This is a genomic window from Ilumatobacter fluminis (genome assembly GCF_004364865.1).
In the GTDB taxonomy this organism is placed as follows: domain Bacteria; phylum Actinomycetota; class Acidimicrobiia; order Acidimicrobiales; family Ilumatobacteraceae; genus Ilumatobacter; species Ilumatobacter fluminis.
In genome coordinates this window covers 4,031,865-4,262,550 of sequence record NZ_SOAU01000001.1, presented here as the reverse complement: position 1 = coordinate 4,262,550, position 230,686 = coordinate 4,031,865, and the positions used below count along the sequence as shown (strand labels likewise).

Annotated in this window: 198 protein-coding genes, 3 tRNA genes and 2 pseudogenes (2 of these 203 only partly in view); 133 read left to right on the top strand and 70 right to left on the bottom strand. The window is 68.7% G+C overall.

Translation table 11 applies throughout. The features are described from left to right. The 6 genes from BDK89_RS19290 to BDK89_RS19265 all read left to right on the top strand — a co-directional run. Positions 1 to 750: the 3' portion of an alpha-ketoacid dehydrogenase subunit beta gene (locus BDK89_RS19290; RefSeq protein ID WP_133870505.1), read on the top strand. Its footprint begins 225 nt before the window's first position; 750 of the gene's 975 nt are visible here — the last part of the coding sequence; its start codon lies off the left edge, out of view; the stop codon is at positions 748 to 750. Between the two features lie 15 nt (positions 751 to 765). Next, entirely contained in the window at positions 766 to 2,049 is a 1,284-nt protein-coding gene (locus tag BDK89_RS19285) for a dihydrolipoamide acetyltransferase family protein (protein ID WP_133870504.1), read from the top strand. A gap of 109 nt (positions 2,050 to 2,158) precedes the next feature. Further along, on the top strand, positions 2,159 to 3,049 hold the full coding sequence (locus tag BDK89_RS19280; protein WP_133870503.1) for an LLM class F420-dependent oxidoreductase: 891 nt from the start codon (positions 2,159 to 2,161) through the stop codon (positions 3,047 to 3,049). Further along, positions 3,049 to 4,572, top strand: coding sequence for an acyl-CoA dehydrogenase family protein (locus tag BDK89_RS19275; RefSeq protein ID WP_133870502.1), 1,524 nt, complete (start codon positions 3,049 to 3,051; stop codon positions 4,570 to 4,572). Before BDK89_RS19280 ends, BDK89_RS19275 begins: the two co-directional genes overlap by 1 nt. Before the next feature lie 37 nt (positions 4,573 to 4,609). Next, positions 4,610 to 6,154 carry a class I adenylate-forming enzyme family protein gene (locus tag BDK89_RS19270; RefSeq protein ID WP_133870501.1) on the top strand — a complete coding sequence of 515 codons (1,545 nt, stop codon included), beginning with the start codon at positions 4,610 to 4,612 and terminating at the stop codon, positions 6,152 to 6,154. Next, entirely contained in the window at positions 6,147 to 7,097 is a 951-nt protein-coding gene (locus tag BDK89_RS19265) for a nuclear transport factor 2 family protein (RefSeq protein WP_133870500.1), read from the top strand. Before BDK89_RS19270 ends, BDK89_RS19265 begins: the two co-directional genes overlap by 8 nt. A gap of 75 nt (positions 7,098 to 7,172) precedes the next feature. Here BDK89_RS19265 and BDK89_RS19260 read toward each other — a convergent pair whose 3' ends face one another. The 5 genes from BDK89_RS19260 to BDK89_RS19240 are packed head-to-tail and all read right to left on the bottom strand — an operon-like array spanning position 7,173 to position 11,122. Continuing rightward, the gene (locus tag BDK89_RS19260) at positions 7,173 to 7,814 is read right to left on the bottom strand and encodes a nitroreductase family protein (RefSeq protein WP_166657697.1); all 642 of its coding nucleotides are present in this window, start codon (positions 7,812 to 7,814) and stop codon (positions 7,173 to 7,175) included. 2 nt (positions 7,815 to 7,816) lie between these two features. Further along, positions 7,817 to 8,281 (bottom strand): nuclear transport factor 2 family protein, encoded by a 465-nt coding sequence (locus BDK89_RS19255; RefSeq protein WP_133870498.1) that lies wholly within the window; start codon positions 8,279 to 8,281, stop codon positions 7,817 to 7,819. Positions 8,282 to 8,316: 35 nt separating this feature from the next. Next, positions 8,317 to 9,336 (bottom strand): TIGR03617 family F420-dependent LLM class oxidoreductase, encoded by a 1,020-nt coding sequence (locus BDK89_RS19250; RefSeq protein ID WP_166657696.1) that lies wholly within the window; start codon positions 9,334 to 9,336, stop codon positions 8,317 to 8,319. Between the two features lie 10 nt (positions 9,337 to 9,346). Beyond that, complete coding sequence (locus BDK89_RS19245; RefSeq protein ID WP_133870496.1) at positions 9,347 to 9,838, bottom strand: MaoC family dehydratase; 492 nt, start codon at positions 9,836 to 9,838, stop codon at positions 9,347 to 9,349. A 24-nt stretch (positions 9,839 to 9,862) separates the two neighbouring features. Further along, positions 9,863 to 11,122, bottom strand: a complete 1,260-nt coding sequence (locus BDK89_RS19240; protein WP_133870495.1) for an acetyl-CoA hydrolase/transferase family protein — start codon at positions 11,120 to 11,122, stop codon at positions 9,863 to 9,865. A gap of 107 nt (positions 11,123 to 11,229) precedes the next feature. Here BDK89_RS19240 and BDK89_RS19235 point away from each other — a divergent pair, with 107 nt between their 5' ends. From BDK89_RS19235 to BDK89_RS19165, 15 genes are all read left to right on the top strand, one after another. Next, positions 11,230 to 12,144, top strand: a complete 915-nt coding sequence (locus BDK89_RS19235) for an SDR family NAD(P)-dependent oxidoreductase (RefSeq protein WP_133870494.1) — start codon at positions 11,230 to 11,232, stop codon at positions 12,142 to 12,144. A gap of 111 nt (positions 12,145 to 12,255) precedes the next feature. Next, positions 12,256 to 13,524, top strand: a complete 1,269-nt coding sequence (locus tag BDK89_RS19230; protein WP_133870493.1) for an LLM class flavin-dependent oxidoreductase — start codon at positions 12,256 to 12,258, stop codon at positions 13,522 to 13,524. Beyond that, the gene (locus BDK89_RS19225) at positions 13,521 to 14,330 is read left to right on the top strand and encodes an alpha/beta fold hydrolase (protein ID WP_133870492.1); all 810 of its coding nucleotides are present in this window, start codon (positions 13,521 to 13,523) and stop codon (positions 14,328 to 14,330) included. Before BDK89_RS19230 ends, BDK89_RS19225 begins: the two co-directional genes overlap by 4 nt. Then, on the top strand, positions 14,330 to 15,493 hold the full coding sequence (locus BDK89_RS19220) for an acyl-CoA dehydrogenase family protein (protein WP_133870491.1): 1,164 nt from the start codon (positions 14,330 to 14,332) through the stop codon (positions 15,491 to 15,493). The genes BDK89_RS19225 and BDK89_RS19220 overlap by 1 nt, the downstream gene beginning before the upstream one ends. Next, positions 15,493 to 16,329 (top strand): SDR family NAD(P)-dependent oxidoreductase, encoded by an 837-nt coding sequence (locus tag BDK89_RS19215; RefSeq protein ID WP_133870490.1) that lies wholly within the window; start codon positions 15,493 to 15,495, stop codon positions 16,327 to 16,329. The genes BDK89_RS19220 and BDK89_RS19215 overlap by 1 nt, the downstream gene beginning before the upstream one ends. Next, positions 16,326 to 17,498, top strand: a complete 1,173-nt coding sequence (locus BDK89_RS19210; RefSeq protein ID WP_133870489.1) for a thiolase family protein — start codon at positions 16,326 to 16,328, stop codon at positions 17,496 to 17,498. Before BDK89_RS19215 ends, BDK89_RS19210 begins: the two co-directional genes overlap by 4 nt. Then, positions 17,498 to 18,490 (top strand): amidohydrolase family protein, encoded by a 993-nt coding sequence (locus BDK89_RS19205; RefSeq protein WP_133870488.1) that lies wholly within the window; start codon positions 17,498 to 17,500, stop codon positions 18,488 to 18,490. Before BDK89_RS19210 ends, BDK89_RS19205 begins: the two co-directional genes overlap by 1 nt. Beyond that, positions 18,487 to 19,380, top strand: coding sequence for an LLM class F420-dependent oxidoreductase (locus BDK89_RS19200; RefSeq protein ID WP_133870487.1), 894 nt, complete (start codon positions 18,487 to 18,489; stop codon positions 19,378 to 19,380). Before BDK89_RS19205 ends, BDK89_RS19200 begins: the two co-directional genes overlap by 4 nt. 28 nt (positions 19,381 to 19,408) lie before the next feature. Then, positions 19,409 to 20,800 (top strand): OB-fold domain-containing protein, encoded by a 1,392-nt coding sequence (locus tag BDK89_RS19195; RefSeq protein ID WP_133870486.1) that lies wholly within the window; start codon positions 19,409 to 19,411, stop codon positions 20,798 to 20,800. Continuing rightward, entirely contained in the window at positions 20,797 to 21,975 is a 1,179-nt protein-coding gene (locus tag BDK89_RS19190) for an acetyl-CoA acetyltransferase (RefSeq protein ID WP_133870485.1), read from the top strand. The genes BDK89_RS19195 and BDK89_RS19190 overlap by 4 nt, the downstream gene beginning before the upstream one ends. Beyond that, complete coding sequence (locus tag BDK89_RS19185) at positions 21,972 to 23,201, top strand: acyl-CoA dehydrogenase family protein (protein WP_133870484.1); 1,230 nt, start codon at positions 21,972 to 21,974, stop codon at positions 23,199 to 23,201. Before BDK89_RS19190 ends, BDK89_RS19185 begins: the two co-directional genes overlap by 4 nt. A 66-nt stretch (positions 23,202 to 23,267) precedes the next feature. Beyond that, complete coding sequence (locus tag BDK89_RS19180) at positions 23,268 to 23,885, top strand: TetR/AcrR family transcriptional regulator (protein WP_133870483.1); 618 nt, start codon at positions 23,268 to 23,270, stop codon at positions 23,883 to 23,885. A gap of 6 nt (positions 23,886 to 23,891) precedes the next feature. Then, positions 23,892 to 24,788 carry a hydroxymethylglutaryl-CoA lyase gene (locus BDK89_RS19175; RefSeq protein WP_133870482.1) on the top strand — a complete coding sequence of 299 codons (897 nt, stop codon included), beginning with the start codon at positions 23,892 to 23,894 and terminating at the stop codon, positions 24,786 to 24,788. Positions 24,789 to 24,873: 85 nt separating this feature from the next. Further along, positions 24,874 to 26,118, top strand: a complete 1,245-nt coding sequence (locus BDK89_RS19170) for an amidohydrolase family protein (protein WP_133870481.1) — start codon at positions 24,874 to 24,876, stop codon at positions 26,116 to 26,118. Next, positions 26,115 to 26,864: a class II aldolase/adducin family protein gene (locus tag BDK89_RS19165; RefSeq protein WP_166657695.1), complete on the top strand. Its 750-nt coding sequence runs from the start codon at positions 26,115 to 26,117 to the stop codon at positions 26,862 to 26,864. Before BDK89_RS19170 ends, BDK89_RS19165 begins: the two co-directional genes overlap by 4 nt. On the opposite strand, the gene BDK89_RS19160 is transcribed toward BDK89_RS19165, so the two are convergent. Beyond that, positions 26,855 to 27,313, bottom strand: a complete 459-nt coding sequence (locus tag BDK89_RS19160; protein ID WP_243839226.1) for a MaoC family dehydratase — start codon at positions 27,311 to 27,313, stop codon at positions 26,855 to 26,857. The genes BDK89_RS19165 and BDK89_RS19160 overlap by 10 nt on opposite strands. A 121-nt stretch (positions 27,314 to 27,434) precedes the next feature. Here BDK89_RS19160 and BDK89_RS19155 point away from each other — a divergent pair, with 121 nt between their 5' ends. After that, the gene (locus BDK89_RS19155; protein ID WP_133870478.1) at positions 27,435 to 30,089 is read left to right on the top strand and encodes a penicillin acylase family protein; all 2,655 of its coding nucleotides are present in this window, start codon (positions 27,435 to 27,437) and stop codon (positions 30,087 to 30,089) included. A gap of 22 nt (positions 30,090 to 30,111) precedes the next feature. On the opposite strand, the gene BDK89_RS19150 is transcribed toward BDK89_RS19155, so the two are convergent. Further along, positions 30,112 to 30,690, bottom strand: coding sequence for a TetR/AcrR family transcriptional regulator (locus tag BDK89_RS19150; protein ID WP_133870477.1), 579 nt, complete (start codon positions 30,688 to 30,690; stop codon positions 30,112 to 30,114). Between the two features lie 102 nt (positions 30,691 to 30,792). Here BDK89_RS19150 and BDK89_RS19145 point away from each other — a divergent pair, with 102 nt between their 5' ends. Together BDK89_RS19145 and BDK89_RS19140 are read left to right on the top strand one after the other, a co-directional pair. Beyond that, entirely contained in the window at positions 30,793 to 31,368 is a 576-nt protein-coding gene (locus BDK89_RS19145; protein WP_133870476.1) for a YceI family protein, read from the top strand. Beyond that, entirely contained in the window at positions 31,365 to 32,231 is an 867-nt protein-coding gene (locus tag BDK89_RS19140; RefSeq protein ID WP_133870475.1) for an NAD(P)-dependent oxidoreductase, read from the top strand. The genes BDK89_RS19145 and BDK89_RS19140 overlap by 4 nt, the downstream gene beginning before the upstream one ends. A 21-nt stretch (positions 32,232 to 32,252) precedes the next feature. Here BDK89_RS19140 and BDK89_RS19135 read toward each other — a convergent pair whose 3' ends face one another. Genes BDK89_RS19135 through BDK89_RS19120 form a run of 4 tightly spaced genes read right to left on the bottom strand, consistent with a single transcriptional unit; the run spans position 32,253 to position 37,114 of the window. Beyond that, entirely contained in the window at positions 32,253 to 34,343 is a 2,091-nt protein-coding gene (locus tag BDK89_RS19135; protein ID WP_208294134.1) for an alpha-galactosidase, read from the bottom strand. A gap of 40 nt (positions 34,344 to 34,383) precedes the next feature. Beyond that, a complete protein-coding gene (locus tag BDK89_RS19130) occupies positions 34,384 to 35,358 on the bottom strand; it encodes a hydroxyacid dehydrogenase (RefSeq protein WP_208294133.1) in 975 nt (324 codons plus the stop codon). Beyond that, a complete protein-coding gene (locus tag BDK89_RS19125) occupies positions 35,358 to 36,158 on the bottom strand; it encodes a hypothetical protein (protein WP_133870473.1) in 801 nt (266 codons plus the stop codon). Before BDK89_RS19125 ends, BDK89_RS19130 begins: the two co-directional genes overlap by 1 nt. Continuing rightward, on the bottom strand, positions 36,155 to 37,114 hold the full coding sequence (locus BDK89_RS19120; protein WP_166657694.1) for a LacI family DNA-binding transcriptional regulator: 960 nt from the start codon (positions 37,112 to 37,114) through the stop codon (positions 36,155 to 36,157). Before BDK89_RS19120 ends, BDK89_RS19125 begins: the two co-directional genes overlap by 4 nt. A gap of 121 nt (positions 37,115 to 37,235) precedes the next feature. On the opposite strand from BDK89_RS19120, the gene BDK89_RS19115 reads away from it, so the two are divergent. The 6 genes from BDK89_RS19115 to BDK89_RS19090 all read left to right on the top strand — a co-directional run bounded on the left by BDK89_RS19115 (position 37,236) and on the right by BDK89_RS19090 (position 44,048). Further along, a complete protein-coding gene (locus BDK89_RS19115) occupies positions 37,236 to 38,138 on the top strand; it encodes a beta/alpha barrel domain-containing protein (protein ID WP_243839225.1) in 903 nt (300 codons plus the stop codon). Continuing rightward, positions 38,135 to 39,544: an oxidoreductase gene (locus tag BDK89_RS19110; protein WP_133870471.1), complete on the top strand. Its 1,410-nt coding sequence runs from the start codon at positions 38,135 to 38,137 to the stop codon at positions 39,542 to 39,544. The genes BDK89_RS19115 and BDK89_RS19110 overlap by 4 nt, the downstream gene beginning before the upstream one ends. After that, a complete protein-coding gene (locus tag BDK89_RS19105) occupies positions 39,541 to 41,418 on the top strand; it encodes a DUF2264 domain-containing protein (protein ID WP_133870470.1) in 1,878 nt (625 codons plus the stop codon). Before BDK89_RS19110 ends, BDK89_RS19105 begins: the two co-directional genes overlap by 4 nt. 46 nt (positions 41,419 to 41,464) lie before the next feature. Then, positions 41,465 to 42,106, top strand: a complete 642-nt coding sequence (locus BDK89_RS19100; RefSeq protein ID WP_166657693.1) for a TetR/AcrR family transcriptional regulator — start codon at positions 41,465 to 41,467, stop codon at positions 42,104 to 42,106. Positions 42,107 to 42,262: 156 nt separating this feature from the next. Next, positions 42,263 to 43,249: a phytanoyl-CoA dioxygenase family protein gene (locus BDK89_RS19095; protein ID WP_133870468.1), complete on the top strand. Its 987-nt coding sequence runs from the start codon at positions 42,263 to 42,265 to the stop codon at positions 43,247 to 43,249. A gap of 13 nt (positions 43,250 to 43,262) precedes the next feature. Then, the gene (locus BDK89_RS19090; protein ID WP_133870467.1) at positions 43,263 to 44,048 is read left to right on the top strand and encodes an alpha/beta fold hydrolase; all 786 of its coding nucleotides are present in this window, start codon (positions 43,263 to 43,265) and stop codon (positions 44,046 to 44,048) included. A 34-nt stretch (positions 44,049 to 44,082) separates the two neighbouring features. Here the strand turns inward: BDK89_RS19090 and BDK89_RS19085 are convergent, their stop codons facing one another. Further along, complete coding sequence (locus BDK89_RS19085) at positions 44,083 to 45,039, bottom strand: aldo/keto reductase (RefSeq protein ID WP_133870466.1); 957 nt, start codon at positions 45,037 to 45,039, stop codon at positions 44,083 to 44,085. 139 nt (positions 45,040 to 45,178) lie between these two features. Here BDK89_RS19085 and BDK89_RS19080 point away from each other — a divergent pair, with 139 nt between their 5' ends. From BDK89_RS19080 to BDK89_RS19050, 7 genes are all read left to right on the top strand, one after another. After that, positions 45,179 to 46,027, top strand: coding sequence for a DeoR/GlpR family DNA-binding transcription regulator (locus BDK89_RS19080; RefSeq protein WP_208294132.1), 849 nt, complete (start codon positions 45,179 to 45,181; stop codon positions 46,025 to 46,027). A gap of 109 nt (positions 46,028 to 46,136) precedes the next feature. Then, the gene (locus BDK89_RS19075; RefSeq protein WP_133870465.1) at positions 46,137 to 47,537 is read left to right on the top strand and encodes an ABC transporter substrate-binding protein; all 1,401 of its coding nucleotides are present in this window, start codon (positions 46,137 to 46,139) and stop codon (positions 47,535 to 47,537) included. 110 nt (positions 47,538 to 47,647) lie between these two features. Then, positions 47,648 to 49,396: a carbohydrate ABC transporter permease gene (locus BDK89_RS19070; protein ID WP_133870464.1), complete on the top strand. Its 1,749-nt coding sequence runs from the start codon at positions 47,648 to 47,650 to the stop codon at positions 49,394 to 49,396. Further along, a complete protein-coding gene (locus BDK89_RS19065; protein WP_133870463.1) occupies positions 49,393 to 50,595 on the top strand; it encodes a carbohydrate ABC transporter permease in 1,203 nt (400 codons plus the stop codon). The genes BDK89_RS19070 and BDK89_RS19065 overlap by 4 nt, the downstream gene beginning before the upstream one ends. A gap of 19 nt (positions 50,596 to 50,614) precedes the next feature. Next, entirely contained in the window at positions 50,615 to 51,793 is a 1,179-nt protein-coding gene (locus BDK89_RS19060; protein WP_133870462.1) for an ABC transporter ATP-binding protein, read from the top strand. After that, positions 51,793 to 52,641, top strand: coding sequence for a galactose-1-phosphate uridylyltransferase (locus tag BDK89_RS19055; protein WP_133870461.1), 849 nt, complete (start codon positions 51,793 to 51,795; stop codon positions 52,639 to 52,641). Before BDK89_RS19060 ends, BDK89_RS19055 begins: the two co-directional genes overlap by 1 nt. 48 nt (positions 52,642 to 52,689) lie before the next feature. After that, positions 52,690 to 55,560, top strand: coding sequence for a glycoside hydrolase family 2 TIM barrel-domain containing protein (locus tag BDK89_RS19050; protein WP_133870460.1), 2,871 nt, complete (start codon positions 52,690 to 52,692; stop codon positions 55,558 to 55,560). Here BDK89_RS19050 and galK read toward each other — a convergent pair. Then, positions 55,544 to 56,680: a galactokinase gene (galK, locus tag BDK89_RS19045; protein ID WP_166657692.1), complete on the bottom strand. Its 1,137-nt coding sequence runs from the start codon at positions 56,678 to 56,680 to the stop codon at positions 55,544 to 55,546. The genes BDK89_RS19050 and galK overlap by 17 nt on opposite strands. A gap of 40 nt (positions 56,681 to 56,720) precedes the next feature. On the opposite strand from galK, the gene BDK89_RS19040 reads away from it, so the two are divergent. From BDK89_RS19040 to BDK89_RS19025, 4 genes are read left to right on the top strand one after another with little or no spacing between them, the layout of a single operon-like run. Continuing rightward, positions 56,721 to 58,181 carry a glycoside hydrolase family 32 protein gene (locus tag BDK89_RS19040; protein WP_133870458.1) on the top strand — a complete coding sequence of 487 codons (1,461 nt, stop codon included), beginning with the start codon at positions 56,721 to 56,723 and terminating at the stop codon, positions 58,179 to 58,181. Between the two features lie 26 nt (positions 58,182 to 58,207). Next, positions 58,208 to 59,038, top strand: coding sequence for a patatin-like phospholipase family protein (locus tag BDK89_RS19035; RefSeq protein WP_243839224.1), 831 nt, complete (start codon positions 58,208 to 58,210; stop codon positions 59,036 to 59,038). After that, positions 59,035 to 60,087, top strand: coding sequence for a lysophospholipid acyltransferase family protein (locus tag BDK89_RS19030; RefSeq protein WP_133870457.1), 1,053 nt, complete (start codon positions 59,035 to 59,037; stop codon positions 60,085 to 60,087). The genes BDK89_RS19035 and BDK89_RS19030 overlap by 4 nt, the downstream gene beginning before the upstream one ends. Positions 60,088 to 60,131: 44 nt before the next feature. Further along, complete coding sequence (locus BDK89_RS19025) at positions 60,132 to 60,851, top strand: hypothetical protein (protein WP_133870456.1); 720 nt, start codon at positions 60,132 to 60,134, stop codon at positions 60,849 to 60,851. A gap of 3 nt (positions 60,852 to 60,854) precedes the next feature. Here BDK89_RS19025 and BDK89_RS19020 read toward each other — a convergent pair whose 3' ends face one another. The 5 genes from BDK89_RS19020 to BDK89_RS19000 all read right to left on the bottom strand — a co-directional run bounded on the left by BDK89_RS19020 (position 60,855) and on the right by BDK89_RS19000 (position 66,786). Next, positions 60,855 to 63,197: a putative bifunctional diguanylate cyclase/phosphodiesterase gene (locus tag BDK89_RS19020; protein WP_133870455.1), complete on the bottom strand. Its 2,343-nt coding sequence runs from the start codon at positions 63,195 to 63,197 to the stop codon at positions 60,855 to 60,857. Between the two features lie 96 nt (positions 63,198 to 63,293). Next, entirely contained in the window at positions 63,294 to 63,494 is a 201-nt protein-coding gene (locus tag BDK89_RS19015) for a hypothetical protein (protein ID WP_133870454.1), read from the bottom strand. Between the two features lie 12 nt (positions 63,495 to 63,506). Next, positions 63,507 to 65,741: a molybdopterin-containing oxidoreductase family protein gene (locus BDK89_RS19010; RefSeq protein ID WP_133870453.1), complete on the bottom strand. Its 2,235-nt coding sequence runs from the start codon at positions 65,739 to 65,741 to the stop codon at positions 63,507 to 63,509. Then, positions 65,738 to 66,340, bottom strand: coding sequence for a TetR/AcrR family transcriptional regulator (locus tag BDK89_RS19005; protein WP_208294131.1), 603 nt, complete (start codon positions 66,338 to 66,340; stop codon positions 65,738 to 65,740). The genes BDK89_RS19010 and BDK89_RS19005 overlap by 4 nt, the downstream gene beginning before the upstream one ends. Before the next feature lie 62 nt (positions 66,341 to 66,402). Then, positions 66,403 to 66,786 carry a hypothetical protein gene (locus tag BDK89_RS19000; protein WP_133870451.1) on the bottom strand — a complete coding sequence of 128 codons (384 nt, stop codon included), beginning with the start codon at positions 66,784 to 66,786 and terminating at the stop codon, positions 66,403 to 66,405. Positions 66,787 to 66,869: 83 nt separating this feature from the next. On the opposite strand from BDK89_RS19000, the gene BDK89_RS18995 reads away from it, so the two are divergent. Beyond that, positions 66,870 to 67,682, top strand: coding sequence for an MFS transporter (locus tag BDK89_RS18995; RefSeq protein WP_133870450.1), 813 nt, complete (start codon positions 66,870 to 66,872; stop codon positions 67,680 to 67,682). Positions 67,683 to 67,773: 91 nt separating this feature from the next. Continuing rightward, the gene (locus BDK89_RS18990) at positions 67,774 to 68,793 is read left to right on the top strand and encodes a GNAT family N-acetyltransferase (protein WP_133870449.1); all 1,020 of its coding nucleotides are present in this window, start codon (positions 67,774 to 67,776) and stop codon (positions 68,791 to 68,793) included. Here the strand turns inward: BDK89_RS18990 and BDK89_RS18985 are convergent, their stop codons facing one another. After that, on the bottom strand, positions 68,794 to 69,201 hold the full coding sequence (locus tag BDK89_RS18985; RefSeq protein WP_133870448.1) for a DUF1330 domain-containing protein: 408 nt from the start codon (positions 69,199 to 69,201) through the stop codon (positions 68,794 to 68,796). It abuts the gene before it with no gap. A 12-nt stretch (positions 69,202 to 69,213) separates the two neighbouring features. Continuing rightward, the gene (locus tag BDK89_RS18980; RefSeq protein WP_133870447.1) at positions 69,214 to 70,095 is read right to left on the bottom strand and encodes a haloalkane dehalogenase; all 882 of its coding nucleotides are present in this window, start codon (positions 70,093 to 70,095) and stop codon (positions 69,214 to 69,216) included. Positions 70,096 to 70,183: 88 nt separating this feature from the next. On the opposite strand from BDK89_RS18980, the gene BDK89_RS18975 reads away from it, so the two are divergent. Beyond that, a complete protein-coding gene (locus tag BDK89_RS18975; RefSeq protein WP_133870446.1) occupies positions 70,184 to 70,816 on the top strand; it encodes a TetR/AcrR family transcriptional regulator in 633 nt (210 codons plus the stop codon). Positions 70,817 to 70,908: 92 nt separating this feature from the next. Further along, positions 70,909 to 71,469: pseudogene (locus BDK89_RS18970) on the top strand (peroxiredoxin family protein); the annotation flags it as partial. 15 nt (positions 71,470 to 71,484) lie between these two features. On the opposite strand, the gene BDK89_RS18965 reads toward BDK89_RS18970, so the two are convergent. Next, the gene (locus BDK89_RS18965; protein WP_133870444.1) at positions 71,485 to 73,023 is read right to left on the bottom strand and encodes an AMP-binding protein; all 1,539 of its coding nucleotides are present in this window, start codon (positions 73,021 to 73,023) and stop codon (positions 71,485 to 71,487) included. Between the two features lie 60 nt (positions 73,024 to 73,083). Next, a complete protein-coding gene (locus tag BDK89_RS18960; RefSeq protein ID WP_133870443.1) occupies positions 73,084 to 73,863 on the bottom strand; it encodes a glucose 1-dehydrogenase in 780 nt (259 codons plus the stop codon). 173 nt (positions 73,864 to 74,036) lie between these two features. Here BDK89_RS18960 and BDK89_RS18955 point away from each other — a divergent pair, with 173 nt between their 5' ends. Continuing rightward, positions 74,037 to 74,453, top strand: a complete 417-nt coding sequence (locus BDK89_RS18955; RefSeq protein WP_133870442.1) for a response regulator — start codon at positions 74,037 to 74,039, stop codon at positions 74,451 to 74,453. Here the strand turns inward: BDK89_RS18955 and BDK89_RS18950 are convergent. Further along, complete coding sequence (locus BDK89_RS18950) at positions 74,376 to 77,348, bottom strand: ATP-binding protein (RefSeq protein ID WP_133870441.1); 2,973 nt, start codon at positions 77,346 to 77,348, stop codon at positions 74,376 to 74,378. The genes BDK89_RS18955 and BDK89_RS18950 overlap by 78 nt on opposite strands. Before the next feature lie 68 nt (positions 77,349 to 77,416). Here BDK89_RS18950 and BDK89_RS18945 point away from each other — a divergent pair, with 68 nt between their 5' ends. From BDK89_RS18945 to BDK89_RS18935, 3 genes are all read left to right on the top strand, one after another. Continuing rightward, complete coding sequence (locus BDK89_RS18945; RefSeq protein ID WP_133870440.1) at positions 77,417 to 78,064, top strand: response regulator transcription factor; 648 nt, start codon at positions 77,417 to 77,419, stop codon at positions 78,062 to 78,064. A 193-nt stretch (positions 78,065 to 78,257) separates the two neighbouring features. Next, positions 78,258 to 79,250: an LLM class flavin-dependent oxidoreductase gene (locus BDK89_RS18940; RefSeq protein WP_133870439.1), complete on the top strand. Its 993-nt coding sequence runs from the start codon at positions 78,258 to 78,260 to the stop codon at positions 79,248 to 79,250. A gap of 74 nt (positions 79,251 to 79,324) precedes the next feature. Continuing rightward, positions 79,325 to 79,747, top strand: a complete 423-nt coding sequence (locus BDK89_RS18935; RefSeq protein ID WP_133870438.1) for a PNPOx family protein — start codon at positions 79,325 to 79,327, stop codon at positions 79,745 to 79,747. 9 nt (positions 79,748 to 79,756) lie between these two features. Here BDK89_RS18935 and BDK89_RS18930 read toward each other — a convergent pair whose 3' ends face one another. Continuing rightward, positions 79,757 to 80,920: an aromatic ring-hydroxylating oxygenase subunit alpha gene (locus BDK89_RS18930; protein ID WP_133870437.1), complete on the bottom strand. Its 1,164-nt coding sequence runs from the start codon at positions 80,918 to 80,920 to the stop codon at positions 79,757 to 79,759. A gap of 20 nt (positions 80,921 to 80,940) precedes the next feature. On the opposite strand from BDK89_RS18930, the gene BDK89_RS18925 reads away from it, so the two are divergent. Genes BDK89_RS18925 through BDK89_RS18895 form a run of 7 tightly spaced genes read left to right on the top strand, consistent with a single transcriptional unit; the run spans position 80,941 to position 85,588 of the window. Further along, on the top strand, positions 80,941 to 81,549 hold the full coding sequence (locus tag BDK89_RS18925; RefSeq protein ID WP_133870436.1) for a TetR/AcrR family transcriptional regulator: 609 nt from the start codon (positions 80,941 to 80,943) through the stop codon (positions 81,547 to 81,549). 21 nt (positions 81,550 to 81,570) lie between these two features. Further along, on the top strand, positions 81,571 to 82,611 hold the full coding sequence (locus BDK89_RS18920; protein WP_133870435.1) for a hypothetical protein: 1,041 nt from the start codon (positions 81,571 to 81,573) through the stop codon (positions 82,609 to 82,611). A gap of 22 nt (positions 82,612 to 82,633) precedes the next feature. Beyond that, positions 82,634 to 83,299 (top strand): SDR family NAD(P)-dependent oxidoreductase, encoded by a 666-nt coding sequence (locus BDK89_RS18915; protein ID WP_133870434.1) that lies wholly within the window; start codon positions 82,634 to 82,636, stop codon positions 83,297 to 83,299. Positions 83,300 to 83,344: 45 nt separating this feature from the next. After that, positions 83,345 to 84,427 carry an alcohol dehydrogenase family protein gene (locus BDK89_RS18910; RefSeq protein WP_208294130.1) on the top strand — a complete coding sequence of 361 codons (1,083 nt, stop codon included), beginning with the start codon at positions 83,345 to 83,347 and terminating at the stop codon, positions 84,425 to 84,427. A 46-nt stretch (positions 84,428 to 84,473) separates the two neighbouring features. Next, entirely contained in the window at positions 84,474 to 84,890 is a 417-nt protein-coding gene (locus tag BDK89_RS18905; RefSeq protein WP_133870433.1) for a helix-turn-helix transcriptional regulator, read from the top strand. A gap of 52 nt (positions 84,891 to 84,942) precedes the next feature. After that, a complete protein-coding gene (locus BDK89_RS18900) occupies positions 84,943 to 85,341 on the top strand; it encodes a VOC family protein (protein WP_133870432.1) in 399 nt (132 codons plus the stop codon). A 10-nt stretch (positions 85,342 to 85,351) separates the two neighbouring features. Further along, positions 85,352 to 85,588, top strand: a complete 237-nt coding sequence (locus tag BDK89_RS18895) for a hypothetical protein (RefSeq protein WP_133870431.1) — start codon at positions 85,352 to 85,354, stop codon at positions 85,586 to 85,588. A gap of 14 nt (positions 85,589 to 85,602) precedes the next feature. On the opposite strand, the gene BDK89_RS18890 is transcribed toward BDK89_RS18895, so the two are convergent. After that, entirely contained in the window at positions 85,603 to 86,283 is a 681-nt protein-coding gene (locus BDK89_RS18890; RefSeq protein WP_133870430.1) for a hypothetical protein, read from the bottom strand. Positions 86,284 to 86,301: 18 nt separating this feature from the next. Then, positions 86,302 to 86,757, bottom strand: coding sequence for a glycine/sarcosine/betaine reductase selenoprotein B family protein (locus BDK89_RS18885; protein ID WP_133870429.1), 456 nt, complete (start codon positions 86,755 to 86,757; stop codon positions 86,302 to 86,304). Positions 86,758 to 87,214: 457 nt separating this feature from the next. On the opposite strand from BDK89_RS18885, the gene BDK89_RS18880 reads away from it, so the two are divergent. Then, positions 87,215 to 88,675 carry a hypothetical protein gene (locus BDK89_RS18880; protein WP_133870428.1) on the top strand — a complete coding sequence of 487 codons (1,461 nt, stop codon included), beginning with the start codon at positions 87,215 to 87,217 and terminating at the stop codon, positions 88,673 to 88,675. 99 nt (positions 88,676 to 88,774) lie between these two features. Then, a complete protein-coding gene (locus BDK89_RS18875) occupies positions 88,775 to 89,818 on the top strand; it encodes an isopenicillin N synthase family dioxygenase (protein ID WP_243839223.1) in 1,044 nt (347 codons plus the stop codon). A gap of 177 nt (positions 89,819 to 89,995) precedes the next feature. Here BDK89_RS18875 and BDK89_RS18870 read toward each other — a convergent pair whose 3' ends face one another. Beyond that, positions 89,996 to 91,633: a flavin-containing monooxygenase gene (locus tag BDK89_RS18870; protein WP_133870426.1), complete on the bottom strand. Its 1,638-nt coding sequence runs from the start codon at positions 91,631 to 91,633 to the stop codon at positions 89,996 to 89,998. Positions 91,634 to 91,719: 86 nt separating this feature from the next. On the opposite strand from BDK89_RS18870, the gene BDK89_RS18865 reads away from it, so the two are divergent. From BDK89_RS18865 to BDK89_RS18845, 5 genes and pseudogenes are all read left to right on the top strand, one after another. Further along, positions 91,720 to 92,298, top strand: a complete 579-nt coding sequence (locus tag BDK89_RS18865) for a TetR/AcrR family transcriptional regulator (RefSeq protein WP_133870425.1) — start codon at positions 91,720 to 91,722, stop codon at positions 92,296 to 92,298. Then, entirely contained in the window at positions 92,295 to 93,194 is a 900-nt protein-coding gene (locus BDK89_RS18860; protein WP_133870424.1) for a phytanoyl-CoA dioxygenase family protein, read from the top strand. The genes BDK89_RS18865 and BDK89_RS18860 overlap by 4 nt, the downstream gene beginning before the upstream one ends. Continuing rightward, positions 93,191 to 93,724 (top strand): annotated as a pseudogene (locus BDK89_RS22730) (amidase family protein); the annotation flags it as partial. The gene BDK89_RS18860 and the pseudogene BDK89_RS22730, both read left to right, overlap by 4 nt. Before the next feature lie 37 nt (positions 93,725 to 93,761). After that, the gene (locus BDK89_RS18850) at positions 93,762 to 94,367 is read left to right on the top strand and encodes a DJ-1/PfpI family protein (protein ID WP_133870422.1); all 606 of its coding nucleotides are present in this window, start codon (positions 93,762 to 93,764) and stop codon (positions 94,365 to 94,367) included. A gap of 118 nt (positions 94,368 to 94,485) precedes the next feature. Further along, complete coding sequence (locus tag BDK89_RS18845) at positions 94,486 to 96,255, top strand: serine hydrolase (protein ID WP_133870421.1); 1,770 nt, start codon at positions 94,486 to 94,488, stop codon at positions 96,253 to 96,255. 21 nt (positions 96,256 to 96,276) lie between these two features. Here the strand turns inward: BDK89_RS18845 and BDK89_RS18840 are convergent, their stop codons facing one another. The 8 genes from BDK89_RS18840 to nirB form a co-directional block, all read right to left on the bottom strand. Then, a complete protein-coding gene (locus tag BDK89_RS18840) occupies positions 96,277 to 97,407 on the bottom strand; it encodes an epoxide hydrolase family protein (RefSeq protein WP_166657786.1) in 1,131 nt (376 codons plus the stop codon). Positions 97,408 to 97,498: 91 nt separating this feature from the next. After that, a complete protein-coding gene (locus BDK89_RS18835) occupies positions 97,499 to 99,028 on the bottom strand; it encodes a hypothetical protein (RefSeq protein WP_133870419.1) in 1,530 nt (509 codons plus the stop codon). Positions 99,029 to 99,226: 198 nt separating this feature from the next. Further along, positions 99,227 to 100,627, bottom strand: coding sequence for a siroheme synthase CysG (gene cysG / locus BDK89_RS18830; RefSeq protein ID WP_133870418.1), 1,401 nt, complete (start codon positions 100,625 to 100,627; stop codon positions 99,227 to 99,229). Beyond that, a complete protein-coding gene (locus BDK89_RS18825; RefSeq protein ID WP_133870417.1) occupies positions 100,624 to 102,771 on the bottom strand; it encodes a molybdopterin oxidoreductase family protein in 2,148 nt (715 codons plus the stop codon). The genes cysG and BDK89_RS18825 overlap by 4 nt, the downstream gene beginning before the upstream one ends. Continuing rightward, complete coding sequence (locus BDK89_RS18820; protein ID WP_133870416.1) at positions 102,768 to 104,348, bottom strand: NarK family nitrate/nitrite MFS transporter; 1,581 nt, start codon at positions 104,346 to 104,348, stop codon at positions 102,768 to 102,770. Before BDK89_RS18820 ends, BDK89_RS18825 begins: the two co-directional genes overlap by 4 nt. A 151-nt stretch (positions 104,349 to 104,499) precedes the next feature. Continuing rightward, positions 104,500 to 105,609, bottom strand: a complete 1,110-nt coding sequence (locus tag BDK89_RS18815; protein ID WP_166657691.1) for a uroporphyrinogen-III synthase — start codon at positions 105,607 to 105,609, stop codon at positions 104,500 to 104,502. A 76-nt stretch (positions 105,610 to 105,685) separates the two neighbouring features. Next, positions 105,686 to 106,033 (bottom strand): nitrite reductase small subunit NirD, encoded by a 348-nt coding sequence (gene nirD, locus BDK89_RS18810; protein WP_133870414.1) that lies wholly within the window; start codon positions 106,031 to 106,033, stop codon positions 105,686 to 105,688. After that, positions 106,030 to 108,537, bottom strand: a complete 2,508-nt coding sequence (nirB, locus tag BDK89_RS18805) for a nitrite reductase large subunit NirB (protein WP_133870413.1) — start codon at positions 108,535 to 108,537, stop codon at positions 106,030 to 106,032. The genes nirD and nirB overlap by 4 nt, the downstream gene beginning before the upstream one ends. Before the next feature lie 181 nt (positions 108,538 to 108,718). On the opposite strand from nirB, the gene BDK89_RS18800 reads away from it, so the two are divergent. From BDK89_RS18800 to BDK89_RS22240, 6 genes are all read left to right on the top strand, one after another. Beyond that, positions 108,719 to 110,233 carry an MFS transporter gene (locus BDK89_RS18800; RefSeq protein ID WP_133870412.1) on the top strand — a complete coding sequence of 505 codons (1,515 nt, stop codon included), beginning with the start codon at positions 108,719 to 108,721 and terminating at the stop codon, positions 110,231 to 110,233. A 72-nt stretch (positions 110,234 to 110,305) separates the two neighbouring features. Beyond that, complete coding sequence (locus BDK89_RS18795; RefSeq protein ID WP_133870411.1) at positions 110,306 to 110,800, top strand: (2Fe-2S)-binding protein; 495 nt, start codon at positions 110,306 to 110,308, stop codon at positions 110,798 to 110,800. Continuing rightward, positions 110,797 to 113,055, top strand: a complete 2,259-nt coding sequence (locus tag BDK89_RS18790; RefSeq protein WP_166657690.1) for a xanthine dehydrogenase family protein molybdopterin-binding subunit — start codon at positions 110,797 to 110,799, stop codon at positions 113,053 to 113,055. The genes BDK89_RS18795 and BDK89_RS18790 overlap by 4 nt, the downstream gene beginning before the upstream one ends. Beyond that, a complete protein-coding gene (locus tag BDK89_RS18785) occupies positions 113,052 to 113,981 on the top strand; it encodes an FAD binding domain-containing protein (RefSeq protein ID WP_133870409.1) in 930 nt (309 codons plus the stop codon). Before BDK89_RS18790 ends, BDK89_RS18785 begins: the two co-directional genes overlap by 4 nt. A 135-nt stretch (positions 113,982 to 114,116) precedes the next feature. Then, positions 114,117 to 115,676 carry a DUF389 domain-containing protein gene (locus BDK89_RS18780; RefSeq protein ID WP_133870408.1) on the top strand — a complete coding sequence of 520 codons (1,560 nt, stop codon included), beginning with the start codon at positions 114,117 to 114,119 and terminating at the stop codon, positions 115,674 to 115,676. 35 nt (positions 115,677 to 115,711) lie between these two features. Continuing rightward, positions 115,712 to 116,524, top strand: a complete 813-nt coding sequence (locus BDK89_RS22240; protein ID WP_208294129.1) for a hypothetical protein — start codon at positions 115,712 to 115,714, stop codon at positions 116,522 to 116,524. A 21-nt stretch (positions 116,525 to 116,545) separates the two neighbouring features. On the opposite strand, the gene BDK89_RS18770 is transcribed toward BDK89_RS22240, so the two are convergent. Then, positions 116,546 to 119,182: an ATP-binding protein gene (locus tag BDK89_RS18770; protein ID WP_133870407.1), complete on the bottom strand. Its 2,637-nt coding sequence runs from the start codon at positions 119,180 to 119,182 to the stop codon at positions 116,546 to 116,548. A gap of 74 nt (positions 119,183 to 119,256) precedes the next feature. Between BDK89_RS18770 and BDK89_RS18765 the strand changes: the two genes are divergently transcribed. Beyond that, positions 119,257 to 120,192 carry a homocysteine S-methyltransferase family protein gene (locus BDK89_RS18765; protein ID WP_133870406.1) on the top strand — a complete coding sequence of 312 codons (936 nt, stop codon included), beginning with the start codon at positions 119,257 to 119,259 and terminating at the stop codon, positions 120,190 to 120,192. A gap of 48 nt (positions 120,193 to 120,240) precedes the next feature. Here the strand turns inward: BDK89_RS18765 and BDK89_RS18760 are convergent, their stop codons facing one another. Continuing rightward, positions 120,241 to 121,419, bottom strand: a complete 1,179-nt coding sequence (locus BDK89_RS18760) for a M48 family metallopeptidase (RefSeq protein WP_133870405.1) — start codon at positions 121,417 to 121,419, stop codon at positions 120,241 to 120,243. A 206-nt stretch (positions 121,420 to 121,625) separates the two neighbouring features. Between BDK89_RS18760 and BDK89_RS18755 the strand changes: the two genes are divergently transcribed. From BDK89_RS18755 to BDK89_RS18730, 6 genes are all read left to right on the top strand, one after another. Further along, positions 121,626 to 123,806, top strand: a complete 2,181-nt coding sequence (locus BDK89_RS18755; RefSeq protein WP_133870404.1) for a peroxidase family protein — start codon at positions 121,626 to 121,628, stop codon at positions 123,804 to 123,806. Positions 123,807 to 123,917: 111 nt separating this feature from the next. Beyond that, positions 123,918 to 124,808 (top strand): SDR family oxidoreductase, encoded by an 891-nt coding sequence (locus BDK89_RS18750; RefSeq protein WP_133870403.1) that lies wholly within the window; start codon positions 123,918 to 123,920, stop codon positions 124,806 to 124,808. A gap of 10 nt (positions 124,809 to 124,818) precedes the next feature. Continuing rightward, positions 124,819 to 125,847 carry a 50S ribosomal protein L11 methyltransferase gene (locus tag BDK89_RS18745; RefSeq protein WP_133870402.1) on the top strand — a complete coding sequence of 343 codons (1,029 nt, stop codon included), beginning with the start codon at positions 124,819 to 124,821 and terminating at the stop codon, positions 125,845 to 125,847. A gap of 153 nt (positions 125,848 to 126,000) precedes the next feature. Then, on the top strand, positions 126,001 to 127,236 hold the full coding sequence (locus tag BDK89_RS18740) for an SHOCT domain-containing protein (protein WP_133870401.1): 1,236 nt from the start codon (positions 126,001 to 126,003) through the stop codon (positions 127,234 to 127,236). 37 nt (positions 127,237 to 127,273) lie between these two features. Next, positions 127,274 to 128,602 carry a TFIIB-type zinc ribbon-containing protein gene (locus tag BDK89_RS18735; protein ID WP_133870400.1) on the top strand — a complete coding sequence of 443 codons (1,329 nt, stop codon included), beginning with the start codon at positions 127,274 to 127,276 and terminating at the stop codon, positions 128,600 to 128,602. Continuing rightward, positions 128,599 to 128,913, top strand: a complete 315-nt coding sequence (locus tag BDK89_RS18730; protein WP_208294128.1) for a hypothetical protein — start codon at positions 128,599 to 128,601, stop codon at positions 128,911 to 128,913. The genes BDK89_RS18735 and BDK89_RS18730 overlap by 4 nt, the downstream gene beginning before the upstream one ends. Before the next feature lie 98 nt (positions 128,914 to 129,011). Here BDK89_RS18730 and BDK89_RS18725 read toward each other — a convergent pair whose 3' ends face one another. Next, positions 129,012 to 129,278 (bottom strand): hypothetical protein, encoded by a 267-nt coding sequence (locus BDK89_RS18725; RefSeq protein ID WP_133870399.1) that lies wholly within the window; start codon positions 129,276 to 129,278, stop codon positions 129,012 to 129,014. Positions 129,279 to 129,457: 179 nt separating this feature from the next. Next, a complete protein-coding gene (locus BDK89_RS18720; protein ID WP_133870398.1) occupies positions 129,458 to 130,252 on the bottom strand; it encodes an IclR family transcriptional regulator in 795 nt (264 codons plus the stop codon). A 71-nt stretch (positions 130,253 to 130,323) separates the two neighbouring features. On the opposite strand from BDK89_RS18720, the gene BDK89_RS22235 reads away from it, so the two are divergent. Together BDK89_RS22235 and BDK89_RS22610 are read left to right on the top strand one after the other, a co-directional pair. After that, positions 130,324 to 131,148: an alpha/beta fold hydrolase gene (locus BDK89_RS22235; protein WP_133870397.1), complete on the top strand. Its 825-nt coding sequence runs from the start codon at positions 130,324 to 130,326 to the stop codon at positions 131,146 to 131,148. 14 nt (positions 131,149 to 131,162) lie between these two features. Continuing rightward, positions 131,163 to 131,579, top strand: coding sequence for a RidA family protein (locus tag BDK89_RS22610; RefSeq protein ID WP_424955291.1), 417 nt, complete (start codon positions 131,163 to 131,165; stop codon positions 131,577 to 131,579). 10 nt (positions 131,580 to 131,589) lie between these two features. Here the strand turns inward: BDK89_RS22610 and BDK89_RS18705 are convergent, their stop codons facing one another. Further along, a complete protein-coding gene (locus BDK89_RS18705) occupies positions 131,590 to 133,158 on the bottom strand; it encodes a class I adenylate-forming enzyme family protein (RefSeq protein WP_133870395.1) in 1,569 nt (522 codons plus the stop codon). Between the two features lie 49 nt (positions 133,159 to 133,207). Next, positions 133,208 to 134,608: an NAD(P)-binding protein gene (locus BDK89_RS18700; RefSeq protein WP_133870394.1), complete on the bottom strand. Its 1,401-nt coding sequence runs from the start codon at positions 134,606 to 134,608 to the stop codon at positions 133,208 to 133,210. A gap of 238 nt (positions 134,609 to 134,846) precedes the next feature. Here BDK89_RS18700 and BDK89_RS18695 point away from each other — a divergent pair, with 238 nt between their 5' ends. Continuing rightward, entirely contained in the window at positions 134,847 to 136,022 is a 1,176-nt protein-coding gene (locus BDK89_RS18695) for a carbohydrate-binding domain-containing protein (protein ID WP_208294125.1), read from the top strand. A 50-nt stretch (positions 136,023 to 136,072) separates the two neighbouring features. On the opposite strand, the gene BDK89_RS18690 is transcribed toward BDK89_RS18695, so the two are convergent. Further along, positions 136,073 to 137,017 carry a sodium:calcium antiporter gene (locus BDK89_RS18690; protein ID WP_279586799.1) on the bottom strand — a complete coding sequence of 315 codons (945 nt, stop codon included), beginning with the start codon at positions 137,015 to 137,017 and terminating at the stop codon, positions 136,073 to 136,075. A 149-nt stretch (positions 137,018 to 137,166) separates the two neighbouring features. Here BDK89_RS18690 and BDK89_RS18685 point away from each other — a divergent pair, with 149 nt between their 5' ends. Next, positions 137,167 to 138,528: an oxygenase MpaB family protein gene (locus tag BDK89_RS18685; RefSeq protein ID WP_133870392.1), complete on the top strand. Its 1,362-nt coding sequence runs from the start codon at positions 137,167 to 137,169 to the stop codon at positions 138,526 to 138,528. 51 nt (positions 138,529 to 138,579) lie between these two features. Further along, positions 138,580 to 139,323 carry a CerR family C-terminal domain-containing protein gene (locus tag BDK89_RS18680; RefSeq protein WP_133870391.1) on the top strand — a complete coding sequence of 248 codons (744 nt, stop codon included), beginning with the start codon at positions 138,580 to 138,582 and terminating at the stop codon, positions 139,321 to 139,323. Here BDK89_RS18680 and BDK89_RS18675 read toward each other — a convergent pair. The 3 genes from BDK89_RS18675 to BDK89_RS18665 form a co-directional block, all read right to left on the bottom strand. After that, the gene (locus BDK89_RS18675) at positions 139,242 to 140,063 is read right to left on the bottom strand and encodes a phosphatase PAP2 family protein (protein ID WP_208294124.1); all 822 of its coding nucleotides are present in this window, start codon (positions 140,061 to 140,063) and stop codon (positions 139,242 to 139,244) included. The genes BDK89_RS18680 and BDK89_RS18675 overlap by 82 nt on opposite strands. A gap of 172 nt (positions 140,064 to 140,235) precedes the next feature. After that, positions 140,236 to 141,111, bottom strand: a complete 876-nt coding sequence (locus BDK89_RS18670; RefSeq protein ID WP_133870389.1) for an alpha/beta fold hydrolase — start codon at positions 141,109 to 141,111, stop codon at positions 140,236 to 140,238. Positions 141,112 to 141,118: 7 nt separating this feature from the next. Further along, positions 141,119 to 141,928, bottom strand: coding sequence for an SDR family NAD(P)-dependent oxidoreductase (locus BDK89_RS18665; protein ID WP_133870388.1), 810 nt, complete (start codon positions 141,926 to 141,928; stop codon positions 141,119 to 141,121). 197 nt (positions 141,929 to 142,125) lie between these two features. On the opposite strand from BDK89_RS18665, the gene BDK89_RS18660 reads away from it, so the two are divergent. Together BDK89_RS18660 and BDK89_RS18655 are read left to right on the top strand one after the other, a co-directional pair. Further along, complete coding sequence (locus BDK89_RS18660) at positions 142,126 to 142,440, top strand: ArsR/SmtB family transcription factor (RefSeq protein WP_243839221.1); 315 nt, start codon at positions 142,126 to 142,128, stop codon at positions 142,438 to 142,440. Then, entirely contained in the window at positions 142,440 to 143,366 is a 927-nt protein-coding gene (locus BDK89_RS18655) for a cation diffusion facilitator family transporter (RefSeq protein WP_133870386.1), read from the top strand. Before BDK89_RS18660 ends, BDK89_RS18655 begins: the two co-directional genes overlap by 1 nt. 31 nt (positions 143,367 to 143,397) lie before the next feature. On the opposite strand, the gene BDK89_RS18650 is transcribed toward BDK89_RS18655, so the two are convergent. After that, a complete protein-coding gene (locus BDK89_RS18650) occupies positions 143,398 to 143,910 on the bottom strand; it encodes an RDD family protein (protein WP_133870385.1) in 513 nt (170 codons plus the stop codon). Between the two features lie 243 nt (positions 143,911 to 144,153). On the opposite strand from BDK89_RS18650, the gene BDK89_RS18645 reads away from it, so the two are divergent. Then, a complete protein-coding gene (locus tag BDK89_RS18645) occupies positions 144,154 to 144,759 on the top strand; it encodes a DUF4126 domain-containing protein (RefSeq protein WP_133870384.1) in 606 nt (201 codons plus the stop codon). 79 nt (positions 144,760 to 144,838) lie between these two features. Here the strand turns inward: BDK89_RS18645 and BDK89_RS18640 are convergent. Both BDK89_RS18640 and BDK89_RS18635 read right to left on the bottom strand, forming a co-directional pair. Beyond that, positions 144,839 to 144,909 (bottom strand) — tRNA-Gly (locus tag BDK89_RS18640). 43 nt (positions 144,910 to 144,952) lie between these two features. Beyond that, on the bottom strand, positions 144,953 to 146,005 hold the full coding sequence (locus BDK89_RS18635; RefSeq protein WP_166657688.1) for an ABC transporter ATP-binding protein: 1,053 nt from the start codon (positions 146,003 to 146,005) through the stop codon (positions 144,953 to 144,955). A 79-nt stretch (positions 146,006 to 146,084) separates the two neighbouring features. Between BDK89_RS18635 and BDK89_RS18630 the strand changes: the two genes are divergently transcribed. Continuing rightward, positions 146,085 to 147,140: a YihY/virulence factor BrkB family protein gene (locus BDK89_RS18630; protein WP_133870382.1), complete on the top strand. Its 1,056-nt coding sequence runs from the start codon at positions 146,085 to 146,087 to the stop codon at positions 147,138 to 147,140. An 11-nt stretch (positions 147,141 to 147,151) separates the two neighbouring features. Here the strand turns inward: BDK89_RS18630 and BDK89_RS18625 are convergent, their stop codons facing one another. The 6 genes from BDK89_RS18625 to BDK89_RS18600 all read right to left on the bottom strand — a co-directional run bounded on the left by BDK89_RS18625 (position 147,152) and on the right by BDK89_RS18600 (position 154,126). Beyond that, positions 147,152 to 147,619 (bottom strand): SAM-dependent methyltransferase, encoded by a 468-nt coding sequence (locus tag BDK89_RS18625; protein WP_133870381.1) that lies wholly within the window; start codon positions 147,617 to 147,619, stop codon positions 147,152 to 147,154. After that, positions 147,619 to 148,242, bottom strand: coding sequence for an FMN-binding negative transcriptional regulator (locus BDK89_RS18620; protein WP_166657687.1), 624 nt, complete (start codon positions 148,240 to 148,242; stop codon positions 147,619 to 147,621). The genes BDK89_RS18625 and BDK89_RS18620 overlap by 1 nt, the downstream gene beginning before the upstream one ends. Positions 148,243 to 148,295: 53 nt before the next feature. Next, on the bottom strand, positions 148,296 to 149,627 hold the full coding sequence (locus BDK89_RS18615) for a sugar ABC transporter permease (RefSeq protein ID WP_133870379.1): 1,332 nt from the start codon (positions 149,625 to 149,627) through the stop codon (positions 148,296 to 148,298). Next, on the bottom strand, positions 149,627 to 150,403 hold the full coding sequence (locus tag BDK89_RS18610) for an ATP-binding cassette domain-containing protein (protein ID WP_133870378.1): 777 nt from the start codon (positions 150,401 to 150,403) through the stop codon (positions 149,627 to 149,629). Before BDK89_RS18610 ends, BDK89_RS18615 begins: the two co-directional genes overlap by 1 nt. Before the next feature lie 167 nt (positions 150,404 to 150,570). Continuing rightward, a complete protein-coding gene (locus BDK89_RS18605; RefSeq protein ID WP_133870377.1) occupies positions 150,571 to 152,718 on the bottom strand; it encodes a sugar ABC transporter substrate-binding protein in 2,148 nt (715 codons plus the stop codon). Positions 152,719 to 152,896: 178 nt separating this feature from the next. Continuing rightward, positions 152,897 to 154,126, bottom strand: a complete 1,230-nt coding sequence (locus tag BDK89_RS18600; RefSeq protein WP_133870376.1) for an ROK family protein — start codon at positions 154,124 to 154,126, stop codon at positions 152,897 to 152,899. A gap of 205 nt (positions 154,127 to 154,331) precedes the next feature. Here BDK89_RS18600 and dcd point away from each other — a divergent pair, with 205 nt between their 5' ends. Next, a complete protein-coding gene (gene dcd, locus BDK89_RS18595) occupies positions 154,332 to 154,901 on the top strand; it encodes a dCTP deaminase (protein WP_133870375.1) in 570 nt (189 codons plus the stop codon). Between the two features lie 110 nt (positions 154,902 to 155,011). Here dcd and BDK89_RS18590 read toward each other — a convergent pair whose 3' ends face one another. After that, on the bottom strand, positions 155,012 to 161,032 hold the full coding sequence (locus BDK89_RS18590; RefSeq protein WP_133870374.1) for a ThuA domain-containing protein: 6,021 nt from the start codon (positions 161,030 to 161,032) through the stop codon (positions 155,012 to 155,014). Between the two features lie 572 nt (positions 161,033 to 161,604). Here BDK89_RS18590 and BDK89_RS18585 point away from each other — a divergent pair. The 17 genes from BDK89_RS18585 to xylB all read left to right on the top strand — a co-directional run bounded on the left by BDK89_RS18585 (position 161,605) and on the right by xylB (position 179,391). Then, positions 161,605 to 163,320, top strand: coding sequence for a sensor histidine kinase (locus tag BDK89_RS18585; protein WP_166657686.1), 1,716 nt, complete (start codon positions 161,605 to 161,607; stop codon positions 163,318 to 163,320). Beyond that, positions 163,317 to 163,964: a response regulator gene (locus BDK89_RS18580; RefSeq protein ID WP_133870372.1), complete on the top strand. Its 648-nt coding sequence runs from the start codon at positions 163,317 to 163,319 to the stop codon at positions 163,962 to 163,964. The genes BDK89_RS18585 and BDK89_RS18580 overlap by 4 nt, the downstream gene beginning before the upstream one ends. 304 nt (positions 163,965 to 164,268) lie before the next feature. Then, positions 164,269 to 165,294, top strand: a complete 1,026-nt coding sequence (locus BDK89_RS18575; protein WP_208294123.1) for a branched-chain amino acid ABC transporter permease — start codon at positions 164,269 to 164,271, stop codon at positions 165,292 to 165,294. Beyond that, the gene (locus tag BDK89_RS18570; protein ID WP_133870371.1) at positions 165,291 to 166,385 is read left to right on the top strand and encodes a branched-chain amino acid ABC transporter permease; all 1,095 of its coding nucleotides are present in this window, start codon (positions 165,291 to 165,293) and stop codon (positions 166,383 to 166,385) included. The genes BDK89_RS18575 and BDK89_RS18570 overlap by 4 nt, the downstream gene beginning before the upstream one ends. Further along, entirely contained in the window at positions 166,382 to 167,959 is a 1,578-nt protein-coding gene (locus BDK89_RS18565; protein ID WP_133870370.1) for an ABC transporter substrate-binding protein, read from the top strand. Before BDK89_RS18570 ends, BDK89_RS18565 begins: the two co-directional genes overlap by 4 nt. Positions 167,960 to 168,010: 51 nt before the next feature. Next, positions 168,011 to 168,799: an ABC transporter ATP-binding protein gene (locus tag BDK89_RS18560; RefSeq protein ID WP_133870369.1), complete on the top strand. Its 789-nt coding sequence runs from the start codon at positions 168,011 to 168,013 to the stop codon at positions 168,797 to 168,799. Beyond that, on the top strand, positions 168,796 to 169,545 hold the full coding sequence (locus BDK89_RS18555; RefSeq protein ID WP_133870368.1) for an ABC transporter ATP-binding protein: 750 nt from the start codon (positions 168,796 to 168,798) through the stop codon (positions 169,543 to 169,545). The genes BDK89_RS18560 and BDK89_RS18555 overlap by 4 nt, the downstream gene beginning before the upstream one ends. 40 nt (positions 169,546 to 169,585) lie before the next feature. Then, a complete protein-coding gene (locus tag BDK89_RS18550; RefSeq protein ID WP_133870367.1) occupies positions 169,586 to 170,764 on the top strand; it encodes a Gfo/Idh/MocA family protein in 1,179 nt (392 codons plus the stop codon). Between the two features lie 19 nt (positions 170,765 to 170,783). Beyond that, on the top strand, positions 170,784 to 172,028 hold the full coding sequence (locus tag BDK89_RS18545; RefSeq protein WP_133870366.1) for a sugar phosphate isomerase/epimerase family protein: 1,245 nt from the start codon (positions 170,784 to 170,786) through the stop codon (positions 172,026 to 172,028). 51 nt (positions 172,029 to 172,079) lie between these two features. Beyond that, entirely contained in the window at positions 172,080 to 172,478 is a 399-nt protein-coding gene (locus BDK89_RS18540; protein WP_166657685.1) for a cupin domain-containing protein, read from the top strand. A 52-nt stretch (positions 172,479 to 172,530) separates the two neighbouring features. After that, entirely contained in the window at positions 172,531 to 173,418 is an 888-nt protein-coding gene (locus BDK89_RS18535) for a sugar phosphate isomerase/epimerase family protein (protein ID WP_133870364.1), read from the top strand. Between the two features lie 4 nt (positions 173,419 to 173,422). Beyond that, positions 173,423 to 174,598, top strand: a complete 1,176-nt coding sequence (locus tag BDK89_RS18530) for a mandelate racemase/muconate lactonizing enzyme family protein (protein ID WP_133870363.1) — start codon at positions 173,423 to 173,425, stop codon at positions 174,596 to 174,598. Continuing rightward, positions 174,595 to 175,008 carry a VOC family protein gene (locus BDK89_RS18525; RefSeq protein WP_133870362.1) on the top strand — a complete coding sequence of 138 codons (414 nt, stop codon included), beginning with the start codon at positions 174,595 to 174,597 and terminating at the stop codon, positions 175,006 to 175,008. Before BDK89_RS18530 ends, BDK89_RS18525 begins: the two co-directional genes overlap by 4 nt. A gap of 6 nt (positions 175,009 to 175,014) precedes the next feature. Continuing rightward, a complete protein-coding gene (locus tag BDK89_RS18520) occupies positions 175,015 to 175,938 on the top strand; it encodes a 2-hydroxyacid dehydrogenase (RefSeq protein WP_133870361.1) in 924 nt (307 codons plus the stop codon). Positions 175,939 to 176,019: 81 nt separating this feature from the next. Further along, a complete protein-coding gene (gene xylA / locus BDK89_RS18515; RefSeq protein ID WP_133870360.1) occupies positions 176,020 to 177,357 on the top strand; it encodes a xylose isomerase in 1,338 nt (445 codons plus the stop codon). Between the two features lie 49 nt (positions 177,358 to 177,406). Continuing rightward, on the top strand, positions 177,407 to 177,970 hold the full coding sequence (locus BDK89_RS18510) for a cysteine hydrolase family protein (protein WP_133870359.1): 564 nt from the start codon (positions 177,407 to 177,409) through the stop codon (positions 177,968 to 177,970). Then, complete coding sequence (gene xylB, locus BDK89_RS18505) at positions 177,967 to 179,391, top strand: xylulokinase (protein ID WP_133870358.1); 1,425 nt, start codon at positions 177,967 to 177,969, stop codon at positions 179,389 to 179,391. The genes BDK89_RS18510 and xylB overlap by 4 nt, the downstream gene beginning before the upstream one ends. On the opposite strand, the gene BDK89_RS18500 is transcribed toward xylB, so the two are convergent. Beyond that, positions 179,383 to 179,658, bottom strand: coding sequence for an HAD family hydrolase (locus BDK89_RS18500; protein WP_133870357.1), 276 nt, complete (start codon positions 179,656 to 179,658; stop codon positions 179,383 to 179,385). The genes xylB and BDK89_RS18500 overlap by 9 nt on opposite strands. 133 nt (positions 179,659 to 179,791) lie before the next feature. On the opposite strand from BDK89_RS18500, the gene glgX reads away from it, so the two are divergent. Continuing rightward, positions 179,792 to 181,945, top strand: a complete 2,154-nt coding sequence (gene glgX, locus BDK89_RS18495; RefSeq protein WP_133870356.1) for a glycogen debranching protein GlgX — start codon at positions 179,792 to 179,794, stop codon at positions 181,943 to 181,945. Between the two features lie 105 nt (positions 181,946 to 182,050). Here the strand turns inward: glgX and glgC are convergent, their stop codons facing one another. The 4 genes from glgC to gpmI all read right to left on the bottom strand — a co-directional run bounded on the left by glgC (position 182,051) and on the right by gpmI (position 187,994). Next, positions 182,051 to 183,295, bottom strand: coding sequence for a glucose-1-phosphate adenylyltransferase (glgC, locus tag BDK89_RS18490; RefSeq protein ID WP_166657683.1), 1,245 nt, complete (start codon positions 183,293 to 183,295; stop codon positions 182,051 to 182,053). A 92-nt stretch (positions 183,296 to 183,387) separates the two neighbouring features. Further along, positions 183,388 to 185,739 carry a heterodisulfide reductase-related iron-sulfur binding cluster gene (locus tag BDK89_RS18485; protein WP_133870355.1) on the bottom strand — a complete coding sequence of 784 codons (2,352 nt, stop codon included), beginning with the start codon at positions 185,737 to 185,739 and terminating at the stop codon, positions 183,388 to 183,390. A gap of 105 nt (positions 185,740 to 185,844) precedes the next feature. Next, complete coding sequence (locus BDK89_RS18480) at positions 185,845 to 186,270, bottom strand: cyclic nucleotide-binding domain-containing protein (RefSeq protein WP_133870354.1); 426 nt, start codon at positions 186,268 to 186,270, stop codon at positions 185,845 to 185,847. A gap of 77 nt (positions 186,271 to 186,347) precedes the next feature. Next, positions 186,348 to 187,994: a 2,3-bisphosphoglycerate-independent phosphoglycerate mutase gene (gene gpmI / locus BDK89_RS18475; protein WP_133870353.1), complete on the bottom strand. Its 1,647-nt coding sequence runs from the start codon at positions 187,992 to 187,994 to the stop codon at positions 186,348 to 186,350. Between the two features lie 179 nt (positions 187,995 to 188,173). On the opposite strand from gpmI, the gene BDK89_RS18470 reads away from it, so the two are divergent. The 3 genes from BDK89_RS18470 to BDK89_RS18460 all read left to right on the top strand — a co-directional run bounded on the left by BDK89_RS18470 (position 188,174) and on the right by BDK89_RS18460 (position 192,926). Then, positions 188,174 to 189,838, top strand: coding sequence for a M14 family metallopeptidase (locus BDK89_RS18470; RefSeq protein WP_133870352.1), 1,665 nt, complete (start codon positions 188,174 to 188,176; stop codon positions 189,836 to 189,838). Positions 189,839 to 189,996: 158 nt separating this feature from the next. After that, positions 189,997 to 191,742: an SLC13 family permease gene (locus BDK89_RS18465; RefSeq protein ID WP_166657682.1), complete on the top strand. Its 1,746-nt coding sequence runs from the start codon at positions 189,997 to 189,999 to the stop codon at positions 191,740 to 191,742. A gap of 80 nt (positions 191,743 to 191,822) precedes the next feature. Beyond that, the gene (locus BDK89_RS18460; protein WP_133870350.1) at positions 191,823 to 192,926 is read left to right on the top strand and encodes an AI-2E family transporter; all 1,104 of its coding nucleotides are present in this window, start codon (positions 191,823 to 191,825) and stop codon (positions 192,924 to 192,926) included. Here BDK89_RS18460 and BDK89_RS18455 read toward each other — a convergent pair. Beyond that, positions 192,919 to 193,404 (bottom strand): GNAT family N-acetyltransferase, encoded by a 486-nt coding sequence (locus tag BDK89_RS18455; RefSeq protein WP_133870349.1) that lies wholly within the window; start codon positions 193,402 to 193,404, stop codon positions 192,919 to 192,921. The two genes, BDK89_RS18460 and BDK89_RS18455, sit on opposite strands and share 8 nt — an antisense overlap. A gap of 27 nt (positions 193,405 to 193,431) precedes the next feature. On the opposite strand from BDK89_RS18455, the gene cdd reads away from it, so the two are divergent. The 6 genes from cdd to BDK89_RS18425 all read left to right on the top strand — a co-directional run bounded on the left by cdd (position 193,432) and on the right by BDK89_RS18425 (position 203,010). Continuing rightward, on the top strand, positions 193,432 to 193,848 hold the full coding sequence (cdd, locus tag BDK89_RS18450; RefSeq protein WP_133870348.1) for a cytidine deaminase: 417 nt from the start codon (positions 193,432 to 193,434) through the stop codon (positions 193,846 to 193,848). 181 nt (positions 193,849 to 194,029) lie between these two features. Beyond that, positions 194,030 to 195,886, top strand: coding sequence for a molecular chaperone DnaK (dnaK, locus tag BDK89_RS18445; protein WP_133870347.1), 1,857 nt, complete (start codon positions 194,030 to 194,032; stop codon positions 195,884 to 195,886). Next, a complete protein-coding gene (locus BDK89_RS18440; protein WP_133870346.1) occupies positions 195,883 to 196,497 on the top strand; it encodes a nucleotide exchange factor GrpE in 615 nt (204 codons plus the stop codon). The genes dnaK and BDK89_RS18440 overlap by 4 nt, the downstream gene beginning before the upstream one ends. A gap of 136 nt (positions 196,498 to 196,633) precedes the next feature. Then, a complete protein-coding gene (dnaJ, locus tag BDK89_RS18435; RefSeq protein ID WP_133870345.1) occupies positions 196,634 to 197,770 on the top strand; it encodes a molecular chaperone DnaJ in 1,137 nt (378 codons plus the stop codon). An 18-nt stretch (positions 197,771 to 197,788) separates the two neighbouring features. Beyond that, the gene (locus tag BDK89_RS18430) at positions 197,789 to 198,181 is read left to right on the top strand and encodes a heat shock protein transcriptional repressor HspR (RefSeq protein ID WP_133870344.1); all 393 of its coding nucleotides are present in this window, start codon (positions 197,789 to 197,791) and stop codon (positions 198,179 to 198,181) included. Positions 198,182 to 198,297: 116 nt separating this feature from the next. Beyond that, positions 198,298 to 203,010 carry an Ig-like domain-containing protein gene (locus BDK89_RS18425; RefSeq protein ID WP_133870343.1) on the top strand — a complete coding sequence of 1,571 codons (4,713 nt, stop codon included), beginning with the start codon at positions 198,298 to 198,300 and terminating at the stop codon, positions 203,008 to 203,010. Between the two features lie 18 nt (positions 203,011 to 203,028). Here the strand turns inward: BDK89_RS18425 and BDK89_RS18420 are convergent, their stop codons facing one another. Both BDK89_RS18420 and BDK89_RS22495 read right to left on the bottom strand, forming a co-directional pair. Then, on the bottom strand, positions 203,029 to 204,585 hold the full coding sequence (locus BDK89_RS18420; protein WP_133870342.1) for a Rieske 2Fe-2S domain-containing protein: 1,557 nt from the start codon (positions 204,583 to 204,585) through the stop codon (positions 203,029 to 203,031). A 130-nt stretch (positions 204,586 to 204,715) separates the two neighbouring features. Then, positions 204,716 to 205,354, bottom strand: coding sequence for a DUF2510 domain-containing protein (locus BDK89_RS22495; protein ID WP_133870341.1), 639 nt, complete (start codon positions 205,352 to 205,354; stop codon positions 204,716 to 204,718). Between the two features lie 146 nt (positions 205,355 to 205,500). Between BDK89_RS22495 and BDK89_RS18410 the strand changes: the two genes are divergently transcribed. The 4 genes from BDK89_RS18410 to BDK89_RS18395 all read left to right on the top strand — a co-directional run bounded on the left by BDK89_RS18410 (position 205,501) and on the right by BDK89_RS18395 (position 208,870). Then, positions 205,501 to 206,055 (top strand): disulfide bond formation protein B, encoded by a 555-nt coding sequence (locus BDK89_RS18410; protein ID WP_208294121.1) that lies wholly within the window; start codon positions 205,501 to 205,503, stop codon positions 206,053 to 206,055. Continuing rightward, complete coding sequence (locus tag BDK89_RS18405; protein WP_166657681.1) at positions 206,052 to 206,777, top strand: TlpA family protein disulfide reductase; 726 nt, start codon at positions 206,052 to 206,054, stop codon at positions 206,775 to 206,777. The genes BDK89_RS18410 and BDK89_RS18405 overlap by 4 nt, the downstream gene beginning before the upstream one ends. A 226-nt stretch (positions 206,778 to 207,003) precedes the next feature. Then, the gene (gene pheA / locus BDK89_RS18400; protein ID WP_133870339.1) at positions 207,004 to 207,963 is read left to right on the top strand and encodes a prephenate dehydratase; all 960 of its coding nucleotides are present in this window, start codon (positions 207,004 to 207,006) and stop codon (positions 207,961 to 207,963) included. Positions 207,964 to 207,991: 28 nt separating this feature from the next. Continuing rightward, the gene (locus BDK89_RS18395) at positions 207,992 to 208,870 is read left to right on the top strand and encodes an SDR family oxidoreductase (protein WP_133870338.1); all 879 of its coding nucleotides are present in this window, start codon (positions 207,992 to 207,994) and stop codon (positions 208,868 to 208,870) included. A gap of 34 nt (positions 208,871 to 208,904) precedes the next feature. Here BDK89_RS18395 and BDK89_RS21890 read toward each other — a convergent pair whose 3' ends face one another. Continuing rightward, positions 208,905 to 209,075, bottom strand: coding sequence for a hypothetical protein (locus tag BDK89_RS21890; RefSeq protein WP_166657680.1), 171 nt, complete (start codon positions 209,073 to 209,075; stop codon positions 208,905 to 208,907). Between the two features lie 139 nt (positions 209,076 to 209,214). On the opposite strand from BDK89_RS21890, the gene BDK89_RS18390 reads away from it, so the two are divergent. The 3 genes from BDK89_RS18390 to BDK89_RS18380 all read left to right on the top strand — a co-directional run bounded on the left by BDK89_RS18390 (position 209,215) and on the right by BDK89_RS18380 (position 211,080). After that, positions 209,215 to 209,781, top strand: a complete 567-nt coding sequence (locus tag BDK89_RS18390; protein ID WP_133870337.1) for a type 1 glutamine amidotransferase domain-containing protein — start codon at positions 209,215 to 209,217, stop codon at positions 209,779 to 209,781. Beyond that, positions 209,778 to 210,002 carry a hypothetical protein gene (locus BDK89_RS18385; protein ID WP_133870336.1) on the top strand — a complete coding sequence of 75 codons (225 nt, stop codon included), beginning with the start codon at positions 209,778 to 209,780 and terminating at the stop codon, positions 210,000 to 210,002. Before BDK89_RS18390 ends, BDK89_RS18385 begins: the two co-directional genes overlap by 4 nt. A gap of 124 nt (positions 210,003 to 210,126) precedes the next feature. Continuing rightward, complete coding sequence (locus BDK89_RS18380) at positions 210,127 to 211,080, top strand: L,D-transpeptidase family protein (RefSeq protein ID WP_166657679.1); 954 nt, start codon at positions 210,127 to 210,129, stop codon at positions 211,078 to 211,080. Positions 211,081 to 211,126: 46 nt separating this feature from the next. Here BDK89_RS18380 and BDK89_RS18375 read toward each other — a convergent pair whose 3' ends face one another. Next, positions 211,127 to 212,725: an MFS transporter gene (locus BDK89_RS18375; protein WP_133870334.1), complete on the bottom strand. Its 1,599-nt coding sequence runs from the start codon at positions 212,723 to 212,725 to the stop codon at positions 211,127 to 211,129. 222 nt (positions 212,726 to 212,947) lie between these two features. On the opposite strand from BDK89_RS18375, the gene BDK89_RS18370 reads away from it, so the two are divergent. Next, entirely contained in the window at positions 212,948 to 214,252 is a 1,305-nt protein-coding gene (locus BDK89_RS18370) for an HNH endonuclease signature motif containing protein (RefSeq protein ID WP_166657678.1), read from the top strand. Positions 214,253 to 214,413: 161 nt separating this feature from the next. Here BDK89_RS18370 and BDK89_RS18365 read toward each other — a convergent pair. After that, positions 214,414 to 214,501 (bottom strand) — tRNA-Ser (locus tag BDK89_RS18365). 131 nt (positions 214,502 to 214,632) lie between these two features. Here BDK89_RS18365 and BDK89_RS18360 point away from each other — a divergent pair. The 9 genes from BDK89_RS18360 to BDK89_RS18320 all read left to right on the top strand — a co-directional run bounded on the left by BDK89_RS18360 (position 214,633) and on the right by BDK89_RS18320 (position 222,763). Continuing rightward, the gene (locus BDK89_RS18360; protein WP_133870332.1) at positions 214,633 to 214,911 is read left to right on the top strand and encodes a PspC domain-containing protein; all 279 of its coding nucleotides are present in this window, start codon (positions 214,633 to 214,635) and stop codon (positions 214,909 to 214,911) included. A gap of 68 nt (positions 214,912 to 214,979) precedes the next feature. Continuing rightward, positions 214,980 to 215,067: transfer RNA gene (locus BDK89_RS18355), tRNA-Ser, on the top strand. Between the two features lie 148 nt (positions 215,068 to 215,215). After that, a complete protein-coding gene (locus tag BDK89_RS18350) occupies positions 215,216 to 215,905 on the top strand; it encodes a response regulator transcription factor (protein WP_133870331.1) in 690 nt (229 codons plus the stop codon). Next, a complete protein-coding gene (locus tag BDK89_RS18345; RefSeq protein ID WP_133870330.1) occupies positions 215,905 to 217,266 on the top strand; it encodes a sensor histidine kinase in 1,362 nt (453 codons plus the stop codon). The genes BDK89_RS18350 and BDK89_RS18345 overlap by 1 nt, the downstream gene beginning before the upstream one ends. 112 nt (positions 217,267 to 217,378) lie before the next feature. After that, positions 217,379 to 218,119: a hypothetical protein gene (locus BDK89_RS18340; protein ID WP_133870329.1), complete on the top strand. Its 741-nt coding sequence runs from the start codon at positions 217,379 to 217,381 to the stop codon at positions 218,117 to 218,119. Positions 218,120 to 218,122: 3 nt separating this feature from the next. Then, on the top strand, positions 218,123 to 219,790 hold the full coding sequence (locus BDK89_RS18335) for a peptidoglycan-binding protein (protein WP_133870328.1): 1,668 nt from the start codon (positions 218,123 to 218,125) through the stop codon (positions 219,788 to 219,790). Then, positions 219,787 to 220,494, top strand: a complete 708-nt coding sequence (locus BDK89_RS18330) for an ABC transporter ATP-binding protein (protein ID WP_133870327.1) — start codon at positions 219,787 to 219,789, stop codon at positions 220,492 to 220,494. Before BDK89_RS18335 ends, BDK89_RS18330 begins: the two co-directional genes overlap by 4 nt. Further along, the gene (locus BDK89_RS18325) at positions 220,491 to 221,711 is read left to right on the top strand and encodes an ABC transporter permease (protein ID WP_243839220.1); all 1,221 of its coding nucleotides are present in this window, start codon (positions 220,491 to 220,493) and stop codon (positions 221,709 to 221,711) included. Before BDK89_RS18330 ends, BDK89_RS18325 begins: the two co-directional genes overlap by 4 nt. 2 nt (positions 221,712 to 221,713) lie before the next feature. Beyond that, complete coding sequence (locus BDK89_RS18320) at positions 221,714 to 222,763, top strand: permuted SH3 domain-containing protein (protein ID WP_133870325.1); 1,050 nt, start codon at positions 221,714 to 221,716, stop codon at positions 222,761 to 222,763. A gap of 149 nt (positions 222,764 to 222,912) precedes the next feature. Here the strand turns inward: BDK89_RS18320 and BDK89_RS18315 are convergent, their stop codons facing one another. Together BDK89_RS18315 and BDK89_RS18310 are read right to left on the bottom strand one after the other, a co-directional pair. Beyond that, positions 222,913 to 223,578 (bottom strand): nitroreductase family protein, encoded by a 666-nt coding sequence (locus BDK89_RS18315; protein ID WP_243839219.1) that lies wholly within the window; start codon positions 223,576 to 223,578, stop codon positions 222,913 to 222,915. Positions 223,579 to 223,610: 32 nt separating this feature from the next. Next, positions 223,611 to 224,468 carry a patatin-like phospholipase family protein gene (locus BDK89_RS18310; protein ID WP_208294120.1) on the bottom strand — a complete coding sequence of 286 codons (858 nt, stop codon included), beginning with the start codon at positions 224,466 to 224,468 and terminating at the stop codon, positions 223,611 to 223,613. 36 nt (positions 224,469 to 224,504) lie between these two features. On the opposite strand from BDK89_RS18310, the gene BDK89_RS18305 reads away from it, so the two are divergent. Next, entirely contained in the window at positions 224,505 to 224,936 is a 432-nt protein-coding gene (locus BDK89_RS18305; RefSeq protein WP_208294119.1) for a PPOX class F420-dependent oxidoreductase, read from the top strand. Positions 224,937 to 225,037: 101 nt separating this feature from the next. Here BDK89_RS18305 and BDK89_RS18300 read toward each other — a convergent pair whose 3' ends face one another. Further along, positions 225,038 to 226,597 (bottom strand): long-chain-fatty-acid--CoA ligase, encoded by a 1,560-nt coding sequence (locus BDK89_RS18300; RefSeq protein ID WP_133870324.1) that lies wholly within the window; start codon positions 226,595 to 226,597, stop codon positions 225,038 to 225,040. 129 nt (positions 226,598 to 226,726) lie between these two features. On the opposite strand from BDK89_RS18300, the gene BDK89_RS18295 reads away from it, so the two are divergent. Continuing rightward, entirely contained in the window at positions 226,727 to 228,475 is a 1,749-nt protein-coding gene (locus tag BDK89_RS18295; RefSeq protein WP_133870323.1) for an N-acyl-D-amino-acid deacylase family protein, read from the top strand. Positions 228,476 to 228,490: 15 nt separating this feature from the next. Here BDK89_RS18295 and BDK89_RS18290 read toward each other — a convergent pair whose 3' ends face one another. After that, positions 228,491 to 229,246, bottom strand: a complete 756-nt coding sequence (locus BDK89_RS18290; protein WP_133870322.1) for an SDR family NAD(P)-dependent oxidoreductase — start codon at positions 229,244 to 229,246, stop codon at positions 228,491 to 228,493. Between the two features lie 340 nt (positions 229,247 to 229,586). Here BDK89_RS18290 and BDK89_RS18285 point away from each other — a divergent pair, with 340 nt between their 5' ends. After that, a protein-coding gene (locus BDK89_RS18285; RefSeq protein WP_133870321.1) for a flavin-containing monooxygenase crosses the window boundary here: on the top strand, positions 229,587 to 230,686 show its 5' portion. Its footprint extends 232 nt past the window's final position; only the first 1,100 of its 1,332 coding nucleotides appear in the window; it begins with the start codon at positions 229,587 to 229,589; the stop codon falls past the right edge of the window.

The window sequence follows — 230,686 nt, the reverse complement described above, 5'->3', positions numbered from 1 at the left end:
CGTCCCGTCGCCGAGCTCCAGTACTCCGACTTCGTGGGCATCGCGATGGACGAGGTCTACAACAAGGCGGCGAAGTGGCGGTACATGCACGGCGGCAAGTTGTCCGTGCCGATGGTCATCCGGGCGCCGGAGGGAGCGAAGGGTGGCGGCGGTGCCGAGCACTCGCAGTCGCCCGGTGGTCTGTTCCAGAGCGCGTTCGGCATGTACGTGCTGATGCCGTCGAACCCGGCCGACGCCAAGGGACTCCTGAAGTCGGCGATCCGAGACGAGAACCCGGTGCTGTTCCTCGAACACAAGGCCCTGTACAACCGGCGCGGTCCCGTGCCCGACGGCGAGCATCTCGTGCCGATCGGCCGGGCCGCGACGGTTCGCAGCGGCTCCGACGTCACCGTCGTCGCGTGGGGCAGCCTCGTGGGTCGAGCGGTCGCGGCATCGGAGCAACTCGCCGGCGACGGGATCGACGTCGAGATCATCGACCCGCGAGGGATCCGCCCGCTCGATCTCGACACGATCCTCGCCTCGGTCGAACGCACCGGACGCCTGGTGCTGGTGCACGAAGCACCCGGACCCGGCGGACCCGGCGCCGAGGTCGCGGCCGTCGTCGCCGAGCGGGCGATCGACGTGCTGGAGGGGCCGATCGCCCGCGTCACGACGCCCGACACCTACTTCCCGCAGAGCGTGCACCTCGAGCGGATGATGCTGCCGACCAACGACGACATCGTCGCCGCGGTGCACTCGACCTTCGTCTGACCCAGGAGGACTGCCATGGATCTGCTCTCGATGCCCCGCCTCGGCCAGACGATGGACGTCGGCGTGATCGTCGCCCGCCACGTCGATGCCGGCGCACCGTTCGCCGCCGGCGACTTGCTGTACACGGTCGAAACCGAGAAGGTCGAGACCGACGTCGAGGCCAAGACCGACGGCCGGATGCTCCGGTGGCTGGCCGCGGACGGCGAGGAGGTCGCCGTCGGCGCTCCCGTCGCCGTCCTCGCCCACGCCGGCGACCCGACCGACGATGCCTCGGTCGACCGCTTCCTCTCCGGCGACGCGCCGAGCTCGGTGCCCGAGTCGGCACCGGCGCCCCCGGCGAGTGACCTCCCGCCACCGCCGTCGTCACCGGCACCGACTGCGGCGTCCGGGCGGGTGCGCGCGGTTCCGAAGGCGCGGGCGATCGCCCGTGAGCACGGGATCGACCTGTCGACGATCGTGGTCGGCGGCGACCGTCCGATCACGGTGCCGGACGTCGAGGCCCACATCGCCCGACTCGCAGCGCCACCGGTTCCGCCCACACCGGCGCAGCCCGTCTCGAGGCCTGTCGCCCCGGTCGTTCCGGTTCCGGCTGCTCCGCCCGCTGCCGCACCACTGCCCGACGCGCCCGCCGGCGGCCCCGAGCCGATCCGGCTCGACGGCAACCGCCGAGCGATGGTGGCGTCGATGTCGACGAGCTGGTCGACGATCCCCCACTTCACGGAGATGATCGAGGTCGACGTGTCGTCGCTGCAGCGCGAACGTGCCCACTACGACGGCCCCGGCAAGGCGCCGACGGTGACCGCATATCTGATCCGTGAGTTCGCTGCGGCGTGTCGGGCCGTGCCGATGCTGCACGCCGGCCTCGTGGAGGGCGGCATGATCGAGCGTGATCAGGTCGACATGGCGGTCGCCGTCGACACCGATCAGGGCCTCGTCGCTCCCGTGATGCGCGGCGCCGACCGGCTCCACGTGGTCGAGATCGGCGAGCAGCTCCGCGATCTGGCCGAGCGCGCTCGGGCGCGCCGCCTCCAGATCTCCGACGTCGAGGGCGGGCACGTCGCACTGTCGAACCTCGGCGCCTACGGCGTCCAGGCGGGCACGCCGATCATCCCGCCCCGCCAGACGGCGATGCTGTTCGCCGGCTCGGTGGTCGAACGACCGGTCGTGGTCGACGGTGAGATCGTCGTTCGTCCGATGATGTGGTTGAGCCTCACGTGCGACCATCGTCTGATCGACGGTGCGACCGCCGCGAAGGCGCTCCAGGTGCTGCGTACCTCGTTCGAGGGCACCGGCGCATGAGTGAACGACGAATCGTCGTCGACTGCGGATCATCCAATTGAAGCAAGTGCTTGGTTGGTGTACGGTCATGATGCTCACCGGGAGCGGTGACGGAGAGGGGAATTGAGCGATGCGGTACGGAGTGGTCCAGATCGTCGACGGCGAACCAGGGCGCGGCATCGAGTTCGCACAGTCGACGGCGGTCGCCGTCGAAGAACTCGGGTTCGACAGCTACTGGGCGCCCGATCACGTGGTGTTCTTCGACGAGTTCGAGTCGGAGTATCCACACAGCGACGACGGCACGTTCGGGTTCAAGCAGGACCAGGGTCTGCTCGAACCGCTCATGGTGCTCCAGGCCGCCGCTGCGGTCACGAGCCGAATCCGGCTCGGCACCTCGGTCGAGGTCATCACCGAACGGCACCCGGTCGAGCGTGCCAAGCACGTCACGACGCTCGACCACTTCTCCGGAGGTCGCGTCGACTACGGCGTCGGCATCGGCTGGAACCGTGAGGAGTACGCCGCCGTCGGCGTCCCGTGGGAACGGCGCGGCGCGCGAGCCGACGAGTACATCCAGGTGATGAAGGCGCTGTGGACGCAGCACCGCGCCACCTTCGAAGGCGAGTTCGTCTCGTTCCGCGACGTCGTCGCATTCCCCAAGCCCGTCCAAGATCCGCACCCGCCGGTGCTGGTCGGCGGCATCTCCAAGGGTGCCATCCGACGCGCCGCCCGCTTCGGTGAGGGGTGGTACGGCTGGAAGATGACACCGGACGAGTTGCGCGACGGGCTCGCGCTGCTCGACAGCGAACTCGAGGCGGCCGGTCGCGACCGTGACGACTTCCGCATCGTGCTCGGCATGCCGCACTGGGGCGACACCGACGACCTCGCCCCGTACCTCGAACAGGTGGAGGCGCTCGGCGTCGACGAGTTCGTGCTGGGCCTCTCCATCCCGCGGCGCGACACCCGTCAGTTCCTCGAGAAGTACGCCGCTGCGCTGCCGCTCGGCTCCGACGCCGCCGTCTGATGATCGAACTCGGGCTGACCGCCGACGAGCAGGAACTCGCCGCCGACGTCGACGAGTTCGCGGTCGCCACGCTGGTCCCGATCGCCGAGGAGTTCGGCGAGCAACACGCCATCTGCCGCGACCTCGTCACGGCGATGGCCGACCGCGGCTACTTCGGACTCAACATCGCCAGCGAGTACGGAGGCCGCGGGAACGACCACCGCTACTCCACGCTGCTGTGCATCTTGCGTGAGCACCTCGGCTATCACGAGCCCGGCGTCGACTTCACGTTCGGGCTCCAGGGCCTCGGCACGGTCGCCATCGTCAAGAACGGTGACGATGCACAACGCTCGGCGATCCTGCCCGATCTCGTTGACGGCAAGAAGGTGTTCGCCTTCGCGGTGACCGAACCGCACGCCGGATCCGACGTGCGCGGCATGACCACGACGGCCGAACCGGTCGATGGCGGCTATCGCATCAGCGGCACCAAGACCTACATCTCCGGTGCGCCCGATGCCGACCTGATGGTCGTCGTCGCCCGCACGCCGGGGGCCGGCAGCGCCGGGTACTCGGCGTTCGTCGTCGACCCGTCCGAAGCCGGGGTCGAGGTGCGCCAGGACATCGAACTCGGGGCGCCGCACTCGATCGGCACGATCGTGTTCACCGACCACTTCGTCCCCACGTCGAGCCTCATCGGTGCCGAAGGAGACGGCCTCAAGGTCGCGCTCGGCACGCTCGAGGTCTACCGGCCGTCGGTGGGAGCGCTCGCCGTCGGTATGACTCGCAGTGCCTACGACCATGCACTCGAGATCGCACTCGAACGTGAAGTCGGTGGCCGCCGCCTCGCCGACCTCGAGGTGATCCGGCTCAAGCTCGCCCGCATGTGGGCCGACGCCACCTGGTGCCGAGCCCTGGTCTACCGGGCAGCAGCGACGCGCGACGCCGGCGAGCGTTCGGTCGTGCAGGCGGCGATGTCGAAGCTCGCCGCCACCGAGGCCGCATGCCGGGCCGTCTACGAGAGCCAACAGATCCACGGTGCTCGTGGCGTGACGGTCGGCTACCACGTCGAGGCGCTCGCTCGCCACGCACGCCAGGCGACCATCTACGAGGGCACGTCGGAGATCCAGCGCCTGATCATCGGTCGCAGCGCCGTCGAGCCGCCCACCGACGAGGCGACCGGGCCGACGGCGCACCTGCGACAGGCACTCGACTCGATCCGTGGGAGCGAGGTGGGCCGGGCGCTGCTGTCGAACGACAGCGTTCGAGCCCGGTTGGCGGATGTGTGCATCGCGCTCGACGCCGCCGACCTCGTCGCTGCGCAGGCCGACCGGCTCGCCGAGACGGCCGACGATCGGGCGGCCCGGTTCGCGCTCGTCGCCGAGCTCACCCTCGTCGACGCCACCGACTCGGCAGCGGATCTCATCACTGATCTGGCCCGACGCTCGCCCGACGTCGTCGTCGGTGGGACCGCCGACTCGCTCCGGCGCACCGCCGTCCGCTCGCCCGACGTGATCCTGCTCGACCTCGCCGATCTGCTCTGGTGATCGGCGCCATCCACGACCGACCTTCGGAGGAACGCCCATGAACGACACACTCGGCGACGTCCTGATCAACGCCTGCCGTCGATACGGCGACCGCGTCGCCCTGACGGGCCGCGACGGGATGCGCACCTACCGGCAGCTGCTCGACCGAGGGACCCGCCTCGCCAACGCGCTCCGAGGCTTCGGCCTCGAACCCGGCGACCACGTCGCCGCACTGCTCGAGGACACCGTCACTGCATTCGAGGTGTACGTCGGGTGTGCGATCGGCGGCTACCCGATCGTGCACGTCAACGACCGTCTCGTCGCCCGCGAGATCGACTACATCATCGGGGACTCTGCTGCGAAGGCGTTGGTCCACACCGACGGCCGCACTCCGGTGGTGAGCGAGCTCGAGTCGACCGCCGAGCTGCGCGCCGTGGTGACGATCGGTGACGATCGGGCACCGGGCGCTCAGGGCTACGAAGACCTGCTGTCCGCTGCATCGACCCTGTACGTCGACCCCCGACGCGGGCCCGAGGACCTGGCGATCCTCGGCTACACGTCGGGGACCACCGGCTTTCCGAAAGGAGCGATGGCCAGTCACCGCGCCGTCGTCGGCTGCATCAAGCTCATCCCGTTCGCGTACCGCCTGCCGATGTACGGGCGATGCGCGTTCACCGGGACGCTCTCGTTCGTCAGCGGCATCTGGGGCGTCATCCTCCCGCATCTCTATGTCGGAGGCACGGTCTCGTTCCTCATGCCGTACACCGTCGAGACATGGGTCGACCACATGATCGAGCACCGGTCGACGTTCACGTATGCGCCGTCACCGCTCGTCCCCGGATTCGTCGAACAGGCCACGCTCCGTCCCGAGGTGCTCACCCACCTCGAGTCGGTCCTGCATTCGGCGTCGCCGTTGCCGCCCGAACACGCCCGCCAGCTCGTCGACGTGATCGGTGAGCGGTACGTCGAGGTGTGGGGCATGACCGAGACCGTCGCGCCGCTCACGGTGACCGCCCGCGAGGACTGGCGCGGTGGCACGCCGGCGGACGACATCTACGCGAGTGTCGGCCGGCCGCTGGCGTCGGCCGGGGTGCGCGTCGTCGACTCCGACCGCAACCCGATCACCGACGGTTCCGTCGGCGAACTCGTCGTCGAAGCCGACACGATGTTCTCCGGCTACTGGGGCAACCCCGACAAGACGGCCGAGGTGCTGGTCGACGGTGAGTACTACACCGGCGACCTGGGTCGCCTCGACGATCACGGCTTCGTCTACGTGACCGACCGGGCGAAGGACCTCATCATCAGCGGCGGTATGAACGTGTACCCCGCCGAGGTCGAGGCTGTCCTGGCCGGCATGCCCGGCGTCGCCCAGGTCACCGTGATCGGCACGCCGCACGAGAAGTGGGGCGAGGCCGTCACCGCCGTCGTCGTGCCCGAGGCCGGCGCCGACCTGTCGGAGGAGGCGATCGCCGAGTACGCCCGCCGCGACCTCGCCAGCTACAAGAAGCCCACCAAGGTGCGCTTCGTCGACGACCTGCCGCGCAACGCCAGCATGAAGGTCCAGAAGCACCTCGTGCGCGACATGCTCGCCGACGATGAGTGACGCCACCGTCTCCACGGCGACCGAGTTCATCGACGCGCTCGATCGCAACGACGTCGACGCGATGCGCGCGCTCGTCGATCCGGACGGCGTCTGGTGGGTCGACACCGGCCTCGACCGGGCGTCCGGCGTCGACGACGTCGACCCGGGTGACGACCGACCGTGGCCGCTCCACGGCAACATGCGACTCGGCGACAAGCTCGACCTCTTCTCGGGTCTTCCCGAACGCTTCCCCGGCGGCGTCCGCCAGCAGCGGTGGCATTCGTTCGGGAGCAACGGGTTCGCCGTCGTCGAGGTCGACGGCGATGGGATGTACCAGGGAGAACGGCCGTACCGGAACCGGTACGCGTTCGTGATCGGCGTGACCGACGGTCGCGTCGATCTGGTTCGCGAGTACCTCGACACGGCGCACGCCGCCGACGTCTTCTCGGGCCGCCACCTCGATCGGTCGACGGAGGCGCCGGCCCCGGTCGCGACCGATGCGATCCCCGACGAGGCGCTCGCCGACATCGCACTGTCGTTCGTCGTCGGCGTCGCTGCCGCCGATCCGTCGATCATCGCGCCGCTGGCCGCGCCCGACGCCACGTGGTGGGCCGACTCGGGGGCGGATCGCGAACGCGGCCGCCGTGACGTCGAGCCCTATCGAGGCGACCGGGCGCCGCTCGTCGGCCTCGCCTCGCTCCACGACCGGATCAAGCATCTGCCGGGGATCACCCGGTCGTTCACCGGCGGGTGGACACTCGTGCCACGACGCGTGATCGTCGGCGACGGGTCGGTCGCCGTCGAAGCAGCGAGCGACGGTCTTCGAGCCGACGGCGCCCGCTACCAGAACCGGTACTGCTTCGTGCTCGATGTCGAACGAGGCCGCATCACCCAGGTCCGCGAGTACTGCGACACCCTCCACGCCTTCACCACCTTCGGCCTCCCCACCACCCCGAAGGCGTGAACAAACTGCGGAACTATTCCGCAGTTTGTTCACGCATTGGTCGGGTCAGGTCGGGTCGGGTTGGGTCGGGTGGGGTCAGGGGCGGAGGGTGTTCCAGTGGAGGACGGTGTCGACGGGGTTGCGGCGGAGTGGGCCCCAGCGGGTGGAGACCGGCCAGCCGACCGGGATCGTGACCTCGATGCTCACCTCGTCGGGGAGGGCCAAGAGCTCGCGGATCTCCGGTTCGGCATGGAGGTGCAAGGTGGTGAACGCGGCGCCCAGGCCGCGCGCTCGTGCGGCGAGCAGCAGGTTCTGCGCCGAGGTGTAGGCGGCACTCAACACCATGCTGTGGGCCGGGAACTCGGGGCCGTAGTCGTGCTCGCGGCCGCACACGAACACGATCGCCGGCGCCGTGCCGAGCGAGCGGATCAGGTCGGCCGCTCCCTGGTACATCTTCTGCTTCGACGGGTCGCGGAGCCTGGGGATGGCGGCTTCGACCTCGGCGGCGCGCGGTTCGAGGAGGTCGCCGATCGGCCGACGGACCTCGGGATCGTCGACGACGACGAACTCCCACGGCTGCGTGTTGCGCGGGCTCGGTGCCCACGTCGCCGCCTCGACGATCTCGCGCAGCACCGGCCGGTCGACCGGGCGGTCGTCGAACTTCCGGGTCGCCTTGGCGGTGCTCATCACCTCGTGGACCACCGCCGCGGTCTGCGCCGCCGTGCGTTCCGCGTCCATGATCAGACCCCCCGCTCGATCGGCTCGAACGGACCCGGCAACCCGTCGGGCACCTCGAAGCCCTGCCACCCGGCGGCGCGGATGGTTCGGCGGGCGAGCCGCCATGTCGTCCCGTCGTGGGCGAGTTCGTCGTCGTAGCGGCCCCACACCTCGGCGGTGTCGCCGTTCGGCAGGCGATGCCACGCGTACACCGCGCTCGAGGCGATGGCGGCGGCGTCATCGGTCAGCTCGACCGTGACGTTCGACGCGTGATGGCTGGTGCCCAGGTAGCGGGCGAGTCGGTCGTGGAACAGGTTGCGGATCTGCTCGCGGCCGGTGATCAGGCGGTCGTAGCCGTAGTCGATCACCGCATCGTCGGTGAACAGTTCGGCCAGTTCGTCGACGTGGGCGCGATCGACGAGGTCGCAGTACGCGAACAGCACGCGCTCGATCTCGTGGCGTTCGGTCTCGGTCGGTGGTCGGCTCATCGCTGTTCCCTCTGTCGTGCTGCGTGTCGATCGGGTCAGTCGTCGTCGGTGTGGAACCCGGCGAGGATCTCGCCGAGGCGGTCGGGGTCGTCGACGGGCCACCCGAAGTAGGACGACACCCGGTCGAGTCGACCGTCGAAGCGCTCGCGCACGAGCGACGGCATGTCCTCGGGGCGCCCGACGAACGCCAGGTGGTGCAGCAGGTCGTCGTCGATCAACCCGCTCATCTCCTGCCACTTTCCCTCTCTCGACAGCTGCTGCAGCTCGGGCTGCAACTCGCCGTAGCCGATCGGGTCGAGCACGCGTCGGTAGGCGGGTGTCGACGCGTAGAACGCGATCTGGCCCTTCGTCTCGGCGGTCGAGGCGGCGATCGCCTCCTCGTCGTCGCCCATCACCATGAACAGCGGGCACGACAGGGTGACCGCGCTGCGCTCCCGGCCCGAGGTGTCCAAACCGCGCTGCAGCGCCGGCAGGGTGACGTCGTCGAAGTATGCCGGATGGATCATCCCGTGGAGGATGGCGAAGTCGCACGACTCGCCGGCCAGTTCGGTCATCTTCGGGCCGACGGCAGCGACACCGATCGGGATCTCGTGGTCGTGGTGCGGTGGTGTGAACACCGGTGACATCAGGGTGTGCCGGTAGGTGTCGCCTTCGTACCGCAGCCTCGTCCCGTTGCGCCAGGCGTCGAAGATCGCTCGCATCGCCGCCACGTAGTCGCGCATGCGGTCGACCGGCGGACTCCAGGGCATCGAGAAGCGGCGGGTGATGTGGGCCTCGATCTGTGAGCCGAGGCCGAGTGAGAAGCGACCGTCGGAGGCGGCGGCGAGATCCCAGGCGGCGTAGGCGGTCGACATCGGGTTGCGGGCGAATGCGACGGCGATGGCAGTGCCGACTCCGATGCGTTCGGTGGTGAGTGACACCGCCATCGACTGCAGGAACGCGTCGGTGACGCTCTCGGTGGTCCAGACACCGTCGAAGCCCGCCGATTCGGCCCAAGCCGCGTCGGTCGCGGCTCGGGTCGAGGTGTGGCCGATCAAGCTGTGATCGATGAGCACGGTCGGCTCCTCACGCCTCGGCGGTCGCGGCGGCGTGGGCGTCGGCGAACCACACGAGCGCAGAACGGCGTGCGGTGCACACGATCTCGTCGCGCTGGTTGCGCGCCCGGTGCTCGAAGGTGACGACGCCCTGGCCGGGGCGCGACTTCGACTCGCGCTTGTCGATGATCTCGGTCTCGGCGTAGAGCGTGTCGCCGATGAACACGGGGCGGGGGAAGGAGATCTCCCCGAAGCCGAGGTTCGCGATCGTCGTGCCCTCGGTCGTGTCGCCGACGCTGAGTCCGGCGGCGATCGCCAGGGTCATCAGGCTGTTCACGAGCCGCTGACCGAACTCACTCTTGGCCGCGACCTCGGCGTCGAGGTGCAGGCTCTGTGTGTTCATCGTGAGCGTCGTGAACAAGGTGTTGTCCGCTTCGGTGATCGTGCGGCCCGGCTTGTGCCGGAAGACGTCGCCGATCTCGTACTCGTCGTAGAAGCGGCCGCGGCGTTCGTAGATCGTCATGGTGGGTGTCCTCGTTGGCAGGGGTCAGGTGGATGCGGGGTCCGCGAGCTCGTCGCGGAACGACGGGTCGCTGACGGAGATGAGTGCCGACCGGCGTTCGGTGAGCGATCGGCCGCGCAGGTCGGCGACGCCGTGTTCGGTCACGACGAGATCGATCGAGGTTCGTGGGTGCGTGATCGTGTTGCCGGCGTCGATCGCCGGGACGATGCGGCTGTGCTTGCCGTCCGGTGTGGTGGACGACAGTGCGAGCACGCGCAGCCCGCCGTCGGAGTGGAAGGCGGTCTCGGCGTAGTCGATGCTGCCGCCGACGCCGGAGATCTGGCGCCCGCGCACCGATTCGGCGTTCACCTGGCCGGTGAGGTCGATGTCGATCGCCGAGTTGATGCTGACGAACCGGTCGAGGTCGCCGAGCGCTGCCGGATGGTGGCTGTGGGCCGATTCGCGGACGCCGACGAGCGGGTTGCCGTCGACGAAGTCCATGACGCGTCGGGTGCCCATCACCTCGGCGGCAAGGATCGCCGGGTCGGGGTAGACGGCGTCGATGTCGAGCTTGCCCGCGTCGAACAGGTCGGCCATCGCGTCGGTCACCATGCCCACGAAACGCAACGGGCCGAGGTCGACGTCTGCGAGGCTCGCGGTGAGCGCTTCCGGCACGCCGCCGATGCCGAGTTGCAGGGTCGGTCGCTCGGGCAGCAACCCGAGGACGCGATCGGCGATGGCGACGCTCGTGGGGTCGGGCGTCGCCGCCTCGTAGAGCGGCATCGGCTGCTCTGACTCGACGGTGGCGGTGATCTGTGACCGGTGGATCCACGCGCCGAACGTCCGGGGGACGTCGGGGTCGATCTCCGCGATGACGACCCGGCTGCGTCGTGCGCTGGTCAACGCGTAGCTGGCGGTCGGGCCGAGGCTGTGGAACCCGTAGTCGTCGGCGGGCGAGACCCGGATCAACGTAGCGTCGACGTCCCACCGCTGGAGCAGGTCGGGCACCTGGGTGGCGCGGGCGGGGACGTACTCGACGACCCCGTCACCGAGGCGCCGTCGCAGTGGCCCGGCCACGTGCCACGTCATGAGTCGGAACCGGTCGGCGTCGACGTGGTCGAGCCACGGGTAGTCGTCGACCTGCAGGCCGAGATAGAGCGTCACCGGGACCTCGTGCGATCGACGTGCGAGCGCGCCGAGCAGCGTCGTCGGGCTCCCGCAACCCGGAGCGGCGACGACCTTGGCGTCGGGCTCGATCAGGCGCAGTGCCTCGTCGGGCGACATGATGGTCCCGGCATTCCCCACGATCCGCAAGCTACCCCTCCAGCTACAGGCAAGCAAATGCTAGGTTGGGTTCGTGTGCCAAGCATCTGCTTGGCTACGTTGCGCTCAACCGATCTCGAGGGGATTCCATGACCGACAACAACGAACTCCGTTTCGACGGCGCGGTCGCCGTCATCACCGGCGCCGGTCGCGGCCTCGGCGCCGCCCACGCACGACTGCTCGCGGCGCGTGGCGCCATGGTCGTCGTCAACGACGTCGGTGGGTCGCTCGACGGCTCGGCCGACGAGGGAGCGTCGCCGGCACAGGAACTCGTTGCCGAGATCACGGCTGCGGGCGGCCATGCCGTTGCCGACCACCACGATGTGTCGACGCCCGAGTCGGCAGCGCAGATCGTGCAGACGGCGATCGACGAGTTCGGTCGCATCGACATCGTCGTCAACAACGCCGGCATCCTGCGTGACAAGACGTTCCATCAGCTCGATCCGGCCGACATGCAGAAGGTGCTCGACGTCCATCTGTACGGCAGCGCCTGGGTGACCCGCGCCGCATGGCCGCACCTGCGTGAGCAGAACGGTGGTCGCGTCGTCATGACGACCTCGGTCGCCGGGTATCTCGGCAACTTCGGTCAGGCGAACTACGCCAGCGCCAAGGCCGGGCTGATCGGGCTCACCAAGACCCTGGCGATCGAGGGCGGTCGTCGCAACATCAAGGTGAACGCCATCGCCCCCGGCGCCCGGACCCGCATGACGGAGCAGGTACTCGGCCCGCTCGCAGATCGGCTCGATCCGTCGTTCGTCTCGCCGGTGGTGGCGATGCTCGCCCACGAGTCGTGCCCGCTGAACGGTGAGCTGCTGCTCGCGGCCGGTGGGCGCGTCGCCCGTGTCCACTCGGCGCAGACGCGTGGCTGGTTCGACGAGGCGCCGACCCCGGAGTCGGTGTTGGCCAACGTCGACACGATCCTCGACCCGACCGACGCCCCCGTCGTCGAGGCGGTCGAGCAGGAGTTCGCCGTGCTGACCGACTGGCTCGGCAGCACCGACTGAATCACTGATATTCGCGCTCGGGATTGACCGGCTCGTTCGAGCTGCGTTAGGTTACCGAGCAACTGCTTGGTTGGTGTTCGGCACCGACCGGATCTTGGGAGGGATCAACCGGTGAAGTTCACGTACTTCCATCTCATGCCGTTCGACGGCTTGCCGGACGACTTCGGCGATCGATACCGCAGCGTGTGGGTCGACATCCCGCCGGAAGTGCAGGACGTCCCGCGCATCCATCAGCTGTACAACGACTACCTCGACGAGCTCGAGTACGCCGCGGTCAAGGGCTTCGACGCGATCGGCGTCAACGAGCACCACAGCAACGCCTACGGCCTCATGTCGAGCCCGAACATGATGGGTGCTGCGCTGTCGCGGCGGATGACCGACACCGACGCCAAGTTGCTCGTGATGGGCGACGCCGTGCCGCTCTACGACCCCCCGATCCGTATCGCCGAGGAACTGGCGATGCTCGACGTGATGAGCGGCGGTCGTCTGATCACCGGATTCCCGCTCGGCAGCAGCCAGGACTCGAACTTCGCCTACGGCGTGAAGCCCGCCACCATGCGTGAGCAGCACCGCGAAGGCTTCGAACTGATCCGGAAGGCCTGGACCTCACGTGAGGTCTTCTCCCACAACGGCCGCTTCAGCAAGCTCCGCTACGTCAACCCGTGGCCCAAGCCGCTCCAGAACCCGCACCCCCCGATCTGGATCCCGGGCAGCGGTTCGGTCGAGACGATGGACTTCGCCGTCGAACTCGATGCACCGTTCTTCCTGCTCTCGTACTTCGGTGCCGACTTCGCATCGCAGATGTTCGAGAAGTACTGGTCGCGAGTCGAGCTCGCCGGCCGAGAGCGCAACCCGTACCGCTCGGGCATCGTGCAGCTCGTCATGGTGGCCGACACCGACGAGGAGGCCCGTCGCCTGTACGAGCCGCACGTCCAGTACTTCTACCAGAAGTGCACCCACATCTACCCGGGCTTCACCGAGGCGCCGGGCTACAAGACCGTCCGGTCGCTCGAAGAGGTGCTCCCTGCCAAAGGCGCCGAAAAGGCGAGCCGACCGGACTCCTTCGCCGCGGCCCAGTCGTACGGCTGGGACGACTTCATCGAGAAGGGCATCGTCATCGGCGGTGGCCCCGACACGGTGCGCGAGCGTCTCGAGGCGGCGGCCAAGCAGTCGTCGATCGGCAACTGGGTGCTCCTCATGCACATCGGTTCGATGCCGAAGGACCTCGCCAAGCACAACATCGATCTCTTCTCCGAGAAGGTGATGCCCGGTCTGCAGACGATGTTCGCGGACGAGCACGAACACAACTGGTGGCCGCGACCCATCGACGGCTTCCAACCCACCCACGTCGACCCCGTCGCCCGAGAGGTTGCCCGATGAGCGAACGCATCGAACTCGACATCCCGATCCCCGGCACGTCCATCGCCGTCGACCGCAGCGGCGACCCGTCGGCCCAGACCCTCGTCTGGTTGCACGGTGAGTACGGGGCGCTGTCCGGCGTCCCCGGCCGTGACGCCCTCGCCGAGCACCTCGACGTGATCGAGGTGCACCTGCCCGGCTTCTGCGTCTCGCCCGGCGGTGACCGCTTCGATTCGATCGGCGATCTCGCGACGGCGGTGTGGTGGGCGCTCGATCAGCTCGACGTCGACCAGCCCGTGCTCGCCGGGCACGGCCTCGGCGCCACCCTCGCCGTCGAGATGGCGATCCAGCAGGCGTCATCGGTCGCCGGCCTCGCGCTCGCCACGCCGTTCGGCATGTTCGACACCGACGACCCCGGCGTCGACTTCTTCGCCCTGATGCCGCGCGATTTGAACCCGCACCTCTACGCCGATCCGGCGAGCGATCTGGTGCTCGAGCACTTCCCGCCGCCCGTCGACGCTCACGACCGCGGCCTCGCCGCCATCCGACGTGTCGAGGTGCTCGGCTCGACCAGCCGCTACCTGTTCCCGATCCCCGACACGAACGTGGTCGGCCGTGCCTACCGCCTCGCCGACATCCCGACGACCGTCTGGTTCGGCAGCGCCGACGGCGTCGTGCCGCCGTCGCTCGCGAGCGCGTGGTCCGCCTCGCTGCCCCACGCCGATGTCCGTACTGTCGACGGCATGGCACACATGCTCCCGTACGAAGACGCCGACTTCGGCGCCCAACTGCTCGACGTCGTCCGCACCAAGGTCGCAGCGAGCTGATGGACTTCACCCCGAACGACGATCATGAACTGATCGCCGACGCGGTCGCCAAACGGTGCGCCGACTTCGGCGACGAGTACTGGGCGTCGTGCGACGAAGAGCACCGCTTCCCGTGGGAGTTCTACGGCGCGATGGCCGAGGACGGCTGGCTCGGCATGGCGCTCCCCGAGGAGTACGGCGGCGGCGGTCGAGGCATCACCGAGGCGGCGATCCTCATGCGCGAGGTCGCCAAGTCCGGCGCGGCGATGAACGGTTGCAGCGCCATGCACCTCACGGTGTTCGGCCTGCAGCCCGTCGTGAAGTTCGGCAACGAGCGCCTGAAGGAGACCTATCTGCCGCGTGCGGCGGCGGGCGACCTGCACGTGGCCTTCGGCGTCACCGAGCCGAACGCCGGCACCGACACATCACAGATCTCGACACGTGCGACCCGGCAGGACGACGGATCGTGGCGGATCTCCGGACAGAAGATCTGGACGACGAAGGCCCTCGAGTCGGAGGTCATCCTGATCCTCGTCCGCACCGGCACCGATCCCGACGATCGGTTCGGCGGCCTCACGCTCTTCCTTGCCGACATGGATCCCGACCACGTCGAGATCCGCCCGACGAAGAAGCTCGGCCGCAACGCCGTCACCACCGGCGAGACCTTCTACGACGATCTGCCGGTCGAGGACTGGCGCATGGTCGGTGAGGAAGGGCGCGGCTTCCACCACATCCTCTCCGGCATCAACCCCGAGCGCATCCTGATCGCCGCAGAGGCGATCGGCATCGGCGAAGCGGCACTTCGACGAGCGGTCGACTACGCCGGCGAACGCGAGGTGTTCGGCCGCCCGATCGGCGCCAACCAGGCACTCAGCCATCCGCTCGCCGACGCCTACGCCCGCCTGCAGGCGGCGTGGCAGATGGTGCTGCTCGCCGGCTGGCGCTACGACAACGGCCTCAGCTGTGGTGAGGCGGCCAACACCGCCAAGTACCTCGCCGCCGAGGCCGGGTTCATGGCCGCCGACCGTGCCATGCAGACCCACGGGGGCGTCGGGTACGCCTCGGAGTACCACGTCGAGCGCTACTGGCGCGAGGCCCGCCTCATGCGGATCGCCCCGGTCAGCCAGGAGATGACGCTCAACTACCTGGCCCAGAACGTGCTCGGCCTCCCGCGGAGCTACTGATGGACCACGGCTGCCGCCGCTTCGACGGCCGCGTCGCGCTCGTGCTCGGCGGCGGCAGCGACGGACCCGCCGCCGACGGCGACGACATCGCCATCGGGAACGGTCGGGCGATCGCGCTCCGCCTGGCGTCCGAAGGGGCCCACGTCGTCGTGGCCGACCGCGATCTCGCGTCGGCCCAGGCGACCGTCGATGCCTGCGAGGGGGAGGCATCGGCGGTCGAACTCGACCTCGCCGACCCCGAGTCGTGTCGAACCGCCGCCGAACGAATCCTCGCCGACCGTGGCGCCGTCGACGCGGTGGTCGCGAACGCGGCGATCTCCGGTCACGACGGGCTCCGCACCCAGACGATCGAGGAATGGGATCTGAGTACCTCGGTCAACGTGACCGGTCACTGGCTCGTCGTCCAGGCGCTCCTGCCGTCGATGCTCGAACGATCGAGCGGCTCGTTCGTCTTCGTCGGGTCGACGGCGTCGGTCCGCAGCAGCGGACGATCGTTGTCGTACGAGGCGACCAAGGCCGCGCAGCTCGCCGTGATGCGCCACATCGCCGTCCGCTACGCACGCGGCGGCATCCGGTCGAACGCGGTCGTGCTCGGCGTCATCGACTCGCCGATGGTGCGCCGCGAGTTCACCGCCGACCCGGCCGCAGCGCGGGCGCGTGACTCGGTGTGCCCGATGCGCCGCCAGGGCACCCCCCACGAGGCCGCCGCAGCGGCGGCGTTCCTCGCGAGCGACGACGCCTCGTACGTGAACGGCCACAGCCTGATCGTCGACGGCGGCGTGATGGCGGCCTGGCCGTCGCCCCCACCCGTCATCCCCACCCCGGAGTCACCATGACCGACGCCTTCGTCACCGCCACCGCCATGACGCGGTTCGGCAAGCACCTCGACCGATCGATGAAAGACCTCGGTGCCGAAGCCGTCGAGCAGGCGTTGGCCGACGCCGGACTCGAGCCGGGCGACGTGCAAGCGGTCTACTTCGCGAACTCCCTCGCCGGCTTGATCACGGGACAGGAATGCATCCGCGGCGAGGTCGTGCTGTACCCGCTCGGGTTCGGAACCATCCCGATCCACAACGTCGAGAACGCGTGCGCGTCGGGCGGCAACGCCCTCCACCTCGCCCACATGGCGGTCGCCTCGGGCATGTACGACACCGTGTTGGCGGTCGGCGTCGAGAAGGCCAACCACGAAGACCGGGCCCGCACCTTCGCGGCGTACAAGGCCGGCACCGACGTGGAGGACATGTTCGAGGTCGGTGAAGGAGCCGGCACCGATCGAACACCGCTGGTCGATCGTCAGGCGCGTCTGGCTCAGGCGTTGTTCGACAACGCCGGCATGACCCGGCGCGGGCTCGCCGAGATCGCCGCGAAGGCCTACGAGTACGGGCGTCTCAACCCCCTGGCACACCGCCACATCGACGTCGATGCCGATGGTGTGCTCGGCGCCCGTACCGTGGTCGATCCGATCACCTCGCTGATGAGTTCTCCGGTGAGCGACGGTGCGGCGGCTGCCGTGGTCAGCAGCAAGCCCGGCTCCGGACCGCGGGTGAAGATCGGCGCGTCGGTGCTGGCGAGTCGCCCACCCAAGGGTGTCGACGGGCCGTCGGCCGCCCACGCCGCCACATCGCGTGCGTACGAGATCGCCGGTATCGGTCCCGACGACATCGACGTCGCCGAGGTCCACGACGCGAGCGTCGCCTACGAAGCCATGGCCTGGACCGAGACCGGTCTGTGCGCTCCCGGCGACGAGGAGCGGTGGGCGATCGAGCGACACACCGCACTCGGCGGCCCGCTGCCGATCAACCCGTCGGGCGGGCTGATCGCCCGCGGCCATGCGCTCGCGGCGAGTGGTATCGCACAGGTGCACGAGCTGCGGTCGCAACTGCTCGGTACGGCCGGCGAACGCCAGACCCCCGACGCCCGCATCGCGCTGGCACAGGTCGGTGGCGGAGTGATCGACTGGCACACCGCCGTGTCGACGGCTCATGTGCTGGAGCGCGTCTCCTGATGCGCATCGTCGACGCACACCTGCACGTCCTCGACCGCGAGTGGATCCCGCGCGAGGTCCGCATGGCCTGGGCGCGTCAGGCGTCCGGTCGCCGGACCGAGCTCCGCGATCCCGCCGCCATGGAAGCGCGCGTGATGCAGCGCCAGAGCGACCCGACCGGGGCGCTCACGATCGCGGCGTTCGACCGCCTCGGTGTCGACGCCGGTCTGATCCCCGTCGTCGACTGGACCGTGGTCGGCAACGCCGGACCGGACGAACTGACCATCGAAGGGCTCCACGATCACCACGATCGCCTCGCCGAGACGACCGATGGCCGACTCGCCTTCTGTGCCGGACTCGACCCGCGGCAGCCGAACGCCCGCGAGATCGCCGAGCGTTCGCTCGAACGGCCCGCGTGCGTCGGCTTCAAGCTCTACCCGGCCGCCGGCTGGTTGATCGACGACCCGCAGTACGACTGGGTGTTCCGGTTCGCCGCCGAACACGACCGCCCCATCGTGATCCACACGGCGCCGCTCGGCGGCGACCCGCTCGTGACCCCGAACTCCCGACCTGCAGCCATCGCCCCCGTCATGCAGCGTTACCCGACGATCGCCTGGGTGTTCGGGCACGCCGGGTTCGAGGCCTGGTGGATGGAAGCGGTCGACATGGCGTTCGGGTGGCAGCGCTGCTACCTCGACCTGTCGCTCTGGCAGCGCAGCGCCGACTTCGACTACGGCGAGTTCCGTCGCCGGATCCTGCTCGCGAAGCAGCGCGTCGGGGCGCATCGTCTCCTGTTCGGCTCCGACATCATCCGCGGACCGGGTGACGACGCCGACGGCGCCCAGCTCGAGCGCTGGATCGATCAGTTCACCGCCTTGGCCGAGCCGTACGAGGGATCGCCGGCGGTGCTCGCACAGGAAGAACTCGAACTGGCGATGGCGCACGCCGCCGTCGACCTGTACCGGCTCGACGAGGTTCGAGCCACGATCGGCACACGGGGGGTTGCCACATGAGGATCGGAATCAGCGAACTGTTCACCGGGGAGGACGGGCGCGACGGAGCGTTCGTCCGCGAGACCGCCGTGCTGCTCGAAGAGCTCGGCTTTCACGCGATCTGGTATCCGGAGCACGTGGTGTTCTTCCCGAGCTACGACTCGTCGTACCCGTACGGCACCCTCGGCGGCAACGAGGTCCGTGCGCTCCGTGGTGTGTACGACCCGTTCGTCGGCCTCGCCGCGATCGCCGCGGTGACGTCGACGATCCGCCTCGGCACGTACGTGTGCGTCGTCGCCCAGCGGAACCCGATCATGCTCGCCCGTCATGTCGCCGCCGTCGACGTGCTGTCGGGCGGTCGCTTCGACTTCGGCATCGGCGTCGGCTGGTCGGAGGAGGAGTACACCGCACTCGGCGTTCCGTTCGCTCGCCGTGGTGCCCGCACCGACGAGTACCTCGCCGCCATGAAGGTGTTGTGGAGTGACGAAGAGGTGACCGGGTTCGACGGCGAGTTCGTCGAGTTCGCGCCACTCCTCGCGTTCCCGAAGCCGGTGCAACGACCCCACCCGCCGATCGTCGTCGGTGGCAACTCGGCTGCGACGGTCCGACGGATCGTCGAACACGGCCAGGGGTGGGCCGGGTACAACCTCGAGGTCGACGAGATCGGTCGCTTCATCGATCAGCTCGACACGGCACTCACCGCCGCGGGACGATCGATCGACGAGATCGAACTCCGCGTCGGCCGGCGTGCCAAGGGCACCGAGGAACGCGACTGGGAAGACGACGCCCGCTACATCGAACAGTGCGAACCGCTCGGCCTCCACGAGGTCGTCGTCTCGCCGCGCTTCTCGGTCGACGGGTACGAGGCCAAGGCCCGCCGCTACGCCGAGATCGTCGGCGTCGGCGCCTGAGCGGCACGATGACACAGGAGGATCTGACATGAACGGAATCGTCGCCTGGGGCACCTACGTGCCGCGTGGTCGACTCGATCGACGCGAGCTCGCCGGGATGTTCGGCGTGTCCGCGCCCGGAGGCAAGCGCTCGGTTGCCGGCCCCGACGAGGACGCCCTGACGATGGGCGTCGAGGCTGCCCGGCTCGCCGTCGCCGGGCTCGACTCACTCGACGCCGTCGACTCGTGCTGGTTCGCCACCAGCCACGCACCGATGCTCGACCGCGGCAACGCTCCGTCGATCACGGCGGCGACCGATCTGCCCGACACGGTCGGCTCGTACGACACCGGCGGCTCGATCCGTTCGGGCGTCGCAACGTTGCGAGCGGCGTCGTCGCAGGCCGGCGCCGCCGTCGCGGTGCTGGCCGACGTCCGCTACGGCAAGCCGGGTTCCGACGACGAGGCCAACGGCGGCGACGCCGCTGCTGCGTTCGTGTTCGGCCCCGACCCCGCGGTGGAGGTGCTCTCGCAGGCGTCGCTGTCGTCGCCGGTGATGGACCGCTGGCGCGCCGAGGGCGACGTCGGATCGTCCACCTGGGACGACCGCTGGACCGCCGAGCACCAGGTGCCGTTGATGGTCCAGGCGGCGACCGACGCACTCAAGTCGGCCGGCGTGACCGAGTCCGACCTGGCTGCCCTCGTCGTGTCGTGCCCGTCGGCCCGTGTCGAACAGCAGGTCGTCAAGGCGCTCGGTGGCACCGTCGTCGAGACCGACACGCGCGGCGCGATCGGTTATGCCGGCACCGCCGACGTGGGGTTGCGCACGATCGCCGCGCTCGATCGGCTCGCGCCGGGTGAGCGCGTCCTCGTGGTGACCGGCGCCGACGGTGCCGACGCGATGGTGCTGCGTGCCACCGACCGGATCGCCGACCTCGATCGCAACCCGACTGTCGACGAAGGCACCGCCGTGCCGGCGTCGACCTACCTGCTGTGGCGCGGCCTCGTCGAGCGGGCGGCGGTTCGTCGACCACCGGTCGAGCCGCCGGCTGCGCCGGCCGTCGCCCGGAACGAGGACTGGAAGTTCGCGTTCACCGGGTCGCAGTGCGAGAGCTGTGGCACCCGCCACCTGCCGCCCCAGCGGGTCTGTCTGCGTTGTGGTGCGACCGACCAGATGAGCAAGGTCGCGATGCGAGATGTCGCCGCCACCGTGCGCACGTTCACGATCGACCGGATCGCCCAGTCGCTCAACCCGCCCGTGGTCGTCGGTGTCGTCGACTTCGACGGTGGCGGCCGCTACCGCTGCCAACTGACCGACGTCGTCGCCGACGACGTGCGGGTCGGCGACCGGGTCGAGATGGTCTACCGCCTGGTCTCCATCGCTCCGAACGGCGTCAAGAACTACTTCTGGAAAGCCCGCCCTCGTCTGGAGGAACAGTCATGAGCTCACGTCCACTCGGCGTCGCCATCGTCGGCATGGGATGCACCCGGTTCGGCGACCACTGGGATCGAAGCGCCGACGATCTCCTGATCGACGCGGTCGACGACGCCCTCGAGTCGTCCGGTGCCGACATGTCCGACATCGAGGCGTTCTGGCTCGGCACGGCCGTCACCGGCCAGTCGGGTCTGGTGTTGAGCAAGCCGTTGAAGATCGCCAACAAGCCGGTGACCCGGGTCGAGAACATGTGTGCCACGGGGTCGGAGGCCGTCCGCAACGCCTGCTACGCCGTCGCGTCCGGAGCCTACGACGCGGTCATGGCGGTCGGTGTCGAGAAGCTGAAGGACTCGAACATGACCGGCCTGGTCATCCCATCGTCACCGACCGACGGCTCCGAGGTCGACCTCACCGCCCCGGCGATGTTCTCGTTCCTGGTCCCCGCCTATGCCGAGAAGTACGGCGTGTCGCTCGAGACGATGCGCGAGGCGCTCAGTCACATCGCGGCGAAGAACCATGCCAACGGTGCGATCAACCCACGCGCTCACTTCCAGCGGGCGGTGGCCGCCAGCGCGATCAGCGCCGCCCCGACGATTGCCGGTGAGCTGAACGTGTTCGACTGTTCCGGCATCTCCGACGGTGCCGCAGCGGCGGTGATCTGTCGCATCGAGGACGTGCACAAGTACACCGACAACCCGATGTACGTCCGTGCGCTGGCGTTGTCGGTCGGTTCGGGCACCGGAGCGTTCGACACCGAGTACGACTACACGACGTTCCCCGAGGTCGTCGCCGCCGGCGAGTCGGCGTACCGGCAGGCCGGCATCGACGATCCGGCGACCCAGGTGTCGATGGCAGAGGTGCACGACTGCTTCACCCCGACCGAACTCGTCCTGATGGAAGACCTCGGGTTCTCCGAACGCGGCAAGGCGGTCGAGGACGTGCTGGCCGGCCGGTACGACCTCGACGGGGACCTGCCGATCAACCCCGACGGCGGGCTGAAGAGCTTCGGCCACCCCATCGGCGCATCCGGACTCCGGATGCTGTTCGAGATGTGGCTGCAGTTCCGCGGCGAGGCCGGTGAACGCCAGATCGCCGACCCGAAGGTCGGCCTCACCCACAACCTCGGTGGTCAGCCGGGCGAGTGCGTGAGCTTCGTGTCGATCGTGGGGTCCGAGCCCGAATGACCGTCGACGAACAGCTCGTGCCGACCGATCTCGACCGCTTCCGAGCGGTCGTGACCGAGTTCGTCGCAGCCCGCTACCCGCGACGCTCCGACGTGGTCGACACCGATCCCGACGCCCCGGTGGCGTTGCCGATCGTCGCCGGCGCCGTCGATCCTGCGGTCGAGGCCGCAGCCGTCGAGGCATCGCGGCAGTGGCAGCGCGACCTGTTCGACGCCGGCTACGGCTGGGTCGCCGGGCCGACCGAGTTGGGCGGTGCCGGTCTGACCGCCACCCATGTCGCGACGTTGCGCGAGGTCACCGCCGAGTACGCGTGCCCGGACGACACCCTCGTCCGAACCGGCACCCAGGTGCTCGGCCCGTCGATGCTGGCGTTCGGCAGCGATCGCATCCGCACCGAACACCTGCCGAAGATCCATCGTGGCGACGAGCTGGTCTGCCAGCTGTTCTCCGAGCCGAACGCCGGCTCCGATCTCGCCAACATCCAGACACGCGCCGAACGGGTCGAGGGCGGATGGAAGCTCGACGGACAGAAGGTGTGGTCGTCGGGCGCACTGCACGCCGACTCCGGCGTCTGCATCGCCCGCACCGAGCCGGGCAGCAGCCGACACAAGGGCCTCACCGCGTTCTTCGTCGACATGTCGGCGCCGGGCGTCGAGATCCGGCGTATCGAGCAGATGACGGGCGGCGCCGAGTTCTGCGAGGTGTTCCTGACCGAGACGTTCGTGCCGGACGATGGCGTGGTCGGCGAGCCGGGTGCCGGGTGGCACATCGTCATCGACGCACTCATGAACGAGCGCTCGTCGATCGGCAACGAACTCCTCCCGGAGGCCGCCGTCATGGATCGCCTCCTCGACCACGTCCGTGCGGGCGGCGACCGCGTCGCTCGTCTCGAGGCGGCCGACGTCGCCGGCAGGCTCCAGGTCGCTCGCTGGCTCGAGCGCCGACTCGGCGAAGGGTACGGGCCGGGTGACACCCCCGGACCGGAGCTCGCGTTGACCAAGCTCGCCTTGACCGACGTGGTCGCTCGGATGGGTGCCCTGGCCGCGCTGGTGTTGGGCCCGGAACTCGTCGCCGACGCCGGACGACCGGGTACGTATGTGTGGGCCGAGTTCGTCCTCGGTGCGCCCGGGTTGCGGATCGGCGGCGGCACCGACGAGGTGCTGAAGAACGGCATCGGCGAGCGGGTGCTCGGGCTGCCTCGCGAACCGGTTGCATCCAGGACCTAGCGCTTGCTCGTACACTGACACAACGGTGCGGGCGGGACGAGTGCCGCACCCGAACTGGAGGAATCAATGAGTCAGGCCACGACCTCGAAGCGCAACGGCGGTGGCAAGTCAGGTGGGCGCCGCAACGAGCTGTTGCAGGTCGCCGCGAGCGTGTTCGCCCGGAAGGGATTCGCGAACGCGACGGTCCGCGACATCGGTGAGGAGGCCGGCATCCTGTCGGGCAGCCTGTACCACCACTTCGAGTCGAAGGACGCGATCCTCGAAGACCTCCTGAAGAACCTCTACGACGAGATGGAGGCCGGCTATCGGGAGGTCGTCGATCGCGGGTTGCCCGGCGACGAGACCGTCGTCGAGCTGATGGCCTGTGGCTACGACTACCTCGATCGGCTGACCGACGCCATCAACGTGTTGAACAACGATCTCGCCTACATCGCCCACATCGATCGGTTCGCCTTCGTGCGCGATCGCAACGCGTGTATCGAGTCGACCTGGCTCGAGGCGCTCCAGCGCGGCGTCGACGACGGCAGCTTCCGCTCCGACCTCGACCAGCAGTTCGCGTACCGGATCATGATGGGGTCGCTCGTCGCAGCCGTCCGTTGGGTCGACCCGGCCGGTCCTGTCTCGGCTGCCGAACTCGGTCGGCGTGCCGCACGCTTCTTCATCGACGGCCTCCGAGCGGGCTGACGACCGATGACCGCTGCCAAGCCCGTCACGATCGTCGAGGTCGGTCCGCGCGACGGCCTGCAGAGCGAGTCGACGCCGATCGCCACCGACCGAAAGGTCGAGTTGATCCGACGCCTGCACGCCGCCGGCCTCAAACGGATGGAAGTGACGTCGTTCGTCCGTGCCGACCGGATTCCTCAACTCGCCGACGGCCCGGCCGTCGCCGAGCAGGTGGTCGACCTGCCCGGACTCCGTTCGATCGCGCTCGCTCCGAACCGCAAGGGGCTCGAGGCAGCGGCGGCCGCCGGCGTCGGCGAGGTCGCCGTGTTCGGCGCCGCGAGCGAAGAGTTCAGCAAGCGCAACATCAACCGAACGGTCGACGAGAGCGTCGAGATGTTCGGTGAGGTCGCCCGCGAAGCGGTGCAGCTGGGGTTGCGCGTCCGTGGCTACGTCTCGACGGTGATGGGCTGCCCGTACCAGGGTGACGTCCCGTTCGCAGACGTGAAGCGGCTCGTCGCCGCGTTCTACGAGATGGGCTGCCACGAGGTCAGTGTCGCTGACACGATCGGCGTCGGGCAGCCCCATCGGGTCGCCGCCCTGTTCGACGAACTGTCCGAGATCGCCGACGTCGACACGATGGCGTTCCACGGGCACGACACCTACGGCATGGGTCTCGCGAACTCGCTCGCTGCGCTCGACGCCGGCGTGCCCACGATCGACGCCTCGGTCGGTGGTCTCGGTGGCTGCCCATACGCCGGCCCGAAGGCCAAGGGCAATCTCGCCACCGAAGATCTCGTGTACGCGCTGCAGGGTTCCGGCCGCGATCCCGGGATCGATCTCGACGCCCTGGTCGACACCGCCTGGTGGATCAGCGACCAGCTCGGTCGCCCGCCGCGCTCCTCGGTCGCCACCGCCGTCCGCTGACGCTCCCCGAGCTTGCGCCTCGCGACACGGCTCGCTAGCTTGTCCTCGGGAACCGAGCAATTGCTTGGTTGGGAAGGGGATCTCCATGAGCACCGCATCGGCGGCACTCGAACACGTCCATGCCGACGGCAGCCGCGACCCGAACCGGGTCCGCACGTTCCTGCCCGAGCCGGACGTGACATCGCTCGGTCTGACGATCGTGTCGGCCGACGACCACGTGCTCGAACCGCCCGACCTGTTCACGTCCCGCCTCCCGAGCAAGCTCGCCGACGCGGCGCCGCACGTGGTCGAAGGTGCCGACGGCGGCGAGTACTGGATCATCGACGGCCAACCGAACCCGATTCGCGACTGGAACGTCGCGTCGGGGCGGGCGACGTCGGACTGGGGTGGTGAGCCGGCGCGCTACGACGAACTCCGGCGCGGTGCGTACGACGTCGACGCGAGGGTCGCCGACATGGACCTGGCCGGCATCTCGATGTCGCTCAACTTCCCGTCCGCGCTCTGGGGATTCGCCGGCCGGGTCTTCTCCGCGATGCCCGACCCCGAACTCGGGCTGGCGTGCCTGCGCGCCTACAACGACTGGATGATCGACGACTGGTGCGGTGCCCACCCCGGCCGCTTCATCGCCTGCCAGCTCCCGTGGTTGACCGATGTCGACATCGCCGCCGCCGAGATCCGTCGCAACGCCGAGCGCGGGTCCACCTGTGTGGCGTTCAGCGAGAACCCGGAGAAGCTCGGCCTTCCCTCGATCCACTCCGGCTACTGGGAGCCGTTCTTCGCCGCGTGCGCCGAGACGGGCACGGTCATCAACCTCCACGTCGGCTCGTCGTCGGAGATCGCTCAACCCTCGTCCGACTCGCCCCACAGCGTCGCCAACGCGCTCTTCGGGATGAACTCGATGTTGGCCACGACCGACTGGTTGTTCTCGCAGGCGACGATCCGCCATCCCGATCTCCGGATCGTGTTGTCGGAAAGCGGAATCGGCTGGGTCCCCGGCCTGATCGATCGCCTCGACTGGGTCGACCGCTACCGCGACTCGATCACGCTCCGCGACGACTGGGACTTCGCCAACGGCTCACCGAGCGACGAGCTCCGCCGGACGTTCTGGTACACGAGTATCTGGGACCCGGCGACCTTCGCGGTGATCGACCGCATCGGTGCCGACCGGGTGATGATCGAGGTCGACTACCCACACCCCGACTCGTCGTGGCCGCACGTCCAGCAGACGGTGTCGGATCAGCTCGACGGGTTGCCGGACGAGACGGTCGAGAACGTCACCCACCGCACCGCTGCCCACGTGTACCGCTGCGACCCGCAACCGTGCCGGTGATCGCCGATCCGGCACTCGGCATCCGTCGCCGGACGACGCTCGGGCCGTCCGGCGACGTCGCCGCCCTCGCCCGCGCACTCCACCGGGCCGGCTACGACGACGAAGGGCTCGGTCACATCAGCGTCCGTCAGCCCGACGGCACGCTCCTCGTCAACCCCCTCGAGGTCGGCTGGGACGAGCTCCTCCCCGCCGACGTGATGCGCATCGCCCTCGACGGCACCATCGTCGACGGCCGATGGACGGTCACGCCGGCGATCCGACTCCATCTCGACGTGTACGCCGCACGCGACGACGTCGGCGTCGTGATCCACAACCATCCGCGCTGGGCGACGGTCTGGGCCGACGTCGGACGGATTCCGCCGATCTTCGATCAGACCGGCGCGGTCGCCGGTGACGACGTGGCGCTGCTCGCCGAGTACGACGGGTCCGTCGTCGAGGCCGCCAACTCGAACGCCGCCGTCGATGCGCTGGGAGCGCACTCGACGATCCTGCTGGCGAACCACGGTGTGCTCGTCGCTGCGCCGGCGATCCAGGAGGCGCACCTGCGCGCCGTGACGCTCGAGTGGCGTGCCCGGCAGGCGTGGCGGGTGCTGACGCTCGATCCGGCTGCGACACCGCTGGCCGACCACGTCGTCGAACTGGTGCGATCGGAGGTGGCCGCCGGTCGGCGAGCCCCCTTGTGGGAGATGGCGATCGCCCGCGAGCTGCGGGCCGAGCCGCGTCTCGCCGGTGATGCTCAGACGTAGCTGCGGAAGACGACCTCGGCGACGCACGCCGGCTTGTCGACCCCCTCGACCTCGAACGTGATCTCGTGGGTGACCTGGGCGCCACCCGCGATCTCGTCGACCGACTTGAGCTCGACGCCGAGCCGCAGCTTCGCGCCCGAGGGAACGGGTGACATGAAGCGCACCCGGTTGCAGCCGTAGTTCACGCCCATCGAGAAACCGGTCATCTCGACGACCTGGGGGAGCAGCGACGGGATCAGCGACAGGGTGAGGTAGCCGTGCGCGATCGTGCCCCCGAATGGGCTGTGCTCGGCGGCACGCGCCGGATCGACGTGGATCCACTGGTGGTCGCCGGTCGCCTCGGCGAACTGGTCGATGCGTTCCTGCGTCACCTCCATCCAGTCGCTGTAGCCGAGGTGGGTGCCTTCCGCCGCGCGGAGGCCGTCGATACCGTCGAGAACGCGAGTCACGTTCGAATCGTATCCAGCGAGCAAGCGCTCGGTCGAGTGCGGGCCGGAATGGAGCGGACACGGGCGCGCCATCTAGGTTCGGCCCCGATGCCGGCGAGGGGGTCGGCCCGAAAGGAATCTGATGCATCACGCTTCGAAGCGGGCGCCGTCGCGGCGCCGCTGGATCGCCTCGCTCACCGCCGTAGCCCTGGTGGCCGCCGCCTGCTCGGGTGACGACGACGAGTCGTCCGACACGACCGAGGCGGACACGACCGTCACCGACACGACCGACACCGACGACACGACCGACACCGACGACCAGGCGACGGCCACCACCGAGGCGGCGTCGGACACGACCGAGGCGCCGGCCACCACCGACGCACCGGCGGAGACGACCCCGGCGACGACGGAGGCGCCCGACGAACCGGCCGTGGTCGTGACCGAGGACCGCTCGTACTACATCCTCCCGCCGGGCAACTACGGCGGGCTGCCGACCAACGACGACTCGCTCGACCAGCTCCCGCTCTACGACGCGCTCACCCCGCTGCGCGGCGACGTGACCGACGCCGACATCGAGGCGTTGTTCCTGCCGCAGGACTTCGCGCCGATCGGCGAGACGACGATCGAGGAGACCGGTCGAGACGGGCTCACGATCGAGTACGACGAGTTCGGCATCCCGCACATCACCGGTGAGACCCGTGACGACGTGTCGTTCGGTGCCGGCTGGGTCGCCGCTCGCGACCGTGCCCTCCTGATCGATCTCGGCCGCGGCGCGGCCCGGGTGGCCGTCGCCGACGTGCCCGGTGTCGACGCCTTCTCGCTGGTCACGAGCGGCCAGACGTTCGTGCCGAGCGAGGCCGCCGAACAGCTGGTCACCGACCAGGTGCAGCTCATCATCGACACCTACGGCGAACTCGGCGAAGAAGTCATCGCCGATGCCCAGGCCTACGCCGACGGCATGAACGCCTATTGGGAAGCGAACGGCATCGAGCGTGAGCCGGCGACGGTGAACGACGTGATCGCGGTCACCGCGTTCATCGGCTCGATCTTCGGCGCGGGTGGCGGCGGTGAGGCGGCCAACGCCGAGTTCCTCGCCGCACTCCAGAGCCGGCTCGGCGACGAGCAGGGCGAGGCGGTCTGGAACGACCTCCTCCAGACCGACGACCCCGAGGCGCCCACGACGCTCGAGGAGCGATTCGAATACGGCACGTTCACCGGCGGCGACGTGACGGGTTCGGTCGTGATCGACGAGGGCTCGTTGATCTCGACCGATCCGCGCGAACCGGCCGAGGGCTCGGCACCGGTCGTGCAGGGGGTGTCGCTGGTGTACCCGGCGACCGACGGTCCGCCGACCCGCCGCGCCTCCAACTGGCTCACCGTTGCGCCCGACGCCTCGACCAACGACACCACGCTCGCGGTGATGGGGCCGCAGCTCGGCTACTACTACCCCGAGATCGTGCAGCAGCTCCACCTGATCGGGCCCGACTTCGAGGCGCAGGGCGCCGGCGTGCCCGGCCTCTCGATGTACATGCTCATCGGTCGCACCGCCGACTACGCGTGGAGCCTCACCTCTGCCGGACAGGACGTCCGGGACGTCTACGTCGAGGTGCTGTGCGAGCCCGACGGCTCGGCACCGACGCGCACGTCGGGTCACTACGAGTTCGAAGGTGACTGCATCCCGTTCGAGATCTTCGACGCAGGCATGCTCGGCGACACACCGCTCGTCTACCCGACGTCGGTGCACGGTCCGGTGATCGGCACCGCGACGGTCGACGGGCTGCCCGTGGCCCTCACCAGCAAGCGCTCGACGTTCGGACGCGACGGTCTGAACCTCGCGGCGCTCAAGGGCATGACCGAGGGCGACGCCGCGACGCCCGAGGAGTTCTTCGAGGTCGCCAACCGGTTCGGCTTCACCTTCAACTGGGGTTACGCCAACCGCGAGACCAACGCCTACTTCGCATCCGGCTACCTGCCCGTGCGGGCCGACGGCCTCGACCGTCGTCTGCCGACGCTCGGCACCGGCAACTACGAATGGCAGGACTTCCTCGCGCTCGAGGAGCACCCGCACGCGATCAGCCATCCGTCGTCGCGACTCCTCAACTGGAACAACCAGTCGGCCCCCGGCTTCATGCACGGCGACAACAACCTGTACGGCTCGGTGCACCGCGTCGAGGCGTTCGACCAGTGGCCCGACGAGGTCGATCTCGCGGGTGTCGTCAGCGTGATGAACCGCTCCGCCACCGAGGACGAAGACTCCACCCTGTGGCCGGTCGTCAGCCGCGTGCTCGACGGCGGCGAAGCGCCGACCGAGCTGGCCGGTGAGGTGAAGGAGATCCTCGACGAGTGGGTCGCCGACGATGCGCCGCTGCTCGACGCCGACGACAACGGCGACTACGACCAGCCGGGTGCGACCATCTTCCCCGCGTTGCTCGACCCGCTGTACGACGCAGCCCTCCAGCCGGTGCTCGGCCAGGTGATCGCCGACGACGTCCGCTTCCGTGGTATCGGCGGCGCCAGCATCCTCGACAAGGATCTGCGCACCCTGCTCGGCGACGACGTGGAGGGCCCGTTCGCCGTGCAGTACTGCGGTGCCGGCGACCTCGATGCCTGCCGCGACGCCCTGTGGGGTGCGGTCGCGGCGGTCGCCGACGAGCTGGCTGCCGAGTACGGCGACGACACCAGTGACTGGCTGGTCGAGGGTCGGCGTTCGACCTTCACGCCGGGCCTCATCCCCGACGACTTCCGAGCCACGAACCGTCCCACCTTCCAGCAGGTCATCGAGTTCGCCAACAGCTGACCCGCCGCGACGTGGCCCGGGCTCAGGCCCGGGCTGCGGCGATACCGGGCCAGATGGCGTCGGTGACACGCGCTGCGTCGGCGGCGCGGAGTGGCAGATGCCCGATCATCAGTCGGGTCCACAGCGGGCCGTAGATGGCGTCGAGGACGATCTCGTGGTCGAGGTCGTCGCGGATCTGGCCGAGCTCGATGCCGCGCCGCAGGCGTGCCTGGCTGAGGTCGCGCCTCGGCTGCCAGAAGCGTTGGCGGAACTCGTCGGCGATCGTCGGGTCGGTGTGGGCCTCGGCGAGCATCTCGCGCACGATCCGGCCGGTCGGCGAGTTGAACAGCTTGATCACGGTGCGAAGGTGTGCTTCGAAGTCGGCACGGATGTCGTCCGTTTCACGGAACGGCGTCGCCCTCATCGTGCCGACGACGAGTGCGTCGAGGATGACGGCGGTGCGTGACGGCCACCAGCGGTAGATCGTCTGTTTGGCGACGTTGGCGGCCGCAGCGATGTCGTTGATGCCGACCTCGCCGGGTGGTCGCGAGCCGACCAGCTCGAAGGCCGCCTCGAGTACTCGTCGCTCGGCGTCCTCGTCGCGTGTGCGTCCTCGGGCCATGGTAGGAGCGTACCCATTTCTTAGACCGCCGGTATTGCTTTTCTAAAACGAGACCCGTAGTCTCGCTATTCGTCAGAACGCAGACGAACGATGGAGACACGAATGAGCATCACCACCCAACCCCTCCCGCTGCAGCACGGAACGTGGATCCTCGATCCGCTGCACTGCACGGTCGAGTTCGCCGCCCGACACATGGCGATCTCGAAGGTTCGCGGGCGGTTCCACGAGTTCGACGCGACGGTCGTCGTCGGTGAGACGCTGGAAGCCAGCTCGCTGACGGCGCGGGTCGACATGTCGAGCGTCGACACCGACAACCCCGACCGGGACGCCCACCTCAGGAACTCGGACTTCTTCCACGTCGACCGGCACCCCGAGATGACGTTCCGGTCCACGTCGATCGTCTCGACCGGCGACACGACCTACGGCGTCATCGGCGACATGACGATCAACGGGGTGACCCGCCGCGAGCGGCTCGACGTCGTGTTCCACGGGACCGAGACGTTCCCGGGTGACGGGAGCCACCACGCCGGCTTCGAGGCCACGGCGACGATCAACCGAACCGACTACGGCATCGACTTCAACGTGCCGCTCGCGGCCGGAGGGTTCGTCATCTCCGACCGGATCGGCATCGAACTTGACATCCAGCTGGTCGCGCCCCAGGGCGGCACCGATCGATGAGCCGCATCACCGTCCTCGGCCTCGGAGCCATGGGCTCCCGCATGGCGGCCAACTATTCGAACGCCGGCCACGACGTAACGGTCTGGAATCGAACCGCAGCGATCGTCGACGCACTGGCCGACGCCCGTGCCGTTACGTCGGCCCCGTCGCCTTCGCAGGCCGCCGTCGGCGCGGATGTCGTGGTCTCGATGGTGAGCGACGACGACGCTGCCGTCGCTGTGTGGCTGGGTGACGACGGAGCGCTCGCTGCGATGCGGCACGATGCGATCGCCGTCGAGTCGTCGACGCTCACCCCGGCGACGGTTCGACGGCTCGCCGCTGCTGCGGTAGCGCGTGGCGTGCGGTTCGTCGAGGCGCCCGTGGTCGGATCGAGGCCCCAGGCCGACGCCGGCTCGCTCGGCTACCTGCTCGGCGGCGACCAGGACGCGATCGACGCCGTGATGCCGGTGATCGAGATCAACGCCGGATCGGCGATCCGGGTCGGGGAGTGCGGCGACGCAGCGATCATGAAGCTCGCCGTCAACGGCCTCTTCGCCGCCCAGGTCGCGGCCTACGCCGAAGTCGTCGGCGTGCTCGAGCGGAGCAGCCTCGACGTCGACTCGGTGATCGCCACCCTGTCGTCTCTGCCGATCACCTCGCCGGGTCTCCAACGGATCCTGGGGCTGATCGCGGAGCGCGAGTTCGACCCGAACTTCCCCATCCGTCTCGTCGCCAAGGACCTCGGCTACCTCGTCGATGCGTCGGGTGATCTCGGCGCAGCCGTGCCGATGGTCGAGGCGGCTCGAGCGGCGTTCGAGCGAGCTCGGGACGACGACCTCGGCGACCTGGACATCGCCGGCATCGCGAGCAGCTATCTCGGGTGAGCGAGCTCCGGCCGGTACCCGTCAGGTCGCGGTGAGGTGCAGCAGGACGGCCGTCTCGGTGTGGAGCGCGGGGAGTTGGAGGCCCACCCGTTCGAGGTCGCGGCCGGTGGCCACCAGGCCGGTCTCCCACCAGTTCGGTCGGGTGCGGCCGGGGCCCGGTCGCTCGTGCGGGAGCGCGACGTGTTCGACCCGATAGGTGCGCTCCTGGTCGAGCCCGGGGAGCCGGAGGGGTGGCGGCGTCAGACTGGCCGTGGTCGCCATCCGGGTGAACGACACGACTCCCTCGGTCCGGTTTGGCGCGTACACGCCGTGGGCGACGAAGGCGTCGTCGGTGTCGAACCGCACGACGTCCCCGTGATGGAGGAGCGGTCGGAGCCGCTTGTGGAGTGCGACCACCTCGGCGACGGCGTCGAGGTCGTCGTCGCCGAGTGACCGGAGATCCCACTCGATCCCGAGATGTCCGAACAGCGCCGTCGCACCGCGGAACGCGAGCCCGTGGCGGCGTCCGGTCGTGTGCGCTCGCGGCGGACCGATGTGGGCGCCCATCAACTCCGGCGGCACCAGCATGGACGCGCCGCGCTGGATCGTCTGCCGCTCGAGGGCGTCGTTGCAGTCGCTGGTCCACACCCGATCGGTGCGCCGCAGGATCTCGTGATCGATGCGTGCCCCGCCCGAGCTGCACGACTCGATCTCGACCCCGGGGTGCCGTCGCCGCAGCTCGTCGAGCAGCCGGTACAGCGCGAGTGTCTGGTCGTGCGTGCCGGCGGCACCGTCGGAGCCGCTGCCGGCGATGTGGTCTCGGTTCATGTCCCACTTCACGAACGAGATGTCGTGAGCGCCGAGCAGCTCGTCGAGCTGGCCGAGCACGTGTTCGAACGCTTCGGGGCGGGCCAGATCGAGCACGAGCTGGTTGCGGCCGAGCGGCGGTTCGTAGCCGTCGGTCACGAGCGCCCACTCGGGGTGTGCCCGGTACAGGTCGCTGTCGGGGTTGACCATCTCCGGTTCGACCCAGATCCCGAACTCCATCCCGAGCCCGGTGACGTGCTCGATCAGCGGAGCCAGACCCTGCGGATGGGCCTCGGGGGAGACCACCCAGTCGCCGAGGCCGGACGTGTCGTCGCGGCGAGACCCGAACCAGCCGTCGTCGAGGACGAACCGTTCGGCGCCGACACGGGCGGCGCGGTCGGCCAGGTCGCGCAGGGTGTCGAGGTCGTGGTCGAAGTAGACCGCCTCCCAGGTGTTGACGAGCACGGGACGCGGACGTTCCGGGTGCTCCGGACGGGCGCGCAGCCGGCGATGGAACCGTTGCGTCGCCGACGTGAGACCGTCGCCCGACCACACCGCGACGACGTCGGGCGTCCGGTACGACTCTCCCGGCTCGAGCGAGCACTCGCCCGGGTGGAGCAGCTCGCCGAGTTGGAGGTAGCGGCGGCCGTCGCCCAGACGGTCGGCCAGCCACGTGTGGTTCCCGCTCCAGGCGAGGTGGGCGCCGACGACTTCGCCGCCCCACTCGCCGAAACCGGTCGTTCCGGCGAACAGCAGCGACGGCGTCTCGTGCGACGTCCGACCCCGACGATTCTCCGCCGTCATCGCGCCGTGGGCCCACGACGTCCGCTCCGGCTGGAGTTCTCGCGTCCAACGACCGCTGAATGTCAGCAGTTCGTCGAGGTGTTCGGCGACCGGCAACGTGACCGTCAACCCGTCGAGCAGGTACCGATCGCTCTCGTGGGCGTTCGTGAGCTCGGTCGACACCACGAGGCAGTCGGCGACGTCGATCGTCGTGGTGAGCCGGAGCGCGGCAAGCGGGTCGTGGGCGACGGCGACCAGGCGGTTGCCGTCCAGGTGGTGGTCGAGCGGCTCGAAGCGCGGCGCCCAGTGGGTGCCTCGACGGCGATGGCCGAGCAGTCCCGGTCGTCCGGTGAATCCGGCGGCGTGTTCGGGCACGACCGACACCGGCGCGATCTGGTCGGGCAGTCCGAACACCAACGGTCGGTCGAGCGCCGAGGTCGCGGTCGCCGGACCGTCGATCGGTGCGCCCCAGTAAACGATCGCCGGGACGCCGTGGGAGAGGTCGACCACGACGTCGAACGCCGTGCCGCGCAGGTGGATCACGGCCGACAGTGTGTCAGACGGGGTCGGCGTGGACGGGTGCTCAGGCGAGGCGGGGGAGCGCGTCGCGCGTGATCGTGTTGCGGCCGGGTTCGCCGGCCGACCAGCGGCGGATCTCGTCGACGGCGTAGTCGACGAGTCGGTGGAGTTCGGTGCCCAGGGAGCCGGCGATGTGTGGCGTGAGTCTGACGTTCGGCGACGTTCGCAACGGGTGGTCCTCGGGGAGCGGCTCGGGATCGGTCACGTCGAGGACGGCGTGCAGGCGGTCGAGATGGTCGACGAGGGCGTCATGGTCGACGAGCGCGCCACGTGCCGTGTTGATGAACGTCGTGCCGGTGCGCATCCGTGCGAACTGCGGCTCGGCGATCATGTGCCGGGTCGACGGCAGGTTCGGCGCGTGCAACGAGACCACGTCGCTGCGTTCACACAGCTCGTCGAGACCGACGAGCTCGGCACCCAACGCAGCGGCGTCGTCGGCGGACAGAAACGGGTCGTACACGACCGGGTGCAGGCCGGCGAACGGTCGGAGCAGGTCGAGCACCCGGCGGCCGATGAGCGACGCTCCGATGATCCCGACCGTCTTGTCCCAGTTGCCGATCCGCGAGGCGCCCTGCCCGGTGTTCCACGGCGTGACGTCGGGGCGGAGCACACCCTTGTTCGCGAGCAGGATCATGGCGAGCGTGTACTCGGCAACCGGTTCGGCGTTGGCGTCGGCGCCGGACGTGACGCGGACGCGATCGAGCACCTCGGGTTCGACGACGCCCTTCACGGTGCCGGCGGCGTAGGCGATCAAGCCGAGCTTCGGTGCGTGATCGAGCAGGCCGACATCGATCGGCCGGCAGCCCCAATGCGCAACGATCACCTGTGCCTCGGCGAGGAGTTCGCGTGCACGTGGTTCGTCCCACTCGTGGACGGGATCACGGTCGAGCAGGTGGCCGACCGACGCCAATCGATCGAGATCGGCGTCGTCGAACACGGGCAGATCCGGATAGTGGGCGAGCATGATCGTCGGTCGCATCACGAGCCTTTCAGCAGCGGGCGGAGCACGGCGAGATCGGTGTCGACCTGCTCGAGCAGCGCCCCCGGGTGGTCGTCGGTGGTGAGGAGACCGGCCACGAACTCGAGCGTCCACGACCCGCGGAACCCGAACGACCGGAGTTGGTCGATCTTCGCAGCCAAGACGTCCTCGACCTCGGCCAGCGTCGGGTGGGAGAAGGTGGCGGTGTCGAGGTGGTTGACGTGGACGTGCGCGATGCGTTCACCGAAGGCCTCGAACTTCGCGGCGGTGACGTCGGACGACTCGTGGGTGTGCACCAGTGCCCGGACCCGGTCACCGGCCAGGTCGAAGACGCGTCGGGCGACGGCGGGATTCTCCGCGATCGAGATGCCCTCGTGGCACTCGCACACCGGCACGACGTCGTCGCCGAGCTGGTCGACCCAGCGCCCGAGGCGTTCGCCGTAGGCGTCCGCAGCGGCGAGGTCGTTGCCGACGTTGAACTTCACCGCTCGGGCACCGCACGTTCGGGCTCGTCGGGCGATCCCGATTCGATCGGCGTCGTCATCGTCGTCGAACCCGACGTACGAGTTGAGGACCCGCACGGGTACGCCGCCGATCGGCGACGTGCCGTCGGCGAGCAGGTGACCTTCCCACAGTTCGAGTCCGTCGAGCGGCAACGCTCGGATGCGGTCCGCCCACTCGGTGACCTTGGTCTCGGGTGATCGGTCGGGGCGGATCGTGCCCCAACGGTTCGGCTCGATCGCGACCGTGCCGAGCAGGAGTTGGCCGTCGAGATCGGACGGGAGCGGAATCCGGCTCATCGAGCGGGCCCGGTGGACGAGCGGGTGATCAGCCGCGGGGCGATGACGACGTTCGGCGGATCGTCACCGGCGACGAGTCGTGCGAGCGCTGCGAAGGCGGCGTCGCCGACGGCGTGAGCGTCGCCGTCGACCGTGGTGAGCGGTGGCAGGTGGTGGGCGGCGAACGGCACGTCGTCGGAGCCGACCACGCTCAGGTCGTCGGGTACCCGGACGCCCGCATCGTGCGCGGCGTGGACGAGTGCGAACGCCCCGAGGTCGTTGAAGGTCATGACGGCCGTGCAGCGGTTCGAGCGAACCTCGTCGAGTGCCTGGTCGGGATGGTCGGCGTCGATCGGTGCGATCGTGACGATCCCGGCACGGCGGGCTGCCCGTCGCCGCTGCTCGGTCGACCAGTACGGGCTCGGTCCGAGCGCAACGGCGATCCGTTCGTGGCCGAGTCGGCGGAGGTGGGCCAACCCGAGCTCGATCACGGCAGCCTGGTCGACGACGACGGAGTGCACGCCGGTGGCGCGGCGGTTCACGTACACCAGCGGCAGGCTGCCGACGGCCGTCCGCACCTCGGCGGTGTTCGCGACGGGGGAGCAGACCACGACGCCGTCGACGCTGCCCGCCACCGAGCGGAGGGTCTTGAGCTCGACATCCGACCTCGCTCCGGTGCCGGCGACGAGCACGAGATCGCCGCGGTCGCCCGCCTCGGTCTCGATGCGCGACACGATCTCGGCGAAGAACGGATTCGTCAGGTCGGGGACCAGCACCCCGATCCGGCCGGTGCGCCCGCCGGCGAGTTGACGGGCCGCCCGGTTGGGTTCGTAGCCGAGCCGTTCGATCGACGCGGTGACGCGTTCGACCGTGCTGCTCTTCACGAGATCGGGGCGGCTGATCACCCGCGACACCGTCGAGGGGTGCACGCCGGCCGCGGCGGCGACCTCGGCGAGGGTGACGGCGGACGTGCTCACCGAACCGATGGTACGGAAGTGGTGAGGATCTTGCAAGCGCTTGCAAACCGAGCAGCGACGCGCGAACCTGGCACTCGTGCCGATGACTCCGCTCCAGCAGCACGGCCGGACGATCGACGGAATGTCCGCCGTGCTGCTCACCCATCACGTGGACGGCTCGATCGACTGGTCGTCGTTCGAGGCGCACCTCGCCCGAACCGCCGCCGCCGGCCTCACCCCCGCCGTCAACATGGACACCGGCTTCGTCCAGCTGCTCGAACCCGGCACGCGACGACACGTCCTCGATCTCGCCCGCCGCACGGTCGACCGGTTCGTCGCCGGGGCGTTCGTCGCCGACGACGACGGATCCGCCTACGACCCGGGGGCCATGGCCAGATCGTGCGCCGAGGTCGCCGAGGCCGGAGGGACGCCGGTGGTGTTCCCGTCGTGGGGGCTCAATGCCCTCGACGACGACGCGTGGGTCGCCGCCATGGCCGAGCTCGGTTCGAGCTGCGACCGGTTCATCGGCTTCGAACTCGGATCGATGTTCGTCCCGTACGGTCGCATCCGCGGGCTCGATGCCTACGACGGTCTGCTCGGCGTCGACGCCTGCATCGGTGCCAAGCACTCGTCGCTGTCGCGGCAGGCCGAATGGGATCGGCTGGCGCTCCGCGACCGTCGACGCCCCGATTTCGCCGTCTTCACCGGCAACGACTTGGCCATCGACATGGTCGTCTACGGCTCCGACTACCTGCTCGGTCTGTCGACGTTCGCCCCCGACCTGTTCGGCGTTCGTGACCGACTCTGGCGCGATGACGACGCCCGCTTCTGGGAGGTCAACGATCTGCTGCAGTACCTGGGGATGTTCGCCTTCCGTGCCCCGGTGCCGGCGTATCGGCACGACGCTGCGATGTTCCTCGAGCTGCGCGGGTGGGCGGCGAGCTCGGCTGTGCCGGACGGTGCCCCCCGGCGCCCCGACAGCGATCGTGCGGTGTTGTCCGACATCGCCGAACGCGTCGACGCACTGATGGACGCGCTGGCATGACCCGCTACACACAGATCAAGAAACTCGACGGTCCCGAGGCCCTGCGCGACCACCTCGATCGGATCGGCATCGGACTACCCGTCAGCGACCGCGTCGACCCGAGCGGGGTGCTCGCCGACTCCGTCACGTTCACCGACGGGAGCGCCGGCGAGTTCACCATTCCGAACCGGTTCGCCGTGCTCCCGATGGAGGGATGGGACGGGACGACCGACGGTGCGCCGACCGATCTCGTGCGTCGCCGCTGGTCGCGCTTCGGGTCGAGCGGCTGTGGCCTCGTGTGGGGGGAAGCCACCGCGGTTCACCCGACAGGGCGAGCCAACCCGAACCAGCTCGTGCTCGACGAGCGCAACGCCGAGGCGATCGCCGGCCTCCGCTCACTGCTCGATCCCGCCCAGGTCTCCGGGCTGCAACTCACCCACTCGGGACGCTGGTGCCGCCCGGTCGCCGATCCGGTGCCGCGGCCGGCGCAGCCGCATCCCGTTCTCGACGCGAGGCAGCACCTGCGCGGCGACGAGGTGATGAGCGACGGCGAACTCGACGAACTCATCGAGGCGTACGTCGCAGCCGCAATCCGCGTGGCCGACGCCGGGTTCGACTTCGTCGACGTGAAGTGCTGTCACGGCTACCTGCTCCACGAGTTGCTCGGCGCTCGCGACCGCTCCGGCCGATTTGGCGGCGACTTCGAGGGGCGGACCCGATTCTTCCGGACCGTCGTCGAGCGCATCCGCGCCGAGCGGCCACACCTCGCCGTGGCCGTGCGCCTCTCGGCGTTCGACTTCGTTCCGTTCCGTCGGGGTGCCGACGGCGTCGGCGAACCCGAGCCGTCCGCCGGCGCACCCGTGCCGTTCGGCGGCACGTCCGACGGGACATCGATCGACCTCGACGAACCGAACCGCTTCCTCGACCTCGTCGGCGAGCTCGGCATCGGACTGGTGTCCACCACCGCCGGTAGCCCGTACACCAACCCGCACATCCAACGGCCGGCGTACTTCCCGCCGTCCGACGGATACCAGCCGCCGGAGGATCCGCTGGTCGGCGTCGCCCGCCAGATCGCAGCCACGGCCGAGCTCCGGGCGGCACACCCGAACCTGACCTTCGTGGGTTCCGGCTACTCGTATCTCCAGGACTTCCTCCCCCACGTCGCCGACGCCGTCGCAACCGTCGGCGGCACCGACCTGATCGGGCTCGGCCGGATGATCCTGAGCTATCCCGACCTCGCGGCCGACGTCCTCCAGGGTCGGCCGATGCGTCGCCGAGCGATCTGCCGGACCTTCTCCGACTGCACGACCGCACCCCGGGGTGGCCTCGTGTCGGGGTGCTATCCGCTCGACGACTTCTACAACGAGATGCCCGAACGGATCGAACTCGCGGCGATCAAGCGCCGCCTGAGGGAGCAGCAGCGATGAGCGGCGACACGGCCGACGCCCGGCCGATCACCGGCGAACCCCGCGGTCCGTGGGCCAACCCGATCGCGACGAATCCGTTCGCGAGCCGTGCCGACATGGAGCGGGCGGTCGTCGATCTGTACGAACCACTGCTGCCCTTCGTCGTCGACGACGCACGAATCAGGCTCGGTTCGTTCGGGGCCGCGTTCGAGCGGGCGAGTGGCGAACTCGAGGGCTTCGCCCGTCCGCTCTACGGCATCGTGCCGCTCGTCGCCGGCGGCGGCAGGTTCGAACACTGGGACCGCGTCCGCGCCGGACTCATCGCCGGGACCGATCCCGACCACCCCGGCTACTGGGGCGCTGTGGCCCGCGACATCGACCAGCGGATGGTCGAGCAGGCGGCGATCGGGATCGCGCTCGCGTTCTGCCCTGACGAGGTCTGGGAGCCCCTGACCGACGAGCAACGCGACCGACTCGTCGACTGGCTCGGCGGCATCGCCGAGTTCGAACCGGCACCGAACAACTGGCAGTTCTTCCGAGTGCTGGTGGCGCTCGGGCTCGAACGCGTCGGGCGACCGCTCGATGCCGACGCGGTCGAGCGGTCGCTCGAGCTCCTGGAGGGATACCGGCTCGGTGAGCACTGGTACGTCGACGGTGGCTTGCAGAACGTCGACTACTACGTGCCGATGGCGTTCCACACCTACGGCCTGATCTACGCCGCAGCGAACGACCTGGGTCTCGGCGACGACGACCGCGCCGCGCGCTACCGAGAGCGAGCCCGAGCGTTCGCGGCCGACTTCGCCGCCTGGTTCGGACCCGACGGCGCAGCCGTCGCGATGGGTCGCAGCCTCACCTACCGGTTCGCGCTCGGTTCGTTCTGGGGCGCACTCGCCTGGGCGGACGTCGAGCCGGCGATGGGGTGGGGTGCGGTCAAGGGCATGCTGCTCCGTCACCTCCGGTGGTGGACCGACAAGGCGATCAGTGACCGTGACGGGGTGCTCTCGGTCGGTTACGCGTACGACAACCGCACGCTGCGCGAGTCGTACAACTCGGCCGGATCGCCGTACTGGTGCATGAAGGCGTTCACCGCCCTGGGGGCGTCCGAGTCCCATCCGATCTGGTCGGCCGACGAGGCCGACCATCCGGTGAACGGCGAACGTGTGCTCCACGATGCGGGCTGGTTGGCTCGAACCGATGATCAGCAGACGATCGCCCTCCTCGCTCGACCCGCCGCGGCCTTGGCGCTGCCCGAGCAGGCGTCGGCCAAGTACCGCAAGCTCGCCTACTCGTCTCGTTTCGGACTCGTCGGCGACGTCCCCGACTTCCTCGGCCGCATCGTCACCGACTCGACGCTCGCGATCGTCGATCGCAACGGCGTCCGACACGTCCGCCTCGGCGTCGACCAGGCAGAGATCCGTGTCGTCACGCTCGACGACGGGTCGGAGCAGGCAGTGGCGTGGTCGGTCTGGAGCCCGTGTCCCGACGTCGTCGTCCGGACGGCGTGCTGGTTCGTCGACGGGTCGCCGTGGCACCTGCGTGCGCACCGCATCCGCACCGACCGGCCCGTCTCGACCCTCGACACCGGGTTCGCGCTCGGCTGCGACGCTCCGGCCGTGCCCGACCGTGCGCAACTCCCGGCCGCCGACGGGATCGCGGCGGTCCGCACGTGGGACGGCGACTCCCGGATCGCCGACCTCTCGGGCAGCCGTTCCGCCACCGTGCACGCGCCGGGCGTCGACGCCGGGTTGCTGTACCCGAACACGATCGTGCCCGGCCTGGCCGCCGATCTCGCAGCGGGGACGCACCTCCTCGCCGCGGCGATCGCCGCCGGCGACGACGTACCCGCCGCCGACCCGCCCGAGCCGTCCGCCGCCGTGCTCGCGCTGTTCGACTGAGCGGCGGCGTGTCGGTGGTGGTCGCCGAACGGGGCACACTGGAGCGGTGACCGACTCGACCACTGCTGCACCCCGGACGCGCCTGTCGCCCGAGGAGCGGCGTCGCCATCTGGTCGACGTGGCCCGCTCGATCGTCGAACGCCAGGGGGCTGCCGCGCTGTCGATGGAGGGCGTCGCCGAAGAAGCGGGCGTCTCGCGGGCGCTCGTCTACAACTACTTCGGCAACCGAGCCGGGCTCGTCGAGTCGCTGTGGGCCGAGGTCGAGTCGTTGTGGAACGTCGACCCGATGCCGCCGGTGTCGGAGATGCTGCGCGACGTCACGCCGCGAGAACTGTTCGAACGCCGCTTCATCGACAACACCCGCTGGTACTTCGATCAGATCGAGCAGGGCGGATTGCTGTACTACCGCTTGATGTCGGAGCCGCAGCTCGTCGAGTCGGTCGAACATCATCGCCGGTCGATCCAGCAGGCGAACGTCCAGTGGTGGGCCGACCTGCTCGTGGAGATGGGGCTCGACCCCGAACGCGCCCTCGTCTACTCGAGCCTGTTCAACGGCGCCACCGAGCAGATGTGGGGGCTGATCGCCCGTGGCGACGCCCGACGCGGCGTCATCGAAGAGGTCTTCCTCTCCAGCGGTCTGGCGTCGCTCCATCACCTCCTCGACAGCGCCGGCGTCACGCCGGCCTGACCGTCGCAGGCCGTCGCCGCATCGCGGCACGCATCATCGTTCGCGCGCTCCGACCTTGCCGGTGACCGCCCGGAGGGGTATCTTCCGCACTGTTGTACTTCCTGTCAGTTCTTCGCAGTGCGGCGGCTGGCTACTTTCGAATTCGAAGGACCTCTCATGAGCGACACCACCTCTCCCCGGATCCGCGGCTGGGCCGGCCCGCAACCCGACGACCCGGAGGTCGTCGCGCTGCGCGAGCACCTCGAGGCGAACAACGGCATCAAGGGGCTCGACGTGCTCGAACCGCACGAGATCGAGCGGGCCGTCCAGATCTTCGACCGCGACGGCTTCGTCGTGATCCGCGACGCACTCACGCCCGAGCAGACCGAGTTCCTCGCCAACGGCGTGCTCGAGGTGGTCGAGGAGATCGTCTCGCTCGACGACGTGCGCGACGGCAACCGTGGCTCGCACCGCTACTCGTTCGGCGGCACGAGCGTGACCCGCAGCATGTTGCACCGACCGGAGTGGCGCATGCTGCTCGACCTGCCGACGGTCAACCCGATCCTCGAGGCGATCTTCGGTTCGAACGACTACATGATCCGGGCCGCGAGCGGCGACTTCTGTCTGCCGGGCGCCGTCGGCTATCAGCCGCTGCACTCCGACATGGGCGACTTCATCAGCCCCGATCGCACCCCGATCAGCTCGTTCCACGACCGTCGTGGATACCTGACCACCCGCGACCTGCCGTCGCCGTACGTGTGTGTGAACTTCCTGCCGTTCGACCAGACGGTGCTCAACGGCCCGACCCGTCAGATCCCCGGCACCCAGCACGCACGCGTCAAGCCACCCACGCTCGAGGAGGAGCCGGAGTGGATGCGCCTGAGCACCGTGTGCCCGGCACCGGCGGGCTCGATCCAGATCCGCGACGTCCGGGCCTGGCACGGTGGCACGCCCAACCTGTCCGACGACGTCCGCGCGATTCCGAACCTCGAGATCTACGCGCCGTGGTTCCGTGAGCCGACGATCCCCGGCATCTCGTACGAGGACTGGAGCACGCTGTCCGACCGTGCCAAGCACATCACGCGCTACGTCGTCCAGGATTCGTCCGAGGAGCTCCCGTCGGGGTACTCGTTCAAGCCGCTGATGCCGTTCCGGCCGAAGTGACCCGGTCGGTCGCGTGAACTGGACCGAGTCCGACGTCGTCGTCGACGGCGTGTCGCTCCACGTCCGTCGGGGCGGCAACCCCGACGGACCGACGGTCGTCTGCGCCCACGGGTTCAGCGACGACGGCAACTGCTGGTCGCGCCTCGCCGACCGGATCGGCGACCGCTACGAGGTGATCGCCGTCGACGCCCGCAACCACGGCCGTTCCGACCGTGGCGCGGCCGACTGGGAGGGGCTCGCCGCCGACCTCGCCGGGGTGGTCGACGCGCTCGCGCTCGAGCGTCCGACCCTGCTCGGCCACTCGCTCGGTGCGACGACCGTGGCGCTGGTCGCGGCGCGTCGGCCCGACCTCGTCGGCAGGGTCGTCCTGGAGGATCCACCGTGGCGGCTCGAGCAGGCGCCGCTCGGTGCCGACGAACTGGCCGGTGTCACGGCGTGGGTCGCATCCCTCGACGGTCGGTCGGTCGACGAGCTCCGCGAGATGGGGCGTCGACAGCACCCGAACTGGCCCGACGAGGAGTTCGACTCGTGGGCGCCGGCCAAGCTGGGCCTCGGCCCGCGCTCGGTGGAGCACCTCGTCCCGATCGACTGGCGATCTGTCGTCCCGGCGATCGAGGCGCCGGCCCTGCTGGTGCTCGGCGAGGTCGAACTCGGTGCGATCGCGTCACCCGAGGTCGCCCACGCCGTCTCGAACCTGCACGGCGACGTCGGCGTGGTGACGATCGAGGGTGCCGGGCACAACATCCGGCGCGAACGGCTCGACGCCTATGTCGACGCCGTCGCCGGCTTCCTGCGCTGACGCACGCCGGCTCCCGACGCGGGAGCGTGTGCGCCTACCAGGCGTAGGCCTCGGGAGCCGGGCCCGGCCCCGGGAAGATCTCGTCGAGCCGTGCGTTCGTCTCGTCGTCGAGCGTGACGTCGAGCGAGCGGAGGGCGTCGTCGAGCTGGGCCTCGGTGCGTGCGCCGACGATCGGAGCGACGACGCCGGGACGGTCGCGGAGCCACGCCGTGGCGACGACCGCGGGAGGCTGCCCCAGGTCGGCGCACAGCTGCTCCCACCGATCGAGACGGTCGCGCATCGCCTCGGTGCCCGCGTGGGCGGCACGTCGTCGCTTCGAGTCGTCGCTCGGTGACCCGGCGAGCAGGCCGCCGCCGAGCGGGCTCCACGGCAGGATGCCGATGCCGTAGTGCTGCGCTGCCGGCACGACTTCCATCTCGATCGTGCGGTTCGCGAGGTGGTACAGGCTCTGCTCGGAGACGGGGCCGAGGGCGTTGCGGGCGGCCGCCCGCTCCATGCCCGACGCGATCGACCAGCCCGGGAAGTTGCTGGTGCCGAGATAGGTGATCTTGCCGTCGGCGACGAGGCGTTCGGTCGCCATCAGCACCTCGTCCCACGCCGCGGCGCGGTCGAGATGGTGCAGTTGGTACAGATCGATGTGATCGACCCGGAGCCGTCGCAGGCTGGCCTCGCACGCTCGGCGGATGTGGTACGCCGACAGGCCGCGGTCGTTCGGGCCGTCGCCCATCGGCTCGTGCACCTTCGTCGCCAGCACGAGCGAGTCGCGGTCGGAGCGTCCGGCGAGCCAGTCGCCGAGGATGGTCTCGGTCGTGCCGACGCCGAGGTCGCCGCCGTACTGGTCGGCGGTGTCGATCAGGTTGATGCCGGCGTCGACGGCGCGGTCGAGGATGCGGTGGGCGTCGTCGGCCGGCGTCTGGGGCCCGAAGTTCATCGTGCCGAGGGCGATCGGGCTGACACGAACGGCGCTGCGGCCGAGACGGCGGTACTCCACGAGGGCTCGCTTTCGATCGGTGGGTAGTGGGGGCCCGAGCGGGCCGCAGGCAGTTCTAGCGCCCTTGCTGACACGATGTCCAGAAAAACACCGTCGCGGATATTGACACCAAACGACAGCAAAGTTAAGAATAACGAAAGTGAATGAAACCGAGGGGGAACGTGGTGGCCGCACGATGACGGCCGAATCCGGTGATCCGTTGCCGGCCGAGCTGCGCCAGCGCGCCGAGCACGAACTGCTCGTCCGAACCGGTTTCGTCCGGGTCCGCGACCTGTCCGATCGGTTCGGCGTCAGCGCCGTCACGATCCGACACGACCTCCAGCAGCTCGAGGAGCGCCAGCTCGCCAAGCGCGTCCACGGCGGAGCGATGCCGCTCGCCGGTTCCCGAATCGAGCGCACCTTCGAAGAGGTCATGACCGAGCAGGCCGAACAGAAGTCGGCCATCGCCCGGGTCGCCGCCGGGCTGGTGTCGAGCGGCGAGTCGATCCTCCTCGACGTCGGCACCAGCACGGCGGCACTGGCCGACGAACTGGTCGCCCGCACCGACCTCACCGAGCTCATGGTGTTCACCAACGGGCTCAAGATCGCACTCGGTCTCGAAGCCGCGCACCCGCGCTTCACGATCGTGGTCACCGGCGGCACCCTCCGACCCAAGCAGCACAGCCTGGTCGAACCGCTCGCCGCCCCCATGCTCGACAGCCTGCGCGTCGACACCGTCTTCCTCGGATGCAACGGCGTCGACCCGGTCGCGGGCGTCACCAACATCAACCTGCCCGAGGCCGCGGTCAAGCGCAGCATGATCGGCGCCGCAGCCCGCTGCGTCGTCGTGGCCGACAGCAGCAAGATCGGGAGCCGTGCACTGGCCACGGTCTGCCCGATCGACGACGTCGACGTGTTGATCACCGATTCGGGCGCCAGCTCGACGGTGCTCGACGCCGTCAGGTCACAGGGAGTCGACGTGATCGTCGCCGACCGAACGACGACCTGACCAGATTCGCCCGGGGCCCCGAGCGCCGGCGACACCGTCCCACATCAGTGGGGAGGGGGAGAGAGGGTGCGGTTCCCGCCGCAGCCCCCGAAACACAAGGAGCACGAACGTGCAGAAAACCAAGTGGGCTGCCGCCGCAGTGTCGATCGCTCTGATCGTCTCGGCGTGCGGTGGCGACGACGACGACGCAGCCGAGCCGGCCGACGAGGGTTCGACCGAAGAACCCGCCGAGGAACCGGCCGACGAACCTGCCGAGGAGCCGGCCGCCGACGAGCCGGCCGACGAGCCGGCCGACGGTGACGTCACCATCCGGTGGCGCACCCGTCCCGACAACGACGCCGAGGCCGAGGTCTACGGCGACATCAGCGACAGCATCGACGAAGCGAACGGTGATGCGTACAGCCTGAACTACGAGCCCGGTACCACCGACACCGGCAGCTATCAGGACCAGCTCGTGACCGAGATCGCGAACGGCACCGCGCCCGACGTGTTCTGGATCCCCGGCACCGACATCGCCCGCTTCCAGACCGAGGGCCTGATCTACGACCTCGCCCCGTTGGCAGCCGAGGACGGCTTCGACACCAGCGAGTTCTACCCCGAACCGATGTACCACCTGACCTACGACACCGAGACCGGTGGCCCCGGCGACAAGTTGTGGGGTCTGCCCCGCGACGTGTCGACGATGGCGCTGTACGTCAACAACGACCTCATCGCCGAGGCGGGAGCCGACGATCCTCGTGCGCTCGCAGCAGCCGGTGAGTGGAACTGGGAGACGTTCACCGAGGTCAGCCAGCAGGTCGCCGAACTCGGCGGCGAGAACAAGGGCTTCGCGATGGACGCCTGGTGGGGCCCGTACGGCACCTTCATCAACGCCGCCGGAGGCAGCTTCTTCAACGAGGACCGCACGGCCTGTGCGCTCGACACGCCCGAGGCGATCGAGGGTCTGACCGCGATGGAAGCGTTGTTCGCCAGTGGCGCCACCGTGCCGTACGGCGAAGGTGGCGAGGCGCCGTGGAAGGCCGGCACCGTCGGCATGTACATGAACGGCCGCTGGGCGACGCCCGGTGCCCGTGCCGACGCCGGGTTCAACTGGGACGTCGTGCAGCTGCCGGTCGGACCCGGCGGCACGCAGGGCAACTGGCTGTTCTGGGGCGCCTACGTGGTGAACGCCAACACGGAGCATCCGGAAGAGGCGTGGGACCTGGTCCAGCAGCTGACGACCGCCGAGACCATGGCGACGGTCAGCGAGCTGGGTGCGAACATCCCGAGCCGTCAGTCCGACGCCGCCATCGAGGCCTTCCTCGGATTCACGCCGCCGGAGAACAACCAGGCGTTCATCGACGGACTCGCCGACTCGCCGACGGCCGAAGGTCCGCTGTGGACCGGCAGCTGGCCCGAGTACGGCGCCGTGATGGACAGCGCGATCACCGCTGTCCTCAACGGTGAGCGGACCATCGACGACTTCCAGGCGAACATCTGCGCCGAGACTGCGGTCGCCTTCGAAGGCTGATCCGACCGGACCGGTTCGTGTCGGGTCGGGGCACCCCCCCCGCCCTGACCCGACACGGCCGGACGACCTGCTCCACCGCGCCTGCGACGGAGCATTCGAGGGGAACTGACGTGAGCGAAACCTCCGCGCCGACGCCCGACGCGTCGAGCGCCGACCACCATCCCACCGGCCTCGGTGGGGCACTGGCCGAGAGCCCGACCGGGCAGCGCCACATCGACGACCGCGGGCTGACCGGCTTCGCCGTTCGCATGGTCGTCGTCTGGCACCTCGTCGGCGTGCTCGCGAGCGCTGCGGTGTTCATGCTCGCCCGGCGTGGCGGAGCCGACGAACTGCCGTGGATGCCGCGCTACGCGCTGCAGGGCTTCTTCGGCGCGGCGTTCGTCGCCAACATGGCTGCCGCCTACGGCGTCAGCGCCCGGACCCGATGGGCGCGCCCGGTGTCGTTGGCCGTCAGCTACCTCACCGCGGTGATCGCCGGCGCGATCACCTTGCACCTCTTCAACGTGTATCGGTCGATCGGCTACCTGGGAGAGGGGCTGTACAAGGCGTTCCTCCCGTTCCTCGTGGTGTGCGTCGGTCTGATCTGGGTGCTCGTCGCAAAGCAGTTGCTCGCCAAGGAACCCACCAACCGACTCGCCGAACTGCTTCGCCGGGCCGGCTGGGTCGTCGCCGGCGTGGCCGGCGTCTGGTTCGTGATCGCCGCCGACCCGATGGGCGCGATCGAGTACGCGATCGACGCCATCAGCCGCCCGATCACGATCGGAGCACTGGCGCTGACCATCGCCGCCGCACTCGCGACCCGCATGATGTGGTCGCGTCGTGCAGCGAACCACTTCCACACCTCACGCACCGTCGAGGAAGCCCTCAGCGGGCTCGCGTTCTTGTCGCCGAACCTGCTCGGGTTCCTGATCTTCTTCGCCTTCCCCCTGCTGTTCTCGCTGTACGTCTCGTTCTTCGATTGGGAGACCACCAACACCGGGCGCGAGTTCATCGGGTTGGGCAACTACACACGAGCGCTGTCGCTCGACTTCGCGAGCGCGTCGGCCCCGAACGCCGGCACCGAGGTGTTGTCCGACGGCTACCAGGTGTTGATGAACGCCGACTGGTTCGGACAGCACTGGGTCGTCGGCGCGCGCGACGTCGAGTTCTGGCTGTCGATGCGGAACATCTTCGTGTTCCTCGTCCTCGCCGTACCACTGTCGGTGCTCCCGGCGCTGGTGCTCTCGAGCGTGCTCGCCTCCAAGTTGCCGGGCATGAAGATCTTCCGAGCGATCTACTTCATCCCGTCGGTCGCCGGCGTGATCGGCGTGTCCATCGTCTGGGGGCAGATGTTCGACGCGACCATCGGCTGGATCAACTACCTGCTCGACCTCGTCGGCCTCTCCGAGCCCGGCGCGGGTCACGGCTGGCTGACGCAACGAAGTACGGCGTTGCTGTCGATGGTGGTCGTGTTCGCCTGGATGAGCTTCGGCTTCAACACCGTGCTCTACCTCGCCGGCCATCAGGCGATCCCGAAAGAGCTGTACGAGGCGGCCGAGATCGACGGCGCCAGCACGTGGCAGATCTTCCGTCGCATCACGGTGCCGCAACTCAGGAACACGACGTTCTACGTCCTGATCACGACATCGATCCTGGCCCTGCAGCTGTTCGAGATCGTGTGGATCCTCTCCCGGCCCGTCCCCGGCGGACCGAACTACGCGACCCAGACGCCGGTGCTCACCCTGTACCAGGAGGCGTTCGCGAACAACCGTCAGGGCTACGCCTCGGCCCTGGCGTGGGTGCTGTTCCTCGTCATCTTCGGCTTCACCGCCGCACAGTTCCGAATGCAACGTGACGAGACCAGTGGAGGTGTGTCATGAGCGTCAGGCGCAAGGGACCTCGCGCCACCCTGGTGCGCGTCGCGACCTACGTGATGTTGGTCGCCGTCGCCGTGATCGTGGCGTTCCCGTTCATCGTCGCCCTGTCGACGTCGACCAAGAACAGCCAGGACATCTTCTCCTATCCGCCGACGCTCGTCCCGCAGGAGGCCGCCACCGCTGCTGCGGAGGACTTCGGCCTCGAGGGAGATCCGGTACCGATCTACGACTTCGACGGCACCTCGTACGCACTCGCCGAGAACAACATCGGCATCGCCGAGTACACCCCGCTCGACTCGCTCGACGACCCCGACGCGCTGATCCGACAGGAGGCAGGCCTCGCGGTCGAGACCGATCAGGTGGTCGTGATCGACGACGACGAGGAGACCGTCTACCTCGTCACCGTCGACGGTGACGAGATCGAGGCCTATCGGTCGCGCATCACCTCGGGTGGGTTGTTCGTCAGCGCGGACGGCGACGAGCGTGTCGAGCTGATCAACCTCGCCGAACCCGTCAAGCAGTTCGGTCCTCGTCTCGAGAACTTCACGGAGGTCATCGAGGACAAGGCGCTCGGCCGGGCGCTGACCAACACCGTGCTCGTCACGATCCTGGTCGTCGTCGGCCAGTTGCTCACGTCCATCCTCGGTGGTTACGCCTTCGCCCGGATCCGGTTCGTGGGACGAGACAAGCTCTTCTTGCTGTACCTCGGGTCGGTGATGGTGCCGTTCGTCGTGCTCATCATCCCGCTGTTCCAGATCATGCTGCAGGCCGGCTGGCTCGACAGCCTCGCGGCGCTCATCATCCCGTTCACGTTCACCGTCTACGGCACCTTCCTCATGCGGCAGTTCTTCGTCGGGATTCCGCTGGAGATCGAGGAGGCGGCGCTGATCGACGGCGCCTCTCGTTGGCGCATCCTCTGGAAGGTGATGGTGCCGCTCGCCCGTCCGGCGATCGCCACCCTCGCCACCTTCGGGTTCCTCTACGCGTGGAACTCGTTCTTCTGGCCGCTCGTCATCATCAACTCGGGCAACACCGACAGTCGGGTGCTGTCGCTCGCGCTCGCCATGTTGGGAGGTCGCTCGTCGACCGACATCAACCTGGTGTTCGCCGGGGCGATCATCGCCATGGCCCCACCGATCCTCGTGTTCCTGTTCGCCCAGCGCTACTTCGTCGAGAACTCGGCGTCGAGCGGTCTGAAGTAGTTCTCGAAAGGTACGTCTCATGGCATCCGTCACGTTCACGAACGTCACGAAGCAATACAAGGACGACGGTCCCAAAGCCGTCGACGAACTCGATCTCGAGATCACCGACGGCGAGTTCATGGTCCTGGTCGGGCCGTCGGGCTGCGGGAAGTCGACCGCCCTGCGCATGATCGCCGGCCTCGAGGAGATCACCTCCGGCGACCTGAACATCGGTGAGCGGCGGGTCAACGACGACCCCCCGGGCGATCGCGACATCGCGATGGTGTTCCAGAACTACGCGCTGTACCCGCACATGACCGTGCGGGACAACATCGGCTTCGCGCTCACGATGAGCAAGACCCCCAAGGCCGAGATCAAGGAGCGCACCGAACAGGCCGCCGAGCTGCTCGGGCTCACCGAGTACCTCGAACGCTTGCCGAAGGCCCTGTCGGGCGGCCAGCGTCAGCGCGTCGCGATGGGCCGCGCGATCGTGCGCAGCCCGCAGGTGTTCCTCATGGACGAGCCCCTGTCGAACCTGGACGCCAAGCTCCGCGTCCAGATGCGCTCCGAGATCATCCAGCTCCAGCGTCGCCTCGGCACCACGATGGTGTACGTCACCCACGACCAGATCGAGGCGATGACGATGGGGCACCGGGTCGCCGTGATGCGGCTCGGCGTGCTCCAGCAGGTGGCGCCTCCACAGGAGCTCTACCACCGGCCGGCGAATCTGTTCGTCGCCGCGTTCATCGGCAGCCCGGCCATGAACCTGATCCAGGCGACGCTCGGCGGCACGCCCGAGCGGCCGACGGTCACCTTCGCCGGTCACACCCTGGCGATCGCCCCCGGTGCCGTCGAGCGGTACCCGCAGATCGCCGATCGGCTCGGCGACGAGGTCATCGTCGGGCTGCGCCCCGAGCACTTCGCGATGCGCAGCGACTTCGACGCACCCGACGATCAGGTGATCACGCTCCACGTCGACCTCGCCGAGGCCATGGGATCCGACGTCCACATCCACTCCTCGGTCGCCGTCGACCCGATCATGGTCGAGGGCGCCCCCACCTCGGGTGAGGACGGCGAGGTGATCGATCACCACGCGACGCCGATCGTCGCTCGCGTCGACGGCATCCACGTCGTCGAGACCGACACCCAGGTCGAGCTCGCGGTCAAGACGCACCTCGCGCACTTCTTCGACCCCACCACCGGCGAGCCACTGCGCTGATGGCCGAGGAGGTTCGCCTCGACCCACATCTCGGAACCGTCGTCCACGTCGTCGGCGGGCGCCAGCGTCGACCCAACCTCCCGACCGCCGGTTGCCCGTTCTGCGTCGGCGGTCTCGAGGCCCCCGAGCCCTACGACGTCCGCTGGTTCCCCAACCGGTGGCCGGCGATGGAGGGCGAGCGCTGCGAAGTCGTCCTGTACCACTCCGATCACGACGCGACGTTCTGGTCGCTCGGCGTCGGCGGGGCCCGCAAGGTGATCGACCTGTGGGCCGACCGCACCGAGCAGCTCGGCGCACGCGACGACGTCGACTACGTGCTCGTGTTCGAGAACCGTGGCCCCGACGTCGGGGCCACGATCGCTCACCCGCACGGCCAGATCTACGCCTACGACCACGTCCCGTCGCGACAGCAGCGACGACTCGACGCCGGGTGGCGACCCGATGCCGCGGCCGGGGACCGACTCGTGGCGTCGACCGACGGCTGGACCGCCGTCGTGCCGTACGCGCCGACGTTCCCGCTCGCCGTCGACATCGCACCCGACCGTCCGCTCGCCGATCTGCCATCGATGGACGGACCCGAACGCGACGCGCTCGCCACGATCCTCGTCGACGTGCTCGGCCGTCTCGACGCGATGTACGACCAACCGTTGCCGTACATGCTCTGGCTCAACCAGCGTCCGACGACCGCCGGCATCGCCGACGACGCGTGGTTCAACATCGAGATCGTGTCGCCGTGGCGGGCCGCCGGCGTACAACGGTTCATCGCTGCTGCCGAAGTGGCCAGCGAGGAGTACTTCAACCCCGTCGTGCCCGAGGCGGTCGCCGACCGGCTCCGGGCATCGACCTGACACCCCACTACCGTCGGCGCCCTGGAGAGAAAGCGGAGAGATGACGCCATGCTGCCCGTGATCGGAACGTTCGCCCCGTGGACCGACCCGGCGGTCGTCCAGATCGGACGCCTGCCGGCGCACACACCGCTCCGCGGCTTCCGCCGTCGATCGCTCGACGGCCGGTGGCAGCTCGAGATGTTCGAGTCACCCGACGCGGTGCCCGCCACAGCGATCGACGGTGATCGTCGCCGGGCCGTCGAGGTCGACGTGCCGGGCAACTGGACGATGCAGGACCTCGACGGCTTCGACGACCTGCCGCAGTACACCAACATCCAGATGCCGTTCGCCGGCCCGCCGCCGGAACTGCCCGATCGCAACCCGACCGGGGTGTTCCGTCGTTCGTTCGACGTCCCGAAGGCCTGGTCGTCGGGACGCGTCGTCCTCGGCGTCGACGGTGCCGAGAGCGTGCACGCCGTCTACGTCAACGGTGACTTCGTCGGCTACGGCACCGACAGCCGGCTCCCCAGCGAGTACGACGTCACGGCCCACGTGCGCCCGGGGCAGAACGAGTTGGCGATCGTCGTCGTCAAGTGGAGTGCCCACAGCTACATCGAGGACCAGGACCAGTGGTGGATGGGTGGCCTGCACCGCCCGGTCTGGATCGAGTCGAGGCCGTCGACCCATCTCGCCGACCTCCCGATCACGACCGGGTACGACGCGGCCACCGGCTCGGGCACGGTCTCGCTCGACGCGTTCGTGTCGTTCGGCGGTGTACCCGAAGCAGGTTGGACAGTCCGCGCGACCCTGTTCGACCCGAACGGTCGGCAGGTCGGCTCACCGCGCACCGGCGACGTGCCGCACGAGCACGCCCGCCCGTACCAGTTCACCGGATTCTCGGTCGCCGCCGAGTTCGCGGTGAAGAAGGCGAAGCCGTGGAGCGCCGAGCGGCCCGACCGGTACGAGGTCCGCGTCGAGCTGATCGATCGCCGCGGCCGCAGCCGACACGTCGAGTCGATGCTCGTGGGTCTGCGCACGATCGAGACGCGTGATCGGCAGCTGTTGGTGAACGGGCAGCCGGTCTGGATCTTCGGCGTGAACCGCCACGACCACCACCCCGATCGCGGCAAGGCGGTCACGGTCGACGACATCCGCGACGACCTCGTCGCCATGCGCCGCCTCAACATCTCTGCGATCCGGACGTCGCACTACCCGAACCGTGACGAGTTCTACGACCTCTGCGACGAGCTCGGGTTCTACGTGATCGACGAGTCGAACATCGAGTCGCACGGCTACAACTGGAGCGTCTGTGACGACGCCCGATATCGCCAGGCGTGGGTCGAACGCGGCGCCCGAATGGTGCAGCGAGACCGCAACCACCCCTCGGTGATCATCTGGAGCCTCGGCAACGAGAGCGGCTACGGCGTCAACCACGACGCGCTCGCCGGCTGGATCCGCCGGGCCGACCCGACCCGCCCACTCCACTACGAAGACGCGATCCGCATCGAGGGCTGGGACGACGGTGGTCGACCGGCGACCGATCTGGTGTGCCCGATGTACCCGACCATCGACGAGATCCGCAGCTACGGCGAGCGCGGCGTCGGCGACCGACCGCTGATCTTGTGCGAGTACAGCCACGCGATGGGCAACAGCAACGGATCGTTGGCCGACTACTGGGACGTCATCGTGGCGACCGACGGGCTCCAGGGCGGTTTCCTGTGGGAGTGGAAAGACCACGGCCTCCGCCAGCGACTGCCGGACGGTTCGGTACGTCTGGCGTACGGCGGCCAGTTCGGCGATGTCCCGCACGACTGCAACTTCGTCGCCGACGGCCTGATGTCGGCCGACCTCGACCCGCACCCGGCCGCGGCCGAGCTCGCGTGGGTCTACCGACCGGTTGTCGTCACCGGCGACGCCGCGACGGTCGCCTCGTCCGGTTCCGTCCGGGTCGAGAACCGGCGGTCCTTCTCGACCCTGCGCGACCTGCGGGCGTCCGTCGTGGCCGTCGGCATCGACGGCGAGCTCGCACGACGCCGATGGAAGGTGCCGGCGATCGCACCGCACGCCGCCGCCGACGTCGCACTGCCGGCGCTGCCGACCGACACCGTCGCCGTTCGCATCGAATGGGCGACGGCGGCCGACACCTGGTTCGCCCCGGCCGGGCACCTGGTCGCCTGGGACGAGGTCGTCGTCGACGCCGACCCGACGGTGCCGTCTCCACCCGGAGCGCAACCGCCGGGCGAACTCGTGACACCGGAACTGTCGCTGTTCCGAGCACCGATCGACAACGACGGCTTCAAGCTGATGCCCGACCTGGCCCGCCGTCTCCGCGTCGGCGGTCAGGCACTCGCGACGTGGCAGGACGCCGGCGTCGACCGCACCGATCCCGAACGACTCGTCGGTCACACCGTCAGCGTCGAGCACGACGCGACCGGCACGACGTACCACCACATCGTCGACGTCCCGCCCGAACTCGCCGACCTGCCGCGCGTCGGCGTCGCGTTCGAGCTCCCGGATGGGTTCGACCGGACCCGCTGGTTCGGACGCGGGCCCGGTGAGAACTACCCCGACCGCAACCGCGGCGCGATGCTGGGTGTGTGGGACGGCGGCATCGACCCGCTGCCGTACCTGGTGCCACAGGAGTACGGGCTGCGCACCGATTGCCGCTGGTTCGAGATCATCGACTCGTCGACCGGTCACACCGTCCGCATCGAGGCGCTCGACGCGCCGCTCCACGTGTCGGCCGTCGGGTACTCCGCCGCCGAACTGTACGACAGCGCGAGCTCGTTCGACCTGGCACCGCCCGCGCGGGTGATCGTGCACATCGATGCCGCTCACCGTGGCCTGGGTACGGCCAGCTGCGGACCGGACGTGCTCGACCGGTACCGGCTCGGGGCCGGCACCTACGAGTTCACGTACCGCGTCACGTTGCCGGACTGATCGACGCCCCGGCGGACGGTTCGCAGATCCAGACCTCGGCCGTGAGACCGTCGTAGTCGTAGCGGTCGACGACGTCGGCGGCGAAGGCCTCGGCGTCGTCGGCACGCACGAGCGCAACCGCGCAGCCGGCGAAGCCGCCGCCGGTCATCCGCGCGCCGAGGCATCCCGGTGCCGACCGAGCGACCTCGACGATCGCGTCGAGACCGGGTCCGGACACCTCGAAGTCGTCGCGCAGCGAGACATGGCTCTCGTTCATCCGGGCGCCGACGGCCGTGACATCGCCGTCGCGGAGGTGCTCCATGAAGGCGACGACACGTGCGTTCTCGGTGATGATGTGATGCGCGCGACGACGATCGGTCTCGTCGGTCACGCGCTCGAGGTCGTCGAGCGTCGCGTCACGAAGCGCCGCGACGCCCATCGCAGCAGCGGCCCGTTCGCACGCGCTGCGACGGTCGTCGTACGCCGCCTCGGCGAGCACACGGCGAGTCTTGGTGTCCATGACGGCGACCACGACGTGGTCCGGGATCCGGGTCGGGGTCAGGGTCAGGGCACGACAGTCCATCAGGCTGGCGTGGCCCTCGACCGCGCCGGCCGAGATGAACTGGTCCATGATCCCGCTCTGCAGGCCGACGACCTCGTTCTCGACGCGCTGGCCCATGCGGGCGACGTCGATCGGTGCCCAGTCGACGCCGGCTCGTTCGAGCAGGGCGCGGATCGTCGCCACCTCGAGTGCAGCGGACGACGAGAGGCTCGCCCCCGTCGGGATGTCGGTGTCGATACAGGCGCGCCAGCCACGAGCAGCGATGCCGGCATCCTCCATCAGGTCGATGACGCCGGCCAGATGCTTGGCCCAGCCCGGCACGTCGCCGCCGGGCACGATCTCGATCGAACCGAACCCTGCCGAGTCGATCGTGACGGCACCCGTCGACGGGTCGCCGACCGATTCGAAGCTGACCACCGTGTCGAACGGCAACCCCATCGGGAAGGTGAAGCCGTCGTTGTAGTCGGTGTGCTCGCCGATCAGATTGACGCGCCCCGGCGCTCGGGCTGCGAAGTCGGGGTCGCCCCAGAGGGCTCGGTGTCGCTGGAGCGCACGTGCTGCTGCGGTCGGGAAAGCCACGATCAGCAGGCTAGGGAGGCCGCAGTAGGTTTGTCCGCCGATGGTGGATTCCGTCCCGAACGACGCCGGCGATGCCCACCGCCCGCTCGTGCACTTCACGGCGCGGCGTCACTGGATCAACGACCCGAACGGTCCGATCGTCCACGGCAATCGTCGGCATCTCTTCTTCCAGCACAACCCGAACGGGCTCGAGTGGGGCGACATCTCGTGGGGGCACGCCGTGTCCGACGACCTGGTGACCTGGCAGGAGTTGCCCGTGGCGATCCCGGTCGCCGACGATCACATGATCTTCTCGGGCAGCGCCGCGGCGCTGCCCGACGGGTCCATCGCCGCGTTCTACACCGGGCACCGACACGCCGACGACCCGCTCCGGGTCCGTCAGGATCAGCGGATCGCCGTCAGCCGGGACGGGGGCGCCACGTTCGAACCGTTCGGTGCCGATCCGGTGATCGACCTCGACCTCGTCGACTTCCGCGACCCGAACGTGTTCTGGCACGCACCGACCGAACGCTGGGTCATGGTCGTCTCGTTGCCCGATCGTCGCCAGGTGATCGTGTTCGGTTCGACCGACCTGGTGACGTGGGGCGAGTGCTCGCGCTTCGGGCCGGCCGGAGCGACGATCGGGATTTGGGAGTGTCCGGCCCTGTTCGAGTTGCCGGCGCTCGATCGTGAGCGACGCTTCACCGCGACGCGCTGGGTGCTGAAGATCGACCACAACCCCGGGCACGTGTCGGGCGGCTCCGGCGGCCAGTACTTCGTCGGCGACTTCGACGGGTTCACGTTCGTGCCGGACCACCCGACGACCGAGCCGCGCTGGGTCGACTGGGGTGCCGACTTCTACGGCGCGCTGCCGTTCGCCGGTGAGCCCCCGACGAACGAGCGGACCTGGATCGCGTGGATGAGCAACTGGGACTACGCACACGACACGCCGACCTCACCGTGGCGCGGCGCGATGTCGTTGCCCCGGCGCATCGCACTGGTCGAACGCGCGGGCGAACACGTGCTCGTCCAGCGGCCGGTCGACGCGCTCGATCACCCGAGCGGCACAGCGACGGAAAGTGTCGGATCCGTTGCGTCGTCCGGTCGAGGTACAGCGAGGTGGTGGGGCGACGCAGCCGATCCGACGCCTTCCGTCGTCGAGGTGGCGGACGCGTATCGGTTGCGTCTGTTGGTCGGCGGGGCGGGTGTGACGATCCGGCTCGGGTTCGGTGGTGACACTGCGGTGACGGTGTCGTTCGACCGCGGAGCACAGACACTGACGGTCGACCGGTCGGCGTCGGGGGAGTACCCGAACGAACGGTTCTCCGGCATCCACTCGGCGCCGGTGCCGACCGACGGACCGCTCGATCTCGATGTCGTCGTCGACCGGTCGTCCGTCGAGGTGTTCGCCGATCAGGGCGCCGTGGTGTTCACCGAGTTGATCTTCCCACCGGCCGGTCGGCGAACCGTCACGATCACCGGCGCCGATCCCGGTTCGATCCGGCTCGACTCCTTGGTGTGACGACCGGGTCGCGCGACACTGAGACCGTGTCGGGCAAGGTGGCGTTCGTGCTGGGTGGCGGTGGGCTCCTCGGTGCCCACGAGGTCGGGATGCTGCAGGCGTTGCTGGAGGCGGGGGTGCGGCCCGACATGGTGGTCGGTACGTCGATCGGTGCCGTCAACGGTGCGCTCGTCGCTGCCGATCCGACCCTCGATCAGGTCGAGCGGATGCGCGACCTGTGGTCGTCGCTCAGCCGCGCCGATGTGTTCGGCGGCTCGATCTTCAGCGGCCTCAAGACACTGGCGAAGTCACGCACCCACGTCTACGGCAACGAACGCCTCCGGTCGCTGCTCGACGAGGCCTTACCGGTCACCCTGATCGAAGACCTGGCGGTGTCGTTCGAGTGCGTCGCCGCGTCGATCGAATACGCGCGGGCGCGCTACTTCGATCGCGGTCCGATCATCGACGCCGTGCTCGCCTCGTCGGCCGTGCCCGGGCTGCTCCCGCCGGTCGAGATCGACGGCGACCACTATCTCGACGGCGGACTCGTCGCGTCGATCCCGCTCGACCGGGCGATCGCACGCGGCGCCGAGCAGATCTTCGTGCTGCAGGTCGGCCGTGTCGAGCAGCCGCTGCGCGCTCCGAGCCAACCGTGGGAGGTCGCGCTGGTGGCGTTCGAGATCTCGCGCCGTCATCGCTTTCTGGAGGCGCTCGCCGCGGCACCCGAACACGTCCGGATCGACGTGTTGCCCACCGGCGACCCGAAGGACTTCGACGACCTGCGCCAGTACCGCGACCTGGGCGACACCGGCCGCCTGATCGCCGACTCGCACGCGGCGACCGAGACGTACCTCCGCGAGCACGGACTCGTCCCGTGACGCTGCCACCGCGTTGGGTCCGCCGGTTCGTGCTGTGGCCACTCCCGCTGATCCTCGTCTGGTTCTACGTGGCGTCGGTGCCGGTGCTGCTGATCGTCGCGTTCGTCGTCTCGTACCGGTTGCCCGGGTCGCTCCGGGCCGTGAGGTCGCTCGGACTCGCCACCGTGTACGTCTTCGTCGAGGTCGCGATCATCCTCGCGTCGTTCGGGCTCTGGGTCGCCACCGGGTTCGGTCTGCGGCTCCGATCGAGGTGGTCGGTGCAGGCGCACTACCGGGTCTTGAACTGGGCGCTGCGAACGCTCGTCGGTGGAGGGCGTCGCCTGTTCAGTCTCGACATCGCCGTGCGCGGCTTCATCCGCGATGCCGACGGTCGGCATCCCGTCGATCCGCCCGGGCCGATCGAGCACCCGCTGGTCGTCATGAGCCGTCATGCGGGTCCGGCCGACTCGATCCTGCTGATGTACGAACTGATGGTCCAGTTCGAGCGTCGGCCCCGGATCGTGCTCAAGGAGTCGCTGCAGTGGGATCCGGCGTTCGACATCCTGCTCAACCGTCTGCCGACCCACTTCGTCCGCCACGGCGCCGATCGCGACGAGGTCCTCGGTCTGCTCCGCGACCTGTCGTCCGACATGCAGCCCGGCGACGCGTTCGTGATCTTTCCCGAGGGTGGCAACTTCACGCCGCGTCGCCGGGAGCGGGCGATCGAGTACTTCGAACGGCAGGGCCGAACGGCCGAGGCGGAACGTGCACGCGGTCTGCAGCACGTGCTGCCGCCGCGAACGAACGGTGCGCTCGCCGCGCTCGACGGCTGCCCCTCGGCGTCGCCGGTGTTCGTGGCCCACACCGGCCTCGACGAGATCGCCGGGCCACGCGATCTGTGGCGGGCGATCCCCGACCACAAGGTGCTCGACATGGTCTTCGTCGCGGTGACGCGCGACCAGTTCCCCATCGACGACGCCGATCAGGTCGAGTTGATGTGGGCGGCCTGGGAGCTGATCGATCGGTGGATCGACGACGGGCGCACCGCTCCACCCGACCCCGACGCGTGAGGTATCGACCACCTGGCGTGGCCCCGAAACTACGCTCGTGCGCCATGAGGGACGAGCAGTTGCCGACGACGACCCGGGCCGGGCAACGCTCCGGCCCCTCGACCACGATGCGCCCCGGGGTGTTCGCCCCGCCGGCGCCGACCGAGACGCCGCAGCCACCTCCCGAACGACGGATGCCGGGTGCCGGTGAGCGCGAGCCCGTCGTCATCACCCACGAGGAGGTGATCGAGGGGCACGACGCCGAACTGCTGTGGGAGGCGTACCACGCCAACTTCCATCCACTGGCCGAGCTCGCGATCCTGCAGCACCTCTATACACGCGACGAGGTGCTCGCCGAACTCGCCAACCCGCGCATCCTCAAGATCGTGGGCCGTCAGGGCGGGCGCCCGGTCGGGATGGGCATGGTGACGAACTCGCTCGAGGACGTCCCCCAGATCTCGCCGGCGTTCCTGCGCGCCAAGTACCCCGATCATGCCGACCGCAACGCGATCTACTTCGGCATCCTCGTGATGGTGTCGCCCGATCACCGCGGTCGCACCCTGTTCTCGCGGCTCTACACCGAGATGTGGCAGGTACCGGCACGTGCCGGCGGCGTGCTCGCGTTCGACATCTGCGACTTCAACCGGATGGCGTTCGACACCGACTCGCTGACCCAGCGCATCGCCGACCAGTTCCCCGAGGCGTCGGTCGACGTCGTCGACCGCCAGACCTGGTACGTCGCCGAACTCCCGAAGCCGATCGCCGACGGCAGCCCGCGGCGCTGACACTCAGCGCACGGGTGCGCAACGGCGGCGTCGATCGAACGACGTCGTCCGCCCGCCGATCGCCTGCACGGTCTCCACGAGTTCGCCCATCGGCACGGGGGCGCTGAACAGGTAGCCCTGCATCTTCGTGCAACCCAGCTCGATCAGGCGGCGAGCCTGCTCGTGCGTCTCGACGCCTTCCGCGATCGTGGCCAGGCCGAGCGCGTTCGCCATCTTGATGATCGCTGCGACGAGCGACGCGTCCGATTCGTCGTGGGCCAGGCCCGACACGAACGACCGGTCGATCTTGACGACGTCGACCGGGAACCGCTTGAGGTACGACAGCGAGGAGAAGCCGGTCCCGAAGTCGTCGACCGACAGACGGACGTCGAGCGAGGTGAGCGCGGTCATCGCCGACGCTGCCGCCAGGGTGTCGCCCATCATCACGCTCTCGGTGATCTCCAGGAACAGCGCACCGCCGGGCAGATGATGACGATGGAGCGTCTCGGCGACGATGTCGGCGAAGTCGTCCGACTGGAGCTGGCGCGGAGAGACGTTGACCGACGCGTACATGTCCTTGGCCGACGGGATGTTGGCCCGCATCCACGCCACTTGGCGGAGCGCCTCGTCGAGCACGAACGCGCCGAGCGGGATGATGAGTCCGGACTCCTCGGCGACGTCGATGAACTCCGTCGGCGCGACCCGTTCGGTGCCCTTCGTCCATCGCGCGAGGGCCTCGACGCCCAGGACGCGACCGTCGGGCCACGACACGACGGGTTGATAGGCGACGCCGATCTCGCCGCGTTCGATCGCCGTCCGCAGGGTGCGTTCGATCTCGACGCGGCGCTCGATGCGCTCTCGCATCGAGGTGTCGAACACGGTGATCGCGTCGCGACCGGTCTCCTTCGACCGGTACATCGCGGCATCGGCCTCGCGGATCATCGTGTTCGCGTCGCAGGTACCGTCGAAACCGGAGACGGCGATGCCGATCGACGCCGACGTGAACACGGCGATGCCGTCGGGGAGGACATACCGCTCGGCGAGTGTCGATCGGATCCGTTCGGCGACCGAGAGGGCGCCCGCGGTGTTGCAGTCGGGGATGAGGACGAGGAACTCGTCACCCGACACACGCCCGACCATGATCGGCGGTGGTGCGACACGACGGAGTCGCTCCGCGGCCTGGACGAGCAGCTCGTCGCCGGCCGCATGGCCCATCGAGTCGTTGACGAGCTTGAAGCGGTCGAGGTCGATGAACATCATCGCGGCCCGACGGCCGGGTGTGTTGATCAGCTCGTCGGCACGATGCGACAGCAGCTGCCTCGAGGGGAGGCCGGTCAGTTCGTCGTGGGTGGCGCGTCGGGTGAGCTCGTCCTGGTGTTCGGCCTGGCTCCGCATCAGCCCGACGATGCGAGCGACCGCGGTGATGGCGAGTGCGACGCAGATCGCTGCCGAGATCAGGCGACTGATCGTGATGCCCTCACTCAGCAACACGACGACCGGAGCGACGAGCGAGACACCGACGACCCATCGACGCGCCATCGAGAGATCGCTCGGCGACTCCTCTCGCACCGTCGTGAACCGGGCCGACGACGGATGCAGGAGCGCACACCCGATGCACGCGGGTACGAGGAGGTACGGCACCTCGAGCAGGTTCTGCGATGCACCGGACATGTGCCCGACCTCGCCGAGCGCGAACACGATGTCGCCGACGACGAGGGCCGCGGTGCCGGCGAGGAGCAGCAAGAACGCCGGTGTCCGCTCCCCACCGCTGAATGCGAGGCGGGCGGCGATGATCAGCAAGCAGATCGAGGCAACGGGGTAGATGACGACGGCGAGCTGCGCCATCACCCAGCCGTCGGAGATGCCGAGCGTCGGGATCACCAGGAGTTCGTGGACCCCGAGCGCCGCGCCGGCGGCGAGCACCAGCCCGTCGAGGATCACGTCGCGATCGGCCGTGGCCGTCCGGGTGCGGAGCAGGCCGACGAGTGCGACGCCGAACGCCAGATAGCCCGGGAGCGCGAACAGGTCGGGGAGGAGCGAACGGCTCGAGGTGAGATCGCCGGTGGCGCCGGTCGCCTCGCGCAGCACGCCGGCGATCGTCCACAGGAAGCCGATCCCGATCAGGATCCACCACGGCCAGGCCGGTTCCGGGCGGTGGCGACGCAGACCGACGATGCCGCATGCGACGCCGCCGAGGATCACGAACGGATACGCGAGTGGGCCGACGATGCCGGTGGCGTGGAGTGCGATGACCAGCCCGAACGCCCCGAGCACCCACCACGACAGGTCGGGTGCGATGCGCGCGACGAGACGATGCGTCAAGCCACCGGCATCGCCGGTGTTCGCACGTTCGGTTCGGGCGGGCACGTTTGTGTATCGGCACCCACCGTGGTCGGCTTGACCACGTGTTGAACCGTGCGTGATCGCCGCGTGATCGACCCGGTCATCGAAGCGCACGAACCGTCAGTCGACGGGGCGGTCCCACTCCTCGGGGTGGTCGAGTTCGGGGTCGTGCGCCACCTCGCCGGCCTGCCGTGCGATCATCGACTTGGCGAGGCCGTCCACGCCCTTCGTCTTGCGCGACAGTCCCTTGTTCGCGAGGAACCCGAACACGCTGGCGCCGAGTTCCTTCCTCATGTGGTCGAGGTTGCTCCGTGTGGTCATCGAGTCCGCCCGTCAGCCCTCGAGGGTCGTGCGGCCCATGCCGTCGGGCGGGAGGCACGGCACGAGCCGTCCCGGGTACCCCTTGAAGTGCGGCACTCCCTGCTCGTAGTCGACCAGCTCGTCGGAGTCGATCGTGAGGACTGCGTCGGACGAGACGAACGCTCCGGCCAACTCGACGTCGCCGCGTGTTTCCGGATACCACCAGCCGTGCGGCACGCGCAGGTGACCCGGCCGCATGCCGGACTGCACGCTCACCGTTGCTCGAACCTGACCGTGTGGGGTCTCGAGCCGTGCCCACTCGCCCTCGACGAGGCCGTCGCGGGCAGCGTCGTCGGGGTGGACGAAGAAGCTGGGTGCCGGCACCCGTCGGCGCAGCACCCCGATGTTCCGTTGACCGGTCTGGAAGAACGGATCCTCACGGACGCCCGAGAACACCAGGTAGGGGTACTCCTCGGTCGGTTTGGGCTTGGCGCGGTAGTAGGGGAGTGGGTCGAAGCCGAGTGCTTCCAGGATCGACGACGACAACTCGACCTTGCCCGACGGCGTCGCGAAGCCCGTCTTGCGGTACTTGCGGTATGCAGGTGGCGGCATCTCCATCACGACCGAGTCGCGGAACTCGGTCCACGTCCGGCCGGACGGTTCGAGACGATGGTCGAGTACCTGCTCGAGGGTGTCCCAGGGGAATTGCTGCTCGAAGCCGAATCGGCGGCCCAGATCGGTCCAGAATCGGAACGTCGAGCTCGCCTCCCCGGGCGGGTCGACGATTCGTTCCGACACGGTCAGCCGGTTCCCCCATGCCCATGCGTCGGCGATGTGGTTGCGTTCGGTGAACACGTCGCCGGGCAGGACGTAGTCGGCGAGCATCGCCGTCGGCGTCATGAAGATCTCGTGGGCGACGATCAGATCCTGGTTGAGGAGCGCCCGGTGGATCTGGTGCTGGTTCGGATACGACAGCAACGTGTTGTTGCCGAGGGTGATGAACGCCTTGACCGGATACGGATCGCCGTCGGCCATCGCCCGGAAGACTTCGGTCGGATTGGCCATGTGGCAGCCCATCACCTGGTCGACCCACTCGCGACCCCATACCCGCTTCAGATGCGGCCGCAGCATCTCGGCGGTTCGATAGGTGAACACCGGGTGGGTGTCGTAGCCGAGCTGTTTGGCCCGCTGCGCGGCGCCGAGTTCGTCGTGGAGCTGGAGGTCGGCCTCGGTGAGCCACCCCGGGTTGAGTGCGTTGAGCGTTTCGCCGCCGACCACGTCGAGGTTGCCGGTGATCGCCCGAAGGATCGATTGGAGGCGGATGCCCGAGGTCGAGTCGAGTTGCTGGTCGGTGATCGGCGTCCACGGGATGCAGGCGCCATCGGCGCGGGCGTAGATGCGCGCCGCCTCGGCGATCCGGTCGGCAGGCACGCCGCAGATACCGGCGACGCGGTCGAGCGGGTACTCGTCGGCGCGGGCCTTCAGTTCGTCGAAGCCGACACACCAGTCGTCGACGAACGATGCGTCGTAGAGGTGTTCGTCGATGATGACCTTGAGCCAGCCGAGCAGGAGCGCGCTGTCGGTTCCGGCCTCGATCTGAAGGTGGATGGTCGCCTTCTCCGCCTGGTCGGAGATACGAGGGTCGACGACGATCGTCGCTGCGCCCCGCTTGCGGGCACCTTCGATCATGTTGTAGATCGGCGTCCACGAGTGCTTGCGCGGGTTGTGGCCGAGCAGGACGACACAGCTCGAGTTCGAGATGTCGGGGAACGGCATCCATCCGTAGGTGAGTCGGTTGACGGCGGCCGTATTTCCCGCGCAGAGTGCGACCCCGGAGATCCAGTTCGGTGAACCGAGCAGGTTCATGAACCGCCGGTCGAACCCGTGGGTCGTCTGGGTGTTCCAACCCGACGTCGACACGGCGAGGGCCTCGGGTCCGTACGTGTCGACGACCGTGCGGAGCTTGCCGGCGATCTCGTCCATTGCCTGCTCGTAGGAGATCTCCTCCCACCGGTCGTCACCCCGTTCGCCGACCCGTTTGAGCGGTACCCGGATTCGCTCCGCATGATTGTGGATGTGCGGCGCAGCGGTGCCCTTGTAGCAGATGTTGCGGGCGACGGCCGGCGAGTCGTGCGGCAGGATCTGGACGATCTTGCCGTCCTCGGCGACGGAGCGGAGCTGGCATCCGATGTCGCAGATGGTGCAGACCGAATAGCCGATTCGCCGATCGGTGGTCGTGTCGCCCGGAGCGGGGCCGGTGACGGTCATGGTGTTCCTCCTCGGCGCTCGTCATGGATGCGAGCGAGCTCGATCAGTTGGTCGACGACGATGCGTTCGTGGGGAAGCGGACCCTGGGCGGTGGCGCGCCCGAGCGCAAGCCCCAGCATCGCTTCGCGGGCGGTGAGGTACAGCGCCCGCGTTGCGTCGTCGGGTGCGAGGTCACGGCGTTCGGCCGGATCCACGAGCTTGGCGAACCGGGTCACGACGGGGCCGATGGCGCGTCCGAGCTCCGGATCGTTGGCCGCGGCGAGCCACGCCTCGATGACGATCTTGAAACGACCCCGCTCGATCACGGTCCACGTCGTCTCGACGAGATCGGCGAGCGATGTTGGAGCCGCTTCGTCGGCGATCTCGGCCGACAGCCGTGCGTAATGCGCCTCGAGAGCGTCGGCGAGAAGGGTCGGCAGGTCCCCGAAGTGGTGCACCAGCGCGCCTCGCGTCAACCCGGCACGTTCGCACGCAGCGACCGACGTCGTGGCGGCCCATCCACGTTCGGCGAGCAGATCGAGTGTGGCGTCGACGAGCGCGGCCCGCGTGGCGTTCGTGCGCTCTCGCTGGGTTCGGGTCGGTCCCCTCCGGTCGTCCACGCGATCGACCGTATCAGATACATACATCAATGTATGTATCTGAATGCTTCCGGCGCCTCCTCTCACCTGGACGGCATGATCGACGTCGAGCTCCGGCTCCGTACCATCGGCGTCGTGGACGCGGAGTCGGGTCGCAGCGTTGCCGCCGAGGTCGGTGGCGATCGGGCGTCGTCGTTCCCGTACGCCGACATCGTGCTGCTCGGGGTCGTCACGCTCGCGGCGTACGGCACGTGGGCGTACTCGTTCGGCGTGCTGCTCGATCCGTTGCTCGACGACACGGGCTGGTCCGAATCGGTCGTCACGGGTGCCTTCGCCGTCTCGTCGGCGCTCGGCGGGTTGATCGCGCTCCCGGCCGGGCGCCTGCTCGATGCCGTCGGAGCGCGGTGGGTGTTCTTGCTCGCCGCCGCGGTGTCGACCGTGTTCCTCGTCTCGGCGTCGTACGCCACCAGCCCGCTGGTGTTCGTCGGCACGGCCGTGGCGGGCGGCGCCGCACTCGCCGGGCTCGCCTTCTACCACGTGACCCCAGACGGTGGCGGTTCGTGCGGCACCGCGCGAGGGCACGCGTGCGATCGCCCTGCTGACGATCGTCGGTGCGTTCTCGAGCGCGATCTACCTCCCCCTCGCCGCGGTGCTCGTCGACGCCTTCGGCTGGCGTGTGGCGTTGCGCACGATGGCGATCGGCGCCGGCGTGGTGCTCGTCGTCGCCGCGGTGTTCGTGCGCGAGCGGGTCGAACCGGGCGCTGCGCCTCGCCGGTCTGCTGCGCCGATCTCGCTCCGACGGCCGGAGGTCGTCCGGTTCCTCGTCGCGACGGCGCTCGCCGGGATCGCGATCGGCATCGTCCTGGTGTATCAGGTGCCGCTCATGGTCGGCGCCGGACTCCCGCTCGCCACCGCCGCCACCGTGGCCGGAGTCCGCGGCGCACTCCAGATCGTCGGGCGCCTCCCGATGACGTCGATGCTCGCCCGGTGGGACGTCCGCACGGTCACGCGCCTGGCGTTCGCGTCCGTCGCAGTCGGTGTGATCCTACTCGGCTTCGCTGGCAACCTGTGGGTCGCCGCGCTGTTCGCGCTCGTCGCCGGGTTCGGAATCGGCGCCTGGTCCCCGTTGCGGGGCATCTACGCCGACGAGCTGTTCGACCGCTCGCGCCTCGGGGCGGCGATGGGCACCGTCAGCATGGTGTCGGGTCTGGCGGTCGCCGCCGGACCGGCCGTCGCCGGTGTGCTCGCCGACTTGACCGGGACGCGAGCGTGGGGTGTGGTGATCGGCGCCGCGTCCGCAATGACGTCGGTGGTCATCCTCCGCCGCCCACCCCCACCACCGAACCAACCGCCGAATGCGTGAACAAACTGCGGAATAGTTCCGCAGTTCGTTCACGCCTTCGCCGGGCGGCCGGGTCGGTGGTCGTCGTAGGCTCGGCGTCGGTGACCGGACGATGAGCCTGCTCGAACTCCCCCTCTTCGACGGCGTCGATGCCGTCGACCTCGCCGACCTGGCCGACGCCCTCCGACCGCGACGCCTCGAGGCCGGGGAGGTGCTGATGGCGGAAGGCACGGCCGCGGAGATCTTCGCGATCGTCGAGTCGGGTGAGGCCGTCGTCCACACCAGCCGTGACGGCGACACGGTCGAACTCGCACGGCTCGGACGCGGCGACATCGTCGGCGAACTCGGCCTGCTCATCGATGGAACGCGCACCTCGTCGGTCGCCGCGACCTCCGACCTCGACGTGCTCGTCGGCGACCTCGATGCGTTCGAAGCGTTGCTGGCCGTGCCCACCGTTCGCTCCCGGCTGCAGCTGATCGTCAGCCGCCGCCTGGCCGTGAACGCTCGTCCGGTTCCGATCGAGCTCCGCGACGGCACCACCGTGCTGGTGCGGCCGCTCCTCCCGACCGACCGTGAACGGCACCATGAAGCGGTGTGGAGCGCCTCGGCCGAAACGCTCCGGTTCCGCTTCTTCACGAGCGCCCGCCCGAGTCGACGGATCCTCGACTACCTGATCGACATCGACTACGTCGACCACTTCGCCTGGATCTGCCTGTCGACCGACGACGAAGGCATTGGCATCATCCGGTACGTGCAGCCGCGGGAGCGACCCGACGAGGTCGAGGTCGCCTTCGGCACCGATGAGGGATGGCAACGTCGCGGCATCGCCACGATGCTGCTGGGCGCGATCGGCGTCGCCGCTGAGGAAGCCGGCTACCCCGAGTTGGTCGGCTACTACGTCAACGACAACCACGGGTCGGAGGCGCTGTTCCAGAAGGTCGGCGCACGGTTCGCTCGCTCGGAGCCGGGGGTGCGCGAGGCACGAGTCGCCGTCGACGCTGCCGTTGCGCTGCTCGGCTCGAGCGACGCCGAGGCACTTCGCGCCACCGTCGCCGACATCGTCACCGCAGGCGGCCTCGCCCTCACCGACGCCGGGACGCCGCCGGACGTCCCTGTCGATCCGCTGCCGTGATCAGCCGTCCGTCGGGCGGGTGGTGATCAGTTCCTGACACAGCAGGCCGGCGTCGCGGTGCTGATGCATCGCCTGGTAGTCGGGATGGTTGAGGGTCTCGATGAACGCCGATCGGTTCGGGAAGTGCATCACGAGCACCGCGTCCCAGTCTCCTCGGCCGATGAAGTAGCGCTCGGTCGTGCCGTGGAGGAGGCAGGTCCCGCCGACCTCCGCCGCAGCGACCCCGAATGCGTCGACGTAGCGCGCGTACGCAGCGCTGCCCGGCTCGTCGGCACCGTGCAGCGGATGTTCGGCGGCGTATTCGGCCTTCACCCGGAACTTGAGCAGGTTCACCTGGGCGATCGGTCCGTCGTGCGGGTCGTCGCGGAACGCTCGGAACTGATCGGCGGTCGGCTGGTAGGCGGGCATCGGGATCTCCGTTCAGATGGTCGGGAGCCAGTCGCTGATGGCCTGGCCGATCTCGTGGGGGCTGTCCTCCTGGATGAAGTGGCTGCCGGCGACGGTGACCTCGGTGAGGTTGGGCCAGGTGCGCACCCAGTCGCGCTGGGCTCCGGTGAGGATCGCGCCCGGATCGGCGTCGACGAACAGCTTCGGCACGTCGGCCTGCTCCAGCCACTCGGCGTAGGCGCCGACGATCTCGGCCACGTCGGCCGGCTCGCCCTCGATCGGGATCTGGCGCGGCCACGTGAGCGTGGGGCGACGATGCTGCGGCTCGACGAACGGGCGGCGGTACTCGTTCATCTCCTCGTCGGTCATCGGTCGGAGGACCGAGCCGGGCAGGACGGCCTCGACGAAGATGTTCTTCTCGATCACCATCTCCTCGCCTGCCTCGGATCGGAAGCCCTGGAAGATCCCGCGGGCGGCTTCGGGCCAGTCGCTCCAGCTGGCGATCGGCCGCACGATCGCCTCCATGAACACGATCCCTGCCACGCGGTCGCGGTGCCGGTTCGCCCAGTCGAAGCCGAGCGCCGAACCCCAGTCGTGGATGACGAGCACGACGTCGTCGCCGAGGTCGAGCTGGTCGAGGAGCCCGTCGAGGTACTCGCGATGCTGGACGAACGTGTATGAGTCGGGTGAGGTGTCGTCGAGCTTGTCGGAGTCGCCCTGGCCGATCAGGTCGGGGGCGATGCAGCGGCCCTGTCCGGCGACGTGGGGGATGATGTTGCGCCACAGATACGACGACGTCGGATTGCCGTGGAGGAACACGATCGAGCGGCCCTCGCCGCGTTCGTGGTAGGCCATCTGCTTGCCGTTGACGGTCGCGTACTGCTTGGTGAGCGGGGTCGTGTCGAAGTCGGACATGTCGGGCCTCCGGGGGCGGTCTGGTGTTCGGGCGGGCGCGTCCACACATTAAGTAACAAGTGCTATCTTTTCAAGCCGAAGGACACCCATGGCCAGAACTCCCAAGTACGACGACACCGATCTCCTCGACCGAGCGGTCGACGTGGTGTGGCGTCGCGGTTGGTCGTCGACCTCGATCCGCGACCTCGAACAGGCACTCGACGTGAAGGCGCCGTCGATCTACCGACGGTTCGGATCTCGTGGCGGCGTGGGTGTCGCGGTGATCGAGCACTACGTCGATCGTGTCGTCCGTCGACGCGTCGACAAGTACCTGTCGGGCGAGGGAGACCCGGTCGCGAACATCACCGTGTTCTTCGAGCGCTCCGTGCAGCAGCCCGACACCTCCGAGGCGCTGCGAGGCTGCCTGCTCACGACGACATCGGCCGACGACCTCGACGACGCGATGCGTGATGCCGTCCTCATCGGCGTGGCGGTGATCGAGACCAGCCTCCGTCGGGAAGTCGAACGCGCCGCCGCATCCGGACGCCTGCGGCCGGGCGTCGACATCGACGCCGCGACGGCGACGCTCAGCGTGGCGATGCAGGGATTCATGTCGCTCGCTCGGGCGGGTATGCCATCCGAAGAACTCCATCGCCGCGCCCATGCCGTCGTGTCCTCCGTGATCGACACGGGCGCAGACCGACCAACGACACACTCGACCAGAACCGAGGAGGGTTCATGAACACCGTGCACGAGGAGATCCTGACGTTGCGGCAGCGCGAAGGCGCCGTGCTGCTCATCACGTTCCGCGGCGACTGGTGACCGTACTGCTGTGCCCAGTCCGTGCGACTGGCAACGCAACACGACCGGATCCACGGCGCCGGTGCGGAGGTCATCGCGATCAGCGTCGACGACGACGTCCGGCAAGCCGGCATGACGCAGCGGTGGGGTCTCGAGTCGATCCGATTCGTCGCCGATCCGGGCGGTGAGCGGTTCCTGCGTCCGCTCGACCTGTTCGACCCCGAGGAACGCAACGGCATCGGGCTGCCCGCCCTGCTCGTGATCGACCCGGACGGCCACGAGCGCTACCGCTACACCGGGCGCGACTTCGCCGACCGAACCCACGACGAGGACGTGCTGGCAGCGGTCGAAGCGCTCGGGCTGCCGGCGATCGATGCGCCGAGGTGGGAGCCGACGGTCGACGTCCCCGACTCCCTGACCGGGTACTTCAAGACCGCCGACATCCTGCCGTACTTCCGCGGCAACTACTTCGGCGCGCTCGCGATCGGCTGGCGACTCGACGATGACGGCAGCAAGGCAATCGCCAAGGAACACCGCACGATGTCGAGAACGATGCTCGACGCCCTGGAAGCCTGGGCGCCCAACATCCCGTAGCCCACCGGGTCGCGATCAGGATTCGGCGGCGAGCTGGTCGCGCAGCTCGCGTTTGACGACCTTGCCGTAGTTGTTGGTCGGCAGGCCGTCGACGAAGCGGTATTCCTTCGGCCGCTTGTAGCGGGCGATCCGTTCGAGACAGGTCTGATCGAGGTCGGCGGTCGAGGGAGCGTCGGTGTCGTCGGCGACGACGACGAACGCCACCACGGCCTCGCCCCACTCGGGGTCGGGGCGCCCCACGACCGAGACGCCGGCGACCCCCGGGTGCTGCAGCAGCGCCTCTTCGACCTCGCGCGGATAGATGTTCATGCCGCCACTGATGATGAGATCCTTCGACCGATCGCGGAGCGTCAGGCAACCGTCTTCGTCGAAGCTCCCGACGTCGCCGGTGTGCAGCCAGCCGTTGCGGAGCGTCTCAGCCGTCGCCTCGGGCTGCTCCCAGTAGCCGGCCATCACGACGTCGCCGCGCACCACGACCTCGCCGATCTCGCCCACGGGCAACTCGTCGTCGTTGTCGTCGACGACGCGGACGTCGACGTCGGTGCGAGCGAAGCCGACACTCTGCATGCGGTCGCGCCAGCGAGGGTGATCACGGTCGGCGTGGTCGGCCTTCGACAGGCCGGTGATCGTCATCGGCGCTTCGCCCTGACCGTAGATCTGGGCGAGTCGCGGTCCGACCACGTCGAGTGCCAGTTCGAGATCGGCGAGATACATCGGCGCGCCGCCGTAGATGATCGTCTTGAGGCCCGACAGGTCGGCCTCGGCGAACGTCGGGTCGGTCGTCAGCCGCCGCACCATCGTCGGCGCCGCGAAGAACGACATGCCGGGCCAGCGATCGATCAGACCAGCGATCTCGGCGGCATCGACACCGCCGGACGCCGGGGTCACACTGACGGCCCCCTTGGCGATGTGCGGGAGGCCGTACATGCCGGAGCCGTGCGAGATCGGGGCTGCGTGGAGGACCGAATCGGTCGGCGCGATCGCATCGATGTCCGCCAGGTAGCTGAGCGACATCATCAGCAGGTTGCGGTGGGTGAGCGTCGCCCCTTTCGGGCGACCGGTCGTGCCGCTCGTGAAGAACAGCCAGGCGGCGTCGTCGGGGCGGCGGGAGGTGAGCGGGACCGGCTCGCAGGCGGCGACGAGCCGGTCCCACTCGGGGCCGGGCGCGAAGACGGTCGACTGCAGGGTGTCGACCGAGTCGTTGAGCGCCACGGCGTCGGCGGTGTGGTCGTCGTCGCTGACGAGCACGGCCGCGCGAGTGGTGTCGAGGATGTAGGCGATCTCGTCGCGATGGAGACGAGCGTTGATCGGAAGCGCGACGAGACCGGCGTGCCAGATCGCGAACACGGCCTCGAGATACTCGGGTCGGTTCGTCATCAGGATGGCGACGCGGTCGCCGGTCGTGAGACCGAACCGGTCAGTCAGGCCGCCGGCCGCTCGAGCGACGCGATCGGCGAACTGCGTCCACGTCGCGTGGACGTGCTCGCCCGCCGCCAACGCCGGAGCGTCCGGCATCTTCAGGCCGTTCCGTTCGATCCACGCCGCCAGGTTCATCGTTCTCTCCTCGCACGCGACGGTGGGGTCCCGACGGCTCGTCAGGACCCCACTGTCGACTCATCGGGCCGTGAAACCGCCGTCGATGACGAGTTCCGAACCCGTCACCCAGGTCGACTCGTCCGATGCCAGGTACAGCACGCCGTACGCGATGTCCATCGGCACGCCCGGTCGGCCGATCGGGTGTGCTTCGCCGAGCGCGTCGTAGAACGCGTCGCGGTCGCCGGTGTTGTCACCGAGGTGCTGGACCATCGGCGTCCACGTGTAGCTCGGGTGCACCGAGTTGACCCGGATGTTGTAGCCGGCCTGGGCGACGTGCAGCGCCGCCGACTTGCTGAACAGACGAACGGCACCCTTCGAGGCGTTGTAGGCGGCGAGGTTGTCGATGCCGACGAGGCCGGCGACCGAGGAGATGTTCACGATCGACCCACCCTTCGGGTCGTCGTTCTGCTTCATCGCCTTGATCGCGGCGCGGGTGCCGAGAAACACGGCTTCGCTGTTGATCGCGTTCACGTGCCGCCAGCCGTCGAGCGTCGTGTCCTCGACGTTCGCGTCGAGCACGATGCCGGCGTTGTTCACGACGATGTCGAGGCGGCCGTGGCGGGCGACGATGTCGTCGACGAGGGTGTCCCACTCGTCTTCGATGGTGACGTCCTGGTGGATGTACTCGGCCTTGCCGCCCTCTTCTTCGATCGAGGCGGCGAGCGCCTTGCCGTCGTCGTCGAGGATGTCGGTCAGGATGACCGTGGCACCTTCCTTGGCCATCAGCCGACCGGTTGCCTCACCGAGGCCTCGTGCGCCTCCGGTGATCAGCGCGATCTTGCCGTCTACTCGTCCCATGATGTTCCCCTTCGTGTTCAGTGATCGGTGACGGCGGAGAACGTACGACGCATCACCGATCGGCGGCAGTGCCGCTTGCGTCATCCTGACGGTGCATTCGCGTCAGTTCGGCCCGGTGGGCCGATGGGTACGTTGGACGTGGTGCTGACCCCGATCCGAGACGTGCGTTCCCGATGCGAGTGCTGATCGTCGACGACGACACGGCCACGGTGTCGTTCATGCGGTTGGCGTTCGAGGCGGCCGGCGACGAGGTTCGTACCGCGACGACCGTCGACGACGCACTCCGAGAAGCGGCGACGATGCTGCCCGACGTGGTGCTCTCCGACCTGACGCTCGCGCGGTCGGTTCCCGACGGTGCCGACGGGTTCGCCTTGCTCCGGGCACTCCGCTCCGACACGGCGACCGAGCACGTCGGCGTGCTGGCGGTCAGCGGTGCCGATCACCCGGAGGTGCTGCGGGCCGCGGAGGAGCGAGGCTTCGACGGGTTCGTCGCCAAGCCCGTCGACATCGCGTCACTGATCGAGCGCGTGCATCGGCTCGGCGTGGTCGTCGCCGGGCGTGCCGACTCGGGCGGCGTCGATCGCGCCTAGCACGGCGCGGACGTCGAGCGGTTTCTCGAACAGACGGTCCGGTCGAGCATCGTCGGGACCGTCGTCCCCGCCGGCCGTGACGACGATCACCGGAAGCTCGGGGCGATCGACTCGGATGCGGCGGAGCACGTCCCAGCCGGATCGGTCGGGGAGCCCGATGTCGAGCAGAACCACGTCGACCGTGTGGTCGTCGAGCAGCGCGAGGCCGGCGGCGGCGGTCTCGGCCGATCGCAACGTCAGATCGGGGCGCAGCCGGAGAGCCGCACGCACCACCTCGACACTCGCCGGATCGTTCTCGATGTAGAGCACGGTCCCGTGACCGGACCGCGACCGAGTCGTCGCCGCCGAATCGGGCTCGTCGTGCGGTGCCGACACGGCGTTCCCCGACGCGACCGGGAAGTCCGCGTGGAAGGTACTGCCGACCCCCAGCGTGCTCACCACGGCGACTGAACCGTGCATCTCGCGCATCAGCCGCTCGCACACGGCGAGGCCGAGCCCGGTCCCTTTCTTGCCGGACACGGTGGCGTCGTCGAGCCGGAGGAACGGCTGGAAGATGTCGTCGAGTGACTCGGGCGCGATACCCGGGCCGGTGTCGGCGACGCTCACGCGGACGGTGTCGCCGTCGACTCGGCTCACGTCGACATCGACCCTCCCCCCGGTCGGCGTGTACTTGACGGCGTTGTCGAGGAGGTTGATGACGACCTGTCGCATGCAGCGCTGGTCGGCGAGCGCCGAGGGTGTGGCGTCGTCGACGTGCCGCACGATCTCGATCTCCCGCGCCGCCGCCAGCGGCCGAACGAGCTCGAGCGCCTCGCCGACCACGTCGGCGGCGTCGACCGGGACGGCATCGACCGAGAGTTGGCCGGACTCGATGCGTGAGAGATCGAGCAGCTGGTCGATCAGGTCGCGGAGGTGGCGTCCGGCGCTCACGATCTGTTCGACGCTGTCGGCGCGCTGGCCGGCATCGAGGTCGACCATCTGCATCACCTGTGCGAACCCGAGGATCGAGTTGAGCGGGGTGCGGAGTTCGTGGCTCGCGAGTGCCAGGAAGTCGGTTTTCGCCTGGTTCGCCGCCTCGGCGACCTCGCGAGCGCGGAGGTCGGCGAGCTGGCGTCGCGACGCGGTGATGTCGCGTACTTCGACGTAGAGGTAGGGCTGACGGCCCGACTCGGCCGGAATGAGCGAGGAGTGCAGCGAGAGCCATGCGTCGCCGTTCGAGTCGGCGAGCGGAACGTCGACGGTGCGCAGCGTCGACGTTCGGGCGTCGCGTTGTTCGGCCCACGATTCGAGGACGGCGGCGTGGTGGTCGGCGTCGACCAGGTCGAGCAGGTTGGTGCCTGCCAGCTCGGCGACCGATCGTCCGACGACGCGCGACAGCGCCGGGTTCGACTTGGAGATCGTGCCGTCGAGTGCGGTGAGCGCGAGGCCGGCGGCGGCTCCCTCGAACGCGCTGCGGAAGCGCGCCTCGCTCTTGGCGAGCGCGGCGAAGAGTCGGTGGTGGTCGATCGCCACGGCAGCGAGATACGTGAACCGGTTGACGCGTCGGATGGCCGACTCGTCCGGGTGCCAGGGCGCCGGCTTGTACACGGCGAACGTGCCGAGGATGTCGCCGCCCTCCGCGGCGACGATCGGTGTCGACCAGCACGAGCGCAACCCGTGGGCGAGTGCGATGTGTCGGAAGTCGTCCCAGTTCTCGTCGGTTGTCACGTCGGCGGCGATCACGGGCTTGCCCGTGTACGCAGCAGTGCCGCACGACCCCTGCCCGACGCCGATCGCCACCCCGTCGATCGCTTCGCGGTACGCGAGCGGCAGGCGCGCGCCGGCACCATGACGGAGGAAGCGACCCTCGTGCAACAGCAGGATCGAGCACATGGCGCCGGGAAGTTGCCGTTCGATGGCGGCGACGATCGCTTCGAGCGACTCCGAGAGCGGGGCGTGGCGGACGACCCCTTCGAGGATGTCGGCTTGCGCGCCCACCTGGTCGGAGGGCTCCACCGCGGCGAGCGAGCCGGCGGTCGGGTCGGGTGCGTGCCGGTCGAACCGGGGCAGGGTGAGCTCGACGGTCGTGGGTGCAGCTCCGTGGCCGGGGTCGGTCACGATCAGAGCGCCCCCCAGGTCGTCGGCCTGTTCGGCGATCAGCGCAAGACCGAGGCCGAGGCGATCGGACCCCGACGGTGCGGCGAACGGTCGGCCGACCTCGGTCGGTGGATCGTCCGGGAAGCCCGAGCCGTCATCGGTGACGCGGAGCGTCGCGACCTCATGGTCGGCCCGCACCGACATGCGGACGTCGGTCGCCCCGGCGCGACGGGCATTCGCGATCAGTTCGTCGACGGAGCGCCCGAGCGCGTGCTCGTCGGCGAGGACGACGACGTCGTCGTCCGGGACCGTCGCCGTGATGTCGGGGGCATCGACCCGATCGCGCACGAGCGCACACAGGTCGACCGGCACGAGCACGAGACCGCAGCGGTTCGGGCGGCCCGAGCGCCAGACGTCGTCGCCCGCATCGTCGACGATGTCCCGGATGCGTTGCAACGCCTCCTCCGTGTCGAGCCGACCGTGCTGCGCCGCGTCGGTGGTCAGCCCGATCAGGTTCAGCGACTGGGCGACGTCGTGTGCGGCCCGGCGTGAGGCTCGAGTGACACGCGTGCGACGCGCAGCCATCGCGGTGGCGGCGTGACGCGCCAGCTCCAGCCCGGGTGCGTCGCCGCGCCCGGTGTCGCCGACGAGGACGACGTCGGCACCGGCCGACTGAGCGATCACGTGCTCGTCGGCGACAAGGCCGTCGACGATCGCCACGATGGGTGCATCCCGGTCGAGCGAGCGACGTCGAGCGACCTCGGCGACCTCCGTGAGCACCGCACAATCGTCGATCGACGGCGTCTGGTCTCGTGTCATTACCCGAACCCCCTTCCGCTCGCATACTGTCAGACGTGATCGGCCCGACGACAGGAGAAGGGGGCACCGTGTCGGACGGACAACCGCAACCGAGCATCCGCGCCTTGATCGTCGACGACCATCGCATGCTCGCCGAACTGCTGTCGTCCGCGCTCGACGATCGCCCGGAGATCACCGTCGTCGGCACCGCGTCGTCGTCGGCCGAGGCGTTGACCGCGGTCGCGTCGCTCCGGCCCGATGTGGTCGTGCTCGACTACGACCTCCCGGACGGCGACGGCGTCGCACTGGTCGGACCGCTCCGTGAGGCGGCGCCGAACTGCCGCGTGCTCATGCTGACGTCGTACACCGACCCCGTTCTGCTCAGCGATGCGATCGAGGCCGGGTGCGCCGGCTTCGTCACCAAACGGAACAGCACCGACGAGATCGCATCGGCGGTGCTCGCCGTTGCCTCCGACGAGACGCCGGTCTCGCCCGACATGGTGCGGTCGCTCGTCCGCAAGGACCACACCGCGACCGGCTCCGACCTCACCGCGCGTGAGGTCGAGGTGCTCCGGCTGGCAGCACAGGGACTGAGCAACAAGGAGATCGCCGAGCAGCTCTTCCTCAGCGTGAACACCGTGCGCAACCACATGCAGCGGGTGCTGAACAAGCTGGGCGCGCACTCGAAGCTCGAAGCGACCGCCATCGCCGCCCGGCTCGGCATCGTCCGACGCTGAGTTGGTGCACTCGCACTAACGCGTTTGACGCGGCGGCCTCTGTCGGTGCCGACGCCGGGCGACGACGCTGATGCCACCCGTCGGGGAGACGGGCATCGAGCGAGAGAGGGGATGACGTGCTCGGGACAACGAACGCTGCCGTCCGGCCCCGCGCCTCGGTTCGATCCACCAGCCCAGCCGAGGAGGCCGCTTCATGAAGCTCGCTCTGTACCTGCCCAACTTCCGCGACGAGGTCACCGTCCAGGAACTGTCCGATCTGACCGATCTCGCCGAGGAGCTCGACTTCGACTCGATCTGGACGCTCGATCGCATCGTCGTGCCCGAGGCGTCCGATCGCGAAGAGCTCGAGTACGCGTTCGGCATGATGGACGGCTTCCCGAAGTCGCTCCCCGTGTCGTCGCGCGGCCAGTGGTTCCAGGGCTGGCCGTTGATCCCGTGGCTCGCCGCCAAGACCACGAAGTGTCGCATTGGCATGAGCATCACCGACACGCCGTACCGGGCGCCGGGTGTGCTCGCCGCCGAACTCGCCACGGTCGATCACCTGTGCAACGGCCGCCTCAACGTCGGCGTCGGTGCGGGCTGGATGCCCGAGGAGTTCGCGGCGTCGAGCGCGTCGCACATCTTCCCGAAGCGTCACAAGCACGTCCGAGAGACGATCGAGATCATGCAGGGCATCTGGACCAACGAGGTGTTCGAGTACCACGGCGAGTTCGCCGACTTCCCGCCGTGCGGCTTCGGCGCGAAGCCGGTCCAGGACCCGCACCCGCCCATCTTCTTCAGTGGACTCCGAGACCCGAAGCGGGCTGCCAGTCGGATCGCGAAGTACGACCTGTCGGGTTGGATCGGCATCCAGGACACGCCGAGCGAGTTCCTCGAGTGGCGCGGACCGATCCAGCAGGAGCTCGAGGAGCTGGGCAAGCCCGACGCGCTCGAGCAGCTCGAGCTGTGCAGCATGTACTGGTTCGTGATCACCGACGAGCCCTCCGACCAGACCGACATCGGCAAGGCGAGCAACATCCTCGTCGGCACGAAACAGCAGATCACCGACAAGCTGAAGGAGCTCAAGGAGGCCGGGCTGACGATGCCGCTCATCTGGCCGCCGTTCGCCGACGTGCCGGTCTCGAAGACGCTCGACGACCTCAAGGTCCTCAAGCACGAGATCATGCCCGAGGTCGACGCGAGCTGACCCTCCCCCGGTGGATCGTTGATGGCGCTCACCACTGCCAGGCACCGCGTGCGCCGCGTCCACGGACGAGCTCGATGAAGCTCTCCGAGGGCGCGGCGCTCGCGCGTCTGGCCACCACCGATCACGGTGTGCTGGCCACCGTCGACGTCGAGCGAGGCGTGCACGCAGTGCCCGCCGTGTTCGCGGTCGCCGACGGACACCTGGGTGTACCGATCGACCGGGTCAAGCCGAAGACGTCGGTGCGGTTGCGGCGCGAACGAAACCTCGACGCCGACCCGCGAGCGACCTTCGTCGTCGACCACTGGGACCGCGACGACTGGTCGCAGCTCTGGTGGGTTCGACTCGACCTGGTGCGGGTCACCGACGCGCATCGTGCCGAGCACCTGGCGGCCTGCCTGGTCGACCGCTATCCCCAGTACCGCGCCGCGGGTCCGGACGGGCTCGCCGATGTCATCGTGTTCCGGATCGACGACGTCGTCGGCTGGTCGGCCGGCTGACGGTTCTGGTCAGGAGAGGGCGGGTTCGCGTCGGGCGACGCTCACACGGGTGACCGCCTCGATGTGTCGTGCGATGCCGTGTTCGTTGGCGCCGATGCGGAGCGTGTCGACGGCACCGGCGTCGATGTTGGCCTGCACCTCGACGGCCGCGGCGAAGTCCTCGTCGGGGATCGTCACACAGACGCGTTCCCAGTTCCGCTGCCACAGCTCCGTCTCGTCGATCCGGTCGGCCGGAACCATCATCGTCAAGCGGGCGATCGTGCGGGTCGGATCGGTCGGATGCGGGCGGAGCGAGAACAGCTCCACGTGACCGGCTTGCCACTGCACGACCGTGCCGGGCACCAGGATGAACGCGCCGGTCAGATGACGCAGCACCTCCCACTGTTCGCGCGGGCGCTCGGCCAGTTCTTTCAGGAACCGGTTCTTCGGGAGCCAGCCGCCGAAGTGGTCGCCGAAGTCGCCGATCGTCGTCATGTTGGCCGGGAAGTACGGAGCGATCGAGTCCCGGTGCAGGTACTTGAGGTGGTAGATCTCCATGAAGCCGTCGGTGAGCAGCTTCCAGTTGCACCCGAGGTCGTACTCGGTCGCTGCGAAGTGCACCATCTCGCCGAGTCCGAGTTCGGTGAACATCCGGTCGACCTCGGGCCCGAGCCAGTCGGCGATCGGCCGCGACTCGGCATCGGCGTCGGGGGTGACCCAGATGATCCCGTGGCGTTCCTCGCAGCCGAGCGTCCGGAGTCCTTGTGTGCAGGGCTCGGTGGAGAACAGCGACGGGTCGGACACCGAGCGGAGCGAGCCGTCGAGGTCGTACGACCAGGCATGGAAGCCACACGAGAAGATCCGTGCCGAACCCGACGCGCGGGTTTCGACCGTGGCGCCTCGATGGGCGCAGACGTTGCGCATGGCGTGGACGTCACCGGACCGATCGCGAGTGACGATCACCGGCACACCGGCCAGCGTGGTCGTGACGAAGTCGCCCGGCGCGGCGAGTTCGCTCGAGGCGAGCGCGGCGACGGGGGAGCCGCCGATCGCAGCCATCTCCTGCGCATGCCGCTCGGGGTCGGTGTACACCGCCGGGTCGAGCTCGGTGAACCCGGTGGTGGCCGGTGCCGGGCCGTTGACGACCAGGTCGTTGATGCGGTCGCCGATCTCGAGTTCCATCTCCCGTTGCATGGTGGTCTATTATTCGACCCATGGTCGAAACTGTCAACCCCGACGCTCCGACGAGAGCCGAGAAACGGCGCGAACAGCGTCGCGATCTGATCATCGCCGCCGCCGAGGCCGAACTCAGCGAGTCGGGCATTGCCGGCACCACGCTCGCCGGGGTGGGCGAACGGGTCGGGCTCTCGAAAGGAGCGCTCTACTACTACGTCGACAGCCGCGACGCCCTGCTCGCCCTTGTGCTCGAAGATGGTCTGCGGGCGGTCCGCGAGGAGGCCGCCCGCTCGGTCGGCGACGACGCATCGCCGCTCGAACGGCTGGCCGCCTTCGGCCGGGCCCACGTCCGACTCGCCGTCGAGCGGCCGTCCGGCCAGCTGATCATCAGCAACGTCGACCTGCTCGCCGCGCACGACCGCACCGCCGAACTGTTGCACGAGCACGAGGAGGCCGCCCGTGCGATCGTCCGCGAGGCGGTCGCCGCCGGCGACCTGCGCGACCTGCACCCGGTCGTCGCGTCATCGGCGTTCTTCGGCGCCCTCAACACGCTGTGCCGCACCTACGACCCCGACGGCGAACTCACCCTCGACGAGATGATCGACGCCACGCTCGACCTCCTCGTCAAGGGCTGGGCCGGCCGCTGACGATCCGAGAGGACCCCGATCATGAGGAACGACACGACCTCGACCGAACTCGGTGACGAAGCCGCCGCATGGTCGGCACTCGCCGAGCTGTACCACCGCTACCTCACCGGTCTGCTGCTCGGGATGGTCACCCGCATCGGTACCGCGCCGGCCGCCGAGGTGGTCTTCCGGCTGTTCCGCAACCAGCACCTCGAGGCGTTCCACCCGGGTCTCGAGAAGCTCGGCCTGACCGACGAGCCCGACGCCGTGGCGTGCGCCAAGTACCACGTGCTGTCGAACGCGCTCGGCGGCGTGCGCGTCGAGTGGATCCCGGAGTCCGACACGAAGTCGTGGGTTCGATACCTCCCACCGCGCTGGATCTTCGACGGCACCGCCGTCTGTGGCATCCCCACCGAGCTGAGTCGGGCGATGCTGCGCGGCTGGCACGGCCACAACGGGGTGTCACTCGGGAACGACCGGCTCGGCTTCGTCGCCACCTCGCAGACCACCGACGGGCAACCCGGCTTGGTCGGCTACTACATCGAAGAGACCGAGCCACTGTCGCCCGAGGACCGCGTGCGGTTCCGACCCGGCGAGCAACCACCCGGGCCGGCGGCGACCCTGCCGACGCCGTCGTGGGATCCGGTTCGCCTCGCCAAGGTCGAACGCAACTACGCAATGAACTACATCCACACGATCCTGCCGGCGATGACCGAGGTGCTCGGACCGGCCGAGACGCGCAGCGTGGCGGTCGTGGTCGGTCACCAGATCGGGATGCAGTTCCATCAGAGCGTGATGGCGACGCTCGGCGACGACCGCTCGTTCGAGGAGCGGTTCGGTCGGCTCCTCGACGCGCACGGTCCGACCTGTGACGTGACCGGCGCGCCCTCGCCGACCGTCCGGCTCTCGCAGTGGCGTCTGTTCGACCCGGCCACGGTCCACCCGGTCGTGTTCGACGGTTGGAACGCGCTGTGGGAGGGGCTGGCTGCGATGGAGGACCGCCGGCTCGTCGTGCGTCGTCGCCTCGACCTCGGCGACGACGCCTTCGAATGGGAAGTGCGCGCCTCGTCGGCCCTCGGCTGATGCCACCGGTACGGTGACCGACATGTCCCGCCGAGTGCTCATCACCGACGCCGACGAGTTCGTCGGGCCGGCCGCCGTCGAACGTTTCCGAGCGGGCGGTGACGACGTCGTCGTCCGGACCGAACCGTTCGGGTCGCGCTCCGACGTCGAGGGGTTCGTCGCCGAGCACGGTCCGTTCGACGTCGTCGTCGCGAATCTCGAGGCGTCGATCACGGTGGCGTCGATCGTCGATCACGACGACGCCGTCACGGACGACCTCGACGCCCGGCTCGTCCGACCGCTGTACTGGCTGTTCTCGACGTGCCTGCCGCCGATGGTCGAACGCAGCGAGGGTGCGGTGGTCGTCCCGGCGTCGGCGACGGCGATCCGGTCGTCGTCGCATCCGATCGCTGGCTACGAGGCGGCACGCGCGCACCAGCTCCAACTCGTGCGCAGCGTCGGCAAGGAGATGGCACGGCACGGGGTGCGGGTCAACGGCATCGCCCCCAACTTCATCGAGAACCCGTCGTACTTCCCGCCCGACACCGTGGCCGATCCCGACTTCCAGGCGTCGTTGCGGACGAACGTGCCCGCACAACGCCTCGGCAGAGGAGCCGAGGCGGCGTCGGTGCTGTGGTGGCTCGCCTCACCCGAGGCGTCCTACGTGTTCGGCACGATCGTGCCCACCGACGGCGGCTGGACCCTCTGACGTTCTGGCGCGTCGACCTCGTCGACCTGGCACCCTGGACGGTGCATGAGCGACGCGATCCCGACCACGATGGCCGCCGTCCACCTCCGCGGTTTCGGTGGCACCGATCAGCTCGAGTACGTCACCGACGCGCCGGTGCCGACGCCCGCACCCGATCAGGTGTTGATCCGGGTCGCGGCCGCCGGCGTCAACAACACCGACATCAACACGCGCACCGGTTGGTACGCGCGCGACGTGACCGGCAGTTCGGCCGACGCCGCCGGTGGTTCGCAGTCGGGTGACGAAGGCTGGGCCGGCGCACTCGAGTTCCCGCGTATCCAGGGCGCCGACGCGTGCGGCCGGATCGTCGCTGTCGGGGCCGACGTCGACCCGAGCCGGGTGGGGGAGCGGGTCATCGTGACGACGATGCAGACCGCCTACTCGACCGAGCCGCTCAGCACGACCGTGTTCGGTTCGGAGTACGACGGTGCGTTCGCCCAGTACGCCGTTGCTCACACCGACGAGACCTACGCCGTCGACTGCGACTGGACCGACGTCGAGCTCGCCTCGATCCCATGCGCCTACTCGACGGCCGAGAACATGCTGCACCGGATCGAACTCGGTGCCGAGCGAGTCCTGATCACGGGCGCATCGGGCGGCGTCGGACACGCTGCGGTGCAACTGGCGAAGCGGCGCGGCGCCACCGTGATCGCCGTGGCGGGTGCCGACAAGGCCGACGCGGTTCTCGGGCTCGGCGCCGACGAGGTGATCGGCCGCGACGTCGACCCGGCCGAGCGCTTCGGTGAGTCGTCGTTCGACGCCATCGTCGACGTGGTCGCCGGCTCGTTCTTCGGTTCGGTGACACGGCTGCTGCGCAACGGCGGTCGGTACGTGACGGCGGGTGCGATCGCCGGACCGATCGTCGAGCTCGACGTGCGTGATCTGTACTTGAAAGACCTCAGCCTGCACGGTTCCACGTACCAGCCGCCCGAGGTGTTCGCGAACCTCGTCGGCTACATCGAGCGCGGTGAGATCCGCCCGCTGATCGCCGCCACCTATCCGCTCGAACGCATCGTCGACGCCCAGGACGCCTTCGTCGCGAAACACCACGTCGGCAAGATCGTCCTCACCATCCCCACCGGAACGTGATCGAGGCCGGCCCCCCGTACTCGTCGTCGCGGCGTACGGTGGACACGTGACTCCAGAGGCGGTTGCCGAACTCGCCCATCTGCGGCGGGCCCGTGATCTGATCGACCGTGAGTACGCATCGCCGCTCGACGTACCCGCGATGGCCGAGGTGGCAGCGATGTCACCCGCCCACTTCTCGCGACGTTTCCGCGACGTGTACGGCGAGACGCCGTACAGCTACCTGATGACCCGGCGCATCGAACGAGCACAGGAGTTGCTGCGGCACGGAGCGACCGTCACCGAGGCGTGCATGGCGGTCGGGGCGACCTCGCTCGGCTCCTTCAGCTCGAAGTTCTCCGAGATCACCGGCCTGTCGCCATCGAGCTATCGAGGACTCGACCACAGTGATCTCGAAGTCGTGCCGCCGTGCGTGGCGAAAGAACAGCTCCGGCCCCGCCGTTCACGTTCATCGATGTCAGCCTGATCGAGCAGGAATGGAGAAGCGGGCCGACTGGGCCCGTCCGTACGGTGGCGACATGACCGTTTCTGTCTCGACCATGTTCATCACCGTCCACGACGGCGACGAAGCGCTGACCTTCTACCGAGATGCCCTCGGCCTCGACGTGCGCAACGACGTCAGCAAGGGTGACTTCCGGTGGATCACCGTCGGTGCTCCGGGCCAGGCCGTCGACGTGGTCCTGTCGTATCCGCACGGCGGCCGCTCCGAGGCCGACGGCGATGCGTTGCTCTCCCTGGTCACCAAGGGAGCGATGCAGGCGGCCATCTTCCGCAGTGACGACCTCGACGCTACGTTCGAACGGGTTCGGGCGAGCGGTGCCGAGGTGCTCCAGGAACCGAAGCCGCAGCCCTGGGGTGTGACCGATTGTGCCTTCCGCGACCCGTCGGGCAACCTCGTCCGGATCGCTCAGGCTTGAGGGGTTTGCGATGAAGACGATGACCTGCAAACAGCTCGGTGGCCCGTGCGGTTACGCACACCACGGCGAGTCGGCCGACGACGTGATCAACGCCCAGGACCGACACCTCAAGGAGATGGAGGCGGCAGGTGACGTCGCCCACCAGCCGGCCCGTGATGAGATGAAAGCTCGCTGGCGCAAGCCGGTGTCCGGTCTGCGGTGGTACCGCGACGCCAAACGCCGATTCGCCGACCTCCCCGACGACTGACGACCGGGACCCGGTCAGCGGTGGCCGGGGGCCATGTAGAACCAGAAGGGGAACGGGGCCTCTTGGGCTTCCAGTGCCTTGCGGGCGGCGAGCAGCGTCTTGCCGGCCTCGGTCGTCTCGAAGAACCACGCCTCGGCGGCACGCCCGCCCGGCGGTGGGCCGTCGACGAGCTGGAGCGCCGCCTCGTCGTAGTACGAGCGGATGTCGTGGGCGACGGCGACGGTGTTCTTGCCCGGGAGCGGCACCTCCTTCCAGCGCTCACCTTCGGCCCAGCGGTGCAGCGTCGCCAAGGCGTCGGGCACCTGGTCGGCGGTGATCGCACGGCCCACCTCGGTCACGCCGCGCTTGGCGACCGACCGGTCGTAGGCAGCGCGCAGCCCATTGGCTTCGTCGACGGCGGGCGGCAGGGTCGGGTCGAAGCGCGGCGGTAGCGAACACGCCATCGGCGTCTCGTCGGCTTCGATCACCTCGGGGAAGGTCTCGATCACCGGTTCTGCCGCATCGAGCAGCGACAGGCCTTGCTCGAGCACTCGTCGTTGGAAGGCTGCGTCACTCGGCAGGCCGAGCGGTCGTCCCAGCGGGAACTCGCAGTAGAGCGCTCGGGGCGGGTGCATCTTCTCGACGACCTCGATCATCGAGGCGAGGACGATCGTCGCCAGACCGGCGGCTTCGAAGACGTGGGCGAGCGTACTCACGGTACGCGTGCACAGTGGTCAAACCGGCGTGAAGATGACGACGTCGACCTCGTCGGCCAGCAGCTCGGCAGCGCACGCCGGACCGGTGTCGAGACGGAGCTCGCTGACGGTGTCGGGCTGGTTCCCGGCGAAGGCGAAGTGGCGAGGTGCCACGTCGCCGATCACGCCGTCGGCGGCCAGCTCCTCGAGCCGATCGATCGGGTAGACGACGTTCAGGTCGATCTGGAACCCGGTGTGATCGAAGTTCGGACTCCAGTGGCCCATGACGAGATCGCGGTCGGTCCGGTCGAGTGCTCGGAAGCCGGTGTCACCCTGCGAGAAGCGTTCCTGGTCGGGGCGGTACAGCGCCGCGGACGTCACGATCGCGACCCGACGCTCCGACAGCGGCGTGTCGGATCTCGTGAACGCGGTCGTGTCGAACTCGGGGACCGGCAGCGTGGCGGCGTACGCCCGCATCGCAGCGTCGCCCGACATCAGTCCGCTGCTCCGTCGATGGTCGTGGTCGGCACGGGTGGGTCCTCTCGGTCGGCCGGTCGTTCGCTGCGACCGTACCGCCGGCGCCTCCACCGCTCCCGATCGGACCGGTCCGCCCGCCTCACCGGCCCAGCGGCCCCGGCCCGGTCGCCCGGTTCTCGGCGGCTGCCGTCCGGTTTCCCGGACGTGAGCCGCCGAGAAGGTGGGGGTCGACCCGGCGGTTGGGTTCTCGGTGGCTGTGGTGCGGCTTCCCGGATGTGAGCCGCCGAGAAGTGGTTGTGGTTCTCGGTGGCTGTGGTGCGGTTTTCCGGACGTGAGCCGCCGAGAAGGTGGGGGTCGACCTGGCGGTTGGGTTCTCGGTGGCTGTGGTGCGGTTTCCCGGACGTGAGCCGCCGAGAACGCAAAGGCGTCTCGTGTGTGTTGCTAATGAGAATCGTTCTCAGTACGGTGGCTGGTCATGACACGATCCACCCGACCTCCCCGACTGCTGGCGGCTGCGGCCGTTTGCGCTGTCGTCCTCGCCGCCTGCGGTGACAGCGACGACTCGAGCGACGAACCGGCGGCCGCGACCGCCGCTCCCGCCGAGACGACACCGGAGACGACGACGCCGCCCACGACCGGCCCGCCCGAGACGACGGCGCCGCCGACCACCATCGCCGAGGACGATGACGACGACGACCACGGCCATGACGACCACGATCACGATCATGACGACCACGATCATGACGACCACGATCACGAGGAGGACGACCACGATCACGGCGACGAGGACCACGATCATGACGAGGACGACCACGATCATGACGACGACGCCGTCGAGGTGGCCGAGCCCGAGCTGCGGCTGGTCGTGGCCGATGCCGTCGAGCCGGTGGTCCGCGTCGTGCGCTACAGCGACGGCGAGGTGATCGCCACCCTCGACATGCCCGGCACCGTCGCGGTGTCCGACGCCGGCCGGTACACGCTCGCGGCGGCTCGTGCCGACGACCGGCTCGAGGTGGTCGACCCCGGCACGTGGACCGAGCCGCACGGCGACCACTTCCACTCCTTCGTCGCCACGCCGACCCTGACCGACATGGGTTTCGACGTCGATGATCCCACCCACGTGGTCGGACACGGCGACCTCCTCGCCGTGTTCAACGACGGCGACGGCAGCGTGATGGTGCTCGACCAGACGGCCCTGTCGTACGACGACGCCGTCGTCGCGACGCTCGACAGCGGCGCCGCCCATCACGGTGTCGCGGTCGCGCTGGCCGAGTACGGCGTCGTCGTGCTCACGACACCGGTCGAGGGCGAGTCACTGCCGGACGGCGTCGCCGTCGTCGACCTCGAGACCGGCGAGGAGCTCCAACGCTTCCCCGATTGCCCCGGTCTCCACGGCGAGGCGGCAACCGAAGCGTTCGTCGCGTTCGGGTGCGCCGACGGCGTCCTGATCCTCGAGCCGCACGACGACCACTGGGACGCGCGCGCGATCGCCCGACCGGAGGGCTCGGCAGACGACGCCCGCACCGGCACCCTCGCCGCGTCCGGTGAGATCCTCGTCGGCAACCTCGGCAGCGGCGCCCTCGCCGTGATCGATCTCGAGGGCGGCGTGGCGACGGCGATCGAGCTGCCGGTGGACATGCGCGGCTTCGCGCTCGCACCGGACGGTGCCTCGGTCGTCGTCCTGACCATCGACGGGCAGGTGCACCTGATCGATCCGGCCACCGGAACCATCACGGCGTCGACCCCGGTCGTCGACGCGTTCGAGTTGCCCGAGGGCCACGGTGCTGCACCGATCCCGCAGCTCGCCGTGGTCGAGGGCCACATCTTCGTCACCGATCCCGTGAACGGCGGCATCGTCGAGCTCGATTCGAGCCTCGCCGAGCTCGGTCGTTTCGACGTCGGCGGCGCGCCGGCCGGCGTCGTGCTGGCCGGCTGACCCGCCACGACGAACGTCCGGATGCCGCCCGATCCGACCGGGCGGCATCCGGTCGATAGCGTCACCTCCGGGTGCCCCTCGACACCCGGAGGTGATGACGTGACCGCAGAGTTCTCCGATGTACCGGTGATCGACCTGGCCGCCGAAGCGGCCCGCCTCGGCGCGGGCGGATTGGGGGAGTACCTGGCGACCGTGTACCACGAGGTCGGCTTCGCCGTCGTGACCGGGCACGGCGTGCCGACCGAGATCACCGACGAGGCGTTCGCCGCCGCCCGCCGCTTCTTCGAACTCCCGCTCGAACAGAAGGAGGCCGTCGACAAGCGACGATCGCGGCACTTCCGGGGTTGGGAGGCGACCGGCGTCGAGCGCACGAACAACCGCCCCGACATCCGCGAGCAGCTCGACTTCTGGACCGAGCACCCGGCTCGCGACGTCGATGTCGAGCCGCCGTACCTCCGCCTCCTCGGACCCAACCAGTGGCCGTCCGACGACCTCGCGCCGGGCTTCGCGGCTGCGGTGCAGCGCTGGATCTACGCGGCAGCGGAGCTCGCCGACCGGGTGATGGGGCTCTTGTCGCTGGGACTCGGCCTCGACGAGGATCACCTGCGGCGAGCGTTCGGGGACGAGTGCATGTCGCTGTGCAAGGTCATCAACTATCCGCCGACGCCGGCAGGCCAGTTCGGCGTGAACGCCCACCACGACGCCGGCTTCCTGACGGTCCTCGCCACCGGCGGCACGCCCGGTCTCGAGGTGCAGAACGCCGCCGGTGAGTGGATCGCTGTCCCGAACGTCGACGACGGGTTGGTCATCAACCTCGGCGAGGTGTTCCAGAAGATGACCGGCAACTACTTCGTCGCGACGCCGCACCGCGTCGCGACGCCGACGGCGCGACGGTCGATCGCCTACTTCCACGGCCCGTCGCTCGACATGCCACTCGTCGCGCTCCCGCTCGAGCAGCGCTTCGCCGATGCGGTGGCTGCCAGCCCGCGCCACGCCGCCGCCGGGTTCATGGTGCAACCGGACGAGGTCGATGCGGGGGCCGCCGACATGTCGAGCCCGCATCATCCCGATCGCTACGGCGAGCAGCTCTGGAACTATTTCGCCCGCAGCTACCCCGACAACGTCCGCCTCCACTACGGCTGACGGGCCACCGCTGGGTCGGGTGTCGTACGGAACGGCGAGGCGCAGCCGAGGCGTTTCGGGAGATCGCCCGACCCAGTGATCAGGTGGCGCGTCGTCGTCGCCGGAGTCGGGTGATCTCCGGAAACGTCGACTCCGTCGCCGTTCCCTGCGACACCCGACCCGGGTTCGTTCCGTCGGCTAGAGCTGCGGAACGCGACTCGGCGACAGGTCGAGGCCGGGGTAGCCGGCTTCGGCGAGGTCGTCGATCTTCTTGGCGTAGCGGTGGGCGCCGCCGAAGTAGGCGTGGTAGCGCACGGTGCCTTCGCCACGGCCGGGGAGGTTCGGGTTGTAGCCGGTGAACCAACCCTTGCTGCGGCGGAACAGCAGCCGTTCGTGTGCCGTCACGACCTCGTCGAGCCACTCCTGTTCGGGCTCGGATCTCGCCTCGATGCGGTCGATGCCGGTTTCCCTGGCGTGCTCGAGCAGCCCCGTGATCCAGTCGGCGCCCTTCTCGATGGCTCGCGGGAAGTTCGTCGAGCCGGACACGCTCTGCGGCCCCGCCACCATGAGGAGGTTCGGGAACCCGGCCGAGAGCAGGCCGTAGTACGTGGTGGTCACGTCTGCCCACTTGTCCTTCAGTGCGAGGCCGTCGACCCCGCGGATGTCGATCCGGTCGAACGACCCCGTCATCACGTCGAAGCCGGTCGCGTACACGATGATGTCGAGTTCGTGGTGGCCGGCCGTCGTCTGGATGCCGGTCGCCGTGATGCGTTCGATCGGGTGCTCCGACACGTCGACCAGTTGGACGTTGTCGCGGTTGTAGGTCTCGAAGTAGTTCGTCTCGAGCGGGAGCCGCTGCAGCCCGAAGCCGTGATCGGTCGGGATCAGCTTCTCGGCGACCGCCGGGTCGTCGACCCGCTGGCGGATGCGGTCGGCGATGTACTCGGACACCTCCCTGTTGGCGTCCTCGTCGAGGAAGATCTCACCGAAGTTGGCGGCCAGGATCGCGAAGCCCGGTTGCGTGTAGAGGTCGTCCCAGATCGCCCGGCGTTCTTCCGGGGTCTTGTCCCAGAAGCCCCAGATCGGTGTGTGGACGAAGCCGCCGTTCGACGCGGCGCACGCCGCGAAGATCTTGTCGTAGCGCGAGCGGATGTCGGCCATCTCCTCGTCGGAGATCTCGGAGTTGTTGAGCGGCGAACTCCAGTTGGGGCGCCGCTGGAACACGGTCAGTTCGGCGACCTCCGGTGCGATCGCGGCGATGACCTGGATGCCGGTCGCTCCGGTGCCGATCACCCCGACCCGCTTGCCGGCCAGCTCGACCGGCTCCTTCGGCCAGTCGTAGGTGTGGAACGCCGCACCCTCGAAGTCGTCCTTGCCCTCGAAGTCGGGGATGATCGGCCGCGAGATCGGGCCGACGCTCGCCACGACGAATCGGGCGACGTACTCGTCGCCGTTGGTGAGCGAAACGTGCCAACGGCGCTCGTCGTCGTGCCACTGCATCCGTTCGACGCGGCACCCGAACCGCATGTGGCGGCGCAGGTCGAACTTGTCGACCACGTACTCGAGGTAGCGCAGGTTCTCGGGCTGGGGCGAGAACCGTTCCTTCCAGTGCCACTCGTCGAGCAGCTCCTTCGAGAACGAGTAGCCGTAGGTGTAGCTCTCGGAGTCGAATCGGCAGCCGGGGTAGCGATTGCGGTACCACGTGCCGCCGACGTCATCGTCGGCCTCGAGCACCACGGCGTCGAACCCGGCGTCGACGAGTCGGTTGATCTGGTAGATCCCCGACACCCCGGCGCCGATCACGATCACGTCGAACTCACGTCGCTCATCCCCCATGTGGCTCACCGTATTGAGAGGTCGCCGTCGGCAGCGAGGCAGGCCGCCCCTTGCACCCTTTTACATCATCACTATGATGTAACGACATGCCCCGACGTGTGGATCACGATCAGCGACGAGCCGAACTGCTCGAGGCAGCCGTCGACGCGATCGCCGAGTACGGCCTCGACCACGTCAAGCTGACCGACATCGCGGCATCGGCCGGCGTGACGACCGGCGCGCTCGGCTACTACTTCCGCGACAAGTCCGACCTGCTCGTCGCAACGCTCGACTACGTCGCCGCCAAGATGTCCGCCGGCGATTCGCGTCTCGCCATGACCTTCTTCGGTGGCGGGGTCGGCCTGTACCTGCCCACGACCGACGAGGTGCGTCGCGTCTGGCGCGTCTGGTTGGCCTACTGCGGGGCCGCGCCGTCGTCGCCGAAGCTGATGGACGCCTACCGCCGCTTCTACCGCACGATCGAGGACCGGATCGCCCGGTACCTCGCCGACCTCGGTCACCCCGAGCCGCAGGACGCCGCCGGAGCGATCGTCGCCGCGGTCGACGGCATCGGACTCTGCGCCACCGTCGCCCCCGATCTCTGGCCCGACGACCGTCAGGTCCGCACCATGCGCGCCTTCCTCGAGCCCATCCTCGCCCCGATCGACCAAGGAGTGTCCGCGTGAGCGACATCGTCCACCTCCCCGCCTCGACCGACCCGGACTCGATCTGTGAGGCGATCGACGAGCACGGCGGCGTGATCGTCGACCGACTGTTGTCGTCGGACACCCTCGAGCGCCTCGAGACCGAACTGCGTCCCTACCTCGACGCGTGCGAGGTCGGACGCAACCAGTTCGCCGGCTACCGCACGAAGCGGATCGGCGCACTGATGGCGCGCTCGGTGACGTGCCGCGAACTCGCGATGCACCCGCTGATCACCGCATCGTCGTCGCAGTACCTGGCGCCCTATTGCGACAGCCACCAACTCCATTTCACCCAGGCCGTCGCGATCGGCCGAGGCGAGGGAGCGCAGCAGATCCACCGCGACCGTGGGGTGTGGGGTCCGGCGCTCAACCGGTCGGTCGAGACCCAGTTCTCGACCATCTGGGCGCTCACCGAGTTCACCGAGGAGAACGGCGCCACCCGATTCGTCCCCGGCTCCCACACCTGGGACAAGGACCGCCATCCGACCGACGACGAGATCCGCTACGCCGAGATGGAACCTGGCTCGGTCCTGCTCTACAACGGCACCGTGCTGCACGGCGGTGGCCGGAACGACACCGCCGACGAGCGGGTCGGCGTCCTGCTGCACTACACGCTCAACTGGTTGCGTCAGGAGGAGAACCAGTACTTGTCGTGCCCGCCCCACATCGCAGCCGAACTCCCGGCCGAGTTGCGTTCGCTGATGGGGTACTCGCTCGGCGGTCCGGTGCTCGGGTTCTACTCGACCCCGGGCGACCCCGGGGAAGGGGTCGAGCTGGCCCCACCCGAGCTGCTCTTCGGCAGCCGCGCGTCCGACACGCCCTCGATCGACGACGCGACCTTCTACGACCCTGTCGACGCAACCACCGGTGCCCGATGACCGACACGTCTCCCTCGCGAGTCGGGGATCGCATCAGTGGCTTCACCGACGACGCCCTCGGCACCGACGACGCGGTCCGGCTGGTCGAGCGCCTCGACGCCGGTGAAGTGTCGAGCGCCGAACTCGTCGACGCGGCGATCGCCCGTGCCGAGGCCGTCAACGGCGCTTTGAACGCCGTGGCCGTCTGGGACACCGACCGGGCGAGGCAGCAGACGGCGCTGCGCAACGCCGGCGTGGTGTTCGGTGGTGTGCCCAGCTTCGTCAAGGGGCTCTCGAACGTCGCCGGTCTACCGAACCGGTGGGGGTCGCGTGCGGTGCCCGACACGCCCGCCGAACGGAACGGACCGGAGGTCGATCACTTCCTGTCCACCGGACTGGTGAGCCTCGGCACCACGACGGCACCGGAGATGGGGCTCGTCGCCACGACCGAAGGCTCGCTGTTCGGGCCGACGCGCAACCCGTGGAGCACGGCGCACTCGCCCGGCGGCTCGTCGGGTGGGTCGGCCGCGCTCGTCGCCGCCGGCGCGGTCCCGATCGCTCATCCGACCCCGTTGTTACGCTCGTCCCATGAGGGGGAAGCGTGCGGAGCGGCTCGCTCCGGGGTCGCTGCCGCCGATCGCCAGTCGGGCGACCGGGCGTGGTCGGTGGATCGTCGGCGTGTTCGTCTATCGGGGCGTGTCGAGCAGCGAGATCGACGAGCCGGTGCAGCGCCTCACAGCTCGGCTCGACGCCGACATCGTGACGATCGCTCCCGGCTCCGGTTCGGTGCACGGCGTCGAGCCGTCACGAGAGATCGAGGTCGATCACGTGGTCGACGATGCGCCGCCCGTCGACGTGTTGGTGGTGCCCGGCGGGCTCGGCTGGAAGCAGGTCATCGACCACGCCGCCTCCCGCGACTGGCTCGCCCGGGCAGCGCTCGACGCAAAGGGCATCCTCGCGATCTCGACCGGCTCATTACTCCTCGCGTCGGTCGGTCGGCTCGACGGACGTGACGCGACGGGGCACTGGCTCGCCGATGCCGACCTCGCCGCGTTGGGCGCCATCGTCACCGGTGGGAGAACCGCTGCGGCCGACGAGGGTCGGGTCGCGACCGCGTCGGGTGCGCTCGCCGCACTCCAGGTCGTCGACGAACTCGCCACCCGGTCGCGCTGGGTCGAGTGGATGCGGCCGTGAGTGGGCCGGTCGTGAGCTTCACGACCTCTTGATTCTCATCTGAACGAAGGTGTTCATATGATGTCGCCTGTCGGGGCGCGCCCTGACCCCCAACGGTGGAGACGAAGGCGAGGACGACATGACGATCGAGCGGGCGAGTAGCGGCACGGCGACGCAGCAGGGAAGGCGACTGCGCCGACCGGTCGTGGCGAGTGCCGTCGGCGTGGCGATGGTGCTCGCGCTGACCGCGTGCGCCGACGACGCAGCGGCGCCTTCCGACGAGACGGCGCCGTCCACGACCGAGACGACGACCGAGACGACGACCGACACGACGACCGACACGACAACCGAGACGACGGCCGGAACGGTCGAGACCACCCAGCCGGAGCCGGCCGACGAGGACGAGTCCGAGGCTGCGCCGGCCGGACCGCCCGGAGATCCCGCCCAGACGGTCACCGCCGCCGACGTCGAGGCGGCACTTGCGCTGGTTCCGGACGAGATGGAGTCGATGCTCGCTGCGAGCGGCGTGCCGGGCATGGCGGTCGCGATCGTGTTCGAGGACGAGGTGGTCTTCGCCGACGGGTTCGGTGTGCGTGAAGTCGGCACCGACGACCCGGTGGGACCCGACACCGTCTTCCAGGTCGCGTCGGTCTCGAAGGCGATCAGTGGCTCGGCGGTCTCGGCCGTCGTGGGCGACGGGACCATCGCCTGGGACGACCCGATCGTCGACCACCTCCCCGGCTTCGAACTCTCCGACCCCTACATCGGCGAGCACGTCACGTTCGCCGACATGTTCACCCACGACAGTGGCCTGCCGTCGCACGCCGGTGATCTCCTCGAAGATCTCGGCTACGACCGTGACGAGGTGCTCGCACGCCTCGTGCACGAACCGCTCTCGCCGTTCCGAGCACAGCACCAGTACACCAACTTCGGGCTGACGGCGGCGGCCGAGGCGGCGGCGAACGCATCCGACCAGACGTGGGACGACCTGATCGAGCAGCGTCTCTTCGCGCCCGCAGGCATGGACGCCACGTCGGCGAGGTTCGCCGACTACATCGGCGCCGACGACCGGGCGATTCCGCACCAGCGCGACGACGAGGGCACCTGGATCGTGACGACCGATCAGCGTGACCCCGACCCGCAGGCGCCGGCCGGCGGGGTGTCGTCGACCGCGAACGACCTCGGTCGCTGGATGCGACTGCAGCTCGCGTCGGGCGAACTCGACGGAGAGCAGATCATCGATCCGGACGCGCTGCTCACCATGTACACCCCCCATAGTGTGTCGAATCCGCCGGGCACGCCGAGCGCGCACACCGGTCACTACGGCCTCGGCTCCGGGGTGGGCGTTCGCGACGACGGGTTCACCGAGTGGTCGCACTCCGGTGCGTTCCTCCTCGGCACCGCCACGCGGTACGTGATGGTGCCCGGCCAGCAGTTGGGCGTCGCGGTCATCACCAACGGGCAGCCCGTCGGCCTCCCCGAGGCAGCCGCGGCGACGATCGTCGATCTGATCGTCGACGGCGCTCCCCGACTCGACTGGTTCGCCGGCTACAGCGGGCTCATGGCCTCGCTCTACGAGCCCGAGACGCCCACCGACTGGCGTGAGCCCGTCGCCGATCCGGCCGCGCCGCTCGACGCGTCGGCGTACGTCGGCGTCTACGACAACGACTACTACGGCCCGATGACCGTCGACGACCGCTCGGGCGTCCTCGTGATGACGCTCGGACCCGACCCGATGGAGTTCGAACTGTCACCGTACGACGGTGACACGTTCTTGTTCACGCCGCCGGGTGAGAACGCCCTCGGCCCGACCGGCATCGAGTTCGACGTGGTCGACGGTCAGGCCGTCTCCGTCACAGCGGAGTTCTACGACCTGAACGGGCTCGGCACCTGGGTGGCCGCCGGCTGATCGGCCTCCCGGCGACTCGGGCTATCGGAACTGACGGAAACAGTCGCGGAGGTCGTCGACGAACACGTCGGGGACTTCGAACGCAGCGAAGTGGCCGCCCTGTTCGTGCTCGGCCCAGTGGCGGATGTCGGGGAACGTCTGCTCGACCCACGACCGGACCGGTGGCACGATCTCCTTCGGATAGACCGAGAACCCGACCGGGATCGTCACCTCGGCCGAGCGACGCCCGCCGAAGCTCTCCCAGTACAGACGGGCCGATGACGTCGCCGAGTTCGTGACCCAGTACAGCATCACGTTGTCGAGCATCTCGTCCCGCGTGAGCACGTTCTCGGGGTGGCCGGCGCAGTCGGTCCACTTCCAGAACTTCTCGACGATCCACGCCAGCTGGCCCGACGGCGAGTCGGCCAATCCGTAGCCGAGTGTCTGCGGCCGGGTCGCCTGCTGCTTCGAGTAGCCGGCGTCGACCTGCTGGTACTCGGCCGCTCGCTCGAGCGCGCGAAGCTCGTCCGGCTCGGTCGGTTCGCCCGCGGGCCGGGCCGCCATCGCCAAGGTCATGTGCGCCGCGATGCACCGGTCGGGATGGCGAGCGGCGACCTGGTGAGTGACGGCGGAGCCCCAGTCGCCGCCCTGGGCGACGAAGCGGTCGTAGCCGAGCATGGTCATCAACTCGGCCCAGACGTCGGCGATCTTCTCGATGCCCCAGCCGGTCTCGGTCGGTTTGCCGGAGAACCCGTAGCCCGGTAGCGACGGGGCGATCACGTGGAACGCATCGGCAGGGTCGCCCCCGTGTGCGGCCGGGTCGGTGAGCGGCTCGATCACCTTGTGGAACTCGACGATCGAACCGGGCCAACCGTGGGTGATCAGCAGCGGGATGGCGTCGGGGTTCGGCGACCGCTGGTGGACCAGGTGGATGTCGACGCCGTCGATCTCGGTGACGAACTGGTCGAACCGATTGAGCGCCGCTTCGCGGGCCCGCCAGTCGTACTCGTCGGCCCAGTACCGGCACAACTCACGCACGTAGGCGAGCCGGATGCCCTGCGACCAGTCGTCCACCAACTCGGCGTCCGGCCATCGGGTGGCGTGCAGCCGACGGCGGAGGTCGTCGAGCACCTCGTCGGGCACGTCGATGCTGAACGGTCGGATCCCCTCGATCATGGTCAGGACCGTAGGCCGCGGGCGTGGTGACGCCGGTGTCGGATGCCCGATCGCCACGCTGCGACCGACCACCCGACACCGTCGATCGTCAGCCGATCGGCACCGGCTCGGCCAACAGTCGCCGTGTCCGGTCGAGCTCGGCTGCCGACTTCTCGAGCGTTGAGCGCTCGTCGGCGATCACAGCCTCGACGATCTCGTCGCCGAGTGCCTTGGCCGTTCGCTCGAGACCGTCGTGGTCGTGGAGCTCGCCGCCCTTCTCGAGGGTGTGGGCGACGTGTGCGAAGTGGGCACCGATCAGGGCCAGCCCGACCTTCGAGGCGAGTCGATCGTTCACGGCGAACTTGCGGTCGTCCGTCTTCCGGTCGGTCGTGCCGGCGAGCATGGCGACCGCATCGGTCACCGCATCGGTGCCCACCGATCCGGGTCGTTCGTCGACGGCCGACACGACGGCCGACCCGAGCGCGACGAGTTCACGCACACGCTTCGGCGACGGCTCCGGGATCTCGATCTCTTCGAGCAGTGGATGATCGACCAGGGTCGACACGACGAGCCACGGCCACAAGCACCGTCGAACGGTGGCCGGCATCAACCAGTTCACCATGTTCGACCAGAACGCCTCGATCGCCTGCATGTCCGTGTTCGACACGCCACCGGGCCGCATCCCGGTCAGATTGATGTTGACGTAGTGGTGCCAGGTCGCATCGGTCACGACCCGTCCGACGCTGCCGAGATGCCCGTTGTAGGCGGCGATCGCGATGAACGACCTCGGCACCACCGCCGACTTGTCGGGCCCTTCGAAGCCGTTCCCCGCCGACATCGCGTACGCGACGGCCCGAGGTCGTGGCCGCATGAAGAAGAACGGTCCGCCCGGCCACTCGGCCGTCGGGGAACCGTCGAGGTCGAACGTGGTCGACAGATCGGTCGGGATGCGGCACTCGCCTTCGTGCGGATGATCGGGGTAGACGTCGAGCGCGCCCCCACCCGTGAGCCGGATCAGTGGATGTGCCGGCCTCGACGGCGATGCTCCGCCGATCGGCACCAGGACGAACCCATCGGTGCCGACGGCGAAGTTCGGGTAGAGCCGCTGCGGATGCTCGTCGGACTGATCGGCGAAGGTGTAGGCGACGTCGTTGCCGGGAAGGTTGGTCGTCAGGCGGGTCGAGTCGCTGGCATCCGGAGTGTCGGCCGCGGCCCAATAGCGCATCTGGCGGACGCGCGGGATGTCGCCGCTCATCCCGGTCCCGAGGTCTTCGTGGTCGCCGGTCGAGAACAGCCCACCCCCGTCCTCCATGAAGTGCTGCACCTTCGACAAAGCGCTCGCGCTCAGCGCCGATCCGGTCGTCTCGATCCCGAAGAGGAACACGACGTCGAACTTGGAGATCGACAGGTCGTCGAACGCCTGGTCGGGCCCGCCGGCGTGGCGGTCGCGATGTTCGACGATCGGGGTCATGCCGTGGATCTGGGTCGACGACAGGATGTCGATGAAGTGGCTGAGGCCGAAGCCGCCGGTGCCGCCGTTGAGGCTCCCGTCGGTGACGACGAGGATGCGTGGGGTGCACTCCCGGAAGTGCAGCCGAAGCGGCTCGAGCCGTCCGGGGTTGATGTCGAATCTGATCATGATGATGCTCCTGTGCCGCCTGGTCGAGCGCCCGCCCCCCGCTGGGTCGAGTGCCCAGACGGACGTCGGCACAGAGCGGCTCCGTCCGGTCGGAATACGCCGCCATGGAGAATCGGGGTGCAATTTGCACAGTCGTGTCCTGCTCTTGTCGAACACGGTGCAACATCGGCGCGATGACGACGTCGCGGTTCCCGAGCCTCAGACCGCGTCGGCGGCGATCATCGCTTCCGCCGCTCCAGTTGCGTGTACGTCGCGCGTCCGAGCAACGGGACCGATGACGATGACGCACGGGGCGGGGAACGGGCAACCGTCGGCACGGAGCGCGTCGAGGGTGAGGTGCATCGAGCGTTGTGACTCGGTGCCGGCGGCGTGGACGATGGCGACCGGCTCGTCGTCGGGCCGGCCACCGTCGATCAGTGCCGACGCGATCTCCGGCGCCGTCGTCGCGCCCATCAGGACGACGAGCGTCGATCCGGAGCGGGCGAGTGCTTCCCAGTCGTGTGCTTCGTCGGCGGCACGATGGCCCGACACGACCGTGAACGAGGCGGCGACGCTGCGCTCGGTCACGGGGATCCCGGCCAGTGCCGGCGCTGCGAGCGACGACGACACGCCGGGCACGACCTCGCACGGGAGCCCGGCAGCGGTGACGGCCTCGCACTCCTCCGACCCGCGACCGAACACGAAGGGGTCGCCGCCCTTGAGGCGCACGACGTGCGAACCGTCGGCCGCCTTGCGGATGAGTAGCTCGTTGATGTCGTCTTGCGGCGTGCCGCTGCCTTTCGCCTTGCCGACCGGGATCCGCTCGGCGACGACGGGAGCCAGGTCGAGCAGTGCCGGGTCGGCCAGGCGGTCGTAGACGACGACGTCGGCGGTCGCGAGCGCTCGGGCGCCGCGCACCGTGATGAGATCGGCGCCGCCAGGGCCGGCACCGACGAGGGTGACACGTCCGCTCCGGATCGGGGTCGGCGCGGCGAACCCGATCTCGAAGCGGTGTCGCAACTCGCGGATCGCGTCGAGTCGTCCGGCGTGGACCGCCTCGAGGCCAGGTTCGAGCAGTCGCTGGCGCCAGGCGGCGTAGTCGTAGCGGTACTCGCCGGCGTGGCGGATCCGGCGGCGGGCGATCGACGCCTGGTCGACGAGTTCGCCGACCCCGGGCGGAACGGCACGCTCGATCTCCTCTCGGAGGAGGCGGGCCGTGGCGGGGCTCGAGCCGTCGGTGGAGATGGCGATCGTCGCGGGACCTCGCTGCACCGTGGCCGGCACCGTGACGTCGCACAATGCCGGATCGTCGACGACGTTCACCACGGCGCGCACGGCGTGGGCCCAGCGGCGAACACGCCGGTTGACACGACGGTCGTCGGTGGCGGCGACGACCAGGCGGGCGCCGAGCACGTCGCGGCGACGCACCCCTCGCTCGGCGAGTTCGATCGTCCCGTCTGCTGCGAGTTCGCGGAGGCGAGGCGTGGCCTCGCGGCCGACGACCACGAGGCGGGCGCCGGCCGTACGGAGTGTCTCGACCTTGCCCTCCGCGATCGTGCCGGCGCCGGCAACGAGCACACGACGGTCGGTCAGGTCCCAGGCGAGCAGGTAGCGGTTCATGACGGGACCTCCAGTGGGCCGGGGCGATCGTTGACGTCGCTCGGGACCTCGTTCGCGACATCGTCGTCGCCGACGGCGGCGAGACGCCGAACGGCGACGGGAGTGAACTTGAAGCCGGGGATCTTGCTCGTCGGGTCGAGGTCGGCCGAGGTCAGGGTGTTGCACTCACGCCAGTGGTAGAGCATGAACACGGTGTCGGGTCGCAGGCTCGGGTTCGGGCGCCACGGCACCACCGATCGCCCCTGTCGGCTCGTGAGCACGATCCGGTCTTCCGGCGTGAGCCCGAGTTCGGTGGCGATCTCCGGGTGGAGTTCGGCGTACGGCCCGGGCGCCTTGCGTTGCTGGGCGTCGATCCGCTTGGTCTGGTTCCCCGACAGGTATTGGGCGAGGTGGCGGCCGGTCGTGAGCACGAAGGGGTACTGCCGGTCGACGTCGACCGGGGGCGACAGGCGGTGCACCGCGACGAAGCGAGCGCGCCCGTCCGCGTGGGCGAATCGGTCGGTGTACAGCTGGGGCGTCCCGGGATGGTCCTCTGACGGACACGGCCAGAACACGCCGTCGCGAGCCCGGTCCCAGGTGATGCCCGAGTAGTCGTTGGGGCCGCCGGCGGACACCCGGCGCATCTCGTCGAACACTTCGCGGCCGCGCACGAAGTCGAAGTGCTCACCGACACCCAGGCGTCGAGCGAGGTTGCGGACGATGTCGATGTCGGATCGTCGCGGCACCGGTGCGACCGCCTGGTCGCACCTGACGACGCGACCCTCGATCGTCGTGATCGTGCCCTCCTCCTCCGCAAAGGTGGTGCCGGGCAGCACGATCGTCGCGTGCCGCTCCGCCGACTCCGACAAGAACGGATCGATCACCACGACGTGGTCGAGTTCGTCGGCCTGGCGGTCGACGGCGTGCAGGTCGGGTGCGGAGATCCGCCAGTTGTTCGAGATCGACAACAGACCCCGGATCTCGCGACGGCCGGCCATCTGGAGGATCTCGACATAGGTGGCACCCACACCCGGGAGCGACTCGACCGGCACGCCCCAGCGCTCGGCGACGACCCTGCGGTGCTCTGGGTCGGCGATCGACCGCCCGGCGGGGAGCTGGTTGCAGCGCTGGCCCCATTCGCGACCGCCCTGGCCGTTGCGCTGGCCGGTGAGCATGTCGATCCCCGACCCGGGCCGACCCGGCAGGCCGCAGGCGAGCGCCAGGTTGATCATCGACAGGACATTGTTCGTCCCCATCGTCTGCTGCTCGGCGCCGCGTGCGTGGAGGATCATGCAACGGGGCGCGGTCGCGATCGCCCGGGCGACGTCGCGGACGGTGGCGGCGTCGATGTCGGTCTCGGCCTCGACCCGCTCGGGCGTCCAGGGCCGGGCTGCGGCGATCGCCTCGGCGAACCCGACGGTTCGTTCCGCGATGTAGTCGACGTCGAGCAGGCCCTGTCGTTCGACCTCGGCGAGGAGCCCGAGGAAGAGCACGCCGTCCGTCCCGGGCCGGATAGCGAGCGCGGTGTCGCCGTCCTTCACCCACCGCCCGAAGCGAGGATCGACGGCGATGATGCGCGCGCCTCGTTGCCGGGCGCGGTTGATCGCGTTCGGCAACATGACCGGGTAGGCGTCGGACACGTTGGCGCCGACCACGACGACGACATCGGCCCGCTCGACCTCCGACAGCGGCGTCATCGAGCGGTCGAGGCCGAACGCCTGCAGGTTGGCCGAGCCGGCCGACACCATGCAGAAGCGTCCGTTGTAGTCGACGTGCCGGGTCCCGAACGCGAGCCGGGCGAACTTCCCGACGAGGTACGCCTTCTCGTTCGTGAGTGATCCGCCCGACAGGACGGCGTTGACGTCGGCGCCGTGCTCGGCCTTGATCCGTGCGAAGCCCTCCGCCGCGAGATCGAGTGCCTCGTCCCACGAGGTCTCGACCAGCCGGCCGTCGCGGCGGACGAGGGGAGCGGTCAAACGGTCGCGGTGCTGCACCTGCTCCCAGGCCGTCGATCCCTTCGAACAGACGGCGCCACCAGTGAGTGGCGACCCCTTCCAGCGGACCTGCCCGACCAGCCGACCCGCGGGGTCGGTCTCGAGACCGACCCCGCAGTTCAGCGCGCAGTACGGGCAGTGCGACAGCGTGACGCGGCCGTCGGTGCTCACGACCGGTGGGCTCCTGCGGGGGCGAGGCCGTCGGCATCCCCGATGCTGCCTGGGTGGGCGTGTGCGTGCTCGGGGTGGGTGAGATCGGTCTCGTCGGCCTCGTGGTCGACCAACAACTCGGTGGCGAAACTGTCGGCCGGCTCGACCATGAAGTGGCTCGCGAGGAACGCCACGGCGGCGGCGACGGCGATCGTGAGGAAGAAGACCCGGTCGCTGACGAACAGGCCGACGGTGAGGAACGTGATGGCACCGACGTTGCCGTAGGCGCCGGCCATGCCGGCCACCTGGCCGCTGACCCGCTTCTTGACGAGCGGCACGATCGCGTAGACGGCACCCTCGCCGGCCTGGACGAAGAACGAGCAGAACATGGAGGCGGCGATCGCCAGCGCCCACGGCCACGCCGATCCCATCGTCGACAGCAGGACGTAGCCGACGAGCAGCCCGACCAGCAGTGCCGACAGGGTCCGCTTCCGTGACCCGAGCACGTCGGACATGATGCCGCCGGCCGGACGGGACGCCAGGTTCATGAACGCGAACCCCGAGGCGGCGATGCCGGCGAGTGTGGTGTTGAGTCCCCACGTGTCCTCGAAGAAGGTCGGCAGCATCGACACGACGGCGAGTTCGGAACCGAACGTGGCGAAGTAGGCGAGGCACAGCACGGCGACGGAGCGCAGCGGGTACTGGTCCGACTCGCGGTACTCGCCGGCGAGTGCGGGCTTGTTGACCCGGAAGACGGCGATCTCCTGGATGATGAGGAGGGCGGCCACGGCGGCCAGCACACCGATGAACACCGGTGTGGTGATCACATCGACCCGCCAGATGCGCCAGGCGATCACAGCGAGGATCGCGTTGAGCGGCACGGTGAGGGCGGCGAGGCCCCACACACCACCTCGGCTCGTGACCTCGAGCGCACCCTGTCGCCGGGGGCGTGCGTACGACACACCGTCGGGGGTGTCGGTGACGGCCCGCAGGTAGAACAAGCCGTACGCAGCGGCGATCACGCCGGTCAGCAGGATCGCGTAGCGCCAGCCGTCGTCGCCGCCGAACAACGCGGCGATCGTCGGCAGGCTGAACGCAGCGGCGGCCGATCCGAAGTTGCCCCAGCCGCCGTAGACGCCCTCGGCGGTGCCGACCTCGCTCGGCGGGAACCACTCCGACACCATGCGGATGCCGACGACGAAGCCGGCTCCGACCACCGACAGTGCGAGACGGCTGAACACCAGCGTCTCGAACGAACTCGACAGGGCGAAGATCGTGTTCGGGATCACGGCGAACATCAGGATCGTCGCATAGACGCGACGAGGGCCCCATCGGTCGAGGGCCATGCCGATGAAGATCCGGGCGGGCACGGTCAACGCCACGTTGCACAGTCCGATCGTCTTCTTCTGGTCGGCGGTGAGTCCGACCTGCTCGGCGATCGTGTTCGCGAACGGCGCGAAGTTGAACCACACGACGAAGCTGAGGAAGAACGCGAACCAGGTCAGGTGGAGGATTCGGTACTTGCCGCGGAACGACCAGAGGCCCTTCACACGGCTGGCCGCTTGCGAGGCCGAGTTGGGGTGGGTGTCCGTTGTCATGCAGCGATCCAAGAACACTCGCGTTGCCCGGTGACGACGTCCGGGTGAACGACGTGTCGCATCCGTCGCACCCGCCCTCCGCAGCGACTGACAGCATCTTCACAACGGCGCGCAGCGCCCTGTGAGAACTCCGACATCAGGCCGGCGCCGGCTAGGTCTCGCTCGCCCGATAGCCGCGGCGGACGACGGTTTCGATGCCGTCCGACGCCGAACCGAGCCGCTGACGCAGGCGGGCGATGGTCACCTCGACGAGGTGCTCGTCCGACTCGGTGCCGTGCCAGACCCGCCGCAGCAGATCGCGCTTCGACAGGACCACGCCCGGGCGCTCGAGGAGGGCCGTGAGGAGCGATTGTTCCCGTTCGGTCAGCGACACGGGCGGCGACCCGTTGACGTACACCATGCGACCCTGGATCCGGACCGGCTTGCCGCCGAGGCGGAGTTCGCGTCCGCGCTCTGCGAAGTGGTTCGCGACGAGCTGCACCATCGCACCGAGCCGGTGCCGTTCGGGCACGAGCGGCGGGTCGTAGCCGTGGTCGGTGAAGCCGGTGGCGCACACCGGGCCGACGCACACCATCACCACATCGGTGTGGATGGCGTCGTCGAGGTCGTCGAGCGCGCCGATGTGGGTGGCGATCTCGAAGAAGTTGTCGACGGCCGGCTTGGCGGTGAACGTGACCGCGTCGACCCGCCGGTCGATCGTCGCCCGGATGAGGCGCTCGGCGTGGGTCGTGTCGGCGGGGAGCGACCAGCGATACACCGGGATGCGCACGACCGTCGCTCCGAGCGCCTCGATCCGCTCGCACAGCCCGGCGGCGCCGGCCCCGTCGAGTTGGACGGCGATGCGCATGCCGTCGGCACCTCGCTCGGTCAACTCGTCGATGATGTCGTCGTAGCGGGCGTTCGGCGCAGTCCATTCGACGTCGAAGCCGGCCGTGACGAGGGCACCGTTGGCCTTCGGGCCACGGGCGTACAGGGCGGTCGAAGCGAGGAGATCGTGCAGCCGGTCGCCGAGTTGGACGGCGTCGGCGGCCTCGAGCCAGCTCCGCACGCCGAGACCCGTCGTGAGAACGATCGCGTCGGGTGGCTCGTCGAGGATCGCCTCCGTCGCGTCGCGCATCGCATCGTCGGTCCCGACGGGATGGGTCTTGATGACGGGTCCGTGCAGGCACTCGGCACCGCGTCCGGACAGCAGTTTCATCTGCTCGTCGGAGCGCCGGTCGGCGGTGACGCCGATCGTGTAACCGGCGAGAGGGTTCGTCACCGACTCAGTGTCGAACGCCGAGGTTTCGTCGATGTTTCGGCAGTGCGTCGCTTCGACGTGAATCGCCGATCGCTGCTCACGCCGCTGATTCGTGGCGGCGGTGATCGGCGACGCGGACCATGCCGTCGACGATGGTCACGTCCCACGTGCGCACGGACACGTCCGGGTCGTCGAGACAATCGCCGGTCCGGAGGTCGAACCGCTGCTTGTGCAGCGGCGACGCGACGACCGCGCGGTCACCGACCGAGCCGACGATACCGCGAGCCAGAACGCCGACGCCGGTGAACGGGTCGACGTGGTCGACGGCGACGACCTCGTCGTCGGACAGCCGGAACACGGCGACGGCGTGACCGTCTCCGATCATGGCGGCAACGCCGCGGTCGACGGCGAGCTGGTCGAGTTCGACGACGTCGACCCAGCTCATGCCGGAACCCGCTGACCGCGGACCTCGACCCGAGTCGGGGTCGAGGCGGCGTCCGGAGCGTTGACGAACTCGACGAAGTGGGCGAGCCGCTCCGGGTCGTCGAGTGTCGCCTTCCACTCGCACTCGTAGGTGTCGATGTGGCGCTGCATGTCGTCCTCCAGTTCGTCGGCGATGCCGAGCACGTCGTCGAAGACGACGGCCCGCAGATGGTCGAGTCCGCCGTCGAGCTCCTCGAACCAGCTCGAGGTCCGCTGCAGGCGGTCGGCGGTCCGGATGTAGAACATCAGGAAGCGGTCGATCGCCCTGATCAGCTGCTCGTCGGTCAGGTCGCCGGCGAGCAGATCGGCATGACGTGGGCTACGGCCACCGTTGCCGCACACGTACAGGTTCCAGCCGTGTTCGGTGGCGATCACCCCGACGTCCTTGCTCTGTGCCTCGGCGCACTCGCGCGTGCAGCCCGACACCGCCATCTTGATCTTGTGCGGCGAACGCAGGCCTCGGTACCGCTGCTCGACGAGGATCGCCATCCCGACCGAGTCCTGGACGCCGTACCGGCACCAGGTCGAGCCGACGCACGACTTCACCGTGCGCAGCGACTTGCCGTACGCATGGCCCGATTCCATCCCGGCGTCGATGACTCGCTGCCAGATCGTCGGAAGATCACCGAGCCGTGCACCGAACAGGTCGATCCGTTGCCCGCCGGTGATCTTCGTGTAGAGGTCGAAGTCCTTGGCGATCTGTCCGAGCGCGATCAGCTGGTCGGGTGTGATCTCGCCGCCCGGTACTCGCGGGACGACCGAGTACGTGCCGTCCCGCTGCATGTTCGCGAGGTGGAGGTCGTTCGTGTCCTGGAGCGTGACCTGGTCGCCGTCGAGGATGTAGCCGTTCGACAGCGACGCCAGGATCGAGCCGACCGTCGGCCGACAGATCTCGCAGCCGTTCCCGCGACCGTGGTTGGCGAGGACGTCGGCCCACGTCGTGTACCGGTGGAAACGGACCAGGTCGAACAACTCCTGGCGAGAGTGATCGAAGTGCTCGCAGAGCGCCTTCGACACCTCGATGCCGGACGCTGCGAGCTCGGTCTTCAGCAGCGACGTCAGGGCCGGGACGCAACCGCCGCAGCTGGTTCCGGCACAGGTCGAGTCCTTCAGCTCACCCAGTGTCGAACACCCGTCGCCGATCGCTTCGCGAATCGTGCCGACCGACACCGCGTTGCACGAGCAGAGTTGTGCGCCGTCGGGCAGGGCGCCTTCGTCGGGAGGGCGCACCGACGCCGGCAGCACGTAGGCGGGCAGGTCGTCGGGCTGGACGGCCTGCCCGAGCGTGATCGCGGTGAGCAGCTCGTAGCCCGAGATGTCGCCGACCAGTGCACCGCCGAGCAGTGCGCCGGTGTCGACGTCGAGAACGAGTCGTCGGAAGATCTTGTTGACCGGGTCGTGGTAGACGATCTCGTCGACGGCCTCGCCGGCTGCGTTGGCCGCGCCGAAGCATGCGACGTCGACGCCGAGCAGCTTGAGCTTGGTCGACAAGTCGCTGCCCTCGTACGAGGACTCGTCGGAGCCGGTGAGCCGCCGGGCAACCGCGCGGGCCATCTCGTAGCCGGGGGCGACCAGGCCGTAGACCCGCCCTCGGTGGAGGGCGACCTCACCGATCGCCGAGACGTTCGGCTGGGGTGTGCGGAGCGCGTCGTCGACGACGATCCCGCCACGCTCGCCGACCTCGATGCCGCTCGCTCGTGCGAGCTGGTCGCGCGGCCGGACGCCGGCCGAGAACACGACGAGGTCGGTCGTCAGTTCGCGCCCGTCGGCGAGTCGGAGCGCAGCGACGTTGCCGTCGTCGCCGGCGACGAACTCGTCGGAAGTCACACCACAGTGGAGCCGCACACCCAACGACTCGACCCAGCGGGCGAGCATCCGCCCGCCACCCTCGCCGAGTTGCTGCGGCATCGGGAACGGAGCCATCTCGACGACGTCGACCTCCAACCCGAGGTTGAGCAACGCGTTGGCGGCTTCGAGCCCGAGTAGCCCGCCCCCGACGACGATGCCGGAGCGGCGTCCGTCCGCCTCCGCCCACGCCTTGATCGCCTCGAGGTCGTCGAGGGTCCGATAGACGAAGGTGCCGGGCAGCTCGTGGCCGGGGATCGGTGGGACGAACGGGGACGAGCCGGTGGCGATGACGACCTCGTCGTAGCGGAGCTCGGTGCCGTCGTCGAGGTGAGCGACTCCGTTCTCGGTATCGAGGCGGTCGACGGTGTGGCCGAGCCGATATGCGACCCGATCGCCGTCGAGCAAGGTCTCGCTGACCAGACGAAGGTCGAGCTCGGTCCGTCCGTCGAACCAGCTTGACAGGGCGACGCGGTCGTAGGCCGGCCGACTCTCCTCGCCGACGACCGTGATCGTCCAGTCCTGGTCGACGTCGGCGGCGACGAGTTCGTCGACCAACCGTTGGCCGACCATGCCGTTGCCGACGACGAGGAGGTGACGAGGAGGGCGGCCCGAGCTCATGAGGCCATCGCACCACGGCCCTGTTTCGTCACGATGAGTCCGGCGTGACGGCAGGTTTGCGAGCGGATCGCTCAGGACTGCTCGGTCGGGTGAGTCTTCTCACATCGCACCCGAACGGCGTGTGAGGTCGGCCCCGTGCGGACGAACGCCGCCGGTGGACGCATCGCCGAGACGTGCGAACATGGTCACCGTGTCATCCGCCGACGGGTCACCCGACGTCGAGCTCGACTCCCGCCGCGGGCGCCTCCTGCTGACCACGGTCGTGCTCGGGACGACCGTGGCGTCGCTCACGGCGACGGTGGTCAACGTCGCCCTCCCCACACTGGCGTCCGACCTCGACGCATCCTCGTCCGGTCAGAAGTGGATCGTCAACGCCTACACCCTCACATTGGCGTCGTTCATCCTGGTCGGGGGCTCGCTCGGCGATCGCTTCGGCCGCGTTCGGCTCTATCGGATCGGCGTCGTGTGGTTCGCCGTGGCGTCGCTGCTGTGCGCCATCGCCCCGACCGTCGAGTTGCTCATCGTGTGCCGCCTGTTGCAGGGCATCGGCGGGGCGCTGCTGACGCCGGGCAGCCTGGCCATCATCGAATCCAGCCTGCGGTCGGACGATCGGGGCCGCGGTGTCGGCGCCTGGTCGGGGATCACCGGCATCGCCGGAGCGATCGGCCCGCTCGTCGGTGGGCTCCTGGTGGAGATCTCGTGGCGGTGGGTGTTCGTCATCAACATCCCCGTCGCGATCGCGGTGATCGTCCTGTCGAGGTGGTTGCCCGAGACCCGTGACCGGTCGGCGCGTGACGCCTCGATCGACGTCACCGGCGCCGTAGCGACGGCGGTCCTGCTCGCCGGCTTGTCGTACGCGTTGATCGAGGGGCCGGAGGGCGGCTTGTCGGGCGTCGAGATCGCCGCAGTCGTTGCGGCGGGCATGGCCGCGGCGGTGCTCTGGGTCGTCGAGCGTCGCATCGCTCATCCGATGGTGCCGATCGAACTGTTCGCCAATCGGGTCTTCGGTGTCGCCAACGGGCTCACCTTCGCGATCTACGGCGGGATGGGCGTGCTGTTCTTCCTCTTGCCGATCCAACTCCAGGTCACGGCTGGTTGGTCGGCGCTCGAAGCGGGGGCGGCGCTCATCCCCGTCACGCTCCTGATGCTCGTGCTGTCACCACGAATGGGTGATCTGTCGGGCCGGATCGGACCACGGCTCCCGCTGACGTTCGGCCCCATCGCGACCGCACTCGGCATCGTCTTGATGATCCGGGTCGGGCCGGACGCGTCGTTCGCGACCGATGTGCTGCCGGCGGTCATCGTGTTCGGGCTCGGCCTGTCGGGCATCGTCGCCCCGGTCACGTCGACGGCGCTCGGATCGGTGCCCGACGAACGAGCGGGTGCGGCGTCCGGAGTGAACAACGCGGTCGCCCGCACCGGCGGCCTCCTCGCGGTCGCGGCGATCCCCGGTCTTGCCGGTCTCACCGGCGACGCCCTCTCCGACCCGACGCGACTGGGCGACGGGTTCGACACGGCGATGTGGATCTCGGCTGCCATCGTCGCCGCAGCGGGTGTCGCTGCCTTCGCACTCCTGCGACCGGACGATGTCGCCGCCGAGGTCGCTGGTGAGGACGTCGACGACGGACGTCCGTGCTGCCATGCCTGCCCGGTCGACGGCCAGCTGAGTTCGGTCTCGCGCTCGTCCGACCACTGAGCGACCTCAGGCGCCTCTGCTGCCCGAGTGAGGTGGGTTTGGTGCGGCACCCCGCGAGGTATCCGGACGACCATGCCGTCGCCGACCCGGGTCACTTCTGTCCGTCTACGGATCGATGGCGAGCACCACGATGTGCATGTCACCGGCACCGAGACACTCAACGACGCACTTCGGCAACACCTCGACCTGACGGCGACGAAGGTCGGTTGCGAGATGGGCAACTGCGGGGCATGCACCGTCTTGCTCGACGGTGATCCCGTCTATTCATGCTTGGTGCTTGCCGCCGAGTGTGGCGAGCGATCGGTCGAGACCGCCGCCGGTCTGGTCGACGGCGGAGAGCCTGGCACCGTCCAGCAGGCGTTCGTCGACTGCGACGCCCTGCAGTGCGGCTTCTGTACGCCGGGGCAGGTGATGTCGGTCGAGTCGCTCCGGCGGCGAGCCGCCGCCGGTGTTTCGTTCGACGACGACGACCTCCGCCACGCCCTCGCCGGCAATCTCTGTCGATGCGGCGCCTACCGCAACATCCTCGAAGCGGCCCGTTCCGTCGTCGAGGTGAGCGTCTCGTGAAAGCCGCCGAGCTCGACCCGTGGCACGACCGCGACCTGTCGCTCGTCGGAGACCGCACGATTCGAACGGAGGCAGTCGACAAGGTCCGGGGTCGTGCAATGTTCACCGCCGACGTGCGGCGCCCACGCCAGGCGTACGGCGAGTTCGTCCGCAGCCCCCACCCCCACGCCCGGGTCGTCGACGTCGACGCCGACGCTGCGCTCGGGATCGACGGCGTACTCGCCGTGTTCGTTGGAGATCGGTGCCACCGGCCCGGCGAGCCATCGACCCAGGCGTCTTTTCCGAACTGGTACGGCGAATCGGCACCGTTCTTCGCCGACACGGCGCGCTTCTGCGGCGACGAGGTCGCACTCGTCGTCGCCGTCGACCGGGCGACGGCTCGCCGGGCAATGTCGGCGGTGACGATCGAATGGGAGCCACTGCCGCACGTGATCGACCCGGTCGCAGCGATCGACGACGGCGCCCCCATCGTGCACGCCGACCGGCCGGACAACCTCGCCGAGGAACCGGACCAGTACGAACGAGGTGATGTCGACGGCGCGATCGCCGGCGCCGCCCACGTCGTCCGACGTACTTACGTGACGCCCACGCAGGTGCACAACGCCCTCGAGTCACACGGCGCTGTGGCCGAGTGGAACGGTGATGGTGTCGTCGTGTGGACCTCGACGCAGGGTGTCAACGACGTGCGAGAGATCCTGGCCGACGCCGTCGAGATCCCCTACAACCGTGTCCGTGTCGTCGCCGAACACGTCGGCGGCGGATTCGGCGCCAAGCAGGTGCCATGGAAGCCGACGGTGGCTGCCGTCGTCGCAGCGCGACATCTCGACCGCCCGGTCATGGTCATGAACGACCGACGTGCGGAGAACCTCGCAGCCGGCAAGCGCAACGCAACCGTCCAGACGGTGACCGTCGCTGCCGACACGGACGGGCGGATCGTCGCAATCGACGCCGACATCGTCACCGATCACGGCGCGTACAGCACATCCGGCGAAGCGAGCGCCGTCGACGGTTCGTACCAGTACTTGTACGACTGTGCGTCGGTGCGCACGCGAACGCGGCGGGCCCACACCAACACGGGTCCTGCGGTGGCGTTCCGCGCACCCGGCTTCGTCGAGGCCGCCTTCGCCCTCGAATCGGCGGTCGACGAACTCGCTGCAGCGGCCGGTCACGACCCGGTCGAGTTCCGTCGTCGGAACGTGGCTCGAGTCGACCAGGTCGACGATCTGCCGTGGTCGTCGCCCGACGCACTGATCGCCGCGATCGATCGGCTGTCGTCGATCGAATCGCTCCCACCCACCGACGACGGACGGGTGTGTGCGAGCGCGATCGCGGTGTGCGACTGGATGGCCGCCACGGCGATGCCACCCGGAACGGCGTGGGCGGAGTTCAACGCCGACGGCAGCGTCCACATCGCGACGAGTGCGCAGGACATCGGGACCGGGACCCGCACGATGCTCGCCATGGTGGCGGCCGAGGAGTTGGGAATCCCGGTCGACAAGATTCGTGTCACCGTCGGTGACACCGCCGAGGGCCCACCGGCGCCCACCAGCGCCGGTTCGACGACGACCCCGACGATGGCGCCTGCCGTCCGCGCTGCCGCTGCCGAGCTCAAAGCCCGACTGTTCGCCCATGTGGCGCAGCATCTCCGAACCGCCGCTGATCAGCTCGAGATCGACGACGACCGGATCGTCGCCGCATCGGGGGAGGACCTCGGCGTCGCCGACCTGCTCGAAGCGATCTCACCCGAGACGCTTCGGTCGAGCGGCGAGCGGGTCGAGCAGGCCACCGATGTGAGCCCTCGAGCGCAGGCCGCCGCGCTCGCCGACGTGGCCGTCGATCCGTCCACCGGCCAGGTGTCGGTCCGTCGTCTCGTGGTCGCACCGGACTGTGGGCGCATCATCGATCGACGCCTGGTCGACAGCCAGGTGATCGGGGGTGCCACTCAGGGCATCGGGTTCGCCCTGACCGAGCAGCAACCGTTCGACCCCGAACTCGGGGTGCGGCCTCACGCCGGGCTCGAGTCGTATCTCGTCCCGACGATCGGTGACGTTCCCGAGATCGTCCACGAGGCGCTCGACATCGCCGACCTCGCCGCCAACCCGCTCGGGGTGAAGGGCATCGGCGAGCTGCCGCTGATCCCGGTGCCGGCAGCCATCGCCAATGCGGTGGCGCGTGCGACCGGACACCGGTTCACCGAACTACCGCTCGACCGGGCGAGCATCCTGGCCGCCACCGTCACCGAGGAGTGCTTGTGACCACGACGACCCGATACGAGCCCTACGTCGGCGACGCGCTCGCCGACGACGCCGAGTTCATCGCCGGCGGCACTGACCTCGTCACCCTGATGCGGGGCGGCCTTCGTCGCCCGACGGCGGTCGTCGACCTGAAGGCCGGTGACCTCTCGGTCGGCGTCACGACCACCGAAGACGGCTGGCGCATCGGCGCCGGTACCACCCTGGCGATGATCGAAGAGCACGCGGAACTGATCGCCGGCGCCCCCGTGCTGAGCCAGGCGGCGGCGCAGGCGGCGACCCGACAGATCCGCAATCGGGCCACGATCGCCGGCAACCTGCTGCAGCGCTCCCGATGCAGCTACTTTCGAGACGAGGACATTCCGTGCTGGTTGAAGGGCGGCACCTCCTGCCCGGCCCGTTCCGGTCTGCACGAGCACCTCGCCGTGGTCGACCAGGGACCCTGCATCACGACGCAGCCGTCCGACGCAGCCAGCGCGCTCGTCGCCCTCGGCGCGACCGTCACCTACGACGACTCGGGTTCGTCGACGACCGTCCTGGTCGACGAGCTCCTGGCAGCACCGAGTGACGACGACCGCAGGCTCCACCGGCTTCCTCACGGCGCAGTGATCCAGCATCTCGACGTGCCCCGACCAAACGGCCCGTCGGTGTACCTGAAGGCCATGGATCGGGCGGCCTGGCAGTTCGCCCTCGTCGGCATCGCTGCGGTACGCCACGACGACGGTGTGAGGCTCGTCGCGTCTGGCGTGGCGGCGACTCCGTACTGCCTCGTCGTGGCCACCGAAGCGCTCGATGGTGTGTGGACGCCGGACCGGATCGAGGCGGCGGCACGTGCCGCGACGACCGGGTTCGAGCCCGGCGACCGGAGCCGCTACAAGCTCCCGTTGGTGCAAGCCCTCGTACGCCGAGCGCTCGACGACCTCGCCTGACCGCCCGGGTCGGTGCGGACCCGGAAAGGCGAACCCGGGGCGGAGTCGGACCGATGCGCAGCCCGCCTCCGCTCGCCGGGGATTCTCGGGAACGACACCGGAAACTCACAGACTCGATCCGTACGTTCGGCGTCGATGAGTGAGCACGCGACGGATCCGCCGGCGGCACCATCGGGTACCCGGTGGTGGTTCGCGCCGGTGACCTGGGCGGCAACGGTCGTGGTGATCGCGGGACTCGTGTCGCTCACCGCGCCGTCGAGCAGCCGCCCGCCCGAGAGGATCGCGATCGGGCTGCTGCTCGGCGGTTCGGTGCTCCTGTGGGCCGCCTTTCGTGACCGGACCTGGCCACTGCTCCCGATCGGGCTGGCCACCGTCGTCGGCGGTGGAGCGTTGCTGCGGAACGGTCAGGCGTACATCGAGGTGGTGACGCAGGGCGCCGGCGTGCTCGTGCTCGCCATCGGCGTGTGGACCGCGTCTGCCGCCTGGCGCCGTCTCGGTCGGGTTGCCGCGCTGATGACGCTGTCGATCTTCGCGGGAGCGGCCGCCCTCGTCGTCTCGTTCGACCGCGAGCTGTTGTCACTGTCGATCGGCATCGTCGAACTGGTCGCCGCAACGGTCGTGATCGCCGGCATCAACCGTGCTCGCCTCACGGACGACCTCCGACGATCGTCGGGGCTTGTGGCGATCGCCCTGCTCGGACTGCACACGATCGACGAACGCACCGCGGACCCATCATCCGACCACTCCGTGCGAGACAAGGTCCTCTACGAGGGGGCCGACCGCGAGCGACGCATCTTCCGGTTCGTCATTCTCATGGGGTTGGCATCGACGATCGCGTCGCTGGGGATCATCGCCGACTCGACTGCGGTCGTCATCGGCGCGATGTTGGTCGCCCCGTTGCTCGTCCCGCTCATGGGAGTCTCGCTGTCGCTCGTCGTCGGATGGCGAGCAGAACTGCGACGATCAGCGGTCGTCGCCGGTCTCGGCGTCCTCGTCGCGATCGGCATGGGGTACTTGGTCTCCGCTGTGTTCGGCCGAGGTACCGATGTCGCGACGAACGCCGAGATCGCGTCCCGGGTCTCGCCGACCTTGCTCGACCTGGCGATCGCCTTGGCCGCAGGTGCAGCCGGAGCGTTCGCGCTGTCGCGACGCGACGCTTCCGACGCGCTGCCGGGTGTCGCCGTCGCGATCGCCCTCGTCCCGCCGCTCGCCGTCGTCGGCGTCGCCGCCCAGCTCGGTGCCGCCGCCGAAGCCGTTGGCGCTCTCCTGCTGTTCGGCACCAACGCGCTCGCGATCGTCGCCATGGGATCGGCGACATTCGTCGTCGCCGGCACGGCCGAGACCGAAGCCTCCCGCCCTCCGGATCTCGGCGGGTGGACGTTGTGGGTCGGCGTCTTCGCCGTAGTGATCGTCGGACTCCTCGTCTCCAACACCGAGGCGCTCAACGAGGCCGGCGCGCAGGACGATCTGGCCGCCCGCGTCGTCGAGACGTGGATCGACGACGCCGAGTACGAACTGGTCTCGGTCGACGTCGACGGTGAGGCGGTGACCGTCATGTTGTCCGGACCCGCCGAACCCGACGATCTCGACGACCTCGGTGACGCGCTCGACCGAGCGCTCGGCGGCGTCGACACCGTCGACGTGCAGATCTCGATCACCGAATCCGCCACCATCACGATCGGCGACGACTCGTGAGACCCCACCGCCACCCGAACCCGAAGGAACCACCCATGCCCACGAACCGCCCAATCACACGCTTCCGCCGGCGCGCCACCGTCTGCGTCCTCGTCGGAGCACTCGTGGTGAGCGCTTGCAGCGAATCGGACGAGACCACGACGACCGACACGACTGCTGATACGACGGCCGAGACAACGACCGACACGGCGGCGGGTGACACGACGACGGCCGACGCAACGACGGCCGACGCGACCATCGACGAGGCCGACGACGGTCTCGCGACGACGGCCACGTTCCGGATCGAGGTGTGGGCCGACAACTGGGCTGCGGTGTACGTCGACGGCGAACTGGTCGGCGAGGATTCCGTGCCGATCACGACCGAGCGGTCGTTCAACTCCGAGACGTTCACCTTCGAGGCCTCGTACCCGTTCACCATCGCGATCGAGGCGAAGGACTTCAAGGAGACCGACTCCGGCATCGAGTACATCGGCGAACAGAACCAACAGATGGGTGACGGCGGCCTGATCGCCCAGGTGACCGACGCTGCGACCGGTGAGGTGGTCGCCGTCACCGACGACGCGTGGACGGCACTCGTCGTCCACCGTGCGCCGCTGAACACCGACTGCGAGGACGATCCTGTTCCGGACGACACCTGCGAGTTCGAGATCACCGAGACCCCGGAGGGCTGGGCCGACGCCGACTTCGACGACAGTGAGTGGAGTGACGCCACCGAGTGGAGCGCCGACGCCGTCAATCCCAAGGACGGCTACGGCGACATCGCCTGGGACTCCGACGCCCAGTTCATCTGGGGTGCCGACCTCGAGGTCGACAACACGATCCTGCTCCGGTACACGGTCACCGGCTGACGGCGATCGGCCTGGTCGCCATCATCGCTCGACGGTCCAGACGACCGGCTCGGCCGGACGGTACACGCAGAACGTGCCCGTCTCGACCGACACGCTCAGGTGCGCACCGAGCTTCGGATGCAGCTCGTCGATGCGACGAATCGTGCTCCGGATGCGCTGGGTCACGGCCGATCGCGCACGCTCGCCGTCGGACCCCGTTCGGCGAGCGCGCCCGCCGAGCCCGAGCGCTGATGTGAGTTCGTCGACGAGGCGGTCCATCTCGGCCGTCGCTCGCTCGGCTCGTGCGAGGTCGTGGTGGGCGTCCGCTTCGTCGATGTCGGCGCGGAGTTCACGGATTCGATCCTCGGTCTCTCGGCGGGCACGGCTATCGAGCGTCTCGATGCCGGAGTCGGCCATCTTGGTCGATCCGGAGAGATCGAGGGCCGAGACCTCGTGACCGGGCCGCTCGAGGAGCCGAGCCAGATCGGCGGCCCCCTTCGAGGCCTTGGTCGTGACCGACCCTCCGTCGAACGTCCACCGCCACACATCGCCCTCACACCGCAACGTCGGACCGCCGGCGGGTGGCGCAGCAGCGGTTTCGACATTGGGCGCGTCGTGGTCGTTCGCCATGGCTGTCAGCCGATCGCGGCAGAGCTCGAGTGCGTCCCGGACGCCGAGGTCGCGGCCGACGACGCTGCCACGATCGACGATGTCGGCGGCGTCGCGTGCGGTCAGCGTCGACGTCGTGTCGAGCCGGTTGGCCGTCGCAGCGAGGTCGGCCCAATCGTCGTCGGCGTGGAGTTCGAGCAGCCGGGCCGCGTGATCGAGGACTGCACGGGCGTCGAGCGCGGCGCGCCGTTCGAGTAACCCGTTCTGGAGCTCGAGCACGGCGGATGCCGCCGCGGCGAGCTTTCCGTCGTCGATCAGCACCGCGCCGAGGAGGCGCAACGAGTACAGCTCGCCGGCGGCGTACCCGATGCTCCTCGACTCGTCGATCGCCGCTCGAGCGCGCTCGGCCGCCGTCGGGTCGGCTGCGAGCCAGGCGACGGTCGCACGCGCACAGTGCGCCCACGCTCGGTTGATGGTTGCTCCGGTTCGTGACGCTTCGTCCGCGATCGCGTCGAGTACCCGGGTCGCCTGGTCGGTGTCGCCGAGCTCGGCGAGCATGATCGCCTCGTCGACGCGGAGCACCCTCGCCAGGCCGGGCACGTTCGCTGCGGCCACCGAAGCACCCTCGGCGAACCAGCGTCGGGCCTCTTCGGGTCGGCCCATCCGACGGGTTGCCTGGGCGAGGGCGCGACGCAGTGTGACCGGAGCGAACACCGATCCGTCCGCGTGCTCGAGCGCCGTCGTCGCCAACGCCACGGCATCGTCGAGTCGTCCGAGCAGTTGATAGCAGGTGGCGACCGTGGCGGCAGCGTCGACCCAGAACGGCGTCGTCGGGTCGGGCCAGCGCTCGAGCACCTGTTCGCCCACCTCGGCGACCTCGGCGCGATGCAGCTGCTGGACGACTGCCCAGAACACTGCGAGGAGCACCAGCGACCGGTCGGGTTCGTCGTCGTGCTCCAGCATCCATCGTTGTGCGGCGATCATCGCGTCGTAGCCGTCGAGCAGGCGGGGCAGCTGGTCGGCCCAGTCCGATTCGGAACTCAGCAGCACCGCAGCGGCGCGTCCGACGACGTGATCGGCGATCCGGCTCTCGACGTCGCGGACGGCGTCGTCGTCCCGGCCGAGGCGGTCGAGCGCAACAGCTCGGAGCGGTCGCAGCATCCGGTACAGCGTGTCGGTTGCGGTCGTGTCGACGGCAAGGAGTGAGGCGGCGACGAGTTCGTCGAGCAGGTCGTCGATCGGTCGTCGGTCGTCGCCGACGACGGCTTGCGCCATGGCGTTGTCGAACGGTCCGTTCACGACGGCGAGTCGCTCGAACGACCGGCGGGTGTCGTCGTCGAGCAGCTGCAGCGACCATTCGACGGCGGCGACGACCGAACGGTGCGCACTCCGGCCGCGGAAGCGGCGGCGGTCGAGATCGGCCGGCCGGGCATCGAGCCGGTCGAGCACTCTGCCCAACGGCACGGTGCGCGCGTGCGCGGCGGCGAGTTCGAGGGCGAGGGGAACACCGTCGAGTCGACGACAGATCTCTGCGGCGGCCGCCACGTCGTCATCGGTGATTCGACCGCCGAGGTCGACGACGCGCTCGGTCAGCATCCGCATCGAGGCGGCGGACGGGTCGTCGAGGTCGGGAGGCGGCACGTCGAGCGGGGGGAGCGACACGATCGCCTCGTCGGACAGGTCGAGCGGCGTTCTGCTCGTGCAGAGGATCGTGAACGAGAGGCACGAGCCGATCATCGTGTCGATCGCGTCGGCAGCGGCCTCGATGACGTGCTCGCAGTTGTCGACGACGACGAGCAGCGACCGATGGTCGGGTGAGTCGGTCATCGAGCGGAAGTCGGGGAAGCCGAGTTGGCTCGCGATGAATCCGTCGATCTCGGCCGACTCGTCGATGCGGGTGAGGTCGACCGTTCCGACGCCGCGATCGAAGCGGGGGAGTGCCGCGGCGGCAGCGGCGCGTGCAAGCGTGGTCTTGCCGATGCCGCCGGGTCCGACGATCGTGACGAGGCGGTGCCGCCGGAGTCGATCGTCGAGTTCGGCCAGCTCCGCTTCCCGCGCGATCAGGGCCACGTCTCACATCGTAAGGTTCGATCTCACGCCAGGAGAGGTGAGTAATCACCCACCGCCATCAGAAAGGAACCAACATGGCACTCACCTCCCACCCCCTCCAGTCGCTTCGCTCGACCGGATTCATCACCGACGGCGGCATGGAGACATCGCTGATCTTCCTGCAGGGACTCGATCTGCCCTGCTTCGCCGCCTTCCCGCTCCTCGACGACGAGGCGGGCCGCACGGCATTGGCCGAGTACTACGCGCCCTACCTCGTCGTGGCGACCGACCGTGGCCTGGGCATGATGCTCGACACGCCGACCTGGCGAGCCAACCCGGACTGGGCAAGTCTCGTCGGATACGACCGTGATGCGCTCGATCGCGTCAACCGCGACGCGGTTGCCTTCGTGCAGCAGATCGCCGGGAGCCTCGAGGGGCATCCGGTGGTCGTGAACGGCGCGATCGGGCCGCGAGGCGACGGCTACGTCGTCGGTTCGACGATGACTGTGGCCGAGGCGACGAACTACCACGCGTTGCAGGTCCGAGCGCTCTCCGAAGCGGGCGTCGACCTCGTGACGGCGACGACGATGAACTATGTCGAAGAAGCACTCGGTGTCGCCCAGGCGTGTGAGGACGTCGGCGTCCCGTTCGCCATCGGATTCACCGTCGAGACCGACGGCTGCCTGCCGTCTGGGCAGTCGTTGCGGTCCGCGATCGAGCAGGTCGACGCCGAGACGGCACCCGAGTACTTCATGGTCAACTGCGCCCACCCGACCCACTTCTCGCACGTGTTCGGGGAGGGTGGCTCGTGGTTGACGCGGATCGCAGCGGTTCGGTCGAACGCCTCGACGGCGAGCCATGCCGAACTCGACGAAGCCGACGAGCTCGATCGTGGTGACATCCCCGGTCTCCTCGACGAGTACGTGGCGCTGAGGAGCGTGCTGCCCGAGCTCCGCGTGGTCGGCGGGTGCTGCGGCACGGACCACGAGCACATCGCCGAGATCAGTCGCGCCCTGCTCATCGACGCGTGATCCGGTCGTGGTCCGACCGTCCGGGTGCCCGGCGTGGTCGATACCGACTCATCGGGGTCGGTGACGACCACGACCGGGTGGCGGTGGTCGGCGTCCGGGTGGACCTCGGTGCCCGGGCGGCGGTCCGAACCAGGGTGTCGGTGGTCGATCGTCCGGTCGCACACGAGGTGGCGGGAGGCCGTCGCCGGGCCGCAGGCCGCCGATCGGCTCGTCGTTCGGGTCCGGGTCGGGAGCCGCCGGCGTGATGAAGCGGCCGTTCCAGCTGGGAACGAGCCGACGGATCCGGTCCTGCAACGGCGGATGGCTGGCCATGGCGCTGCTGAACGACGACGTGAAGAAGAGATGGTCGGCCTCGGTGGCATGGGCGGCCCGGATCTTGTTCGCCGTTCCGCCCCCGCCGATCTTCATCAGTGCGCTGCCGATGCCATCGGGGTCGCGCGTGAACTGCACTGCGGTGGCGTCGGCGAGGTACTCGCGCTGGCGCGACACAGCCGCCTGGACGAGCCGGGCGAACAGCGTGCCGATCGAGCCGATCGCGATCAGGGCGAAGCCGGCCGCCACGAGTACCAGCCCGGCGCGGTCGTCACGCCCTCGTCGACGGGGGGACCACCAGAGCTGATGCAGGAACACCCGACCGAGCACGGTGAGCGCGGCGATGCCGAACACCCACCCGATGATGCGGGTCTTGACCCTCGTGTCGCCGTTGGTGATATGGGAGTACTCGTGGGCGACGACGCCCTGGAGTTCGCTGCGGGTGAGCTGGTCGAGCGCGCCGCGGGTGACGCCGATGGCCGATCGGTCGGCACTCCACCCGGCGGCGAACGCATTGATGCTCGTCTCTTGATCGAGCACGAACAGATCGGGCACGGGCGAACCCGACGCGATCGACATCTCGTCGACGACGTTGACGAGACGACGCTCGGCGACATCGGTGGTGCCGCGATCGATCTGCCTCCCACCCATCGAGGTCGCCACGTAGGCGCCTCCGCCACGGCGGATCTGGCTCGATTTCATCAGTGACGTCCCGATGACGGCGATGGCGGTGATCGGTGCGGCGATCGTGATCGCCGCGACCGGGTCGAACTCGCCGGTGCCGTACGAGGCCAGCAGGGTGGCCACGGCCGAGACCGCAGCGACGATCGCCAGGATGCCGAGCGTGAGCAGAGCGACGAGCAGCACGGTGTTCTGCTTGGCGTCGTGTTGGTGCTCGGTGAAGTCCATGGTCATCGGGTCGCGCTGGTGGGTCCAGTGTCGCCGCTCGGACTGTGAGATCGCTGAGAGATTGCACCGAGCCGGCCGGGCGTGAGGCTCGAGGCTTTCGAACTCCTTTCGTGCCGCCGCCCCGGTCCCTTACCCCGCCAGGCGAACGTCGTGATCACCGAGCAGGGCACCGCCGGTGCACACCGCTCGACCGACATCACAAGGAGCAATCGATGCCACACGAATCCAGCCCTGGGCGACGCCGCTGCGTCGTCCTTCCGATCTCTCGACGTCTCGCGCTCGTCGCCGCCGTCGTTCCGGTCGCCGTCAGCACCGGCACCGTCGCCGCGCAGACGCCGGACGACGGCGTGTCGGACGAGCTCGCCGTCGAGCTCGCCGACGGTCGCACCCTCGACGGGTTCGGGAACAACGTCGACGACCCGACGCTCGGCCAGGCCGGAACCATCTACACGCGCGTCGCCGAGGCGAACTACGCCGACGATGTCGGCGCACTCGTCGACGGGCCCGACCAGCGCTCCGTCTCGAACCGGATCTTCAACGACGTGAACCAGAACGTGTTCTCCGAGAACGGCGTGACCCACTGGAGCTTCGTGTGGGGCCAGTTCATCGACCACACGATCGGTCTGCGCGAGAGCAGCGACGAGGATCTCGTCGTCGCCTTCGATGCCGACGACCCGCTCGAGGAGTTCACGAACGATCTGGGTGCGATCTCGACCACCCGGTCGGCTGCCGCCGCCGGCACCGGAGACGACAGCGTTCGTGAGCAGATCAACACGATCAGTTCCTACATCGACGCCTGGGCGGTGTACGGCGGATCCGACGAGCGGCTCGATTGGCTCCGAGCGGGAACCGTCGACGGCGACCCGACGAACAACGACGCCTCGCTCCTGCTGGTCGACGGTTACCTCCCGACGAGCGAGGCCCGACCCGACACGGAGACACCGGAGGTCGAACTCGCCGGCCGCCTGTTCGCCGACCCGACGTCGGCCGTGATCGCGGGCGATGTCCGCGTCAACGAGAACCTCGGGTTGACCGCCGTCCAGACGCTGTTCGCGCTCGAGCACAACCGGATCGTCGACGCCTTGCCCGATGACCTCGACGAACAGACGAAGTTCGAGATCGCCCAACGCTCGGTCGCGGCGCTGCAGCAGTACATCACCTACAACGAGTTCCTCCCGGCGATGGGTGTCGAACTCGACGACTACACCGGCTACGACCCGACCGTCGACCCGACGATCACCAACGAGTTCGCCACGGTCGGGTATCGCGCCCATTCGACCATCCACGGTGAGTTCGAGGGTGAGATCGACCGGTCGGCCATCACCGACGACGAGATCGCAGCGCTCGAGGCGCAGGGGGTCGAGGTCACCGTCGCGAGCGACGTGGTCGAGTACGCCATCCCGCTCAACGTCGCGTTCGGCAACCCGGGCCTGCTCGAACAGGTCGGGCTCGGCAGCATGCTCGCCGGCCTCGCATCGGAAGCGGCATACGCGAACGACGAACAGATCGACAACCAGCTCCGCAGCGTGTTGTTCCAGGTGCCCGGTCCCGACGTGGAGGATCCGGCCTCGTGTCTCGACGGCACCGAGATCGCGGGTTGCTTCACGATCGTGAACGATCTCGGAGCGCTCGACATGATCCGCGCCGCCGACCACGGGATGCCGTCGTACAACGACCTGCGAGAGGCGTACGGTCTGGAGCGGGTCGAGTCGTTCACCGAGATCACCGGTGAAGACACGGACCAATGGCCCGACGATCCCGAGATCGACCTCGAGAACCCGATCGACGATCCGGACATCCTCGACTTCGTGTACCTGGCCGATGCCGACGGCAACGTGCTGGAGGCCGGCACCGACGAAGCCGACGGCGACACGGTCACGGCAGTGCGGCGGACCACGACCGCAGCGCGGCTGCAGGCCATCTACGGCGACGTCGACTCGATCGATGCCTTCACCGGCATGGTGTCGGAAGCGCACGTCGACGGCACCGAGTTCGGCGAGTTGCAGCTCGCCATGTGGACTTCCCAGTTCGCGGCGCTGCGCGACGGCGACCGTTTCTTCTACGGCAACGACGGTGCGCTCGACCTGATCGCCGACGAGTACGGCATCGACTATCGGCGCACCCTCGCCGACGTCATCGTCGCCAACTCCGACGTCGAGCCCGCCGAGATCGCCGACAACGTCTTCCTCCTCCCGCAGGCAACGGAGGAGCCGAGCGATGCGTCGGACGATCAGGCAGCCGACGCGGCGGACGGCGGGACGAGCGACGAGACACCTGACGACGAATCGGACGAGGACCAGGTGGACGGTGAGCGACGCCGTTCCAACCGACCGCGGGATCGAGACGGCGACGCGGATCGAGATGGCCGACGTCACCGGCGTCAGCAGGGTTGACGCGTCGGCCGGGCGGGTCGGGGTGATTCACCCGGGTGAGCGCGCCGATGGCGTGAGGCGTGCTCACCCCGGTGCCGGAGACGCTGTCGAACGTCACCGAAAGGAACGATCATGAACACACCCCCCGAACCCGCCCAGCGCAGAAGCCGAGGCACGGTCGTCGTGTGCGGCGCCACGGGCTACCTCGGCGGTCACGTCGTGCGAGCGCTGTACGACGACGGCTGGCGAGTACGAGCCCTCGTGCGCGACGCCGGCCGACTCGGCGATGCCGCCGACTACTGCGACGACGTGTTCGTCGGCCGACCGACGGAGCCCGACTCGATCGACGGCCTGTTCGACGGTGCCGATGCGGCGTTCTCGTCGATCGGCACCCGATCGTTCGGGCGTCGCCCGAGTTTCCGCGACGTCGACGAGCGGGCGAACCTGAACCTGGTCGACGCGGCGGAACGAGCAGGCGTCGGACGATTCGTGTTCGTGTCGATCCTGCGCGGCGACGAGCTACGCGCCGCCTCCCCGCTGATCGAGGCGCGCGAGCGGGTGGTCGATCGGCTCCGGGCCGGCCCGATGACCGAGACGATCATCCGTCCGACCGGCTTCTTCAACGACATGCGCGCATTCCGTGACATGGCCGAACGCGGCCGGGTCTGGCTGATCGGCGACCGTCGGACCCGCATCAACCCGATCCACGGAGCCGACCTCGCCGAGGTGATCCGGGAAGCGTTCGCCTCCGACGACACGAGCGACCGCAGCGTCGGCGGACCGGACGTGTTGTCGCAGGCCGACGTCGCCCACCTCGCGTTCGAGGGAGCCGGCCGTCGAACGGAGAAGGTGAGCACCGTTCCGAGCGGTGTGGTCCGAGCGATCGGCAGGCTGATCGGCCCGGTCAACCCGAACGCCGGCGCCAACCTGCGCATGTTCGCCGTCATGGGCGAACAGGACATGGTCGGTGAGCCGATCGGCACCCATCACCTGGCGGACGAGTTCACCCGAACCGGCCCATAGCCTGCGACCCATGGCAGCCATGGGTGACTCGGTGCAGCGTGCGAGTTCGAAGGCGATCCGCTCGACGATGGAGTTCGTCGCCACACGGATCGCGTCGAGCGACCGACTCATGTCGATCGCCTACGACCTGATCAACGGCGACACGTTCGCCGGGCTCGAGGCCCACGAGGAGATGCTGTCCGACACCCCTCGCATCGAGGCGTACCACCGCGGGATCCACCGCAACGTCGGTCCGGGCGACGTCGTCGTCGACCTCGGCACCGGCACCGGCGTCCTCGCGCTGATGGCGAGCAAGGCCGGTGCCGAGAAGGTCTACGCCGTCGAGCACAGCGACGTGATCGAGGTCGCCGAGGAGATCGCCCGGCTCAACGGGGTGACCAACATCGAGTTCGTCCGAGCGAACAGCCGGGAGTTCGTCGCGCCCGAGCCGGTCGACGTCATCCTCCACGAGCAGATGGGCGACGAGCTGTTCAACGAGAACATGTTGCAGAACATCCTCGACCTGCGCGACCGCGTGCTCCGCCCCGGCGGTCGCATCCTGCCCGGACGGTTCCGGCTGTTCGTCGAACCGATCACGCTCCACGACGACATGCGGATCCGGCGCTTCTGGAACATCGACCTCCCCGACGACATCGATCTGAGCGGGATGGAACGGTCACCGGTCGCCGAACGGTTCGACGCCGGCCGCAACGACCTCTTCTGGCTCCGACCCCGCTCGGTCGCCGCAACCGTCGGCGCTCCGCAGCCGGTGCTCGAGTTCGACCTGGCCGACCTCGCGACGCCGTTCGACCTGGCGACGTCGTACACCGTCGAACGAACCGCCACCTCGGACGCGATCGCCGACGGTTGCGCCGTGTGGTTCGAGGCGCAGTTCGACGACGAGACGGTGCTCTCGACCTCACCTCTCGACCCCGTGACGAGCTGGGGGAACCGGGTCTTCCGCCTCGACCGAGCGATCGCCGCGGGCGATTCGCTCCACATCGACATCGACCTCGGCGTCCTGGTCGAGCCGTCGACGTGGCAGGTCCGAGCGCGCTGAACCCGTCGGCGCGGCAAGCGCCGTCGCCGGCGGTGCGGCAGGCTTCTGACCAGCGGTTTTCCGTCGTGCGGCCGGGTAATCCCTGGTGTCGGGTCCACCACCGGTTCTACACTCGCCAATTCACAGCTCGGCGGACACGAGGAGATCTGCGCAATGGGACTCATTCAGGCAGCGGTTGGTGCACTCGGCGGCACCTTTGCGGACCAGTGGAAGGACTTCTTCACGGTGCCCGACCGGTTGGCGCCGACGGCCGCGGTGTTCGCGGCCGAGAAGCGTGAGCAGAACGCCGGCCGCGGCTCGAACACCAAGGGCTCCGACGACATCATCACCAACGGCAGCCGCATCATCGTGCCGGAGGGCTACGGCCTGATCCTGCTCGAGCAGGGCGCGATCACCGGGTTCGCCGCCGAGGCCGGTGCCTACGAGTGGAACAGCGAAGAACAGGATTCGCAGTCGATCTTCGCCGGCGACGGCATCGTCAGCCCGCTCATCAAGACCTCGTGGGAACGCTTCAAGTTCGGTGGACGCCCCGGCGCCCAACAGCGCGCCTACTTCGTCACCCTGAAGGAACTCCCGAACAACCGCTTCGGCACCCAATCGGAGATCTACTGGGACGACGCCTACATGAACGCCCAGGTCGGCGCCGTCACCCGCGGTACGTACACCCTGAAGATCACCGACCCGATCCTGTTCATGCAGGCCTGGATGCCGGCCAAGTACCTCGAGCCCGGCCAGGTGTTCGACTTCACCGACATCGAGAACGACGCTGCGTCGCAGCTGTTCAACGAGGTCGTGGGCTCGCTCGCCCCGGCGTTCTCGATGTACACGAACGACCCGTCGAAGGGCAACCGGATCACCAAGATCCAGCAGGACTCGATCGGCTTCGCGCAGAGCCTGTCCGCCGCCGTCGAGCAGAACTACCAGTGGGCGTCCGGCCGTGGCCTCGAGATCATCTCGACCGCCATCATCTCGATCGAGTACGACGAGAACACCCGCGAACTGCTGCGCAACGTCCAGCGTGCCGACGCCTTGTCCGGCGCCCGCGGCAACTCGAACCTGCAGGCGTCGGTCGCCGCCGGTTTCGAAGGCGCCGGTGAGAACGGCGGTGCCGCCGGCCTGGTCGGCCTCGGCATGGCTGCCGGCGCGACCGGCCTGGGCGGGCTCCAGCAGCCGGTGCCCGGCATCGGTGCCCAGAGCACCCCGCCGCCCCCGCCGCCGCCCGCCGCCGGCGCAGCCGCTGCACCGCCGCCCGCACCGGCACCCGCCGCACCGGCGGCGCCCGCCGACGATCCGGTGGCCCAGCTCGCGAAGTTCAAAGAGATGCTCGATGCCGGCCTGATCACCCAGGACGACTACGACGCCGCCAAGAACAAGGTCCTCGGGCTCTGAGCCCGGGCGACCCTGACTCGATCACGTCGGTACCGACATGACGAACTTCCCGCCGCCGGGAGCGGGCGACCCGTCGACCGCTCGCGGCTCCCATCCAGATGCAACCGCCGACGGCGCTGCAGCAGCGCCGACGGCCCCGAGCGATCCCACCGATCTGGCCGATCCGACCGTCCCGACGCTCGACGACGTCGTCGACACCGGCGACCCCGTGATCGACACCAGCAACGACGGTCTCGACGACGGCATCAACCGATGCCCGAAGTGCGGCTCGACCGATGTCCAGCTGCGCGCCACCGCCGGTGAGCTCATCTGTCTGTTCTGCCGTCACCAGTGGTCGGAGGCCCGGCTCGACGAGACGATCGAGAACGGCGACCTGACGACGTTGACCGGAACCACGATCGGTTCGGGCGCGTCCGACATCGACGCCTCGGTCGACGTCGTCATGACGATGAAGTGTTCGGGCTGCGGTGCCGAGGTCGTCGTCAACACCGCCGAGAACATGACGGCCCGGTGTCACTGGTGCCGCCACGTGCTCACCGTCAACGAGCAGATCCCGAACGGCGCTGTGCCCGACGCCGTGTTGCCGTTCACGATCACGCACGGCGACGCCGTCGAGCGGATCAGGGCGTTCGCCGGCAAGCGCAAGCTCTTCGCCGACCGGGCATTCGCCGCCGAGTTCAAGCCGGAGAACATCGTCGGCGTCTACATGCCGTACATGGTGGTCGACAGCAACGCGAGCGCTGACATCACGGGCAAGGGCGAGATCCAGACACGCAAGTACACGAGAGGCTCTGGCGACAACGAGGAGACGGTGTACGACGCCGACCGCTACGAGGTCCGTCGCCACGTCGACTTCACGGTCGACGATCTCACCGTCGAGTCGTCGGCCGAGCGAGCGAACTTCGACTCGTCGGCGAACACGAACAACATCATCAACACGATCCTGCCGTTCGACACCGAGAACGCCGTGAAGTGGAACGCCAGCTACCTCACCGGGTACACCTCCGAGAAGCGCGACCAGGACGTCGCCCATCTGGTCCCCGAGGTCGAGGATCAGCTGCTCTCGATCGCTCGCTCGCAGGTCGAGCCGAGCGTGAAGAAGTTCGACCGCGGGGTGTGCTGGGAGGTCGAGAAGCTCGATGTGCACGGTACGCGGTGGGTGTCGATGTACCTCCCGGTCTGGCTGTACTCCTACTACCACGAGGTCAAGGGCAAGGGCATGGTGCACTACATCGCCGTGAACGGACGGACCGGCGAGGTGATGGGCAGCGTGCCCGTCTCGCACAAGCGGCTGCTCGCAGCGGCCGTGTCGGTCGGCGGCGTCATCGACGCCGGCGTGATCGCACTCATGGTGGCGACGTCATGATCGCTGCACTCGCTGCCGAACTCGCTGCGGTGTTCTCGACCGTCGTCCTCGCCGCGTCGTCCGACGACGGCGGCGTGCCCGGATGGCTCCTCCTCGCCGGGCCCGCCGGCGGTGGCGGCGTCTACTACGTCTCGTGGCGGTACTACCGCAACACCCACCAGTCCCACGCGTTCGAGCGCGAGACCCGCATCGAGGCGCAGTCGGTGACCGGTGACGAGAGCAAGATCAAGACGATCAAGGGCACCAAGAAGAAGAGCATCGACGGCCGGAACCAATCCGATCACCGTCGCCGCGTGATGCGCGCCCGCTGACCCTTCGAGTCGGGTGCATTCGGGTCGGGTGTCGTACGGGACGGCGACGGAGTCGACGTTCCGGGAGATCACCCGACCCGGGAACGTGCCGGTAGCGGTCAGCCGCCGCCCTCGCCCGGCGAGACGATCACGGGGGTGACGTCGCCCGACGGCCGGAGCCCCGCCCGGTCGGTCCACGCGTGGCTGATGGTGGGGTTCGCGGCCAGCGAGCGGAGCCGCTCCGCGATGGCGTCGCGTTCGTGCTGCAGGCTCGCTCGTCGTCCGATCTCGGTACTCGGCACCTCGGCCAGCTCGTCGTAGATCTCGCCGAGACGGCGCCGGAGCTCGGCTTCCTCGGTGGGTTGGTCGTCGCTGAGAGTGCCCATGTCGTCACCATCCCATGTCGTGCGGACGCCGTCAACGAGACGCTCGGCGATGGTGCACGTCGGGTTCAGGCTTCGGCGTCGGCGAGGAGTTGGACGAGGTTCATGACGCCCGGCAAGAGCGCCGCTCGTATCCGTGTGATGAGAGCCGCCTTGTCGCTCGGGAAGGCGCCGAGGGGGTATCAGCGGAGCGTTGCGGCGCCCCCCAGTAGTTGGGTGGCCCGCTGCGCGGCATCGACCACGACATCGACGTAGTGGTCGTGGGACGTGGCCACCCGACTGGTCGGTGCGACCAGGCCGATGGCTCCATAGACGCTCGCGGCGTGCTCGAAGATCGGTGCGGCGATGCCCGTGACCCCGGCTTCTGAGGTCTCGTCGTCGACTGCGAAACCGCGATCGCGTATCCGGCGGAGTTCCTCCTCCATTGTCCGCCGTGCGGATTCGCGCTCACGGGCGGGCATCGATCGCAGGTTGCGCGACACGATGTCGTCCCGCGGCCCGTCATCCAAGAAGGCGAGGACGGCGCGTCCGGACGCACGTCGGAGCTCGGGGCCGGCGTATCCGACGGTGAGACCACCGACCCGGAGCGGCTGAGTTCCTTCGACGAGCTCCTTGAGAATGACGCTGCGGCCGTCGAGCGTGGACAGGAACGCGGTCTCGTTCGTCGCGTCGTTGATCTGGCGGACCAGAACGGTGAGGTCGTGGCGGACGTCGAGGGCGCTCAGGTATGCGTGCGACAGCGTGCCGACGCCACCGCCGAGACGGAGTCGACCTGCGTCGTCGCGTTCGAGGTAGCCCCTCGCCACCAGCGTTCTGAGCAGGTGGTAGCTCGTGGTGAGGTTCAGCTGCAGCGCCGCTGCAACCTCTTTGACAGCCGGGGGTTCGTCGCTGGTCGCGACGAACTCGAGAAAGCTCAACGCTCGGTCGACGGTCTGCAACGTGTGCGGCGTCGACGTCGGCGACTCAGATGAGGGCATGCTGGCATTCTAGTTCAGATTTCGGTATATGAAAGATCCGTCACATATTGACATGCCCGTGGCCGGTCCATATGGTTCGCGGCGTTCGCTACGACAAGGGGTACCCAGCAATGATCGACACGTCCGAGACGGGACTCGATGCCGTCATCTGTCTCCACTCGCTGTTCCTCTCACCGCACATGTTCGAGGACCTGATCGCTGCCGGGGCTGGTCGCTTCCGATTCATCGCGCCAGAGTTCCTCGGCCAGGAGAACCGGCTCGACGAAGTGGCGTCGACGATCGTGACGATGGACGACGCTGCCGACGACCTCTGGAGGGTCATCGACGAGCTCGGCATCGAACGATTCAGCATCGTCGCCCAGTCGATGGGCGGCGACGTCGCCGTCCGGATGGCGGCACGGCAACCGCACCGGATACACCGGATGGTGTTGATGGGCACGTCCGCCTGTGCCGAACCACTCGACCAGCGAGCGGCGTTCACGGGGCTCGTCGACGAGGTCGCCGACAAGGGCTACTCGGAGGAGACGGTCGAGTTGCTCATGGGCATCCTCTTCGCGGCGTCAGCGCGTGCGAGCGAGGCGGCTGAAGCACGCATCCAACGATGGCGTCGTCACATCGAGTTGCTGTCACCGCGCCTCGCACCGGCGATGCGCGGTGTCGTCGAGCGCGACAGCGCAGTCGATCTGTTGGCGTCGATCATCGCTCCGACGCTGATCGTGTCGGGCGTCGAAGATCATGCTCGACCTCCGGCATGGTCCGACGAGTTGTTCGAGCACATCCCCGATGCGGAACTGTGGCGACTCAAGCGCGCTGGCCACAGCCCGCTCATCGAACAGCCGGACATCGTCAACGCCGCCACGCTCGACTTCCTCGACCGGCCGACAGCCGTCGCCTGACCGGAAGACGAATCGTGCCCGTACGGCTTCTCACACCCCACACCCTTCCGACGACGCCGACGCATCATCAGGTCGCCGTCTCGTCCGGATCACAGATGGTCTTCATCGCCGGCCAGGTAGCCCTGGACGCCAGTGGGGCCCACGTCGGCGGCGATGACGTCGCGGCCCAAGTCGAACAGTGCTACCTCAATGTCGCCGCCGCGCTCGGTGCAGTTGGAGCCACGTTCGACGATGTCGTGAAGCTGACTGCCTACGTCACGGACCTCGACCCCGCTGTGCTTCCCCAGTTCGGCGATGGTGTCGCTCGGGCCTGCGACCGTCTCGGCATCGCTCCGCCGATGGCACCTCTGACTGGCATCGGCGTGGCGGCGCTCGCCGAACCGGAGTTCCGCGTCGAGATCGAGGCAGTCGCCGTCCTCGCGCGACGGTGACGCCGACCGCTTACCGGTCTGTCCAGAAGGGGGCCCGGAGGTCGCGCTTGAGGATCTTGCCCGAGCCGGTCTTGGGGAGTTCGTCGAGCCAACCGTACGAACGCGGGATCTTGTAGCTCGCCAGGTGGGCCCGGGCGTGCTCGTCGACCGCTGCCTCGTCGATTCCGGAGCCGGGCCGGCCGACGATGATCGCGTGGACGGTCTCACCCCATTCCTCACTCGGGATGCCGAACACCGCAGCCTCGTAGATGTCGGGGTGTGCCTCGAGGGCCGCCTCGATCTCGGCCGGATAGATGTTCATCCCGCCCGAGATGATCATGTCCTTCTTGCGGTCGCAGATGTAGATGAAGCCCTCGTCGTCGCGGTACGCGATGTCTCCCACTGTCTGGAAGCCGTCGCGTCGGTCCTCTTCGTACTTGTCGTGCTGCTTGTAGTAGTCGTCGAACACCGCCGACGACCGGACGAACAGTTCGCCCGTCGCCTCGGGCCCGGTGTCGGTGACCACATCGCCGTCGGGCCCGTAGAGCCGCACCTCGACCATCGGCGCCTCCTTGCCGCACGACCCGGGCTTGCGCATCTGGTCCTCGGGACGCATCACCGTGTTCACGCCGAGTTCGGTCGAGCCGTAGACCTCCCACAGCGACTCGGGCGGGAAGTCGGCGACGTAGGCCTGCTTGAGGGCAAAGCTCCACGGAGCGGCGTTGGCGATCATCACCCGCATCGACGAACGGTCGTACCGGGCCTTCACCTCGTCGGACAGGTTGCAGATCATCCGGATCGGCGTCGGGGCCGAGAACGTCGACGTGGCCCCGTATGTCTCGAGCAGGCGGAGCCAGTCTTCCGGGTCGAACTTGCGTTGGAGGACGATGGTCTGACCCATGGCGAGCCCGATGCCCATGAACCCGCCCGGACCCGAGTGGTAGAGCGGCCCGGTCGTGAGGTAGACGTCGTCGGGGCGGTACCCGATGAACTCGAGCATGGCGGCGCTCTGCGCTGCGCTCGAGGCCGCGTGTCGGTAGGCGCCCTTCGGTTTGCCGGTGGTTCCCGACGTGTAGATCATCGTGGCGCCGCGGGCCATCTCCTCGTCGGGCGGCGGCGGTGGCTCGGCCGACGCCGCATCGACGAGCGGGTCGCACGCCGTCATCCCCTCGGGCACCCGGTCGGCGCCGCCGTCGAAGACCAGGATCGTCGCCACCTTCGGGATCGCATCGCGAACCCGGGCGAACATCGGTGCGAAGTCGGCGTCGACGTACACGGTGGTCGCGTCGGAGTGGTCGACCACGTACGCGGCTTCCTCGTCGGCGAGGCGGTAGTTGAGTGGCACGGCGACGGCGCCGACCTTGCGGGCGGCGTTGACCATCTCGACGATGCCCATCGAGTTCTGGCCGCACCACACGACCTTGTCGCCGGTGCCGACACCGTGGTCGAGCAACACGCGGGCGAGTCGGTTCGCGCGCGACTCCAGTTCGGTGTACGTGGCGGTGCGGATGTCGTCACCCTGCCCCGTGCGTCCACGGCGGTCGTCGATCACCGCGATCTTGTCGGGCTGGTTGGCTGCGTGCCCCGTCAGCAGATCCATGCCATGTCGTACCACGCAGCCGGGACCGCTCTGCGACCGGACGACCGGGTCAGGCTTCGGCGTCGCCGATGAGTTTCACGAGGTTCATGACGCCGGGCAGAACCGCCTCTCGCATCCGCATCAGCAGCGCCACGTTGTCCGGGTCGGACGTGTCGACGTCTCGCACGGTCCGGCTGAATCCGTTCAACCGGTTCTGGTCGAGGAACCTCGTCATCTCCGGCTGTTCCGACCACGCCCGCATGTTGACCGCGTTGGCGACGGTCAGCTTCAGCCAGTCGAGCCGGTCGTCGGGGATCGGCACCACGGTGGCGAGCGCGTTCTTGGCGTCGTCGCCACCGCCGACGCATGCTTCGATCCATGCGAGCACCGACGCCGAGAACGCCGGCTGGTACGCCCGCACCGTCTGCGGCGTGATGACGTGACCGTCGAAGATGGTGGTGGGCGCCTGCTTCGGGATAGCGCTCGCCGAGCAGTCGACGTGGATGTGGTCCGGCGAGGTCGGGATGGTGCCGCCGGTGAGCTCGATCTCGTGACTGCCGATGCGGGTCACCCGTCCGAGGCGGACGACATTGCGTACGCTCCGCAGCGCCTCGAGTTCCGGAGCGCTCACCGTCGGCGCGTGGAACATGCTCGGCTCCACAGAGGGGTCGAGTCGGACGAGCACGCCGCCGTCCTCGAGACGGGCGAACAGATCGTCGACGTCTGTCGCTGCGGCGCACGCCTCGTACTGGAGCGCCTGTGCCGTGAACGTCTGCCGGAACCGATCGGGTCCGGGCTGCACGGTCTCGCGCGGGATGAACCAGCCGTCGCGCGACATGATCCAGGTGATCGCCTCGGGGTCGACGCCCGCCCCGAGCAGCCACAGCACGGCGTCCATCGCCGTCTTGCCACCGCCGACGACCACCCAGCCGGCCGGTGGTTCGGTCACTTTCGGGAGATCGTTGAGCGGCATGAAGCGCGCATCAGGGTCGATCTCGAACGACGGGGTGTGCGTCGACGGCACCGTCGTCTTGAGGTGGGTCGTGTCGACGATCCGGCGGCGGGCCGTGATGCGATGCGTCTCACCGGTCAGCTGCGACCGGAAGCCACCGTCTCGGTCCCAGACGCTCTTCGGGAACCAGCGCACGCGTCCGGTCGGGAGCAGGTGGTCGTGCATGACGCCGTGGAAGTACTGCTGGATCTCGGCGCCGGTTGCCAGCTCACCGAGCCCTGCGTTCAAGCCGGTCGTGTCGATCCGGTCGCGCCCGAGCGGTGTCGAGGCGACGCCGTAGAACGACGACGGCTGGTGCAGCGTCACGAACGGGTATGCGTCGTTCCAGTGTCCGCCGGGTTCGGCGTGGGAGTCGATCATGACGACGTCGGCGTCGCAGTGGTCGACGAGGGTGTCGGCGAACGCCATGCCGACGCACCCGGTTCCGACGATCAGGTAGTCGGTCTCGATCTCGCTCATCCCGACCATCCTCGCATCTCCGCCCGCCGCCACTCACAGCTACTTCCCAGCCGGCTCCCGGCGGCCTGTCGGACGGACTCCGTACCGTCGGATGATGTCAGACATCATCCGAAACCCTCGATCGACCGGCCGGAGCAGTGCCCCGTCGGATGATGTCAGACATCATCCGACTCCGACAGCGGGGGCACGAACGAGTAGCTCGAGCGGTCGGTCCGGCAAGAAGACAGGAGCACCCCCCATGAGCATCACCCGACTGATCGCCGTTGCCTCGGTCGCCGCTGCGCTGGCCGCCGGCTGCACGGCGTCGACCGACGCCTCGGATTCGGCGACCGAAGCGACCGCGACACAGACCCTCGACGAGAGCGCAGCCGACCTGGCAGCCGACGACGTAATGAGCGACGGTGGCGACCTCGCACCCGGGGCCGTCACCGCCTCGGTGACCGGCGAGACCATCGAACTCGGCGACGAGCAGCTGATCATCGACCAGGGCGGCACGTTCGTGCTGACCGGATCGAGCAGCAGCAGCGTGGTCGTGAACACCGATGAAGCGGTGGTGCTCGTGCTCGACGGTGTCGACATCGCCAGTACGACCGGCGCGGCGATCGTCGTCGAGCAGGCCGACGACGTGACGATCGAACTGGCGGCCGGTAGTGAGAACCGCCTGGAGGACGCCTCGACGCGCAGCGACGAGGAGATCAATGCCGTGCTGTACAGCGAGTCCGACCTGACCATCACGGGGAGCGGCTCGCTCACGGTGCGGGCCAACTACGAGGACGGCATCGCGACCAAGGACGATCTCGAGATCGTGTCGGGCACGATCACGGTCGCCGCTCCCGACGACGGCATCCGCGGCCGTGACTCGATCACCCTCGTCGACGGTGTCATTTCGGTCGTCTCGGGCGGCGACGGTCTCAAGACCACCAACGAGGAAGAGGCTGATCGCGGCAACGTCCACATCGTCGGCGGCACGATCACCGTCGACTCGGGCGACGACGCGATCAAGGCGCAGACGACGATGGTCATCGACGGGGGAACGATCACGGTCGCGAACAGCGTCGAGGGCCTCGAAGCCAACAACATCACGATCAACGGTGGTGACATCTCGATCTACGCCGCTGACGACGGCATCAATGCGGTCGCCGGTGAGGTCGGGCTCGACGTCTTCATCACCGTCAACGGCGGCACCATCGCCGTCGAGGTCGGGTCGGGAGACACCGACGCCTTCGACTCGAACGGCGACCTCACCCTCAACGGTGGCGCCGTCACCGTCACGGCGCCGACCTCGTCGTTCGACGCCGACGGCACCGCCGTCATGAACGGCGGCACCCTCGTCGTCAACGGGCAGCAGCTGACGTCGATCCCGCAGAGCCGGCAGGGTGGTGGTGGTGGCGGTGGCGGTGGCGGTCGACCCTGAGCGACGACCGGTCGGAAGGCCGTCGAGGGACGGGCCGCAGCCCGCGGCCGTCAGGTGAGCAGCGGGATCGTGGCGACGTAGGCGACGATCAGCACGATGCCCTCCGTGCGGGTGACGGTGCGGCGGGTCGCCATCGCGATCGTGGCGAGGCCGGCGGCGACGACAGCGGCACCTGCACCGACGATCGTGAGCGAGGTGTCGTCGAGCGGCGGCGCACCGAGGATCCCGATCACGCCGCCGACGGCAAGCGCATTGAACAGGTTCGATCCGAGCAGGTTGCCGACGATCAGGTCGGTCTCGTGCCGACGTGCCGACTGGATGACGGTGACCAGTTCGGGGAGCGAGGTGCCGACGGCGACGAGGGTGACGCCGACGAATCCGCCCGACAGGCCGGTCTCGTCGGCGACGCGCATGGCGCCCCACAGCAGCAGCTGTGCGGTGGCGACGGTCGCCACGAGCCCGGCGACGGTGCGGCCGACCTCGACACCGAATCGATGGTGCTCGGCATCGGCGAGTTCGATGACGTCGTCGCCGACGGCGTCGGTCGGCTCGGCCCCGGGTTTGCGGGCGATGACGACGAGGCTGCCGGCGAGACCGGCGACGAGCAGCACGCCCTCCCACCGCTGGATGCCGCCTTGCACCGCGAGCGCAAAGGCGATCGTCGCGGCGAGCACGAGCGGGGCCTCGAGCCGGACCGTTCGCGATTCGACGGTGAGCGCGACGATGACCGCCCCGATGCCGAGCAGGAGGGTGAGGTTCGCCAGGTTCGACCCGACGACGTTGCCCACGGCGACCGCCGTGTTGTCGTCGAGCACGGCGAGGGCCGACACGAGCAACTCGGGAGCACTGGTCCCGAAGCCGACGATGACGACACCGACGACGAGTGACGGCACGTTGCGGATGAGTGCAACTCGCGCCGCGCCGATGACGAACTGATCTGCGGCCCAAGCGAGGGCTGCCACGCCGACGATGATCGCCGCGACACCGAGCAACACGCTGACCTCCGGATCATGTGATGGTTGCAGCCGGAAACGTATCCGCCTCGGAGGTCGGAACGGTACGGCGGCGTCAGAACTTTGCAATCACTCGCATCGCCCTGCGATCGACGAGTTGAAAATGTATCAAGTGATGTATATTCGAGGAGATGAGCTCACTCCCTGGCATCGACAACGAGTTGGACCCCGACGTCTCTCCGGCTCCGAGTGGCTTCGCTCCGGACGCCGCCGACCAGGCGGACCTCGTCCCTGCGATTTATGGACGAATCGACTTCGACGTCCAGCCGGAACGATTCACGACCGACATCGACGCAAAGACCGAGATGCCACGGCGCTTTCTGGCGGAGCGCGAAGAGATGCTCGCGAACGAGCATCTGGTGGGGCTGATGCGCCTGTACACGATGACCGGCGACCGGACGGCCGACGCGTACGCCGCCCTGATGCCCGATTTCGGCTTCCGTCGTTTGGTCGACATGCTCGAGCTCGCTTGCGACAGCGGCATCGATGCTGTGGCCGATGCGCCACCGGAGCTGCACGCCTTCATCACCGAGATGGAGATCGTTCCCGCCTGGCTCGATCGTGATCTCGTCGAAGAGGGTGCACGGCAGGAGCTGATCAACTACGTGCACGTCGCTCCACTCGCGCTGCGCGGCGGGCTGCTCGCGACGTTCGTCAACAAGTACTCGGCGCTCCCGATGGCCTTGACCGGCACGCTCTCGGGCAAGCGGAGTGCAAAGCGCTCGTTCGAGACAGGGAGCTTCTTCGGGTCGACGATCATGCCCAGAGCGCTCGAACGATCGGGCGCTGGGTTCAAGGCCGCCGCCAAGGTGCGCCTGATGCACTCGATGGTGCGCTTCAACCTCATGCGCGGCGACCGGTGGGACCCCGCCGTCTACGGCATCCCGATCCCACAGGTCGATCAGATGCCGGCCGGGATGTTCGGCATGTATCTCATGTCGCTGAAGGTGTTGAGTTCCGGGCGCGAGGAGTTCACACCTCAAGAGCGTGCACGGGTCGAACTCGCCCGCTACCGCTGCTACCTCCTCGGACTGCCCGAAGCACTGCTCGCCGATTCACCACGTGCGATCCGGGACGTCTGGTTGACGCGGCAGGCGACGTTGCGCTCCGAGTTCGACGACGCGACGTGTGGCAGTTTGCTGCGCGCCACCATGGAAGCGGACCTGTTCGACCAACCCGGCCTCGGCAACGCCGTGCACCGCTGGTGCGAAGACGGGTTCTCCAGGATCTTCCTCGTGAAGAACTTCCTGAACGGGAACTTCGAGCGGGCACAGTCGCTCGGCATCGACGTGACGCGCACCCACCGCGTGGCGGCCACCATCGGCTACGCCTACGCAATCGCGCGGGTTCACCTGTTCGAGGCGCTGGTCAAGGTTCCGAAGATCGGCCCGATCGCGTACCGGAACCGGGTGCGGAAACTGGCGAAACAGCTCGAGTCATACGGCCACGCCGACTTCGTCACCGACGCCTCCAAGTACGCTCAGGCGGCGTGAGTACGACTCTTCTCGCCGCGCCATCTGTCGATACCGAGCCGCGGCGCCATCATGGGCGACCGCGCCGCTGACCAGCGCCGGCGGGGAGAGTACGCCAAGTCGGCGCTGACTCGGCAGGCGATCCTGTCGGCCGCGTTTCCCATCTTCGGTGCCCGAGGACTCGATGGCGCCAGCACGCGCGAGATCGCCAAGGCCGCCGGGGTCAATCAGCCTGCGATCAACTACCACTTCGGCTCGAAAGAACTGCTGTACCGAGCGTGTGCCGAGCTCGTGGTCGAGGGCTACCGAGAGCAGGTCGGCGCACTGCGCGCTGACGCTCTGCGGGGTCTGGAGCGGCGGGCGAGCCCGGAGGAAGCCGCCGATCTGTTGAGCGCTCTGATGGACGGGTTGGCCGACCTCTTGATCTCCGACCCGACCGCCCGGTCGTGGGCCGGTTTCGTCTTTCGCGAGATGAGCGAGCAGGGCGAGGCGGCGCGCTTCTTGCACGAGCACATCTGGCGGCCGGGGACCGAGTTGGTCGCGCAACTCATCCAGGTCATGTGGCGCTGTGAACCGGGCTCGCCGAGCGACGAGGCTCAGCTCGAGGCGCTGCTCCTGATCGCCGATCTGGTTGCGTTCACCAATGGGCGGCCGGTCTCGATGCAGATTCTCGGGTGGGACGACATCGGTCCGACGGAACTGGCTCAGATCAAGCAGGCCATGTCGCGTCGGGTTCAGGATCTGGCCGCGCGGTGCTCGGATGGGGGTTGCCCGACGGCATCGAACCGATCTCCGTCACGCGGCGATTCGAGGTGACGCCCGGACGACGCCCTGTCGTTGCCGCGCCGGCGCAGCGTCCATGATCCGACGACGGCGGCGAGCGCAGCGGCGACCGCGGCGTCCAAGAGGTAGTGGTTGCCGGTTGCGACGATCGCCAGCAGCGTGACGGCAGGGTGGGCGAGCCACCACCACCGGTACCGGCTGGAGGTGAGGACGATGATCCCCACGGCCACCATCAACGCCCACCCGAAGTGCAGCGAGGGCATGGCGGCGAACTGGTTCGCCACCGATCGACTCGGATCCTCGGGGTAGATGCTGGGCCCGAACACACGCAGTGTGTCGACGTACCCGTCGAGCATCCGAGGAGGCGCGAGTGGGAAGGCGACGTGGATTGCCATCGCCGCCATCGTCACCCCGACGAACCAATTCCGGATCGCCGGGTAGCGGTCGCGGTGGCGGGCGAAGGCCCAGACGAGGAAGGCCACGGTGGCAGGGAAGTGCACGGCGACGTAGAAGTGGTTGAGGAACTCGATCAGGCCGGGCACATCGAGGACGCGCCGCTGCACCGTCAGCTCGGCCGTCCAGCCGAACCATCGCTGCGCGTCGATGACCCGTTGCGCGTTCGCGGTGGCGGCGGTGACCGAGTCGTTCGTGATGACCCGCCCGAACCGGTACACGCCGAACACCGCCGCGGCGATCGCCAGCTCCGCCGCAGCGCGCACCGCCAACGAGCGGTTGCCGGGTCGGCCGGTCGATTGTGCGAGTGCGAATGCCACGGTGCCACTCTGCGGGAAGAGGGGGTGGGAAACGTCCCCCCTTCGGTGGATTGGGTGGTCATCCATTCGGAGGATGCCGAGCGCTCAGAGGCGAGCGTTGCCGACGAGCGTTGTGACGGCACCGTCCCTGGTGGCCGTGCTCGGGCCTCGTCGAGCGAGGCGTGCCTGCCGGTCAGTCGGCGTGCGCAGTCAGCCAGCCGACGACGTCGGCGGTGACCTCGTCGCGGTTGGTCTCGTTGAGGATCTCGTGGCGGGCGCCCGGGTAGACCGTGACGGTGACGTCGGCGATGCCGGCGTCCCGATACCGCTGGCCGAGCAGTTCGACCAGCTGGCCGCCGCCGGCAAGGGGGTCGTCGCTGCCGGATGCGATCAGGACCGGCAGGTCGCCGCGGATCTTGCCGAGCTCCGAAGGGAGGGAGAGCCGCTCGGCCGGCCCGAACAGCAGGGGCATCGTCTCGTCGGGCACGTCGAACCCACACCACGGGTCGGCGACGTACGCGTCGACCTCGGCCTCGTCGCGCGACAACCACTCGTAGCCCGTGCGGCGTTCGAAGCCGGCGTTGAACGCCTCGAGCCCCGCCGGAGCGTCGGCGGGAGCGTTCGCCATCGCCGCCGCGAGGGCGTCCATCGCGGTCGAGCCCGACAGGACGACGCCGGCGTACTGCTCGGACGAGTCGATCATGACCATCTGCGACGCGAACGAACCCATGGAGTGGCCGAACAGGAACACCGGGAGGCCGGGGTGCGCATCGGTCAGCTGGGCGCCGTACTGCGCCACGTCGGCGGCGAGCCCGTCGAAACCGGGGGCGCCGAACCGTCCGAGGTCGTGCTGCCCGGTCCGGCCGTGCCCGCGATGGTCGGTCGCGAACGCCTGGAAGCCGGCGGCGTTGAGGGCGCGGGCGAAGCGGTCGTAGCGGGCGCCGTGTTCGGCGAGGCCGTGCGCGATCTGGACGACGCCGCGAGGGTCTCCCTCGACGTCGGTCCACTCGGTGGTGGCGATCTCGGTGCCGTCTGCGGCGGAGGTGAACGAGGACTGCTGCGACGTCATGCGGGCATCATCGCGCGTCGAACGCCGCGTCGATCCTGTCGAAGCGACGGCGGATGAACGCACGGCTTTCCTCGTGTGTGAAGACGTAGAGGCGTCGTGTCCTGATCGCATCGAGGACCTGTTCGGCGACCTCGTCGGCACCGAGCATCCGGCCGGCCAGCTGTTCGTCGTCGAGATCGAGATCGAGGTGGTCCGGGGCGCCGCCGTAGCTGTCCTGCCGGTTGCGGGCCGATCGGTCGATGTCGCTCTCGATCCGCATCGGGCACACGACCGACACGCCGATGTCGTGCTCACGGCATTCGCGTGCGAGCACCTCGCTGAGTGCGACGACGCCGTACTTGGCGACGCAATACGGACCGAGCTCGACGTTCGGCACCATGCCGGCGAACGACGAGGTGTTCACGATGTGACTCGGCCCGCCCTGCTCGATCATTCGGGGGAGGAACGCTTCCACGCCGTGGATCGGGCCCCACAGATCGACGTCGATCGTCCAGCGCCAGTCATCGTGGGTCATCTCCGAGATCGGACCGGTCACGGCCACGCCGGCGTTGTTGAACAGGACATCGACGCGTCCGAACCGGTCGTACGCGGCGTCGGCCAGGGCCTCGACGGAAGAGAGCGAGGTCACGTCGGTGACGAACGGCATCGGCTCCGGGCCGAGCGCTGCGACCTCGTCGACGGCATTGGTCAGCCGCGCCCGGTCGACGTCGGCGAACACCACGTGCATGCCCGCTCGTGCGAGCCGCTTCGCCGTGGCGAGGCCGATACCGCTGGCGGCTCCGGTGATCACGGCGACGCCGTTCTCGATGGCCGTCACGTCGGATCTCCGGCCGGTGGGGTGGTTGCGTTCGCAGGCATGCGGCGATCCTCGCACACCGGAATTGTGGCGGTCGTGGTGGGCGGCTTTGCCGGTTGACGACCGACATCATCGTTGATATCTTCACACATATGCAGGTTTCGGTGATGGCGAAGAGTGGCCGTTGTTCGGCCGATCAGCCGGGTCGGGTCGATTCGGTGGCCAACGCGCTCATCGACGTCGAGGTCGCTGCCGATCTGGCGTCGCTCTTCCGGCTGTTGGGCGACCCGACCCGGGTCCGGATCCTGTTCGCCCTCTTGGAAGCGGGCGAGTTGTGTGTACACGACATCGCAGCGGTGGTCGACACGTCCGAGACGAAGGTGTCGCAGGCGATGCGGCTGCTGCGCAATGCCGGCGTCGTTCGCAATCGCCGTGAGGGCCGCAACATCATCTACCGACTCGACGACGCCCACGTCCGGATGCTGCTCGACATCTCACGCGAACACGTCGCTCACCTCGGGAACGAGGGCTGATGGGCCACGACCACGATCACGGTGCCGGGCTCGAGCGAGCGGGGGAGCGTCACAAGGGGCGACTCGTCGCCGCCTTTGTGCTGATCGGCGGCTTCTTCGTCGTCGAGGCCGTCGCCGGCATCTGGACGAACTCGCTCGCGCTCCTGTCCGACGCCGCCCACATGCTCACGGATGTGATCGGCATCGGCATGGCGTTGGCCGCGATCCAGCTGGCCTCGCGATTCGAGCGTCGGCGCGACGAGGCGCGGTCGAGGCACACGTTCGGGTTGTACCGACTCGAGATCCTGGCAGCCTTCGTCAACGCCCTGTTGTTGTTCGGTGTCGCGTTCTGGGTCCTGATCGAGGCGGCACGTCGACTGACCGACGGTCCCGAAGTGCTGGGCACCCCCATGCTCGTCGTCGCCGCCTTGGGGTTGCTCGCGAACATCGTCGCCTTCCTCCTGCTACGAGCGGGCTCGAAGGAATCGCTCAATGTCGAGGGTGCCTATCTCGAGGTGCTCGCCGACACCGTCGGATCGGTCGGCGTGATCGTCGCCGCCGTCCTGCTCCAACTCTTCGGATGGGCCTGGGTCGACCCGGTCATCGGTGCCGCGATCGGACTCTGGATCCTGCCCCGCACCTGGCATCTCGGCCGGCGGGCCGTGCGTATCTTGCTCCAGGCGGCGCCCGAGGGCGTCGACATCGACGAACTCGCCGATCGACTCGCCGGCCTCGATGACGTGGTCGACGTGCACGACCTGCACGTGTGGACGCTGACCTCGGACATGGATGCGGCGTCGGCGCACCTGATGGTCACCGACGACGCCGACACGCACGGGGTCCTCGACCAGGCTCGCCACCTCCTCGCCGACCGCTACGGCATCACCCACGGCACCTTCCAGGTCGAACCGAGCAGCCACGTCGGCTGCGCAGACGTCACCTGGTAGCGCCGCCGCCGACGCACTCGGTCGGTCGCAATCAGACGGCGATCGCCGTGGTGCGGGCGATCAGGTCGTGCCACGTGCGCCGGTCTCTGTCGACCAGGGCCCACCAGAACCCGAGCCCGAGCGGCACGAGGCTCACCACCATGGCGAGCGTCCGAACGGTGGCACGTCCGAACGACACCGGCGCGCCGGTGGTGGCATCGGCGACGCGGATCCCGACTGCCGCCTGCCCGAGCGTCCGACGGCGGCTGACCGCCCAGCTGAACGCCAGCGCGAAGACGGTGGCGAGCGTCCAGAACATGATCCGGCTCAACCGTGCGTCGGCCGGATCGGTGAGACAGACCTCCGTGTTGTCGTTCCACGTGCACTGGAGTCCGCCGCGACCGGTCAGCAGGAAGTAGACCTGCACCGGGACCGGCACACAGACGAACGCCACCACGGCGTCGAGCACGAGCGCGCCGGCGCGCTGCACGAACGGCGCCGACCGGTACCTCGGCCGGTGTGGTGCGTCGAGCGGCTGATAGCCCGTTCGTGGTTCGGTGTTCATCAGGAGTGTCCGGTCGACGTCTCCCGCCGATCGACGGGATCCGTGTTCGTCGTTGCCGGAATGGAATCCTGTCAGACCGGGAGGTCAACCGTCGGCGACGGTTTCAGCGACGAGATCAGCGGAAGGTCGTGGAGATCGTCGGGGTGAGATCGATGACGAATGATTCGGAGTTGTCGGCCGCCAGGGCGGGCGGTGGCGCGGATCGAGGCCGAAGCGGCCGCCTGGTGCTGCTAGACCGTCGCGGTGGATATCGGCACGGCGATGGGGGCGGGGTGGTCGTCGGGTATCAGCGTGTACGGCGTTCTGGCGGTGCTCGGTCTCGCCGGTCGCTTCGACTGGGTCGACGCTCCGTCGTTCGTCGAGCAGTGGTGGGTGATCGCCACGGCGGTCGTGCTGTTCTGCGTCGAGTTCGTCATCGACAAGATCGCCCTTCTCGACACGGTCTGGGACGGTGTCCACACGTTCGTCCGGCCGGCGATCGGTGGACTCCTGATGGCGACGGCGACCGACACGGCCTGGTCGACTCCCGCGCTCGCTGCGTCCGGCGTACTCCTGGCGTTGAGCAGCCACAGCGCAAAAGCGTCGACGAGGCTCGTCGTCAACTCGTCGCCCGAACCGGCGTCGAACGTCGTGGTCAGCCTGGCCGAGGACGGGCTCGCGGCCGCGGTGATGGCGATCGCCATTGCCCGCCCGGAACTCGCCGTCGCCGTCGTCGCGCTGTTGACCGTGCTGTCGATCGCAGCGGCTTTCGTGCTGTACCGCGTCGCTCGTCGCCTCGGCCGCAACCTCCGTGCGGCGACATCGCGTCGCCGTGGCCAGGGCGACCCGCCCGACCCGACACCGGTCTGAACAGGATCGGCCGACCCGCGCCCTGGTCGCCGCAGTCGGTCGTGCGAGAGGCACCCACTCGTCAGTGAATGCCCCGGAGAGCGGATGACGGGAATCGAACCCGCGTCATCAGCTTGGGAAGCTGAGGTTCTACCATTGAACTACATCCGCGTGTCCTGCGTTGCCGCAGGAGTGGGTCAGGATAGCGCTCGCTTCACCGGATGGCGAAGCCATCGAGCGGGTCGAGCAGGACCCACCGCTGGAGCTTGAGGCGGACCCGCTCGCCGACGTCACCGACCGGCTGACGGACGACGATCTCCCGGCCGCCGATGTCGACCGTCGTGGTGGCGGCGCCCGACCACGTCATCGTCCGCACCACGGTGCCGGCGACATCGCCGGCACCGACCGTCGGCTGCCACCACTCGGGCCGGGTGATCATCAGCAGATCTCGCCCGGCGTGAGCCCGAACGTTCGACGCCCAGGCGCGGACCCGGAAATCGGGGTGGACGAGCCATGCGCCGCCGCCGTCGGGTTCGACGGACACTCGGTCGATGGACGCGTCGCCCGTGAGGACGGCCGACGCCGCAGTTCTCGGATGCTCGAACACCTGGGCGAATGTGCCCACCTGCACCATCCGGCCCTGTTCCATCACGACGATCCGGTCGGCGACGTCGGCGACGTCGGCAGGGTCGTTCGTTGCCATGAAGGTGGTGACCCCGAACTCAAGCTGCAAGTAGCGCAACTCGCGACGCAGCACCGCCGATCGTTCACCCTCGATCGCGGCGAACGGCTCATCGAGGAGTAACACGTCGGGCATGTGCACGAGAGCACGGGCGACCTGCACCATCTGTGCCTCGCCCGCCGAGAGTTCGGCTGCACTGCGCGTCAGGAGATGGCCGATGCGAAGGCTGTGGGTCTGGACGCCGATGCGATCGGCGATCTCGGTCGCGGTCTGCTGGCGTGCTTCCAGCGGCATGGCGATGTTCCGGGCGACACTGCGCACGCCGAGGAGTGCCGGTTCGTGCGGCACGAACGAGGTGTTCCGTTGGCTCGGCGACGCTCCGGTCACATCGACATCGTCGAACCGGATCGTGCCGGAGTCGACCGGATCGAGCCCGGTGATGGTCCGCAGCAAAGACGTCTTGCCCGCTCCGGACGGTCCGATCACCACGGTCAGCGAGCCCGGCGATGCCTCGAGCGAGACATCGTCGAGGATGGTGTTGCTCTGCCTGCGGACGGTCACGTGCTCGAGCGCCACCTGTGTCACGGCGCCATCCTCGCGGATTCGACCATCGGGCGGAAGCCGGTTCGATTGAGCCGCTTCGTCGACGGGTACGTACCCGTCGATGTCGATCCTTCACCGCAACGACGAAACCGACACCGACGACGTGCCGTCCCGCGACGACGTCGTCGACGTGACGGCGCCGATGGTGCCCGACGACGTCAACGACGTGCGCGACGACGAGCACGGCAGGGCCGCCACCAACCCCCTGAAGATGCCCTGGCGTGGCTGGCGCGACGTAGCGCTCCGTGTGAAGGACGAATGGGGCAACGACCACGTCGGGATGGCCGCCGCAGCCGTTGCGTTTTATGCGTTCCTGGCCCTCATCCCGGCCATGGCGGCGCTCGTCTCGATTCTCGGGCTGGTCGCCCAGGGCGACGATCCGCAGGAAGTCATCGAGGACTTGTTCGGGGCGCTGCCGTCCGAAGCGCAGTCGCTGCTGTCGGATCAGCTCGCCACGATCAGCGAATCGTCCTCGGGCTCGCTGTCGTTCGGTCTCGTGGTCGGTGTCGTCTTGTCGATCTGGTCTGCCTCCGGAGCGATCGGACAGCTGGTCAACACGATCAACATCGCCTACGACGAAGAAGAGACACGCAGCTGGTTCGCCCGCAAGGGTGCTTCCCTCGTGCTGACGTTCGGCGCGATCCTCTACGTCGCCTTCGCCGTCTTCATGGTGGTGGCGTTGCCACAGATCATCGATGCGTCGGCGCTCGGTATCGGCACCCGCCGGATCCTGAACATCCTCATCTGGCCCGGTCTCGCGATCAGCTTCATGCTCGCCCTGGCGGTGCTCTACCGCCTCGGCCCGGATCGCAGTGCCGCACGCTGGCGGTGGGTGTCGGTCGGTTCGGTCTTCGCTGTGGTCGCCTGGATCGCCGTGACGCTCGGGTTCCGCTTCTATGTCGGCCAGTTCGGGTCGTACAACGAGACGTACGGCTCGCTCGCCGGCGTGATCATCGCCTTGTTCTGGCTCTGGCTCACTGCGGTCGTGATCCTGCTCGGTGCCGAGATCAACGCGGAGATGGAGCACCAGACCGCCCACGACACGACTGTCGGTGGCGATCAGCCGATGGGCGAGCGGGGCGCCGTGAAGGCCGACACCCTCGGCGAACTGCAGTAACGGTTCGGCCGTCAGTCGGTCGACCAGTAGCTGCGCATCAGCTCGTGCGACCACTCGGGTTGACGAACCTCCCCACGTGGGAGGAACTCGGCCATCACCGGCTTGATATCGAGCACCGGCGTCCCGTCGATCGCGTCGAGTCCACGCACGTGCACGTGGGTGCCGTCGACCTGCACGAGGCGGCACATCGTCACGCCGATCCGGTTCGGGCGCTTGCTGGCTCGTTGGGCGAAGATGCCGACTTTCGGCCAGGCCTCGTTGTTACGTGGATGTCGGGCGTCGACGGTCACCTCGTCGTCGGAGACGCCGTGGAAGCGGAACACCACCTCGACGTGGGAGAAGTCGGCGAGGCCGGCGGTGGTGTCGCGACCGAAGCGGACCGCGAGACGGATGACCGACACCTCGGCGTCCCAGTTGTCGTCCTGGCGCTGCGCTCGGCTGCCGACGACGTACCCGATCGGCTCGATCCCGGTCTCCATCACTGGTCCTCCTCGTGCTCCTCCATCGCCGACGCTACTGCTCGGGAACGATCGTCTCGTTCGCCCAGCCCGCGCCGAACGCCGGCCCGATCGTCGTCGCCGCGGTTCTGGCTCAGCTTGCGCTTCGCATCGACCCGGTCGACCGTCAGTTCGACGCCGACGATGGCCCGGACGAGCTTGGTGATGTGGTCGTCCGGCGCGTCGGTGACGGCCCACGGGGAGGGGAAGGCTGCCTCGTTCGTGTCGGTGAGGGCGGTGATCTGACGGCGCACCCACTCGGCGTCGTCGTGGGCGACCAGCCGACCGTGGAGGTGGACGACCTCGTAGTTCCACGTCGGGACGACCCGGCCGTGCTCGGCCTTGCTCGGATACCAGCCCGGTGACACGTAGGCGTCGGTGACCGGCACGATCAGCAGGGCGTCGCACGGCGCCGCTCGCCAGACACTGTTCGGGCGGGCGAGGTGGGCTCGCACTGTTGTGAGTTCGTCGTCGGCCACGAACGGCACCGGCGTCGACGTGAGGGCACCGTCGTGGGTGACGACGAGGTGGCCGAAGCCTGCGGTGCGAACGAGGTCGAGGACGACATCGTCCCGATGCTCCCGGAAGGCCTGTGGTTCGTACACGTCGCCGACGGTAGCGCTCGCCACCGTCGGTGCAGGACCGCGTCTCGAACGGGTCAGGTACCTCGCTTGCGGCTCAGTGCGTCGACGCTCGATGCCAGCAGCAGGGCGAGCCCGGCGCACATGAACTTGATGCCGGAGCTGCCGAAGTCGACCTCGCCGAAACCCGGGATGTCCTGCTTGCCGACGAGTGTCAGACCGTTCGGGATGAGCGCGAGCACGAAGCCGCCGAGCACGGCGTTGAGCATCCGGCCCTGGCCGCCGAACAACGACGTGCCGCCGATCACCGCGGCGCCGACCGCCAGCAACAAGGTGTCGTTGGCACCGGTGTTCGGGTCGACCGAGTTGACGCGCGAGGCGAGGAACATGCCGCCGATGCCGGCGATCAGCCCCGTTGCCGTGAAGGCCGACAGCCGAATACGGGTCACGTTGATGCCGGCACGCCGCGCCGCCTCGGCGTTGCCGCCGACGGCATAGAGGTGTCGCCCATAGCGGGTTCGGGTCAGGATGAACGTGAGGACGAGCAACAGGACGAGCACGAGCGGTACGACGTAGGGCATGCCCTCGATCGGTGCGGGGGCGTTCGGGAAGGCACGGTTCTGGTTGAGGATCACGGTGACGACGGCAGCGCCGACGGCAGCGAGGCCCCACTTGATCGCGATGAGCGACACGGGGACCGCACCGTGCGACATCCGCTGACGGCGGACGAGGGAGATGCCGTAGAGCACGAGCGTGGTGACGGTGAAGATCCACGAGACGGCCGGGCTCATCGAACCGCCGACCATGTCTTTCACGATCTGGTTGTCGATCCGCACACTGCCGCCCTGGCGGACGAGCTGCAGCAGGATGCCCTGGAAGAGCAGGAAGTTCGCGAGCGTCACCACGAACGACGGGATGCCGACGCGGGCGACCATGAATCCGGTGAACGACCCGAGCAGCATGGCCACCAACATCGACGCGATCAACGCCGGTATCAGCGACCATTCCTCGAGTCGCGTCGCGAGGACGGCGGCCGACACACCGGCGGTGAATCCGGCGGCCAGGTCGATCTCGCCGAGGAGCAGGACGAAGGTCACCGCCATTGCGATCACGATGACCGCGGACGACTGTTCGAGGAAGTTCGCGAAGTTGATCTTCGACAGAAAGCTGTCGGGGCTGACGGCGCCGAACACCGTGACGAGCACGATGATGGCGAGGATCGCAGGCAGTGAGCCGAGCTGGCCGCCCTTGAGACGGGCGATCGAGTCGTCGATCGCTCCGCGCAGGTCGCGCGGTGCGGTGTCGAGCGCGAAGTCGCTCGCAGCCTGGGTGGCGATGGGGGAGTCGGCGGCCGCGCTGCTGCCGGCGTCGTCGTCTCCGGGGGTGGTGGCGGTCGTGACGTCGCTCATCAGACGGTCGCCTCCTCGTGCAGGCCGACGTCGCCCGAGCGGCCGGACGTGATCAGTTCGACGAGGAACTCTCGGGTGGTCGCGTCGTCGACCTCGACGTCGGCCACGACCCGGCCGAGATACATGCAGGCGACACGGTCGGACACCTCGAGGACCTCGTTCATGTTGTGCGAGATCAGCACGACGCCGAGGCCCTGCTCGGCGAGCCGGCGGACCAGGTCGAGCACCTGGCGGGTCTGGGCGACGCCGAGCGCCGCGGTCGGCTCGTCGAGGAGCACGACCTTCGAGTTCCAGAGCACGGCCTTCGCAATGGCGACCGTCTGGCGTTGACCGCCCGACAGCGACGACACGAGCTGGCGGACGCTCTTGACCGTGCGAACGCCGAGCCCGGCGAGGGTGTCGCGTGCGGCCTGTTCCATCGAGTGCTCGTCGAGCAGGCCCTTCGACAACCGCTCGCGGCCGAGGAACATGTTCTGGACGATGTCGAGGTTCTCGCACAGCGCGAGGTCCTGGTACACGACCTCGATCCCGAGCTCGGCGGCGTCGCGAGGCCCGTCGATCTCGACGTCGTTCCCTTCGAACCGGAACCGGCCCGAGTCGCAGCCGTAGATGCCGGTGATGCTCTTCACCAGCGTCGACTTGCCGGCGCCGTTGTCGCCGATCAACGCGGTGACGGTGCCCGGGTACACGGTGAAGTCGACGTCGTGCAGGACGTGTACCGGTCCGAACGACTTGTTGACGCCCCTCACTTCGAGGAGCGGAGTGTCAGCACTCATGGGTGCGGGTCCCCCTCAGTAGACGAGTCGGCGATCTTCCCGGAACGCCCCCGACTCACGAGCGTACCGAGCGGACGAAATCCGTCGGATGACTGCGCCCGGACACACGTCGGGGTGGTCGCCTCGGGCGAGGCGACCACCCCGGGTGTCACGGCACGCGTCGGCGCCTAGAGGCCTGCGGCCTCGCAGGCGTCCTCGATGCCGTCGCACACATCGTCACGGCTGACGAAGCCGTCGTCGATGGGGACGTTGATGTTGTCGATGAAGATGCCGGTGACTTCGCCTTGGACGAACGGGATCTCGCCGTTCTCGTTGTCGATGGTGGCGCCGGTGTCGGGTGCTTCGTCGTTGAGGAGCGCGACCGCGGCGGCGACCGCGGCTTCGGCCTCGACGACGACGGGCTTGTAGACGGTCATGCACTGGGTGCCCTGGAGGATGGCGCGGAGTCCGTCGACGGTGGCGTCCTGGCCCGTGGTCGGCAGGGTGAGGCCGTTGTCGGACAGCACCGCCTGCGCGGCGAGCGACAGGCCGTCGTTGGCGACGAGGACACCGTCGACCTGGCCGCCGGCGGCGGTCAGGAGCTGCTCGAAGATGACGCCGCCCTGGGCGTTGTCCCAGTCGGGCACGGCTTCTTCGCCGACGGTTTCGAACCCGGCGCCTTCGATGGCGGCCTGGTAGCCCTCACGGAACAGGGTCGCGTTGTTGTCGGTCGGTGAACCGTGGAGCTGGATGATCCGCTTGCCTTCGGTGTCGCCACCGAAGCATTCGATCAGGCCTTCGCCCTGGGTGGTTCCGACGGCGACGTTGTCGAAGCTGACGTACACGTCGGCGGAGCCGCCGAGGGTGAGACGGTCGTAGTCGATGTTCTTCACGCCGGCCGCGGCGGCCTTTTCCTGGATCGCGGCGCCGGACTCGGAGTCGAGGTTCACGATCGCGAGCACGCCGATGCCGTCGGCGATCATCTGGTCGGCGATCGTGGCCATGTTGTCCTTGTCGCCTTCGGCGTTCTGGATCAGGCACTCGATCCCGGCCTCGTCACACGCAGCTTCGATCAACGGACGATCGAAGTCCTCCCAACGAGCCGACGACGCCGAGTCCGGCAAGATGAACCCCACCTTGCCGTCCGCCGACGCACCCTCGTCGCCATCGTCACCCGACGAACCGTCGGTCGAGATGCCCGCCTCGGCGCACAGGTCCTCGAGACCGGCACACACGTCGGCGGCGCTGACGAAGCCGTCGTCGATGGGGACGTTGATGTTGTCGATGAAGATGCCGGTGACTTCGCCTTGGACGAACGGGATCTCGCCGTTCTCGTTGTCGATGGTGGCGTCGGTGTCGGGTGCTTCGTCGTTGAGGAGCGCGACCGCGGCGGCGACCGCGGCTTCGGCCTCGACGACGACGGGCTTGTAGACGGTCATGCACTGGGTGCCCTGGAGGATGGCGCGGAGTCCGTCGACGGTGGCGTCCTGGCCCGTGGTCGGCAGGGTGAGGCCGTTGTCGGCGAGCACTGCCTGCGCGGCGAGCGACAGGCCGTCGTTGGCGACGAGGACACCGTCGACCTGGCCGCCGGCGGCGGTCAGGAGCTGCTCGAAGATGACGCCGCCCTGGGCGTTGTCCCAGTCGGGCACGGCTTCTTCGCCGACGGTTTCGAACCCGGCGCCTTCGATGGCGGCCTGGTAGCCCTCACGGAACAGGGTCGCGTTGTTGTCGGTCGGTGAACCGTGGAGCTGGATGATCCGCTTGCCTTCGGTGTCGCCACCGAAGCATTCGATCAGGCCTTCGCCCTGGGTGGTTCCGACGGCGACGTTGTCGAAGCTGACGTACACGTCGGCGGAGCCGCCGAGGGTGAGACGGTCGTAGTCGATGTTCTTCACGCCGGCCGCGGCGGCCTTTTCCTGGATCGCGGCGCCGGACTCGGAGTCGAGGTTCACGATCGCGAGCACGCCGATGCCGTCGGCGATCATCTGGTCGGCGATCGTGGCCATGTTGTCCTTGTCGCCTTCGGCGTTCTGGATCAGGCACTCGATCCCGGCCTCGTCACACGCAGCTTCGATCAACGGACGATCGAAGTCCTCCCAACGAGCCGACGACGCCGAGTCCGGCAAGATGAACCCCACCTTGCCGCCGGCCGCATCGCCGGAGTCCCCGTCGTCGCCCGAGTCGCCCGAGTCGCCGTCGTCACCGGCGTCTGCGTCGTCGCCGGAATCGTCCGGCGCGTCGGTGGTGTCGCCACCGTCATCGTCGTCGCCGCATGCTGCTGCGACGAGCGAGAGTGCCGCGACGAGCACGGCGCCCTTCTTCAGGCTGCTTCTCATGTGTCCCCCTTCTGGACGTGCCGACCGTTCGGCCGACAGATCGTTCGTCGGCTCGTCGGCAACGAGCCGGGGCGCCGTGCGAGACCCGTCCCCCGACGTGCCTGCACGATTCGGCCACCCCTCTCTCGGCCGAGTCAGCTGACGTTTGTCGTAGCCTCTGACAAAACGCCTGTTCTTGTCAAGCGATACGGCGGACGATCTTCGGCACGGCGACGCCGTTCGCGGCGTGAGCGGGTTCGGTCAGGACCCGGTCCCAGGCCCACTCGGCCGCCCCGATGAGCATCGAGTCGATGCCGAGCGCGCTCGGCACGACGCGCACCCGCGAGCGGATGACGTCGAAGACCCGCCGGTCGAGTTCGCGGTCGAGCGTCGCTGCGATGTGCGGGTGGAGCCGAGCGAGCGATCCTCCGAGCACCACCATGTCGGGGTCGAACACGTTGATGATCCCGGCGAGTCCGAAGGCGATCCACCGGGCCTGCTCGTCGATCGCGGCCAGCACCTTCCGGTCGCCTGCGATCGCGTCGCGCACGATCGCCTCGATCGCGGCGCTCCCGACGACGTCGGGACGGCCGACCCGACGGAACAGCGCGTGGTCGCCCGCTTCGGTCTCCCAGCAGCCGATCGATCCGCAGTTGCAGTCGATCCCGATCGGATTGACGGGAATGTGGCCGACCTCGCCCGAGCAACCGGCCGATCCGATGAGTGGGCGTCCTCCGACGATCATGCCGCCGCCGATGCCGACCTCGCCGGAGATGTAGACCAGATCGTCGAGTCCGACCGCCGCGCCGCGCCGGCTCTCCGCGAGCGCGCCGAGGTCGGCGTCGTTGCCGACCGCCACATGGATGTCGGGGCCCAGCCGATCGCGGAGCAAGTCACCGAGGGGGACGTCGCGCCAGCCGAGGTTGGGGCCGCTCACCACGAGTTGGTCGTCGTGACGAACCAGGCCGGCGATCGCCGCCCCGACCCCGTGGACGACGGTGTCGGCCGGCAGGAGCTCGAGCAGTCCACGGGCGATGACGGCGAGTTCGTCGACCGTGTGTTCCGGTCCTCGATCGTGGTCGCGAGAGATCCTGGTGCCGGCGAGTCGCCTGCCGCCGAGCGTGAAGACGCCGACTGCGATCGTCTCGACCCGGAGGTCGAAGGCGATGACGACGGCTCGACCGCTCGGTCGGACGAGGGTCGACGGCCGACCCGGGCTGCCGTCGGACATCGCCCGTTCTTCCTCGAGGAGACCGAGGCCGACCAGGTCGCCGACGATCGTGCCGACGGCGCCGCGCGTCAGGTCGGTCGCAGGGACCAGCGCCGACCGGCTCTGTTCACCGGCCAGGTGGACGGCGCGCAGCACGACGGACTGGTTCATCAGGCGAACCGATTCGCTTCTCGCCCCGGTGGCGTTGGTGTTGCTCATGTGCGACGACGATCACCGGCGGCACGCCCTGGCCCGCCGGACGACCCGCGGTAGACACGGGTTTCTCCAAGGCTGCGACAAACTCGTGCCCCGTGTCAACATGTCAGTCGGTGCCGACCCGTGCCCGCTTCTGGGCGTGGATGTCGGCGGTGGCAGCGCTGCGACCGGACGGTGCCGACGTCCACAGTCACTAACGTGCGGGCTCGTGATCCTCTCAGACCGCACCATGCGCGAACAGATCGACGCCGGACGGATCGTGATCGACCCGTTCGACCCGTCGCTGATCCAGCCGTCGTCGATCGACGTGCGGATCTCCAACCTGTTCCGCGTGTTCCGGAACCACACGGCCGGCGTGATCGACGTCAAGCAGGACCAGCGCGACCTGACCGAACTCGTGGAGATCCCCGATGACGGGAGTGAGGCGTTCATGCTGCACCCGGGCGAGTTCGTCCTCGGGGCGACACTCGAACGGATCGCGGTCCCCGACGATCTGGTCGGGCGCGTCGAGGGCAAGTCGTCGCTCGGGCGGCTCGGTCTTCTCATTCACAGCACCGCGGGTTTTCTCGACTCGGGCTTCGACGGTCACATCACCCTCGAGTTGGCGAACGTCGCCAGCCTGCCGATCACGCTGTACGCGGGCATGAAGATCGGCCAGGTCAGCTTCATGCAGATGACCACACCGGCCGACCACCCCTACGGCAGCGGCGCCCAGGGCTCGAAGTACCAGGGTCAGCGTGGCCCGACCCCGAGTCGCTACTTCGAGAACTTCGACTGAGCGCGAACGGGCCCCGGTCGTGTGACCGGGGCCCGTTCCGTGGCGGTACTCCGCTCGGGTCGCCCCCGCCGGGAGAAGAACGGGCGGGGGCGACCAGGCGGGGGGACTTGCTACACCTGCTGGTACAGGTCGGTGAGCGAGCTCACGAGCACGCCGCGCACGCCGGCGTCGGGGATGCCGACGGCGGTGTCGATCGCCCGCTGCACCCACTGCTTGGCCTGCTTCGACTTGCCGCGCTCGGCGAAGCCGAGCGACTTGTCGAGGTCGCCTCGCAGGCTGTCGGCGGTGGCCGGGTCGAGCCGGCCCTCGTCGACATAGCGGGTGATGAGGGCGTCGATGTCGCCGTACGACGTCACCACTGTGAACACGATGGTCGATGTCGTTGCGTTGCCGGCCACGTCGACGGCGGTGGCCGTCAGCGTGTGCTGACCGAGCGCCAGGCCGTCGAGCCCGAACTCGGTCCCGACGGTGACCCCGTCGAGGGCCACCGTCAGCGAGGCGACGCCGCTCGTGGCGTCCTCCGCCGACACGGCGACGGCTCCCGCGTTGCCGGCGCTTCCGCCGTCGGCGACACCGTCGACCGTGACGACCGGCGCCGTGGCGTCGATCGCGAACTCGACCGTCGTCGAATCGGTCGTCTCGTCACCACGAACCGCCCGCACCGCGACCGTGTGGGCACCGTCGCCGCCCACGACGACCGAGCCGTCGTCGCCGGCGGCGAACGGAGCGCCGTCGACCGAGAACTCGACCGTGGCGGCCGGGTCGCTCGCGACACCGGCGACCGTGACCGGACCGACGTACCAGCCGTCGGCGCCGTCAGGCGTCGCCGGGTCGACGGTGACCGCGTCGAGGGTGAGCGGTGCGCGGATCGAGAACGTCGCCGTCCCGACCTCGCTGACGTTGCCGGCGGTGTCCGACGCCCGGAACTCGACGACGTGGTCGCCGGGCTCCGAGACGGTCACGGCCGTCGTGTACTCGCTCCACTCGCCGCCGCCGACGCGGTACTCGACGTACACCTGGCCCGGCAGGTCGTCAGCGGCATCGAGCACCACCTGGACCTCACCCGACGAGGTGTCGAGGGTGGCGCACCCACGGGGCAGTCCCGTGTCGCCGGCGTGGACCATCACGGCCTGCGCCGTCGACCGCGCCGCCCACGGCGCATCACCGCTCGGCGATGCAGCGCCGCTGCTGTCGGCGACGAACGTGTTCTGGCCCGGATCGCGCAGCCACAACTCGTTGGGTGGTGCCATCGGACCGTCGGGGTCGTCCATGTAGTGCGCCTCGACGGCGGCACAGGTGCCGACGTGGAGGTGCGCAGAGAACTCGCCTTCGGGTTCGAGGCCGGTGAGGTCGGCCGTCATCGTCGTCTGGGTCGAGGTGACGATCATCTCGGCCGAGCCGGCGAGGTCGGAACCGACGGCGGGAAGGATCGTTCCCGTGAAGGCGCCGTGCAGGCTCGCCGAGATCGCCGGCGGCGTGGTGTCCACCGGCTCCTCGACCACCCGGAAGTAGTCAAACGCCACCGGCACCGGTGCCGACTGGTTGGTGCCGATCGTGAACACACCGACGGCGCCGTTCGCCGCCACGAGGGCGTTCGTCACGGGGTTCGCCGCGTCCGTCCACGTCGTGCCGTCGAGCGAGTACGACGCCGAGAACGTGTCACCCGACCGACTCAACCGCAGCCACAGGTCGCCACGTGCCACCCCGTTCACGTTCGAGTTCGGGCCGGCGATGGTGCCGTCGATCTCGTTCCGGAACTCGAGGTTGGTCGTCACGGCGTTGCCAGCCGTGTTCGTGGCGAGCATGTTCCACTTCACGTAGTGGTCGTCGTCGACGTAGACCATCAGACCGGCCTGCTGGTACCGCTCGGCGAGCTGCGACGTGTCGAGCTTGGTCTCGACCGTCCACTCGTCGCCGGGCTGATCCTGCAGGATGAAGTTGGTCGGATCCGTCGCCGTGCCCTGGTAGATGTCACCGTTGCCCGTCTCGAGCACCAGCGCACCGTCGGTGACGGCGTAGGCGGTGTCGTCGAGTCGGACGCTGCGATTCCATCGACACAGGTCGAGCGTCGTACCGTCGAACTCGTCGTTCGGACCGGCCGATCCGGCGGTGTCGTCGGGCGTCACCGAGAACCAGTCGAACGACGCTTCCTCGTCCTCGTTCCGGTTGTTGCCGGCGAGTGCCATCAACCCCATCTGGGCGTGGGTGTAGCCGGACACGTCGCCGGTCACTCCCATGCTCGTCCAGGTGACGCCGTCGGTGGAGTGGAATCCCTCGACGATGCCGGCGGCGTCGATGCGCAGCTGGAGGTACGCCGTGTCGGGGAACCCGGCGCCGACGGCCGGCGAGTTGGTCTCGTTCGGCGAACCATCGGCCTCCGACACGAACTGGAACACCCGGTTGGCGGCGTTCTCACCACTGGTCGTGCGACCCTCGAAGACGAACTTCATGTAGTTGTCGTCGTCCTGGTAGAGGATCAGGCCGCCCTGTTCGTACGCGTCGTAGAACCGGCCGGTCACCTTCGTGGTGATCGTCACGGCGCCGCTCGGAAGCGGCTGCAGCACGATGTTCGGGGTGTCGGTGTTGTTGGCGCCGTAGATGTCGGTGGCCGTCAGCGGGATCACCAGATGCGAGTCCTCGACCCGCAGCTCCTGGCTCTCTCGGACCACGGTCCACCGATCGGTGTCGAGCAGCGAACCGAGGAAGTCGTCCGACCGTCCCGCCAAGCACTCGTCGATCGCGCCCGGGGTGACCGAGACATCGATCGAGGCGGTGCCGGCGGCGCCGCTCGGGTCGGTCACGGTGACCGTGGCGGTGTAGTCGCCCGGGCTGCCGTACACGTGGGTCGGGTTCTCGCCCGTCCCGACGGCTCCGTCGCCGAACGTCCAGTCGTAGGAGAGGTCGGTGTCCCCGTCCGGGTCGGTGGCCGTCGCCGTGAACGCCACCTCCAGCGGGGCGGTGCCCTCGACGGGGGTCGCCGAAACCGACACCGCGGGAGCACGGTTCTCGCTCACGCCGACGCCCTGGAACTCCATCCAGTTGACGTTGAACAGGTAGCCCGTGTCGCCCGACGGTGCGTCGGCGACGAAGTACACGCTGTCGCTCGTGACGTCGTCGTCGAGGTCGATCGTGACGGTCTGCCACGACTGCCAACCACCGGTGCCGGTGATCGTCGTCGACCCGACGAGCGGGCCGTCCGGTGCATCGGTGCGGATCTCGAGGACGCCACCCGAGCGGGCCGACGCGATTCGCACGTCGACGGTGTCGATGCCGGTCAGGTTCGCCGGTTCGAGCGACCACCAGTCGCCGTCCTGGATGAAGCCGATGTTCTGGCCACCACCGACGTCGGTCGTGCCCTCGGTCTGGACACCGGGGTTGTCGGTGCCGACGCCGCCGGCGACCCTGCCGGTCTCGGCGAAGTACTCGGCTTCGGTGTGGCGCAGCCGGAGTTCGACGATCTCCTGGGTCGTCAGGCTGCCGGCGCCGTTGGCGCCGCCGTCGTCGGTGTAGGTGACCGTGACGATGCCGAAGATGTTGGCGCCGACGTGGCCCGTGTCACCCGGAATCGGGAAGCTGCCGCTGCAGCCGGCGTACTGCTCGTACCCGTGGGCGTGTTCGTCGTGCCCGAGTGCGGGTTGGGTGATCACCCGATCGCAGTCGATCGTTCCGTCCTCGGCGTCGGTGACGGTCACGCTGTACGAGATCGTGTCGCCGAACGACATGAAGCCGCCGTTGGGCGGGGTGTCGATGGTGATCACCGGTGCGGTGTTGCCGGCGGTGATCGTGACGGTCGACGACGCCGTCACGCCTTCGTCGTCGGTGACGATCAGGCGAGCCTGGTAGTCGCCGGCGACGGTGTACGTGTGGGTCGGGTTCGGGTCGGTCGAGTCGGTCGTGCCGTCACCGTCGAAGTCCCACTCGGTCGTGACCGGGCCGCCGTCGGGGTCGTACGAACCGGTCGAGGCGAAGTTCACCTCGAGCGGGAGGGGGCCGTTGGTGACGTCGGCGGTGAGTCGGGCGATCGGGGTCCGGGCGTTGCCGGCGTACTCCATGCGGTAGATGCCGGAGTCGGCGTTGTTGCCGCCGAAGCCGGAGCCCCACTCGATGAAGTACAGGGCGCCGTCGGGTCCGAAGTCGAACGCCATCAGTCGACGGAAGGTGTCGCCGGGGAACATCTGATTGATCTTCTCGACGCCGTCGACGTCGTCGTCGACCTGGAACGAGAACATGCCGTTCGTCGTCCGGTTCCACTCGCCGAAGATCGCCTTGCCGTCCCAGTACTCGGGCCACTTGACCTCCGACGTGCTCGCCGGGTCGTAGCGGTAGACGGGTCCGGCCATCGGCGCGCCGCCGGTGCCGATCTCCGGCGTGCCCGTCGACGACTTGCCGTACCACTGGTCGGCCGCGATCGGAGCCGGGAGCTGGCTGATGCCGGTGTTGTTCGGCGAGTCGTTGACCGGACCGTTCGTGCAGTCGAAGGCGCTGCCGGACGTGCTCGTCTCGAAGTCGAAGTCGATGTACGGCGTGTTGTCACCGACGCAGTACGGCCATCCGTAGAAGCCCGGCTGGTCGACGATGTTCCACTCGACGCGGCCGTCGGGGCCACGGTTCGCGTTGGCGCTGCCGGCGTCGGGTCCGTAGTCGGCGAGGAGCAGTTTGTCGGTCAGCGGGTCGATGCCGATCCGGAACGGATTCCGGAAGCCCATTGCGTAGATCTCGGGACGGGTCAGGTCGTCGGTGTCGAGTGCCTCGTCGAACAGGTTCCCGTCCGGGATCGTGTAGCTGCCGTCGGGTTGCGGGGTGATGCGCAGCACCTTGCCCATCAGGGCGTTGGAGTTCGCGGAGGTGCCCTGGGCGTCCCATGCCGAACGTCCGTCGCGCTCGTCGATCGGCGCGTAGCCGCTCGACGCGAAGGGGTTCGTGTTGTCACCGGTCGCGATGTAGAGGTTCCCCTGGCTGTCGAACTCGATCTCGCCGCCGGCGTGGCAGCACTGATCGCGCTGGGTCGGGATGTCGAGCACGACGACCTCGGTCGCGGTGTCGAAGGTGTCGCCGACCATCGTGAAGCGCGACACCTGGTCGTGCGGTATGCCGTCGTCGGGCGAGTAGGTGAGGTAGATGAAGCCGTTGTTCTCGAAGTCGGGATCGAGCGCGAGCCCGATCAGGCCGAACTCCTGGCCCGTGTACACGTCGACCGAGCCGGCCTGCGTGATGCTGCCGTCGGTGTGGATGATCCGCACCGCCCCGTTCCGGTCGATGTAGAAGACCCGGCCGTCGGGTGCGACCTCGAGCGTCATCGGGTTGCTCGTGTTGTCGTCCAGCGTGACCTTCTGGAAGTTGTCCCAGTCGGTGGCGCCGCAGTCGCCGGCGGCGATGCCGGCGGCGTACTCGATGCCGCCCCACAGGAGGTCGAGGAAGTCGGGCTCTGCGAACGTTGCGTTGGTGTGGCCGTGCCCGGTGAACCAGGAACGTCCGCCGTCGTAGTCGTGGCACCAGGTGATCGGATGGTCGATACCCATCGCCGATCCTCCGGCGTTGTACGTGCTCTCGTCGAGTGACTGGAGCACGTGGACGTCGACACGCGGGTTGCGATCGAAGTTGTACCACTCGTCGGTGCGGGCCCACTCGGTGTCGAGGTGGGCGGTCGACGGGTGGACGTGATCCTCCGTGACGACCGTCGCCTCCTGGACGGCCGGGTGGCCGGCGAAGTATGCGCCGACCAGGTCGGCGTACCATGGCCAGCTGTACTCGGTGTCGGATGCGGCGTGGATGCCGACGTAGCCGCCACCCGACTGGATGTACGACTCGAACGCGGCCTGCTGGTCGGCGTTCAGGACGTCGCCGGTCGTCGACATCCAGATGACCGCCGAGTACTGGCTCAGGTTCTCCTCGGTGAACGCGGTGGCGTCCTCGGTCGCATCGACCGTGACCCCGTTCGCAGCACCGAGGTCCTCGATGGCTTGGACCCCGGTCTCGATCGAGCCGTGGCGGAACGCCGCGGTCTTCGAAAAGACCAGGATGGAATGGTCGGTTGCCTCTTGGGCCGCGGCCGGTGTCACCGGCACGACCAACAGGCCGAGTGTGGTCGCCAGTGCGGCGACCATCGCGACGAGACGACGTCTCGTGTTCATGGGATCCCCTCTCGTTATCCGTCGGAACGGTGGGACGCCCCTGGGTCCGAGTGCGGCGCACGACGACGCGCGTCGTCGACGCACGTGGTGTCGGACCCCCCAGACCCGCTGACTCGGACATCGGTGATGCCCCGCCGTCAACGTCGCACCCGGCGCGGCCTGGACGCAATCCCTCCTTGGTCATGGTCCCAACGCGCTAGACCGGTTGGGCGACGCGCTCGAGGAGCGGCTCGGCGAACTGCCCGGCGGGGTCGCGCGAGACGGGCCCATCGCCGTGACTGGGGGTCATGGCGATGGGCCCGGTGCTCCCAGTCGTCGCCCAGGTGGGCGAGTCCCGGCCGGGTTGATCGGGGACGATCGGGCGGGTGTCGTCGAACGTTCCCCGTCGCGTCCGACGACCGGCCGCAACGTCGGCGGCACGATGGTCGTGACCGTAGCGACGGTCGAGACGCGCCTGAAGGGCCGTCGGAGGGATGTGGTGTCGTCCGAACGGGGGGCGCGAAAGAACTAGTTCCCATTTCCCGGTCGCCGGGCCTCCCGGACGAGCGAGCGCTCGGTCTACGATGCACGACGTGGGTTCGGGGGGAACCAGCGCTTCGATGGAGCTGCGCGCTGCGCAGGTCCGGGACATGTACGCCCGTCTGTTGCAGGGCGAACTGTCCGGCACCGACGCGCTCGCCGCGAGCCAGCAGATGCTCCAGATCCTCATGGACTCGATGGCGAACGCCGTGTTCTGGAAAGACCTGAACTCGTGCTACATGGGATGCAACAAGGTGTTCGCCCGGTTCGCCGGCGTCGAGCCGAACCTGCTGGTCGGCATGTCCGACCGCGACATGCCGTGGGCCGACAGTCAAGCGTTCAGCGCCGACTGGTTCATCGACTGGGACAAGCACGTCATCGAAACCGGCGAGCCGGCGTTCGGCATCATCGAGCAACTCCGCAGCGCCGCCGGCGAGGAACGTTGGCTCCAGACGAACAAGGTTCCGTTGTGCGACCTCGACGGTCGCGTGATCGGTGTGCTCGGCACGTTCGAGGACATCACGAACCGGCGCCGCGCCGAGGAGGAGCTCCAGCGAACCCTCGACGAACTCGACGAACGAGTGCAGCAGCGCACCGCCCAGCTGGTGCTGGCCAACGAGTCGCTCCGACGTGAGGTCGAGGACCGCGTGCGGCTCCAAGCGGAGGAACGACTCCAGCGGGCGTACGCCGAGGCGTTGCGCGACACCGCTGCGGCGATGACGTCGACACTCGACCTCGACGAAGTGCTTCGTCAGGTCGTCACCGGCGTCGAACGGGTCGTGTCGGCCGACCTGATTGCGGTCGTGCTCGTCGACGCCGACGGTGAGATCCGCAACGCGAACCATCGTGCGAGCTTCGGTTATGGCGAGGTCCGACACGAGCGGCTCGAGGGGCTCTACTCCCAGCTGTCGATCCTGCGCCGGCTCGGTGTCGACGAAGGTCCGATCATCATCGACGAACCGATGGATGCGCTCGGCGCCGCCCGTTCGACGCTCGGTGCCCGGATCAGCGTCGCCGACCAGTTGATGGGTTTCCTGTTCGTCGAGAGCGCCGTGCACGGGTTCTACACCGCGAGCCACGCCGAGCGGCTCGGCGCGGTCGCCGATCAGGCCGGTGCCGCCGTTTCCAACGCCCGGCTGGCACGCACCGCCACCGAGGTCGCGGCGGCCGAGGAGCGGCAACGGCTCGCGCACGAACTCCACGACGCCGTGAACCAGACCTTGTGGACGTCGGCGCTGACCGCCGAGTCGTTGCTGCGCGAACTCGGCGACGACGACCCGATCCGTGAGCGCGTCGACCGGCTCCACCGTCTGTCGCGCGGCGCGCTCTCCGAGATGCGTGCCCTGCTGCTCGAGCTGCGCCCCGACGATCTGACCGAGGTCGGTCTCGACGAACTCATCAACTATCTGATCTCGGCGCTCGAGTGTCGCCGCACGTTGCAGCTGCGCGTCGACCTGGCCAACGTCCAACTCGATCAGGACGCGCACCACACCTTCTACCGCGTGGCACAAGAGGCGCTCCGCAACGTCACCCAGCACGCCGAGGCGACATCGGTCGAGGTCCGCCTCACCGACGGCCCCGTCGTCGAGCTGTGCGTCGTCGACGACGGGCGTGGGTTCGACGTCGAGCAGGTGCCGAGCGGTCATCTCGGCGTCGCGATCATGCGCGAACGCGCCGACTCCATCGGTGCCCGTCTGTCACTCGACAGCCGCGTCGGCGGTGGCACCGTCGTACGCCTCGTCTACCGACGTCCGGAGGGACTTCCATGATCCGAGTAGTGATCGCCGACGACCACGACCTGTTGCGTGAAGGCGTCACCGCCTGCCTCGCCTCGACGGCCGAGATCGAGGTGGTCGGCGAGGCGTCCACCGGCGAAGCAGCACTCGAGCTCGTCGCCGACCTGCGACCCGACGTCGTCGTGATCGACATGGTGATGCCCGGCATCGGCGGCCTCGAGGCGATCCGTCGTCTGCGCGCCGCCGACGACCGACTCGGCATCGTGGCCCTGACGAGCTTCTTCGAGCGTTCGCGCATCCAGGAGGCGCTCGACGCCGGCGCGAACGGCTACCTCGTGAAGTCGGTCGACACCGACTCGCTCGTCCATGCGGTCCGCAACGTCTCGCTCGGACACGACACCTTCTCACCCGAGGTGACACGAGCGCTCGCTCAACGTCCGACCACACCCGACGGGGCGCTCGACATGCTCACCGCTCGTGAGACCGAGATCGCCGACCTCGTCGCCGAGGGGCGCACCAATGCCGAGATCGCGAACGAGCTGAGCCTGAGCATCTTCACCGTGAAGAATCACGTGAGCAACATCTTGAGCAAGCTGCACGCGCAGACGCGGACCGAGGCGGCTGCGATGATCCTCACCGCCCGGCGTGGTGCGATGGCCGAGGCCGTCGCCGACTGACCGCCTCGGCACGACCGCCGACGAGACCACCGACATCGTCAGGTCGTGGTCGCGCGCGCCCGCTCGTCCCCGAGAACCCTGACGCACCGCCCGAACTAGTCCGTTCGCGCCCCCTCCAGCGGGCCCCCCGAAATCGCTCGGATGCCCCTTCCGAGCACGTCGACGGCGTCCGTACTGTCGTCGCCATCGCACGGGGGTCGTGCGAGAGAGGGGACAACTTCCAGTGGACTCGGAACCGGCGCGCTCCAGCGGCGCCACCGACATCACGCACGTGACCGAACCACCGATCGCGAGCCGATCGGGTGTGACACGATCGCGGCCACTGTCGACGTGGTTCGTCTGGGCGGTCGGCGTCTTCGTGGCCCTCTGGGTGCTGTTCATCGCTCGCGGCACCTCCGCCGGCGCCGCCGTCGACGAGCCCGGTGAGTTCATCGTGACCTTGCTCGACGGGTTGACGTTCGCAGGCCTGCTGTTCGTCGTCGCGTCGGGATTCACGCTCGTGTTCGGCCTGATGCGCACCGTGAACATGGCGCACGGTTCGCTGTTCCTGCTGTCGGCCTACGTGGCGATCGAGATCCAACAGTCGATGGTCGGCAAGGACCGCAACATCGAAGCGGGCGACGTCGGCATCCTCCAATGGGTCGTCCCGTTGCTGATCGGGTCGATGGTCGTCGCCGTCGTCGGCATCGTGATGCAGCAGCTGCTCCTGCGCTGGAACCAGGGCCAAGACCTGCGCCAGGCACTCATCACCCTTGCTGTCTCCGTCATCCTCGCCGACCAGATGTTGGCCCACTTCGGCGGGTTGGCGCAGCGGGTGGTGTGGCCCGGCGCCGTCACCCAGTTCTTCGAGATCGCCGGCGAGCGCTATGCACTCAGCCGACTGTTCATGCTCGCCCTCGCCCTCTGCGTCGGGATCGCCCTCTGGCTCTGGCTGAACCACACCCGCATGGGCATGGTCATCCGCGCCGGTGTCGACGACCAGGAGATGGTCCGGGCGCTCGGCATCAACATCACCGTCGTCTTCGGTGTCACCTTCTTCGTCGGAGCCTTCCTCGCCGGGATGGGCGGCGTCATGGGTGCCTCGTTCGCCGGTGTGGCGCCCGGCACGGACGGTCAGTGGTTGCTCAACTCACTCATCGTCGTCATCGTCGGCGGACTCGGATCGATCAAGGGCGCCGTCGCCGGCTCACTGCTCTACGGCATGGTGATCGCCTTCGCCCCGGCGTATCTGCCGAGTGACTACACCTTCTACGCCATCATCTTCACGTTCGTGCTGCTCGCCCTCGTGCTGGCGGTCCGGCCGTACGGACTGTTCGGACGGGAAGCATGAGCCGCTCACCGCGCGACATCGCCGTCGCACTGACCGCGATCGTCCTGATCGCACTGCCGTTGTTCGGCTCCGACTTCTTCGTGTCGTTCGTGATGACCCGCACCGTGATGCTCGGCCTCGCGGCGTCGACCATCGCCTTCTTGTCGGCGTACGGCGGCATGGTCTCGCTCGCCCAGCTGCTGATGTTCGGGATCGCCGGCTTCATGGTCGGCAATGCCGTCGGCGAGGCCGGCTCGAAGGGCATGAAGCTCGGCTGGCACCCGTGGGTCGCCGTGGTGTTCGCGCTCGTCGTCACCACGGCCGTCGCCCTGCTGCTCGGCGCACTGTCGGCCCGCACGAGCGGCATCTACTTCTTGATGCTGACGATGACCTACGCCGTCATCGGTTTCTACTTCTTCGGACAGGTGACCACGTTCTCGGGGTTCGGTGGCATCACCGGCATCGACCCGCCCGGTTTGTTCGACGGGCACCCGACCCGGCTCTACTACGCCGCGGTCGTGTTGTCGATCGTCGCCTACGTCGGGCTGCGGTACGTGTCGACGACACCGTTCGGCATGGCGCTGCAAGGCGTCCGTGACGATCCGGTTCGCATGTCGTCGCTCGGCTTCAACGTCGCGTTGCACCGCACCCTGGCGTTCGCACTGGCGGGCTTCGTGGCCGGCGTCGCCGGCGTGCTGAACATCTGGTGGAACGGCCAGATCGACCCGACGTCGATCTCGATCGGTCCCACGCTCGACCTGCTGATCATCGCGGTGATCGGCGGCATCGCCCATCTCGAAGGCGCCTGGCTCGGCGCGTTCGTGTTCGTGATGGCCAACAACTACATGAGGAATCTGCCGTTCGCCGACACGATCGGGCTGACCGAGGCCCGCTTCAACACCGTCGTCGGCCTCGTCGTCCTGCTGGTGATGCTGCTGTCGCCCGACGGCCTCGTCGGCATCGCCGTCCGCTGCCGCGACTGGATGGCCCGATTCCGCCGCTCGGACGACGCTGCACCGCAGCCGCCCGACGCACAGCTCGCGACCGCCGATGGCGGTCCGACGGGGCGCTCCGCCGTCCCATCTCACAACACGGAGGGGAGTATCCGATGACCAACCACACCAGGAGGCGTCCGCTGCGCATTGCCGTAGCGCTCGCCGCGACCCTGTCGCTCGTCGCTGCAGCTTGCGGTGGCGACGACGACGACGCCGAACCGGCCGACGAGCCGGCAGAGGCCGAAGAACCCGCCGACGACGGTGACGACGAGCCTGCCGACGACGGTGGCGACGAGCCTGCCGACGACGGTGGCGACGAGCCCGCCGACGACGGTGGCGACGAGCCTGCCGACGAGGGTGCCGGAGGCACGCTCAAGGTCGGCATCCTCGCCGAGTGCGAAGGCGCCTTCGGCGGTTTCAACGAAGACGTCGTCGCCGGTGCGACGCTGGCGTTCGTCGAGGACGGCGGCGCCACGCCCAACTCGACGACCACGGCGCTCGACGGGTTCACCGGCGCCAACGTCGCCGGACTCGACATCGAGCTCGTCGGCATCGGCTGTGGTGACGACACCGCCGACCGGATCATCCAGGAGGTGCGCACCCTCGTCGAACAAGAGGGCGCTGAGGTCGTGATCGGACCGCTGTCGGGCGACGAGTCGATCGCCGTCGCGAACTACGCGAAGGACCACCCCGAGGTCACCTTCATCGACGGCATCGCCGGCGCACAGGAGACGACCCTGCAGGTCCAGGCGCCGAACTACTTCCGCTTCCACGGTGACGGCGCCCAGTGGAACGCCGGCATCGGCGACATCCTGCACAACGTCGCCGGGTGGGAGACCGCTGCGGTCATCGCCGACGACTACAGCTTCGGCTGGACGTCCGCGGCCGGCTTCATCGCCGACTTCTGCGGCGTCGGTGGCGAGGTCGTCTCACGGGTCTTCCCGCCGCTCGGCACGACCGACTACTCGTCCTTCGTCCAGCAGTTACCCGACCCCGACGAGGTCGACGGCTACTTCTGGGTGGTCGGCGGTACCGGCACCAACGCATCGCTGGAGGCGTTCGTCAACGCCAAGGGCGACCTCACGGGCGACCAGCACGCCGGCAACCTGTTCTTCAGCCCGGCCCTGGCGTCGGCACTGGGACCAGATATCGCGGGTGCCTACGTCGGTGGCTTCGCCTCGTACCCGGCCGACATCGAGTCGCCGGAGATCACGGCGTACCTCGAGAGCGCCGATGCGACGTGGGAGAGCTTCCCGGCCGGTGCTGCCGGTGGTGAGGACAGCCCGCCGTCGGTCGCCCTCAGCTTCGGGTTCGGCTACGGGTACTACGTCGCCGGCAAGGCACTGAACCAGGCCCTCGAAGCCGTCGGTGGCGACCTGTCCGACAATCACTCGGCGCTTCGTGCCGAGCTGTCGAGCATGACCCTGGAGGCCCCGTACGGCGACGTCACCCTCGACGAGAACCGTCAGGGCATCATCACCACCTACGTGCAGCAGCTCGTTCTCGACGACGAGTCCGGCGACGTCGTGGCCGAGACGGTCGCACTCATCCCGGGTGTCGATCAGAGCTTCGGCGGCACGTTCAGCGCCGATACGCCGCCGCCCGACCGCGACAACCCGTCGTGCGAGACCCGCGACCTGCCGTGGGCCGGCAACTCCATCCCGGTCGTCGACGGCGTCCCCCAGGAGTGAACGCCTGACGGCGTTCGACCTACCCCCACCACCGACCCCGAGAGGAGCGAGATGACCACCGACACCACGACGAATCGACCGACGAGGAACGACCAGCCGGTCGTCAGCCTGCGATCGATCGCCGTCGCCTTCGGTGGTCTTCTCGCCCTCGAGGGGATCGACCTGGAGGTCGGGCACGGCGAGCGACTCGCCGTGCTCGGCCCCAACGGTGCGGGCAAGACGACCCTGTTCAACGTCATCGCCGGCGACATCGTCCCGACACGCGGCACGGTCGTGCTGCAGGGCCGTGACTGCACCATGTCGCCGTCGCGGATGCGGCCGGGGCTCGGCGTCGCCCGCACCTACCAGAAGACCCGGCTGTTCAACGACCTCACCGTCGAAGACAACCTGTACCTGTCGCAGACCGGCAAGCAGCGACGCCACCTGTCGTGGTGGCGTGGCCGGCGCGACGCCGAACTGCGCGACGGCGCTCGTGCGATCGCACGTCGCGTCTGGCTCGCACCGTTCGTCGACACCAAGGTCGCCGACCTGTCACACGGCCAGCGACGTCAGCTCGAGATCGGCATGGCCTTGGCCTCGGATCCCGAGATCATGCTGCTCGACGAACCGGCGTCCGGGCTGTCCCGCGGCGAACGCGAACGACTCGTCGAGCTCATCGAACAGCTCGAGCCGGAGCTGACGCTGCTCCTCATCGAACACGACATGGACGTCGCCCTGCGGGTCGCCGACCGCGTCGTCGTCATGGCGGACGGTGTGCTCGTCGCAGGCGGCACCCCCGACGAGATCCGGCACGACCCGCTCGTCCACGAGATCTACCTCGGTCGGGAGGGAGATTCATGACCGACCTCAGCGCTCGCTCCGACGCCGCCCTTGCAGGGACCGACACGCTGCTCAGCGTCGACGGGCTCTGCGCCGGCTACGGCGCCTCCCAGGTGCTCGACCACGTCTCGTTCTCGATGGGGGTCGAGTCGGTCTGCATCATCGGCCGCAACGGCATGGGCAAGACGACGTTGTGCAACGCACTCACGGGTCTGCTCCGCCCCACGGCCGGAACCGTCACCCTCGGCGACGATCGCCTCGACGGTGCCACTCCCGAGAAGATCGCCAAGCGCGGCATGTCGTACGTGCCGCAGGGCCGACGGTTGTTCCCGTCGCTCACCGTCGACGAACACCTGGCGATGCTCGCCAAGGGGACGCGCGGGAAGCGGTGGACGCCCGATGCCGTCTACGAACTGTTCCCGCGCCTTGCCCAACGTCGCCGCAACGGCGGTGCCGAACTGTCGGGCGGCGAGCAGCAGATGCTGGCGGTGGGACGGGCGCTGCTGCTGAACGGACGCATCGTCGTGATGGACGAGCCGTCCGAGGGGCTCGCCCCCACGATCGTCGACTCGCTGATCGACGCCGTTCACCGTCTCGTCGACGAGGGCGTCGCCGTACTCGTCGTCGAACAGAACCTTCGCGCCGCGACCGAGATCGCGGAACGGCAACTCGTCATGGTCTCCGGACGACTCGACGCCGAGACCACCGCCACCGAACTGCGCGCCGATCCGGAACTGCAACGCCGCTACCTCGGAGTCGACGCATGACCCCGATCGCAGCGCCCACGACTCCCAGGAGGAACCACTCGTGACCGACCAGCTCAACATCGCCCTCATCGGGTCGAAGTTCATGGGCCGTGCCCACTCGAACGCCTGGCTCAACGTCGGTCGGTTCTTCGATGTCGCACGGAACCCGGTCATGCACACCGTCGCCGGCCGCAACGAGGTCGAGCTCCGCGAGTTCGCCGAGCGGTGGGGGTGGGCCAACACGACCACCGACTGGCGAACCGCCGTCGCCGATGCCGACGTCGACCTGATCGACATCGCGACTCCGAACCACGTGCACGCCGAGCAGGCGATCGCCGCGCTCGAGGCCGGCAAGCACGTCGTCTGCGAGAAGCCGCTCGCCGGCACCCTGGCCGACGCCGAGGCGATGGTCGCCGCAGCCGCAGCATCATCGGCCAAGACGTTCGTCTGGTACAACTACCGCCGCGTCCCGGCCGTCGCTCTGGCGCACCGCATCGTGGCATCCGGTGGCCTGGGACGGATCTACCACGCCCGAGCGTGCTATCTCCAGAGTTGGGGCGGGCCGGACACACCACTCGTGTGGCGCTTCCAGGGCGACATCGCCGGATCGGGCGCCCACGGCGACCTGAACGCCCACATCATCGACGCCGTTCGCTTCGTCACGGGCGAGGAGATCGTCTCGGTCGACGGCGCGATCGAACACACCTTCATCACCGAACGCGCCCTGGCCGAGAGCACCGGCGGTGAGATCGCCGGAGCCGGTGCCGGGAGCGGGGCGGCGACCGGCACGAGCACGGTCGACGACGCCGTCATGTTCCTCGGTCGCCTGAGCGGCGGAGGACTGGCCTCGTTCGAGGCGTCGCGCCTCGCGACCGGCTATCACAACGCCAACCGGTTCGAGATCCACGGTGAGCGGGGCGCGCTGCGCTTCGACTTCGAGCGCATGAACGAGCTCGGGTTCTACGACAACGAGGACGGCGCCACGGCGGGCTGGCGCACGATCGACGTCACGCGTGGCGGCGACGGCCACCCGTACGCCGATGCCTGGTGGCCCGACAGTCACGGCCTCGGGTACGAGCACGGATTCGTCAACCAGGCCGCCGACATCGTGGCGATGCTCGCCGGGAAGGAGCCGCTCGTGCCGATGCCCGACTTCGCCGACGCCCTCAACACCCAGCGTGTGCTCGACGCAGCGATCGTCTCCGCCCGTGAACACCGCCCCGTCGACCTCAGCCGCTGACCCCGAGAAGGAGAACCACATGCCCGAACCACGACCCTTCGCCCCGGAGACCATGCCGGTCGGTGTGCTCACCGCCGCACTCCAGGAGCTGACCCCACGCGAGCGACGCGACCCCGATCCCGATCTGGCGATCGAGGAATGGCTGGAGTTCGCCGCCGAACTCGGCGCCGACTGCATCGAACTCTCCGCTGCGGTGCACCCATCGCTCGCCGACGTGCCCCCCGAGGCCATGCTCGACCCGGTCGCCAACACGCTCGACCTACGCGACCCGTTCGACGAGACCCGAGCCAAGCGGGTGCAGGCCGCCATCGACGAGACCGGCGTGACCATCGCCGACATCGCCTACTTCGACAATCTCCTCCACGAGGACGCGTCGATCCGGCAGAGCAAGGTCGACTTCATGCTCCGGGTGATGGATACGGCGGTGCTGCTCGGGGTGCCGGCCGTGTGCGGCTTCGTCGGGCGTGACCAGTCGAAGTCGATGGATCAGAACCTGATCGAGTTCGAGCAGACGTTCGTGCCGTTGCTGCAGGCGGCCAAGGACCGTGGGCTCCAGTACCGCGTCGAACAGTGCCCGATGCCGGGCTGGACGCCGTCCGACCACTTCCACAACAACATCGGCTACACGCCGGCGGCGTGGATCGCCCTCCACCGGATCTGCGAGCGCAACGGTGTCGGCGATCAGTTCCGGGTCCACTACGACCCGTCCCACTCGGTGCTGATGGGCCAGGACACCCGGTCGATGTTCCAGTACCTGAAGGACGAGGGGTACGACTTCCTCGTCGCCGGGCTGCACGTCAAGGGCCAGGTCGTCGACGCTCGCGGCGTCAGCGCCTGGGGGTACGGCGGCCAGACGATGGAGCGCGGCGACTGGGTCGACGGCCACGTCTCGGAGAACCCCGCCGACCAGGCGAACTCGTGGAAGATCCAGACCGTCCTGTGCGAGCACGAGTTGCCGGGCACCGCCCGGCACGACCCGCTCGCCTACCTCCAGAACCGCACCGTCGACTGGCTCGACCACCAGCTCGCCGTCCGCGAGTTGCTCGACCTCGACATCAGCACCACCCCGCTGATCGTCGAGCACGAGTACCCACTCGCACGTGTGCAGGAGAAGGAGCTCCTGAAGCCGATCCTCCAGGGATCGATGGCCTTCACGCGCCACATCGACGAGGCGGCGGCGGCGATGTACTCGCTGCAGCACGACGTGCTCGCCTCGCAAGGCATTCCCGTGCAGGGCGTCGGGCGCGAGGCATACCGGAGCTGAGACGGACCGGACGAGACGAGCGGAAGGATCGAGGACGAACGAATGTGTTTCATGTGTGTGGACGACGTCGAGTGGGAGCAACTCGACTGGGGGTCGACCGGTTGGGTCGTGCGTCCCCAGAACGTTGCCGACGCGTCGAAGATGTGCGTCCTCGACGTCAAGCTCGACATCGGGAAGGGACACGACTTCCACACCCACCCGAACCAGGAGGAGATCATCCTGGTCCGCAGCGGCACCGTCGAACAATGGATCGGCCGCGAGCGCAAGTTCCTGACCGCCGGCGACTCCGCGTTCATCCCGATGGGACAGGTACACGCGAGCTTCGTGCCCACCGACGCCCGCGAACCCGTCCGACTGTTCGTCGTTCTCGGGCCCAGCTTCGGCCCGAACGGCTACGAGGCGGTCGACTGCTCGACCGAAGAACCGTGGGCGTCACTACGCCCGACCTGATCCGACGGCCGTCGTGGGGGCGGCCGATCACCACCTGAGGAGGGGGAACGACATGCACATGTCGATGCACAACTGGATGCGATCCGAGCCGCTCGAGGTCACGCTCGCGCGACTCAAGCGATGTGGTTACGAGAGCATCGAGATCAAGGGCGAGCCCGATCAGTACGACACCAAGACCGTTCGGGGCCAGCTCGACCACTACGGCCTGCGGTGCTGGGGTGCCGTCACGCTCACGCTCGGCGAGCGCAACCTGTGCGCGAAGAATCCGGACCAGCGCGCCATGAGCGTCCAATACGTCAAGGACTGCGTCACGATGGTGCACGAGCTCGACGGCGAGGAGATCACCATCGTGCCGAGCACGGTCGGCAAGATCGTGCCCGACGGCACGCCGGAGGAGGAGTGGGCGTGGGCCGTCGAGAGCCTTCAAGAGATCCACGAGCACGCCAACCGGCTCGGCGTGCGGATGGCGATCGAGGGTCTCAACCGATTCGAGACCCACTTCGTCAATCGCGGCGCGCAGGCGCTCGCCCTCGCCGACGAGATCGGACCCGATGTCGGCATCTGCCTCGACGCGTTCCACATGAACATCGAGGAGGTCGACTTCCTCGGCGCGATCCGCGCGGCCGGCTCACGGCTCTACGACTTCCACGTCGCCGACAACAACCGGATGGCGGCGGGCATGGGCGCCTTCGACTGGCCCAGCATCATCGGCGCGCTGCAGGAGATCCGCTACGACGGCGCGCTCACGGTCGAGTTCGTCGCGCCGATCGATCGCACGCCGGCCAACCCGTTCCCCGAGGCGGTCGAGACCGAACCGGTCGACATCAGCCCGGAGGAGATGCAGTTCATCATCGACCATGGCAGCAGCCTGCTCTCGGAGTCGTTCTACGACATGCTCGTCGAGAAGTGTGCGACCACGATCCTGCCGCTCATCTCGTGACGCCATGAAGATCGTGCGGGTGAGCGCCCGCTGGCTCCACGCCCCGATTCCGACCGAACGTCAGCACGTGTCCGACTTCGGTCGGGTCGCGAGCTTCGACACGGCACTCGTCGAGATCGAGACCGACGACGGAACGGTCGGGTGGGGTGAGGCCAAGGCGGCAGTCGGGAGCGCCGGCTCGTGCGCTGCGCTCGTCGCAGCGATCGAGCACGAGCTCGGTCCGGCGATCATCGGGCGCGACGCCCGGCACATCACGGCCATCTGGGAATCGCTGTATCACGGTGTGCGCGACCACCATGCCGCCGACACCGGTCGCACGATGCCGGTGCTCGCCAGGCGCGGCACCCATATCAGCGCGATCAGCGGTATCGACATGGCGCTGTGGGACATCGCAGGTCGATCGCTCGGCGTGCCCGTCCTGACCCTGTGGGGTGGACCGCGTCGGGCCGACCTGCCCGCGTACGCGAGCGGAGGGTGGGCCGACGCCGACGGGATCGGGGCACAGCTCGCCGGCTACACGAAGCGCGGCTTCGGCGCCGTCAAGATGAGGGTCGGGGTGATGGACGGCGACGTGGCGACCAGCGTCGCCCGGGTCGCCGCTGCCCGCGACGGGCTCGGCGACGACGTCGATCTGATGGTCGATGCCCACGGCACGTTCACCGCCACTGATGCACTCGCCTTCGCCCGCGCCGTCGAGCCGTATCGCGTCCGGTGGTTCGAGGAGCCCGTGTCGCCCGACGACCGCGACGGTGCCGCCCGCGTCCGTGCCGCTGGGCTGGTCCCGATCGCCGCCGGCGAGAGCGAGTTCACGAGGTTCGACTTCGCCGAGCTGATCGACCGCGACACGGTCGACGTCCTCCAGCCCGACCTGGCGATCTGCGGTGGACCCACCGAAGGGCGCCGGATCGCGGCGCTCGTCGAGACCCACCAACTCGAACTGGCACCCCATTGTTGGGGATCGGCGTTGTCGTTCGTCGCCGGCGTGACGCTCGCCTTCTCGAGCCCGAGCGCCCGGGTGATCGAGTACTCGCTCGGCGCGAACCCCTTCCTTCACGAACTCGGCGACGGTGTGCCGGCGCCGGTCGACGGCGCGATGAGACCGCCGACCCGCCCCGGCTTCGGCGTCGACCCCGACCCGGACGCACTCGACGCGTTCACCGTTCTGATCGGAGCAACATGACCTCGATCCAACACGTCAACCTGATGGTCGACGACCTCGCCGCTGCCACGACCTTCTACCGCGACGTGCTCGGCCTGCCGCTGATCGCCACCCCCGATCTCGGTTTTCCCGCCCAGTTCTTCGGGTTCGCCGACGGCCAGGAACTCCACGTCAACGAGCTGCTCGATCGGCGCCCGGAACGGGCTCACTTCTGTCTCCGTGTCGACGACTTCGACGGTGTGGTCGCCCGGGCCGAGCGAGCCGGGGTCATCGACACGGCGACATGGGGCCCGGCGCGTCGGTTGCCGACCGGCGTGATGCAGCTGTTCGTGCGTGACCCCGCCGGCAACCTGATCGAGATCGCGTGCGACGCCGACCAGCCGATCGCCGCCGACTTCTTCGACCGTCCCTACGCAACTCCGAACACCTGAGCCGTCGTGATCGTCCTGCTCGAAACGCTGCACCCCGATGCCGAGGCTGCGCTGCGCGCCGTCGCCGACGTCGTCCTTGCCGACACCCCGACGACGTTCCCCGACGTCGACCGGGCCGCAGTCGTGGCCGTGCTGACGCGCGGTCTCGGGCGTGTCGACCGACAGCTGTTCGAGTCGTTGCCGTCCGTGCGGGTCGTCGCCCGGTGCGGTGCCGGCCTCGACAACATCGACCTGGCGGCCGCCGAGGAACGAGGCGTCGACGTCGTCCATGCCCCTGGCGTCACGACCACGGCGGTCGCCGAGCACGCGATCATGTTGATGCTCGCCCTCGCTCGGCGTGTGCATCAGCTGTCGGCGGCAACTGCGACCGATGAGTGGGCGATCCGTGACGGCTACGTCGGGACCGAGCTCGCCGGCCGACGTCTCGGCGTGCTCGGACTGGGCCGTATCGGGAAGCGTGTCGCACAGCTCGCCGCCGCATTCGAGATGGATGTGGTCGCGTGGTCGGGTCGCGGCGACGCCGCCGTTCCGACGCTCCCGCTCGACCAGGTGCTGGCGACGAGCGACGTCGTGCAGATCTGCACGGCACTCACGCCCGAGACCCGCGGTCTCCTCGACGCCGAACGCCTGGCCACGATGCGGCCGGGGTCGCTCCTGGTGAACACCGCACGCGGCCCCATCGTCGACCACACGGCGCTCGAGAATGCGCTCGACGCCGGCCGTCCTGCTGGATACGCCGCCGACGTCTGGGATCCGGAACCGCCCCGAGCCGAGCCGCTGCTGACACGCGCCGACGTGCTCGTCACGCCGCATGTCGCCGCGCTCACCGACACGACCTATCGACGCCTCTGCCTCGGGCCGGCGACCGCGGTCGCCGCCATCGTCCGAGGCGACACGCCCGATCCGAGTTTCCTCTACGGTTCGTCATGACATTCTCTTCGTCGACGACCCGACACCACACCGACCGACCCCGGCGTCGCCCGACGCCGCCCATCCCATCGAGGAGTAGCCATGACCGAGTTCTTCGACACTGTCGATTCGATTCCGTTCGGGGGGCCGGCGTCGGCTGACCCATTGGCGTTCCGGTGGTATCAGCCGGATCGGGTGGTGGGTGACCGAACGATGGCCGAGCACCTGCGGTTCGGTGTCTGCTACTGGCATTCGTTCGCGTGGGACGGCTTCGACATCTTCGGTGCCGGCACGCTCGACCGTCCGTGGCACCCGTCCGTGGCACCCGGTCTCGACCCGATGGAGGCGGCGCGCATGAAGATGGACGCCGCGTTCGAGTTCTTCGCCAAGCTCGGCACGCCGTACTTCTCGTTCCACGACATCGACATCGCTCCGGCGGGCGCGACGTTCGCGGAGACGTGTCGGTACTTCGACGAGATGGTCGACTACGCCGGTCAGAAGATGGCCGACACCGGCGTCGAACTGCTGTGGGGCACGACCAACGCGTTCTCGCATCCACGGTTCATGTCGGGAGCGTCGACGAATCCCGACCCCGACCTGTTCCGCTACGCAGCGGCACAGGTGGCGCACTGCATGCAGAAGACGCACGAGTTGGGCGGTGCGAACTATGTGCTGTGGGGTGGTCGTGAGGGCTACGAGACGCTGCTGAACACCGACATGTCGCGTGAGCTCGATCAGATGGGTCGGTTCATGAACATGGTCGTGCAGCACAAGTACGACATCGGATTCGAGGGCACGCTGCTGATCGAGCCGAAGCCGATGGAGCCCACGAAGCACCAGTACGACTACGACGTCGCGACGGTGTTCGCATTCCTGCAGAAGTACGGGCTCGAAGACGAGATCAAGGTCAACATCGAGGTCAACCACGCCACCCTGTCGGGACACGACTTCCACCACGAGGTCGCGACGGCCGTGGGCGCCGGCATCTTCGGATCGGTCGACGCGAACGCAGGCGACGACCGGCTCGGCTGGGATCTCGACCTGTTCCCGACCTCGGTCGAGGACATGTCGCTCGGCATGTTGGAGATCATGCGCGGCGGTGGCTTCACGACCGGCGGCATGATGTTCGACTGCAAGATCCGGCGTCAGTCGATCAGCCGCGACGATCTGTTCATCGCCCACATCGGCGCGATGGACACCCTCGCCAAGTCGTTGCTCGTCGCCCAGTCGATCATCGACGAGGGCGAACTCGATCGCCGCCGTGCCGAGCGGTACGCGGGCTGGGACACACCGGAGGCACGCGAGATCCTCGACGGCAAGATCAGCCTGCAGGAGATCCACGACGACTTGGTCGCCTCGGGCCACGAACCGCAGCCGGTGTCGGGCCGCCAGGAACTGCTCGAGCGGCTCGTCGCCCGCCACATCGACACCGCCAGCTGATCGTGCAGCGCCTCTCGACCGGGCGGTCGAACGGATGTACGGTGACGTCATGACGACACTGACCGATCGCCCCAACTCCGCACTCGTCGTGATCGACGTCCAGACCGGCGTCGTCGGCGGAGCCGTCCGCCGCGACGAGGTCGTGGCGGCGATCGGCGACCTCGTCGACCGGGCGCGCGACGCGTCGGTACCCGTCGTCTGGGTCCAGCACGACGACGACGAACTCGCCCGCGACTCCGACGAGTGGCAGATCGTGCCCGAACTCGCACCCGCTCCGGACGAGCCGATCGTGTACAAGCAGTACGGCGATTCGTTCGAAGCCACCGACTTCGAGGAACGGCTCGCCGATCTCGGCGTCGGCAGGCTCATCGTCACCGGCGCACAGACCGACATGTGCGTGCGTTCCACCCTGCACGGAGCGCTCGCCCGGGGGTACGACGCGCTCCTGGTCGGCGACGCCCACACCACCGAAGACCTGTCGGAGTGGGGTGCGCCGGCGCCCGAACAGGTCATCGCCCACACCAACCTCTACTGGAAGTTCCAGAGCGCGCCGGGGCGCGAGGCAGGCACGGTCGCAGCCGCCGATGTCGACTTCTCCGGCGGCAGCGGATGACCGCCATCGTCCTGGGGATCGACTCGTCGACCCAGTCGGTCAAGGTCGAGGCGCGTCGGCTCGACACCGGTGAGGTGGTCGCGTCCGGCACCGCCCGCCATCCGGTCACCACGCCACCGGTCTCCGAGCAAGACCCGCGTGCGTGGTGGGACGCGCTCGTCGCGGCCACCCGATCGCTCGGCGAGGTGCGACGCGATGTCGTCGCCGTGTCGGTCGCCGGGCAGCAACACGGCTGTGTGATCCTCGACGAACGAGGCGACCCGGTGCGCGCCGCAAAGCTGTGGAACGACACGACATCGGCACCCGACGCCGCCGCCCTGGTCGAACGGTTCGGCGCCGACACGTGGGCTCGTCGAACCGGCTCGGTGCCGGTCGCCTCGTTCACCATCTCCAAGCTGGCCTGGGTTGCCGCGCACGAGCCGGAGGCCCTGCAGCGTGCGACGCGGGTGATGCTGCCGCACGACTACCTCACCTGGCGGCTCACGGGCGAGCACGTGACCGACCGCGGCGACGCATCGGGCAGCGGCTGGTACGACCCGGTGTCCGACCGGACCGTCGACGAGTTCCTCGCCGCAGCGGTCGGCGACTGGCCCGGCGCGCTGCCGACCGTGCTGGGGCCGACCGAGGCGGCTGGTCGGATCACCGCGGAGGCGGCCGCCGAACTCGAGCTACCCGACGGCGTGATCGTCGGGCCCGGCACCGGTGACAACATGGGCGCCGCACTGGGTCTCGGGCTGCGGGCCGGCGACGTCGCGGTCTCGCTCGGCACGTCGGGCGTCGTGTTCGCCGTCTCCTCCAACCCCACCCACGACCCGTCCGGTGCCGTGGCGGGGTTCGCCTCGGCGACGGGAGCGTTCCTCCCGCTCGTCTGCACCCTCAACGCAACCAAGGTCACCGACACGGTCGCACGCTGGCTCGGCACCGACGCACCCGGGTTGGGCGCACTCGCCATGGACGCGGTCGACGACCCCGGCCCGACGATGCTCGTGCCGTACTTCGACGGCGAGCGCACCCCGAACCTGCCCGATGCCACGGGTACGTTCCACGGCCTCACCAACGCGACCACCCGAGAACAGCTCGCACTCGCCGCGCACGACGGCGTGTTGTGCAGCGTGCTGTACGGCGTGGAGGCGATCCGTTCGGTCGGTGCGACCATCGACGGACGCACCTTCCTCGTCGGCGGAGGATCACGGTCGGTCGCGTACCGTCAGCGTTGCGCCGACCTGCTCGGTCGTCCGGTGACCGTTCCGTCGACCGACGAAACGGTCGCCGCAGGCAGCGCCGTGCAGGCAGCCGCCGTCGTGAGCGGCGACGAGATCGATACGGTCACCGACCGGTGGCGTCTCGGTACCGGCACGGTCGTCGAACCGGCGTGTGACGCCACCGAGCGACGGCGGCACTATGCCGCGATCTCAGGCTGAGGCGGCGAAGGGCAACTCGACGGCACCGTCGTGGCCGATGCTGGCGACGATCCGTCGCTCGACGAGCACGTCGATGATGCGGTGACCGTCACTGTTGCAGCGGGCACGCACGCCGACCCCGTCGAGGGTGAGCCAGGAGCGGATCACCGACAGGTCGAGCGGCGGCAACACGCCGAGCTGGACGAGCGCCATGTCGAGCTCCCGATCGACGTCGAAGGCCGACGCGATCAAGCGGTCGAGGGCATCCGTCGTCGCAGGTCGCAGCATGCCTCTTCATCGGCGGGATGACAGCTCGGCTGAAGTCGGTCACGGAGCGTGGTCGGCGGCCGCCGCCGTTGCCCGAAAGCGGTTGCAGCGGGTGTACCGTTTCCCGATCCCTCCACCCCGGGAACACGACACCATGCCCAAGCAGCAAACCGACGAACGTGCGGCCCACGCCCCGACCACCTGGCCGGGCACGCCGTTCCCCCAAGGCGCCACCTACGACGGCCGCGGTACCAACTTCTCGCTGTACAGCGAGGACGCCGAAACGGTCGAACTCTGCCTGTTCGACCGCGACGGCAACGAGACACGCGTCGAGATGACCGAAGTGCACGCGTTCAACCACCACGTGTACCTGCCCGGCGTCGGCCCCGGCCAGAAGTACGGCTATCGCGTGCACGGGCCGTGGGCCCCGAACAAGGGCAGCCGCTTCAACCCGAACAAGCTCCTCCTTGACCCGTACGGCAAGGCCGTCGACGGTGAGATCGAGTGGGGTCCCGAGGTCTACGACTACGACTTCGACGACCGCTCGGTCATGAGCGAACTCGACTCGGCGGCGAACATGCCGCGGTCGGTCGTCATCAACCCGTACTTCGACTGGCGCGACGACAAGTCACCCAACACCCGCCTCCCCGACACCGTCATCTACGAGGCCCACGTCCGCGGCCTCACGATGAACCACCCCGACGTGGCGCCCGAGCTCCGTGGCACCTACGCCGGCCTGGCCACGGAACCCGTCATCGAGTACCTCAAGGAGCTCGGCGTCACGGCGGTCGAGCTGATGCCGACCCACGAGTTCATCCACGACGAGTTCCTCGTGCGTCAGGGGCTCCGCAACTACTGGGGCTACCAGTCGATCAACTACCTCGCCCCGCACCACGGCTACGCCGCGTGGGGTACCGAGGGCCAGCAGGTGCAGGAGTTCAAGCACATGGTGGCCACCCTGCACGACGCCGGGATCGAGGTCATCCTCGACGTCGTCTACAACCACACCGGTGAAGGCAACCACCTCGGTCCGTCGCTGGCGATGCGCGGCGTCGACAACGCGGTCTACTACCGGCTCGACCCGAACGACCCGGAAAAGTACGTCGACTACACCGGCACCGGCAACAGCCTCAACGTGCGCAGCCCGCACGTGCTCCGGCTCATCATGGACAGCCTGCGCTACTGGATCCTCGACATGCACGTCGACGGGTTCCGGTTCGACCTGGCGGCGGCGCTCGCCCGCGAACTGCACGACGTCGACCGGCTGTCGGCGTTCTTCGACATCATCCAGCAGGACCCGATCATCTCGCAGGTGAAGCTGATCGCCGAGCCGTGGGACATCGGCGAGGGCGGCTACCAGGTCGGCAACTTCCCGACCCTGTGGTCGGAGTGGAACGGCCGCTACCGCGACAACGTGCGCGGCTTCTGGCGCGGCGACGAGCAGTCGCTCGGCGAGTTCGCCAACCGCTTCACCGGCAGCAGCGACCTCTACGAATCCAACGGGCGCCGTCCGAACGCCAGCATCAACTTCATCACCGCCCACGACGGCTTCACCCTGCACGACCTCGTGTCGTACAACGAGAAGCACAACATCGCCAACGGTGAGGAGAACCGCGACGGCGAGAGCCACAACATCTCGTGGAACAGCGGCGCCGAAGGACCCACCGACGACCCCGAGATCTGCGCGCTGCGCGCTCGACGGGTCCGCAGCTTCCTCGCCACGCTCCTGCTGTCGCAAGGCGTGCCGATGCTCACGATGGGCGACGAGATCGGACGCACCCAGGGCGGCAACAACAACGCCTACGCACAGGACAACGAGGTGTCGTGGGTCGACTGGGAGTCGGCCGACGACGACCTGCTCGCCTTCACGCAACGGATGATCGCACTGCGGCGCGACCACCCGGTGTTCCGTCGTCGCCGCTGGTTCCAGGGTGCGTCGATCCGTGGTGGCAGCACCGAGGCCGACATCGGCTGGTTCACGCCCGCGGGCGACGTGATGACCGACGACGACTGGAACGCCGGCTTCGCCCGCTCGTTGGCGGTGTGGCTGAACGGCAACGCGATCCCGTCGAAGGACCAGCAGGGTGAGGCGATCACCGACGACGACTTCCTCGTGTTGTTCAACGCCGGCGAGGAGCCGATCACGTTCACGATCCCGACGCCGGTCGCCGGCGGCTGGGTCGTCGAGTTCGACACGGCGACCCACGGCGATCGCAAGCGTGCCCCCGAAGCGGCCCCGGTCGACATCTTCCAACTCGAGGTCGCCGACCGAGCCGTCGTCGTCCTCCGCCGCCCCCGAACATCCTGATCCCGTCGGTTGATGTCAGACATCAACCGACCATTCGAGATGCGACGCTCCGCAGTCCTGTCGGTTGATGTCTGACATCAACCGACATCGACCGACCGGCGCGGGTCAGTCGGGGAGTTTCTCGGCTTTGCCGACCACGACCAGGCCTTCGTCGGTCACGACGCAGCCCTTGCGGTCGGCGAACCGCTCGCGGTCGAGCGCCGGGTCGAGGCCGATCTGGTAGCCGGCCGGCACCCTGACACCCTTGTCGAGGATCACGTTCCGGAGCTGAGCGCCGGCGCCGACCTCGACCCCGTCGAGCAGGATCGCCTTCTCGATCTCGCACCGGTCGTGCACACGGACGCCGGGCGACAGCACCGCCTCCTGCACCGACGAGCCCGACACGATCGATCCGCTGCACATCATCGTGTTCGCGAGTGTCGAGGGCTGTCGACTCGCCTCGGTCACCTTCATCGGCGGGAACAGCCGCCCGCTCGTGTGGATGGGCCACTGGTAGTTGTAGAGGCTGAAGCTCGGGTCGGGGGCGACCAGATCCATGTGGGCGTCGAAGTACGCCTGCAACGTGCCGACGTCGCGCCAGTAGCCGCGGTTCTCCTCCATCGCCCCGGGGACCTCGTTCGTCGAGAAGTCGTACACGTGGGCGTCACCGGCTGCGACCACGGCCGGCACGATGTCGCCGCCCATGTCGTGCCGACTCGACTCGCTGGTGGCGTCGCTGCTCACGAGTTCGCGCAGCAGGTCGGCGTCGAACAGATAGTTGCCCATCGACGCCAGCGTCTGATCGGGAGCGTCGGGCAGACCGGGCGGATCGGACGGCTTCTCCAGGAACTGCTTGATCTTGGTGCCCTCGCCGACGTCGATCACCCCGAACTGGTCGGCCTCGCTGCGCGGCACTCGGAGCGCGGCGACCGTCAGACCGGCGCCGGTGTCGAGATGCTGCTCGAGCATCTGACGCGGGTCCATTCGGTAGATGTGGTCGGCGCCGAACACGAGCACGTGCGTCGGCCGCTCGTCGTCGAGCAGGTTGAGGTTCTGGAAGATCGCATCGGCCGAACCGGAGTACCAGTGGGGTCCACGACGCATCTGCGCCGGGATGCCGACCACGTAGTTGCCGAGCAGGTGGGCGAGCGTCCACGTGCGGGACAGGTGCACGTCGAGGCTGTGGCTCTTGTACTGGGTGAGGACGACGATCCGTCGGAACCCGCCGTTGACGAGGTTCGAGAGGACGAAGTCGATCAGTCGGTAGTGCCCGCCGAACGGCACGGCGGGTTTCGCCCGGTCCCGAGTGAGTGGGGCGAGGCGCTTGCCTTCACCCCCGGCCAACACCATCGAGAGCACATTGGGAACCACACCCCCACGGTACCCAACGCACACAAGGGGTCGGATACGTTTCGTCGGAACCGACGAAACGTATCCGACCCCTCGCGGTCAGGAGTTGACGGTCAGGTGTCGCGTACTTCGATGGGGGTTTCGCCGACCTCGTCGGCGGGGGCGGGGGAGCCGACGCCGTGGGCGGCGATGCCGCGCACCGGCTCGGTGAACGGCTTGTTCAGGTGCGCCTCCTGCTTGGCGGCCATCCGCTCACCCTCTTCGATCGCGTCGAGCACGTGGATCGCCAGGTCGGCGACCTTGACCTCGTCGTCGTCCTTGCCCGCCGCCTTCACACCGTCGTCGAGCATGATGTAGCAGAACGGGCAGGCGGTGGCGACACGGGTCGCTCCGGTGCTGATCGCCTCGAGCGCACGCTCGTCGTTGACCTTCGTGCCGATCGACTCCTCCATCCACATGCGGGCGCCGCCGGCGCCACAGCACATGCCCTTGGTGCCGTTGCGACCCATCTCGACGACCTCGATGCCCTTGATCGAGCCGACGACCTTGCGAGGCGACATGTAGATGTCGTTGTGGCGTCCGAGGTAGCACGAGTCGTGGTACGTGATGCGCTCCTCGAGGGTGGCGCTCGACACGTCGAGCTTGCCCTCGTCGATCAACTGCTCGAGCAGCGAGGTGTGGTGGACGACCTCGTAGTTGCCGCCGAGCTGCGGGTACTCGTTGAGGAGCGTGTTGAAGCAGTGCGGGCACTGGGTGATGATCTTCTTCACGCCCATGCCGTTGAGCATCTCGATGTTCGGCATGGCGAGCATCTGGAACAGGTACTCGTTGCCGGAGCGACGGGCCGAGTCGCCGGTGCACATCTCGGACGGGCCGAGGATGGCGACCTCGATGCCCGCACGGGTGAGCAGCTTGGCCATCGACTGGGTGACCTTCTTGTTCTTGTCGTCGAAGCTGCCGGCGCAGCCGACCCAGTACAGGTACTCGGCCTCGAACGGCTCGCCCGGGTCGACAACCTTCACGTGACCGAGGTCGTCGGCCCAGTCGGCACGCTCGCCCTGGTTCATGCCCCACGGGTTCATCTGGTTCTCCATCGAGCGGTAGGCGTTGCCCAGCTCGGTGGGGAAGTTCGACTCCATCAGCGACAGGTAGCGCCGCATGTCGAGGATCTTGTCGAGGATCTCGATGTTGACCGGGCAGACCTCGTCGCACGCCTTGCACGTGGTGCAGCTCCACACCTCTTCGGGCGTGATGCGGTCGAACAGGCTGTTCGAGCTGATCGTGATCTCGCTGTCGGTGTTGAGCGGCGGGGTGACGTTGGCGTCGGCCGACGCCGCCATGACCTCACCGGTCTTGAGGACGATCTCGCGCGGGTCGAGCGGCTTGCCGGTGGCGTGCGCCGGGCAGACGCTGGTGCAGCGTCCGCACATGGTGCAGGCGTCGGTGTCGAGCAGCTGCTTCCACGTGAAGTCCTCGACGACCGAGGCACCGAACGACTCCAGTTCGGTCTCCATCAGGTTCGGCATCGGCTTCATGGCGCCCTTCGGGCGGTCCTTGTCGCGCAGGTACATGTTGAGCGGCGACGTGAACATGTGGCGCAGCATGGTGAGCGGCAGGATCGCCAGGAAGACGATGAACGCGACGACGTGGAGGATCCACCACGCCTGGTGCCACGTCTCGAGCGAGCCGACGCTCATGCCGTCGACGGTCTGGCTGAGCGGGTAGCCGATGAAGCTCCACTGCTCGAACTCCATGTCCTCGCCCTGGGCGGTGCCGAGGGCGATGCGGAACATCTCGGCGCCGAACCCGCTGACACCGATCACGAACAGGCTGCCCAGACCGAGGACGTGGTCCATCTTCGACTTGATCCGGATTCGGTACGGCTTCTGGATGTAGCGGCGCAGGATCGCCCAGGTCACGCCGACCGTGAAGACGAGGCCGGCGGCGTCGCCCACGAAGGCGTAGGCCTGATAGGTGCGACCGTGCAGGAACTTGAGATCCTCGGGGAGCTGGTGGTCGATCTCGAGCGTGGTGGTGACGCCGAGCAGCACCAGGAAGCCGAAGTAGATCATCGAGTGCATGAGCCCGGCAGCCGAGTCGCGCAGGAGCGTCTGCATGTACACACCGGCGCGGTAGTCCTCGGCGCGCTTCTTGGCGTTCTTCTTGGTGGTGCGGCGCTGGGCGGGCGCACCGCGCTCCCAGTTCTTGATCCGCTTGGCGAACTCGAACGAACCCCACACCAGCACCAGCGGGATCACGGTGTAGAACGCCACCTTGATCGGGCCGGGGATGTTGCCGAACACCTCGCGGTGCCATTCGTTGTCGTTGTGCCAGCCGGTGATCATCGGCACGATGCCGGAGATCACCGTGAACAGGGCGATGCCGCAGCCCAGCGCAATGGCGAGCTGGTACGGCCGGATGCGCTTGTCGGCCTGCTGGTCGTTGGAAGCGTCGTGCGTGCTCATGGCGACCAACAAGCTACTCGCCAGTACCGCCAGGACTCACATGCAGCCGGACATCGTCGAGGGCGTCGAGCGCCCTCGGACGGGCTGGACGGGTCGGCGGTGAGATCAGCCGAACGACTGGCGGTCGAGGTCGCGGACCCGACCGGCGAGCACGCCGAGCATCTTGAGGGCGATCGACGGGTGCTGTTCGAGCACCGCACGGAAGTGGCGCTGGTCGAGCACGAACAGGGAGCAATCGGAATCGCAGAACGCCGACGCCGTGCGAGGCCCGTGATCGAGCAGCGACATCTCGCCGACGATGTCGCCCGGCCCGGCCGTGGCGACCTTGCGGCCGTTGCGCTTGATCGTGACGTCGCCCGCCATGATCACGAACGCCTCACGACCCGTCTGACCCTGATCGACGAGCAGGGTGCCGGCAGGCACCTCGATCTCGTCGCCGGCTCGGGCGATCTGGTCGAGTTCCTTCTTGCTGCATCCCGCCAGCAGCGGCAGGTTGCTCAGGTGCTCGATCTTCTCCGACTTGGACGCCATGGTGCGCACAGTAGCGCCCACGGAACGTGGTCTGTAGGGCCGTGCGTCCTTCGTCTGCGGCGACTGCGAGTCGGGTGTCAGAACTGGATGATGCTCGGCTCGTAGTCGTCGGGCGCCTCGAACCCCATCAGGTTCAGCAGGGTCGCCGCGACGTTCGCGAGACCCGGGTGCGCCGGGGGAGCGACGTGGTACTCGCCGTCGTAGTTCGGGTCGTGGATCGCGAACGGGACCGGGCTGAGGGTGTGCGACGTCTTCGGCGACCGCACACCGTCCTTCTCGGTGTACATGACGTCGGCGTTGCCGTGATCGGCGGTGTACACGAGCACCCCGTCGAGTTCGTCGATCACCGCCACGAGCTTGGCCATGCATTCGTCGATGACGGCCATGGCCTCGACGGTGGCGTCGAGGTTGCCGGTGTGGCCGACCATGTCGCCCGACGGGAAGTTGAGTCGCCCGAAGTCGTACTCGCCCGACCGCAACAGGTCGATGACCTCGTCGGTGATCTCCCGCACCTTCATCGCCGGTGTGGTGTCGAACTCGACGTTGTCGGACGGGATCTCGACGTAGGTCTCGAGCGTCTCGTCGATGTAGCCGGAGCGGTTGCCGTTCCAGAAGTAGGTGACGTGCCCGTACTTCTGCGTCTCCGACACGGCGAACGACCGAACGCCTTCGGCACAGAGGTAGTGGCTCATCGTCCGGTCGATCGACGGGGGAGCGACGAGGTACTGCTTCGGCACGAGGGCGTCGCCGTCGTACTGCAACATGCCGGCGAAGTACACCGACGGTGCGTTCTCACCGTTCGGGCCCTGTCGGGAGAACACGTCGAAGTCGTCCTCCTCGAACGCTCGCGAGATCTCGATCGCCCGGTCGCCGCGGAAGTTGTAGACGATGACCGCGTCACCGTCGGCGACGGTGCCGACCGGGCCGTTTGCATCGGCGACGACGAACTCGCGCAGGTACTGGTCGCTCGGCTCCTTGCCGCCGGCGCGAGCCTCGTCGTACATCGTCTCGACGGCTTGCTTCGCCGACGAGAAGCGACGTCCCTCGCCCCACACGTGGGCGCGATAGCCGCGCTCGACCATGGGCCAGTCGGCCTCGTAGCGGTCCATCGTGATGTACATCCGTCCGCCGCCCGAGGCGATGCGGAAGTTGCGGCCGCCGGCCGCGTTGATCTCGGCCAGCACCTGCTCGGTGCGCTCGATGTACTCGAGCGCCGACTGCGAGGGCACGTCGCGGCCGTCGTGCAGGATGTGGACGGCAGCACTGGTGACGCCCTCGTCGGCGGCGTGGCGCAGCATGGCGTAGAGGTGTTCGTTGTGGGAGTGCACGTTGCCGTCGGAGTGCAGCCCGACGAAGTGCATCGTGGCACTGCGGCCGTGTTCGACGGCGCCCTTCCACACCTTCGATTCGAAGATCGCGCCCGACTCGATCGCCTTGTTGACGAGCTTGGCGCCCTGGGCGAACACCCGACCTGCGCCGAGGGCGTTGTGGCCGACCTCGCTGTTGCCCATGTCGTCGTCGGTCGGCAGGCCGACGGCCGGACCGTGCGCGGCGAGTTGGGTGGCGAGCTCGCTCTCGGTGAGTTCGTCGAGGTGCGGCGTGTCGGCCACGGTGACGGCGTTGCTCGGCCCTTCCGGTGCCACACCGACGCCGTCGGCGATGACGAGGAGGACGGGGCCAGGACGCCCGGAGAACGAGGGGTGACGATCGAGATGGAGGGACATCACCATCGATGGTACCCATCGCCTGTGGGGACAATCACCGGGCCGTTCGTCCGTGACCGTCGGTTGGGGTCAGACCTCATCCGACGGGTGCTGGCCGGCGGAAGCGGTCAGGGTGTCGGACGAGGTCTGACCCCAACCGACATCAGCCGGACGTCGTTCGGCGGGCGTACGATCACGCCGTGCAGTACGACTTCGATCGCTTTCTCCGGTACGACGAGCTGGTCGCGTGGCTCCAAGGGGTGGCCGAGACACACCCGGGGTTGGTCTCGCTGGAGACCTACGGTCGCTCGCACGAGGGCCGCGATCTGTGGCTGGTCACTGTCACCGACCAGCGCACGGGCGCGCACGACACCAAGCCGGCGCACTGGGTCGACGCGAACATCCACTCGGTCGAACTGACGGCGAGCGTTGCTGCGTGCCACCTGATCCATCGACTGGTGTCGGGGCACGGCAACGACGACACGATCACCCGGGCGCTGGAGACCCGGACCTTCTACGTGGTGCCGCGCGTCAACCCCGACGGCGCCGAGTGGGCAATGGCCGACGTGCCGACCTTCCGTCGGTCGAGCGTGCGTCCCTGGCCGTGGCGTGACGGTCACCAGCCCATTGGGCATCGCGGCGGTGACGTCGACGGCAACGGTCGCGTCCTCCAGATGCGTGTGGTCGACCCGCACGGGGCATGGATGCCGCATCACGACGACGCCCGCCTGATGGTGCCGGTTCCCGCGGAGGGCGCGCCGACCGGTACGGCCACGTACCGACTCATGGACGAGGGCACGGTCGCCGACCACGACGGCTTCACGGTGCCGACTCCTCGGCCGACCGAGGGCCTCGACATGAACCGCAACTATCCGGCGGGCTGGGGCACCAAGATCCCCGGCAGCGGCGACCATCCGCTCAGTGAGCCGGAGATCGACGCGCTCGTGCGGGCGATGATCGCCCGACCCAACATCTGCGGGTTCAACGCCTACCACACGAGTGGTGGCGTGCTGCTCCGACCGTCGTCGACTCGCGCCGACTCGTCGCTCGACCAGTTCGACGTCTGGGTCTGGAAGCAGCTGGGCGAACGGGGCGAGGTGCTCACCTCGTACCCGGTGCACTCCGTCTACGAGGACTTCACGTGGGACAAGTCGGAGACGATGAGCGGCGCCTCCGACGACTGGGCGTACGAGCACCTCGGGGTGTTCGGATGGACCACCGAGTACTGGGACATCGTGCACGCCGCGACGGGGACGAAACAGTCGACCCACTTCTGGTACACCGGCCCGACCGACGCCGAAGCGCTCGCCGTGCTCCGCTGGTGCGACGAGCATCATCCCGACGGCTACGTCGACTGGTACGAGTTCGAGCACCCGCAGCTCGGCTCGGTCGAGATCGGCGGCTGGAACGACCTCACGACCTGGACGAACCCGCCGGCGCACCTGCTTCGTGACGAGGTCACCGCGCACGCCGACTTCGCCGTGCACCAGGCGTTGTGCTCGCCCCGGATCGAGATCGTGCATCGGCGGGTGACCGCGCTCGGCGACGACGCGTGGCGCGTCGACGTGGGTGTCGCCAACACCGGCTGGCTCCCGACGCAGGTGAGTGCGCTCGCCGCCAAGGAGAACCTGGTGCTGCCGCTCGCCGTCGAGGTGAGCGGGGGAGCGGTGGTCGACGGCCCGGCTCGTCGTGAGTTCGGCCAACTCGACGGCCGGTCGGCGTTGCGCTTCCGGAATGGTCACGACGGCACGCCCGACCGGGTGCTCGCCACGTTCGTCGTCAGCGCCCCCGCCGGCACCCAACTCACAGCGACCGCCGCCCATCCGAGGGCCGGCCGCGCCGCGGTGACCGTCACCCTCGAGTGACGAAAACGTCGGACGATGTCAGACATCATCCGACAGGTTGTTCGCGGCGCCCGGAGACCCGGCGTCGGATGATGTCTGACATCGTCCGACCACCTGGTTCGCCGGCGTCTCGGAGAATTGTCTACCGAAACGGTGGAGAATACGTAGAATGCCGGGCTGTGAGTGTCGATGCATGGCTCGTGCTCGCGACGGTGTTGGCCGTCGTGGCGATCGCGGCGACCGATCGCGTCCCGGCCGTGGCCGCGATGGGCGCCAGCGTCGCGTTCCTCCTCGTGTCCGGAGCGATCGAGGACGACGTCGCGCTGTCCGGACTCTCGAGCCCGGCGACGGCGACGATCGCGCTCCTGTACGTCGTTGCGGGCGGTGTCGCCGCCACCGGCGCACTGTCGCTGGTGATCGACCGCCTGCTGTTCGGCAAGCGCAACACGATCGCCCGTCTCGCCGGCACGACCGCCGCCATGTCCGCCTTCGTCCCGAACACGCCGCTCGTCGCGCTCGCAGCACCGCGTGCGATCCGGTGGTCGCGATCGAACGGCCGATCGGCGTCGGCCCTGCTGATGCCGCTGTCGTTCGCGAGCATCTTGGGCGGCGTCATCACCTTGCTCGGTACGTCGACGAACCTCGTCGTGTCCGACGCAATCCGGTCGGCCGGCGACGAACCACTCGGCATGTTCGAGGTGACCCGAGTCGGACTGCCGGTGGCGCTCGTCGGCGTCGCCGTCCTGGCGATCGCCACGCCCTTCCTGCTCCGCAACCGCACCGCAGCCGGTGAGTCGATGCGAGCGACGGCGCGCAACTTCCAGCTGCAGATGGTCGTCGCTCCGGGTGGGCCGCTCGACGGGCAGACGGTCTCGACCGCCGGGTTGCGACATCTCGACGGGATGTACCTGGCGGCCATCGAGCGTGCCGGTGGCGTCGTCACCGCCCGCCCCGAGACCGAGGTGACGGGAGGCGATCGCCTCTACTTCGTCGGCGACGTCACGCGAGTGATCGATCTCCAGGACGTCGCCGGACTTCAGTCGGCCGAGCAGCCGCACGTGATCGACGCAGCCGGCCCCGGCAGTCGCCTCTACGAAGCAGTCGTTGCGCCGCGGTCCGACCTGTCGGGCCGCACTCTGAAAGACGCCGGTTTCCGCGGTCGCTACGGCGCCGCCGTGCTCGCCGTACACCGTGCCGACGAGGAGTTGCGCGGCAAGCTCGGGACGATCCCGATCAACGCCGGCGACGTGTTGCTCGTGTTGGCGGGCGACGACTTCGGTCGTCGTTGGCGCGAGCACGGCGACTTCGCGCTGGTCTCGTCGGTCGACGAACCGCCACCCCCGAGGCGGGCCCGGGCGTGGGTCGCTGCGCTCGCGTTCGTCGGCATGCTCGCGCTCGCGGCGACGGGCGTACTCACCCTGCTCGCGGCATCGGCGCTCGCAGCGGCCGTGATGGTGCTCGGTCGGGTCCTCGGCCCCTCGGAGGCCCGACGCGCCGTCGACCTCAATGTGGTGCTCACGATCGCCATGTCGATCAGCCTCGGCAACGCGGCGGCGAGCACCGGTCTCGCCGCCGAGATCGCCGACCGGCTCGTCTCGCTCGGTTCGTCGTGGGGCACCTTCGGACTCCTGCTCGTCACGATCGTCGCCACACAGCTGCTCACCGAGGTGCTCTCGAACAGTGGCGCTGCGGCGCTGATGGTGCCGATCGGCATGGCGGCCGCCGCCGGTGTCGGCGGCGACCCACGCGATTTCGCGATCGCCGTGCTCGTCGGCGCGTCGTGCTCGTTCCTGACCCCGATCGGCTACCAGACGAACCTCATGGTGTACGGCCTCGGCGGCTACCGGTTCACCGACTTCACCCGACTCGGCTTCCCCCTCACCGTCAGCTGCGCCCTCGTCACCGCCGGCCTCCTGTCCGTCTGACACGCCAGGCGCCGCTCGGTGCTGCGCACGCCGGGCCGTGGGCGGACGTATGATCCCGCGATGGCGCGGGGTGGCTCGGTGTGACGACGGACGACCGACCCGCCTCGTCGATACCGCCACGCGAACACCCGACCCGCGAACGCGTCCGGGAGTGGGGATCGACCGCCTGGCGGTACGTCGGCATCCTGCTCGCCGTGTCGATGACCTACACCCTGGTCGTCGCCTTCAGCGGTCTGGTCGTCCCGCTCGTGCTGGCTGCCGTCGTCGGCACGCTCTGCGCGCCCCTCGTTGCTCGACTCGAGCGGCACCGGGTCCCTCGGCAGGTGGCCGCGCTCGGCTTGATCGCCGCACTGTTGGTGCTGGGCTTCGTGGCGCTCTTCGTGACCGTGAACGGCGTCGTGGACGAAGCGATCGAGATCCGGGCGGTGATGTCCGACGGCGTGGACCAGATCGACTCGTGGCTGCCCGACGGCGGGTTCACCTCCGACGCCGGTGCGCTCGTCGACGAGGTCGAGGATCAGGGGCGTCCGATCTTCGCCGGTGCCGCCTCGTGGGCGACGACGATCTTCTCGAGTGCGGTGGCGTTCGGGATCGGCGCGTTCCTCGCGCTGTTCATGGTCTACTACATCCTCGTCGACTGGACGACGGTGCGTGGCTGGTTGGCTCGACACCTCGGCGTGTCGGAACCGATGGGCGTGCTCATCATCGACGATGCCGTGTCCGTCGTCCGTCGTGGGTTCGGCGCGCTCACCGTCACGAGCGTGATCATCACCGCGGTCATCGGCAGCGCGATGGTGCTGCTCGGTTTGCCGCTCGTCGCGTCGGCGGTCGTGGTCACCTTCCTGATGAGCTACGTGCCGTACCTCGGGGCGATCGTGTCGGGTGGATTCGTGCTGCTGATCGCGCTCGGCTCCGGGTCGACCGCGGACGTCTGGATCATGTTGGCGGTCGTGCTCATCGCCCAGAACATCATCCAGACCCTGGTCGGTAACCGGCTCACGAGTGATCGGTTGAAGCTGCACCCGCTGTCGAGCATCGTTTCCAGCGTCACCGGCGTCGCCATTGCCGGTCTGCTCGGAGCGATGTTGTCCGCACCGGCGCTGGCGCTCGGTATGGCGGTGGCGAAGCGTCTCCGAGATCCGGAGATGGTGCTCGGCGAGGGCGTCGACCCGCCGGTCAGCTGATGCGACGGAGGTGGCGCTGGTCGGTGGTGCGGACGTAGCCGACGTCGAGGTGGATGAAGCCCGCCCGTTCCCAGAACGCGTGCTCGTGCCGTCTGCCGCCACCCGACATCACCTGCAACCGCGTGCAGCCCAGGTCGCTCGCCCGCTCGATCGCATGATCGAGCAGCATGCCGTCGAGACCCGACGTGCGGAACGACTCGGCGGTCCAGACGCCGACGATCTCGGCAGTGCGCCCGCAGCCCGAGAGGGTGGGGAACACGACCATCTCGAGCACGGCGCCGATCTGGTTGTCGTACTCGCCCACGAGGAGGTAGCAGCCGTCGTGGCGGTCGATTTGGTCGAGCACCCGCCGGTAGGTGTCGGGAGTGGCTCGCATCTGCGCCGGGTCGTGGGGTGCAGCGCCGCGCATGATCGTGGCGATCGCAGGGAGGTCACCCTGGACGGCGTCACGGAAGTACGGCTGCACGTGCAACATCATTCCACCCCGGCACCGTACGATCGCGGTATGCCCGCAGGATCGACGTCCGTTGACGAACTGCTTTCGCTCGCCGTGCAGGTGCAGCAACGAGCCCACGTGCCGTACTCGCACTTCCCCGTCGGCGCCGCGCTCGTCACGCCGTCGGGCCGCGTGTTCGTCGGCGCGAACGTCGAGAATGCCGCGTATCCGGAAGGCATGTGTGCCGAGGCCAGCGCGATCGCCGCGATGGCGTCGGCGGGGGAACGTGAGATCGTCACGATCGTGACGGTGTGCGAGGGTGACGCCTTGTCGACGCCCTGTGGCGGCTGCCGGCAGAAGATCCGCGAGTTCGCCACCGGTGACACCGTGATCCACGCCGCCGGCCCCGACGGTGTGCGCACGACCTACTCGATGGCCGACCTGCTGCCCGACTCGTTCGGCCCCGAGAACCTCGACCAGTCCTGACGACGCAGCGAATCGACACCATTCGTCGGGTGTCCTGAGGTCGGGCTGAATCGCCGGACGAAACCTGAGTCATGATGACTCAACTTTCCTGACTGGGGGGTTGGCGGTGGGGAGTGGTGCTCATAGAGTTGAGTCCAGTTCACGCAAGTTCTTCCCCCGACCCCAACAGGAGAAACCCCACATGGCCAAGGCAGTCGGTATCGACCTCGGTACCACCAACTCCGTCGTCGCCGTCCTCGACGCCGGCGAACCCACCGTCGTCCCCAACGCCGAAGGCGGCCGCACCACCCCGTCGGTCGTGGCGTTCTCCAAGGCCGGCGAAGTGCTCGTCGGCGAGGTCGCCAAGCGTCAGGCGATCACCAACCCCGACCGCACCTTCCGTTCGATCAAGCGCCACATGGGCGAGAACTGGAAGTCGGACGACATCGACGGCAAGACGTACACGCCGCAGGAGATCAGCGCCCGCACGCTCATGAAGCTGAAGCGCGACGCCGAGGCGTTCCTGAACGACACCGTCACCGATGCCGTCATCACCGTGCCCGCGTACTTCGACGACGCGCAGCGCACGGCCACCAAGGAAGCCGGCACGATCGCCGGCCTCAACGTCCTCCGCATCATCAACGAGCCCACGGCCGCGGCGCTGGCGTACGGCCTCGACAAGGGCTCCGAAGACGAGACCGTCCTCGTGTTCGACCTCGGTGGCGGCACGTTCGACGTGTCGGTGCTCGAGATCGGCGACGGCGTGTTCGAGGTCAAGTCGACCCACGGCGACACCGTCCTCGGTGGCGACGACTGGGACCAGCGCATCATCGACTGGCTCGTCAGCCAGTTCAAGAACGCCCAGGGCGTCGACCTGTCGAGCGATCGCATGGCGATGCAGCGCCTCAAGGAAGCGGCCGAGAAGGCCAAGATCGAGCTGAGCCAGACCCAGTCGACCCAGATCAACCTGCCCTTCATCACGGCCAACGCCGACGGCCCGCTGCACCTCGACGAGAACCTGACGCGCGCCAAGTTCCAGGAGATGACGAGCGATCTCATCGAGCGCTGCCGCATCCCCTTCGAGCAGGCGCTCAAGGACGCCGGCGTCAGTAAGGGCGACCTGCACCACGTCATCCTCGTCGGCGGCTCGACCCGCATGCCGGCCGTGACCGAGCTCGTCCAGTCGATGACGGGCAAGGAGCCCAACAAGTCGGTCAACCCCGACGAGGTCGTCGCCGTCGGCGCCGCCGTCCAGGCCGGCGTCCTGAAGGGTGACGTCAAGGACGTGCTCCTGCTCGACGTCACCCCGCTCAGCCTCGGCATCGAGACCAAGGGCGGCGTGATGACCAAGCTCATCGAGCGCAACACGACGATCCCGACCAAGCGCAGCGAGGTGTTCACCACCGCCGAAGACATGCAGCCGTCGGTCGAGATCCACGTCCTCCAGGGCGAGCGCGAGATGGCCAGCTACAACAAGACGCTGGGCAAGTTCCAGCTCGTCGACCTGCCGCCGGCGCCGCGTGGCGTGCCCCAGATCGAGGTCGTGTTCGACATCGACGCCAACGGCATCGTGCACGTCTCGGCCAAGGACCGGGCGACGAACAAGGAACAGTCGATGACCATCACCGGTCAGTCGACCCTCGATAAGGACTCCATCGACCAGATGGTGAAAGACGCCGAGGCGCACGCCGAAGAAGACAAGAAGCGTCGCGAAGAGGCCGAGGTTCGCAACAACGCCGACTCGCTCGTGTACCAGACCGAGAAGGTCCTTCGCGAGCAGGGCGACAGCGTGTCGGCCGACGAAAAGGCTGCCGTCGAGGGTCCCCTCGGCGAGCTGAAGACCGCACTCGAGGGCAACGACACCGAGGCCATCAAGACGGCGACCGAAGCACTGATGACCGCCAGCCAGGCGTTCAGCCAGAAGCTGTACGAGCAGGCGTCGCGTGACGCCAACGCGACCGGTTCGTCGGCCAGCGGCCAGGACGCCGGTGCCGGCGCCACGGGCGGCGACGACGACGACATCGTCGACGCCGAGATCGTCGACGAGGACGACTCGTGAGCGACGACGCCACGAACCCCGACGACGAGCGTGGGTCCGAGGTCGACGACTACACCGGTGAGGTGCCGCGCATCGAGGTGCCCGACGACGCGTCGGCGCTCCTCGGTGACGGCCCCACCGGGTTCGGCGACGGCGATGTCGCCGACATCGACGACGATGCCGCCGTCGAGGAGGGGAGCGCCGAGGCCGTCGAGGCCGACAGCGCCGAACTCCTCGCCGAGGTCGACCGGCTCCGCCAGCTGGCGATGCGCCAGCAGGCCGACTTCGAGAACTTCCGCAAGCGTGCCACCAACCAGCAGAACCTCGAGGTCGAACGGGCCACGGGCAAGCTGGCAAATGCGCTGCTGCCGGTGCTCGACGCGGCCGAGGCGGCCTACGTGCAGCATCCCGACGAGATCGGCCCGCTGCTCAACCAGCTGATCGGCGAGTTGAAGAAGGTCGGCCTCGAGCCGCTCGATCTCGCCGACCAGCCCTTCGACCCCGAATTGGCCGAAGCCGTGGCCCACCAGCCCGGCAACGGCGGCGAGACGATCGTCGCCGAAGTCCTGAGGTCCGGCTACACCTGGCAAGGCAAAACCCTCAGGCCAGCCATGGTCCGCACCACGGATTGAACAGACACGGTGACCACCCACCTGGTGTCGGGGACGCTGTAGTCCTCGCATCGGGTGCGAGGTCTCTGTGACAGCGACGCCGAGCGCAGCGAGGCTTGGAGCGTTCATGATGACGGCCCCTAGGAGGTGATTGGCCGTGACAGCTCAACGCGAGTGGTTCGAGAAAAACTATTACGACGTGCTGGGTGTCTCGGTTGACGCCTCGCAGAAGGACATCACGAAGGCGTATCGGAAGCTGGCTCGGGAGTTGCATCCTGATCAGAATCCGGGCGACTCGGCGGCCGAGGAGAAGTTCAAGGACGTCTCCGCGGCGTACGACGTGCTCGGCGACGAAGCCAAGCGCAAGGAGTACGACGAGGTCCGTCGACTCGGTCCCATGGGCGGATTCGGCGGGGGCGGCCCCTCCGGTGGCCCGGGCGGGTTCTCGTTCAACGTCGGCGACATGGGTGGCGGCGACATCGGCGACCTGCTCGGTCAGATGTTCGGCCAGGCCCGCGGCGGCCGCGGTCGCAACGGTGCGGCGGGCCCGCAACGCGGTGCCGACCTGACCGCACAACTCAGCCTCGACTTCGACGATGCAGCGACCGGTCTCACGACCACGCTCTATCTCACGAGCGATGCCCAGTGCTCGACCTGCTCGGGCTCGGGCGCCAAGCCCGGCACCCAGCCGGTTGCGTGCGGGGTGTGCGGCGGACGCGGCGTCGTCGACGACAACCAGGGCTTGTTCTCGTTCTCCTCGCCGTGCCGCAACTGCCAAGGTCGCGGCACGGTGATCCCCGACCCGTGTCCGACGTGTCACGGGTCGGGCGTCGAACGGCGACCCCGCGAGGTCAAGGTCCGCATCCCCGCCGGCGTGTCCGACGGGCAGACGATCCGCCTCAAGGGCCGGGGCGCTCCCGGACGCGGCGGTGGCCCGGCGGGCGACCTGCTCGTCGAGATCAACGTGCAGGCCCACGAACGGTTCGGCCGATCGGGCAACAACCTCACGGTGCACGTCCCGATCACCTTCGCTGAGGCCGCACTCGGCGGCACGATCGAGGTGCCGACGCTCGACGGAACACCGGTGAACCTCAAGCTCAAGCCCGGGACGCAGTCCGGCTCCCGTCACCGGGTGAAGGGCAAGGGCATCACCACCACCAGCAAGAAGTCGGGCACCCAGACCGGCGACCTGATCGTGACGGTCGACGTCGTCGTCCCGACCGAACTCACCGACGACGAGCGAGCAGCGATCGAGCAGCTCGCCGCGGCGACTACGGTGAACCCCAGGAGCTGACGAGGAGACCCGAACGACATGAGTGCCCGAACCCGCACACAAGCCGTCTACGTCATCTCGGTCGCTGCAGAGCTCGCCGGGATGCACCCCCAGACGTTGCGCATCTACGAACGCCGCGGCCTGGTGCAACCGGCCCGTACCCAGGGTGGCAACCGCCGGTACAGCGACGAAGACATCGAACGACTCCAGCGCATCGCCGACCTCGCCGAACAGGGCATGAACCTCGAAGGCATCCGGCGTGTGATGGAGCTCGAGGCCGAGAACGAGCGCCTCCGACGTGAGCTGGAGCAGGCCCGTGCGACCGCCCGACACGCCGTCGACGAGGCCGAACGCCGTCAGCGACGCGACCTCGTTCCGCTGCGTCAGGCCGTCGCCGTGTTCGGCGAACGCCCGAAGATCTTCGACGACTGAACCCTGGCCGGCGCAGCCCACTCGCGCGCTCGGTGGCGAAGCACTTGACCGAAGCTTGTGTCGACGCGCATCCGACCTGACGTCGTGGCCGACGGTGGCGCTGGCAGACTGATCCCGTGCTGGACCACGGCGTGTCGTGGCGTCGAGCCTGGGCGGTGCTGGCGGCTGTCGCGGCGGTGTTGACCACCGTCGTGGTCGTCGTGCGTGCCGACGGCTTCGAGGCGGTCGATGCAACCGTGCCGCGCGCCACCCGCTGGTTCGTCGGCAACGCCGGTGAGATCGTGCTCATCGACGGGTTCGCCGGCAGATCGGTGGCGCGACTCGCGACCGAGGCCGGCGGCGGCGTCCTCGAGCTGGCGCAGTCGGCTGGTGCCGTCGTACTCGTCGATCGCAACGCCGGTTCCGTTCGTTCGGTCGACGCCGTCAATCTCCGGCTCGGCCCGCCGCAGCCGGTCGGTTTGGTCGGCGAGCCGACCTCGGTGATCAACGTCGGTCAGGCCGGGCTCGTCGCCGTCGACCGTGCCACGGCCGACGCCGTCGTCGTGCCACCGAACGGTGAGGCACTGCCGTTCGAGGTCGGCGCCGCCGGCGACGGCGATCAGACCCAGATCTCGGCCGACGGCGCCGTGTGGACCATCGCTGCGGGCCGGTTCTCGCGCATCACGTCGGCCAGCGAGCAGGTGCTCGCCTCGGGACTCTCCGATGCGCGCTTCACCCTGGTCGGCAACCGCCCCCTCCTGCTCGACGCCGACCGTCGCCGGGTCCGGTTCGACGACGGCGACTGGACGGCACTCCCGACCGACGCCGACACGAGCGAGGTCGTGCTCCAGACCCCCGGCCCGCGAGCCGACTGCGGATGGATCGTCGTGAACGACGATCTGTGGTGCATCGGCGCCGGTGGCATCGACGTGGAGCGGACCATCGCCGGCCTCGACGCCGACGGGGCCGATCAGTTCGCGGTCGCCGGCGATGCGGCGGCGCTGGTGCGTCGGGCTCCCGCCGAGATCGTCCGGATCGACTGGCGGGCCGGGGCCGTGCTCGACGACACCGTCGCCGAATCGATCGCCGCCGATGATCTCGCCGTGACGGCGTCGACCGACCTGGTGTGGGTCGACGAAACCGACGGGGACCGCGTCTGGGCGATCAATCCGTGGGGCATCAACTCGATGGTGAAGAGCGGTGTCGATGCGCCGCTGCTCGGTGAGTCGGGTGAGGTCATCGAGGAGGGCACCGGCAGTGAGGTCGGCGGCCGCGCCGCCGACAGCGACAACGAGATCGAGCGGCCCCCCGACGACAACGGGATCGACGACCCGCCCCGAGCCGTCGACGACCCGGTCACGGCCCGAGCCGGCGCACAGATCCAGATCCCGGTCACGGCGAACGACTACGACCCCGACGGTGAAGCGATCGCCCTGGTGGGCGTCGGGGAGGCGGCGAACGGCACCGTCGAGATCGTGAGCGCGACCACGGTTGCGTATCGGCCCGACAGCGGCTTCGTCGGGAGCGAGCGGTTCGAGTACACGATCGCCGACGGCAACGGCACCGAGGATTCGGCCGAGGTGATCATCGACCTCCTCCCCATCGACGCCCCGAACCAGGCACCCATCGGCACGCCCGACACCGCCGAGACAGGCCCGGGTGCGTCGGTGATCGTCGATGTGCTGTTGAACGACGTCGACCCCGAACGCGACGCGCTCCGGATCGGGTCGTTCACCCCGCCCGAGGTCGGCGGCACGGTGCAGGAGGTGCCGGCTCCGAGCGGCCTCCAGGGCCTCGAGTTCGTGCCGGACGGCCGGTCGAGCGGCACCGTGTCGTTCACCTATCGGCCGATCGACTCGCTCGGCGCCGAAGGGGAGCCGGTGACGGTCTCGGTCGACATCGCCCAGCCGACCGACGAGAACCGTCCCCCGATCACCCGGCCCGATGCGATCCGCGTGCGACGAGGTACCGAGTTCACCTTGTCGGTCTTGGCGAACGACCGAGACCCCGACGGCGACCGGCTGCTGCTGACCGTGCCCGGTCCGTTGCCGCCCGGCCTCGACGTCGCCGTCTCCGGCGCCGATCTGCTCATCACCGCGAACGCCGGGTCGGCGTCGCTCGTGCCGTTCACGTATCGGGTCGACGACGGCAACGGTCACGAGGTGGTCGGCTCGGTGCTCGTCGCCGTGATCGCCGAGGTCGAGCCGAACCGTCCCCCGATCGCCAACGCCGACGCAGCGTCGGCGGTGGTGGGGACGACACAGCTCATCGACGTGTTGGCCAACGACTCCGACCCGGACAACGACCCGCTGACGATCGTCGAGGTGCGGTCCGAGACCGGCGCCACCGTCGCGGTACAGGGCGACCGGGTGAGGTACACCACCCCGAGCGACACCGGCGACGAGGACGTCCGGCTCGACCGCTTCAGCTACACGATCAGTGACGGCAACGGCCACACGGCCGACGGCGAGGTCACCGTGCGCGTCCTGCCCGAGCTCCTGGCCGAACCACCGTTCGCCCAGGACGACGCGGCGACGACCGAGGTCGACGTGCCGGTCACACTCGACGTGCTCCGCAACGACGGCGACCCGTCCGGTGAGCCGCCGGTGCTGCGTGGCACACCGGGCTGCGCCGGCGTCGGCGTGGCAACGGTGACCGAGAGTTCGAAGGTGACGTACACGCCGCCGCTCGGACGGTCGGGCGTCTTCAGCTGCACCTACACCGTCGAGAACTCCCAGGGTCTCCAAGCGACGGCCACGATCGTCATCAGCGTGATCGAGCCGCCGGTCACCAACCAGAAGCCGCTCGCCCGCCCCGACACCATCGACGCCGTGTTCGGCGAACGGGTCAGCACGGACGTGCTCGAGAACGACATCGATCCCGACACCGGCGACAACGAGGGACTGACCGTGCTGTCGTCGACGCGGCCGTTCCTCGGCACGGCCGTCCGCGACGGCAGCACCATCACCTACACCGCGAGCAACGTGCCCGGACCCGTCGTCATCAACTATCGGGTCGGCGATCCGGACGGCGGCGAGGCGCAGGGCACCTTGACGATCATGGTCCGCGAGCCCGACCCGGTCGGCCCGACCGCGCTCGACGACCGCCGCAGCATCGTCGGCCCCGGGGTACCGGTCACGATCGACGTGCTCGAGAACGACGACGATCCCGACGGGGACGACGCGGCGCTCCGCATCACGGCGGTCGAGGTCGTGAGCGGGCGAGGCACGGCGACACGAGGTGTGGGCGTCGTGACGATGTCGCCCGCCCCGGACTTCGTCGGCGACCTCGTCGCGACGTACTCGATCGTCGACCCGGACGGGCTGCCGGCGTCGGCGCGAGTGACCCTGAACGTCGTCGAACCGCCGAACACGCCGCCGGTCGCGAACGACGACAGCGCCGAGGTCGTCAACGGTGGCACGGTCACGATCGACATCGCGTTCAACGATGTCGATCCCGACGACGACGTGCTCACCTACTCACTCGTCCAGCCTCCCGACGGCTCGCTCGGCACGGCGACGGTGGGGTCCGGGACGCTGTCGTTCACGGCCGTGCCGGGTGCCAACGGCACGGCGACGATGACGTATCGGCTCGACGACGGCGAGGACTCGTCGGAGGCGACGGTGCGGGTGAATGTGCTGCCGTGTTCGGTGGCGCCACCCGAAGCCCCGAACGTGTCGTTCCGGACCGGCTACCAGCAGCCGATCGCGATCGACCTGAACGCGTACGCCCGGAACGGTGAGATCGTCGAGGTCGGCGCTCCGCTCGGCGCGGCATCGGGCGTGTACACGCCGCCCGCCGGGGAGAACGGCAACATCTCGTTCAACTACACGGTGCGCAACTCGTGTCGCCTCCAGGCCACCGGCGTCGTCGTGATCGACGTCAACCAGGACCCGGTCGCGGCGGCGTACGAGGCCGACATCGGCCGGATCGAACCGGCGACCATCCTCGTGAGCTCGCTCGCCACGGACGCCGAGCCGCTCCGCATCGTCGCGCTCGAGGGGGCGCCGACGTGGGTCGCCCTGATCGACGAGCAGCGGGCGATCCGTATCCAACCGGCGGGCCAGTCGGGACGTCTCGACATGGTCGCCGTCGTCGCCGACCCCGGTGGTCTGCAGGCCCGGGTGCCGATCGGTATCGACCTGATCAACCTGGCACCGACCGCCGTCGCCGACGACACCGGTGTCGTCACGGGACCGACCACGCTGGCGCCCCTCGCGAACGACGTCGACCCCGACGGGGACGCGATCGGACTGGGCGACGTGCCGACGACGATCACCTTCCCGAACGGTGGCGCCGGCACGATCGAGCGGCTCGGGAACGGTCAGCTTCGGATCGACCCGAAGGCGGGCTACGGCCGGGCGACGTTCCAGTACACGATCGTCGACGCCCTCGGCGCCACGTCGCAGCCGGCGACCATCGCCGTCACGGTCAACGCGCCGCCTGTCGCCGACGACATGTCGGTCACCGTGCCCGCCGGCACGACCAGCACGGTTCGCCTGGCAGCGACCGACCCGGAGGGTGGGCCGCTCACGGCTGTGCTCGGCAACGAGCCGACGGCGCCGTTCACCGTCACCCTGACCGGCCTCGATCTCGAGGTCGTCGCACCAGGGGCCGAGGGCACGACCCGGACGCTCACCTACACCGTCACCGACAACCGCGGTGTCACCGACACCGGCACCATCACCCTCACCATCGGCCCGCCGCCGACGACGACCACGACGACCACGACGACGACCACCACCACGGTGCCGCCGACCACGACGACCACCGTGCCCCCGAGCACGACGTCGACGACACCGACGACGGTGCCCACGACGTCGTCGACGACACCGACGACGGTGCCGTGACGGCGAGGACGGAGCCGATCAGCGGCGCCGGATGCGGAGCGGGTGGTCGGTGCTGGTGAGGCAACGGCCGGTGTCGCAGTCGAACTTCCAGCCGTGCAGCGTGCACACGAGCACGTCGCCGTCGTCGCTCGACTCGATCTCGCCGAACACCGCCAGGTCGGCGTTGCGATGCGGGCAGCGACGCTGCACCACGTAGTCGCCGAGCTCGATCTCCGGTTCGGTCTCGGTCGGCGGGTTCAGCTTGCGGATCGCCTCGGCCTCGGTGCGGCGCATCCGCTCGACCGACAGCGACTTGAAGAAGTTGTAGAGGTATTCGTTGAAGTCGCCGGCGCGCCAGGCCGAGAACCGTGCCGACAGCAGCAGCGAGTTCGACCAGTCGACCGCCTTCTGCGCCGCCACCGTCTCGACGAGGGCGCGGGGGATCGTGAACCGGAACTCGTACTCCTCGCCGTCGAACGGGCGGACCTCGCCGTTCGGGAAATCGATCAGGATCTCGAGGTCGCCGGTGCGGATCAGACAGTTCGCCCCCACGGCGCCGCGCAAGGTGGGCGCCATGCGGAGCAGCGGTTCCCACCACGCCTTCAGGGTGGCGATCAGGTCGGTCGACGGCGGATTCCAGCTCGCCTTGAGGTCGTCGAGCCACGGTTTCCAGTCGGCCTGGTACTGCCGGAGGTACTGCTCCTTCTCGGAGAAGATCCGTTCGACGTCGTCGTCGGGCATCGGATGCGTGACCGTCACGTCGTCGGGGGTGATCTCGATCTCGGTGCCCGGGATCGCCAGGATGCCGTGGTGTCCGCCGTCGGCGAGGCGCTTCATGAACGAGCGCTGATCGGGGAAGATCGACAACTCGTCGCCCTCGATCACGTTGAGGTGCCACAGATCGTCGTCGAGGAACGCGGGCGGGCCGGCGCTCGGCACGACGTACCGCGGGTTCAGCGTGTCGACGTAGCGCATCGCCCGCGTGAACTGGCTCTCGACCTTGTTGTCGACGAGGGTGCGCATCATGTCGTCGGGGTACTCGTAGACCATCGGGTACCAGATGGCGCCCGAGTACTGGATCCAGTGCAGGTCGACCGGGCCGTGGGCGCCGAGTGCCGCCAGGTCGGTGGTGCGGCAGTCGTTCTGGTTGACGATGCGCGTCTTGCCGTCGGAGACGACCATCGCGGAGTCGCCGCCGGGGCCGTCGGTGATCGAGACCTCGGTGTGGATGGCGATCGTCAACCCTGGCGCGAGCTCCATCTCGACCTTGTCCTCGGTCCGGATGAAGTTGGTGAAGCCGAGTTTGGCGAGGGTGCGCTGCTGTTCCCGCGTCGGGTAGCCGGGGAGCAGGATCGGGATGTCGCGACGGAAGTGCTCGCGCAGGAACGGCTCGTCGTGGTGATCGGCGTGGAGGTGCGTGATGTAGAGGTAGTCGGCGTTCTCGATGCGCTCACGAAGATCGTCGGAGAGTTGGTCGTTCCGGGGGAACACGAACCACGAGCCGAAGAAGGCCGGGACGAACCACGGGTCGCAGACGATCGAGCCGGCCTCGGTCTCGATCAGGATCCCGGCATGGCCGATCGATGTCGCACGCATATGTCCCGGAAGGGTACCGAGCGCCCGGCCCGGCCCCCAGGGACCAGTGTCACCGATGCCCGAACGCGACGAAGGGGGCCGGACTCATCTCGTTGCGACCGACGAGATGACTCCGACCCCCTTCGAACGATCAGGCGACGGGCGGGTCGGTGTACTGCTGGCCGGCGCGCGAGACGTGCTCGGTCCAGGTGCCACCGTCCCAGTACCGCAGTTCGAAGCGGCCCGACGGGTCGGCGTACCAACCGGCGGGGGCCGCGTTCGAGGCGGCGGCCGGCTGGGCGGCAGCCTGTGCGGCGGGCTCGGCCGCCGGCTGCGCAGCAGGGGCCGGTTCGGGTGCCGGTTCGGCGGCGGGTTCCGGTGCCGGTTCGGCCGTGGCAGCGGCGGCAGCGCCGACGGCGCCCATCTCGGGCAGACCGGGCTCGCCGGCCGGTTCGTCGGCGGGAGCGGGCTCGGCGGCGGGTTCGGGCTGAGCTGCGGCGGCCGCCGCAGCGACGGCACCCGCTTCGGGCAGACCCGGTTCACCCGCCGGCGCCTCGGCCGGGGCGGGTTCGGGTGCCGGCTCGGTGGCGGGCTCGGGGGCAGCGACAGCGCCGGCGGTGCCGCTGTCGGTCGACTCCCCGGTCGCCTCACGCGCCAGGTACGCGGTGATCGTGGAGCCGGTGGGGACGATGCTGACGACATCCCAGCCATCGGCGGCCTTGTCGTTCAGTTGGCCGACGAGGGCGTCGGGGTCGTAGGTCGACACGCTGATCGAGGAGAACTCCTGCATGCGGCGAACCCTACTCACTCAGCGCAGGCCCTGCGGTGACGTCGCCCGCACCCGCCCCGACCGGCCTCGTCCGCCTTTCAGCAGGGGTTCAGCGGTAGGCCGAAGGTCTCTGCCGTTCGCGGAGCGTGGTCACCCATACTGGTGGGGTGCTCGAGACGATTGAACTCGTGACGGCGGTGCTGGCGTTGGTCGCCGGCCTCGGCGCGGTTGCGCTGGTCGTCGCGGTGCTCCTCGGTGATCGGCTCGCCTTCGCCCAACCGATCGTCGGCTGGGCCGATCGCCGCCGCAACGAGATGACGCTGGCCATCGCCGGTGTCGCCACACTCGGCAGCCTCTACTTCTCGGAGATCGCCGACTTCGTTCCGTGCCGGTTGTGCTGGTTCCAGCGGATCTTCATGTATCCGTTGGCGTTGATCGCCATCGTTGCGCTGATCCGTCGTGACCGTCAGGCGCGCTGGTCCGTCGTGCCGCTCGCCGTGATCGGCGCCGGCGTGTCGCTCTATCACTTCCTCATCGAGCAGGGCGTGTTGCCCGACTCCGATTCTTGCTCGCTCTTCGGCCCGGCCTGCTCCGAGGTCTGGTTCACGGAGTTCGGCTTCGTGACGCTCGCGTTCATGGCGCTGTGCGGCTTCGTCGCCATCGCCGTCATCAACCTGGTGCCCGCTCCGTCGGGCGCCGACTCCCTGGAGGACCCTTCGTGAACCGTTCCCCCTTCGTCCGCCGATCGCTCGTGGTGGCCGGTGTGGCCACCGCCTTGCTCTTGACCGCCTGCGGCGGTGAGGACGAGCCGGTCGCCGACCCCGATCAGACCGTGGCGCCGTTCGACCCCGACGACACGGTGCCGGGTTCGCCCGACGCGACGATCCCCGCCGACCTCCCCGAGGAGTACGAGGGCGCGGTCGGTCCGGTCGAGGTCATCGGCGATCCGCTGCCGTACCTCGAGACCGATGTGATCGAGGACGACCCCGCCGTGGGGCAGCCGGCCCCGGTCGTGGTCGGACTCGACTTCGAGGGCAACCCGGTTCGGATCGACGCAGCCGAAGAGGGCCCCACGATGGTCGTGTTCGTGGCGCACTGGTGCCCGCACTGCAACGACGAGATCCCGGTGTTGAACGAGTTGCGCTACGAGGGCGCGTTCCCGGCGGATCTGAACATCGTCGGTGTCAGCACGGCGCCCCGTACCGACGGCAGCAACTTCCCGCCCGGCGAGTGGCTCGAGGAGAAGGACTGGCAGTGGCCGGTCATCGCCGATGGTGTCGACACGGAGTCGGGCACCTTCATCGCCGCTGATGCGTATGGCGTGAGCGGCTTCCCGTTCGTCACCCTGATCGACGAGGACGGCAACGTCGCCGCCCGCTGGTCGGGCGGTCGCGAAGGTGCCGACTTCCTCAGCGCCATCGACACGTACCTCGGCCTGAGCTGACCGACCAACGCCCACGCCCCGCCGCTCCCCGGCGGACTCCTAGTGGATTCAATCGCCTGTGCGTCCGGGGGTGTCGGTTCGGTCCGGACTCGTAGTGGATTTAATCGCCTTGGGGTCCACCGGTGGACTCCTGGTGGATTCAATCGCCTGTGCGTCCGGGGTGGGGTCGGTCGGTGAGGGCAACCGGGGCCGGAGAACGGGCGGGTGACGCCTAGCCTGGCGTGCCGTGAACGCCGCAGCCGAGCCCTCGTCAACGTCGACCTCCCCGAAGGTCGCGTTCTTCGGGCCGTTCGGCACGTTCACCGAGCAGGCGCTCCGCACCCAGGCCGACCTGTGCACCGGCGAGCAGGTGGCGCTCCGGACGGTTCCCGACGTGCTCGACGCCGTCTCGGCCGGCGAGGTCGACTTCGGCTTCGTGCCGATCGAGAACTCGATCGAGGGCATGGTCAACTTCACGATCGACGCCCTTGCGTTCGATCACGACCTGGTGATCCAGCGTGAGGTCGTGCTCGACATCCACATGTGTCTGGCGGCGCAGCCCGGCGTGCAGTTGGCCGACGTGACCGAGATCTTGTCGATCCCGGTGGCGACCGCGCAGTGCCACCGGTTCCTGCGGGAGCATCTCGGCGAGGCCGAGATCGTGTCGGCCGTCTCGACGGCGGGCGCCGCCAAGATGATCGCCGACGAGCCGACGCCGAACCGGGCGGCGATCGCCCCGCGGGTGGCAGCCGATCGGTACGGGCTCGAGGTGCTCGCCGAGAACATCGAGGACCACGAGGGCAACCAGACCCGCTTCGTCGTGGTCGCCAAGCAGGGCGTGCCGGCACCGACCGGACACGATCGCACCGGCCTCGTCGTGTACCAGCGTGCCGATGAGCCGGGCAGCCTGATCTCGATCCTGCAGGAGTTCGCCGCCCGCCGCATCAACCTGTCGAACCTGATCTCGCGTCCGACGAAGGACGGTGGGCTCGGTGACTACTGCTTCATCGTGATCGCCGAGGGTCACGTCGCCGACGGCCTGTTGGCCGACGCGATGCGGTCGCTGCACGCGAAGCAGGGTGCGGTCAAGTTCTTCGGGTCCTGGCCCCGCGCCGACGCCGACGTGGAGGCGGCGGTCGCCGAGAGCGGCGAACGCTGGCAGCGAGCCGATGCCTGGCTCGAGGGCATCCGCCACGACATCGGCTGACCCCCGTCGGGTCTGACACGATGGCGGGATGACCGCTGCTCCTGTTTCCGTCGTCACCGGTGCCAACTCGGGGATCGGGCGGGCGACCGCCCTCCACCTCGCCGAGCAGGGTCACGTCGTGTACGGCACCGTCCGTTCGAGTGCGCGGGCGGGGAAGTTGCTCGACGCCGCAGAGGAACGTGGCGTCGGTGTCGAGCTGGTCGAGCTCGACATCGCCGACGACCGGTCGGTGCGTGATGGCTTCGCCGAGGTGCTGCAGCGGGCGGGCCACGTCGACCACCTCGTCAACAATGCGGGTGTCGGTGGCAACGCAGCGGTCGAGGAGATGTCAAGTGAGCGGCTGCTCGATGTCGTCAACATCGACGTGATGGGGGCGATCCGGTGCACGCAGGCCGTCTTGCCCCAGATGCGCGAGCGGGGGAACGGGACGATCGTGAACGTGACGTCGGTCGCCGGGCGCATCGGCGCCATCGCGCAAGGACCGTACGTGGCGGCGAAGTGGGCGCTCGAAGGACTGAGTGAGCAGTTGGCGATCGAGGTCGCACCGTTCGGGGTGCGGGTCGCGATCATCGAGCCCGGCGTCACGAAGTCGTCGATCTTCGGCAAGAACACCGACGCGCCGAACGAGACCGGCGCGTATGAAGAGCAGTACGCCCGCATGCTGCAGATGTACGCCGCCGGCTACCTGCATGCCTCCGACGCGACCGAGGTCGCCGAGGTGATCCACCACGCGATCCACACCGACGAGCCGAAGCTGCGCTACCCGGTGAGTTGGGGCGGAGTCGGGATCACCAGCGGTCGGGCTGCGATGACCGACGAGGAGTGGGTGGCGATGGGTCGGATCGAGACGCTCGACGAGTACATCGTCGAGTTCGGTCGGCGCTTCGGGATCGACATCAGCACCTGACGGATGTGACAGATGGGCCCGACCCCATCCGGGTTCAGGCGGCTTCGGCGATGATCCGCTCGAGGGGGCGGTTCGTGCGAACCGACATCTCGAAGATGCGCTCGGCTTCTTCGTAGCCGAGCTGCGGGACAAGCTGGGCTGCCACGTCGACCTCGTTGTCGTCGAACCGGATGATCGGCTCCTGGGGCTGCATCTGCTGCTGCATGAGTGGCGAGTACCCGTGCGCGTGCGCGTCAAACCGACGACGTCGATCGGCCACGTCGATCCGGGGAGTGGATTGGGTCGGTCGCGGCGCGGGTAGTCACCGCGGTGTCCACCCCTCGACCTCACTGGAGGACCTACCCATGGAACGTTCACTCGACGGGCGCCGCGTCGCCTTTCTGACCGCCAACGAAGGTGTCGAGCAGATCGAACTCACCTCACCCTGGAAGGCCGTGCAGGACGCCGGTGGCGAACCCGTGCATCTCGCCCCGGAGAAGGGAGACGTGCAGGGCTTCGATCACCTCGACAAGGCGGACGTGTTCGAAGCGACCACCGCCGTCAAGAACGCGAGCGCCGGCGACTTCGACGCACTCGTCCTGCCGGGCGGCGTCGCCAACCCCGATCAGCTCCGAACCGACGCAGACGCGATCTCGTTCATCCGATCGTTCGTCGACCAGGGCAAACCGATCGCCGTCATCTGCCACGGACCGTGGACGCTCGTCGAGGCGAAGGTCGTCGCCGGGCGAACGCTCACGAGCTGGCCGAGCCTCCGCACCGACATTGAGAACGCAGGCGGTACCTGGGTCGACCAGGAGGTCGTGGTGTCCGAAGACGGACCGAACACGATCGTGTCCAGCCGCAACCCCGACGACCTGCCGGCGTTCGAGTCGGCGATGGTCGACGTGTTCGCCAAGGTGCGCACGTCATGAGCGACTGGAGTGAGCAGGGCGCGATTCCCGTCGAGGATGCTGCGGTGCCGAACCCGCCAACTGTCGACGAGGTGATGGAGGAACAGCGTCGTCGCGACGATCTGCCGGACCCGTCCGACGACCCGCAGCATCAGCAGGTCGTCGACGACGAGGAGGCTGCGTTGGCCGACCAGGCGGTGGCGAACGACGCGCCACCCGAGGCGCGGCCCGACATCGGCTGACGCTGCCGGCCGCCCGGGAGCCGGTCCGGTCGATCCGGACTACCATGACCCGACAGCAATGAACCTGACGGCACCCCCTCGCGGCCCGGAACCGACGGGCGAGCGGCCTCGTCGCCGCCACAAAATGACGCGCGCGCCCCAGCCGGTGGCGGCCGATGTGTATCGGCGTCGACGGCTCACCGTCGCTGCCGGGCTGATCGCCGTCCTGGTGCTCGGCATCGTCGCCGTGCAGCAGGTTCGGGGCGGCTCCTCGGAGGCGGCCCCGACTCCGACCGCGGCGCCGCTCCCGGTCGAGACGGCCCCACCGACCACGGTGGCCGCCGAGCAGATCGAGCCGGCCGCGTGCATGCTCGAGGTGCCCGAGGTGGCGGTCGGCGACACCGGCACCGACGTCGAGTGCGCACAGCGGGCGTTGCGAGCCGCCGGCGTGATGGATTCGGAGGTGACCGGCACGTTCGACTCGGTCACACAGGCTGCGACGCGGTCGTTCCAGGCCGAGGTCGGTCTGTACGTCGACGGCATCATCGGGAAGAACACGGCGACCGAGCTCGGCATCTGGCCGGGCGCCGATTCGTTCATCGTGCGCACGCCGGCACCGCCCGAGGGGGCGGTCGACCTGATCGGCATGCCGCTGTCGTCGGTGGCGTCGGCCGGCGACGACGCACCACCATTGCCCGACGGTGCTTCGGTGGCGTCGGGCAAGCGGGTGGTCTACGACCGTGCCGGTCAGCGGGTGTGGGCGATCGACGACGAGGAGCGCATCGTGCGTAGCTACCTCGTGTCGGGCAGCCAGTTCCGCAACGAGGTGCCGGGCATCCACACCGTGTACTCGAAGTCGGAGATGGCGCTCGGGTGGGACCTGCAGGCCGATCTGCCCTACATGGTGCGGTACACCCAGACCGAACGGGGCCACATCGGCTTCCACGCGATCCCGTCGTGGAACGACACGGGCGAGGCGTTGCAGACCGAGGACGAACTCGGTCAGAAGTTGTCCGGCGGATGCACCCGCCAGGCGCTGCTCGACGCCCAGTTCATGTACCAGTTCGCCGACGTCGGCACCACCGTCATCGTCCTCTGACCCGGCGAGGTGTGCCGGCGTGGTGTGCCGGCGGCCGGTTCGGCCGTCAGGTCGTCGTCGGTGCCGGTTCGTCCCGCAGCCGCTCTGCGGGCAGGTTGCGGGTCATGAAGAGGGCGCCGAGTGCGATCATCGCGGCGACGAGCAGACCGACCTTGAGGGCGTCGAGCTGCGCCTGTTCGTAGCCGGCCACGATCTCGTCGGTGGTCGCTGCGTCGACACCGGCGTCCCGGAGACCCGTCTCGACGAGCTCCGATGCCACGAAGCTGGCCTGCTCGTTGACCGAGATTTCGACCGCGTCGGTGATCTCGGCGGGCACCGCCTCGTTGCTCTCGATGTTGTCGACGAAGGCCACGACGAGCGCCCCGATGACGATCGCGCCGATGAGGGCGGTGCCGAGGGCCGAACCGAGCTGCTGCGCCGTGTACTGGAGCCCGCCGGCCTCACCGCGGTCGGCGACCTCGACCGACGACTGGATCACGTTGCCGAGCTGCGAGGCGATCAGCCCCATCCCGATGCCGAGTACCACGAGCGCGACCGACACACCGACGTCGTCGAGTTCGGGGTTGATGCGGCCGAGCAGCAGGAACGCCGCCAAAACGAGCGTGACGAACCCGGCCTGCACGATGCGGCGCGGTGGGAAACGCTTGGCGAGTGCCGGGCCGCTCATCGAGGTGATCAGCATCGCGATCGAGATCGGCAGCATGCGGATACCGGTCTCGAGAGCGTCGAAGCCGAGCACGATCTGGAAGTAGAGCGGCAGGGTGAAGAAGATGCCGAGCAGGATCACGCTCTGGGCCAGGAACGAGCCGAGTCCGGAACGGAGCGGGAGGATCTCGAGCAGTTCGAGCTTGACGAGCGGGTCGTTGCCGCTGCGTTCTCGGTGCTCCTGCCAGCGGGCGAACGCCCACAGGACGATGAGGCCACCGACGAGGAGGAACGGGGTGATCGAGAACCCGAACGGGGTGACGGGCGAGTTCTTCGGCCGGATCCAGCCCCAGTCGCTCGACTGCAGCGCGGCGACGACGATCATGCCGAGGCCGAGCGCCGTGAGGATCGCACCGAGGATGTCGAGCTTGGGCTTCTTGGCGACCGGAGCGTCGCTGATCAGGCCGATCATCGACACGATGACGATGGCGATGATGACCTCGCCGACGAAGACCCAACGCCACGACAGCTCGGCGGTGAAGTAGCCGCCAATGATCGGGCCGACCGCGATGCCGGCACCGGCCACACCGCCGATGACGCCGAACGCCGCGACACGATCCTTGGTGTCGGTGTAGTTGGAGGCGACGAGCGCGACGAGTGCCGGCAGCACCAGTGCAGCGCCGACACCTTCGAGGATCGACCAGCCGACGAGCAGCGAGCCGACGCTCCACGACGCAGCGGTCAGGGCAGAACCGGAGGCGTAGATGATGTGGCCGATGGCGAACGCCCGGCGCCGACCGAGGATGTCGCCGATCTTGCCGCCGGTGATCATCAGCATCGCCATCGTGAGGGCGTAGAAGGTGATGACGCCCTGGATCGTGGTGACGGTGGTGTCGAAGTCATCGACCAGCTGGCTGATCGAGACGTTCATCACCGCCTGGTCGATCACCATCAAGAACTGCGCCAACGACAACACGATCAGCGGTCCCCATTTACCCATCACCGTTCCTCCGTCCTCCCGCCGCCGGAGAGACTACGACAGCGCACGTGCGTCATCGAACGTTCTCCCCGGCCGGACGTGCACCGATCTAGCTCCATCGACTGCGGCCTCGACCGAGGTCGCCCGTTCGCCCCGCTTCGCTCGAGGACTTTCTGGGATTTCTTCGCCGGGAAGGCCTGGAATCGGGAAACCCTGTCACACCCCTTCGTCATGATGGGGTGTATGAGTTCTCCCGACCCCGCAGCCGAGTTGGCGGCGATCTTCGCGGTCGATGTCGCTGCGGCCGACCCGACTGGTTGCGCGACGGTGTTGGGTGCGACTCGTCGCCTGCGGGGGTTCATCGATCAGGTCGAAGCGGGTGTGACCCGCCGGATGATCGAGTTGCACGAACAACAAGGCGCAGCACCGGCTGCCGATGTGCACGCGCAGACCGGTGGTGTGTCGTCGGCGGAGGGGAAGCGGAAGGAGCGTCGGTCGAAGACGTTGGATGAGGCGCCGTCGTTCGAAGACGCGTTGGGTGCCGGTGAGATCGGCGCCGAGCACGTCGACGCCCTCGCGAACGCGACGGCGAAGCTCGACGATGACGTCAAGAATCAGCTCCTCGACCGTGAAGCCGATTTGTTGGATGATGCGATGCGTCTGTCGCCGGAGGAGTTCGGTCGGTCGGTGCGTGATCTGGCTCGGGTGATCGAGCGTGACAACGGGATCGAGCGTGCGACGAGGCAGCGCAAGAGCACGTTTCTGTCCCGCAAGACGAATACCGCCACCGAGCTAGTCGAAGGACGATTCGCGTTCCACCCGGAGTTGGCGTCGAAGGTGTTCGGTCCCGTCGACCGACACGTGTCGACGCTGATCAAGGAAGGTGCGGCTGCTGGTGATCCGGAGTGTGTCGACCGCAGCGTCGATCGGAACCGGCTGGCAGCCGAAGCGCTCGGTGAGCTGGTCGCGTCGGGGAACCAGCACCTGCATCCCGGCACCGGCGATGTGACCGTGATTGCCGACGCCACGGCGTTGGTGACCGGCGAGATCTCCGACGACACCGTGTGCGAAACCGGTGACGGCAACGCGGTCCCACCGGCTGCGGTGTCGCGGATGATCTGCAACGGGCAGGTCACCCCGATCCTGGTCGACGCCGATCGGGTCCCACTCGCGGCTGGGCGGACGGTGCGTCACGCGAACCGGGCCCAACGGCGAGCACTGCGGGCGATGTATCGCACCTGTGGGTTCGGAGACTGCGACGTGGCATTCGATCGGTGCGAGATGCATCACATCGTCCCCTGGGAACACGGTGGGAGTACCGATCTCGACAACCTGATCCCGCTCTGCTCACGACATCACCACGTTGTCCACGAAGGCGGCTGGACACTCGAACTCACCGACGATCGAACGCTCACGGTCCGGCAACCCGACGGCCAGGTGTTCACGGTCAGCGAACCGGATGTGCCGCCACAGCGGCGCCGACGGCGAACGGTCGACGAACAGGAACCGGCACCGGAACGGGTGCGGGAGCGACAACCCGCAGCGTGACGCGCGCCGCCCGACCCCGAGTCCATCGAATCGAGAACCGACCGATCGACCCCGGCCCTCGGCCGGGCGGCGGCGCGCCCCTGCGTTTTGATCACCGCCACTCGACGGCCGACGAGACCCGACGAGGTCCGTGTCGATCAGCGCCGACAGAGGCCTGAGCCTGGCGGAACGGGAGGGATTCGAACCCTCGGAGCCTTGCGGCTCGTCCGCTTTCAAGGCGGGTGCAATCGTCCACTCTGCCACCGTTCCGTCGTCGAATCTATCGAAGGGTCGGCCTCCGACCAGCCCGAACGCGGACATTCGGGTTAGCCCCATGGACCCCGAGGGCACGCGGCGCGACGATCGAACCAGATCGAATCCCCTGCACGAAAGGAGCGGCCATGCCCCGCCGAGACAACCCCCTGTACCGAGACACCAGCGATCAGAAGATCGCCGGCGTCTGCTCCGGTCTCGCCCGATACTTCGACCTCGACACGACCCTCGTCCGTGTCGTCTTCGTCGCCCTGCTGGTGTTCGGCGGCTGGTCGCTCGTCGCCTACCTGCTGCTGTGGTGGCTGATCGATCCGGCGCCCGCCGGCACGTGGGCCGCACCGGCCGCCGGCGATGTCATCGCCGCCGACGCCGCCGAGTCGACCGAGTCGGAGCCGCCCGCCGCCTGACCGGAGACGGACGGATCGTGCGGTCGAATTTCGATCCGCCCCACCTTCCCGTAGACTCCCACCGTCCTGGAGAGGTGCCAGAGCGGCCGAATGGGAGTCCCTGCTAAGGACTTGACCTCTTTTCGGGGTCCGTGGGTTCAAATCCCACCCTCTCCGCGGGAGCGATGAGCCGGGCGAACAGCCCGGCTCATCGCCGTTTTCGCCCCACCACCGCCCGTCAGCCCTGCGGCGCCGCCGGGTCAGAACTGGGTAAGAATCCGCTCGGCCACCGACGACGGGAAGCCCTGGCCCGCACACTGGCCGGATGACCGATGCGGCGGCCCACCTCCTCGTCGTCGACGACGACGCCGCACTCCGAGACTCGCTCGACACTGCGCTCGGCTACGAGGGCTACCGCATCACGACCGCCCGCGACGGCGCCGCCGCCCTCGACGCGCTCTCGTCCACGGCGTTCGACCTCGTCGTGCTCGACATCGGCCTCCCGAACGTCGACGGGTTGAGCGTCTGTCGGACCCTTCGCCACGGCGGTGACCGGACCCCCGTCCTCCTCCTCACCGCACGTGGCGCCACGAACGACCGCGTCGACGGACTCGACGCGGGCGCCGACGACTACGTGGTGAAACCGTTCGCGCTCGACGAACTGTTCGCCCGCGTCCGTGCGTTGCTGCGCCGTTCGGCGCCGATCGAGGGCGGAACCGTCCGCGTCGGCGCCCTCGTCGTCGACACGGTCGCCCGACGCGCCACGGTCGGCGGTCGATCGGTCGATCTGACGAAGACCGAGTTCGATCTGCTCGCCTTCCTCACCGAGCAGCGGGGCAAGGTCCTGACCCGGAGCGAGATCTACGAACGCATCTGGGGGTACGACTTCGACACCGGCTCACGGTCGCTCGACGTCTACGTCAGCTACCTCCGATCCAAACTCGAGGCCGGGGGAGAAGCTCGCCTGATCCAGACCGTGCGAGGGGTCGGGTTCGTCATGCGGCAGGAGCCGTGATGGGCCGTCGCACGGCGCCGCTCTCCCGGGTCGTTGCGGTCGCCATCGGCGCCACGGTCGCCGTGGCGATGCTGATCGGCGGTCTCCTCACCGACCGCGTCGTCCGGGCCGAGCAGTACGGGGCAGTCGACGACTTCCTGGTCGCCAGCACCGACCGGCCGTTGCCGCCTCCCGACGACGAACGACCGACCGAGATCCCGGAGGGTGACGAAGGCGTGATCCGGGCCTTCACGTCCCGGGTGACCGACGACATCGCGATCAGGATCGTGTCGGACGATGGTGAGCTGCTGACCCCGACCGACGGCGTCCAGCTGCCCGACCCGCCCGCCGATTCGACCGACGGCGAACTCCGAACCGTGACCGTCGACGGCGACCGGTACCGGGTGATCACGACCACGACCGAGTGGGGCGCCGAGGTCCAGATCGGTCGGAACCTCGACGAGGCCGACACCACGGTCGCGTCGATCAGGCGGTGGTTGCTCGCCGCCGGGGTGGTCGCGACGGCGATCGCGTTCGGCATCGGGTGGTGGTGGTCACGCCGCATCGCCCGGCCGATCGTGCGCCTCGCGGAGACGGCCGATGGCGTCGCCGAGCGAGGTGAGATCGACCGCCGTTCGGCAACACTGCCCGACGGGCCGACGATCGCCGAGGTGGAACGGTTGCGTTCGAGCTTCACCTCGATGCTCGACGCGCTCGCCGCGTCGAGCGATCGGCAGCGGCGGCTGGTCGCCGACGCCAGCCACGAACTCCGCACGCCACTGACGGTGTTGCGGACCAACGCCGAACTCGCCGCCTCCGACCGGCTGACGCCCGACCACCGTCGCCGCGCCCTCGGGTTGATCGTCGCCGAGGTCGACGAGTTATCCGACCTCACCGACGAGTTGGTCGAGCTCGCGAGCGACCATCGCCGAGCCGAGTCCGAGGCCGTCGTCGACGCCGTTGCCGTGGTCGAGGCGGTCGCCGACCGGGCGACGGCTCGGACCGGGCGGACAGTCGAGGTGACGGCTCCCGAACCGGTGCGATGGCGGTGCCAACCCGGCCGCATCGACCGAGCGGTGTGGAACCTCGTCGACAACGCCCTGAAGTTCTCGCCCGACGCCACGCCGATCGAGATCCGGCTGGTCGGTGACCGCGTCGAGGTGCTCGACAGCGGGATGGGGATCGGCACCGACGAACTCGAACAGGTCTTCGAACGGTTCCACCGGTCCGACGAGGCGCGTGGGATGCGGGGCTCCGGGCTGGGCCTGTCGATCGTCGCCCAGGTCGCCACCGACCACGGCGGTACCGCCGACGCGGCGAGACGCCAGGACGGACCGGGCGTCGTGGTCGGCTTCACCGTCGCCGCCGACCGGGTGTCCTGACCCGCCCAACCCGATCCAACAGTGCCGGCCCGACCGTGCCGACCCGCCAGTTCTGACTGTCCCTTACGGTCGGTCTAACAGTGCTCTCACCCACGACCCCGAACGTGGCCGCATGCAGCGTTCACCACTCCGGAACTGGGCCGCAGGTGCGGCGACCATCGGGCTCGTCGGTCTCACATCCGCCTGTGGCGGGTCGAGCGAGGCGGCCGACACGGGCAGCGACGAGATCGCGTCCCTCGTCGACGACACCGACCAGACCGTCACCGACGGCTCCGACACCGGCGGCACCGCCGACATCGACATCGACGAGGCGGCCCTCGAGTTCTCCGAATGTCTGCGAGGTGAAGGGCTCGACGTGCCCGACATCGGCGTCGACGCCGACGGCAACATCAACCTGCGTGACGCCTTCGCCGAGGCCGGACCCGGCCAGGACGGTTTCCGTGAGGCGATGGAGGTCTGCGGCGAGATCCTCGAAGGCGTGGCCTTCGGCGGCGGAGCGGGCGGTGCCCGTGACGACTCGGCCATCGCCGACGCCTTCCTCGAACTCACGGAGTGCATCCGTGCCGAAGGCTTCGAGGACATTCCCGACCTGACGTTCCAGGCGCCCGGCGGACGGCCCGGCGCAGACGGTGAAGCCCCCGAGCCGCCCGCCGACGGTGAAGCCCCCGAGCCCGGCCAGGGACGCGGGCAGGGCGAGTTCGGCGATCGGACGTCGCAGATCGCCACCCAGCTCGAACTCGACCCCGACGACCCCGAGGTGATCGCGGCGCTCGACGAATGCATGCCCATCCTCGACGATGCACTCGGCGGCTTCGGCGGAGCCGGCGGTGGTCAAGCCGCCGAGGAGGGCTGACCGATGACGACCGATTTCGACATCACGACGGCCGACGAGCTCGAACGCTCGCTCCACGAGCGCCGCAACGGTGACGGTGGCCAAGGCACAGCTCCACTCGTCGTCGAGGCCCGTCCGAAACGCCGCTGGCCGTGGCTCGTGGCCGGCCTGGCGGTCGGTGCCGGCGGCGTGCTCGTCGCCGAACCGCTCCTGAACGGTGAGAGCGACGGCGAGGTCGTCGTCGCCGAGCCCACCGCCCTCACGACCGCATCGGTCCAGGTGACCGACCTGGTCGAAGAAGTCGAGTGGGACGGCGAACTCGCCGCCGGCGAGACGATCGATGCCGCCTTCGCCTCGTCGAGCACATCGACCGACCAGGCCGGTGCCGAATCCGCCGGCGGCACCATCACCGGTGTGCCCGAGGTCGGCGACACGATCGAACGGGGCGACGTCGTCGCCTGGGTCGACGATCTCCCGGTCGTCGCGTTCTACGGCGACATCCCGATGTGGCGCGACCTCGCCGAGGGAGACGAGGGTGAGGACGTTCGCCAACTCGAAGCCAACCTCGTCCGGCTCGGCTACGACCTCGACGACGACGTCGTCATCGACACCGAGTTCGACAGCGACACCGAGACGATGGTCGAGGCCTGGCAGGAAGACGTCGGCCGAGAGGAAACCGGCGTCGTCGCGGCGAGCGACCTCGTCGTGCTCCCCGGACCGTCCGACGTCGTGTCGGTGCCGGCCGTCGGAGCGTCGACCAGCGGCGAAACCATCGTCCAACTCGAAGCGCCCGCCGTGCGCGTCGACGTGGTGGCCGGGCGGCCCGACGCCGACGACGACGCCGGCATCATCGATTCGCTCGCCGAGGTCGGTACCCGCATCGAACACGGATCGGTCCTGATGACCGTCGACGGCAGCGAGGTGATCGCGGTCGTCGAGGTTTCTCCCGAGACCGAGACGGTGCTGGCCGCACTGAACGACGACGATCTCGAAGAACTGGAAGCCGTTCTTGCGTTCATGGGCTACGACACCACCGGCACCCTGGTGGTCGACGGCGAGGTCGACGAGGGCACCACGGCCGCGATCCAGGCATGGCAGACCGACGCCGGCCTGCCCGCCACCGGATCGATCGATCCCGCCGACTACGTCGTGCTTGACGGCATCGGCGACGCCGCCTACTCCGTCAGCGAGCAGTATCTCGAGGTCGGCGACGAACTCGACGACAGCGAGATCGTCCTCGCCCTCGCAACCCCGACACTCACCGTCACCGCCGATATCGCCGTCGGCTCGATCGACGAGTTCGCCGTCGGCGACCTGGTCACGGTCGAGCAACTCGACGAGTCGACGTTCGACGCTGCCGTGATCAGCATCGCCGACATCGCGACACCGGGCGGCGCCGACGCCGGCCCCACGATCGCCGTCGAGTTCGAGGTGGTCAGCGAGCCGGACGAGTTCGTGAGTGGATCGGTCCTGATCGTCACCGAGTCGTCCCGGATCGACGGAGCAACGGTCGTGCCGACACGGGCACTGATCGCACTCCGCGAAGGCGGCTACGCCGTCGAGCGGCAACTCGCCGACGGGTCGACCGAACTGATCGGCGTCGAGATCGGCACCTTCGACGACGGCCTCGTCGAGGTCGTGTCGAGCACGGCCGACCTGAACGAGGGCGACGATCTGGTGGTGCCTGCATGAGCGCACACGCACTCGAACTGGTCGACGTCGTGAAGTCGTACGCGGGCACCCCGCCGGTCGTGGCGCTCGACCACGTGTCGCTCGCCGTTCCGCATGGCGACATGCTCGCCATCGTCGGTCCGTCGGGGTCGGGTAAGTCGACCATGCTCCACGTGATGGGCACCCTGGATCGGCCCACCTCGGGGTCGGTGCGGATCGGGGGCATCGAGACCGCCCGGTTGTCCGACCGGAAGCTCAGCGCGGTCCGGTCTCACGAGATCGGCTTCGTCTTCCAGCAGTTCTTCCTCCTCCCGGGGGCCAGCGCGCTCGACAACGTCGCCAACGGCCTCCTGTACAGCGGTGTTCCCCGTCGGATGCGGCGCCAGCGTGCGGCCGAGTCACTGGCTCGCGTGGGGCTCGCCCACCGACTGCACCACGTGCCGAACGAGTTGTCGGGCGGCGAGCGTCAGCGCGTCGCCGTCGCACGCTCGCTCGTGCAGGATCCGACGATCGTCCTCGCCGACGAGCCGACCGGCAACCTCGACAGCCGTTCGAGCGCAGCGGTGATGGAGTTGCTCCACAGCCTTCACGACGAGGGCCGCACCATCGTCGTGATCACCCACGACCGCGAGATCGCACGATCGCTCCCGCGCCGTGTGGAGATGCGCGACGGCCACCTCTCCGAACTCGACGATGCCGATCTCGAACCGGTGGGGGCATCGTGACCGCCACGATCGAACACCCGAAGCGTGCATCGGTGCCGCCGAGCCGGTTCCGGCCCGCCGACGTGATCGGCGTCGCCACCGACGGCCTCACCCATCGCAAGGTCCGCACCGTCCTGTCCGCCGTCGGTATCACGATCGGCATCGCGGCGATGGTCGCCGTTCTCGGCCTGTCCGAATCGAGCCGCGCCGACCTCAGCAACCAGATCGAGGAACTGGGCACCAACCTGCTCACGGTCGAGGCCACCACCGGACTCGGTGCCGGCGATGCCAGCCTGCCCGACGACGCCGCCGCCAAGCTCGGTGTCATCGGTCCCGTCGAGGTCGTCGCCGACGTGGTGACGCTCGACGAGTTGCCGCTGCGCAACGACGTCATGAGCGACAACGAGACCAAGGGTCTCAGCGCCGTGGCCGCCGACACCGACCTGCTCGACACCCTCCGGGCCGAGGTGGCCGTCGGCCGCTGGCTCGACGACACGACGTCGACCGTCCCGACGGTCGTGCTCGGGTCGGTGGCCGCCGAGCGGCTCGCGATCGATGACGTCGACGACGGTGCGATGATCACGATCGGCGACGAGTGGTTCACCGTGATCGGCATCCTCGACGAGTTCCCCATGTCGGAGAACCTCGACCGGTCGGTGTTCATCGGCCGTGACGTCGCCGCCGACGTGTTCGAGTCCGAGTTGAATCCGAGCGTGATCTACGTGCGCACCGACCCCGAGTCGGTCGACGACGTGCGTGCGGTCGCCGCCGCCACCGCCGATCCGCAGAGCCCCGACGAGGTGTCGATTTCCCGCCCGACCGATGCGCTCGAGGCGCAGGAGGCCGCCGACAGCGCGTTCACCTCGCTGTTCCTCGGACTGGGCGCCGTCGCCCTGCTCGTCGGGGGCATCGGTATCGCCAACGTCATGGTGATCGCCGTGATCGAGCGCCGGAACGAGATCGGCCTGCGCCGAGCGCTCGGCGCCACCCGTGCCCACATCCGCCGCCAGTTCCTGGTCGAGGCGCTCCTCCTGTCGAGCCTCGGCGGGGCCGCCGGCGTCGGGCTCGGCGCCGCGGTGACCGCGCTCTACGCCGACATCGAAGGCTGGGAGGTCGTGATCCCCCCGATTGCGCTGATCGGTGGCTTCGCCGCCGCCGTCGCCATCGGCGCACTGGCCGGTCTGTACCCGGCGATGCGGGCCGCCCGCCTCGCCCCCACCGAAGCACTGAGGTCGTGACCATGCAGCATCGAAGCATCACCCGCTGGATCGGCCGCTCGCTCGGACTCATCCTCGCAGCGGTCGTCGTCGTCGCCGGCGTCGTCGGTTTCCTCCGCTGGAGGGAGTCAGCCCGCGACGACGACGCCGAGGTCGCCGTCGACGAGGAAGCTCCGTCAATCTCGGAGGCATCGGTCCGCACGCTCGACGAGTCGTACGACGCCGAAGGCTCACTGGTGTACCAGGCGGCGGTCGACGTGTCGTCGCCCGTCTCGGGCACCGTGCTCCAGATCGCGTCGCCCGGGGACCTGCCCTCCCCGGGCGACGTCATCGCCAGAGTCGACGACACCGCCGTCGTCTGGCTCGACGGCGAGCTCCCCGCCTGGCGCTCGCTGACGATCGGCGACGAAGGCACCGACGTCGAACAGCTCGAGACCGCGCTGGTAGCGCTCGGGTTCGACGACTTCGACGTCACCGTCGACGAGGAGTACACGTGGGCGACCTCGCAGATGGTCGAGGCCTGGCAGGAGTCGATCGGTGTCGAACCGACCGGCGACGTCGAGCTCGGCACGGTCGTGTTCGCGGCGGGCAACACCCGCATCGCCTCGACGTCGGTCGCGGTGGGTGACGCCGCCGACGGCGTCCTCCTGTCGGTCGGGACCGACGAGCGTGTCGTCACGTTCGACGCCGCACCTGCGGATGCCGTTCATCTCGACGTCGGCACTGCGGTTGCGGTGTCGTTGCCCGACGGCGGCGACACCACCGCGATCGTCGAGTCGATCGACGAGGGCGCCGACACGTGGTCGGTGACCGCCGCCGTCGACGCGACGATCGAGCTGCCCGAACGGGACACACTCGACGTCGACGTGTCGTGGGACGTCACGATCGCCGCCGACGTCGTCACCATTCCGAGCAGCGGTCTGCTGCGGTTGGACGACGGCACTTACGTCGTCGACGTCGTGGACGACGACGGCTCGCTCGACCGCCGCGTCGTCTCGACCGGAGCGTCGGTCGGCACCCGAACCGTCGTCGAGTCCGGCCTCGCCCCGGGCGACCAGATCATCGTCCTCTGATCAGGCGGTCCGGTTTCCGCCCTGGCTGCGTTGACATCACCCGCTCGCAGCCCGGAGGCTGCTCGGGGTTCGTCTGCCTTGCCAGGACGAAAACCGATCCCGCCTGATGAGAGAAGAATCGGGCATGGGGCCCGGGGTGCGGCGACCGGTCAGTGCCAGGGTTGGTCGAAGGTGTCGCTGGCGGCCATGTCGCCGGGACCCTTGCGGGTGATCGGGCCGTGTCCCCGGCCGACCGGGTACCCGATCGGCACGAGCGCAGCGGTGCCCCACGAGTCGGGGATGTCGAGGAGCGCTTTCACCTCGTCCTCCCGCAGGCAGTGGAGGGTCGTGAGGGTACACCCGAGCCCTTCGGCGACGCAGGCCAACATCGCGTTCTGCACGGCCGGATACACCGAACCGCCGCCGACGATGCTCACCCGGTCGAGCTTCGCATCGGTGATCGCCATCGCCGCCGGGTTCGCACAGAACACCAGGATCGCCGGCGCCTCGTGCAGGTGGTCGGCGAGGTGATCGCCCGCCGCAGCGACGCGGCGCCATGGATCGACGACCTCGTCGGGCTGGCCCTCGAGCCGCTTCATGAAGCCGGCCACGTATCGCTGCCACTCGGGTCGGTAGATCTCCTGCAACCCGGCCTTCCTCGCCGGGTCGGTCACCACGATCACCTTCCACGGCTGCTGGTTGCCGCCGGTCGGTGCCCAGCACGCCGCCTGCAGGACTCGTTCGAGCACCTCGCTCGGGATCGGGTCGGGCTTCAACTTCCTCACCGCCCGCAAGGTGCTCATCGCTTCGTACAGATCGATCGCCGGAGGAGTCACGCCCCGCAGCGTAGGACGTGCGCCGTCCCGGTTCAGCTGCCGGGCGAGCCGTACAGGCCGGGGCCGTCGACCTCGACCTGCTGCAGGAAGCGGCGGGCTGAGGCGTACGACTGCTCCATCAACTCGGCAGTGTGCTCGAAGTCGAGCGGCGAGATCAGCTGCGCGGCGGGCCCGGGCAGGTAGACGACCGGCACCTCCGAGGCGATGATCGGCGCCTCCATCGCCGCCTGCGACCGCATTCGCACGATCGCCGTGACCAGCAAGATGTCGGTCATCGTGTCGAGCGACTCCGACAGCTGGCCCGGGAACGTGCAGTCGAGCACGACGAGCGACTTGGCACCCATCTGCACCGCCTGCGTCATGGGGACGTTCGCCACGACGCCGCCGTCGTATAGCCGACGACCGCCGTGCTCGACCAGCGGGAAGATGCCGGGGATCGCGGCGCTCGCCAACAGGGCCGGTTCGAGATCACCCTCCCGGATGGTGACCGGCAGGGCCGTCGACACGTCGGTCGACACCGCGCCGAACGGCAGTGCCAGGTCGTCGAACGATCGGATCGGGCCGAGGAAGTCCTCGATCAGCCCGGCGAGCGCCGTGTTGCCGTAGAGGTAGGTCTTCGACCGTTGCAGGTTCCGGACCTGGCTGAACCACCCGCCCGGGAAGATCTGCTCCTTGCGCACTCGCGTCCAGAGGTGGGAGAGGCGGGTCGCCGCCCCGGCCGGGTCGAGCGCGAGCACGGCACCGTTGAGCGACCCCACCGACGTGCCGACGACGAGGTCGGGCCGGGCGTCGTGCTCGGCGAGCGCCTGCAGCATGCCGACCTGCATGGCGCCGAGGCTGCCGCCTCCGCCCAGCACGTACCCGATCGGTCGAGGCAGGTTCTCCAACACGCCACCATGATGCACCAACCGTGTCAGACTCGCCGGATGGCCGACTTCGAGATGGGGACCGAACAACGCGAGGCCTTCCTCGCCGATCTGCACGTGGGTGTGCTGGCGATCGAGCGTGACGGCAAGGGGCCGCTCGCCGTGCCGATCTGGTACGCCTACGCCGACGGCGACGTGCTGATCTCGATGGCGGCCGACTCGGCCAAGACCACGCTCCTCCGCCGTGCCGGCCGGGCCACGATGACCGTGCAGGACGAACGGCCGCCGTACCGCTACGTGTCGGTCGAAGGGCCCGTCTCGATCGAGGCGTACGACGACGTCGACGCGTACGACATCGAAGCGGTCGCCAAGCGCTACCTCGGCGACGAGGCCGGCGCCCAGTACGCAGCCGCCAACCCGTCCTGGGAGGGCACGGTGATCGCCAGGATCACCCCCGAACGCTGGCTCACCGTCGACTACGGCGCCGGCTGACGGATGGTCGGTTGATGTCAGACATCAACCGACGGGTGCACGGTGCGCAACGGTCGTGGATGGTCGGATGATGTCTGACATCAACCGACCATCGACCGGCGTCAGCCGATCTGGCGGTCTCGGTCGGCCCAGTAGGGGGCGCGGAGGTCCTTCTTCAGGATCTTGCCCGAGGGGTTGCGCGGCAGCTCGTCGACGAAGTCGACGCTCTTGGGCACCTTGAACCCGGCGATCCGCTCGCGGGCCCAGGCGATGATCGCCTCCGGTGTGACGTCGGTGTCGGGTGCCTTCACGACGATCGCCTTGACCGCCTCGCCCCACTTCTCGTCCGGCACGCCGATCACCGCGGCGTCGGCGACGCCCGGGCAACCCATGATCGCGTTCTCGACCTCGGCCGGATACACGTTCTCGCCGCCCGACACGATCATGTCCTTGACCCGGTCGTGGAGGAACAGGTAGCCGTCCTTCACGTAGCCGGCGTCGCCCGACCGGAACCAACCCTCGTCGTTCAGCGCCTTGGCCGTCTCGTCGGGCTTGTTCCAGTAGCCGACCATGATCTGGGTGCCCTTGAGCCACACCTCGCCGATCTCGCCGTCGGCGACCTCGTTGCCGTCGTCGCCGACGATCTTCATCTCGATCCACGGATACGGCTTGCCGGCAGCACGCAGCAGCTCGGGTCGGTTCTCCGGATCGTGATCCTCGGGCGGCAACTCGACGACGGCACCGGTCGTCTCGGTAAGGCCGTACACCTGCACGAAGTCGGTACCGGAGAACTGCTTCATGGCGCCGCGCAGCACGTCCTCGGTGATGGGCGACGCGCCGTAGACGATGAGCTCCATCGACGACAGGTCGTGATCGTTGGCGTTCGGAACGATCTGAAGGAAGGCCAACACGGCCGGCACGTAGATCGCCGTCGTGATCTTGTACTCCTCGATCTCACGCAGGATGGCGGACGGGTCGACGTCGCGGTCGAGGACGACCTTGGCGCCGATCGCCATGCTGACGATGCCCCAGCCCGATCCGGCGATGTGGAACGTGGGCATGACCACGTGCGACACCGACTCGGCGTGGATCTGCCACTTCTCCGGCACCTCGTCGATGAGGGCGAACAAGTTCGTGTTCGACAACATGACGCCCTTCGGCAGCCCGGTGGTGCCCGACGTGTAGAGCTGCAACGCGATGTCGTCGGGAGCGGCCTCGACGCCCGGATCGGTGGCCGGGTGGTCGGCCATGAACTCCTCGAGCGAGGGACGACCGTCGCCACCTTCGCCGACCATGATCGTCGCCGTGACCGTGTCGAGCCCGGGTTCGATCAGGCCGAGTTCGCCCACGAAGTCGTTGCCGACGAACAGGAGCTTCGCCCCGGCGTCGTTGGCGATGTGCTGCTTCTCGGGCGGTGCGAGGCGCCAGTTGACGTCGACGAGCGTCGCCCCGATCTTCGACGCCGCGAAGACGGTCACGAAGTAGTCGACGCCGTTCTTCTCGATGCGGGCGACCCGGTCGCCGCGGCCCACACCGGCTGCGGCCATCGCGTTGGCGAGCCTGCTGCTCGCCTCGTCGATCGAGCGCCAGGTGTGCTCGGAGCCACCCTCCACGATCGCGACCGCGTCGGGTCGCTCCTCACGATGCTGCCGAATGATCGACGCGATGCTGTCGAGACTCACTGGAAACCCCCATCCCCGAAGTGCTGCTGTGGTGAAGCCGTGACACTAGACGACCCGGCCGTCGCGCCCGACTCGCATCACGCGCGTGCGGAACGGGATGATGGCCCCGGCATCCACGGAGGGATCGAGATGACGACCATCATTCGCAACGGCACCGTCTACGACGGGACGGGGAGCGCACCGGTGCGCGCCGACGTCGTCGTCGGCGACGACGGCACGATCGTCGAGATCGGCCCGGGTGCCGGTGCCGACGCCGAAGCCGACGTCGAGGTCGTCGACGCCGAAGGCTGCTGGGTCACACCGGGCTTCATCGACATCCACACCCACTACGACGCCGAGCTCGAGCTGCACCCACAGCTGTCGGAGTCGCTGCGCCACGGCGTCACCACCACGCTGATCGGATCGTGCGGTCTGTCGCTCGTCGTCGGCGACCCCGAAGATCTGGCCGACACGTTCTGCCGGGTCGAGGGGATCCCGCGCGACACGGTCCTGCCACTGCTCGAGCAGGTCGTCGACTGGACGACCCCGGGGGAATACGTCGATCACCTGCGGTCGTTGCCGCTCGGCCCCAACGTCGTCGGGATGCTCGGCCACTCGACCGCCCGCAGCCACGTCATGGGACTCGGCCGGTCGCTCGACGCCGACGTGAAGCCGACCGAGACCGAGATGGGTGAGATGTGTCGCCTCCTCGACGAGTCGATCGACGCCGGACTGCTCGGGCTGTCGGTCAACCTGCTGCCCTGGGACAAGATGGGCGGCGATCGCTACCGCAGCCGACCGACCCCGTCGGTGTTCGCCAAGTTCGCCGAATACCGGGCCCTGGCCGAGGTCTGCCGACGGCGCGACGCCGTGTTCCAGGCGATCCCCGACTTGCAGAGCCGTTGGTCGATCGCACCCCTGCTCGACCTCGGCCGATCACGTCAGGGCCGACCGCTGCGCACGTCGTTGCTCACCCTGATGGACTCGCCGGTCGCCAAGGGCGTGTGGAAGGCCGTCGGCGCGGCGACCAACCTGTACAACGACCGGCTCGGCGCCCACGTCCGGTTCCAGGCGTTGCCCACACCGTTCGACCTCTACACCGACGGGATCGAGAACCCGGTGTTCGAGGAGTTCGGCGCCGGCACGCAGGCGCTCCATCTGGAAGACGCCGACGCCCGTTCACAGCTCATGGCGGCCCCCGTGTACCGCGAGATGTTCCGCAAGCAGTGGAGCAACAAGATCGCCCCACGCGCCTACCACCGGCGGCTGCACGAGGCGCGTGTGGTGTCGTGCCCCGACCCGGGCCTCGCCGGCCGGACCTTCGCCGAGATCGCCGAGGAACGAGGTCAGGACCCGCTCGACACCTTCCTCGATCTGCAGGTCGAGTACGGCAACGACCTGCGCTGGTACAGCGTCGTGGCCAACGGCAACCCGGAGGTCGTCGAGCAGATCATGGCGCACCCGGCGGCGATGATCGGCTTCTCCGACGCCGGCGCCCACCTGCGGAACATGGCGTTCTACAACTTCCCGCTCCGCATGCTGAAGCGGGTCCGTGACGCCGAGCTCGCCGGCCGTCCGTTCATGCCGATCGAGCAGGCGGTGCACAAGCTGACCGCCGACATCGCCGACTTCCATCGCATCGACGCCGGGCGGTTGCACGTGGGCGCCCGAGCCGACCTCGTCGTGATCGACCCCGAACGTCTCGACGACTCGATCGAGGAGATCCACGAGGCCGAGATGCCCGGCTTCGGCGATCTGCGGCGACTGGTCCGTCGCAACGACGACACGGTGCGAGCCGTGATGGTCAACGGCAACGTCGCATGGTCGGGCGGAACGCCTGCCGACGACCTCGGCGAGGCCCGGCGCTACGGCACCGTCCTGCCGTCGGCAGCCGCCTGACGCCGGCCAGGCCGGTCAGAAGATCGTGTAACCGCCGTCGGCCACGACCTGGTCGCCCGTGTGCCAGATCTGGGTGCGATCGCACAGATAGGCGGCGAGCTCGCGGTAGTCGTCACCGGTCGCCCAGCGTCGCACCGGCGTGCGCTTGGTCGTGACGTCACGGAACGTGTCGTTCTGGTAGCCGCCCTCGGCCATCTCGGTACGGGTCCAGCCCGGCAGGACGGCGTTGACGCGGATGCCGTGCCGGGCGAGACCGACCGCCGTCGCCCGGACGAGACCGAGGAGGGCCGTCTTCGACGCGCCGTAGTGGGCGGTCATCGGCGCGCCATGGACCGCCGACGTCGACGAGATCGCCACCATCGCCCCGCCGTTGCCCTGCTCGATCATCCGGCGGGCGCAGTCGCGCATCGTGAGGAAGGCACCGTCGAGGTTGATCGACATGACGCGCCGCCACTCCTCGAGTGTCAGGTCGGTGAACGCCGCACCGCCGGAGGTGCCGGCGTTGGCGACGCAGATGTCGATCCGCCCCAGCTGATCGACGGTCGCCGCCGTGGCGGCCGCGACCGATGCCTCGTCGCCGACGTCGCACGTGATCGCGACCGCTTCGGCACCGAGCGCGCGGAGCCGTTCGCAGGCGTCGGCCGACTTGTCGGCGTTGCGCGCCCAGATCGCCACCGAGGCGCCGGCGGCGGCGACACCCTCCGCGAAACCGAGCCCGATCCCCCCGTTCCCACCCGTGATCACGGCCACCTGTCCCGACAGATCGATCATCCCGTGGAACCTAAACGAGCTTCCCGACGAGCCGGGTGTCGGAGGTCAATCGGGTCAGGTGTCAGAGGTGACGACTCGTTGTGCTTCGGGTCAGGTGTCAGAGGTGACGGCGAGGAACGAGCCGTTACCGGCGATCACCTGACCCGGGGTCGGTGCGCGAACCCCCGGGAACGAGTCGTCGGACCAGACCACAGGACCCCGGAGTCAGGTGACCGCCGGTCACGGGTTCGGCTGCGCCTCACCCGTCACCTCTGGCACCTGACCCGGTGACCTGACCCGGTGACCTGACCCGGTGACCCGACCCGATGGTGGGGCTCGGCGGTGAGTACGGTCGGCCGGCATGGGGAATGGGGATCGTCCGACGACGTGCATCATCGGGGCCGGGTGCTCCGGGTTCACGATGGCCAAGCGGCTCAGCGACCACGGGTTGCCGTACGACTGCTTCGAGATGTCCGACGACATCGGTGGCAACTGGTACTACGGCAACCCGAACGGCATGTCGTCGTGCTACCAGAGCCTGCACATCGACACCTCCAAGTGGCGGCTCGCCTTCGAAGACCACCCGGTGCCGCGTGAGTGGCCCGACTTCCCGCACCACTCCCAGATCCTCGACTACTTCCGGTCCTACGTCGACGAGTTCGGTCTGCGTGACACCATCACCTTCGAGACGGCGGTCACCAACTGCGAACGCCTCGACGACGGCCGCTGGTCGGTGTCGCTCTCCACCGGCGAGACCCGCGAGTACGACAACCTCGTCGTCGCGAACGGCCACCACTGGGACGCCCGCATCCCCGACTACCCGGGCACGTTCGACGGGTACCAGGTGCACTCGCACCACTACCGCGATCCGTTCGAGCCGTACGACTTCCGGGGCAAGCATGTCCTGGTCGTGGGCGCCGGCAACTCGGCGATGGACATCTCGTCGGAGCTGTCGCAGCGCCCGATCGCCGAGCGTCTCGTCGTCTCGATGCGGCACGGGGTGTGGGTGCTGCCGAAGTACTTCGACGGCAAGCCGGCCGACAAGAACGTGCTGCCGTCGTGGATGCCGGCCAAGGTCGGCCGCAAGCTGGCCCGTTCCAAGATCAAGAAGACGATCGGCAAGATGGAGAACTACGGGCTGCCCAAGCCCGATCACGAGCCGCTCGACGCCCACCCGTCCGTGTCGGGCGAGTTCCTGACCCGCGTCGGTTGTGGCGACATCGTGCCCAAGGGAGCGATGGAGCGTCTCGACGGCGACGGCGTCGTGTTCGCCGACGGGTCGCGCGAACACTTCGACGCGATCGTCTGGGCGACCGGCTACAACGTCACGTTCCCGTTCCTCCAGCAGGCCGAGTTGCGCCCGGACGACAACCGGTTCCCGCTGTACAAGCGGATGGTGAAGCCGGGCTGGGAGAACCTGTTCTTCCTCGGCCTCGCCCAGCCGCTGCCGACCCTCGTCAA

Bases quoted from the DNA above. Each gene is read 5' to 3' on its own strand.
- BDK89_RS18955 (WP_133870442.1), top strand. From the start codon at position 74,037: ATGCGAGTGCTGATCGTCGACGACGACACGGCCACGGTGTCGTTCATG.
- BDK89_RS18565 (WP_133870370.1), top strand. From the start codon at position 166,382: ATGACCAACCACACCAGGAGGCGTCCGCTGCGCATTGCCGTAGCGCTC.
- BDK89_RS18385 (WP_133870336.1), top strand. From the start codon at position 209,778: ATGAGCGACTGGAGTGAGCAGGGCGCGATTCCCGTCGAGGATGCTGCG.
- BDK89_RS19245 (WP_133870496.1), bottom strand. From the start codon at position 9,838: ATGACGATCTACGAACGCCGCGGCCGCTTCTACGACGAGTACGAGATC.
- BDK89_RS18580 (WP_133870372.1), top strand. From the start codon at position 163,317: ATGATCCGAGTAGTGATCGCCGACGACCACGACCTGTTGCGTGAAGGC.
- BDK89_RS18605 (WP_133870377.1), bottom strand. From the start codon at position 152,718: ATGAGAAGCAGCCTGAAGAAGGGCGCCGTGCTCGTCGCGGCACTCTCG.
- BDK89_RS18940 (WP_133870439.1), top strand. From the start codon at position 78,258: ATGAAGCTCGCTCTGTACCTGCCCAACTTCCGCGACGAGGTCACCGTC.
- BDK89_RS19060 (WP_133870462.1), top strand. From the start codon at position 50,615: ATGGCATCCGTCACGTTCACGAACGTCACGAAGCAATACAAGGACGAC.
- BDK89_RS18925 (WP_133870436.1), top strand. From the start codon at position 80,941: ATGGTCGAAACTGTCAACCCCGACGCTCCGACGAGAGCCGAGAAACGG.
- BDK89_RS19015 (WP_133870454.1), bottom strand. From the start codon at position 63,494: ATGACCACACGGAGCAACCTCGACCACATGAGGAAGGAACTCGGCGCC.
- BDK89_RS19225 (WP_133870492.1), top strand. From the start codon at position 13,521: ATGAGCGAACGCATCGAACTCGACATCCCGATCCCCGGCACGTCCATC.
- BDK89_RS19265 (WP_133870500.1), top strand. From the start codon at position 6,147: ATGAGTGACGCCACCGTCTCCACGGCGACCGAGTTCATCGACGCGCTC.
- BDK89_RS18360 (WP_133870332.1), top strand. From the start codon at position 214,633: ATGCCCCGCCGAGACAACCCCCTGTACCGAGACACCAGCGATCAGAAG.
- BDK89_RS18330 (WP_133870327.1), top strand. From the start codon at position 219,787: ATGAGCGCACACGCACTCGAACTGGTCGACGTCGTGAAGTCGTACGCG.
- BDK89_RS18485 (WP_133870355.1), bottom strand. From the start codon at position 185,739: ATGAGCACGCACGACGCTTCCAACGACCAGCAGGCCGACAAGCGCATC.
- BDK89_RS18780 (WP_133870408.1), top strand. From the start codon at position 114,117: ATGAGTGAGCACGCGACGGATCCGCCGGCGGCACCATCGGGTACCCGG.
- BDK89_RS19095 (WP_133870468.1), top strand. From the start codon at position 42,263: ATGAGCGACACCACCTCTCCCCGGATCCGCGGCTGGGCCGGCCCGCAA.
- BDK89_RS18865 (WP_133870425.1), top strand. From the start codon at position 91,720: ATGCCCCGACGTGTGGATCACGATCAGCGACGAGCCGAACTGCTCGAG.
- BDK89_RS19150 (WP_133870477.1), bottom strand. From the start codon at position 30,690: ATGGCCCGAGGACGCACACGCGACGAGGACGCCGAGCGACGAGTACTC.
- BDK89_RS18950 (WP_133870441.1), bottom strand. From the start codon at position 77,348: ATGACACGAGACCAGACGCCGTCGATCGACGATTGTGCGGTGCTCACG.
- BDK89_RS18370 (WP_166657678.1), top strand. From the start codon at position 212,948: ATGAGTTCTCCCGACCCCGCAGCCGAGTTGGCGGCGATCTTCGCGGTC.
- BDK89_RS18745 (WP_133870402.1), top strand. From the start codon at position 124,819: ATGGCAGCCATGGGTGACTCGGTGCAGCGTGCGAGTTCGAAGGCGATC.
- BDK89_RS19110 (WP_133870471.1), top strand. From the start codon at position 38,135: ATGACCCGCTACACACAGATCAAGAAACTCGACGGTCCCGAGGCCCTG.
- BDK89_RS18870 (WP_133870426.1), bottom strand. From the start codon at position 91,633: ATGGGGGATGAGCGACGTGAGTTCGACGTGATCGTGATCGGCGCCGGG.
- BDK89_RS18555 (WP_133870368.1), top strand. From the start codon at position 168,796: ATGACCGACCTCAGCGCTCGCTCCGACGCCGCCCTTGCAGGGACCGAC.
- BDK89_RS19275 (WP_133870502.1), top strand. From the start codon at position 3,049: ATGATCGAACTCGGGCTGACCGCCGACGAGCAGGAACTCGCCGCCGAC.
- BDK89_RS19260 (WP_166657697.1), bottom strand. From the start codon at position 7,814: ATGGACGCGGAACGCACGGCGGCGCAGACCGCGGCGGTGGTCCACGAG.
- glgX (WP_133870356.1), top strand. From the start codon at position 179,792: ATGCCCAAGCAGCAAACCGACGAACGTGCGGCCCACGCCCCGACCACC.
- BDK89_RS18695 (WP_208294125.1), top strand. From the start codon at position 134,847: ATGAGCATCACCCGACTGATCGCCGTTGCCTCGGTCGCCGCTGCGCTG.
- BDK89_RS19255 (WP_133870498.1), bottom strand. From the start codon at position 8,281: ATGAGCCGACCACCGACCGAGACCGAACGCCACGAGATCGAGCGCGTG.
- BDK89_RS18705 (WP_133870395.1), bottom strand. From the start codon at position 133,158: ATGGATCTGCTGACGGGGCACGCAGCCAACCAGCCCGACAAGATCGCG.
- BDK89_RS18670 (WP_133870389.1), bottom strand. From the start codon at position 141,111: ATGACGTCGCAGCAGTCCTCGTTCACCTCCGCCGCAGACGGCACCGAG.
- BDK89_RS18700 (WP_133870394.1), bottom strand. From the start codon at position 134,608: ATGAGCGAGATCGAGACCGACTACCTGATCGTCGGAACCGGGTGCGTC.
- BDK89_RS18335 (WP_133870328.1), top strand. From the start codon at position 218,123: ATGACGACCGATTTCGACATCACGACGGCCGACGAGCTCGAACGCTCG.
- BDK89_RS18500 (WP_133870357.1), bottom strand. From the start codon at position 179,658: ATGCTGCGACCTGCGACGACGGATGCCCTCGACCGCTTGATCGCGTCG.
- BDK89_RS18540 (WP_166657685.1), top strand. From the start codon at position 172,080: ATGTGTGTGGACGACGTCGAGTGGGAGCAACTCGACTGGGGGTCGACC.
- BDK89_RS19235 (WP_133870494.1), top strand. From the start codon at position 11,230: ATGACCGACAACAACGAACTCCGTTTCGACGGCGCGGTCGCCGTCATC.
- BDK89_RS18295 (WP_133870323.1), top strand. From the start codon at position 226,727: ATGACGACCATCATTCGCAACGGCACCGTCTACGACGGGACGGGGAGC.
- BDK89_RS18725 (WP_133870399.1), bottom strand. From the start codon at position 129,278: ATGGGCACTCTCAGCGACGACCAACCCACCGAGGAAGCCGAGCTCCGG.
- BDK89_RS18795 (WP_133870411.1), top strand. From the start codon at position 110,306: ATGCCGTCGCCGACCCGGGTCACTTCTGTCCGTCTACGGATCGATGGC.
- BDK89_RS18965 (WP_133870444.1), bottom strand. From the start codon at position 73,023: ATGAACCTGGCGGCGTGGATCGAACGGAACGGCCTGAAGATGCCGGAC.
- BDK89_RS18760 (WP_133870405.1), bottom strand. From the start codon at position 121,419: ATGACCATGGACTTCACCGAGCACCAACACGACGCCAAGCAGAACACC.
- BDK89_RS18570 (WP_133870371.1), top strand. From the start codon at position 165,291: ATGAGCCGCTCACCGCGCGACATCGCCGTCGCACTGACCGCGATCGTC.
- BDK89_RS19065 (WP_133870463.1), top strand. From the start codon at position 49,393: ATGAGCGTCAGGCGCAAGGGACCTCGCGCCACCCTGGTGCGCGTCGCG.
- BDK89_RS18920 (WP_133870435.1), top strand. From the start codon at position 81,571: ATGAGGAACGACACGACCTCGACCGAACTCGGTGACGAAGCCGCCGCA.
- BDK89_RS18800 (WP_133870412.1), top strand. From the start codon at position 108,719: ATGGTCACCGTGTCATCCGCCGACGGGTCACCCGACGTCGAGCTCGAC.
- BDK89_RS19215 (WP_133870490.1), top strand. From the start codon at position 15,493: ATGGACCACGGCTGCCGCCGCTTCGACGGCCGCGTCGCGCTCGTGCTC.
- BDK89_RS19055 (WP_133870461.1), top strand. From the start codon at position 51,793: ATGGCCGAGGAGGTTCGCCTCGACCCACATCTCGGAACCGTCGTCCAC.
- BDK89_RS18455 (WP_133870349.1), bottom strand. From the start codon at position 193,404: ATGATGTTGCACGTGCAGCCGTACTTCCGTGACGCCGTCCAGGGTGAC.
- BDK89_RS18375 (WP_133870334.1), bottom strand. From the start codon at position 212,725: ATGGGTAAATGGGGACCGCTGATCGTGTTGTCGTTGGCGCAGTTCTTG.
- BDK89_RS19220 (WP_133870491.1), top strand. From the start codon at position 14,330: ATGGACTTCACCCCGAACGACGATCATGAACTGATCGCCGACGCGGTC.
- BDK89_RS19125 (WP_133870473.1), bottom strand. From the start codon at position 36,158: ATGAGCCGGATTCCGCTCCCGTCCGATCTCGACGGCCAACTCCTGCTC.
- BDK89_RS18480 (WP_133870354.1), bottom strand. From the start codon at position 186,270: ATGGCGTCCAAGTCGGAGAAGATCGAGCACCTGAGCAACCTGCCGCTG.
- BDK89_RS19010 (WP_133870453.1), bottom strand. From the start codon at position 65,741: ATGACCGTCACCGGCCCCGCTCCGGGCGACACGACCACCGATCGGCGA.
- BDK89_RS18305 (WP_208294119.1), top strand. From the start codon at position 224,505: ATGGCCGACTTCGAGATGGGGACCGAACAACGCGAGGCCTTCCTCGCC.
- BDK89_RS19185 (WP_133870484.1), top strand. From the start codon at position 21,972: ATGACCGTCGACGAACAGCTCGTGCCGACCGATCTCGACCGCTTCCGA.
- BDK89_RS18560 (WP_133870369.1), top strand. From the start codon at position 168,011: ATGACCACCGACACCACGACGAATCGACCGACGAGGAACGACCAGCCG.
- BDK89_RS19200 (WP_133870487.1), top strand. From the start codon at position 18,487: ATGAGGATCGGAATCAGCGAACTGTTCACCGGGGAGGACGGGCGCGAC.
- BDK89_RS18525 (WP_133870362.1), top strand. From the start codon at position 174,595: ATGACCTCGATCCAACACGTCAACCTGATGGTCGACGACCTCGCCGCT.
- BDK89_RS19180 (WP_133870483.1), top strand. From the start codon at position 23,268: ATGAGTCAGGCCACGACCTCGAAGCGCAACGGCGGTGGCAAGTCAGGT.
- BDK89_RS18685 (WP_133870392.1), top strand. From the start codon at position 137,167: ATGAGCTCACTCCCTGGCATCGACAACGAGTTGGACCCCGACGTCTCT.
- BDK89_RS18340 (WP_133870329.1), top strand. From the start codon at position 217,379: ATGCAGCGTTCACCACTCCGGAACTGGGCCGCAGGTGCGGCGACCATC.
- BDK89_RS18430 (WP_133870344.1), top strand. From the start codon at position 197,789: ATGAGTGCCCGAACCCGCACACAAGCCGTCTACGTCATCTCGGTCGCT.
- BDK89_RS18910 (WP_208294130.1), top strand. From the start codon at position 83,345: ATGAGCGACGCGATCCCGACCACGATGGCCGCCGTCCACCTCCGCGGT.
- BDK89_RS19195 (WP_133870486.1), top strand. From the start codon at position 19,409: ATGAACGGAATCGTCGCCTGGGGCACCTACGTGCCGCGTGGTCGACTC.
- BDK89_RS18980 (WP_133870447.1), bottom strand. From the start codon at position 70,095: ATGTCCGACTTCGACACGACCCCGCTCACCAAGCAGTACGCGACCGTC.
- BDK89_RS18350 (WP_133870331.1), top strand. From the start codon at position 215,216: ATGACCGATGCGGCGGCCCACCTCCTCGTCGTCGACGACGACGCCGCA.
- BDK89_RS22240 (WP_208294129.1), top strand. From the start codon at position 115,712: ATGCCCACGAACCGCCCAATCACACGCTTCCGCCGGCGCGCCACCGTC.
- cdd (WP_133870348.1), top strand. From the start codon at position 193,432: ATGCCCGCAGGATCGACGTCCGTTGACGAACTGCTTTCGCTCGCCGTG.
- BDK89_RS18935 (WP_133870438.1), top strand. From the start codon at position 79,325: ATGAAGCTCTCCGAGGGCGCGGCGCTCGCGCGTCTGGCCACCACCGAT.
- BDK89_RS18850 (WP_133870422.1), top strand. From the start codon at position 93,762: ATGAGGGGGAAGCGTGCGGAGCGGCTCGCTCCGGGGTCGCTGCCGCCG.
- BDK89_RS19145 (WP_133870476.1), top strand. From the start codon at position 30,793: ATGAGCATCACCACCCAACCCCTCCCGCTGCAGCACGGAACGTGGATC.
- BDK89_RS18320 (WP_133870325.1), top strand. From the start codon at position 221,714: ATGCAGCATCGAAGCATCACCCGCTGGATCGGCCGCTCGCTCGGACTC.
- BDK89_RS18630 (WP_133870382.1), top strand. From the start codon at position 146,085: ATGTCGATCCTTCACCGCAACGACGAAACCGACACCGACGACGTGCCG.
- BDK89_RS19280 (WP_133870503.1), top strand. From the start codon at position 2,159: ATGCGGTACGGAGTGGTCCAGATCGTCGACGGCGAACCAGGGCGCGGC.
- BDK89_RS19175 (WP_133870482.1), top strand. From the start codon at position 23,892: ATGACCGCTGCCAAGCCCGTCACGATCGTCGAGGTCGGTCCGCGCGAC.
- BDK89_RS18345 (WP_133870330.1), top strand. From the start codon at position 215,905: ATGGGCCGTCGCACGGCGCCGCTCTCCCGGGTCGTTGCGGTCGCCATC.
- BDK89_RS22495 (WP_133870341.1), bottom strand. From the start codon at position 205,354: ATGCAGGAGTTCTCCTCGATCAGCGTGTCGACCTACGACCCCGACGCC.
- BDK89_RS19190 (WP_133870485.1), top strand. From the start codon at position 20,797: ATGAGCTCACGTCCACTCGGCGTCGCCATCGTCGGCATGGGATGCACC.
- BDK89_RS18750 (WP_133870403.1), top strand. From the start codon at position 123,918: ATGAACACACCCCCCGAACCCGCCCAGCGCAGAAGCCGAGGCACGGTC.
- nirB (WP_133870413.1), bottom strand. From the start codon at position 108,537: ATGAGCTCGGGCCGCCCTCCTCGTCACCTCCTCGTCGTCGGCAACGGC.
- BDK89_RS18895 (WP_133870431.1), top strand. From the start codon at position 85,352: ATGAAGACGATGACCTGCAAACAGCTCGGTGGCCCGTGCGGTTACGCA.
- BDK89_RS18590 (WP_133870374.1), bottom strand. From the start codon at position 161,032: ATGAACACGAGACGTCGTCTCGTCGCGATGGTCGCCGCACTGGCGACC.
- BDK89_RS19105 (WP_133870470.1), top strand. From the start codon at position 39,541: ATGAGCGGCGACACGGCCGACGCCCGGCCGATCACCGGCGAACCCCGC.
- BDK89_RS18880 (WP_133870428.1), top strand. From the start codon at position 87,215: ATGACACGATCCACCCGACCTCCCCGACTGCTGGCGGCTGCGGCCGTT.
- BDK89_RS18615 (WP_133870379.1), bottom strand. From the start codon at position 149,627: ATGAGCGACGTCACGACCGCCACCACCCCCGGAGACGACGACGCCGGC.
- BDK89_RS22235 (WP_133870397.1), top strand. From the start codon at position 130,324: ATGGTTCGCGGCGTTCGCTACGACAAGGGGTACCCAGCAATGATCGAC.
- BDK89_RS18990 (WP_133870449.1), top strand. From the start codon at position 67,774: ATGAGCCTGCTCGAACTCCCCCTCTTCGACGGCGTCGATGCCGTCGAC.
- nirD (WP_133870414.1), bottom strand. From the start codon at position 106,033: ATGAGCTGGGTCGACGTCGTCGAACTCGACCAGCTCGCCGTCGACCGC.
- BDK89_RS18930 (WP_133870437.1), bottom strand. From the start codon at position 80,920: ATGCAACGGGAGATGGAACTCGAGATCGGCGACCGCATCAACGACCTG.
- BDK89_RS19270 (WP_133870501.1), top strand. From the start codon at position 4,610: ATGAACGACACACTCGGCGACGTCCTGATCAACGCCTGCCGTCGATAC.
- BDK89_RS18510 (WP_133870359.1), top strand. From the start codon at position 177,407: ATGACGACACTGACCGATCGCCCCAACTCCGCACTCGTCGTGATCGAC.
- BDK89_RS19155 (WP_133870478.1), top strand. From the start codon at position 27,435: ATGCATCACGCTTCGAAGCGGGCGCCGTCGCGGCGCCGCTGGATCGCC.
- BDK89_RS19140 (WP_133870475.1), top strand. From the start codon at position 31,365: ATGAGCCGCATCACCGTCCTCGGCCTCGGAGCCATGGGCTCCCGCATG.
- BDK89_RS18290 (WP_133870322.1), bottom strand. From the start codon at position 229,246: ATGATCGATCTGTCGGGACAGGTGGCCGTGATCACGGGTGGGAACGGG.
- BDK89_RS18650 (WP_133870385.1), bottom strand. From the start codon at position 143,910: ATGAACACCGAACCACGAACGGGCTATCAGCCGCTCGACGCACCACAC.
- BDK89_RS21890 (WP_166657680.1), bottom strand. From the start codon at position 209,075: ATGCAGCAGCAGATGCAGCCCCAGGAGCCGATCATCCGGTTCGACGAC.
- BDK89_RS18380 (WP_166657679.1), top strand. From the start codon at position 210,127: ATGACGCGCGCGCCCCAGCCGGTGGCGGCCGATGTGTATCGGCGTCGA.
- BDK89_RS18600 (WP_133870376.1), bottom strand. From the start codon at position 154,126: ATGAGCAACACCAACGCCACCGGGGCGAGAAGCGAATCGGTTCGCCTG.
- xylB (WP_133870358.1), top strand. From the start codon at position 177,967: ATGACCGCCATCGTCCTGGGGATCGACTCGTCGACCCAGTCGGTCAAG.
- BDK89_RS19285 (WP_133870504.1), top strand. From the start codon at position 766: ATGGATCTGCTCTCGATGCCCCGCCTCGGCCAGACGATGGACGTCGGC.
- dnaK (WP_133870347.1), top strand. From the start codon at position 194,030: ATGGCCAAGGCAGTCGGTATCGACCTCGGTACCACCAACTCCGTCGTC.
- BDK89_RS18680 (WP_133870391.1), top strand. From the start codon at position 138,580: ATGGGCGACCGCGCCGCTGACCAGCGCCGGCGGGGAGAGTACGCCAAG.
- BDK89_RS18730 (WP_208294128.1), top strand. From the start codon at position 128,599: ATGATCGCTGCACTCGCTGCCGAACTCGCTGCGGTGTTCTCGACCGTC.
- BDK89_RS18390 (WP_133870337.1), top strand. From the start codon at position 209,215: ATGGAACGTTCACTCGACGGGCGCCGCGTCGCCTTTCTGACCGCCAAC.
- BDK89_RS18755 (WP_133870404.1), top strand. From the start codon at position 121,626: ATGCCACACGAATCCAGCCCTGGGCGACGCCGCTGCGTCGTCCTTCCG.
- xylA (WP_133870360.1), top strand. From the start codon at position 176,020: ATGACCGAGTTCTTCGACACTGTCGATTCGATTCCGTTCGGGGGGCCG.
- BDK89_RS19040 (WP_133870458.1), top strand. From the start codon at position 56,721: ATGGTGGATTCCGTCCCGAACGACGCCGGCGATGCCCACCGCCCGCTC.
- BDK89_RS18960 (WP_133870443.1), bottom strand. From the start codon at position 73,863: ATGGGACGAGTAGACGGCAAGATCGCGCTGATCACCGGAGGCGCACGA.
- BDK89_RS18900 (WP_133870432.1), top strand. From the start codon at position 84,943: ATGACCGTTTCTGTCTCGACCATGTTCATCACCGTCCACGACGGCGAC.
- BDK89_RS18625 (WP_133870381.1), bottom strand. From the start codon at position 147,619: ATGGAGACCGGGATCGAGCCGATCGGGTACGTCGTCGGCAGCCGAGCG.
- BDK89_RS18610 (WP_133870378.1), bottom strand. From the start codon at position 150,403: ATGAGTGCTGACACTCCGCTCCTCGAAGTGAGGGGCGTCAACAAGTCG.
- BDK89_RS18975 (WP_133870446.1), top strand. From the start codon at position 70,184: ATGGCCAGAACTCCCAAGTACGACGACACCGATCTCCTCGACCGAGCG.
- BDK89_RS18420 (WP_133870342.1), bottom strand. From the start codon at position 204,585: ATGCGTGCGACATCGATCGGCCATGCCGGGATCCTGATCGAGACCGAG.
- BDK89_RS18740 (WP_133870401.1), top strand. From the start codon at position 126,001: ATGGGACTCATTCAGGCAGCGGTTGGTGCACTCGGCGGCACCTTTGCG.
- BDK89_RS18835 (WP_133870419.1), bottom strand. From the start codon at position 99,028: ATGATCAGATTCGACATCAACCCCGGACGGCTCGAGCCGCTTCGGCTG.
- gpmI (WP_133870353.1), bottom strand. From the start codon at position 187,994: ATGTCCCTCCATCTCGATCGTCACCCCTCGTTCTCCGGGCGTCCTGGC.
- BDK89_RS18735 (WP_133870400.1), top strand. From the start codon at position 127,274: ATGACGAACTTCCCGCCGCCGGGAGCGGGCGACCCGTCGACCGCTCGC.
- BDK89_RS18655 (WP_133870386.1), top strand. From the start codon at position 142,440: ATGGGCCACGACCACGATCACGGTGCCGGGCTCGAGCGAGCGGGGGAG.
- BDK89_RS18535 (WP_133870364.1), top strand. From the start codon at position 172,531: ATGCACATGTCGATGCACAACTGGATGCGATCCGAGCCGCTCGAGGTC.
- cysG (WP_133870418.1), bottom strand. From the start codon at position 100,627: ATGAACCGCTACCTGCTCGCCTGGGACCTGACCGACCGTCGTGTGCTC.
- BDK89_RS18720 (WP_133870398.1), bottom strand. From the start codon at position 130,252: ATGCCCTCATCTGAGTCGCCGACGTCGACGCCGCACACGTTGCAGACC.
- BDK89_RS18395 (WP_133870338.1), top strand. From the start codon at position 207,992: ATGACCGCTGCTCCTGTTTCCGTCGTCACCGGTGCCAACTCGGGGATC.
- BDK89_RS19025 (WP_133870456.1), top strand. From the start codon at position 60,132: ATGAGGGACGAGCAGTTGCCGACGACGACCCGGGCCGGGCAACGCTCC.
- BDK89_RS18885 (WP_133870429.1), bottom strand. From the start codon at position 86,757: ATGTCGGGCGACGCTGCGATGCGGGCGTACGCCGCCACGCTGCCGGTC.
- BDK89_RS18545 (WP_133870366.1), top strand. From the start codon at position 170,784: ATGCCCGAACCACGACCCTTCGCCCCGGAGACCATGCCGGTCGGTGTG.
- BDK89_RS19050 (WP_133870460.1), top strand. From the start codon at position 52,690: ATGCTGCCCGTGATCGGAACGTTCGCCCCGTGGACCGACCCGGCGGTC.
- BDK89_RS19205 (WP_133870488.1), top strand. From the start codon at position 17,498: ATGCGCATCGTCGACGCACACCTGCACGTCCTCGACCGCGAGTGGATC.
- BDK89_RS18530 (WP_133870363.1), top strand. From the start codon at position 173,423: ATGAAGATCGTGCGGGTGAGCGCCCGCTGGCTCCACGCCCCGATTCCG.
- BDK89_RS19115 (WP_243839225.1), top strand. From the start codon at position 37,236: ATGTCCGCCGTGCTGCTCACCCATCACGTGGACGGCTCGATCGACTGG.
- BDK89_RS19170 (WP_133870481.1), top strand. From the start codon at position 24,874: ATGAGCACCGCATCGGCGGCACTCGAACACGTCCATGCCGACGGCAGC.
- BDK89_RS18915 (WP_133870434.1), top strand. From the start codon at position 82,634: ATGTCCCGCCGAGTGCTCATCACCGACGCCGACGAGTTCGTCGGGCCG.
- BDK89_RS19130 (WP_208294133.1), bottom strand. From the start codon at position 35,358: ATGCGACCGACGATCATGCTCGCCCACTATCCGGATCTGCCCGTGTTC.
- BDK89_RS18820 (WP_133870416.1), bottom strand. From the start codon at position 104,348: ATGACAACGGACACCCACCCCAACTCGGCCTCGCAAGCGGCCAGCCGT.
- BDK89_RS18985 (WP_133870448.1), bottom strand. From the start codon at position 69,201: ATGCCCGCCTACCAGCCGACCGCCGATCAGTTCCGAGCGTTCCGCGAC.
- BDK89_RS19210 (WP_133870489.1), top strand. From the start codon at position 16,326: ATGACCGACGCCTTCGTCACCGCCACCGCCATGACGCGGTTCGGCAAG.
- BDK89_RS18845 (WP_133870421.1), top strand. From the start codon at position 94,486: ATGACGATCGAGCGGGCGAGTAGCGGCACGGCGACGCAGCAGGGAAGG.
- BDK89_RS18765 (WP_133870406.1), top strand. From the start codon at position 119,257: ATGGCACTCACCTCCCACCCCCTCCAGTCGCTTCGCTCGACCGGATTC.